189 protein-coding genes, 1 tRNA gene, 1 pseudogene and 1 riboswitch (1 of these 192 cut by a window edge) are annotated in these 230,686 nt (G+C 62.0%); of the genes and pseudogenes, 80 read left to right on the top strand and 111 right to left on the bottom strand.

Annotated features, from left to right (window positions below):
* Window positions 1-72 precede the first annotated feature (72 nt).
* From ACFIQF_RS00005 to ACFIQF_RS00035, 7 genes are all read right to left on the bottom strand, one after another.
* A complete protein-coding gene (locus tag ACFIQF_RS00005) occupies window positions 73-1,296 on the bottom strand; it encodes a hypothetical protein (protein ID WP_393938984.1) in 1,224 nt (407 codons plus the stop codon).
* A gap of 78 nt (window positions 1,297-1,374) precedes the next feature.
* Complete coding sequence (locus ACFIQF_RS00010) at window positions 1,375-1,905, bottom strand: pilus assembly PilX family protein (protein ID WP_393938987.1); 531 nt, start codon at window positions 1,903-1,905, stop codon at window positions 1,375-1,377.
* A gap of 68 nt (window positions 1,906-1,973) precedes the next feature.
* Window positions 1,974-3,059 (bottom strand): PilW family protein, encoded by a 1,086-nt coding sequence (locus tag ACFIQF_RS00015; protein ID WP_393938990.1) that lies wholly within the window; start codon window positions 3,057-3,059, stop codon window positions 1,974-1,976.
* A gap of 75 nt (window positions 3,060-3,134) precedes the next feature.
* Window positions 3,135-3,680, bottom strand: a complete 546-nt coding sequence (locus ACFIQF_RS00020) for a hypothetical protein (protein WP_393938992.1) — start codon at window positions 3,678-3,680, stop codon at window positions 3,135-3,137.
* Window positions 3,674-4,198, bottom strand: coding sequence for a GspH/FimT family pseudopilin (locus ACFIQF_RS00025; protein WP_393938994.1), 525 nt, complete (start codon window positions 4,196-4,198; stop codon window positions 3,674-3,676). The genes ACFIQF_RS00020 and ACFIQF_RS00025 overlap by 7 nt, the downstream gene beginning before the upstream one ends.
* A complete protein-coding gene (locus ACFIQF_RS00030; protein ID WP_393938997.1) occupies window positions 4,192-4,773 on the bottom strand; it encodes a type IV pilin protein in 582 nt (193 codons plus the stop codon). Before ACFIQF_RS00030 ends, ACFIQF_RS00025 begins: the two co-directional genes overlap by 7 nt.
* A gap of 97 nt (window positions 4,774-4,870) precedes the next feature.
* Window positions 4,871-5,662 (bottom strand): ferritin-like domain-containing protein, encoded by a 792-nt coding sequence (locus tag ACFIQF_RS00035; RefSeq protein ID WP_393938999.1) that lies wholly within the window; start codon window positions 5,660-5,662, stop codon window positions 4,871-4,873.
* Window positions 5,663-6,103: 441 nt separating this feature from the next.
* Between ACFIQF_RS00035 and ACFIQF_RS00040 the strand changes: the two genes are divergently transcribed.
* Window positions 6,104-6,385: an ATP-binding cassette domain-containing protein gene (locus tag ACFIQF_RS00040; protein ID WP_393939501.1), complete on the top strand. Its 282-nt coding sequence runs from the start codon at window positions 6,104-6,106 to the stop codon at window positions 6,383-6,385.
* Between the two features lie 159 nt (window positions 6,386-6,544).
* Here ACFIQF_RS00040 and ACFIQF_RS00045 read toward each other — a convergent pair whose 3' ends face one another.
* The 7 genes from ACFIQF_RS00045 to ACFIQF_RS00075 all read right to left on the bottom strand — a co-directional run bounded on the left by ACFIQF_RS00045 (window position 6,545) and on the right by ACFIQF_RS00075 (window position 16,829).
* The gene (locus ACFIQF_RS00045) at window positions 6,545-12,451 is read right to left on the bottom strand and encodes a pilus assembly protein (RefSeq protein WP_393939001.1); all 5,907 of its coding nucleotides are present in this window, start codon (window positions 12,449-12,451) and stop codon (window positions 6,545-6,547) included.
* A 16-nt stretch (window positions 12,452-12,467) separates the two neighbouring features.
* Window positions 12,468-13,028 carry a pilus assembly PilX family protein gene (locus tag ACFIQF_RS00050; RefSeq protein ID WP_393939004.1) on the bottom strand — a complete coding sequence of 187 codons (561 nt, stop codon included), beginning with the start codon at window positions 13,026-13,028 and terminating at the stop codon, window positions 12,468-12,470.
* Between the two features lie 26 nt (window positions 13,029-13,054).
* The gene (locus ACFIQF_RS00055) at window positions 13,055-14,203 is read right to left on the bottom strand and encodes a PilW family protein (protein ID WP_393939007.1); all 1,149 of its coding nucleotides are present in this window, start codon (window positions 14,201-14,203) and stop codon (window positions 13,055-13,057) included.
* Between the two features lie 30 nt (window positions 14,204-14,233).
* Window positions 14,234-14,779, bottom strand: a complete 546-nt coding sequence (locus ACFIQF_RS00060; RefSeq protein ID WP_393939009.1) for a hypothetical protein — start codon at window positions 14,777-14,779, stop codon at window positions 14,234-14,236.
* Window positions 14,773-15,291 (bottom strand): GspH/FimT family pseudopilin, encoded by a 519-nt coding sequence (locus ACFIQF_RS00065; RefSeq protein ID WP_393939011.1) that lies wholly within the window; start codon window positions 15,289-15,291, stop codon window positions 14,773-14,775. Before ACFIQF_RS00065 ends, ACFIQF_RS00060 begins: the two co-directional genes overlap by 7 nt.
* Window positions 15,291-15,722, bottom strand: a complete 432-nt coding sequence (locus tag ACFIQF_RS00070; protein ID WP_393939013.1) for a type IV pilin protein — start codon at window positions 15,720-15,722, stop codon at window positions 15,291-15,293. The genes ACFIQF_RS00065 and ACFIQF_RS00070 overlap by 1 nt, the downstream gene beginning before the upstream one ends.
* Before the next feature lie 249 nt (window positions 15,723-15,971).
* Window positions 15,972-16,829, bottom strand: coding sequence for a ferritin-like domain-containing protein (locus ACFIQF_RS00075; RefSeq protein ID WP_393939015.1), 858 nt, complete (start codon window positions 16,827-16,829; stop codon window positions 15,972-15,974).
* A 332-nt stretch (window positions 16,830-17,161) separates the two neighbouring features.
* Here ACFIQF_RS00075 and ACFIQF_RS00080 point away from each other — a divergent pair, with 332 nt between their 5' ends.
* Both ACFIQF_RS00080 and ACFIQF_RS00085 read left to right on the top strand, forming a co-directional pair.
* Entirely contained in the window at window positions 17,162-19,186 is a 2,025-nt protein-coding gene (locus ACFIQF_RS00080) for an ABC-F family ATP-binding cassette domain-containing protein (RefSeq protein WP_393939017.1), read from the top strand.
* Between the two features lie 40 nt (window positions 19,187-19,226).
* A complete protein-coding gene (locus tag ACFIQF_RS00085; protein ID WP_393939019.1) occupies window positions 19,227-19,541 on the top strand; it encodes a cupin in 315 nt (104 codons plus the stop codon).
* Window positions 19,542-19,572: 31 nt separating this feature from the next.
* Here the strand turns inward: ACFIQF_RS00085 and ACFIQF_RS00090 are convergent, their stop codons facing one another.
* The 5 genes from ACFIQF_RS00090 to ACFIQF_RS00110 all read right to left on the bottom strand — a co-directional run bounded on the left by ACFIQF_RS00090 (window position 19,573) and on the right by ACFIQF_RS00110 (window position 25,946).
* Window positions 19,573-20,988, bottom strand: a complete 1,416-nt coding sequence (locus tag ACFIQF_RS00090; RefSeq protein ID WP_393939021.1) for a four-carbon acid sugar kinase family protein — start codon at window positions 20,986-20,988, stop codon at window positions 19,573-19,575.
* 9 nt (window positions 20,989-20,997) lie between these two features.
* Entirely contained in the window at window positions 20,998-22,275 is a 1,278-nt protein-coding gene (locus ACFIQF_RS00095; RefSeq protein WP_393939023.1) for a ribulose-bisphosphate carboxylase large subunit family protein, read from the bottom strand.
* An 11-nt stretch (window positions 22,276-22,286) separates the two neighbouring features.
* Entirely contained in the window at window positions 22,287-22,826 is a 540-nt protein-coding gene (locus ACFIQF_RS00100) for a VOC family protein (protein WP_393939025.1), read from the bottom strand.
* Window positions 22,827-22,898: 72 nt separating this feature from the next.
* Entirely contained in the window at window positions 22,899-24,785 is a 1,887-nt protein-coding gene (locus tag ACFIQF_RS00105; protein WP_393939027.1) for a TRAP transporter large permease, read from the bottom strand.
* 150 nt (window positions 24,786-24,935) lie between these two features.
* Entirely contained in the window at window positions 24,936-25,946 is a 1,011-nt protein-coding gene (locus tag ACFIQF_RS00110) for a TRAP transporter substrate-binding protein (RefSeq protein ID WP_393939029.1), read from the bottom strand.
* 111 nt (window positions 25,947-26,057) lie between these two features.
* Between ACFIQF_RS00110 and ACFIQF_RS00115 the strand changes: the two genes are divergently transcribed.
* The gene (locus ACFIQF_RS00115; RefSeq protein ID WP_393939031.1) at window positions 26,058-27,110 is read left to right on the top strand and encodes a LacI family DNA-binding transcriptional regulator; all 1,053 of its coding nucleotides are present in this window, start codon (window positions 26,058-26,060) and stop codon (window positions 27,108-27,110) included.
* Between the two features lie 39 nt (window positions 27,111-27,149).
* Here the strand turns inward: ACFIQF_RS00115 and ACFIQF_RS00120 are convergent, their stop codons facing one another.
* Complete coding sequence (locus ACFIQF_RS00120; RefSeq protein WP_393939032.1) at window positions 27,150-28,880, bottom strand: long-chain-fatty-acid--CoA ligase; 1,731 nt, start codon at window positions 28,878-28,880, stop codon at window positions 27,150-27,152.
* 259 nt (window positions 28,881-29,139) lie between these two features.
* On the opposite strand from ACFIQF_RS00120, the gene ACFIQF_RS00125 reads away from it, so the two are divergent.
* Both ACFIQF_RS00125 and ACFIQF_RS00130 read left to right on the top strand, forming a co-directional pair.
* Window positions 29,140-30,297 (top strand): ankyrin repeat domain-containing protein, encoded by a 1,158-nt coding sequence (locus tag ACFIQF_RS00125; protein ID WP_393939034.1) that lies wholly within the window; start codon window positions 29,140-29,142, stop codon window positions 30,295-30,297.
* 5 nt (window positions 30,298-30,302) lie between these two features.
* On the top strand, window positions 30,303-30,971 hold the full coding sequence (locus ACFIQF_RS00130) for an ankyrin repeat domain-containing protein (protein ID WP_393939036.1): 669 nt from the start codon (window positions 30,303-30,305) through the stop codon (window positions 30,969-30,971).
* 108 nt (window positions 30,972-31,079) lie between these two features.
* On the opposite strand, the gene ACFIQF_RS00135 is transcribed toward ACFIQF_RS00130, so the two are convergent.
* Genes ACFIQF_RS00135 through ACFIQF_RS00160 form a run of 6 tightly spaced genes read right to left on the bottom strand, consistent with a single transcriptional unit; the run spans window position 31,080 to window position 37,813 of the window.
* Window positions 31,080-32,252 (bottom strand): acyl-CoA dehydrogenase family protein, encoded by a 1,173-nt coding sequence (locus tag ACFIQF_RS00135; RefSeq protein WP_393939038.1) that lies wholly within the window; start codon window positions 32,250-32,252, stop codon window positions 31,080-31,082.
* Window positions 32,253-32,288: 36 nt separating this feature from the next.
* Window positions 32,289-33,056, bottom strand: a complete 768-nt coding sequence (locus tag ACFIQF_RS00140; protein WP_393939039.1) for an SDR family oxidoreductase — start codon at window positions 33,054-33,056, stop codon at window positions 32,289-32,291.
* The gene (locus ACFIQF_RS00145; RefSeq protein WP_393939041.1) at window positions 33,053-34,021 is read right to left on the bottom strand and encodes a tripartite tricarboxylate transporter substrate binding protein; all 969 of its coding nucleotides are present in this window, start codon (window positions 34,019-34,021) and stop codon (window positions 33,053-33,055) included. Before ACFIQF_RS00145 ends, ACFIQF_RS00140 begins: the two co-directional genes overlap by 4 nt.
* Window positions 34,022-34,066: 45 nt before the next feature.
* A complete protein-coding gene (locus ACFIQF_RS00150) occupies window positions 34,067-34,843 on the bottom strand; it encodes an SDR family NAD(P)-dependent oxidoreductase (protein ID WP_393939043.1) in 777 nt (258 codons plus the stop codon).
* A 35-nt stretch (window positions 34,844-34,878) separates the two neighbouring features.
* Window positions 34,879-37,008, bottom strand: a complete 2,130-nt coding sequence (locus tag ACFIQF_RS00155; RefSeq protein ID WP_393939045.1) for an acetate--CoA ligase family protein — start codon at window positions 37,006-37,008, stop codon at window positions 34,879-34,881.
* Complete coding sequence (locus tag ACFIQF_RS00160) at window positions 37,001-37,813, bottom strand: enoyl-CoA hydratase (RefSeq protein WP_393939046.1); 813 nt, start codon at window positions 37,811-37,813, stop codon at window positions 37,001-37,003. Before ACFIQF_RS00160 ends, ACFIQF_RS00155 begins: the two co-directional genes overlap by 8 nt.
* Window positions 37,814-38,272: 459 nt before the next feature.
* On the opposite strand from ACFIQF_RS00160, the gene ACFIQF_RS00165 reads away from it, so the two are divergent.
* Together ACFIQF_RS00165 and ACFIQF_RS00170 are read left to right on the top strand one after the other, a co-directional pair.
* Window positions 38,273-39,067, top strand: a complete 795-nt coding sequence (locus tag ACFIQF_RS00165) for an IclR family transcriptional regulator (RefSeq protein ID WP_393939048.1) — start codon at window positions 38,273-38,275, stop codon at window positions 39,065-39,067.
* Window positions 39,068-39,071: 4 nt separating this feature from the next.
* Window positions 39,072-39,857 (top strand): IclR family transcriptional regulator, encoded by a 786-nt coding sequence (locus ACFIQF_RS00170; RefSeq protein ID WP_393939050.1) that lies wholly within the window; start codon window positions 39,072-39,074, stop codon window positions 39,855-39,857.
* A gap of 104 nt (window positions 39,858-39,961) precedes the next feature.
* Here ACFIQF_RS00170 and ACFIQF_RS00175 read toward each other — a convergent pair whose 3' ends face one another.
* The 3 genes from ACFIQF_RS00175 to ACFIQF_RS00185 form a co-directional block, all read right to left on the bottom strand.
* Window positions 39,962-40,555: a hypothetical protein gene (locus ACFIQF_RS00175; RefSeq protein ID WP_393939052.1), complete on the bottom strand. Its 594-nt coding sequence runs from the start codon at window positions 40,553-40,555 to the stop codon at window positions 39,962-39,964.
* Between the two features lie 173 nt (window positions 40,556-40,728).
* Window positions 40,729-42,201: an MBL fold metallo-hydrolase RNA specificity domain-containing protein gene (locus ACFIQF_RS00180; protein WP_393939054.1), complete on the bottom strand. Its 1,473-nt coding sequence runs from the start codon at window positions 42,199-42,201 to the stop codon at window positions 40,729-40,731.
* A gap of 159 nt (window positions 42,202-42,360) precedes the next feature.
* Window positions 42,361-42,591, bottom strand: coding sequence for a helix-turn-helix domain-containing protein (locus ACFIQF_RS00185; RefSeq protein ID WP_393939056.1), 231 nt, complete (start codon window positions 42,589-42,591; stop codon window positions 42,361-42,363).
* Between the two features lie 70 nt (window positions 42,592-42,661).
* Here ACFIQF_RS00185 and ACFIQF_RS00190 point away from each other — a divergent pair, with 70 nt between their 5' ends.
* Window positions 42,662-43,336 (top strand): S24 family peptidase, encoded by a 675-nt coding sequence (locus tag ACFIQF_RS00190; protein ID WP_393939058.1) that lies wholly within the window; start codon window positions 42,662-42,664, stop codon window positions 43,334-43,336.
* A gap of 38 nt (window positions 43,337-43,374) precedes the next feature.
* Here the strand turns inward: ACFIQF_RS00190 and hrpA are convergent, their stop codons facing one another.
* Window positions 43,375-47,445, bottom strand: coding sequence for an ATP-dependent RNA helicase HrpA (gene hrpA / locus ACFIQF_RS00195; protein WP_393939059.1), 4,071 nt, complete (start codon window positions 47,443-47,445; stop codon window positions 43,375-43,377).
* 165 nt (window positions 47,446-47,610) lie between these two features.
* The gene (locus tag ACFIQF_RS00200; protein WP_393939061.1) at window positions 47,611-48,414 is read right to left on the bottom strand and encodes an IclR family transcriptional regulator; all 804 of its coding nucleotides are present in this window, start codon (window positions 48,412-48,414) and stop codon (window positions 47,611-47,613) included.
* A 165-nt stretch (window positions 48,415-48,579) separates the two neighbouring features.
* Here ACFIQF_RS00200 and ACFIQF_RS00205 point away from each other — a divergent pair, with 165 nt between their 5' ends.
* The 3 genes from ACFIQF_RS00205 to ACFIQF_RS00215 all read left to right on the top strand — a co-directional run bounded on the left by ACFIQF_RS00205 (window position 48,580) and on the right by ACFIQF_RS00215 (window position 51,514).
* On the top strand, window positions 48,580-49,536 hold the full coding sequence (locus ACFIQF_RS00205) for an MBL fold metallo-hydrolase (RefSeq protein WP_393939063.1): 957 nt from the start codon (window positions 48,580-48,582) through the stop codon (window positions 49,534-49,536).
* 107 nt (window positions 49,537-49,643) lie between these two features.
* Window positions 49,644-51,296, top strand: coding sequence for an FAD-dependent oxidoreductase (locus ACFIQF_RS00210; protein ID WP_393939503.1), 1,653 nt, complete (start codon window positions 49,644-49,646; stop codon window positions 51,294-51,296).
* Between the two features lie 17 nt (window positions 51,297-51,313).
* Window positions 51,314-51,514 carry a DUF2783 domain-containing protein gene (locus ACFIQF_RS00215; RefSeq protein WP_393939065.1) on the top strand — a complete coding sequence of 67 codons (201 nt, stop codon included), beginning with the start codon at window positions 51,314-51,316 and terminating at the stop codon, window positions 51,512-51,514.
* A 71-nt stretch (window positions 51,515-51,585) separates the two neighbouring features.
* Here the strand turns inward: ACFIQF_RS00215 and ACFIQF_RS00220 are convergent, their stop codons facing one another.
* The 4 genes from ACFIQF_RS00220 to ACFIQF_RS00235 form a co-directional block, all read right to left on the bottom strand.
* Window positions 51,586-52,344: a glycine-rich domain-containing protein gene (locus tag ACFIQF_RS00220; RefSeq protein WP_489672283.1), complete on the bottom strand. Its 759-nt coding sequence runs from the start codon at window positions 52,342-52,344 to the stop codon at window positions 51,586-51,588.
* A 55-nt stretch (window positions 52,345-52,399) separates the two neighbouring features.
* Window positions 52,400-53,008, bottom strand: coding sequence for a flavin reductase family protein (locus ACFIQF_RS00225; RefSeq protein WP_393939068.1), 609 nt, complete (start codon window positions 53,006-53,008; stop codon window positions 52,400-52,402).
* A gap of 61 nt (window positions 53,009-53,069) precedes the next feature.
* On the bottom strand, window positions 53,070-54,053 hold the full coding sequence (locus ACFIQF_RS00230) for a tripartite tricarboxylate transporter substrate binding protein (protein WP_393939069.1): 984 nt from the start codon (window positions 54,051-54,053) through the stop codon (window positions 53,070-53,072).
* A 33-nt stretch (window positions 54,054-54,086) separates the two neighbouring features.
* Complete coding sequence (locus ACFIQF_RS00235) at window positions 54,087-54,374, bottom strand: hypothetical protein (RefSeq protein ID WP_393939070.1); 288 nt, start codon at window positions 54,372-54,374, stop codon at window positions 54,087-54,089.
* On the opposite strand from ACFIQF_RS00235, the gene argA reads away from it, so the two are divergent.
* From argA to ACFIQF_RS00255, 4 genes and pseudogenes are all read left to right on the top strand, one after another.
* Window positions 54,352-55,698, top strand: coding sequence for an amino-acid N-acetyltransferase (gene argA, locus ACFIQF_RS00240; protein ID WP_393939071.1), 1,347 nt, complete (start codon window positions 54,352-54,354; stop codon window positions 55,696-55,698). The two genes, ACFIQF_RS00235 and argA, sit on opposite strands and share 23 nt — an antisense overlap.
* 262 nt (window positions 55,699-55,960) lie before the next feature.
* Window positions 55,961-56,491 (top strand): DUF3617 domain-containing protein, encoded by a 531-nt coding sequence (locus ACFIQF_RS00245; protein ID WP_393939072.1) that lies wholly within the window; start codon window positions 55,961-55,963, stop codon window positions 56,489-56,491.
* Window positions 56,492-56,643: 152 nt separating this feature from the next.
* Window positions 56,644-57,348 (top strand): annotated as a pseudogene (trhO, locus tag ACFIQF_RS00250) (oxygen-dependent tRNA uridine(34) hydroxylase TrhO); the annotation flags it as partial.
* Between the two features lie 273 nt (window positions 57,349-57,621).
* Window positions 57,622-58,305: a glutathione S-transferase gene (locus ACFIQF_RS00255; RefSeq protein WP_431193938.1), complete on the top strand. Its 684-nt coding sequence runs from the start codon at window positions 57,622-57,624 to the stop codon at window positions 58,303-58,305.
* Between the two features lie 498 nt (window positions 58,306-58,803).
* On the opposite strand, the gene ACFIQF_RS00260 is transcribed toward ACFIQF_RS00255, so the two are convergent.
* The 13 genes from ACFIQF_RS00260 to cobO form a co-directional block, all read right to left on the bottom strand.
* The gene (locus tag ACFIQF_RS00260; RefSeq protein WP_393939074.1) at window positions 58,804-59,580 is read right to left on the bottom strand and encodes a CbiX/SirB N-terminal domain-containing protein; all 777 of its coding nucleotides are present in this window, start codon (window positions 59,578-59,580) and stop codon (window positions 58,804-58,806) included.
* Entirely contained in the window at window positions 59,570-60,361 is a 792-nt protein-coding gene (locus tag ACFIQF_RS00265) for an ABC transporter ATP-binding protein (RefSeq protein ID WP_393939076.1), read from the bottom strand. The genes ACFIQF_RS00260 and ACFIQF_RS00265 overlap by 11 nt, the downstream gene beginning before the upstream one ends.
* The gene (locus ACFIQF_RS00270) at window positions 60,361-61,467 is read right to left on the bottom strand and encodes a FecCD family ABC transporter permease (RefSeq protein ID WP_393939078.1); all 1,107 of its coding nucleotides are present in this window, start codon (window positions 61,465-61,467) and stop codon (window positions 60,361-60,363) included. Before ACFIQF_RS00270 ends, ACFIQF_RS00265 begins: the two co-directional genes overlap by 1 nt.
* A complete protein-coding gene (locus ACFIQF_RS00275) occupies window positions 61,464-62,564 on the bottom strand; it encodes an ABC transporter substrate-binding protein (RefSeq protein WP_393939080.1) in 1,101 nt (366 codons plus the stop codon). Before ACFIQF_RS00275 ends, ACFIQF_RS00270 begins: the two co-directional genes overlap by 4 nt.
* 17 nt (window positions 62,565-62,581) lie before the next feature.
* Window positions 62,582-64,756, bottom strand: a complete 2,175-nt coding sequence (locus tag ACFIQF_RS00280) for a TonB-dependent receptor (RefSeq protein ID WP_393939081.1) — start codon at window positions 64,754-64,756, stop codon at window positions 62,582-62,584.
* A 136-nt stretch (window positions 64,757-64,892) separates the two neighbouring features.
* Window positions 64,893-65,139, bottom strand: a riboswitch (cobalamin riboswitch).
* A 47-nt stretch (window positions 65,140-65,186) separates the two neighbouring features.
* The gene (locus tag ACFIQF_RS00285) at window positions 65,187-65,825 is read right to left on the bottom strand and encodes a vWA domain-containing protein (protein ID WP_393939082.1); all 639 of its coding nucleotides are present in this window, start codon (window positions 65,823-65,825) and stop codon (window positions 65,187-65,189) included.
* The gene (locus ACFIQF_RS00290) at window positions 65,825-66,916 is read right to left on the bottom strand and encodes a magnesium chelatase ATPase subunit I (RefSeq protein WP_393939084.1); all 1,092 of its coding nucleotides are present in this window, start codon (window positions 66,914-66,916) and stop codon (window positions 65,825-65,827) included. The genes ACFIQF_RS00285 and ACFIQF_RS00290 overlap by 1 nt, the downstream gene beginning before the upstream one ends.
* Window positions 66,913-70,734, bottom strand: a complete 3,822-nt coding sequence (gene cobN / locus ACFIQF_RS00295) for a cobaltochelatase subunit CobN (RefSeq protein WP_393939085.1) — start codon at window positions 70,732-70,734, stop codon at window positions 66,913-66,915. The genes ACFIQF_RS00290 and cobN overlap by 4 nt, the downstream gene beginning before the upstream one ends.
* The gene (gene cobW / locus ACFIQF_RS00300; protein WP_393939086.1) at window positions 70,734-71,795 is read right to left on the bottom strand and encodes a cobalamin biosynthesis protein CobW; all 1,062 of its coding nucleotides are present in this window, start codon (window positions 71,793-71,795) and stop codon (window positions 70,734-70,736) included. Before cobW ends, cobN begins: the two co-directional genes overlap by 1 nt.
* 57 nt (window positions 71,796-71,852) lie before the next feature.
* Window positions 71,853-72,659: an ABC transporter ATP-binding protein gene (locus tag ACFIQF_RS00305; protein WP_393939088.1), complete on the bottom strand. Its 807-nt coding sequence runs from the start codon at window positions 72,657-72,659 to the stop codon at window positions 71,853-71,855.
* Complete coding sequence (locus tag ACFIQF_RS00310; protein ID WP_393939091.1) at window positions 72,656-73,675, bottom strand: FecCD family ABC transporter permease; 1,020 nt, start codon at window positions 73,673-73,675, stop codon at window positions 72,656-72,658. The genes ACFIQF_RS00305 and ACFIQF_RS00310 overlap by 4 nt, the downstream gene beginning before the upstream one ends.
* A complete protein-coding gene (locus ACFIQF_RS00315) occupies window positions 73,672-74,559 on the bottom strand; it encodes an ABC transporter substrate-binding protein (protein WP_393939093.1) in 888 nt (295 codons plus the stop codon). The genes ACFIQF_RS00310 and ACFIQF_RS00315 overlap by 4 nt, the downstream gene beginning before the upstream one ends.
* Window positions 74,559-75,185: a cob(I)yrinic acid a,c-diamide adenosyltransferase gene (cobO, locus tag ACFIQF_RS00320; RefSeq protein ID WP_393939095.1), complete on the bottom strand. Its 627-nt coding sequence runs from the start codon at window positions 75,183-75,185 to the stop codon at window positions 74,559-74,561. The genes ACFIQF_RS00315 and cobO overlap by 1 nt, the downstream gene beginning before the upstream one ends.
* A 677-nt stretch (window positions 75,186-75,862) precedes the next feature.
* On the opposite strand from cobO, the gene ACFIQF_RS00325 reads away from it, so the two are divergent.
* The gene (locus ACFIQF_RS00325) at window positions 75,863-78,034 is read left to right on the top strand and encodes a TonB-dependent receptor (RefSeq protein ID WP_393939097.1); all 2,172 of its coding nucleotides are present in this window, start codon (window positions 75,863-75,865) and stop codon (window positions 78,032-78,034) included.
* A 197-nt stretch (window positions 78,035-78,231) separates the two neighbouring features.
* Here ACFIQF_RS00325 and ACFIQF_RS00330 read toward each other — a convergent pair whose 3' ends face one another.
* From ACFIQF_RS00330 to ACFIQF_RS00375, 10 genes are all read right to left on the bottom strand, one after another.
* Window positions 78,232-79,308 (bottom strand): alcohol dehydrogenase, encoded by a 1,077-nt coding sequence (locus tag ACFIQF_RS00330; protein ID WP_393939098.1) that lies wholly within the window; start codon window positions 79,306-79,308, stop codon window positions 78,232-78,234.
* An 891-nt stretch (window positions 79,309-80,199) separates the two neighbouring features.
* Window positions 80,200-80,697, bottom strand: coding sequence for a disulfide bond formation protein B (locus ACFIQF_RS00335; protein ID WP_393939100.1), 498 nt, complete (start codon window positions 80,695-80,697; stop codon window positions 80,200-80,202).
* A 147-nt stretch (window positions 80,698-80,844) separates the two neighbouring features.
* The gene (locus tag ACFIQF_RS00340; protein WP_393939102.1) at window positions 80,845-81,969 is read right to left on the bottom strand and encodes a sulfate/molybdate ABC transporter ATP-binding protein; all 1,125 of its coding nucleotides are present in this window, start codon (window positions 81,967-81,969) and stop codon (window positions 80,845-80,847) included.
* 32 nt (window positions 81,970-82,001) lie between these two features.
* Window positions 82,002-82,985, bottom strand: coding sequence for a sulfate ABC transporter permease subunit CysW (gene cysW, locus ACFIQF_RS00345; RefSeq protein WP_393939104.1), 984 nt, complete (start codon window positions 82,983-82,985; stop codon window positions 82,002-82,004).
* Window positions 82,986-82,988: 3 nt separating this feature from the next.
* Entirely contained in the window at window positions 82,989-83,861 is an 873-nt protein-coding gene (cysT, locus tag ACFIQF_RS00350; RefSeq protein WP_393939106.1) for a sulfate ABC transporter permease subunit CysT, read from the bottom strand.
* A 102-nt stretch (window positions 83,862-83,963) separates the two neighbouring features.
* Complete coding sequence (locus ACFIQF_RS00355) at window positions 83,964-84,968, bottom strand: sulfate ABC transporter substrate-binding protein (RefSeq protein WP_393939108.1); 1,005 nt, start codon at window positions 84,966-84,968, stop codon at window positions 83,964-83,966.
* 600 nt (window positions 84,969-85,568) lie between these two features.
* Window positions 85,569-86,123: a DUF1439 domain-containing protein gene (locus ACFIQF_RS00360; RefSeq protein ID WP_393939109.1), complete on the bottom strand. Its 555-nt coding sequence runs from the start codon at window positions 86,121-86,123 to the stop codon at window positions 85,569-85,571.
* Window positions 86,124-86,233: 110 nt separating this feature from the next.
* Window positions 86,234-86,884 (bottom strand): trimeric intracellular cation channel family protein, encoded by a 651-nt coding sequence (locus ACFIQF_RS00365; RefSeq protein ID WP_393939111.1) that lies wholly within the window; start codon window positions 86,882-86,884, stop codon window positions 86,234-86,236.
* A gap of 111 nt (window positions 86,885-86,995) precedes the next feature.
* A complete protein-coding gene (locus ACFIQF_RS00370) occupies window positions 86,996-87,673 on the bottom strand; it encodes an RBBP9/YdeN family alpha/beta hydrolase (protein WP_393939113.1) in 678 nt (225 codons plus the stop codon).
* 94 nt (window positions 87,674-87,767) lie between these two features.
* On the bottom strand, window positions 87,768-88,694 hold the full coding sequence (locus ACFIQF_RS00375) for a LysR family transcriptional regulator (protein ID WP_393939114.1): 927 nt from the start codon (window positions 88,692-88,694) through the stop codon (window positions 87,768-87,770).
* 267 nt (window positions 88,695-88,961) lie between these two features.
* Between ACFIQF_RS00375 and ACFIQF_RS00380 the strand changes: the two genes are divergently transcribed.
* From ACFIQF_RS00380 to ACFIQF_RS00405, 6 genes are all read left to right on the top strand, one after another.
* Window positions 88,962-89,597: an FMN-dependent NADH-azoreductase gene (locus ACFIQF_RS00380; protein ID WP_393939116.1), complete on the top strand. Its 636-nt coding sequence runs from the start codon at window positions 88,962-88,964 to the stop codon at window positions 89,595-89,597.
* Window positions 89,598-90,547: 950 nt separating this feature from the next.
* The gene (locus ACFIQF_RS00385; RefSeq protein ID WP_393939117.1) at window positions 90,548-90,910 is read left to right on the top strand and encodes a DUF2946 family protein; all 363 of its coding nucleotides are present in this window, start codon (window positions 90,548-90,550) and stop codon (window positions 90,908-90,910) included.
* Between the two features lie 72 nt (window positions 90,911-90,982).
* Window positions 90,983-93,202, top strand: coding sequence for a TonB-dependent receptor (locus ACFIQF_RS00390; protein ID WP_393939119.1), 2,220 nt, complete (start codon window positions 90,983-90,985; stop codon window positions 93,200-93,202).
* A 13-nt stretch (window positions 93,203-93,215) separates the two neighbouring features.
* Window positions 93,216-94,733 carry a PepSY domain-containing protein gene (locus ACFIQF_RS00395; RefSeq protein WP_393939121.1) on the top strand — a complete coding sequence of 506 codons (1,518 nt, stop codon included), beginning with the start codon at window positions 93,216-93,218 and terminating at the stop codon, window positions 94,731-94,733.
* A gap of 116 nt (window positions 94,734-94,849) precedes the next feature.
* The gene (locus ACFIQF_RS00400; protein ID WP_393939122.1) at window positions 94,850-95,734 is read left to right on the top strand and encodes a DMT family transporter; all 885 of its coding nucleotides are present in this window, start codon (window positions 94,850-94,852) and stop codon (window positions 95,732-95,734) included.
* Window positions 95,735-96,074: 340 nt separating this feature from the next.
* Window positions 96,075-96,788 (top strand): Crp/Fnr family transcriptional regulator, encoded by a 714-nt coding sequence (locus ACFIQF_RS00405; protein ID WP_393939124.1) that lies wholly within the window; start codon window positions 96,075-96,077, stop codon window positions 96,786-96,788.
* 247 nt (window positions 96,789-97,035) lie between these two features.
* On the opposite strand, the gene rnhA is transcribed toward ACFIQF_RS00405, so the two are convergent.
* Both rnhA and ACFIQF_RS00415 read right to left on the bottom strand, forming a co-directional pair.
* The gene (gene rnhA, locus ACFIQF_RS00410; protein WP_393939126.1) at window positions 97,036-97,485 is read right to left on the bottom strand and encodes a ribonuclease HI; all 450 of its coding nucleotides are present in this window, start codon (window positions 97,483-97,485) and stop codon (window positions 97,036-97,038) included.
* Window positions 97,486-97,674: 189 nt separating this feature from the next.
* Entirely contained in the window at window positions 97,675-98,547 is an 873-nt protein-coding gene (locus ACFIQF_RS00415; protein ID WP_393939128.1) for a class I SAM-dependent methyltransferase, read from the bottom strand.
* Here ACFIQF_RS00415 and gloB point away from each other — a divergent pair.
* The 9 genes from gloB (at window position 98,546) to ACFIQF_RS00460 (ending at window position 108,208) form a co-directional block, all read left to right on the top strand.
* On the top strand, window positions 98,546-99,334 hold the full coding sequence (gene gloB, locus ACFIQF_RS00420; RefSeq protein ID WP_393939130.1) for a hydroxyacylglutathione hydrolase: 789 nt from the start codon (window positions 98,546-98,548) through the stop codon (window positions 99,332-99,334). The two genes, ACFIQF_RS00415 and gloB, sit on opposite strands and share 2 nt — an antisense overlap.
* Window positions 99,331-100,878, top strand: coding sequence for a transglycosylase SLT domain-containing protein (locus ACFIQF_RS00425; protein WP_393939132.1), 1,548 nt, complete (start codon window positions 99,331-99,333; stop codon window positions 100,876-100,878). The genes gloB and ACFIQF_RS00425 overlap by 4 nt, the downstream gene beginning before the upstream one ends.
* Window positions 100,879-101,204: 326 nt before the next feature.
* On the top strand, window positions 101,205-101,951 hold the full coding sequence (locus tag ACFIQF_RS00430) for a TetR/AcrR family transcriptional regulator (RefSeq protein WP_393939134.1): 747 nt from the start codon (window positions 101,205-101,207) through the stop codon (window positions 101,949-101,951).
* A gap of 276 nt (window positions 101,952-102,227) precedes the next feature.
* Complete coding sequence (locus ACFIQF_RS00435) at window positions 102,228-103,025, top strand: SDR family NAD(P)-dependent oxidoreductase (protein WP_393939136.1); 798 nt, start codon at window positions 102,228-102,230, stop codon at window positions 103,023-103,025.
* Between the two features lie 37 nt (window positions 103,026-103,062).
* Window positions 103,063-104,382: a fumarylacetoacetase gene (fahA, locus tag ACFIQF_RS00440; RefSeq protein ID WP_393939137.1), complete on the top strand. Its 1,320-nt coding sequence runs from the start codon at window positions 103,063-103,065 to the stop codon at window positions 104,380-104,382.
* A 76-nt stretch (window positions 104,383-104,458) separates the two neighbouring features.
* Window positions 104,459-105,619 (top strand): ABC transporter substrate-binding protein, encoded by a 1,161-nt coding sequence (locus ACFIQF_RS00445; RefSeq protein ID WP_393939506.1) that lies wholly within the window; start codon window positions 104,459-104,461, stop codon window positions 105,617-105,619.
* A gap of 12 nt (window positions 105,620-105,631) precedes the next feature.
* Window positions 105,632-106,414: an SDR family oxidoreductase gene (locus ACFIQF_RS00450; RefSeq protein ID WP_393939138.1), complete on the top strand. Its 783-nt coding sequence runs from the start codon at window positions 105,632-105,634 to the stop codon at window positions 106,412-106,414.
* Window positions 106,415-106,623: 209 nt separating this feature from the next.
* The gene (locus ACFIQF_RS00455) at window positions 106,624-106,938 is read left to right on the top strand and encodes a tetratricopeptide repeat protein (protein ID WP_393939140.1); all 315 of its coding nucleotides are present in this window, start codon (window positions 106,624-106,626) and stop codon (window positions 106,936-106,938) included.
* Between the two features lie 184 nt (window positions 106,939-107,122).
* A complete protein-coding gene (locus ACFIQF_RS00460; protein WP_393939141.1) occupies window positions 107,123-108,208 on the top strand; it encodes an acyltransferase family protein in 1,086 nt (361 codons plus the stop codon).
* Window positions 108,209-108,294: 86 nt separating this feature from the next.
* Here the strand turns inward: ACFIQF_RS00460 and gsiD are convergent, their stop codons facing one another.
* From gsiD to ACFIQF_RS00500, 8 genes are all read right to left on the bottom strand, one after another.
* Window positions 108,295-109,212, bottom strand: coding sequence for a glutathione ABC transporter permease GsiD (gene gsiD / locus ACFIQF_RS00465; protein ID WP_393939507.1), 918 nt, complete (start codon window positions 109,210-109,212; stop codon window positions 108,295-108,297).
* A gap of 113 nt (window positions 109,213-109,325) precedes the next feature.
* Window positions 109,326-110,246 (bottom strand): glutathione ABC transporter permease GsiC, encoded by a 921-nt coding sequence (gene gsiC, locus ACFIQF_RS00470; RefSeq protein ID WP_393939142.1) that lies wholly within the window; start codon window positions 110,244-110,246, stop codon window positions 109,326-109,328.
* A gap of 7 nt (window positions 110,247-110,253) precedes the next feature.
* The gene (gene gsiB / locus ACFIQF_RS00475; protein WP_393939143.1) at window positions 110,254-111,786 is read right to left on the bottom strand and encodes a glutathione ABC transporter substrate-binding protein GsiB; all 1,533 of its coding nucleotides are present in this window, start codon (window positions 111,784-111,786) and stop codon (window positions 110,254-110,256) included.
* 84 nt (window positions 111,787-111,870) lie between these two features.
* Window positions 111,871-113,766, bottom strand: a complete 1,896-nt coding sequence (locus ACFIQF_RS00480) for a dipeptide ABC transporter ATP-binding protein (protein WP_393939144.1) — start codon at window positions 113,764-113,766, stop codon at window positions 111,871-111,873.
* A gap of 503 nt (window positions 113,767-114,269) precedes the next feature.
* The gene (locus ACFIQF_RS00485; RefSeq protein WP_393939145.1) at window positions 114,270-115,283 is read right to left on the bottom strand and encodes an isoaspartyl peptidase/L-asparaginase family protein; all 1,014 of its coding nucleotides are present in this window, start codon (window positions 115,281-115,283) and stop codon (window positions 114,270-114,272) included.
* 49 nt (window positions 115,284-115,332) lie between these two features.
* On the bottom strand, window positions 115,333-116,214 hold the full coding sequence (locus tag ACFIQF_RS00490) for an alpha/beta fold hydrolase (protein ID WP_393939147.1): 882 nt from the start codon (window positions 116,212-116,214) through the stop codon (window positions 115,333-115,335).
* Window positions 116,215-116,226: 12 nt separating this feature from the next.
* On the bottom strand, window positions 116,227-116,688 hold the full coding sequence (gene aroQ / locus ACFIQF_RS00495) for a type II 3-dehydroquinate dehydratase (RefSeq protein ID WP_393939150.1): 462 nt from the start codon (window positions 116,686-116,688) through the stop codon (window positions 116,227-116,229).
* 160 nt (window positions 116,689-116,848) lie between these two features.
* Window positions 116,849-117,184 (bottom strand): hypothetical protein, encoded by a 336-nt coding sequence (locus ACFIQF_RS00500; protein WP_393939151.1) that lies wholly within the window; start codon window positions 117,182-117,184, stop codon window positions 116,849-116,851.
* Window positions 117,185-117,347: 163 nt separating this feature from the next.
* Here ACFIQF_RS00500 and ACFIQF_RS00505 point away from each other — a divergent pair, with 163 nt between their 5' ends.
* The 6 genes from ACFIQF_RS00505 (at window position 117,348) to ACFIQF_RS00530 (ending at window position 125,875) form a co-directional block, all read left to right on the top strand.
* Window positions 117,348-119,168 (top strand): glutamine--tRNA ligase/YqeY domain fusion protein, encoded by a 1,821-nt coding sequence (locus ACFIQF_RS00505; protein WP_393939153.1) that lies wholly within the window; start codon window positions 117,348-117,350, stop codon window positions 119,166-119,168.
* Window positions 119,169-119,413: 245 nt separating this feature from the next.
* Window positions 119,414-120,811: a YdgA family protein gene (locus ACFIQF_RS00510; RefSeq protein WP_393939154.1), complete on the top strand. Its 1,398-nt coding sequence runs from the start codon at window positions 119,414-119,416 to the stop codon at window positions 120,809-120,811.
* A gap of 162 nt (window positions 120,812-120,973) precedes the next feature.
* The gene (locus tag ACFIQF_RS00515; protein WP_393939155.1) at window positions 120,974-122,053 is read left to right on the top strand and encodes an acyltransferase family protein; all 1,080 of its coding nucleotides are present in this window, start codon (window positions 120,974-120,976) and stop codon (window positions 122,051-122,053) included.
* Window positions 122,050-122,559 (top strand): dihydrofolate reductase, encoded by a 510-nt coding sequence (locus ACFIQF_RS00520; protein WP_393939156.1) that lies wholly within the window; start codon window positions 122,050-122,052, stop codon window positions 122,557-122,559. The genes ACFIQF_RS00515 and ACFIQF_RS00520 overlap by 4 nt, the downstream gene beginning before the upstream one ends.
* An 84-nt stretch (window positions 122,560-122,643) precedes the next feature.
* A complete protein-coding gene (locus ACFIQF_RS00525; RefSeq protein WP_393939157.1) occupies window positions 122,644-124,518 on the top strand; it encodes a M48 family metallopeptidase in 1,875 nt (624 codons plus the stop codon).
* Between the two features lie 262 nt (window positions 124,519-124,780).
* Window positions 124,781-125,875 (top strand): metallophosphoesterase, encoded by a 1,095-nt coding sequence (locus ACFIQF_RS00530; protein ID WP_393939158.1) that lies wholly within the window; start codon window positions 124,781-124,783, stop codon window positions 125,873-125,875.
* A gap of 85 nt (window positions 125,876-125,960) precedes the next feature.
* Here ACFIQF_RS00530 and ACFIQF_RS00535 read toward each other — a convergent pair whose 3' ends face one another.
* Together ACFIQF_RS00535 and ACFIQF_RS00540 are read right to left on the bottom strand one after the other, a co-directional pair.
* Window positions 125,961-127,466, bottom strand: a complete 1,506-nt coding sequence (locus ACFIQF_RS00535) for a TIGR01777 family oxidoreductase (protein WP_393939160.1) — start codon at window positions 127,464-127,466, stop codon at window positions 125,961-125,963.
* Window position 127,467: 1 nt separating this feature from the next.
* Entirely contained in the window at window positions 127,468-128,106 is a 639-nt protein-coding gene (locus tag ACFIQF_RS00540; RefSeq protein ID WP_393939162.1) for a DUF4166 domain-containing protein, read from the bottom strand.
* A gap of 125 nt (window positions 128,107-128,231) precedes the next feature.
* On the opposite strand from ACFIQF_RS00540, the gene ACFIQF_RS00545 reads away from it, so the two are divergent.
* The 3 genes from ACFIQF_RS00545 to infA all read left to right on the top strand — a co-directional run bounded on the left by ACFIQF_RS00545 (window position 128,232) and on the right by infA (window position 132,844).
* Window positions 128,232-130,094 (top strand): ATP-binding protein, encoded by a 1,863-nt coding sequence (locus tag ACFIQF_RS00545; RefSeq protein WP_393939164.1) that lies wholly within the window; start codon window positions 128,232-128,234, stop codon window positions 130,092-130,094.
* Window positions 130,091-131,512, top strand: a complete 1,422-nt coding sequence (locus tag ACFIQF_RS00550) for a sigma-54-dependent transcriptional regulator (protein WP_393939166.1) — start codon at window positions 130,091-130,093, stop codon at window positions 131,510-131,512. The genes ACFIQF_RS00545 and ACFIQF_RS00550 overlap by 4 nt, the downstream gene beginning before the upstream one ends.
* Before the next feature lie 1,068 nt (window positions 131,513-132,580).
* Window positions 132,581-132,844 carry a translation initiation factor IF-1 gene (gene infA / locus ACFIQF_RS00555; RefSeq protein ID WP_393939168.1) on the top strand — a complete coding sequence of 88 codons (264 nt, stop codon included), beginning with the start codon at window positions 132,581-132,583 and terminating at the stop codon, window positions 132,842-132,844.
* Between the two features lie 234 nt (window positions 132,845-133,078).
* Here infA and ACFIQF_RS00560 read toward each other — a convergent pair whose 3' ends face one another.
* The 3 genes from ACFIQF_RS00560 to ACFIQF_RS00570 all read right to left on the bottom strand — a co-directional run bounded on the left by ACFIQF_RS00560 (window position 133,079) and on the right by ACFIQF_RS00570 (window position 135,436).
* A complete protein-coding gene (locus tag ACFIQF_RS00560) occupies window positions 133,079-133,396 on the bottom strand; it encodes a cupin domain-containing protein (protein WP_393939508.1) in 318 nt (105 codons plus the stop codon).
* A gap of 318 nt (window positions 133,397-133,714) precedes the next feature.
* Entirely contained in the window at window positions 133,715-135,046 is a 1,332-nt protein-coding gene (aceA, locus tag ACFIQF_RS00565) for an isocitrate lyase (protein ID WP_393939169.1), read from the bottom strand.
* A 192-nt stretch (window positions 135,047-135,238) separates the two neighbouring features.
* Window positions 135,239-135,436 (bottom strand): hypothetical protein, encoded by a 198-nt coding sequence (locus ACFIQF_RS00570; protein ID WP_393939171.1) that lies wholly within the window; start codon window positions 135,434-135,436, stop codon window positions 135,239-135,241.
* Window positions 135,437-135,557: 121 nt separating this feature from the next.
* On the opposite strand from ACFIQF_RS00570, the gene ACFIQF_RS00575 reads away from it, so the two are divergent.
* The 10 genes from ACFIQF_RS00575 (at window position 135,558) to ACFIQF_RS00620 (ending at window position 145,642) form a co-directional block, all read left to right on the top strand.
* Window positions 135,558-136,490, top strand: coding sequence for a DMT family transporter (locus ACFIQF_RS00575; protein WP_393939173.1), 933 nt, complete (start codon window positions 135,558-135,560; stop codon window positions 136,488-136,490).
* Window positions 136,491-136,803: 313 nt separating this feature from the next.
* Entirely contained in the window at window positions 136,804-137,091 is a 288-nt protein-coding gene (locus tag ACFIQF_RS00580; RefSeq protein ID WP_393939174.1) for an SWIB/MDM2 domain-containing protein, read from the top strand.
* Window positions 137,092-137,532: 441 nt separating this feature from the next.
* The gene (locus ACFIQF_RS00585) at window positions 137,533-139,836 is read left to right on the top strand and encodes a TonB-dependent receptor (RefSeq protein WP_393939176.1); all 2,304 of its coding nucleotides are present in this window, start codon (window positions 137,533-137,535) and stop codon (window positions 139,834-139,836) included.
* A 114-nt stretch (window positions 139,837-139,950) separates the two neighbouring features.
* Window positions 139,951-140,637 (top strand): Fe2+-dependent dioxygenase, encoded by a 687-nt coding sequence (locus ACFIQF_RS00590; protein ID WP_393939178.1) that lies wholly within the window; start codon window positions 139,951-139,953, stop codon window positions 140,635-140,637.
* A 47-nt stretch (window positions 140,638-140,684) separates the two neighbouring features.
* Entirely contained in the window at window positions 140,685-141,812 is a 1,128-nt protein-coding gene (locus tag ACFIQF_RS00595) for an alpha-hydroxy acid oxidase (protein WP_393939180.1), read from the top strand.
* A 258-nt stretch (window positions 141,813-142,070) separates the two neighbouring features.
* Window positions 142,071-142,343 (top strand): (2Fe-2S)-binding protein, encoded by a 273-nt coding sequence (locus tag ACFIQF_RS00600; protein ID WP_393939182.1) that lies wholly within the window; start codon window positions 142,071-142,073, stop codon window positions 142,341-142,343.
* 97 nt (window positions 142,344-142,440) lie between these two features.
* Window positions 142,441-143,172 carry an energy transducer TonB gene (locus tag ACFIQF_RS00605; RefSeq protein WP_393939183.1) on the top strand — a complete coding sequence of 244 codons (732 nt, stop codon included), beginning with the start codon at window positions 142,441-142,443 and terminating at the stop codon, window positions 143,170-143,172.
* A 23-nt stretch (window positions 143,173-143,195) separates the two neighbouring features.
* Complete coding sequence (locus ACFIQF_RS00610; RefSeq protein WP_393939184.1) at window positions 143,196-143,921, top strand: MotA/TolQ/ExbB proton channel family protein; 726 nt, start codon at window positions 143,196-143,198, stop codon at window positions 143,919-143,921.
* A gap of 2 nt (window positions 143,922-143,923) precedes the next feature.
* Window positions 143,924-144,340, top strand: coding sequence for an ExbD/TolR family protein (locus tag ACFIQF_RS00615; protein WP_393939186.1), 417 nt, complete (start codon window positions 143,924-143,926; stop codon window positions 144,338-144,340).
* 267 nt (window positions 144,341-144,607) lie between these two features.
* The gene (locus ACFIQF_RS00620) at window positions 144,608-145,642 is read left to right on the top strand and encodes a Bug family tripartite tricarboxylate transporter substrate binding protein (RefSeq protein WP_393939188.1); all 1,035 of its coding nucleotides are present in this window, start codon (window positions 144,608-144,610) and stop codon (window positions 145,640-145,642) included.
* Between the two features lie 131 nt (window positions 145,643-145,773).
* Here the strand turns inward: ACFIQF_RS00620 and ACFIQF_RS00625 are convergent, their stop codons facing one another.
* Window positions 145,774-146,589, bottom strand: coding sequence for an IclR family transcriptional regulator (locus ACFIQF_RS00625; protein WP_393939190.1), 816 nt, complete (start codon window positions 146,587-146,589; stop codon window positions 145,774-145,776).
* A gap of 100 nt (window positions 146,590-146,689) precedes the next feature.
* Between ACFIQF_RS00625 and ACFIQF_RS00630 the strand changes: the two genes are divergently transcribed.
* Genes ACFIQF_RS00630 through ACFIQF_RS00645 form a run of 4 tightly spaced genes read left to right on the top strand, consistent with a single transcriptional unit; the run spans window position 146,690 to window position 151,210 of the window.
* Window positions 146,690-147,847, top strand: coding sequence for an acyl-CoA dehydrogenase family protein (locus ACFIQF_RS00630; RefSeq protein WP_393939192.1), 1,158 nt, complete (start codon window positions 146,690-146,692; stop codon window positions 147,845-147,847).
* A complete protein-coding gene (locus tag ACFIQF_RS00635) occupies window positions 147,844-148,995 on the top strand; it encodes an acyl-CoA dehydrogenase family protein (protein WP_393939194.1) in 1,152 nt (383 codons plus the stop codon). Before ACFIQF_RS00630 ends, ACFIQF_RS00635 begins: the two co-directional genes overlap by 4 nt.
* A gap of 30 nt (window positions 148,996-149,025) precedes the next feature.
* On the top strand, window positions 149,026-150,000 hold the full coding sequence (locus tag ACFIQF_RS00640; protein ID WP_393939196.1) for a Bug family tripartite tricarboxylate transporter substrate binding protein: 975 nt from the start codon (window positions 149,026-149,028) through the stop codon (window positions 149,998-150,000).
* Window position 150,001: 1 nt separating this feature from the next.
* Window positions 150,002-151,210 carry a CaiB/BaiF CoA transferase family protein gene (locus ACFIQF_RS00645; protein ID WP_393939198.1) on the top strand — a complete coding sequence of 403 codons (1,209 nt, stop codon included), beginning with the start codon at window positions 150,002-150,004 and terminating at the stop codon, window positions 151,208-151,210.
* Window positions 151,211-151,264: 54 nt separating this feature from the next.
* On the opposite strand, the gene ACFIQF_RS00650 is transcribed toward ACFIQF_RS00645, so the two are convergent.
* From ACFIQF_RS00650 to ACFIQF_RS00675, 6 genes are all read right to left on the bottom strand, one after another.
* A complete protein-coding gene (locus tag ACFIQF_RS00650; protein ID WP_393939199.1) occupies window positions 151,265-152,437 on the bottom strand; it encodes a CaiB/BaiF CoA transferase family protein in 1,173 nt (390 codons plus the stop codon).
* An 85-nt stretch (window positions 152,438-152,522) separates the two neighbouring features.
* Window positions 152,523-153,362 (bottom strand): 2-keto-4-pentenoate hydratase, encoded by an 840-nt coding sequence (locus ACFIQF_RS00655; protein ID WP_393939201.1) that lies wholly within the window; start codon window positions 153,360-153,362, stop codon window positions 152,523-152,525.
* Window positions 153,363-154,316, bottom strand: coding sequence for a Bug family tripartite tricarboxylate transporter substrate binding protein (locus tag ACFIQF_RS00660; protein WP_393939203.1), 954 nt, complete (start codon window positions 154,314-154,316; stop codon window positions 153,363-153,365).
* A 170-nt stretch (window positions 154,317-154,486) separates the two neighbouring features.
* Window positions 154,487-154,930 (bottom strand): VOC family protein, encoded by a 444-nt coding sequence (locus ACFIQF_RS00665; protein WP_393939204.1) that lies wholly within the window; start codon window positions 154,928-154,930, stop codon window positions 154,487-154,489.
* Window positions 154,931-154,940: 10 nt separating this feature from the next.
* Entirely contained in the window at window positions 154,941-155,846 is a 906-nt protein-coding gene (locus ACFIQF_RS00670; protein ID WP_393939206.1) for a LysR family transcriptional regulator, read from the bottom strand.
* Between the two features lie 49 nt (window positions 155,847-155,895).
* Window positions 155,896-156,798, bottom strand: a complete 903-nt coding sequence (locus tag ACFIQF_RS00675) for a Bug family tripartite tricarboxylate transporter substrate binding protein (protein WP_393939207.1) — start codon at window positions 156,796-156,798, stop codon at window positions 155,896-155,898.
* Window positions 156,799-156,995: 197 nt separating this feature from the next.
* On the opposite strand from ACFIQF_RS00675, the gene ACFIQF_RS00680 reads away from it, so the two are divergent.
* From ACFIQF_RS00680 to ACFIQF_RS00690, 3 genes are all read left to right on the top strand, one after another.
* Complete coding sequence (locus ACFIQF_RS00680; RefSeq protein WP_393939209.1) at window positions 156,996-158,105, top strand: CaiB/BaiF CoA transferase family protein; 1,110 nt, start codon at window positions 156,996-156,998, stop codon at window positions 158,103-158,105.
* A 319-nt stretch (window positions 158,106-158,424) separates the two neighbouring features.
* The gene (gene hemP, locus ACFIQF_RS00685; protein ID WP_393939211.1) at window positions 158,425-158,622 is read left to right on the top strand and encodes a hemin uptake protein HemP; all 198 of its coding nucleotides are present in this window, start codon (window positions 158,425-158,427) and stop codon (window positions 158,620-158,622) included.
* Window positions 158,623-158,933: 311 nt separating this feature from the next.
* Window positions 158,934-159,623, top strand: a complete 690-nt coding sequence (locus tag ACFIQF_RS00690) for a prepilin peptidase (protein WP_393939213.1) — start codon at window positions 158,934-158,936, stop codon at window positions 159,621-159,623.
* A 17-nt stretch (window positions 159,624-159,640) separates the two neighbouring features.
* Here the strand turns inward: ACFIQF_RS00690 and ACFIQF_RS00695 are convergent, their stop codons facing one another.
* From ACFIQF_RS00695 to ettA, 16 genes are all read right to left on the bottom strand, one after another.
* On the bottom strand, window positions 159,641-160,504 hold the full coding sequence (locus ACFIQF_RS00695; RefSeq protein WP_393939215.1) for an alpha/beta fold hydrolase: 864 nt from the start codon (window positions 160,502-160,504) through the stop codon (window positions 159,641-159,643).
* A gap of 141 nt (window positions 160,505-160,645) precedes the next feature.
* Window positions 160,646-161,728, bottom strand: coding sequence for a branched-chain amino acid ABC transporter permease (locus ACFIQF_RS00700; RefSeq protein ID WP_393939217.1), 1,083 nt, complete (start codon window positions 161,726-161,728; stop codon window positions 160,646-160,648).
* A gap of 27 nt (window positions 161,729-161,755) precedes the next feature.
* Window positions 161,756-162,739: a branched-chain amino acid ABC transporter permease gene (locus ACFIQF_RS00705; protein WP_393939219.1), complete on the bottom strand. Its 984-nt coding sequence runs from the start codon at window positions 162,737-162,739 to the stop codon at window positions 161,756-161,758.
* Complete coding sequence (locus ACFIQF_RS00710; RefSeq protein ID WP_393939221.1) at window positions 162,736-163,479, bottom strand: ABC transporter ATP-binding protein; 744 nt, start codon at window positions 163,477-163,479, stop codon at window positions 162,736-162,738. Before ACFIQF_RS00710 ends, ACFIQF_RS00705 begins: the two co-directional genes overlap by 4 nt.
* A complete protein-coding gene (locus tag ACFIQF_RS00715) occupies window positions 163,476-164,258 on the bottom strand; it encodes an ABC transporter ATP-binding protein (protein WP_393939223.1) in 783 nt (260 codons plus the stop codon). Before ACFIQF_RS00715 ends, ACFIQF_RS00710 begins: the two co-directional genes overlap by 4 nt.
* Before the next feature lie 109 nt (window positions 164,259-164,367).
* Window positions 164,368-165,585 carry a substrate-binding domain-containing protein gene (locus ACFIQF_RS00720; RefSeq protein ID WP_393939225.1) on the bottom strand — a complete coding sequence of 406 codons (1,218 nt, stop codon included), beginning with the start codon at window positions 165,583-165,585 and terminating at the stop codon, window positions 164,368-164,370.
* A gap of 185 nt (window positions 165,586-165,770) precedes the next feature.
* Window positions 165,771-167,309 (bottom strand): sigma-54 interaction domain-containing protein, encoded by a 1,539-nt coding sequence (locus ACFIQF_RS00725; RefSeq protein ID WP_393939227.1) that lies wholly within the window; start codon window positions 167,307-167,309, stop codon window positions 165,771-165,773.
* A 204-nt stretch (window positions 167,310-167,513) separates the two neighbouring features.
* Window positions 167,514-167,921, bottom strand: a complete 408-nt coding sequence (locus ACFIQF_RS00730; RefSeq protein WP_393939229.1) for a GlcG/HbpS family heme-binding protein — start codon at window positions 167,919-167,921, stop codon at window positions 167,514-167,516.
* Window positions 167,922-168,058: 137 nt separating this feature from the next.
* On the bottom strand, window positions 168,059-169,606 hold the full coding sequence (gene rlmD, locus ACFIQF_RS00735) for a 23S rRNA (uracil(1939)-C(5))-methyltransferase RlmD (RefSeq protein ID WP_393939231.1): 1,548 nt from the start codon (window positions 169,604-169,606) through the stop codon (window positions 168,059-168,061).
* Window positions 169,607-169,760: 154 nt separating this feature from the next.
* Complete coding sequence (locus tag ACFIQF_RS00740; RefSeq protein WP_393939233.1) at window positions 169,761-170,093, bottom strand: hypothetical protein; 333 nt, start codon at window positions 170,091-170,093, stop codon at window positions 169,761-169,763.
* Between the two features lie 425 nt (window positions 170,094-170,518).
* Window positions 170,519-172,786, bottom strand: a complete 2,268-nt coding sequence (gene recD, locus ACFIQF_RS00745; protein ID WP_393939235.1) for an exodeoxyribonuclease V subunit alpha — start codon at window positions 172,784-172,786, stop codon at window positions 170,519-170,521.
* Between the two features lie 11 nt (window positions 172,787-172,797).
* A complete protein-coding gene (gene recB, locus ACFIQF_RS00750) occupies window positions 172,798-176,634 on the bottom strand; it encodes an exodeoxyribonuclease V subunit beta (protein WP_393939237.1) in 3,837 nt (1,278 codons plus the stop codon).
* Window positions 176,631-180,233, bottom strand: coding sequence for an exodeoxyribonuclease V subunit gamma (gene recC / locus ACFIQF_RS00755; RefSeq protein ID WP_393939239.1), 3,603 nt, complete (start codon window positions 180,231-180,233; stop codon window positions 176,631-176,633). The genes recB and recC overlap by 4 nt, the downstream gene beginning before the upstream one ends.
* 643 nt (window positions 180,234-180,876) lie before the next feature.
* Complete coding sequence (locus tag ACFIQF_RS00760; protein ID WP_393939241.1) at window positions 180,877-181,899, bottom strand: Bug family tripartite tricarboxylate transporter substrate binding protein; 1,023 nt, start codon at window positions 181,897-181,899, stop codon at window positions 180,877-180,879.
* A gap of 160 nt (window positions 181,900-182,059) precedes the next feature.
* A complete protein-coding gene (locus ACFIQF_RS00765; protein WP_393939243.1) occupies window positions 182,060-184,024 on the bottom strand; it encodes a DUF1631 family protein in 1,965 nt (654 codons plus the stop codon).
* A gap of 60 nt (window positions 184,025-184,084) precedes the next feature.
* Window positions 184,085-185,746, bottom strand: a complete 1,662-nt coding sequence (gene ettA / locus ACFIQF_RS00770) for an energy-dependent translational throttle protein EttA (protein ID WP_393939245.1) — start codon at window positions 185,744-185,746, stop codon at window positions 184,085-184,087.
* Between the two features lie 256 nt (window positions 185,747-186,002).
* On the opposite strand from ettA, the gene ACFIQF_RS00775 reads away from it, so the two are divergent.
* From ACFIQF_RS00775 to ACFIQF_RS00790, 4 genes are all read left to right on the top strand, one after another.
* Window positions 186,003-187,796, top strand: coding sequence for a DEAD/DEAH box helicase (locus tag ACFIQF_RS00775; RefSeq protein ID WP_393939247.1), 1,794 nt, complete (start codon window positions 186,003-186,005; stop codon window positions 187,794-187,796).
* An 86-nt stretch (window positions 187,797-187,882) separates the two neighbouring features.
* Window positions 187,883-188,968, top strand: a complete 1,086-nt coding sequence (locus tag ACFIQF_RS00780; protein ID WP_393939249.1) for an endonuclease/exonuclease/phosphatase family protein — start codon at window positions 187,883-187,885, stop codon at window positions 188,966-188,968.
* Window positions 188,969-189,099: 131 nt separating this feature from the next.
* Complete coding sequence (locus ACFIQF_RS00785; protein ID WP_393939251.1) at window positions 189,100-190,917, top strand: M14 family zinc carboxypeptidase; 1,818 nt, start codon at window positions 189,100-189,102, stop codon at window positions 190,915-190,917.
* 171 nt (window positions 190,918-191,088) lie between these two features.
* A tRNA-Arg gene (locus tag ACFIQF_RS00790) sits at window positions 191,089-191,165 on the top strand.
* Between the two features lie 98 nt (window positions 191,166-191,263).
* Here the strand turns inward: ACFIQF_RS00790 and ACFIQF_RS00795 are convergent.
* Complete coding sequence (locus ACFIQF_RS00795) at window positions 191,264-192,295, bottom strand: aldo/keto reductase (protein ID WP_393939252.1); 1,032 nt, start codon at window positions 192,293-192,295, stop codon at window positions 191,264-191,266.
* On the opposite strand from ACFIQF_RS00795, the gene ACFIQF_RS00800 reads away from it, so the two are divergent.
* Both ACFIQF_RS00800 and ACFIQF_RS00805 read left to right on the top strand, forming a co-directional pair.
* The gene (locus tag ACFIQF_RS00800) at window positions 192,240-192,674 is read left to right on the top strand and encodes an IclR family transcriptional regulator domain-containing protein (RefSeq protein WP_393939254.1); all 435 of its coding nucleotides are present in this window, start codon (window positions 192,240-192,242) and stop codon (window positions 192,672-192,674) included. The genes ACFIQF_RS00795 and ACFIQF_RS00800 overlap by 56 nt on opposite strands.
* A gap of 276 nt (window positions 192,675-192,950) precedes the next feature.
* Entirely contained in the window at window positions 192,951-194,807 is a 1,857-nt protein-coding gene (locus ACFIQF_RS00805) for a DUF3300 domain-containing protein (RefSeq protein ID WP_393939256.1), read from the top strand.
* A gap of 35 nt (window positions 194,808-194,842) precedes the next feature.
* Here ACFIQF_RS00805 and ACFIQF_RS00810 read toward each other — a convergent pair whose 3' ends face one another.
* Window positions 194,843-195,406, bottom strand: a complete 564-nt coding sequence (locus ACFIQF_RS00810; RefSeq protein ID WP_393939258.1) for a DUF6891 domain-containing protein — start codon at window positions 195,404-195,406, stop codon at window positions 194,843-194,845.
* Window positions 195,407-195,522: 116 nt separating this feature from the next.
* Complete coding sequence (locus ACFIQF_RS00815) at window positions 195,523-196,092, bottom strand: DUF2242 domain-containing protein (RefSeq protein ID WP_393939260.1); 570 nt, start codon at window positions 196,090-196,092, stop codon at window positions 195,523-195,525.
* 397 nt (window positions 196,093-196,489) lie between these two features.
* On the opposite strand from ACFIQF_RS00815, the gene ACFIQF_RS00820 reads away from it, so the two are divergent.
* The 4 genes from ACFIQF_RS00820 (at window position 196,490) to ACFIQF_RS00835 (ending at window position 204,381) form a co-directional block, all read left to right on the top strand.
* Window positions 196,490-197,371, top strand: coding sequence for a peptidoglycan DD-metalloendopeptidase family protein (locus ACFIQF_RS00820; RefSeq protein ID WP_393939509.1), 882 nt, complete (start codon window positions 196,490-196,492; stop codon window positions 197,369-197,371).
* 249 nt (window positions 197,372-197,620) lie between these two features.
* Window positions 197,621-198,466, top strand: coding sequence for a DUF4377 domain-containing protein (locus tag ACFIQF_RS00825; RefSeq protein WP_393939261.1), 846 nt, complete (start codon window positions 197,621-197,623; stop codon window positions 198,464-198,466).
* A 458-nt stretch (window positions 198,467-198,924) separates the two neighbouring features.
* Entirely contained in the window at window positions 198,925-202,659 is a 3,735-nt protein-coding gene (locus ACFIQF_RS00830) for a choice-of-anchor U domain-containing protein (protein WP_393939262.1), read from the top strand.
* A 426-nt stretch (window positions 202,660-203,085) separates the two neighbouring features.
* Window positions 203,086-204,381 carry an MFS transporter gene (locus ACFIQF_RS00835; RefSeq protein WP_393939264.1) on the top strand — a complete coding sequence of 432 codons (1,296 nt, stop codon included), beginning with the start codon at window positions 203,086-203,088 and terminating at the stop codon, window positions 204,379-204,381.
* A gap of 29 nt (window positions 204,382-204,410) precedes the next feature.
* On the opposite strand, the gene ACFIQF_RS00840 is transcribed toward ACFIQF_RS00835, so the two are convergent.
* On the bottom strand, window positions 204,411-205,328 hold the full coding sequence (locus tag ACFIQF_RS00840; protein ID WP_393939266.1) for an MBL fold metallo-hydrolase: 918 nt from the start codon (window positions 205,326-205,328) through the stop codon (window positions 204,411-204,413).
* 90 nt (window positions 205,329-205,418) lie between these two features.
* Here ACFIQF_RS00840 and ACFIQF_RS00845 point away from each other — a divergent pair, with 90 nt between their 5' ends.
* From ACFIQF_RS00845 to ACFIQF_RS00855, 3 genes are read left to right on the top strand one after another with little or no spacing between them, the layout of a single operon-like run.
* A complete protein-coding gene (locus ACFIQF_RS00845) occupies window positions 205,419-205,748 on the top strand; it encodes an ArsR/SmtB family transcription factor (protein WP_393939268.1) in 330 nt (109 codons plus the stop codon).
* 31 nt (window positions 205,749-205,779) lie between these two features.
* Complete coding sequence (locus tag ACFIQF_RS00850) at window positions 205,780-206,208, top strand: YeeE/YedE family protein (protein WP_393939270.1); 429 nt, start codon at window positions 205,780-205,782, stop codon at window positions 206,206-206,208.
* Window positions 206,209-206,220: 12 nt separating this feature from the next.
* A complete protein-coding gene (locus ACFIQF_RS00855; RefSeq protein WP_393939272.1) occupies window positions 206,221-206,637 on the top strand; it encodes a DUF6691 family protein in 417 nt (138 codons plus the stop codon).
* On the opposite strand, the gene ACFIQF_RS00860 is transcribed toward ACFIQF_RS00855, so the two are convergent.
* Window positions 206,634-207,152 carry a hypothetical protein gene (locus ACFIQF_RS00860; protein ID WP_393939274.1) on the bottom strand — a complete coding sequence of 173 codons (519 nt, stop codon included), beginning with the start codon at window positions 207,150-207,152 and terminating at the stop codon, window positions 206,634-206,636. The genes ACFIQF_RS00855 and ACFIQF_RS00860 overlap by 4 nt on opposite strands.
* Window positions 207,153-207,280: 128 nt before the next feature.
* Here ACFIQF_RS00860 and ACFIQF_RS00865 point away from each other — a divergent pair, with 128 nt between their 5' ends.
* The 5 genes from ACFIQF_RS00865 (at window position 207,281) to ACFIQF_RS00885 (ending at window position 212,913) form a co-directional block, all read left to right on the top strand.
* Window positions 207,281-208,132 (top strand): pseudouridine synthase, encoded by an 852-nt coding sequence (locus ACFIQF_RS00865; protein ID WP_393939275.1) that lies wholly within the window; start codon window positions 207,281-207,283, stop codon window positions 208,130-208,132.
* A 108-nt stretch (window positions 208,133-208,240) separates the two neighbouring features.
* Window positions 208,241-209,236 carry a type I pantothenate kinase gene (gene coaA, locus ACFIQF_RS00870; protein ID WP_393939277.1) on the top strand — a complete coding sequence of 332 codons (996 nt, stop codon included), beginning with the start codon at window positions 208,241-208,243 and terminating at the stop codon, window positions 209,234-209,236.
* Window positions 209,237-209,464: 228 nt separating this feature from the next.
* On the top strand, window positions 209,465-210,661 hold the full coding sequence (locus ACFIQF_RS00875) for a M20 aminoacylase family protein (protein ID WP_393939279.1): 1,197 nt from the start codon (window positions 209,465-209,467) through the stop codon (window positions 210,659-210,661).
* A 32-nt stretch (window positions 210,662-210,693) separates the two neighbouring features.
* Window positions 210,694-211,686 carry a Bug family tripartite tricarboxylate transporter substrate binding protein gene (locus ACFIQF_RS00880; RefSeq protein ID WP_393939281.1) on the top strand — a complete coding sequence of 331 codons (993 nt, stop codon included), beginning with the start codon at window positions 210,694-210,696 and terminating at the stop codon, window positions 211,684-211,686.
* Window positions 211,687-211,827: 141 nt separating this feature from the next.
* On the top strand, window positions 211,828-212,913 hold the full coding sequence (locus tag ACFIQF_RS00885; protein ID WP_393939283.1) for a TraB/GumN family protein: 1,086 nt from the start codon (window positions 211,828-211,830) through the stop codon (window positions 212,911-212,913).
* Here the strand turns inward: ACFIQF_RS00885 and ACFIQF_RS00890 are convergent, their stop codons facing one another.
* Complete coding sequence (locus ACFIQF_RS00890; RefSeq protein ID WP_393939510.1) at window positions 212,914-214,092, bottom strand: MFS transporter; 1,179 nt, start codon at window positions 214,090-214,092, stop codon at window positions 212,914-212,916.
* 165 nt (window positions 214,093-214,257) lie between these two features.
* Here ACFIQF_RS00890 and ACFIQF_RS00895 point away from each other — a divergent pair, with 165 nt between their 5' ends.
* Window positions 214,258-214,704: a winged helix-turn-helix transcriptional regulator gene (locus tag ACFIQF_RS00895; RefSeq protein WP_393939285.1), complete on the top strand. Its 447-nt coding sequence runs from the start codon at window positions 214,258-214,260 to the stop codon at window positions 214,702-214,704.
* Between the two features lie 104 nt (window positions 214,705-214,808).
* Here the strand turns inward: ACFIQF_RS00895 and ACFIQF_RS00900 are convergent, their stop codons facing one another.
* The 3 genes from ACFIQF_RS00900 to ylqF form a co-directional block, all read right to left on the bottom strand.
* Complete coding sequence (locus tag ACFIQF_RS00900) at window positions 214,809-216,779, bottom strand: AAA family ATPase (protein ID WP_393939286.1); 1,971 nt, start codon at window positions 216,777-216,779, stop codon at window positions 214,809-214,811.
* 25 nt (window positions 216,780-216,804) lie between these two features.
* Window positions 216,805-217,053: a hypothetical protein gene (locus ACFIQF_RS00905; protein ID WP_393939287.1), complete on the bottom strand. Its 249-nt coding sequence runs from the start codon at window positions 217,051-217,053 to the stop codon at window positions 216,805-216,807.
* Between the two features lie 610 nt (window positions 217,054-217,663).
* On the bottom strand, window positions 217,664-218,608 hold the full coding sequence (gene ylqF, locus ACFIQF_RS00910; protein WP_393939289.1) for a ribosome biogenesis GTPase YlqF: 945 nt from the start codon (window positions 218,606-218,608) through the stop codon (window positions 217,664-217,666).
* Between the two features lie 4 nt (window positions 218,609-218,612).
* On the opposite strand from ylqF, the gene ACFIQF_RS00915 reads away from it, so the two are divergent.
* Both ACFIQF_RS00915 and ACFIQF_RS00920 read left to right on the top strand, forming a co-directional pair.
* The gene (locus tag ACFIQF_RS00915) at window positions 218,613-218,930 is read left to right on the top strand and encodes a hypothetical protein (protein WP_393939290.1); all 318 of its coding nucleotides are present in this window, start codon (window positions 218,613-218,615) and stop codon (window positions 218,928-218,930) included.
* Window positions 218,927-219,208 (top strand): oxidoreductase-like domain-containing protein, encoded by a 282-nt coding sequence (locus tag ACFIQF_RS00920; RefSeq protein WP_393939292.1) that lies wholly within the window; start codon window positions 218,927-218,929, stop codon window positions 219,206-219,208. Before ACFIQF_RS00915 ends, ACFIQF_RS00920 begins: the two co-directional genes overlap by 4 nt.
* 2 nt (window positions 219,209-219,210) lie before the next feature.
* On the opposite strand, the gene ACFIQF_RS00925 is transcribed toward ACFIQF_RS00920, so the two are convergent.
* The 4 genes from ACFIQF_RS00925 to ACFIQF_RS00940 form a co-directional block, all read right to left on the bottom strand.
* A complete protein-coding gene (locus ACFIQF_RS00925) occupies window positions 219,211-221,556 on the bottom strand; it encodes an FUSC family protein (RefSeq protein ID WP_393939294.1) in 2,346 nt (781 codons plus the stop codon).
* A 238-nt stretch (window positions 221,557-221,794) separates the two neighbouring features.
* The gene (locus tag ACFIQF_RS00930; RefSeq protein ID WP_393939296.1) at window positions 221,795-223,063 is read right to left on the bottom strand and encodes a type II toxin-antitoxin system HipA family toxin; all 1,269 of its coding nucleotides are present in this window, start codon (window positions 223,061-223,063) and stop codon (window positions 221,795-221,797) included.
* Window positions 223,060-223,572, bottom strand: coding sequence for a helix-turn-helix domain-containing protein (locus ACFIQF_RS00935; RefSeq protein ID WP_393939298.1), 513 nt, complete (start codon window positions 223,570-223,572; stop codon window positions 223,060-223,062). The genes ACFIQF_RS00930 and ACFIQF_RS00935 overlap by 4 nt, the downstream gene beginning before the upstream one ends.
* A 376-nt stretch (window positions 223,573-223,948) precedes the next feature.
* On the bottom strand, window positions 223,949-226,771 hold the full coding sequence (locus ACFIQF_RS00940) for a putative Ig domain-containing protein (RefSeq protein ID WP_393939299.1): 2,823 nt from the start codon (window positions 226,769-226,771) through the stop codon (window positions 223,949-223,951).
* A gap of 1,042 nt (window positions 226,772-227,813) precedes the next feature.
* Here ACFIQF_RS00940 and ACFIQF_RS00945 point away from each other — a divergent pair.
* Entirely contained in the window at window positions 227,814-228,146 is a 333-nt protein-coding gene (locus tag ACFIQF_RS00945; protein WP_393939301.1) for a hypothetical protein, read from the top strand.
* Between the two features lie 99 nt (window positions 228,147-228,245).
* Here the strand turns inward: ACFIQF_RS00945 and gshA are convergent, their stop codons facing one another.
* Together gshA and ACFIQF_RS00955 are read right to left on the bottom strand one after the other, a co-directional pair.
* Entirely contained in the window at window positions 228,246-229,775 is a 1,530-nt protein-coding gene (gene gshA / locus ACFIQF_RS00950) for a glutamate--cysteine ligase (protein ID WP_393939303.1), read from the bottom strand.
* 216 nt (window positions 229,776-229,991) lie between these two features.
* Window positions 229,992-230,686, bottom strand: the 3' portion of a protein-coding gene (locus tag ACFIQF_RS00955) for an SDR family NAD(P)-dependent oxidoreductase (RefSeq protein ID WP_393939305.1). It continues 223 nt past the right edge of the window; 695 of the gene's 918 nt are visible here — the last part of the coding sequence; the start codon falls outside the window, past its right edge; the stop codon is at window positions 229,992-229,994.

Genomic DNA, 230,686 nt, shown 5'->3' on the forward strand with positions numbered 1-230,686 from the left:
GGCATCACCCCCAAACAGCGGCTGGCCATGGCCGCATAGCTCTACTTCTCAGAGCGGTGGTTTGTGGGGGGATTACCGAATCAGCCCATCAGCCCCAGTCAGAGCCAAAGGCGGACCGTCCTGCTGGCCGACCAAGGTGGTGCCGTTAATCTGAAGAGGGCCAAGTGTTTCGTTGCTGGTGTTCCAATAGCCATCGGTTGTGACAATAGCGTAATGGCGCTGGCAGGCGGAAATGACCGGGTCGACAAACGGTGTCATCGTGTCGTTGATTTTGTCACTCTTGCCAGCGTAATAGCGCCCCACACGGGCCAGTGCTTCGCGAGCAGGTGATGTGGCGTCGTCGTTGGTTCTGATCGAATGGATAGCCTGGAACCAATCAGTCTTGGCCGAGCCACCAAAATCATTCACTGGTATGAACTTGCTATGCTCACCCGAGCCTGGCTTGACCATGGTCATAAAGCCAACACGGAAATTGTCGTTCAGCTCAGCAAAAGCCAGACTGACCGACGACTTGGCCATGTTGATACGGGTGCGGTAATAGCTGTACCAGATAGCAAAGTTTTCTTGCTGCGCGACGGGAATGGTGGTTCTCACCCAGTAACCATCAGGCGTTGAAAGGCTATAGCTGATACGCGCGCTTTTTACCAATCTGCCGTCGTCGGCTTGCACAGCGGGAATTGCCGTCTTGTTACACGCGCCGCGGACATTAGACGAGGTCTCAAAGTACGGCGCAGGCCTGCCGTTTATAGGGTTGTAGTCCTGCCAGGCGAAATAGTAAGCTGGCTGCGGCTTGTCTGGGGCTGTGGGTCGCCGGCGAGTGGTTTGGTCATAGGCCTGGAAACTGGTGGACAGGTTCACCACCCCCTGAGAATGGTCATAACCATCCTTCCAAGCTGCCGTAAAACTTGGTGTCGGCATGTCGGCCGTACCGTCCGCTGTTTTGGGCACCGAATAGGGGATGCTGGGGTTGTAATACAGCGTATTGCAAAGCGAACTCTTGTAGCCCATCGGGAAGTAGGTAGTCTGCGATCCCTCCCACTCATCGGGCATGTGCGTCCACTTCATCGAAAACGAAGTATCGAGCAACAGCATCACATTGGGCTTGCTCTGATCGGCCATCGTAGCCACCGGCACGTCGGAAATATCAACGGCGTTCGTCTGGGAGGTATCAGCTATCGCCAAGCCTGCGCCAACCACGCCGGCCACGGCAGCAGCCATGCCAAGTGTCGACAGCAGCCTGGGCATCCAGCGCCGCCCCCCGGTACGCTCTCTGCTTGCTTCTGTTAGGTTTTGCATTTTCACCCTCTTATGCTTTGATTCCTGAGTGTCCTGTTCAGCACACTTCTCAACTCAATTGGTTACGGCCACATGTATTCAAAATGTGCTCATTTGCACATAACTCATCGTTTCACGTGGCCCCATAGCGCGCGCAGTCACCCGGTACATCGGCCTGTCGTTGCAGGTCGCTACACTGCCAACGGTCTCCGATGACCCCGGACAGCCCGTTCCTGGCGGTGTCACACAGCTTTGGTCCGCCGCGTTCCAACGACCAGTCTTGGTGCATAGACGATGGATCAGAAAATGCACCTGGTTACCCAGGCCATCGTCATCTGTCACTTTTTTGGCGCTACTGGCCCAGGGCAACTCTTCCGTTTTCAGCTTGGGATCCACTGTGGCGTAGTAGCCGGAGGCACTGACGTTGTTATCGAGCTTGCCTCCCCCAGCTAGATAAAGCGTGTCCAATTCCGCCAAACCCCTCTCCAGCCCCAAGTCGGCGCCCGAGGTAGCCGTTTGTTTAAGCGCCAGGCTGCCGGCAACTCCCGCGCCCATCGTGCTGGTACGAACCAGGGCCAAGCCAGTAATGGTCATTACCAACAGAACAACCAAGGCAACGAGCATGGTCATGCCGTTTTGTTTGTAATGGCCGACCTGTGTCCATGCACGCTTGGAGCGAAAGCTAACTTGCTCGACTCTCATGACATTTGCCCCCAAATGGTGTTGCGCAGTGGAATTACGCTTTCATAAACGCGATAGCGGTAGTGCTTCCAGTCCTCACCAGCACCACCCATGTTGAAAGTCTTGTTGCCGTTGGACCACTTGGGTTGCACCGGCGTCACCTCATCGCGCTCGAAATGCGAACTGCGCACAAGCACTGCAATACGGACAGCAATTACGCGTTCCCATTTAAGCGGACTGATAGCACTCAAATCAGAGCGCCACTCATTGGCCTGGTCAATTTTTCCGTTGTCATTCACGTCGTAGCCATATTCCGCTACCAGATCAATCACATCCTTTGCAACAAGTACTTTGCTCGCTTCAGTCTCATTGAGCGCGTTGTAACGCATCAACTGGTTATTCTCCAAACTCCAGACATGAAGACTCGGAGAAGGCCCCAAGCTATAAAGCGAACCCTCGCCCAAGCCTGCGTTCAGCATATTGCTCTTGGAGCCGCCGTTTCTTGTCGCAGTTACTGTAGAACCCGTATAAAAATGGGTGTAACTCCCCAAGCCATGGGCAACGCCCTGATAAACAGCAGGCGCCGCAGGGTTTGAGGTGGACACCATGGTCCCTGCGCCTCTGGTTGTTTCCATCAACAGACATTCGCTCGGATTTGAATCACTGGTCCCCACAATCACATCGCCTGGTTGAAAGCCGGCGTTAGATTTTTCCATCTGAAACTCGCCACTGGCGCTAGATGCATAGCGCGCTCCAGCAAACATATTGCCGGAGGTACCGGTAAGCACCCAGATTTTCTTGCCATTGACAATACGCACTGGGACGAGCGGAAACTGGAACTCCCCGGGGCTTAAGCTGCTGTTAGAAGCTGCAACTGTGCAGCCAAAAGCAGTACTATCCAGAGTAGAAAAACCAATACCAGCCGAACGAATATCACGCTCAATGGCAAACAAGGCCATAGAGCCTGCACTTTGCGCTTGGCTGACGGACGTCACCGTTCTCCGACGCCCTTCGGAGGTGGTATACAGCTGATAAATCGCCAACAAAGTCAGCAAACCAATAATCAACCCCACCATTATTTCTATGATGGAAAATCCTTGCATGCTCGCTCTCAGGGAACGCCTGCTGCGTAGCAATGGTTTCGGTGTACTCATAGCCTATGCGCTTCCCTTATCACCTCAATGCACAAATGCTTGGATCTGGTAGTTACGCTTAGCTGCGTCCCCCGGTCCTTGCCAGCACAGCGTGACCGTCACCTGATTCAAGTTGTCAGTGGTTTCAATCCGCACCTGCTGACCTTGCGCCGTTGCACCTGGAAGCCCTGCGACTCCATTCAACTGACCTTGAGCAGCCTTTAATACATCTGCCAAGCCCGTGTCAGAGGTGGCAGCCCCACTGAAAACACATGCGTCTGTATCACCACCCGAAGCTTGGTGCTGAAATGCCTGCAGCGATGCCGCAAGCTCAGTTTCTGATGTACGGCTCACGCCCAAATTAATCATCTGGATAATCTGATCGGCATACATTCCAGCCTCAGTGCGGTATTGAGCCTGCCCCGCCATGGTTGTTGACTTTGCAGTCAGCCCGGCAATACCGAGCATCCCCAGCATGAGCAGCAATATAGCCACCATAGCCTCAATAATCATCATGCCGCTTTGCGTATTGGCGTAATCCGATTTTTTCCGCAAAGCATATCTACGAGCAATTGAACTATATTTCAACATTTTCGATCATCCCCTGCTTCAGTAATGGATGGATCGCACAAACGGGCTTGGCCACCAACAGATATTTTTACATTCATACACCGCTGCTGCCCACCATCTCCCATACAACTGGCGCCTTCGCCTGGCAAAAACTGAACGGTATTCTCCGCAGAGGCAGCCCCCGAGCTATTGAATACCACCTCGTTCTCTTCAGCCTCCACGGTTAATCTTCCTGCTGATTCAGGTGGCTTGACTGAAATATCATCCCCCCCCACAGTAACCTTCCAGCCTTTACCATCATCCGTCAAAGTGATGGACACATCCGTATTACGTCGCAGCGCTTCTGCCCGGGCAAGCTGGATTCCGTCATAATAGGCTTGCGCTGCAGTGCGGATTCTCGAATCCAACAGATATACCTTGATATTTGGCATAGCCGCCATCAAAATGGCCGAAGTAATAGCCAAACCCACCATAAGCTCAATCAGAAAAAATCCCCGTTGCAAGGCAAGTACGCGGCGAGAATAGATAATCATCAGCATCCCCCATCCTTGCTGATAGTCCAACAGCTGCCATTCGCTGTCCAACCCGTACCAGCACTTGTCGTAGCACGATCACCTTTTTGGTTCAATGTATAAACAAAGCCATCCATAGGGCCACTTCCGGTGGCAGTCACCGTAAAGGTCGTCTTATCCAATGCACAGGTGTAGGTAAAAAATGGGTGATCTGGTACCGGCACTAGAGAATTGGCGGTACATGCCCCGTCATAGGTTCGGTTGTCTTGAAAAAACTGCTCCAACTTGCCCCCCATGTCTGCCAGCGGAGCCAATCCAGATGCGATCCTTCCACGCTTGACATAATCTTTGTAACTTGGCAGCGCAATAGACATCAGGATGCCGATAATCGCCACAGCAATCATGATTTCGATCAGCGTGAAGCCTCGCTGACGCTCTGCAATGCCATTCACCAGCGAAGAGCGAGCACGACCACCTTGCGCATGACAGCGCAGAAAGAGGGACTGAAGGCCGGATGGGTTTTTCGACATGGCAAGTGCCTTTACAAATAAATACAAAATGAAATTTAATTTAATGCATGTTGAAATGCAGTAAATAGCCATAAACAGTGAAAATACTGTTTATGGTGGCTATGGATTGGATTTCAGGAAAACCGATGAAATTCAAGCAACTAAGAAAAATCCTCGCCAGCCAGCTGCCTCAATACGCCATCAATTTGCAAGCAAACTTGCTGATAGGCGTACGCAACCAGGCCTCTGCTTTTGCTGATAACAGCAGTGGCTTGAGCAACATGTGCACCGCCAAGTCGGCCGGCAGGCCGGTGCTGATCAAGCGGTAAACGCGCTTGGCCACATCGGTAAATTCGCGCTGCGGCTGGCTGAACAGCTCGCCCTTGTGGGCAAATACGTGGCGCAAGGCAACGTCGGAATCGCTGTCGCGCAGCTCCTTGAGGCGGCTGTACAAAGTGCCAGCAATGCGCATGCGCCCTACCGGCGCTTGCTGCTGTAGACTTTTGAAGCCCGCCAGGAAATACTTGAAGTGCCCGATCTCGTCATTGCGGATCTGGCTGAGCAGCTGGGTCAGCACCGGCTCGTGGCTGAGTTCGCGCAGCGTGTGGTAGTAAGCGGTAGTGCCGGTTTCCACCACACAGCGCGCCACCATTTCCAGGCGACGGTCGCTGAACAGCTCTTCCACGGTGCACAACTGCGAGTACTCGGCAAAAAAGCTGTCGTAGGCCTCTTGCCAGGGAAAGCTGGGCCAGACTGTCTCTACGTAGCGGCGCAAGGCAGCGCCGTGCTGCAACTCTTCGTGCTCCCACTCGCCTTGCAGCCAGTGCTGGATTTCGGGGTAGCCTGCATAGTGCTCACCCAGATTGGCGGCGTAGGTGTCCGAGCCGGTCTCGATGAACGATGCGCTCATCAGCAAATAGAACAGGTCTTCATCACCCTCTATGAGCGAACGATCGATATGCTCATAAGAAATATCTTTCATGCACCAACGCATGCGCGGCTGCGTTGCAGTGCCTTCTGAATCGACCGTGAAAACCGCTGATGCCATGCTTTATCCACTTACTGCAGGCCATGGTGAGTGCCTGCCCCCCTATCCACTGAAGGCCGCCCCGTTATGGCCGCGGCCCTTTCTCAATAATTTCTATGAAAAAATATCTTCTCAGATACTTTAGCTATATAAACATGGCATGAGCCCTTGCTACAGACAAACGGTACCTATTTACCGTCCAGCGTAGCTTTTCTCTACCTATACATGAAATTCAAAAGAGACATTTAATTACAAATGATATAATCAACGACATTATTGGCTGCTATGGAACCGGGATAGACCGGTTAGCCCACAACGGCTCAGCCTCGCAGCGATAGGCAGCGCCAGTCATCATCAGTTTTAAAAAACATCACGCTGCGCCACGGCACCTAAGTCCTGCTCGACCAGGTCAGCACCACCATCCACCCGGGCGAATCGGTCGGCCTGGTCGGCCGCAACTGGGCGGGCAAATCCAGCCGTTTCGCCCTGCTCTACGACCGACTTACCAAGGACGGTGTGCTGGTGCTGGAGATCGGCAACGAACGCGACTACTTCGAAGCCGCCTTCCCCGGCCTGCCCGTGTTCTGGATGTCCACCAGCGCCGGCGACGACCAAGTGCTGCTGCTCACCCACGGAGCCCTACGCCACTGGTCGCAAGAGCAGCCTACGCAGCTGTAGTTGGCTGCGAGCGGCTGCGCCGGTTGGCGCTCCGCCGCTCAACCTGAATATTCACGCGATCAAGGCTGACACTTCCCCCGTTCGCTTTTGCATCCCACAATAAACGAGGCCTCCCGATTGGGAGGCCTTGTGTTTGTTGCCTTACAGCTGTTTGCAGGCTTACTTCACTACTTCGCGCCAGCTGATGCGCTTGCCCTTGGGCTTGGGCGTTGCTGTAGGAATGTCGATATCCAATGGTTTGTCAGGCACACGGCCGGGTGAAACGTGGTCAGTCACCTTGCCATCCTTGTTCGCCGTCAAGTCGCTGCCCATCACGATACCGAGCACCTGTTCTGCCGCCTGGCCCTTGCCATCGCTGCCCACGTTCACCGCCAGACCGGTCTGGAAGTCCAGGTAGTTGATCCAGGCATGTCCGCCCGCCGAGCAAGGCTGGTCAGAGGGTACATTGCTCGCCACCACCAAGGTGCTGCCCGCCAACCGCAGATCGACGTTGACACGCTCACCCGTATCCGGCAACTCGACAAACCAGCCCTTGGCGCCATCATTGCAGACGGCCGCACTGTCCAGGCATTGCAGGGTACGAGTGGCTTGGCCGCTAGCGCCTGTCACGTTTGTCAGCTTGGACTCCTTCAGCTGGCCCCGGAACGAGCTGCTGTTATAGCCTTCCAGCTTGTCGTCAAAGCCGTAGATGGTCTGCGGTTTGGTGGTGGTCATGTCGCTAAACCCGTACATCTTGCCCGTTGCCACCAGGATACGTGGCAGCGACGATCCGCCCTGCCCTTGCACCAGTTCCAGGCGTGTGGTGATGGGCTGCGGGCTGCCATCAGAGCCAAGCAGTTGAACGACCTTAGCCCCCGTGTAGCTGCTTCCATTCCACTTGTAGCGCCAGATATTGCCTTCAATATCTCCACCATAGAACAGCTCGGTGGTGTTGTCGCCCACCGGGTCCTTGACGAAGTTGTTCAGGTCCTTCATGCCCGAACCGGATGGGTTCACCATGGTCTGGATGAAGGTCCCCTTCAGCGCATTCAACACATAGACATAACCTCTGTTGGAGCTGTTGTTGTAGCCCGAGGTCAGCATCACCGCCCAGGTTCCATCGGGCAGCTTGGTGACCAGCGGTTTGCCATAGCTGTAGCCCATGCTGGTGTCGCTGGTCTGCCAAAGCGCCTTGGGCGCTTCAGGGTCGGTAATGTCCAGTGCATAGTAGCCCTTGCCACCCTTGTTGAAACCGCCCACCAAGATGGTCTTCCACTTGCCTTCACCCTTGTCGTAGACATCAGCCATGACCGGGCTGCCATCAACAAAGTACTGGTGGCCGTTGTCGTAGTTGACACTGGCCAGTGCCGGCATTTTGGACATCACTGCCGTTGGCACAAATGCCCAGGCTTCGCGCGCTGCCTTCAAGGCGTTGTTGTTGCCTACCGTCTTGGTCAGATCGGTTTCTGCGTAGAACGCATGCAACATGCCATCGTTGCCGCCCACATAGACCATCGGCGTGCGGCTCTGCTGCGCAAGTCGGAAGGCTGCATAGCCGGAGTCCTTGTACCTGCGCAGTGGCTTGGCCACATACAAAGGCTGCGAGCCAATGATGTCGCCCAAGATGCTCTCGCGGCTGCGGTAGAGCTTGTTGGCATCATTGAGTGCAAAGCCTTCCTTGCTGCGATCGCCGCGCAGGAAGTTCACCAGGTTTTTGCCCATGGCCGCGGTTTTCTGAGCGGCCGACATCTGGCTGTAAGGGTCTACCAGCGCTTCCGCCGCCGTGCCTTCAAAGTTCGACTTCAGGCTGCCCAGATCGTCGTACTTGAATGGCTTGAGTTCGTTTTGCGCATTCATGTAGTAGATGGTACGGTCATCGCTGGCCAGATTACGCGTATCGAGCTTGGTACGTGCCGACCAGCCTTCAACCAGGCTACGGGCACCGGTTGTTACGTTGATCTCATAAGCCTGCACATCGCCCGACCAGCGGCCACTGCGGTAGGTAGCACCGTAGGCAACGTTGTTGCCGGTCTCGACCACAGGCGAAGACACGGCCACGCCAGCCCCGGAACCCGCTGCCGCCAAGATCTCAGAGAACACCTGGCCCAGACCATTTTGAATGGACCGAGGGTCGTTGGCACTGAAGAACAAGCCACGGCCATTGACAGCGGTGTGCCAGAAGTCGTCGATCGACTGGGGTTGCTCGTAGTTGCCGGTGCCCCCGGTTGGCGGCCAGAGTGGCCAAGTTTGGGCACCGGTACGCAAATCCGCGAATGCGCCAGCCCCGCTCTTGTAGTTCTGGTCAAACTTCAAGGTGCCGGACACGCCCAGGCCAATGACAAAGGTGGACATGTGCTGCCAAGTCGCCTTGTCGTCCTCGGCGCCCGTGCCCGCTGGGCGTACCACGTTCTCCATAGCAGGTGGTGCACCCGCACCGCCGGCACGCAAATCGGTAGCGTAGTAGTACTGGGCCACGTCGGCCAGAGAGTTGGAACTGCCGCCAGTAACTCTGTCTTGCACAATGTCCACGCAAGGCAGCTTGCCATTGCAACTCGCGGCTGTGTAATCGGCAGGCAATTGGCTCCAAGGGACCGAGCCCGGCACTGGGCGCCCATTGGGCGGCTGCTGCAGTTGCGAGGCTGCGCTGAGCTCGGTTGCCGGGTAGCAAACCGCGGGGCTTTCCAAGTCGCCCTTAAGCAAGCCACTGCTAATCACGGACGAGCCCGTTTCAGCAGTGCCCACCAGGTTGACATGGGTGGTGCGATACGTGCCGCTAAAGACCTTTTTATTGCCCTTCACTTCTTCGCAAGTTGCAGCCGGGCAGTTGGCAGGCTTGGTGTCCACAATGGTGGAGTTCGACATGTCCAGGTCACAGGTGGTGACCTTGTGCGTGGTTTCGTTGTAACCAGCAATACAGGCCTCCCCATTGGCGACGGGAATCGGCGCCGAGACCTCTTTGACGCAGCGCATTTTCACGCCCTTCGGATCAGGTTGTGCCGCTTGCGCCACACAGGCTTGGTATTGGGCCTCGCTTTGCAGATAGGTCAGACCGTTGTTCGAGCTCTCATCGGTCGAGGTGCAAACACTGGTGGTCCAGCGGTTACTCTCCGTCGGCGCCGTGCCTCCAAAATTGGCAGTCACATAAGCCGCACAGGTACCAAATGCCATATCCGTGCTGGTATTACTGGTCTTGCAATTGGCGGCGTTAGTTGCTGTAACTGGGCAGCTCTGTACCGGCGTATAGGGCTTGTTGTCGGGCACACAGCTGGTGTTGGTCCATTGGTTGGTGCTCCTCGCCTGGTCGTTGAAACATTGCGCCGTTTGGGTCGGTCCGGTGTTATTTTCACGGCACGACTTGTAGATACAGCCATTGGCCGCCGTTGCCTCCTGGTACTGGCAACTGCCTGTCGGGCCATCGGCAGGCGGCGTCAGGCCCTCGGTACCCGGATCAGGCGTACAGGTGTATTCGCCAGCACATTCGGTGCCAATCCAGCCATTGGTAGATTTGGGTGCTTCGGCCGAGCAATTGGAACTAGGAACCCAGGCCTCATTCACGCGCTCGCAAGCCCAGCCACCATCGGCCGTGTTCTTGCAGCTGGCGGAATTGGGTTCAACAGGGCCACTCTTGCCGCCCGTTACCAGGTTCTCGCACTTCACCAAATAGTTGCCTGACACGCCGGGCGTGCAATTGTTTGGCGGAACATAGTTGGAACCCACCTTGGTCTGGTCGTTCAAGCAGCGGATATTGATGCGCTGCTTGACCGGATCATCCGGATAGACACCAGTAGCGTTGCATTGGGCTATCTTCTCTGTTCCAGTAGCCAAAGTACAGGTGGTGTAGAGATTTTGATTGTTCTCATCTACGGATGTACCCACTGGGCAGCTGTTGTCCGTCACGCCCGAAAGCGTGGTGCCTGGCGCAGGGGTCTTCACGCAGGTCGATGTCTCGTAACCGTTTTCCTTGGTCGGGCCGCTGTTGACGCAGGCTGCCTGCAGCACATTTTTAACGTCCGAATGCGACTGGCAGTTACTGAACACCACCGAAGCATTGGAGCCCCCAGCCGCCGCAATGGCACCTGCCAGATCCGGGTGTACCACATTACAAGCCGAGACGGGGCCCGAATAGGCAGGCACCAGAACCCCTTCGCACTTGATGGTGCCTACGCCTGCAACAAATTGGCCAGACTGGCTGCAGTACTGCTGCGCGTTGATGGCCATTTCGGTGGGGCCATCGCATTCCACCTTGTAGTCGCCGTCCATGCCGGGGCTGCAGGACTCGACAATCTGCCACTCGTCATAAGCTTGGTAGGCCAGGGTGCAGCCACCAGGCCTGTTTTGGCACACCGATCTATCGGTGGTCTTCTGCGGGAGCTCACCAATGCTCTGGTCCTTGTACCAGTAGAAATAGCGCTTTTTCTGCACCCGCATAGCCACCGATTTCGCGTACGGAGTCTGGGTTTGGGTCGACCAGGTCTTGGTCATTTGGTTGCGGTACTGGGTTTTGGAGACATAGTCCCACTGCAAGGTGTTCTGGTAGAAGTTTCTATAAATGGCGTAAGTACCCTGCACGTAGTAATACTTGCGACTGCGCTCCGGGGAATGGAGCGTTTTGCCATTGAGCTGTATCAGCTGCTTGGTGCTCTTTTGCCACCAGGTGTAATCGGCCGTGCTGCTGGTCTGCTTGAGCGTGTCCTTCTCAATGATTTGCTTGTAGACGGTCTCGGTCTTGGTGCCGCTACCGGGCGTGGTGATTTTCCAACCCAAGGTACAGGGGTCAATGCCATAGGTAACGCTGGCATCGCGCACCAGCTTGTGGCCACTGGTAGAGGCGTCATAAATCGGGCGTGGAATCAGGCCACTGGCATCCGTCAAGGCCTTGGGTGGCCCGTCTTGTTGGCCGACCAGATCAGTTCCGCCTAAATCCACTGGTCCCTTGGTTTCCTGGTCTACGTTCCAATAACCGTCGGTCGTCACAATCGTGTAGTGGCGCTGGCAAGCCGAGACCACCGGGTCCTTGGTCCACTGCATGGTGTCGTTGATGCTGTCCTTGCGGCCAGCGTAATAGCGCCCCACCCGCGCCAAGCCCTCACGCGTAGGCGAGCTGCCCTTGGTCTTGATGCCTTGCAGTGCCTGGAACCAGTTGGCCCGATCAGCACCGGCAAAGGTTTCAACCGGCACAAATTTGGTGTGAGGCTCAGCCGGATCGGGCTTGGCCGCCGACAAAAAACCCACCCGAAAGCTCTCGTTCAAGCCATTGAAAGCCAAACTGACCGACGACTTGGCCATGTTGATACGGGTACGGTAGTAGCTGTACCAGATGGCAAAATTGCCCTGCTGCGCAGCCGGTATGGCGCGGCGCACCCAAGCGCCATCAGGGGCCGTCGTGCTGCCAGTGTTGATATTGGCGCTCGGCTGACCCACCTTCAGGGTGAAATCGTCCTCCCGAACGGTCTTGGTGGCCGTCCCGGTTGGCACCTTGTTGCAAGCGCCCACGGACTCATCCTTGGTCTCGAAATGCGGGACAACGCCATTGGCAATACGGGGCACCCATTCAAAATAGTAGGCAGGCTGCGCCGGGTCGTTGTAGTGCGTCTCTTGAACGTAACGTGACGCGATACTGTAGGCTTGGAAGCTCGTTCCCAAATCGACCGTACCCTTGGACAAATCATAGCCATCCACCGGCGCGGCCGAGAAACTGGGCGCAGGCATATCAGTGCCATCCGCCTTTTTGGGCAGCACATAGGTAGAGGCCGGGTTGTAGTACAAGGTATTGCACAAGGAGCTCTTGTAGCCCACCGGGAACAGGCCGCTTGTAGGCACCTCCCAATCATCGGGCATGTGGCTCCACTTCATCGAGTCTGATGTATCCATCAGCAGCATCAGATTGGGCTTGTCGTCGTTCACGCTGGTGACGGGCTGGTTGGCCAGGTCCACGGCGTCTGTCGCCGGCGTATCGGCCATCACCAGGCCGCTGCCAATCAGGCCCGCCGCCAGCGCTACCGCGCCCATCGAGGCCAGCATGGTGGGCAGCCAGGCCCGCCGCAGAGCGGAAGGCCGGCCGTTGCTTGTGTCTGGATTGTTTCGCATATGCGCCTCTTGATGCTTAATAAACGCTCATCTGCAGGTAGCTCAGGGTGTTGCGCGGCCCTTTGACTTGTGCAGTGATTCGGTACATGGGTTGGTCGTTACAAACGCTGACGCTGCCAGCCGACTCCGACGAGCCCGGGCAGCCGCTGCTTTGCGGCAATACGCAGACTTGGCCACTGGCGTTCCAGGGCCCGCTCTGGCTACAAAGGCGGTGGACCACATAGCGCACCTCGTTGCCCAGTCCATCGTCGGCGGCAGCCAAGGCCGAGGTATTGTTTCCCCAGGGCAGGTTGGCCGCCTCCACGCGCGGATCCACGCTGGCGTAATAGCCCTTTTGTTCGTTGCTCACATCCAGTGCGCCGGAGCCCGTGAGCGCCAGCGCGCTCAAACTGGCCAGCCCAGTTTCCAGGCCCAGATCGGCCCCCGACGTGGCTGAGCGCTTGAGCGACAGACTGCCCGACACCCCGGTCCCGAAGCTGCTGGTGCGAACCAAGGCCAAGCCGGTGATGGTCATGACCAGCAAAACCACCAGTGCCACCAGCAACGCCACTCCGCGTTGTCCGGGCCTAACAGGCATGCCGCTCGCGCCACAATGAATGACCGTCATTTCATTTGCCCCCAAATCGTATTGCGCAGTGGAATCACGCTCTCATAAACGCGGTAGCGGTAATGCTGCCAGTCCGATGATCCCGCCCCCATGCTGAATGTTTTGTTGCCATTGGCCCAACGGGGTGCCTCGGTGGTAACGGCGTCCCTTTCAAACTGGGAACTGCGCACCAGTATTGCCACTCGCACCGCAATAACCTTGCTCAGATTGGGTGTTGCAATCGACGAGTCAGACGCCGTCCACTCATCCGTGCCATCGATCACACCATTGCCATTGCTGTCAAAACCATATTCAGCAGCCATCTGCATCACATCTTCGGCTACCGCCATGTTTTTGGTATTGGTCGCTTCTTCAAGCCAATTGAAGCGCATCAACTGGTTATTGCTGACACTCCATACATTCAAACTTGGCGTGGGCCCCAGGCTGTACAAAAACCCTTCACCCAAAGCGCTGGCGCCTCCATCCAAAATATTATTTTGGCTGCCATTATGCGTGGCCACCGCATTCGCACCGGTGTAGTAATTGGTGTAAGTTCCGGCCACTTTATGGTCAACTCCCAAATAGGGCTCCGGGGCGCCCCCTCCTTGCTGAGTAACAACGGCCCCAACACCACGTGTCACCTCCATCATCAGGCATTTGCCTTGATCTGTATCACTGGTACCAATGGCTATGTCTCCTGCCTGAAAACCCGCATTGGTCTTTAACATCGAAAATTCACCACCATTGCTGGCCGAATAACGAGCACCAACAAACATATTGCCGGACGAACCTGTCAAGACGCGCAGCTCATTGCCATTGATAATTTGCACTGGCTGCAATGGAAACTGGAATGCCACCGGGCTGCGCTTGGAGTTGGAGGCCTGCACCGAACAACCCAAATAAGCCGTATCCATGCTGGCAAATCCAATCCCGGCGGAGCGAATATCTCGCTCAATCGCAAACAAAGCCAAGGCGCCAGTGCTTTGTGCTTGACTGGTGGACACCACCGTACGGCGGCGCCCTTCAGAGGTCGTATACAACTGATAAATGGCCAACAAAGTCAGCAAGCCAATAACCATGCCCACCATGATTTCAATGATGGAAAAGCCTTGCATGCTCGCCTTGGAGGCGCGCTTGCTTCGTGTGAATGGTGTCAGCGTGCTCATAGCTAATGCGCTTTCTATTTTTTTACCTTTTTAGTGCACAAATGCCTGAATCTGGTAGTTTCGCTGCGCGGCATCTCCAGGCCCTTGCCAGCACAGAGTGACGGTCACCCGATTCAAGTTGTTATTTGTCTCTACCCGCACCTGCTGGCCCTTCGAGGTAGCGCCTGGCAAGCCGGCTACACCATCGAGTTGCCCCTCAGCGGCCTTTAACACACCAGACAAGGCTGTATCCGAGGTTGCAGAACCGCTGAACTCACAGGATTCCGCATCGCCACCGGTGGCCTGGTGTTCGAATGCCTGCAGTGAAGTCGCCAGACTGGCATTGGATGAGCGATCCACGCGTAACGCAATCATTTGAACAATCTGATCTGCATACATGCCAGCCTCGGTTCGGTATTGCGCCTGGCCAGCCATGGTCGTTGACTTCGCAGTCAATCCTGCAATACCAAGCATGCCCAGCATGACCAGCAAAATAGCAACCATAGCTTCAATAATCATCACGCCCCGTTGCTTATTGGATGAATCCAATTTTTTTAACAAAGCGGCTTGGCGGGAATTGGAACGGTTTTTCAACATTTTCGGTTGTCCCCTGCCTCGGTAATGGATGGATCGCACACGCGGGCTTGGCCGCCGATGGATACACGGACATTCAGGCAACGCTGCTTCCCGCCATCGGCCACGCACTGGCCGTTATCGCCAGGCAAAAAATGCACCGTGTTATCGACAGAAGCTGTGCCCAAACTATTAAAAACCACTGAATCTTTGTCAGCTTCAATACTCAGCCGACTAGAGGACTCCGGGGGTTTGACGGATATTTCCTCATTGCCTGCCGAAACCTTCCAGCCCTTGCCACCATCGGTCAGACTGATGGTCACATTGGTATTTCGCCGCAGCGCCTCGGTTCGTGCCAACTGGATTCCGTCGTAATAAGCCTGTGCGGCCGCACGCATCCTGGAGTCGAGCAAGTAGACCTTGATACTGGGCATCACGATCATCAATAGCGCCGACATAATGGCCAAACCCACCATCAGTTCAATCAGCGAAAATCCCTTTTGCCGAGGATCAGGCTGGCGTGGATCGGTGTTCATCAGCAACTCCCGTCCTTGCGCAGCGTCCAGCAGCTGCCGTTCGCTGTCCAGCCTTCCGCCACACCTGTTGTGGCGCGGTCGCCCTTTTGGTTCAAGGTAAATGCAAACCCACTCATGGCACCGCTTCCAGTGGCGGTCACCGAAAAGCTGGTCTTTGCCAAGGTGCAGGAATAGGTAAAGAGCGGATTGCTGGGCAACGGCGCCACCGTATCAGCACTGCATGCCCCCTCGTAGCTGCGCTTGTCCTGAAAATACTGTTCCAGCTTGGCGCCCATGTCCGCCAACGGCGCCAGGCCAGAGACGATCTGCCCGCGCTTGACGTAATCCTTGTAACTCGGCAGTGCGATTGCCATCAGGATCCCGATGATGGCGACCGCAATCATGATCTCGATCAGCGTGAAGCCCCGCTGAAGCGCCCCTGTCTTTCGCATGCAAGCACGACTACCTTGCGCTTGGCAGGTCAGAAAGCAGGACTGAAGGCTAGGTTGATGTTTCAGCATGGTTGATAGACTTTACGAATCAATACAGGATGGCAATTAATTTAACGCATCTTACAAACTTGGTAAATAGCTCTACTCAATAGAAAAATAAAACATTGTCAATGATGACTATTCAGCAATAAGAACAAAATTCCCTTTTAATTCAATGCACTTACCAAAAACTACTGCCACAAAACAAGCTCAGTACGCCATCACTTTGCAAGCAAACTTGCTGATAGGCGCACGCAAACAGCTCTCTACTTTTGGTGATAACAGCAGCGGCTTGAGCAACATGCGCACGGCCAGGTCGGCCGGCAGGCCGGTGCTGATCAAGCGGTAAACGCGCTTGGCCACATCGGTAAATTCGCGCTGCGGCTGGCTGAACAGCTCGCCCTTGTGGGCAAATACGTGGCGCAAGGCAACGTCGGAATCGCTGTCGCGCAGCTCCTTGAGGCGGCTGTACAAAGTGCCAGCAATGCGCATGCGCCCTACCGGCGCTTGCTGCTGTAGACTTTTGAAGCCCGCCAGGAAATACTTGAAGTGCCCGATCTCGTCATTGCGGATCTGGCTGAGCAGCTGGGTCAGCACCGGCTCGTGGCTGAGTTCGCGCAGCGTGTGGTAGTAAGCGGTAGTGCCGGTTTCCACCACACAGCGCGCCACCATTTCCAGGCGACGGTCGCTGAACAGCTCTTCCACGGTGCACAACTGCGAGTACTCGGCAAAAAAGCTGTCGTAGGCCTCTTGCCAGGGAAAGCTGGGCCAGACTGTCTCTACGTAGCGGCGCAAGGCAGCGCCGTGCTGCAACTCTTCGTGCTCCCACTCGCCTTGCAGCCAGTGCTGGATTTCGGGGTAGCCTGCATAGTGCTCACCCAGATTGGCGGCGTAGGTGTCCGAGCCGGTCTCGATGAACGATGCGCTCATCAGCAAATAGAACAGGTCTTCATCACCTTCAATAAGCGAGCGGTCGATCTGCGCATAGGAAATATCTTCCATGCGCCAACGCATGCGCGGCAGTGGTGCTGCGGCTGGCGAATCGACAGTGAAAGCGACTGATGTCATGGTGGTTCCTCTTGCGGCGCGCTCTGGTTTTGCGTCTACCGCCCCTCCTCTTGGCCTGCATTCAAGCAATACGGCCCTGTTTTCTTCGATCAACCTGCTATAGATCAATACGTTTTGAGAAACTTTAGCTATTACAGTGCAGCATGTACCGTCCATGCGGACAAACGGTACATATTTGCCGTCGAGCGTAGTTTTTTTCTACCAACAAGCCAAAGTCAATAAAACATTTAATTACAAATGATGTAATTAATGACACAACTGACAGCGATAGCACCGCCATAGACCCGCCAGCGCGCAACGACACAGCGGCGCGGCGATAATCAGCGCCAGTCATGATTAGCTTAAAAAACATCACGCTGCGTCGCGGCACCAAAGTCCTGCTCGACCAGGTCAGCACCACCATCAACCCGGGCGAATCGGTCGGCCTGGTCGGCCGCAATGGCGCGGGCAAATCCAGCCTGTTCGCCCTGCTCAACGGCAGCCTGGCCGAGGACGGCGGCGATTTCTTCATCCCGCCGCAGTGGCGCATGGCCCAGGTGGCCCAGCACATGCCCGAGACCGATGAATCGGCCACGCAGTTCGTGTTGGATGGCGACACCCGTCTGAGCGAACTCAACGCTCAACTGGCGGCGGCCGAGGCTTCTGGCGACGGCATGGCCATTGCACAAGCCCACGTCGACCTGGCAGACGCGGGCGCGCACGACGCCACTTCGCGCGCGCAGTCGCTGATCTTGGGCCTGGGTTTCAAGGTGTCCGAGCTGGAACACCCAGTCAACAGCTTCTCCGGCGGCTGGCGCATGCGCTTGCAATTGGCGCGCGCGCTGATGTGCCCCAGCGATTTGCTGCTGCTCGACGAACCCACCAACCACTTGGACTTGGACGCCTTGGTCTGGCTGGAGGCCTGGCTCAAGCGCTACCCCGGCACGCTGATCACCATCAGCCACGACCGCGAGTTTCTCGACGCCATCACCAACGTCACCCTGCAAATCCAGGGCGGCCAGCTCACGCGCTACGGCGGCAACTACAGCCGCTTTGAAGAACTGCGCGCCCAGCAGCTGGAGCTGCAGCAGGCCAGCTACGCCAAGCAGCAAGAGAAGATGGCGCACCTGCAAAAGTTCATCGACCGCTTCAAAGCCAAGGCCAGCAAAGCCAAGCAAGCGCAAAGCCGGGTCAAACAATTGGAGCGCATGGAGAAAATCGGCCCGGTGCTGGCCGAAGCCGAGTTCACCTTCGAGTTCAAGGAACCCGCCAACCTGCCCAACCCGATGCTGGCGATCAGCGACGCGGCTTTTGGTTATGTGGACGAGCAAGAGCAGCAAACCGTCATCTTGCGCGACGTGAACCGCTCGGTGCTGGCGGGCCAACGCATCGGCATCTTGGGTGCCAACGGCCAAGGTAAATCGACCTTGGTGAAGACCATTGCCCGCGAGATGAAAGCCTTGGCTGGCAAGGTCACCGAAGGCAAGGGCCTGAACATTGGTTACTTTGCCCAGCAAGAACTGGACGTGCTGCGCCCCGGCGAAAACCCGCTGGAGCACATGGTGCGCCTGGCCAAAGAACTGGGCGCCGCTGCGCCCGCTGCAAGCCGCGAGCAAGATCTGCGCAACTGGCTGGGCACCTTCAATTTCAGCGGCGACATGGTCAAGCAAAGCGTGGGCAGCATGAGCGGCGGCGAAAAAGCCCGCCTGGTGCTGGCCATGATTGTGTGGCAGCGCCCCAACCTGCTGCTGCTTGACGAACCAACCAACCACCTGGACCTGGCCACCCGCGAAGCGCTGGCCATGGCGCTGAACGATTTCGACGGCACCGTCATGCTGGTCTCGCACGACCGCCATTTGCTGCGCGCCGTGTGCGAAGACTTCTGGCTCGTGGGCCGTGGCAAGGTCGGCCCTTTCGATGGCGACCTGGACGATTACCAACGCTACCTGCTGGACGAATCCAAACGCCTGCGCGAAGAAGCACGTGCGGCCGACCATGGCACGCACGGCCACCAGGCCGAGCCCGTGCAAGCCCCGGTTGCCGCCGCGCCGGCACCAGTTGCGTCCAAGCCCGAAACGCTTACCGACCCCAAGGAGGCGCGCCGTCAAGCCGCCGCTGCACGCCAGCAATTGGCCGACAAGACCAAGCCCTTCAAAAAAGAGCTGGAACAGATCGACAAAAAGCTGCCGCAGCTCAACGCCGAGCGCAGTGCGCTGGAAGAAAAGCTGGCCACGCCCGGCCTCGCCGGTGCTGACATTGTGGAAGCCGGCAAACAGCTGAGCGCGGTCAACAGCAGCATCGAGCAGCTGGAAGAGCGCTGGCTGGAGCTGTCCGAACAGATCGAAGCCATTGCACAAGAGCTGGGCGCTACCGCCTGATACGGCAAACGCGGCTGATACCACCGGAGCACCAAGCACCATGCACCACATCACCCGCAGCCAAGACTTTCGCGCCGAGCGCGCCTGGGGCGCCAAAGACATCGCCCTGATGAACGGCACCAGCGTGCGCCTGCACTGGACGGACCAGCCCTACATCTGGCACGTCAACGACGGCGAGGAAGTTTTTGCGGTGATGCAAGGCACGGTGCTCATGCACTGGCGCGAAGCAGGTGAAGAAAAGCAAGCCCTCTTGCAGGCCGGCGACATCTTCTACGCCGGCATAGGCTGCGAGCATGTGGCGCACCCGCAAGGTGAAGCACGGATTCTGGTGGTGGAGAAGGCGGGCAGCGTGTAAGAACACGCCCGCTGCCCAGCCCCAACAAGTGTCAAGCGCTCAGCATGCCGCCTGTCACGAGCCGGTCCAGCAGCCCTTCGTCCCCCATCTGCCCACCTTTGAGCATCAGCTCCAGACCGTCGATCTGCGAGTCATCGCTGCGAGCCACACTCATGGTGACCCCTGGCGCCAAGCTGCTGTGATAGACCAAACCCCACAAGCCCAAAGCCTGGGTAGCGTGGCTGGACGTATCCCCACCAACAATTCCAACCCGGCGCAGAGGCTGGCCGCGCAATGCCATCTCGCGCACGACAGCTGCCAGCAGTTGCGCCGAAGCCCGCGCTACACCCGCAGTCAGATCTGCAGTCAGTGCGCAGCGCGGCGGGCTCGTATGCGGCATGACCGAGCGGCCTTGCAGCAAAGCTCCTACCCAGGTCTGCACACACTGGTCACCATAGCCTGGCTTGCTGAGTAACTGCTCAATGTCTACTTCATAGTGCTCATAGCAACGGCTCGCTGCCAGTTGCTGCGCCGATACTGGTGACAAGCTCCCCACAAAAGTAAAGACGGGCCCCTTCGCTGGCGCCAGTGTCTGAAAAGTGGTTTCAGCGTTGCTGCGCCACTCACCTGTACTGCGCCAGCCCGCAATCAGGCTTTGCGCCACGCTGCTGGGGCCCAGAGCAAACACCGGAGCACGCGCAGCCTGTCGCCACAACAAGCGCCCTATGGCTGCCAACTGAGACTCCGCGCTCACATCCATAAGCACTGCATCCGGCTGCTCGTTGGCATTCTTGTACTCCGTCTCCAACCACTGATCCCAAGCTGCATCTTGCTTAGCTCTCTCTTCGGGATGCAACGGCTCTGCGTGCATATTGAATGACAAAAGGCGAATATCCGCCAAACCTTGGCGCTGCAGATAAAGCCGCAAATCAGCCTCGCCCATGGGCGTTACCGGGTGCACGCTCATGGTCGGATGCCGGTCCAGGCGGTAAACCGCTGCATCGTGCCCGGCACGCGCAAAGAGATTGCCAAAAACGCAATAGCGTCCAAGATTGGGCTGTCCACCCACAATCGCTCGCATCGGGTGGTAGCGCTCGTGGCTCAACACACGCAGCGCTTGACCCAGGCTTCCTACATGTGGAGCGCTGTCAAAAGTGGAACAGCATTTGTAGTGCAGCACCCTGGCCCCGCTCTGTGCCATGAATCGGGCAACCGGCGCCAGCTCCTGAGCCATCTGAGCCGCATCCATGCTTCGCGCTGCACCCGCGATGCCTATCGCATGCAGTGGCCCGGCAGCGGCCAGTTGTGCAGGTGTGGGCACTCCTAAAAACAGCACCGTGCGCAAGCCTGCGCGAGCCACCGTCGCCAAGGTATCGGTGGCTCCGGTGAAATCGTCTCCGTACCAGACATATCGCGGCTCAGCGCTGGCTGCAGGTTGGGCGTTGAGTGATGTGGATGGTTGCGACACAGTCACCCATCACCCCCTGACGCCGAAGAAAGCCATGGCTTGTGCCAACTCAGGCGCATGGCGAGCAAACGCTTCCAACTCCACACCTTCGCGCATTGCCGTCCATGCCTGGCGAATGCTCAACACACCGGCCTGCGGTCCACCAGGATGCGCCAAAATGCCACCGCCCGACATGAAAAGCAAATCTTCGCTGCGCAGCGCAGCCCAGGTCGGTGCTACCGTTCCGGCCCACTGGCCTGATGAGAAAGCAGGCATGACGCGGTCGTCAGCACGAGCAGACAGGCGGCGCTGGCAATCCTGCGCAGAATGCAGCACCTCCTCATCGGCCTGCGCAAACTTCCCCTGCAGGCCGTGCACATGCACATGGTCCACCCCGGCCAGCCGCCACAGGCTTTGGTAAGCCTGGAAGCCCATGCCCAAGGCCGGGTGGCGCGACATGGCACCGTAACCATTGCGATGCGCGTGCACCGCCAATGGCGTGTGGCGCCGCAGGCTCTGCATGGCAGAGAATCCGCACCAGTTGATACTGGCCATCACGCAACTGCCTTGCTCAGCTTGCACCAGGTCGGCATGGCGGCGCATGGCATCAGTCTCGTCTGTGATGTTGAAGGCCACCATCACATGCTTTCCGGTGCGATCACGGTGCTCGCGAATCACCTGCATCACTGCAGGAACCCGCTCTGCCAATGGTGCATGCGCCGGGTTGGCGCAGACTTCGTCGTCCTTGATGAAATCCACGCCAGCAGCGCACAACTGCCGCACCAGCTCGGCCGTTTGCCCGGCCGACAGTCCCACATTGGGTTTGATGATCGTGCCCACCAGCGCGCCGCTAGCTGCGCCAATGCTGGCGCGCGTGCCTTGCACGCCCATGCTCGGCAGCTGGAACTGGTCGCGGTAAACTGCGGGCAACTCCAGCGTTTCCAACCTCATGCCCGAGACTTCGCCCAGGTCATACAAATTACCCGCCACCGTGGCCAGCAAGGTCGGCAGATTAGCACCCACGTTGGCGATCGGGAAAGACAGTTCCACATGGGCCCTGTTCCATTGCCTCGCTTGCCCATGGCCTTGGCGTGCCAGCCACGCGTTGGGCAAGCTGGACTGCGCGAGCGGCTCTAGTTGCTCCACCTTCAGCACCGTGGCCCGCGCTCTGGCACGCAACTCCTCGGTCTCGCCAGTCACACGGGCAAAAGTGCCGCAGGATTGCTCGCCAGCCATCACCTCGGCAACGGACTCGGGAGCGAGCGGGGTTTCAATCAGATAGCGGGCTGTAAATTGGGAATCGTTCACCGCGACCTCTTTCACAGCTTGCTCAGATCGGGAAAAGGCCGCACGGGATCACTTCCGTCCCAGCCTTGCGATGCCTCGCGAATCAGGTCAAACATGCGGCCCTTGGGACCCATCACCTCGGACAGCTCGATCACCGTGCCAGGGTGGTACTCAGTATCGAAGTAGATGAAGCGTCCGTTCGTTCCCACTTCGCCGCCCATTTTGGGTTGGAAGCCCTGGGCCAGCAGGCGCTCCAAATCCTGGTCATAGTTGGTGGTCCAGTACGCCACATGCTGCAAGCCCGTTCGCCCTGCTTGCAAGAAATCGCGGTACATCGATGGCACGTCGTTACGCACCTGGATCAGCTCCACCTGCACATAGCCCGAGTTGGCCAGCGCCACCGAGTTGTGAGGCTGGTAAGACTGCCCGTCGTAAACATAGTTTTCGATCGGCACCCGAGGGTTATAGAACCAGGGACCCACGCCCAAAGTTTGGCTCCAATAGTCCATCGCAGCTTCAATATCCTTGACCACATAGCCCAGCTGGCGAATTTCACCCAAAAAGCGACTCATTGCATATCTTTCGTTGTTAGAGAGGCTGCGCAGCGCGCACCAAAGGCGGGGTAAAAATCCCCGAAAAACCAATCACAGAAAACCAGTCGAGATCCACGGAATGGCGGCTACCACCAGCAAGCCGATGAACAAGGCCAGCATGTAGCCACCGATAGGCCGGATACCTTCATTGGGGTTGATGCGGCTGATAGCGCAAGCGCCGTAGTAACCCACGCCGAAAGGCGGCGCAAACAGCCCGATCCCCATGGCAAAAATCACCACCATGGCGTAGTGCACTTCGTGCACGCCCACCTGCTGCGCAATTGGGAACAGCAAGGGGCCAAACAGCACAATCGCAGGAATTCCTTCCAGCACGCTGCCCAGCACGATGAAGCAGACAATCGACACCGCCAAAAAGCCGTAGGTGCCGCCGGGAATGCGGGTCATGGCTTGGGCCAGATCGGCCGAAAAGCCCGACTGCGTCAGCCCCCAGGCCATGGCAGTGGCACAGCCCACAATCAGCATGATGGCCCCCGACAACGAGGCAGTCTCGACCAGCATCGGCTTGAGCCGGCGCCAGTCAAACTGGCGGTACACCAGCAATCCCACCACTACCGAATACACCACGCCAATCGTCGATACCTCGGTAGCCGTTGCCACCCCTTCGACGACGGCAGCACGAATCACAAAAGGCAGCGCCAAAGCTGGCAAGGCCACAACAAAGAAACGGCCAATCTGGGCACGCGTAAAGCGCTGCACCTGGCTCAGGTCTTCCTTGCGGTAACGCCACCACACCACCACGCCCAAAGCCAGCCCCAACACCACAGCCGGCAACATGCCACCGGTGAACAAGGCTGCGATCGATACGCCAGTGACCGAGCCAATCGTGATCAGCACGATAGACGGCGGAATCGTTTCGGTCTGCGCCCCGGTGGCCGCCAGCAGCGCCACCAGATCACCTTCCTTGGCTCCGCGCTTTTTCATCTCGGGGAAAAGCACGGGCGCAATCGCCGCCATGTCCGCAATCTTGGAGCCGGAGATGCCCGAGACCAGGTACATCGCCCCGATCAGCACATAAGACAGACCGCCGCGCACATGGCCCAGCAAACTGGCCAGAAACTGGATCATCGCTTTGGCCATGCCAGTCATCTCGATCAGCGCGCCCAGAAAAATGAACAGCGGCACCGCCAGCATGATCAGGTGCGACATGCCCTCGTCCAGGCGCCCCACCATCACCAGCATCGGTGTATTCGTGGTCAAGGCCAGGTAGCCGAAGGTAGCCAAGGCAAAAGAGAAGGCAATCGGCACACCGGCAAACACCGTGGCCGCCACCACCAGTACAAAAAAGATGATGAGATTGAGCTTGCCCAAGGTCTTGAACAAGGGCTGCGCCAACCAGAACGCCAGCATCAGCACCGCTACTGTTACCAGTGCCGTCAGCACCATGCGCCAGCTGCTTTGCATGAGCAGGCGCAACACGGCAATACCAGCCATCAAGCCCATGCCCACCGGCAAAGCCGAAGCACGCCAGGCGTTGCTCAACTCCATAGCCGGGGTGGTGATGAACACCTCTTCCTGCGCGTACTCGATGGCAGGCCACAGCACCAAAGCCAAAAATGCCAGCGAAGCGGCCAGCGCAAACGCCTCCAACGCCGCCCGCCTGTCGCGTCGCACATTGTTGATGAACGCTGTCATCCGCATATGCTCGCCACGGCGCAATGCCACCGCCGCGCCCAGCATCGACAACCACAGAAACAGCAAAGAAGCCAGCTCGTCCGACCACACCAGCGGAGCATGGAACACATAGCGGGCCACCACGCCGGCAAACAGTACCAGGATCTCGGCCACCACCAAGGCTGCGGCCACAAATTCGAGCACCAGGCCCAGGCAGTGGTCCACGCGGCGCGCCCATGGGCTCAGAAAATTGGCAGGCGGGGACCGGCCGACATCCGCCAGATCAGTAGATGCAGAAATTGACATGGGCATCCATCAAGAGAAGAAACAATGCATCTCCCGAGCCGGGCAAGCATTGCTCGTGCTCAGCAAGTGCAACAAGAGAAAGGCTGACACCGCCACGCTTCGCCCCAACCTGCTGGAGCAGTCAAGGGAAAGACCGGCGGCGGAACGACGTCAGGCAAGCTTGCCTACCGCTTGCTCCAGCAAGGCCCAAGCCTCCGTGCCGAAGCGGCCTTGCCATTCCTTGTAAAAACCCGAATCGCGCAAGGCAGCGCGGAAGGTATCCGCATTGGGCTGGTTGAATTGCAAGCCCTTGGCTGCCAAACCGGCTTGCACCGAGGCATTGAGTTTGCTGATGTCTGCACGCTGCGCCAGGCCTGCATCGTTGATGGCATTGCTCACCACCTTTTGCAGATCTGCCGGCAAGCCACCCCAGGTGCGACCGCTGGCGATGAACCAATAGCCATCCCAGATATGGTTGGTCAGCGAGCAGAACTTCTGCACCTCGTACAGCTTAGCCACTTCGATAATCGGCAGCGGGTTCTCTTGCGCATCCACAATCTTGGTTTGCAGCGAGGAGTAGACCTCGGAGAACTGCAGGCTGGCAGGAGCAGCGCCCAAGCCTTTGAACATCGAGATCGGCATGGGGCTGACAGGCACCCGAATCTTCAACCCGTCCATGTCCTTGGCGCTTTGGATCGCCACCTTGCTGCTGGTGGTCTGGCGGAAGCCGTTGTCCCACATCTTGTCAAACGCGTACAGCTTGCGCTTGGCGATCTCCGCGCGTACCAAAGCGCCAAGCTTGCCATCCATGGCGCCCCACACCTGCTCGTAATCCTTGAAGGCAAAGCCCACGGCGTTGATGGCCGCTACCGGCACCAGGGTAGCAATCACCAAAGCAGAAGGGGTGAAGAAATCCAGCCCGCCGGCGCGCACCTGCGCCAGCATGTCGGTGTCACCGCCCAATTGGTTGTTGGGGTAGATCTTGATTTCCACCCGGCCATTGCTGTCCTTCAAGATGCGGTCTGCCGCCTCTTGCGCACGCACATTCAACGGGTGGCTCATGGGCAAGTTATTGCCGTACTTGAGCGAGAACTCGGCCGCCCGGGCAATCAGAGGAAGGCCGCCTGCCAGTCCGGTGGCGGCCAGGCCCTTGAGGGCAAAACGACGCGTGATGTGCTGCATACTGTCTCCTTTTTTGATGGAATTTGATGTTTTACTTACATCTGTATCCGTGACGATAGAGAGTTATATTGCTATAGTCAAACCCATCATTTGATTGTTTTTGATGTCTTTATGCCTCCATCAACGCCGTCCGCAAGCGGCCGCATCACCATCAAGGACGTGGCCAGCCTGGCTGGCGTCTCCACCGCCACGGCCGACCGGGTACTGAACCAACGCCCGGGCGTGCGAACGGTCACCGTACAAAAAGTACTCAAGGCCGCCCAGGCTTTGCACTACCTGCCGGACAACGCCTTGCCTGATGCAACGGCTGCAGCGCCTTGGCGCCTGGCCTTTGTATTGCCGCAGGGAAACAACCCGTACTTGCGCATGCTGGCCGATACCATCGGTTTTTCAGAAAGCCATCAAGCACCATTCAACGTAAAGTGCGAAGTGCACTACGTGGAAAGCTTCAACCCCGAAGCACTCGCCAGAACCTTGTTGCGCTTGGGCAAGCGCGTCGATGCCATCGCCTTCATGGCACTGGAGCACCCGGCGGTGCGCGAAGCAGTCAACGAACTGGCGGCACGCGGCATTCCGGTACTCACCGTCATATCAGACCTGGCCAATTGCGCACGGCTTGCTTATGTAGGTTTGGACAACCGGTCTGCCGGTCGCACCGCCGCTTACCTGCTGGCGCGCTTCATGGGGACCAAAGCCGGCACCCAGATTGCCTTGATTGCGGGATCGCTCAACTACCTGGCGCACGAAGAGCGCGAGCGCGGTTTTTTGCAACTGCACGCCGAGCAGTTTCCTGAAGTGGAAATGGTGGGAGTGCGTGAGAGCTATGACGACTCAGCGCGCAACTACCACCAAACCAAAGAGCTGCTGGAGCGCTATCCGCGCATAGGTGGCATCTACAACATCGGCGGCTCATCCGATGGCGTAGGCCGCGCTTTGCAAGAGGCACGACTGGAGCAGAAAGTAGTGTTCATCGGCCATGGCCTGACGCCAGACACGCGTGCGCTGCTGATCAATGGCACCATGGATGCGGTCATCACCCAGAGCCATCTGGGCATCATCATGAGTTGCATCCGCATCATCTGCAATTTGCGCGACCACCGCGACCTGATGACCGCTGTCGACATCGTGCGCAGCCAGATCATCTTCCGCGAAAACCTGCCCTGAGCAGGCTGCGCGTTACAGCTATCGCCGGCGCTGCAGCAATTACTGCTCTTTCTCCTGCAGCAAGCGCCACATCACCTTGCCGCTGCCGCTCTTGGGCAGTTGGTCTACCAATTGCACGATGCGCGGGGCTTTGTAGACGGCCATGTGTTCGTGGCACCAGGTGATGATGTCTTGCTCTGTCACCTGGCCTTGGTGCGCGGGCCGCAGCACCACCACGGCTTTCACGGTTTCGCCTCGGTACGGGTCTTTGGCGGCAATCACACAGGCCTCTTGGATGGCTGGGTGGCGGTACATCAGGCTTTCCACCTCGGCCGGCCAGACCTTGTAGCCGCTGGCGTTGATCATGCGTTTGAGGCGATCGGTCAGGAAGAAGTAGCCATCCGCATCGCGGTAACCCAAATCGCCGGTGCGGAAAAAACGCTCACCGTTCACCTGCACAAAACTCGTCTCGGTGGCGGCCGCCTGCTTCCAGTAGCCCAGCAAAACCTGCGGGCCGCGCACCACAATCTCGCCCGTCTCGCCAGCGGGCAGCTCTTGCAAACTGTCAGGGTCTATCACCAGCGACTGCATGCCAATATGCGGCACACCCAAACACTGTTGCTTGGGGTGTTCGTACGGGTTGGCGTGCGATGCGCCGCAGGTCTCGGTCATGCCGTAGCCTTCGATGTAATCCAGGCCCCACACTTCTTTGACGCGCTGCGCCACCGCTTGCGGCATGGCCGCGCCACCACCGCCGATGTACACCAGGTTGCGCTTGTCCACCTGCTCCAAAGCCGGGCTGGCCAGCAGGTCGACCACCATGGTCGGGATGTTCGCCCAGTGCGTAACACGCCAGCGCGTCATCAGGCTGCCCGCCAAAGCGCGGTCCCAGCGCGGCATGATCACCAAGGTGGCCGCGGCGCAAATCAGCACATGCATGATCGACACCATGCCGGTGATGTGGAACATGGGCGCCACCACCAGATTCACCGATTCGCTGTTCTGCCGCCCCCATAAAATGCCCGCCATGGCTGCATGCTGAATATGGCTGTGCGCATGGATGCAGCCCTTGGGCTTGCCCGTGGTGCCGCTGGTATACGGCAAGATCGCCATGTCTTGCGCGCCCGCTTCGGCCGCCGGTGCTGGCTCTTGGCATTGCAGCGCTTGCTGCCAACTGGCGACCGTGGCGTAAGGCAGCAAGCCAGCATCGGGCTGCGCGTGCTCTGCCAACAACCAGCTTGCCCAGGCCTGCGGAAAATCAGGCTGCTGCGCCACATTGGCCGGCATGGCGTCGGCAAAGCGAGTAATCAGCAAATGGCGCAATTGCTCATCGGCAGGCAGTTGGCTGCTGGCCTGCGCAAGCCCTGCGGCCAAATCGGCGGTAGTGATGGCCACACGCGCATCGGCATCGCTGATGTAGTGCTCCAGCTCTTGCGCGGTGTTCATGGGGTTGACCGGCACCACCACCGCATTGGCCCGCAAGATGGCGAAATGCGCCAGCACCAGCTGCGGGCAGTTCTGCATCAGCAAAATCACGCGGTCGCCCTTGCGCACGCCCTGCGCATGCAAATGCGCCGCCAGGCGCTCGGTCATCTGCAGCATCTGCTGGTAGGTGATGACCTGCTCAAAAAACACCAACGCCGCATGCTCCGGAAAGCGCCGCGCATTGACCACCAGGTTGTCCCACACCGGTGTCTGCGGCACCGTCAGCCGCGTCGGCACCCGCCCCGGCCAGAACGGCGTGGGCGCTGGAGGTTGCTGGGGCAAAACAGAGATGGGGCTGGGAGTCATGGCGAGCACTGATCAAATGGAACACGGTTCGCTGGTCAGTATGACAAGGCGACTACGCCAGCGGCGGTCACGCGCGGGACGCGGGGCGCTCGCTCCGGCTCTGCCGCTGAGGAATGCCTTGGATTCAGGCACTGAAAGTGCTTTGCGACGCATGCCCTAAGGTATCGATATGCCTGGTCCACGGATTCAATTGATTCTCAAAATACATGACACAATAGCCAAACACTTTTTAAAAATTTAAATCAATAGAAATAAATTCATGCCCCAAAAATCTGGAGAGCCACAACCCCTATCCCTCACTGCTTGGCGCTCCATCGCCGCTGCACTCAGCCTGGGCTTGGGCCTTTACTGCGCTGCGCCAGCCCACGCATCACCGCAAATCGAGGCACTGTTTCAAACTGCACAAGCAGCCGCCAAGACCAATGCCAACGGCGAACCCAGTGTGCGCAGCACCATCGTCGATCTGGTGCAAGCTCTGCAATCGGCACGCAGCGATGCGGATCGCATGGAAGTTATGGCAGCGCTATCTCAGCTGGGGAAAATCCAAGGGCAAGGCGATATGCAGCTGGTAGAAATCCACCTGCCTGTCGTCTCCCAAAACCCGCTGCTGGAGCTGGCCCGCAACAGCAGCCAAAGCCAACCAGTGCGCAAGCAAGCACTGCAAACCCTGCGCGACGTCAACGCCCGCGACCCCATCATTGACAAAGCGATTGTGCTGGCCGACGGCGACACCGCCACCTTCGGCAGCCTGGGCGCAGAGCTGAAAGACTATCAACGCCGGCGCGACAGCCGGGGGCGCCTCAGCGCGCCTGCCGCTGCACCGCTGGACCCGGCACGCGAAGCCGCTGCCAGGCAGTGGCTCAACGAGCAGCACATTCCCATCAACCGCACATCGCTGGAGTCGGCGGCGTCCAGTGCTAATCCGCAGCAGGTACAGGCACTGCTGGCGGCAGGCGTCAACCCGGTGCCCAAAGGCCAAATTGGCCTGGGCGTGCTGACACTGGCCGCAGCGACAGGCTGCATGCGCGACCCATCCGGGCAGCGTGATCCCGGCAAGGTGGTGGAAGTGGCCAAGCTGTTGGTGCAAGCGGGCGTCAACATCAACGAAACCGATGATGCCGGCAACACACCGCTGATTCAGGCCGCGCGCAGTTGCCCGGCTGCCGTGCTGACAGCGCTCATGCAAATGGGCGCGGCCCCCAACCACCGCAATGCGCAAGGCTTCTCGGCGCTGAGTTATGTGCTGATCACCAACCAACTGGCCAGCGCTGACGCCCTGATTGCGCAAGGCGCACGCATCAGCAAAAAAGAAGCAGATCGGCTGTTCTTTGAAGCGCCCACCGACCCTGCGATGAAGCGCACGCTGGAGCGCGCTATCGACAACAAACTGCCTGCCAACTCCAACACCAAAAAGTGAGCACCATGAAGCCACCACACAAAGCCACCTCCTTGCCACAAGCCCTCGGTCACGCCCTGCTCCGCACCCTGGTGGGCAGCTTGCTTGTCGGCGCAATGGCCGCAGGTGCACAAGCACAAGCCAATCCGCAAACCGCCCCCATGTCCAAAGCCGAGGCTGAGGAATACATCAAAGAAAACGACATCTACCCCGTGGCTGGCAACCTGGCTGGCGTCATCATGAACGGCCGGGTCGACGACCTGCGCGCCATGCTGGCCGTAGGCGTGAACCCCAACGAAAAGACCAGCCTGCCACAATCACCCATCAAGCTGGCCGCCATGGCCTGCGCCGGTGGCCGCGTGCCGGTGGAAGACATTGTTGCCATGATCCAGGTGCTGGCACGCGGCGGCGCCACCGTAAACCCCGCCAACCCCGACGCCAGCCCCATGATCACCGCCGCCCAGCAATGCCCGGCCCGGGTCATCAAGGCTTTGTTGGACGTTGGCGGCGACAAGGCCGCCCGCACCACCCAAGGCTATACGCCGCTGAGCATGGCTTTCATCTTGCGCAACTACGACGCCGCCAAAGCCCTGATGGCAGCCGGCGCCACCATCTCCAAAGAAGCCGCCAACAAACTGACCGGCCCCGACACCGATGCCCAAGCCAAGGCACTGATCCAGCAGGCGACGAAGTAGGCGCAGCGGTGGAGCTGGCTGGCCTTGCCATCGATAGGCTGCTATGGCGCATCCACCACTTCACAGGAGCTGCTGGCAATTTGACAGTTGCAAGCTGCTCCCTGTTGATTAGCTTTTCCGACTTCCCGCAGCTACCAGCCCCATCTTCTTTGCAATGATGGACAGCATGACTTCGTCGGCCCCGCCTCCGATGGAGCCCAGGCGCGAGTCGCGGTAGGCGCGTGCGGCTGGGTTGTCCCAGGTGTAGCCCATGCCGCCGTAGAACTGAACGCACCAGTCCGCGACCTCGCGTGCCAACCGCCCTGCCTTGAGCTTGGCCATGGAAGCCAGCTGCGTGACCTCCTGGCCGCTCATGTAGCGGTGAGCGGCCATGTAGACCAACCCGCGCAGTGCCTCTATTTCGGTCTGCAGCTCGGCCAGCTTGAATTGGATGTACTGGTTGTCCAGCAGCGGCTGGCCAAAGGCGATGCGCTGACGCAGGTAGTCGGCCACCTGCACAATCAGCCGCTCACAACCCAGCCGGCGAGCAGCGGCGGCGAGGCGCTCCTCCTGGAACTGCTCCATCTGGTAGACAAAGCCCATGCCCTCCTCGCCAATGCGGTTGGCTTGCGGCACGCGTACGTTGTCGAAAAAAATCTGCGCCGTGTCCGATGCCCAATTGCCAAGCTTGCGGATCTTGTTCATCTCTATGCCGGAGCGCAGGCGGCCGTTTTCGCGTAGCGGCACGATGATCAGCGACTTGTTGCGGTGCGCCGGACCGTCGGAAGTATTGGCCAGCAGACAGATCCAGTCCGCCTGCGTGGCGTTGGTGATCCACATTTTGGAGCCATCGATGACGTAGTCGCCCCCATCCTTGCGAGCGCGCGTCTTGACCGATGCCACGTCCGATCCCGCACCGGCCTCCGATACACCCAAGCTGACGACCACGTCTCCGGCGATGGCCGGCTTCAGGTAAGCGTTGCGCAACGCGTCGCTGCCGTGGCGCGCGAGAGCGGGTGTGGCCATATCCGTCTGCACGATGATCCCCATGCTGGTGCCCTGCGAGCGCACACAACCCAGAGCTTCTGCAGCGGCCACGCTGTACGAGAAATCCAGACCCGAGCCGCCCCATTCGACGGGTTTGTTGATGCCAAGAAAGCCTGCATTCCCCAGCTTCTTGAACAACTCGTGGGCCGGGAAAATGCCTGCCTCCTCCCACTCGTCGGAATACGGATCGATTTCGGTGGCGACGAAGCGCTCTATGGACTCCATCAGGCGAAGGTGTTCTTCAGAATAAATCATGGTGATATCAATAAAAAAAGAGGTTGTTGGAGGGGCTCAGAGCATGAACATGCCGCCGTTGACATCGATGACGGCGCCGTTAATGAAGCTGGCGCGTTCACTGGCTAGGAATTCGATCGCTGCGGCTACTTCATCGGCCTCGCCGATGCGCCCCACGGGAACGCGCTTGGCGTAGTCCGCCGCCACTGCAGCCCCCGTAGTGGCTCCCAGTGCAGTGGCGATGCGGCCCGGCGCTACCGCGTTGGCCGTAATGCCATACGGGCCGAGCTCGGTAGCAATATGGCGCGTCAAGCCCAGCAGACCGGCTTTGGACGCCATGTAAGCGGGCCCCACCGGCCCCAGAGACCGCGTACGTCCGCCCGAGGACGAGACATTGACGATGCGCCCCCAGCCCGTTTTCTTCATCGGCCCCAGGGCTGCCTGGCACAGTTGCATGACCGCTGTGAGATTGACATTCAGGATGCGGTGCCACTCTGGCAGCGTCATGTCCAGAATGTTGAGTGCCACGCCGTTGTACTTCGGGGCGATGCCAGCGTTGTTGACGAGGATGTCCGGCGCTCGGCCAAAACGTTGGATACAGGCCTGCATGGCCTGCTCTGCGGCACCGTCCGCTGCCAGGTCGGCCGCCCAGATGCCTGTGGCCGCCGGGCCAAGCGTGGCATGCGCTGCTTGGAGAGCGTCGCTGTCGATATCACACAACAGCACCTGAGCACCCGAGCGCGACAGGCCGGTGGCTGCAGCAAGGCCGATGCCTCGGGCAGCGCCGGTAACAAACGCTATGCGTTGTGCTGTTCCAGCGTTCATGATGCCTCCTTGGCTGGTGCCGTTCCCAGACGTTGCAGCAATGCCTTTTCTTCAAGATAGGTGCGCTCTGCCCAAGCCGCATAGTCCTTGGAGCCCAGGTACAGATTGGGCTGGTCAAGGCGACTCAACATGGCCAAGTTGTCTGGGTCAGACGAGGTTTTGCGGAACGCTTCCGCCAAAAACTGCACCACGGCAGGGTCCATGCCTGCCGGGCCGACCAGCCCGCAGGGCACCTCCAGCACGATATTGGTTCCAGCTTCTTGCAGGGTCGGCACGTCCGGGAAACGGGCGGCGCGCTTAGCCGTCCAGACTGCCAGCAGGCGGATGCGGCCGCTTTCCACATGGGGGGCAATGCCCATGCTGGGCGTGCCCACATCCACCTGCCCACCTAGCAGGTCTTGAATCTGGTCACCATCTCCTTTGTAGGGGATGTGGTTCACCGTGAACTTCTCCAGCGCTGCAACGCTGACCATTCCGAGATGGGTCGAAGCGTTCAGGCCGGCGTTGCCGACGCTGAGCCTGCCCGGATTGGCGCGCGCGTAGTCCACCAACTCGCTCCAGGTCTTCCACGGGCTGTCACTGCGCACGGCCACCACATAGGTGTAGCCCGACAGGCGGCTGAGGTAGCTGAAGTCCTTGAGCGGGTCGTAATGCATCTTCTGCAGCAGCGGCAGACGCAGGCTGGTCGGAACGAGGACCGAGATCGTGTAGCCGTCGGAGCGGGCATTACGCGCCAACGCCGTCAGCGCCACCGAGCCAGAGGCCCCCGGCCGGTTCTCGACGATCACGGGCTGTCCGAGGGACCTCTCGCACAGTTGCGCAAACTTGCGCAAATGGACATCCGTCCCGCCGCCCGGCGGAAAGGGCACGATGAGGTTGATAGGCCGCTCCGGAAAGCGCGCTGCGCGGGCGGCGGGCAGCGCGAGCAGGCTTGCCGCCGTCAGAAAATATCGACGTTGAATCATAGTTTGTCTCCTTATGGTGTAGATGTGAATTAGCCAACTTGCACCTCAGCACATGAACGCTCCTCCGTTCACATCCAGGCATGCACCGGTGATGAAACCCGCGTCGTGCGACGCCAGAAATGCGATCACAGCCCCAACCTCCTGGGGCTCACCGCCACGCCCCAGGGGCGTGCGGGCTTGAATGGCATCGCGCAGCTCGGGCGCAATCGCTCGCGTCAACGCCGTTTCTACGAAGCCAGGTGCTACGGAGTTGCAGGTCACGCCATAGGGCGCGTAGTCGCAGGCAATGGAACGAGTCAGCCCCAACACCGCAGCCTTGGAAGTCATGTAGGCGGGGCCCGCAGCATTGGCGATCGAGCGCCCTGCGCGGGACGAAACGTTGACAATGCGGCCCCACCCTTGCTCGCGCATGAACGGCACTAGGCGTGCAGCCAGCCGCATGGGGACGGCCACATTTATCTCCATCACGAGCTGCCATTCCTGAACTGTGACCTGCTCCAGCCCGGCAGCCTTGCCATCGTGCTTGGGCGATATCGCGGCGTTGTTGACCAGAATGGACGCAGGCTCCCAGCGGCTGCGAACAGCGGTGTCGAGCGCTCCCGGGCTGGCAAGATCGGCAAGGTCAAGGCAGACCGGCATGGCGCGATCCGCGTCAAGGCCATGCATTGCCTCGGACAGCGCCTCTTCATTGCTGTCCACCAGCGCCACACGATGGCCGGCCTGCAGCAACTTGATGGCAATGGCGCGGCCAATGCCGCCCGCCGCACCGGTCACCACAGCGGTGCGCGGAGGGTCGGGGACGTAGGTATTCACAGGGATCATGGTGTCTCCGTTCAGGGCAGTCTTTGCCGCCCCTGTTATGGGTGGTTGGAAAGAATCAGCGCGTCTAAGGCGAGGGCGCCCTGGGATTGCGCCAGCAGGGGGTTGATCTCGATGTCGGTGACCGTTGCTGGCATGGCCAGCGCGGCCTTTGAAACGGCGGCGATGGCGCGGCACACAGCGGCCAAATCAGCAGCTGGCGCGCCACGGTATCCCGTCAGCAGGCGGTAGCCGCGTAGTTCACGCAGCATGTCGTGCGCAATGCGCTCGTCGACTGGCAGCACCCGGTGGCTCACGTCGCGGAAGATTTCCGTGAACACCCCACCCACACCAACCGTCATAGCCAAGCCGAACACCGGGTCGCGCGTGACACCAACAATCAGCTCGCACACGCCACTGGCCATGCGCTGCACCAGCACACCACGCAATTGCGCGTCTGGCACATGCCGCCGGGCGTTGTCGAGCACTTCCTGGCTGGCTGTGCGCACAGACGATTCATCCAACAAACGCAGGCGCACTCCGCCCACTTCAGTTTTGTGGGCGATGTCCGGGCTGAGGACTTTCAGCGCCACCGGGTAGCCCATTGCGCTCGCATGGCACGCAGCCTCCTCAGGCGTCTGTGCTGGGCGCTCTTCGCACACGGGTACGCCGTAACCGGCAAGCAGGCGCTTGGCTTCGTACTCATCGAGGCGGCCCGGAATAGCCGGCGCGCTTTCAAGAGTCGGCACTTGGGCGCGCAGCCGGGCCCAGTGGGCGCGGGAGCCCGATTCCTCGAACCATGGCAGGTATACGGCCATGGCATTTACCGCGCGGGCGGCATCCGTAAATACAGGCACGCCCGCGGCTTGCAGGCGCTCGCGTGAGCTGGCCTTGCCGGTATCGATGGCGATGAACAGACGACCGGAAGCGCGAGAGGCCTCGATCAGCTCGTCCGCGATCCGGTCGAGCAAGTAGCCCGTGCCATAGACCAGCACCGCGTCCACGTCACGGTTCTGCGCCAGCGCATCAAACACCTTGGCCGCGATACCCTCGCGGTTGTAAAGATTGGCAGTCAGGTCGATCGGATTGGCCACCATGGCAAGCTCGGGCGCGGTGCGGCGCAGATGCTGCTGCAGCGCTTCGGGCAGAGTCGGCACCTCCAGGCCTTGCGTCACCAGCATGTCGGTCAGCAACCCGCCCATGGCGCCGGAGATGGACGCCACAGCAATACGCCGCCCGCCGCGCCGGCCCCGAAAGCTCGCCAAATAAGCCAGGTCCACCAGATGCCCCGGATCGCGTGCCTGCATGACGCCAAGCTGGCGGAAAGCCGCGCGGTTGATGGCCTGGTTGCCAGCTAGCGAGGCCGTGTGCGACATGGCGGCGGCGGAGCCCTGCTCCGTCTCGCCAGACTTGATCAGGATCAGCGGCTTGCCGGCCTCGTGAAAACGCTGTGCGGCGGCTATGAACCCGGCGCCGTCGCGCAGGCCTTCCACGTAGCCGATGACGGCATGCGTCTGCGCATCGTCCGCCAAGTAGTGCAGGTACTGCGAAAACTCCAGACAAGCTTCGTTGCCCGTGTTGATGAACTGGTTGAACCGCACGCCGCGCTCGCACCCGGCGGCATAAATCACCGCGCTCATATTGCCGCTCTGGGTAATCAGCGCGATGTGGCCCTCTTCGTGGGGCGGGTAGTCCTTGAGCAGCGTGGCAAAGGCCGTGATGGCACGCGTGTTCATATTGGCCAGACCCATGCAGTTGGGCCCGCAGATGGCCATGCCGCTGTCCTGTGCGAAAGCTTCGAGCTCGCGTTGGCGCGCCGCACCCTCTTCGCCCGCCTCGGCGTAGCCAGCCGCATAAACAATGGCTGCGCGTACGCCCTTGGCATGGCAGCGTTGCAGCGTAGACATCACCGCCTCAACGCCGATGGCGAGCACAACCACATCGGGCACCTGGGGCAGCGACTCGATGTCTGGGTAGCAACGCAGCCCGTACATCTCCTCGTACTTCGGGTTGACGGGATAGACCGCGCCACCGTAGTTGAAATCCACCAGATGATCGATAGCGATGCCGCCTAGGCGCTTGGGGTCGGCTGATGCGCCGATGACGGCGATGGAGCGCGGATCGAGTAATCGCTGCATGGCGGTAGCGCCAGCCGCATGCGCGGGCAACAACAGTTCCGGCTTATTCACAGTGCTTCTCCAGATTGGTCTTGTTGTGCGCGATCACCTTCGACATGCCGCGATCGCGGATTTCGGCAAACTCCGACGACGCATGGGTCACCTGATGCGTATCGAAGTGCGCCAGCACGGCATTGCGAAAGCCCTGGATGTCATAGGTACGGTTGAGCGACTTCTTCAGCGCCCGCATGGCAAACGGCGGCGCCTCGGCAATTCGCTGGGCTACAGCCATCGTCGTATCGTCCAGCGCTTCGCGTGCCACTACGCGGTTGACCATGCCGATGCGGTAAGCCTCGCTGGCCGAAATCCGCTCACCCATGAAGAGGAACTCCTTGGCGTGGCGCATGCCCATGACCCAGGGCTGGAACAGCACCTCGGTGGCCGCCAGCCCCATGGAAAACATGACGGAGTCCCAGAACCAGGCATCGTCCGCAGCAACGATCAGATCGGCCATGTTGGCCAGCATGAAGCCCCCCGCCACACAAGCGCCTTGAACCTGGGCCACCACCGGCTTGGGACAGTCCCAGATGTTCAGACAGTAGTCGAGGTAGTGAAACTCCTCGTAGCGCCAGCGTTCCTGGGCGGTGAAATCCGATCGCTTGGCCTGGGCCTCCTTCAAGTCATGGCCAGAAGAAAAATGGCTGCCTTTTCCCGCCAACACAATGACCCGCACGGAATCATCCATTGAGGCATCTGCAACGGCCTTATCCAGCTCTATCAGCATGCGCCGCGTCTGCGCATTCGCTGCGTTTCCTCTATTCAGCCAGATGCGGCGCACCGGCCCGGTGTTCTCAATAAGCAGAGAGTCGTCTTGCATGTTTGCTCCTTCATTTTCGTGTTGCATGTGACCCATGCTATGAAGGAGACAACCATCAATCAAACAAAATTGGTCAATTTGCGCGCGATATGAACTCAGGGTTTACCCAGTCCTTGAAAGCGTGTTCGCATAAGCTGTGACCGCTTCTCTCAACGTTTCTTGAGGTTCCGCAGAAATCGATGGGATGCGCACTGCGTGGTGCGCGTGTTGCTTGTGGCGAGATAGCGATGCCACAGATTTCGGCACATCTGCCTGGACCTGCACGCTGGTCTACTGCGCTGACCAGATGCTGCGATAACGATTGATGCAGGTGGGGCTTGTTCTGGCGGGGGAATCTCGCACGCAGCTTTCGCGTTTCGAGTGCATCGAAGCTCAGTTTCAGTTGGTCTGCGACCAGCAGGCCATGAACCGCAAGCGCTGATTCATATTTCCCGCAAATTATGCTAACTTGACTTCCCTATGAAGACAGAGTCTAAGAAAACGGAAGGTGCGCGCAGCGTCTATCGTGCACTGGAGCTGCTGGACTTGATCGCTCGTCATCAGACCGATGGAATCAGCCTGCCTGAATTGGTCGCCATAACGACATTGGATCGAACGACGGTCTACAGACTGCTCAGCACTTTGGAATCCGAACATTTGGTGGAGCGAGACACCAATACACGCCGCTATTTTCTCGGAATGGAATCGATGCAAATCGGACTCTCCACCATGAGTCGCGCACCCATTTTGGATGAGTACGTTCCAATGATGAAAGCCCTCGCACACGAGAGCCAGGACACCGTTTTTCTGGTGGTCCGAAACGGGGACTACGCCCAATGCTTGCATCTGGAGCAAGGTTCGTTTCCCATCCGCACAGTGACTCAACATGTCGGAGGACTTCGTCTGCTTGGATTAGGCACAGGAGGTCGGGCCATTCTGGCGACGCTGCCAGATAAAGAAATCGAAGACCTCCAACACCGCCATCAAACCGAATATGCAGAACACGGTCTGGCGGGCGATAATCTATGGAAGGTCGTCGAAGCAATACGCCGCAATGGACATGCCCAAACGGTAGACATCATCACCCCAGGCGTCAGCGGCATAGGCGTTGCCTTTGAACTCTTCTACGGTGGCCATGCGGCCGTCAGTGTTGTGGCCATCTCCGATCGGATGCCTGCTGATCGGCAAGCAAAGCTGCTCCTGCATATTCGCAAACTGCTATCCAACCAAGGGTTGACACGGACCACTGTGGATACGCCGTCCAGTTCGAAATAAGTCTATGCCCAACAAATCCTCTGCGCCAACCGTCCAGGCAGTGTCGAGAGCCATGCAATTGTTGAAATTGGTCGCCTCAGGACAGGAAGATGGAAAAAGAGTGCAAATGCTGGTTGACGCTTCAGGCCTCAACAGAACGACCGTCACCCGTCTTCTCGGTTGTCTGGCTGAAACCGGGTACGTGCAGCGCATTGAAGAGACAGGCATGTACCGGCCTGGCATAAGAGCAATGCAATTGGGCTTGGTCGCCATGAATCGAGCCCCGATCATTGAACGATTCCGCCCCATGATGAAGTCGATAGCGCGCATCACTGGCGACACCGTTTTTTTGACCGTTCGCAATGGCGACTATGCCCATTGCCTGCACCTGGAGAAAGGCACATTTCCCGTCCAAGTCGTCATTTCGCTGGTCGGGAGTTTTCGTCTTATGGGGGAAGGCACGGCTGGCCAAGCCCTGCTTGCAACCTTGCCCCGTACACAGCTCCAGGAGCTTTACCAGCGCCATGCGGATGAATACTTGCGCAAAGGTTTCACCTTAGACCGGCTGGAGCAAATGGTACGAAAGACGCTTAAAGCCCGATATTCCTCAGGTATCGGCTTGATAGACCAGCGGGTGAATGCCGTAGGCATACCGTTCGAAGTGACACCAGGCTGCTACGCGGCCCTGAGCGTCGGAGCAATCGAATCCCGAATGGACGCCAAGCGGCGCAAGGAAGTGGCCAGGATCCTGGATGATGTTTTACACCAAGCTGAAGTCACTCCTTTCTTTGAAGAAGTGGACATACGTTAGAACAACACTCAAAACGACGCATTGCTTATCAGTGTTCAGATATTTCACCCGACTGATTGAACGGCAAGAGCCCAATCTCGCCTTCACGCAAATCAACGCAGACATCACTTGAAGCAACGCTCTCCCCGCACCCACCCCAAAACCCCGCCCAACGGCAAAGCCACACAAGCCAAATCCTCCCGCTCCAAGCCATCGGCCACCGCTTGCCGGTAAGCCAGATCGGCCATGACGGCGTCTTGCCACATTTGGGCTTGTTGTTCTACCTGGGCGGATTGGAACTGCGTCAGCAGGGCTTCGGGTGATGCGCAGGCGTTGTAGAGATAGGGGTTGTCGCCGTGGCGCCAAAAGCGCCATTGCAGGCGGATGGCGTCGCGGGTGACGGGGCGGCCTTGCAGGCGTTGCCAGTGGTGAAAAGCCTCGTGCATGAGCCAGCCGGCAATCAAGGGCTGCTCCAGGCGCAAGGGCTGGCGCGGGTCGGCGACAGCAAAGCAGTAGCGTGGGAAAGAGAGGAACCCGCCGTTGAATGACAAGGCGCGGCGCGTGTCGCCCAGGCGGCGCAGGTAGATGCGCATTTGGCGCCAGCGCGGGTCGGCCGGGGCGCCAAAGTAGTGGTCCAGCAAAGCCCATTCGGCCGCGCACAAGGGGCGCGACCAGAACAGCGCTTGCGCGCAGCGGGCGCGAAGGTTCTGTTTTGTCACCTGGCGATTGTGGCACCAGTGGCACTTCGCAATAGCTGCGCGCACTGCCGAGAGCGGCAAAACGGGCGGTCCAGCAGGCGGCAAGAAGGTGGGCGGCCAGGCAAGTGGCGAGGTGCTGCCAAGCGCTATGGCGCTACAAGCTTACCGGCCTACAAACCTGCGAACCTAGAGACCTATAAGGGGAAGACCGCGCCGATTTCGGGCACCACCACTTTGCTGCGCTGCCAGCCACTCAGCTTGCGCAGTTCGCCAGCCAGAGCTTGCGATGCAGGGGGCTCGCCATGCACCACGAAGGTCCGCGCCGGAGCTTGCTCAAAGCTGCCTGCCCAATCCAGCAAGGCTTTTTGGTCGGCATGGGCTGAGAAGCCACCCAGCGTGTGGACCGAGGCGCGCACGCGCACATCGTCGCCCAGCAGGCGAACAAGTTTCTCGCCATCTACCAGGCGGCGGCCCAGCGTGCCTTCGGCCTGGAAGCCGGCAATCACCACCGCGCATTCGCTGCGAGCCAGGTTGTTGTAAAGGTGGTGGAGCACGCGGCCGGCGTCGCACATGCCGCTGGCCGAGATGATGACAGCGCCCGATTCGATCTGGTTGAGTTTTTTCGAGTCTTCCACGTCGCTGATGAAGTGGATGTGCGGCCAGGCCAGCTGTTTTTGCGATTGCGAGAGCAGCGCCAGTGCGTCGTCGTCAAAAGTCTCGAAGTGGCGGAAGGTGATTTCGGTGGCGGCCACGGCCATGGGCGAATCGACAAACACGTTCACTCCGCTCAGGCGCTGCTGCCTGGCGAGTTGCAAAAAGTAGTACAGCAGCTCTTGCGTTCGCCCTACCGCAAACGCCGGTATCACCACATTGCCACGCGGTAAGGTGTTGCTGACCACATCAACCATCTCGTCCAAGGTGCTGTCCATGTCTTTGTGCAGGCGGTCGCCGTAGGTGGATTCGATCAGCAGCACATCGGCATTGGCGATACGACTGGGGTCGCGCAAGATTACGCGGCCGGGTTGGCCCAAGTCGCCACTGGTCACGAGTTTTCTGACGCTGCCATCGGGCGCGGTCAACCAGATCTCAACGATGGCCGAGCCCAGAATGTGCCCCGCATCGCTAAAGCGCACTTTCACCTGAGGGTGCGGCGCAAATTCATGGTCATATTTGTGGCTGCTGATGAGCGCCAGGCAGCGGACCACATCAGGCACCGTGTACAGCGGTTCGCGCAGGCAGGGCTCGTACGATTTGGCGCCATGGCGGTGCTCTTGCTGGTGGCCAGCCTGTTTGCCTGCATGCCCGGATTTGTGCCCGCCTTTGGGGGCGCGCTTTAATGCGCGGATGTAGTCCACCTCTTGGATATGGGCGCTGTCGCGCAGCAATACGGAGAGCAAATCTGCCGTGGCGGGCGTGGTGTAGATGGGCCCAGCAAAGCCTTGTGCTGCCAGGCGCGGCAGCAGGCCGCTGTGATCGATGTGCGCGTGGGTCAGCAGCACAAAATCGATCTCGCGCGGGTCAAAGGCGAAGGGAGCGTAATTGCGGTCTTTGGCTTCGGGGCTGCCTTGCACCATGCCGCAGTCGATCAGGAAACGGCAGCCATTGGCTTGTACCAGATAGCAAGACCCGGTGACCTGCTGGGCCGCGCCCAGAAATGTGATTTGCATTGCTTGGCTACCTTGTTTTTGCTTTTTCTGCGGATTGCAGGCATCAGTGGTACTTGATGCTAGCAGTTGGGTAGCCAGCCGCCCAGAGTCAGTATTGAGGCAGATCAAAGCTGTGCCTAGCATGACGCCTGGCCAGCAGGCCGGGTACACAGCGCAAGCTCAGTGGCGCAGACTTTCCAGAAAGCGCTCGCGCGCGCGTATTTCCTGGAATGGGGCAGGCAACTTTCTCACATGCTGCCTCGCCCAGGCGGCCAGCACCCGGTCGCACAGGCGGTTGCTGAGCAGCTCTGGCCATTGGTCCACGGCTTGGTAGCTGATGCCCATGGCCAATGCAGCAGCACTGACGGAGCCACCAAGGATCTCGATTGCTTGTGATTTGCGTATAGACATGCGTCGATTCAACCATGGTTATGACTTCCTAACAACCATAGTTAGATCAACATCCGTGATGATTTCAACCATGGTTGATTACAAAGAACGTCTTGCCCTGGCCTTGAAGGCCAGCAAGCTCACATTGACGGTGCTGGCCGAAGAGGTAGGCGTGACCTATCAGGCGGTAAAAAAGGTGGTGGACGGCGACAGCCGCGCCTTCAGCGCCGAGAACCACGCCCGCGCTGCCAAGGCGTTAAAGGTGTCGTCTGACTGGTTGGCGCTGGGCGAGGGAGAGTCCAAACGCAAGGACGACGCCAGCCTGAGCCACAACATGGTGCTGGTGCCCAACCTGGCGCCCACAGATGCCAACGACGACGGCGACCAACAAGAAGAAGCCAAGGCAGACGGCCTGTTGGCGAGCGCACTGCCACTGTCGCGCGATTGGGCAGAACAGTTGCTGCGCCCTACTTCCGTGTCGGCACTGCGCTACCTGTACGCGCGGGGCGATAGCATGCAAGCAACCTTTCATGATGGCGATCTGCTGCTGGTAGACAGCGGTGTGGATGCCATCACCGAAGACGGCATTTATGTGCTGCTGCGCAACGAGCGCATGCTGGTCAAGCGCGTCACCCAGCGTGGCGACGGCAGTTTCGAGATCAGCAGCGACAACCCCGGCGTCAAAACCGTCGATGTGCTCAAACGCAAGGCGCCGCTGCCGGTGCTGGGCCGCGTGCTCTGGGCTTTTGTTGGCAAAAAGCTGTAAACACGCGCCGCCGATACCGCCGCAACATCATTGCCCCATCACTGCTGCAGCTGCGCCCACACCTTGTCGAGGCGCTTGCTGCTTACCGGGTAAGGCGTGCGCAGCTCTTGCGCGAAAAAGCTCACGCGCAGTTCTTCGAGCATCCAGCGGTACTCTTGCATGCGCGCATCCACCTGGCCTTTGCGCTCTGCTACCAGACGCCAGTAGCGCTGCTCCAGCGGCTGCAGCTCTTTGAGTTTGGCGGCATCGCGGGCCGGGTCGGCGCGGTATTTGTCGAGCCGCGCGGTGATCGCTTTGAGGTAGCGCGCGTAGTGGCCGAGCTGCGTCCACGGCGCGATGGCGATGAAGTTCTTAGGCACCAGTTTTTGCAACTGCTCGCCCGCGTCTTTGGTGGCATCAGGCGCATTCTTGGTGTCTTTGATCTTGCGCACAGCGGCCATGTACTCTTGCAAGACGCCAGCGGCCATGCGCGCCACTTCGTTGGCGATCAAGGTCAAACGGCCCCGGCCCTCTTGCACGCGTTGTTTGAACTGCTCGGCATTCATCGGCAAGGGCTCTTGCAAGAATGCGCGGTCAATGGCCACGTTGATGATCTGCTCGCGCAGCTCTTCTTGCGTGCCCAGCGGCATGTAGCCGACCGCCATTTTCTGCAGGTCGGGAATGTTTTTTTCCAGGTACTTGAGCGCATCGCGAATCTGCAGCGCAAACAGGCGGCGCAGGCCCAGCGCGTGGCGTGCGGCGGCCACTTCGGGCTCGTCAAACACCTCGATGCCGACGGCCGTTCCGTGGTCGATCAGTGCCGGGAAACCAATCAAGGTCTGCTGGCCTTTTTTGATTTCCATCAGCTCAGGCAGTTCGGCAAAACTCCAGTCGGTGTAGAGCTGCTCGGCGGCATGCGCTGGCTGCTTGGCCGCTGCTGGCAATTTGGCATTGGCTTGCTTGGCTGCTGACGGGCCGGCGGCCGGCGCTGCTGTGCTGGTTGGGTGCTTGTTTTCTGGCTGGCTCTTTTCTGCCGATGCCAGGTTCAGGCCCGCCAAGGCCTGGAAAGCACCACGCGCCTTAGCGCCCCATTGCGCCTTGAGCGCGCCCAGGTTGCGCCCCTGGCCCAGCTGGCGGCCGTGCTCGTCCGTGATGCGGAAGTTCATGAACAGGTGCGGGCTGAGCATGTCGAGCTTGAAATCGGCCCGCTTGATGTCGAGCGAAGTCTCATCGCGCGTTTGCTTGAGCAGCACTTCGGTCAAGCTGCCATCGCCAAAGCGCTCGCCCGCGCCCAGCAGATCGGCCAGGCGCTGCGCGTTCTCGGCCAGCGGCACAAAGCGGCTGCGCGGGCGCTGCGGCAGGCTTTTGAGCAAGGCCTGGATCTTGTCTTTGAGCATGCCCGGCACCAGCCATTCGGCGCGCTCTTCGCTCACCTGGTTGAGCACAAACAGCGGCACTGTTACCGTGACGCCATCACGCGGATCGCCGGGCTGGTGCAAATAGCTGGCCGTGCAATCCACTCCGCCGAGCTTGATGGTTTTGGGGAAAGCGGCCGTGGTGATGCCTGCGGCCTCATGGCGCATCAGCTCGTCACGCGAGAGGCGCAGCAGATCAGCGTTTTCCGCGCTGGCGCTCTTGTACCAGCGCTCCAGCCCACGGCCGGTGCACACGTCCTGCGGAATCTGCTGGTCGTAAAAAGCGTAGATCAGCTCGTCGTCCACCAGCACGTCCTGGCGGCGGCTCTTGTGCTCCAGCTCCTCCACTTTGGCGATCAGCTTTTGGTTGGCGTGCAGGAAGGGCAAACGCGTTTCCCAATCGCCTTCCACCAAGGCCTGGCGGATAAAGATGTCCCGTGCGCCTTGCGGATCGATCTTGCCGTAGCTGATGCGGCGCTGGCTGTACACCACCAGGCCGTACAAAGTGGCGCGTTCGTAGGCCGCCACTTCGCCCTGCTTTTTCTCCCAATGCGGATCAAGCAATTGCTTGCGCAGCAGGTGCGCGCCCACCTGCTCCAGCCACTGCGGCTCAATGGCTGCAATGCCGCGGCCGTACAGACGCGAGGTCTCTACCAGCTCGGCCGCCACAATCCAGCGGCCCGGTTTTTTGGACAAATGCGCGCCCGGATGCGGGTGGAAGCGGATGCCTCGTGCGCCCAGGTAGCCATCGCCCTCATCGGTTTTAAAGCCGATATTGCCGAGCAAACCCGAGAGCATGGACAAATGCACGGCCTCGTAACCCGCCGCGTCTTGGTTGATGGGCCACTTCTGCTCTTTCACAACGGTGAGCAGCTGCGAATGGATATCGCGCCACTCGCGCACGCGGCGGATGTTGATGAAGTTCTGCCGCAGCAACTGCTCCCACTGGCGGTTGCTGAGTTTGTGCGTGGCGTCGTCAGTATTGCTGGCCGCATCTTGGGGCGTAAAAGCAGCCAGCGGCGCTTGCGCCTCCACGACGGCCGTAGCACCCGAGCTGCGCTGCGCGACCGGCAAGAACGCCGCGTTACGCAAGTTCGCCAAGCCCTTGACGGGCGCGGCCTGCGCCGACATTTCCTTGCGCGATTTGGCCACTACCTTGCCGCCACGGGCATCGCTCAGCCACTTCCACAAGCGCAGATAGCCGCTGAACTCGCTCTTCTCGTCGTCAAACTTGGCGTGCTGCTGGTCGGCTTGCTGTTGCGCTTCCAAAGGCCGGTCGCGCACGTCTTGCACGCTCAGTGCCGAAGCGATCACCAGCACCTCCGACAGCGCGCCGCGCTCGCGAGCCTCCACAATCATGCGCGCCACACGCGGATCCAGCGGCAAGCGCGACAGCTCTTGCCCCATGGGCAGCAGCTCGCCGTGGTCGTCTACCGCGCCCAGCTCTTGCAAGAGCTGGTAGCCATCAGCAATGGCGCGGCCCGAAGGCGCTTCCAGAAACGGGAAATGCACCACATCGCCCAGGCGCAAAGCCTTCATTCGCAAGATCACGCCGGCCAGCGATGAGCGCAGGATCTCCGGATCGGTGAACTTGGCGCGGCCGTTGAAATCGGCCTCGTCGTACAGCCGGATGCAGATACCGTTGGCCACCCGGCCGCAACGGCCAGCACGCTGGTTGGCCGCCGCCTGGCTAATGGGTTCTACCAGCAACTGTTCCACCTTGCTGCGGAATGAATAGCGCTTGACCCGCGCCGTGCCCGCATCGATCACATAGCGGATGCCCGGCACGGTGAGCGAGGTTTCGGCCACGTTGGTCGCCAGCACAATGCGGCGGCCGGTGTGGCCTTCAAAAATACGGTCTTGCTCGGCCTGCGACAGGCGCGAGAACAGCGGCAGCACCTCGGCATTGCGCAGCACGGGCGAGTTCTGCAAGTGCTTGCGCACATGGTCAGCCGCCTCGCGAATCTCGCGCTCACCGGGCAGAAAAATCAGAATATCGCCACCCGCACCGCCGGCCCACAGCTCGTCCACGCCATCGGCGATGGCGTCGTTCAGGTCGTAATCCTTGGCGTCTTCAAAAGGCCGGTAGCGCATTTCCACCGGGTAGGTGCGGCCCGACACCATGATGACGGGCGCCGGCCCGGCCTTGCTCTCAAAGTGCTTGGCAAAGCGGTCGGCGTCGATGGTGGCCGAGGTGACCACCACCTTCAAATCAGGGCGCTTGGGCAGAATCTGGCGGATATAGCCCAGCAGAAAATCGATGTTCAGGCTGCGCTCGTGCGCCTCGTCGATGATCAGCGTGTCATAGGCCTTCAGGAGCGGATCGGTCTGCGTCTCGGCCAGCAAGATGCCATCGGTCATCAGCTTGACCGAGGCGTCCTTGGACAGCCGGTCCTGAAAACGCACCTTGTAGCCCACCACATCGCCGAGCGGCGTGTTCAACTCTTCGGCAATGCGCTTGGCCACGCTGCTGGCGGCAATTCGGCGCGGCTGGGTGTGGCCGATCAGGTGGCCGCGCACCTCACCCTTCTCGTTAGGCGTGGCATTGAGCTTGCCGCGCCCCAGCGCCAGCGCAATCTTGGGCAGTTGCGTGGTTTTGCCCGAACCTGTCTCACCACAAACAATGATGACCTGGTGGCGATCCATGGCCTCCATGATTTCTTCACGGCGGCTGGAGACGGGGAGCGATTCGGGAAACGTGATCTGCAAAGACATAAGCGGCGTATTATCTCGCGCCCGCCGCTGGGCGCGCTGGAGGCGGCGCGCTAACGCCTTGGGGAATGAGGGGCACGCCTCAGAGCCGCTGCAAGGCGATGGAGGATTGGGTCGGTGTCTTGCCTTCGAAAGTGAACGGTTGGCGATTTCGCGCTTCGCCCGCCGTCACCGCGGATAAAACCCCAACTGCGCCGACAAAGCCGCGGCCTTCTCCTTCAACCACGCCTGTGCCAGCGGCGCATCCGCCCGCTCCGCGTAGGCTTGCCAGCGGGCATGCGGGCCGATCACGGCGATGCAAACCACCGGCTGGCCCAGGCCGTTGTAGACCGGTACGCCCAGGGCCATGACGCCTTCGATCAGCACATTGCGCACCTCAGCCAAGCCTTGTTGGCGCACGGTTTGCAAAGTTTGCTCCAGCGCGCTGCTGCGCCACTGGCGCAGCAGGCCTTGGCTTTTCACGACCGGCTCCACTTCGGCGGCAGGCAGCAAGGCCGAGAAAACCTGGCCGGTGGCGGTTTCGAACAGCGATGCCGGCATGCCCAGGCGCATGGTCACGTTTACCTGCTGCGGGCCTTGCACGCTGTGGACGATGATCGGCCCTTGGCTGCTCCAGACCGCTACCGAGGCCGAGCAGCCAAAGTGCTGCACGATCTCGGGCAGCGCCTGGCTGGCCACCTTCACCGGGTCGGCCTGCTGCAAGGCGATGGCGCCCATTTGCAGCGCCAGCGGGCCCAGGCCGTACAGGCCGGCAGCGTCTTGCACCACCAGGCCCAGCTTGCCGTAGCTCACCAGATACGGGTGCGCCTTGGCCGGCGCCATGCCGGCAGCTGCGGCCAGGTCTTTGAGCGGCTGGCTGGTGCCGGCGCGCACCAAGGCTTGCAGCAGTTGGCCGCCCACTTCCACGCTCTGGATGCCGCGCTGGCGGCTGCTGGCGGGCGCGGCTCCCGCCGAAGTTTCAGGTTCAGACATGGGCTGATTGTGCGCGAAGAATCCCCCGCCCAGATATCGTGCTGCCACACATCAGTGTTAACCATTAGCAAATCAATTACACAAGAACGAATTTTTGATCCACAATAAATTCAACTAAACCAAACTTATTTGCCATCAGCAAATTTCCAACCAGGAATCCACGCCATGAACACCAAAGCCTTCGCCTCCCACGCCGATACCGAGATCAAGCAGGTCACCTTCGAGCAGCTGTCCAAGCATGCCTGGGCCTATACCGCCGAGGGCGACCCGAACACCGGCATCATCATTGGCGACGATGCGGTGATGGTGATCGACACGCAGGCCACGCCGGTGATGGCACAAGACGTGATTCGCCGCATCCGCGAGGTGACGGACAAGCCCATCAAATACGTCACGCTGAGCCACTACCACGCGGTGCGTGTGCTGGGCGCTTCGGCCTATGGTGCCGAGCACGTCATTGCCAGCCAAGATACCTATGACCTGATCGTCGAGCGCGGCGAGCAAGACAAAGCCAGCGAGATTGGCCGCTTCCCGCGTCTGTTCCAAAACGTCGAGAGCGTGCCGCCCGGCATGACCTGGCCCACCATCACCTTCACCGGCAAGATGACGCTGTGGCTGGGCAAGCTGGAAGTGCAGATTTTGCAGCTCGGCCGCGGCCACACCAAGGGCGACACTGTCGTTTGGCTGCCTGGCGAGCGCACGCTGTTCAGCGGCGATCTGGTGGAGTTTGATGCCACGCCTTACGCGGGCGATGCCTACTTCAAAGACTGGCCCCAAACGCTGGACGCCATTGCCGCGCTGCAGCCGGCCAACCTGGTGCCCGGCCGTGGCGCTGCACTCAAAACCCCCGAGCAAGTGGCCGCTGGCCTGGCCGGCACGCGCGGCTTCATCCAAGATCTGTACCAGAGCATTGAAGCCAGCGCCAAGCAGGGCAAGGATTTGAAGCAGGCCTACAAAGACGCCTACGCCAAGCTGCAGCCCAAGTACGGCCAGTGGGTGATTTTTGACCACTGCATGCCGTTCGACGTGACCCGCGCCTACGACGAAGCCACGCAGTACCCTGATCCACGCATCTGGACGGCCGAGCGCGACCAGGCCATGTGGCAAGCGCTGGAAGGCTGATCCCCACAAAAAGAAACTGAACCAGGAGACAAGCCATGCTCGATGCCACCACCCGCCAGACCTTGCTGAACCAGCTGCAGAGCGCCGATGGCGACGCTCTGCAGGCCATGGAATTTCCGTACCTGCGCAGCCCCGACCAGGATGCGCCCGCGCCGGCGCGCCACCCGGTCGTCATCGTCGGCGCCGGCCCGGCGGGTTTGAGCCTGGCCATCGACCTGGCCCAGCGCGGCCAGCCGGTAGTGGTGGTGGACAACGACAAGCACCTCTCCGTCGGCTCGCGCGCGCTGTGCTTTTCCAAGCGCACGCTGGAGATTTGGGACCGCCTGGGCCTGGGCGAACGTGCCGTGCAAAAAGGCGTGGCCTGGAAAGTGGGCAAGGTGTTTGAAGGCGCTGGCACCGAGCCGGTCTACCAGTTCGACCTGCTGCCTGAAGACGGCCACCAGCGGCCCGCCTTCGTCAACCTGCAGCAATACTATGCCGAGGCCTTTTTGCTGGAGCGTGCGCTGCAGCTGCCGCTGATCGACATTCGCTGGCTGCACAAGGTAGAAGCCGTGCAGCGCCATGGCGACTACAGCGAGGTAGAGCTTTCCACACCCGAAGGCAACTACCGCCTGCAAGCGCAATGGCTGGTGGCCTGCGATGGCTCGCGCTCCACCGTACGCAAGGCGCTGGGGCTGGAGAGCAAGGGCCAGATCTTCAAAGACCGCTTTCTGATTGCCGATGTGCGCCTGAGCGCGCCCTTCCCTTGCGAGCGCTGGTTCTGGTTCAACCCGCCCTTCCACCCCGGCCAGAGCGTGCTGCTGCACATGCAGCCCGATGGTGTCTGGCGCATCGATTTCCAACTGGGCTGGGATGCCGACCCCGAGCAGGAAAAGCGCCCCGAGCGCATTCTGCCGCGCATCCAGGCCATGCTCGGCTCGGACATTGAGGTAGAGCTGGTCTGGGCCAGCGTCTACACCTTTGCCTGCCAGCGCATGGATCAGTTTGTGCACGGCCATGTGGTGTTTGCCGGCGACAGCGCACACGGCGTATCGCCCTTTGGTGCACGCGGTGCCAACAGCGGCGTGCAAGACACCGAAAACCTGGCCTGGAAGCTCGACGCCGTGCTGCGCGGCAAAGCGCCCGAAGGTCTGATAGCCACCTACGGCAGCGAGCGCGAATACGCAGCCGACGAGAACATCCTCAACTCCACCCGCGCCACCGATTTCATCACGCCCAAAAGCGCCATCAGCCACCTGTTCCGCAAAGCCGTGCTGCAGCTGGCCGGCCACCACGGTTTTGCCCGGCGCATGGTTAACAGCGGCCGCTTGTCGGTACCAGCCGTGCTGCACCACAGCCCGCTGCACCAGGCCGATGCGCCAGCCCACAGCTTTGGCAACGCGGCGGCCGTGGGCGCAGTCATGCCCGATGCACCGGTGAAAAACGCCCGCACCGGCCAAAGCAGCTATCTGCTGCGCGAGCTGGGGCCTGATTTCAACCTGCTGTGCTTTGGCCCGGCACCGGCCTGGGCCTTGCAACTGGCGCAAGAGCTGCCTGATCTGCGCGTTACCAGCATTGGCAGCGACTGGATCGACAGCAACGGCCTGCTCGCCCAACGCCTGGCAGCCGAGCCCGGCACCGTCTATTTGCTCCGGCCCGATCAGCACATTTGCGCCCGCTGGCGCAGTGCCAACGCCAATGCCGAGAACCTGCGCCAAGCTCTGGCCCGCGCCCATGGTTACAGCCAAGCCACCGAAGAAGCAGCCTGCTGCGCCGTCTGAGTCCCAAGGAGAACCCCATGTTTGACACCAACACCCCCTGGCCCGCCAGCGACGACTTCTACCAAGCCCTGATCGAGGCGCACCAAGGCCTGAGCGAAGAAGACAGCCACGCGCTCAACGCCCGCCTGATTTTGCTGCTGGCCCAGCATGTGCGCGATATGGACACGCTGCGCGCCGCACTGGCCATTGCGCGCTCGCCCGAGCTGGCTGCGGCCTGAGCCAACTCTCTAAAAAAGGGCTTGCCGCACTGGCAAGCCCTTTGTTGTTTCCGTCGCCACGGCGGCTGCTGTCAATCGCCGCCCCCTCCTCCGCCACCGCATCCCCCGCCACAGCTGCTGGAGCTGCTATCGCAACTGCCCGAATCGCTGCTGTCCACACTGGTGCTGGTGCAAGCCGAGCCATCGTTGGAGTAATTACCGCTGCTGCCCGATATGGAATCGTTGCTGGCATTGCTTGAACTGCTGCCACCATCGCCTTGGCTGGCATTCAGCTGCGCATACTGCGCCACCCAATAACGAAGATCAGCAGCCGAGAACACCTGGCCATCGGCCAACTGCGCCCGTGCATCCAGCATGAAAAGCAAGGGGATGCCACTCAGCACCGCCGCAGGCAACCAGCGCCGCGTGGCCATGGCAGCGTTCCAGGTGTCTTGCAATTGCAGCCGCCGTGCGCCACCCACGGCGGCAGACTGCGGCATGGCATGCGCTGGAATATGGTGAAAAACCTGGCCAAAAGCCTTTTCGCAGAACTGCTGGTAGCGCCGCGTATCCAGAATGAACGCGTGCCACAGCGCATCGGCCAGGCGCGAAGGCATGTGCAGCTGCGCCTTGGGCTGGAGCAAGTGCATCAAGAAGAACTGGCGCAATGCCGTCTCGGCCAACTGCAGATCAGCCGCCGCCACCGCCGGGTACTGCGCTTGCACCGCCCGCCCGTAGCCGCTGGCAAATGCGTAGCCCAGCACATATTGCACGCGCTGTTGCAGCCGCCTGCGGCGCCACCACAGCCATCCCAGAAAAGCCGCCACCGCAGCCAGCACGATTAAAAACATCGCCACTCCCGCTCCAGTTGTCTTTGGCGGGATTCTGGCATGCTTTGGCGAGCGGCTACTTTCCGGGCGCTGCTACGTCGATGGCCTCACCAATCGCATAAAAATGCCCGCCAGCCACATAGTGCAAGGTACGCAGCTCGGCGGGGGCGCTTTCGAACAGCCAGTGGCCGTCGCGGAAAACGCGGCTGTCGGCCCAGGCGGCCGTGACTTCGCCAATGAACAAATCGTAGGCCTGCTGGTTGTGCGGCTCGGGGATCAGGCGGCATTCCAGCCAGGCGGCGCAACCGGCCACCAAGGGCAAATCATGGCCGGGAGCGGTGAACAGTTGTACGCCCGATTGGGCCAGTTTGGCTGGCTCTTGCAAAGCGCTTACCGTGCCCAGCTCCACCGTCAGCGCTGCTTGCGGCACGGTCGGCAATTGCAGGGCAAAGCGCCCGCTGCCCTCTACCAGTGCGCGGGTGCGAGTAGCTTTATCTAGCACCACGGTCACTTTGGGTGGGCTGAAATCCAGTGCGCAAGCCCAGGCTGCGGCCATGACATTGTTTTCGCCCGCATGCGTTGCGGAGACGAGCACCGTGGGGCCGTGGTTGAGCAAGCGGTAGGCTTTTTCCAGTGCCACGGGCTGGAAGAAAGGGGAAGCGGCATCGACAGCAACAGAACTCATAGGGCTGCCATTGTGCCGTTTCGTGCCGCGCCTTGCCGCCCAGCGACCAAGCGGCAAGCCCTCAATCGATCTTGATATTGGCGGCCTTCACCACCTTGGCCCATTTGTCCATTTCGGCCTGCAGCAGCTTGGCCAAGTCTTCGGGCGTGCCAGGGTTGGCCTCGGCACCGGCCACGTACAGGCGTTGTTTCACATCCGGGTCGCGCATCACCTGGTTGAAATCGGTGTTGATCTTGGCCACCACCTCTTTGGGCGTGCCAGCCGGCGCAAACAGCGCGGCCCAGGAATAGGCCTCATAACCGGGCAGGCCTTGCTCGGCAATGGTCGGCACATCGGGCAGCAAGGCCGAGCGTTTGGGGCTGGCCACGCCCAGCACGCGCACCTTGCCGGTTTTGATGTGCGGAATGGCCGTGGGTGCGTCGCTGAACATCATGGCGACCTGGCCGCCCAACACATCGGTCATCGCCGGCGCACTGCCCTTGTACGGAATGTGCAGCAACTGGGTGCCGGCGTGCATGTTGAACAGCTCGCCCGCCAAATGCGTGCCGCCGCCGTTGCCCGACGAGGAAAAGCTCAGGTTGCTGCCCGGCTTTTTGGCCAGAGCAATCAGCTCCTGCACATTCTTGGCCGGCACGCTGGGGTTGACCACCAGGAACACCGGGAACATCGCGGCAAAGCTGATCGGCACAAAATCCTTTTGAATGTTGTAGCTCAGCTTGGGGTGCAGCGCCGGGTTGACCGAGTGGTGGATGGCCCCCACAAACAGGCCATAGCCGTCGGGCGCCTGCTTGGCGGCCGTCTCGGCGCCCACAATGCCACCGCCGCCTGCGCGGTTGTCGATGAACGTGCTCTGCCCCCACAGCTGGCCCAGCGGCGGCACAAAGGCGCGCGCCGTGGTGTCCACCGGCCCGCCGGGCGGGAAAGGCACGATGAACTTGACCTGGCGGCTGGGGTAGTCGGCCGCATGCGCTGCGCCCACAGGCAAGGCGCTGGCCAACGGGGCAGCGCCCAGGGCCAGCAATTGGCGGCGGTTGAGGGTGGTCATGGTGGTTTGTCTCCTGATGCTCGTTGTGATCGGTCAAACCCGCATCATCGGCGCAGATAAGGCACGCCCGCCATCGGTACCGTTCTTGATTGCCAAAGCACCACTTTGCCCGGCTGAAATCCGCCGCGGCCGCCGCGCCGCCTTTTTGCTGCGTTTTTGCGACGTTTTACCCCCGTTGGCAGTGCCGGAAGACGGCGTTTTTTTGCACGCGGCCCCAGCGTTTGTATAACAATAGCGGCCTTGGGCAAGCCGCATGCCGGCAAGGCTGCCCGCTATCAAGAATTTGCCATCCACCCCCATGTCCGCTGTATTCAACTTCACCTTTGTGCCCTGGTTTCGCTCGGTGGCACCATATATCCACAAGTTCCGCAACCAGACCTTTGTGGTGGGCCTGACGGGTGAGGCAATTGCAGCAGGCAAGCTGCAATCGATTGTGCAAGACCTGGCACTGATCCAGGCGCTGGGTGTGAAGATCGTGCTGGTGCACGGCTTCCGCCCCCAGGTCAACGAACAACTGGCCGCCAAAGGCCACGCGCCGCGCTACTCGCACGGCATCCGCATCACTGATTCGGTGGCGCTCGATTGCGCCCAAGAGGCCGCCGGCCAGCTGCGCTTTGAGATCGAAGCTGCCTTCAGCCAGGGCTTGCCCAACACGCCCATGGCTGGTGCCACGGTGCGTGTGATCTCGGGCAACTTTGTCACGGCCCGCCCTGTCGGCATTGTGGACGGCGTGGATTTCATGCATTCAGGCCTTGTGCGCAAGGTCGACGTGGGCGGCATCCACCGCACGCTCGACATGGGCGCCATGGTGCTGGTTTCGCCCTTCGGCTTCTCGCCCACCGGCGAGGCTTTCAACCTGAGCATGGAAGAAGTGGCCACCCGCGTGGCCATTGAACTGAAAGCCGACAAGCTGATGTTCCTGACCGAAGTGCCCGGCATCCGCATCAAGCCGTTGGAGCCCGAAGGCGAAGACAACCCGATCGACACCGAACTGCCGCTGGACGCCGCACAAAAGCTGCTGGCCGCACTGCCGCCAGCCACCGTTCCCACCGATGTCGGCTTCTACCTGCAGCATTGCGTCAAGGCCTGCAAAGACGGCGTGGAACGCAGCCACATTCTGCCCTTCGCCACCGACGGCGCGCTGCTGCTGGAGGTGTATGTGCACGACGGTATCGGCACCATGATCATCGACGAGCGCCTGGAAGAGCTGCGCGAAGCCAAGCCTGACGACGTGGGCGGCATTCTGCAGCTGATCGAGCCTTTCGAGAAAGACGGCACCCTCGTCAAGCGCAGCCGCACCGAGATCGAGCGCGACATTGCGGCCTACACCATCATCGAGCACGACGGCGTGATCTTCGGCTGCGCCGCGCTCTACCCCTACCCCGAGGCCGGCACCGCCGAAATGGCGGCGGTCACCGTATCGCCCCAAAGCCAGGGCACGGGCGACGGCGAAAAGCTGCTCAAGCGCATCGAGCAACGCGCCCGCGCACTGGGCCTCAAGAGCATCTTTGTGCTCACCACGCGCACCATGCACTGGTTCATCAAGCGCGGCTTCCAACCGGTCGACCCCGACTGGCTGCCCGAGCAACGCAAAGCCAAGTACAACTGGAGCCGCAAGAGCCAGGTGCTGGTGAAATACCTGTAAAGGCACCCTGCGCAGCCAGGCGAGCAAGCTGAACCACGTCACGCAAGCCCAGGCCCACACGGCCTGGGCTTCTTGCTTTTTACGCTCGCGCTTGGCCCGATTCACACCGCTCGGGCCAAGCCGCAAGCAGAGCGCGCTCCCCTCTCCTACAGCAGCGACCGCGCCCGTCAGACAGATTGGCGCTAACATCACTCCTAGGATCAAAGCACCGGGTGCGCACACCGCGCGCCCTGCGCGACCGACAACATCCGGAGAGAACACCATGATTTCCAGCCGCTACTTTGCCCCCTTGTCTGCCGCAGCCGCTGCATTGCTGCTGTCGGCCTGTGCCAGCACGCCCAGCGCCGAAGACCTGCCGCGCCCCAAATCCGGCCAGTGGCAGCTCAGCTCGACCGACCAGACCGGCGAGACCGTGAGCTTCCGTGACTGCATGGACAAAGACACCTTCTACAAAACCCGCCAGCTCCAACAAGCGCACCGCGACGTGCAGCAATGCATCACCAAGGCTGACAAAAACAACAGCGGCTGGCTCTTCAGCGCCAACTGCAAGGTCGGCCAAACGGAGCAACGCATCCAGACGGACCGCACCATCACCGGCGATTTTGAAAAGAGCTTCCACGTGCTGTCCGTCACCAACCAGCAAATGCCCGACGGCTCGGTGGTCAAAACCACCCGCAACATCAAGGGCGAATACCTGGGCGCCTGCCCGGCGGGTATCACCCCCGGCACCCGCGTCTTCGAAGGCGGGCAGTCCATCAATTTCTACGACATCACCGGCATCGCGCCCAAGTAAGCGCAACGCCCTCAGCGCATCAGCCCGGCCCTGCCGGGCTTTTTTGTGCTTTTCGATCCAGCGCAAAGCGGCTGCAAATAGTTGCTGGCCCGCTTGGCTTTTAGCCCTTGTTGGGCACTTGAGCTTGGGCGCGGCGCTATCATCTTGGCCCCATGCCACAGCAATACCTCACCGCCGCGCTTTACCAGTTCATCGATTTGCCAGAATTTGCGGACTGGCAGCAACCCTTGCAAGACTTGTGCGATGCGCACCACGTCAAAGGCCTGCTGCTGCTCGCCCATGAAGGCATCAACGGCACGATTGCCGGCCTGCCCGATGATGTGCACGCGGTGCTGAACTGGCTCAAGCGTGATGCGCGCCTGGCCAACCTGGTGCACAAAGAGGCGCTGGCGGCCAGCAACCCGTTCTACCGCATGCGCGTGCGCCTCAAGCGCGAGATCGTCACGCTCGGCGTGCCCGAGCTGAACCCGGCGCTCAATGCGGGCCAGTACGTCAAGCCCGAGGACTGGAACGCGCTCATCAGCCAGCCCGATGTGGTGCTGGTGGACACGCGCAACGATTACGAAGTGGGCATTGGCAGCTTTGACGGCGCCATCAACCCGCACACCAAGAGCTTTACCGAGTTTCCGCAATGGGTGGCCGAGCAGTCGCAGCCCGGCGGCGTGCTGCACGGCAAAGACAAGATCGCCATGTTCTGCACCGGTGGCATCCGCTGCGAAAAGTCCACTGCGTTCATGAAGACGCAGGGCTTCGACAACGTCTACCACCTACAAGGCGGCATCCTCAAGTACCTGGAAGAGATTCCACAGGCCGAATCCATGTGGTGGGGCGAGTGCTTTGTGTTTGACGAGCGCGTCTCCGTCGGCCACGGCCTGCAGCGCGGCCCGCACCAGCTGTGCCGCAGCTGCCGCATGCCGCTGGGCGAAGCCGAGCTGCAGCACCCGCACTATGTGCGCGGCGTAAGCTGCCCGTATTGCCACGGCACGCGCACGCCCGAGCAAGAAGCCGCTTTGGCCGAACGCCAGCGCCAGATGGATCTGGCCGCCAGCCGAGGCGAATCGCACCTGGGCCACACCCAGGCCAGCTCGCAGCAATCGCGCCAGCAAAAAGCGGCCGAGCAGCTGGTGGCGCTGCAAGGTTTGCCGGTGCTGTACTCGTTCCGCCGCTGCCCTTACGCCATGCGCGCGCGCCTGGCTTTGGCGCAGGCCGGCGTGCAGTGCCAGCTGCGCGAAGTGGTGCTCAAAGACAAGCCGCAAGCCTTGCTGGACGCATCGCCCAAAGGCACGGTGCCGGTGCTGGTGCTGGCCGATGGCACGGTCATCGAGCAAAGCCTGGAGATCATGCTCTGGGCTTTGCGCCAGAACGATCCGGACGGCTGGCTCGCACCCACCGCAGGCAGCTTGGACGAGATGCTGGCCCTGATCGCCCGCAACGACGGCGAGTTCAAACAAGCGCTGGACCGCTGCAAGTACCCCAGCCGCTACCCCGAAGCTGATGCAGCCGCCGCGCAAGCCACGGCGCAGGCTTTCCTGAGCGGCCTGAACGAGCAGCTCGCTGCCACCGGCTATTTGTTTGGCCGCGACCCGAGTCTGGCCGATATGGCGATCCGCCCGTTTGTGCGCCAGTTCGCGGGGATCGACGAGGCCGCCTGGGCCGCAGCTCCCTGGCCACATTTGCAGGCCTGGCTGACGCGCTTGACGGATTCGGCGTTGTTTGAGCTGGTGATGGACAAGTATCCGGCTTGGCACGCTGATGAGGCGGGCGTGCTGTTTCCCGCGCCCTCGGTGGGTGAGGACGTGGCGGCCAGCGCTTGAGTCTTCGCGACGTTTTGCGTGTCGCGCAGATGGATGGCATGATGTTCTAACTGGCGTTGTGCTGCCTGCCTGGCGGCGGCTGGCCGGGACTCGCCCCGGCAGGCGACCTAGCTTTTTGCTGCACGGCAAAAAGCTAGGGGGAAAAAACGTGCCCTGCATCCAGCGTCCCTGACCGCCCCGCGAAGCGGGGCAATCAGGGCAACCTGCGGCCACAGCAAACACCGGCGTGCGGCATAACTCGCTGCACGCCAAGGCGTTCCGCTCAGACAGATGCCGCAAGTCAGAGCACGATGTTTGGCTGTCCTGCGGCAGCCAAATCGCCGGCGTTTGCTGCGTCCGCAGGCGCTGGCTGAAGGGGTGGAGGAAACATCCAAAACAGCCAACGGCCTGCGAGAGCTGCGCCCGTTCACTACTCTCTCCTTCCGCCAGAATCTGAAAGCACGAACAACCAAGACCTGCCAGTTCTGCAAGGACCGACAGGTCTTTCTGTTTTTACTTTCAATCCCCCAGATCACCCTGCCCCAACCGATGCACACAATGCGCACGCGCCAAAGTGCCACCATCCAGGTGAGAGCGCAAAACGCCAACAACGCTATCGGCATCGAGCCTTCCATACCAAACGCCGTCGGGGTAGACGATCATCAGCGGGCCGTGGTTGCAGGGGTATTGGCAGCTGGTTTGCAGCAGCTCGGTGCTTTTTTTCAGCTGCGGGTCGGCTTGCACGGCTTTTTGTAAGAGCGGCCACAGGGAGACCGAGCCTTTGGCGGCGCAGCGGGGGCCGGTGCACCAGAGCACATGGCGGCTGTGCTCGGGAACTTCGCTCCAGGCGAGCGGGTCAGTTTGCCAGTCTTCGCTGAACTGGGTTTGTGCCACGCCAGGCAAAGCGGCAGCGGCTTGCACTTGCGCCAGCAGCAGCTCGGCCAACTCGGGCGCGCTGCCCAAGGGTTCGGCAAATACCACCTGCGGGCGCGCAGCAGGCGGCTGCTGCTCCAGCCAGCGCATGGCCAGTTTTTCGAGCCAGCGGCGCAGAGCGGGTTCGTCGGGCACAAACACGGGCTGGATGGTGATGCGCTCCAGGCCTTGTGGCAGTGCGGTCAGCAAGGCATTCAGCGCCTCGGGCAAAGCGGGCTGGGCGCGGTCCACAAAGGCCAGCGCTACCGGCACTTCGCCGGCTTGCTGCTGGCATTGCTCGCGCAACGCCTGCAGTTCGTTTTTGGCGGCCGAGCCCAGGCCGCCGCGGCCCAGCAGCAAAATGGCGTGGCGGCTAGCGCTCATGGGAAGCCTCTCTCCAATAGCTCACGCGGGGTTTGCCGTGATGCGGGTCGGCATCAATCGCGGCTTGCACGTCGAACAGCGTTTGCACGGCTTCGGCCGTCAGCACTTGTTGCGGGGCGCCCTGTGCAATTACCTCGCCAGCGCGCATCAGGTACAGGCGGTCGCAGTACTGCGCGGCCAAGTTCAGATCGTGGATCACCACCACCACGGTGCAGCCCGAGCCGCGCAGCCAGTCCATCAACTCCAGCTGGAACTGGATGTCGAGGTGGTTGGTGGGCTCGTCCAGAAAAATCAGCTGCGGCTGCTGCGCCAGCGCACGCGCCAACACTACGCGCTGCTTCTCACCGCCCGAGAGCGAGGCCACGCACTGCCCTGCCATGTGGCTGGCGCGTACGCTGGCTAGCGCATCGGCCACCACAGCGCGGTCGCGGGCGCTGTCTCGCCGCCAGCGCGATTGGTGGGGTAAGCGGCCCATTTGCACAAACTCTTGCACCGTGCAATCGAAATCGGTGCGCTCTTGCTGCGACACCACGGCCACTTGCTGCGCAAAAGCGCGGGCCGAGAGTTGCCAGATGTCTTGCCCCAGCAAACGCACCTGGCCACCCGGCTCGGGCTGCAGTGCGCGGTAGAGCAAGCGCAGCAGGCTGGATTTGCCGCAACCGTTGGGCCCGACAATGCCCACCATTTCGCCCGCCTGCACATGCAGCGATACGCCGCGCACAATCGGCCTGGCCTTGACGCCATGGCCGGCGCTCCACGACAGTTGCTGGGCTTGCAGCATCACACTTGCCTCCCCGGCGCATCGGCCGTGCGGCGCCACAGCATGCCGATGAAAAACGGCCCGCCGATCAGCGCGGTGATCACGCCCACCGGCAGCTCCATGGGCGCAAACCAGGTGCGCGCCAGCACATCGACCAGCACCAGAAAACACGCGCCCAGCAAGGCGCTGACGGGCAAGACCCGGCGGTGATCGCTGCCCACCAGCATGCGGGTGATGTGCGGGATGACCAGGCCGACAAAGCCGATCACGCCGCTCACCGCCACCATGGTGCCCGTCATCACCGACACCACCACAAACAACTGCATGCGCAATTGCCGCACCGCCACGCCCAGGTTGGCAGCGCCTTCGTCGCCCAGCAACAAGGCGTTCAGCTCGCGGGCGCACAGGAGCAGCCACAACAAGCCTGCCAGCAACACCACGGTTGGAATGCCCAGCGCACGCCACTGCGCGCCAGCCAGGCTGCCCAAAGTCCAGGTGAGCAAGGCGTTGGCCAGCTCACGCTGGCCGGCGGTCAAGGTGATCAGGCTGGTGATGCCCATGAGCAAATAGCCGACCGCCACACCGCTCAAAATCAAGCGCGTGGCATGCAGTTGCCCTTGTTGCCGCGCCAGCGCATACACAAGCACCGTAGCGCCCAGCGCGCCCAAAAATGCACCGGCGGTGATCGCGTATAAACCCGCCACCGCCAGGCTGCCATAGGCCAGTACCGACACCGCGCCCACCGATGCGCCGGACGATACGCCCAGCATGTACGGATCGGCCAGCGGGTTGCGCACCATGGCCTGCATTACCACGCCCACCACTGCCAAACCCGCGCCCACCAAGGCCGCCAGCAGCACGCGTGGCAAGCGGATCATCCAGACGATCTGGTAATGCTGGCGCTGCGCAGCGCCCTGCCCTGTCACTGAACCATCGGCTTGCAGCCCCAACAGCGCAGCCACTTGCTCGCTCACAATCGCCCACACCATGCCCACGTTGATCGATGCCGAGCCCCAGGTGATTGCGCCCAGCACGCACAGCAGCAACAAGGCCGCCAACAGCGCCAGCCAGGCCGGCAAAGGCCATTCGTTGCTGTGCCAGTGAAAACGGCTGGCGTTGCAGCTCATGGCTGGCTTTCAGGCGTTGCCGCCTTGTTGGCAGGCGGCGCAGGCCACTGCACCGGGTCGATGCGAATCTGCCGCTGCGGGTGCAAGGCTGCTGCCAGGCGCTGCGCGGTTTCGATATTGCGCGGGCCGGGCGTGGCCTCGGCGTAGCTCATCACAAAAAAGCGCCGCTCGCGGATGGCGCTGACCTCGGCCAGCTCGGGGCGCGAGAGCAGAAAATCGATCTTGCCTTGCGCACTGGGCGTGCCGTAGTCGATCACCACAATCCACTCCGGATCGCGGGTGATCACATCTTCCCAATTGCCACGCGGCCAGTTGCGCTCCAGGTCGTCAAAAATATTGCTGGCACCAGCCGCTTCCAGCATGGCTTGCGGCATGCCCAGGCGGCCCACGGTTACGGGGATTTTTTCGCCGCTGTCGTACACAAATACCCGTGGGCGCTCAAGCTCGCCCTGCATCTGCTGCGCCAGGCTGTCTATGCCTGTTTGCAGGCGTGCAATTTTGGGCGCGGCCTGCTGCTCCACATCGAATATCTTGGCGATATTGCGCAGATCCACCAGCATGTCGCCCAGCGCAATCTGGCTGCGCTTTTGCACATGTACGCAAGATTCGCTGATCACATACGAGGCCACGCCGTGGCTGGCCAGCAGCTCGGGCGTCACGCCACCGGGGCGGAAGCCGTAGCTCCAGCCGGCAAAAACAAAATCGGCGCGGGCATCCAAAATTGCCTCCAAGCCCATGCCTTGTGGCGACAGGTTGGGCACTTTCTCCAGCCAGGGCTTGGCCTGCGGGCTGATCTCCTTTTGCGCCTGAATGCCGGAGTAGCCCACCAGCTTGTCGCCCAGGCCCAGGTAGAGAAACATTTCGGTGATGTTGACGTCGTGCGTCACCGCCCGCTGCGGCACGGCCTGGTAGCGCTGCGACTGGCCGCACACATCCACATCCACCGCAGCGCGTGGCTGCGCTGGCACCAAGGCCGCCACCTGCGTGGGCGGCTTGGCGTTGGCCTCGTCGGCCCGCTGCCCGCAAGCGGCCAAGCACAGGGCGGCGGCCAACGCGCCCAGCACGCCAACACTGCGAAAGCTGTTTCTCACCTGCATGGTTTCAGCCCCCGGCCTCAAAAGCGCACATGCGCCGTCAGCTCCCAGCTGCGGCCTGTGCCCAGCAACCACTGGCTGCGGCTGTAGGCGGCGCTGGCGTAGAGCTTGTCCGTCAGGTTGCGGCCTACCAGACTCAGCGTGGTGGAGCGGTTCAGGTTCCAGGCCAGCACCGCATCTGCCACGGTGTACGAAGACAGGCGCGAGCTGTTCGCGTTGTCGCTGTAACGGTCGCCCACATGGCGCAGGCCGAGCGACGCACGCCAGTCGCCGCGCTTGTAATGTGCCCAGGCGTTGGCGGTGATGCGCGGCACATTGGCCGGCCGGTTGCCCGCGCGGTCCAGGCCGCTGGCGCCTTCGAGCAAGCGGTCAAACTGGGCGTCGGTATAGGCCAGATTGCCTTCCAGGCGCCAGGCGGGGTTGGCGTCCCACACGGCAGCCAGCTCCACGCCTTTGGACGACTGCTTGCCGCCCTGCACCGATTCGGCCGGCCGGTCCGGGTTGCGCGTGATGATGTCGTTCTTGCGAATGTCGAAAAGCGCCAGCGTCCACTCGCCCCGGCCGTCGGCCAGCTGCTGCTTGATACCCACTTCCAGCTGGCGCCCCTTGCTGAGCGTAAAGCCGCTTTGCGATTGGCTCAGTGACAGCAAGCTGGTGACCGGATCGTGGCCGGTGCTGGCCTGCGCATACACGCTGGTGTGCTCGCCCAGGCGCCGCGTCAGGCCCAGGCGGGCCGAGGTGCCGCCCAGCTTTTTGTCAAAGCCGCTTTGGCTGAGCAGATCGCGCCGGTCAAAATCGTAGAGATCGCGGCGCACACCGGCCAGCAGCAGCCAATCGGCGCTCAGCTTCCAGGCGTCTTCCAGGTAGAAAGCATGTTGCTTGATGCGCGAGGACATGCGCGGCAAATACGGGTCGGCGCTGCTCCAGTAACCGTTGCTGCCGCCGAGCACCGGCACTTGCGATTGGCCGCTGTAAGGCGAATTGCTGCTGCTCGTGAATTTGGCCTCAGACACATCCCAGCCCAGCGCCAGCTCGTGCGCACCGGCCTGCAAAACCGCACCCAGACGGTTGCCGGTTTGCTCCAGGTCGTGGCCAATCTCCAAGTAGTCCGAGCGGTTCATCACGCCAGCGCGCGGGTCGTAGGCATAGGCCTCGATGTTCTTCCAATGGCGGTCGGCCTTCAGGTGGTACACCTCGTTGCGCAGCAGCACGCCGGCTTGCGGCGTCCACTCGGCCTTGATCTTGTAGCGCTCGTCCTGGTAGTGCACATCGCTGTCGAGAAAGTTGAAGTTGCGGTCGCGCAAGCTGCGGACAATCTTGCCGTCCACCACGGGCGAGCCAAAGTAGCGCTCGGGCTTCTGGTCGCTCACGTCGGCCGTCAGATCCACGCGCAAATCGCTGCTGGCTTGCCAGCGGATGGCGCTCATGAGTTTTTTGCTGTCGCTGTTGCCCAGCTGGCGTTGGCCGTCGCTGCGCTCGCCGTACACGTCGAGCCGGTAGCTCAGGCTGTCGCTCAGCGCGCCCGTCGTGCCCAGGCCAGAGCGCAGGCTGCCGTGCGAGCCCGCGCCCAGCAGCACCTCGGTGCTGCGCTCGCGGCTGGGCTGTTTGCGCACCGCGTTGATGGTGGCGCCCATGGTGCCGCTGCCGTACATGAGAGAGGCCGGGCCACGCAGCACATCAAAGCGCTCGTAGCCCCAGCTGCTGTTGGGGTAAGCCACGGTGCCGGCGGCCACGCCCTGCACCAGGCCGTCTTCGGCCACGCCTACCGAGTTGACGCCGGCAAAACCCCGGCTGGAAAAAGCCAGGCCGCCATTGCCGGGCTGGCTGTTGGCGCTCAGCCCCACGGTGCGCACCACCGAGCCCACCACGGCGTAATCAGCGCGCTCTTCCAACTGCGTGGCAGTGACGGTGCTCAGGCTGGCGGGCAGATCTTGCACGCTGATGTTGAGCTTGCTGCCCGAGGTAGCAGGCAGCGCCAGGCTGTTGCGCTCGGGCGCGTCGCTGGTCACCAGCACCTCGGGCAAAGTGACTTCGGCCAAAGCCAGCGCTGGCATACCCAGCAAAGGGCTGGCGCAGCACAGGCGGCTGAGCTGGCGCGTGAATGAATTGGTGGTTGGGCGAGTGCGTTTGCGCGCAGCCAAAAACAGCCGGGCGACCGGGCGCAAACGGAAAGAGGGAGAGAAAGCAGCGTTCATGAGATCAGGAGTCAAACTGCCTGATGTGGGGGCTGCTCTGCGCCCGACCCTGCCTGCGAAAAACGAAACCAGGGACGAGCGCAAGACCGCCCGTCCACACCCCGCAGACAGTTGGGAGAGCGCGCCCCAAAGGGCACGCCACGGCTAGACACAGGCCGGTCTCCGGGCTTGCAGGTCGGGGCGCGTTACCCCACCAGCATTTCGCCTTCCCAAACCGCGCCGCCCGCAAGGGCAAACGACTGGTTCAGTGGCTGGGCCCCTAAGGGCCCGAGAAATGCGGCTCCTGCCTACCGTTGCGGGGGCAGCCAAGGCTTGCGGCATAGCGCCGGCACCTTGTTCCCGTTTCACTTGCCGTAGCAAGCACCTGTGGATAGGCTTTCAAAAAAAGCATGCCGAGTTTAACAGTTGGCCAGGCGCGTGGCCGCCAAACTCAGGCGCGGATCAGCTCGGCCCCCCATTCCTGCGCCAGTTTTGGGCAGCGCTGCAGCTGCAGCCACTGCGTATCGAAATCGATCACCGTAATTTGATCGGCCTGCTGCGGCCGCGGCGGCAAGCTGGCAAAGCGGCCATCGCTCAGCAGCCACAGGCAGGCGTGCAGCGGCGCTTGCTTGCGCATGGTGCGCAGGCTCTCGTCCAGCAAGGCCAACGCGCTTTCCAAGGGCGTGCCACCACCGCCGCTGATCGGCTCAATCCAACCCGCGTTGAACGCCTGTGCCTTGAAGCTGCGGTGCAGCAGCTGCGCGCCCGTGCCGCTGAAGCCGATCACGCACAGGCTGTCGCGGCTGCGGTAAGCCTGTTCGGCCAGCGCCTGCAAATAGCCTTTGGCCAGCGCCAGCTTTTGGCCGCGCAGCATGGAAGACGATTGGTCCAGCAATACACAGTGCACCAGCTTGGCGCCCGATGCCTGCGGCCGGTAGCGCAGGTGCTCCAACGCCAGCGGCTGCGCGCCTTTGGCGGCCAAGGTCTGCGGCCAGTCCAGCCGTTGGCGCGCCGGCGTTTGGGCGCGGCCTGCGCCGCTGGTATTGCTGGCGCGCCCCAGCTGGGCCCGGCCGTCCTGGCTGGCGCGCATCAGGCTTTTTTTGGCAGGCCCGGCCTCCAACCGGGCACGCTGTGGATGGCGCTGGCTTGCGGCGCGGCCATGCCGCCCCAAGCATCACCGCCTTGGCTTCCAGACGCTGTTGCATCATCGGCGTGTGCATCGCCTTGGCCGTTGTTTTGGCTGGGCGGTGGCTCGCTCGGTGGCGGGTTGCTCGGTGGTTCGGCTTGTTGCGTATCGCCCGCAGGCGTTGGCTTTGGAGCTTGCGCATCCGCGCTGCGGCGGTGCGCCAAAGCCAGCTCGGCCACTTGCTGCACATCGGCCAAGTTCACTTGCGTGCGCCCGGCCAAAGCCGCGCTAGCGCGTGCAGCGCGCAGCATCACCAAATCCGCACGCACGCCTTCCACGCCGGCTTGTTGGCACAGCTCGGCAACCGCGTCGTGCACGGCGTCCGGCCAGGCCACGTTTTCCAAATTGGCGCGGGCGGCCAGCAACTGCGCAGCCAATGCGTTTTGTTGCTCTGCATGGCGCTGGCAAAAAGCTTGCGGATCGGCGTCAAAAGCCATGCGTGCCAGCACAATGCGTTTGCGCGTGGCCACATCGGGCACATTCGGCAGGCGCACGTACATGCCAAAGCGGTCCAGCAACTGCGGCCGCAATTGGCCTTCTTCCGGGTTCATGGTGCCCACCAGCGCAATGCGCGCCGCGTGCTGGTGCGATACGCCGTCGCGCTCCACGCGGTTAATGCCGCTGGCGCTCACGTCCAGCAGCAGGTCCACCAGGCGGTCGGGCAGCAGGTTCACCTCGTCCACATACAAAATGCCCTGGTGCGCCTGCGCCAGCAGGCCGGGTTTGAAGCTGATGGCCGCATCTTGCAGCGCGGCCTGCAAGTCCAGCGAGCCTTGCAACTGCTCTTCGCTGGTGCCCAGCGGCAGGTTCACCCACTGGCCGCTGGGCAGCAAATCGGCCAAGGCGCGGGCGCTGGTAGATTTGGCCGTGCCGCGTGGCCCCTCGATCAGCAGACCTCCCAGCAGCGGGTCTACCGCCAGCAGCAGCAGCGCCAGCTGCAAGGCGGGCTGGCCTTCAATGGCGCAAAAAGGGTAGTTTGTGGTGTTTGCTGTCATCGGGCCTCCAACAGCTGTTCGGTTTGCAACAGGTGCTGCTCCAGCAGCTCGGGGTAATCGCCCGGCTCTTGCCACAGGCCGCGCTGCACCGCTTCAAGCAAGCGCTCGCACAGGCCGTGAAAAGCCTGCGGGTTGTGTTGTTGCATGAATTGGCGGGTATCGGCATCGGCCACAAAAGCATCGGTCACGCGGGCGTATTGGTCGTCGCGCACCACCTGGGCCGTGGCGTCGAAGGCGAACAAATAATCCACCGTGGCCGCAATCTCAAACGCGCCTTTGTAGCCGTGGCGCTTCACGCCATCTATCCATTTGGGGTTGGTCACGCGCGAGCGCAGCACGCGGCTGATCTCTTCTTGCAAAGTGCGCATGCGCGGCGCTTGCGGGTTGCTGTGGTCGCCAAAATACAGCGCCGGTTGCTGGCCGCTGAAGTGCCGCACCGCGGCCGCCATGCCGCCTTGGAACTGGTAGTAGTCGTCCGAATCGAGCAGGTCGTGCTCGCGGTTGTCCTGGTTGTGCACCACCAATTGCAGCTTGGACAGGCGCCGCACAAAGGTCTCGGGCACGGCCATGCCTTCCAGGTTTTGGCCGTAGGCGTAGGCGCCCCAGTTGCGGTAGGCGCTGGCCAGATCGGCGTCGTTCTCCCAGTTGCGGCCGTCGATCAAGCCTTGCAAACCCGCGCCGTAACTGCCGGGCTTGGCGCCAAACACCCGCATGCCGGCGTGCAGGCGCGCATCGCCCGCCTCCATGCCTTGCTGCTGCAATTGCTCGGCCTCGCGCAGCACGCGGGCGCGCACCGGGTTGTCGGCTTCGCTTTCTTCCTCCAGCGCTGCCACCTTTTGCACGGCAGCGTCGAACAAGCGGATCACGTTGCTGAAAGCGTCGCGGAAAAAGCCGGACACGCGCAAAGTCACATCGACCCGTGGCCTGCCCAGCACAGCCAGCGGCAGCACCTCGAAATCACTCACGCGCCAGCTGCCATCAGCCCAAGTGGGCCGCACGCCCAGCAGCGCAAAAGCCTGCGCAATATCGTCGCCGCCGGTGCGCATGGTGGCCGTGCCCCAGACCGACAAGCCCAGCGACACCGGGTACTCGCCCTGCTCTTGCGCGTATTTCTCTACCAGCAGCTGCGCCGATTTCCAGCCCAGCGTCCAGCTGGTTTGCGTGGGCACGGCGCGGGTGTCGACCGAGAAGAAATTGCGCCCGGTGGGCAACACATCGGGCCGGCCCCGGCTGGGCGCGCCGCTCGGGCCCGCAGGCACAAAGCGCCCGTCCAAACCGCGCAGCAGCTGCAACAGCTCTTGCGGGCCGCAAGCGCTCAGGCGCGGGCGCAGGTCTTGCTCCACGCGTTGCAGCACGGCCTGCGTGTTGTCCATGGCGGCGTTGTGCAAGGCCAGCAGTGGCAGCGCCTGTTCTGGCGCTTGCAGCAACTGCAGCGCCAGCAGCTCCAGCCGCTCGCGGGTATCGCCGGTGTTGCGCCATGGCGATGCATCCACCTGCGCCAGCAACGCCGGGCGCGCGCCTTGCCAAGGCGCAGCCCAATCGGCGTCCAGCGGGTCAAAACCTTCGCCCAGCGCCAGATCTTGCGCCAGCGCTCGCACCAGGCTTTGCTGGCTGCCTTTGCCGCTGCCCACCGGGTGGCGGGCCAGGGCCAGCAAGGTATCGCGCTCCAGGCGGCCCACCGGCGAGCAGCCAAAGACATGCAAGCCGTCGCGAATCTGCGCCTCTTTCAGCTCGCACAGATAGGCGTCGGTCTTGTTGAGCAGCAACTGCTCTTCTTGCTCGCTGCGGGGCGCAGCGAGGCCCAGATCCTGGTGCAGATCGTGGCGCACGATGTGCTCCAGAATCTGCTTGCGCAGCAGCTGTGCGCGCTTGCGGTCCAGCGTGGCGGCCTCGTAGTATTCGTCCACCATGCGTTCCAGATCGCGGGTTGGCCCGTAGCTTTCGGCGCGGGTCAAAGGCGGCATCAGGTGGTCGACAATCACCGCCTGCGCCCGGCGCTTGGCCTGCGTGCCTTCGCCCGGGTCGTTGACGATGAACGGGTACAGGTGCGGCATGGGGCCCAGCGCCAGATCGGGCCAGCAGGTATCGGCCAGCGCCACGCTCTTGCCCGGCAGCCATTCCAGGTTGCCGTGCTTGCCCACGTGCACCAGCGCATCGGCCTGCCAGCCCTGGCGCAGCCAGTGGTAGAAGGCCAGGTAGTAATGCGGCGGCACCAGATCCGGGTCGTGGTAGCTGGCCAGTGCGTCCAGGTGGTAGCCGCGTGCCGGCTGTATGCCGACAAAGATATTGCCCAGGCGCAGCCCGGCCAGCATGAAGCGGCCGTTGCGCAGCATCGGGTCTTGCTCGGGCGCGCCCCAGCGCTGCAACACCGCTTGCTGGTTGGCCTGCGGCAGGCTGGCAAAGTGCTGCTGGTAATCGGCCAGCGCCAGGCTTTGCCAGGCCGGGCGCAGTTGCCAGGAATCAGGCTCGTTGGTGATGCCGCTTTGCAGTTGCTCCATCAGTGCATCGCCGTTGGCCGGAATCTCGGCCAAGGTATAGCCGTGCTGGCGCAGCGCTTGCAAAATCTCGATCACCGAGGCCGGCGTGTCCAGCCCCACGCCATTGCCAATGCGGCCTTCCTTGGTGGGGTAGTTGGCCAGCACCAGCGCCAGGCGCTTGTCGGCATGGGGTTTGCGGCGCAGCTCGCACCAGCGCCGCGCCAGCTCCACCACAAAGCCCAAGCGCTCCAGGTGCGGCTGGTACTGCACCACGTCTGATTGCGTCAGCTCGCTGCGGTAGGCCAGGCCTTTGAAGCTGATGGCGCGCGTGATGATGCGGCCATCCACCTCGGGCATGGCCACATGCATGGCAATGTCGCGGGGCTGCAGGCCGTGGGCATCGGCCAGCCAGGCCTCCTGGTTGCCGCCCGAGAGAATGACTTGCAGCACCGGCACATCGCCCGCCAGCGCGTGGTCGCCCGGTGTGTCCAGCGAGGCTTGCGAGAACGCGGTGGTGTTCAAGATCAGCGCCACGTTTTCGCTCTCGCACAGCGCGTGCAAAGTGGCCAGGCAAGTGGCGTCTTTGAGCGACAACAGCGCCAGCGGCAGCGGGTTCATGCCGGCGGCCAGCAGTTTTTCGCACAGCACCTGAAAGACTTGCGTGTTGCCCGATTGCAGGTGCGCTTTGTAAAACAGCACCAGCACCACCGGCGCGCCAACCTGCCACTGCCAAGGGCCGGGCGCCTGCCAGTGCTGCACGCTGGCGTCGTCGTGCAGCGGATGGTAAATGGCGGCCAGCGGCAAGGGGCGAGGCGGCAAGGCGGCTTGCTCGCCCCCCAGAAAAGCCTGCCACAAATAACGCACAAACTCGCGTGCGTTGGCCAGCCCGCCCTCGCGCAGATAGCGCCACAGCTGGCGGCAGTGCTCTTGCGAGGCCGTGCTTTTTTGCAGCAGGTTCAGGTCTTCGCTGGTGTCGCCCGAGAACATCAACAGCGGCTTGCGCTGCGCCCGGCACAGCTCGCCCACGCGCTCGGTGCCATAGGGCCAGTAGCTCTCGCCGCCCAAATGGTCGATCACGATGACCTGCGCGTGCTGCAACACCTCGTCCACATACAGATCGACCGATGCGGGCTGGCGCAAATGCATCAGATTGGCCAGCCGCAGCGTGGGCAACTGCTCGCCATCCAGCCCGGCCTGCAACTGCGCATAGGCCTGCGCCAGCAAGGCCAGCGTAGTGTCGGCCGCGCTCAGCACCACGATGGCGGCCGGCGTCTGCTCCAGGCTGGCGACAAAAGCCTCGTCATCGACAAAGCCACCGGGTTGGACCGCGAGCATGTGCATTACAGCGCTCCCAGGGCCTGGCGGATGGCGGTCTCGTCCAGATCGTGGCCGATGAAGACCAGGTAGGTGCCGCGTTTTTCGTCGGCACGCCAGGGACGGTCGAAATAGCTGTCAAAGCGTTTTCCCACGCCGTGCACCACCAGGCGCATGGGTTTGCCGGGCAAGGCCACAAAGCCTTTGATGCGGTAAATCTCTTGCTCGGCCGCCAGTTGCGCCAACGCGGCCAGCAGAGGCTCGCGTTCCACCGCGCCGATCTCCACCACGATGGAATCAAACGCATCGTGGTCGTGCTCGTCGTGCTCATGGTCTTCGCCGTGCTCGTGGTGGCCTTGGCGCAGATGAATGCTCTCTTCCGACGCGCTCGACAAGCCCAGCACCACATCCAGATCAATGCGGCCATGGTCGGCCGCCACAATCTTCACCTGCGCTGGAATGTCTTCGCGCACCAGCGCTTCCACCGCTGCGCGGTCGGCGGCGCTGGCGGCGTCCAGCTTGGTCAGCACCACCAGGTCAGCCGAGATCAGCTGGTCTTCAAACAGCTCGTGCAGTGGCGATTCATGGTCCAGGTTCGGGTCTTGCTTGCGCTGCGCGTCCACAGCAGCCGGGTTGGCGGCAAACTGGCCGGCAGCGGCGGCGGGCACATCTACCACGGTCACCACCGCATCCACGGTGCAGGCGTTCTTGATTTCGGGCCAGTTGAAGGCCTGCACCAGGGGCTTGGGCAGCGCCAGTCCGCTGGTCTCGATCAGGATGTGGTCGATCTCGTCGCGGCGCTCAATCAGCTCGCGCATCACCGGGTAAAACTCCTCCTGCACCGTGCAGCACACGCAGCCGTTGGCCAGCTCGTACAGCTGGCCGGCCTGCTCGCCCGCCTCGTCTTCGCAGCCAATGCCACAGCCGCGCAGAATGTCGCCGTCAATGCCCAGCTCGCCAAACTCGTTGACGATGACCGCAATGCGCCGCCCGTTGGCGTTGGCCAGAATGTGGCGCAGCAGCGTGGTTTTGCCACTGCCCAGAAAGCCGGTGACGATGGTGGCAGGAATTTTTTGGCGGCTGTTCATGGCAATACTCCGTGAAAAGGGTGGATGAGAAAAAATCGTTGAAACCGTCGCTGCGCCCTAGCAGGCACGGCTCTCTGCGCTGCCGGCCCGCTCGCAAGCCCAGGGCAACACATAGCCCTGGTTGTCGTGCTCGCCGTGCATGGCTTGCACCTGGTAAACCTGTTGCAAGTTGCGGGCGCTCAGGACCTGGCGCGGCGCACCGCAAGCCACGGCGCGGCCTTGCTGCAAAAGCAGCACCCGGTCGCAAAAGCGGCTGGCCAAGGTCAGGTCGTGCAACACCACCACTACAGTGCGGCCTTGGCGGCACTGGGCGCGCAGCATCTCCATGACGCTGAGCTGGTGGAAAGGGTCGAGCGCGGCCACCGGCTCGTCGGCCAGCAACAGCGGCGCTTGCACGGCCAACGCACGGGCCAGGCGTGCGCGGGCGCGTTCGCCGCCCGAGAGCTGATCGAGCCGGCGCTGCGCAAAATCAGTTAGATGCATGGCAGCCAAGGCCTGCGCAATGGCTTGCTGATCGGCCGCCGTGCCGGCTTGCGAACCCAAGCGGCGCTGGTAAGGCAAGCGCCCCAGCGCCACAAAATTCTGCACCGTCAACGGCCAGGCCACCTGGTCGCCTTGCGACAAATAGGCAAGGTGCTTAGCGCGTTGCTCGCTGGCCATGGCGGCCAGGTTTTGGCCTTGCATCTGCACCTGGCCGCTGTACGGCAACAGCTGCGCAACAGCGCGCAGCACCGTGCTTTTGCCAGCGCCGTTGGGGCCAATCAGCGCCAGCAACTCGCCAGCCTGCACCTCAAAAGACAAATCGGCCACGCAGGTTTTACCGGCCATCTGCACTTGCAAACTATCGACAGCCAACAGCGTCATTGGCGTGCCCTCCAGCGCTCGCGCAGCACCAGGTAGAGAAAGAATGGCGCGCCGATCAAAGCCGTGACCACGCCCAGCATCAGCTCTACCCGGCCGCTCAGCAAACGCAGCGCAATATCGGCCGCCAGCAGCAAAATCGCGCCGCCCAAGGCGCTGGGGAGCAACAGCTTAGAAGGCTGGTGTCCAACGGCAGCGCGGAACAAATGGGGCACCACCAAGCCAATAAAACCAATGCTGCCCGTCACCGCCACGCTGGAGCCCACGCACAGCGCGGTGCCTGCAATAATTTGTGCGCGCAGGCGTGGCAGGCTCACGCCCAGGCTGCTGGCTTCGTCCTCGCCCAAGGTCAGTGCGTCCAGCGAGCGGGCGCTGCCAGCCAGCAACAGCAAGCCGGCCAGCACAAATGGCAGGCACAGGCGCAAATCGGCAAAGCTGCGATCAGCGAGCGAGCCCATCAGCCACAGCACAATGTCTTGCATGTCGGTGGGCGTGGGCGCCAGGTTGATGGCCAGCGCCGTGAGCGCAGCCGCCAGCGACGACAAGGCCACGCCGGCCAAAATCAAAGTGAGGTTGCTGGCGCCGCGGCTGGCAATGCGGTAGAGCACCAAGGTAGAGGCGCTGGCCACCAGCATGGCCGACACCGGCAGCGACCACGCGTTCCACTGCCACAGCCCAAAATAAATGCACAGCACCGCGCCCAAGCTGGCGCTGGAGCTGATGCCCAGCAAGCCCGGCTCGGCCAACGGGTTGCGCAGCAAGCCCTGCAAAGCCGCACCGGCCAGGCCCAGCGACATGCCCACCACCAGCGCCAGCACCACACGCGGCAAACGCACTTGCTCAAAAATCAGCAAATAGCGCGCCGCGTTGCCGCTGAGCTGCTCGGGCTGCATGGCCGCCAGCCACCAATCGCGCACGCCAACTGGCACCGAACCAATCTGCAACGACACCGCCACCAACGCCAGCAGCAGCGCCAGCAAGCCAGTGTTCAAAGCCCAAGCGGGGAATGGCCGCGTCATGAACGGGCTCCGGCTGGCTGTGTAGTTTTGGCCAAGGCTGCATCCACTTGCGCGGCTACGGCCTCGGCCGCTTCCACCAATTGCCAGTTGCTGCAGCCCCAGTCGTTCTCTTGCAGCAGCACCACTTGGCGCACCGCCATCAGCGCTTGCAGTTGCGGGTGGCGGCTGAAGGTCGATTTGGCAAAGCTGCTGTCGTTCACCAGCGCGGGCACGATGAACACATCGGGCGGATCGAGCAAGATGCGCTCCAGATCCAGGCGGCCCCAGCCCTTCAAACCCAGCGCCGTAGCGTGGTTACGCAAACCGGCTGCGCTCAGCACGGCATCCACATGCGTGCGTGCGCCAGCGCTGCCGCCGTTAGGGCGCAAATACAGCGCGCTCCAAGGGCGCGGCGTGGCCTGCAAACGCGCCAGCCGCGCTTGCACACTGGCCACCAAAGCACGCGCTGCGGCCTCGCGGCCAATGGCCTGGCCGATCTTCAGCGTGCTGTCAAAAATGCCCGGCCAATCGGTGGGGAAAGGCACGGTCACATTGCGCACGCCTTGCTGCTGCAACAAGCCTTGCTGGTGGCGCGCGTTCCAGCGGCGCGAGGCCAGCACCACATCGGGTTGCAGCTGCAGCACGTCTTCCGTCGTGGCATCGTTCGCCACAAAGCGCCGCGCCTGCACGGCTTGCGAAAAGCGTTTGGCATCTTGGCTTTGGCGCGAGAGCGAAACAATCTGCGCCGGATCGGCCAGGCTCAGCGCCAGCACATCGGCGCAGATATTGGTAGACATCAGCCGGGGCAGGCGCTGCGCCTCCGCCAGCGCCCAGACTGGCGCGGCGCAGGCCGCCGCCAAACACAGTGCTTTGAGCGCTTTGGGCGCTTTGGCAAAGGCACGCATCAAAAATCCACCCCGGCTTGCGCCTTGATGCCGGCCTGAAAAGCGTGGCGCTTGCTGGCTATCTCGCTCACCGTATCGGCCAGCGCCAGCAGTTGTGCGGGGGCTTCACGCCCGGTCAGCACCAGGTTCATCGTGGCCGGGCGCGCCTGCACGGCTTGCAGCAACTCGTGCAGCGTCAGGTACTGGTATTTGAGCAGCAGCGTCACCTCGTCGAGCACCAGCAGGCTGATGCCCGGGTCGCGCAACATCTGCAGCGCCGCTTGCCAGGCCTGGTCGGCAGCGGCTTTGTCGGCCTGCCAATCGTTGCTGTTCCAGGTGCAGCCGGTCGCCATGGCATGAAACTGCACTGCCGCCTTAGGCCCACTGCCCAGCAAGCCCTGCTGCAGCAAAAAAGTGACCTCGCCCGAGGCCTGGCTGCCCTTGATGAACTGCACCACGCCCACACGCAAACCATGGCCCAGCACACGCAACACCATGCCAAAGGCCGAGGTCGATTTGCCCTTGCCGTCGCCCGTCAGCACCAGCAGCACGCCGCGCTCTTGCTGCGCCTGGCCAATGGCGGCCTGCACCTCGGCCTTCTTCTCTTGCATGCGCAGGGCATGCGCCTGCAAAAATTGCTCATCCATGGGGAACCCCGCTCATCGCCAACTGGCCGTGCCAGTACTCGGTGGTCAAAAGACATGCCGCCCCCCCAACGCTGGTGGGCGGCGCAGGTTCAGCGTCTGCTGAACGGTCGGCGCACGATCAGCGGCCGCAGAGCGCGCAGAGCGACGAGCCCAGCCACTGCAGGCGGTGCTGGTGCTGAGCAAAAGATGAGAGAGAAACGGGGGCTGCCAACAATGGCAAAGACGGTGCAGACTGCTGCATGAAAACCTCCAGGAAAGCGCGTCCCAGGTGGACCAGCGCGCTTGCGTAAAGGCGCTGGGAGAACAAGGCTTGGCAAAGGTCTGACTTGGCGCAGCAGCACAACCGGTAAGGTTGGCGCTGGCTATACAGTGGCGCGACCGTGCTGGGTTTTCACCAGCTTCTTTGCAAAGACGACGGTCGATTCTACAACCAATGCCCTCGCGCCCGGCGCGCAGCGGCTCCCACGGGCCGCTGAACCGCAATAGCCGGGAGCTTCGTATTCACCATACGTATCCACTGCCTGCATCCACGGGCGCTGTCAAGCTTGTGCCGGAGAACGCCCGCCTTTGCAACACTTGCCAGCAAAGCAGGGCCAGATATGTAACAAACTGCCAAGCCCTGCCTAGAATCCGTATCCAAAGCGGAGCGCCATGGGTTGCGCCAGCCGCAAGCATTTTTGCGAAAGCGTCCAACCGTGCCGCGCCACCGCCTGCCCCGCCCGCCCCTGGCCCTCGCTGCTTTGCTGGCAGCGCCCGGCTATGGTTTGGCAGAGGAGCCCACGCTGCCCGAAGTCACCGTGCAAGCGCCTGCTGCCCAGGGCGCGCCCTCGCCCGCTTTCCCCGGCGGCCAAGTGGCTACCAGTGCGCAACTGGGCGTGCTGGGGCAAACGCCGGTGCAAGACGCGCCCTTCAACACCAGCAGCTACACCGCGCAAACGCTGGAAGACACGCAAACCCGCAGCGTGCTGGAGACGCTGGCCCGGGTCGATCCTTCGGTACGCCTGGAATACGGCGACGGTGCCAGCGCCGATGCCTTGATGGTGCGCGGCTTTCCCGTGGCCAACGACGAGCTCTCGCTCAACGGCCTGCCCGGCATCACCAGCCAGTTCCGCGTATCGCCCGAGTTTGTGGAACGCGCCGAAGTGCTCAAAGGCCCGGCCGTGCTGCTCAACGGCATGTCGCCCGGCGGCGCGGTGGGCGGCGCGGTCAACCTGGTCTCCAAACGGGCGGGGAACGAACCCATCACCCGCATCAACACCGGCTTTACCTCCGATTCGCTCTGGGGTGCCAACGCCGACATTGGCCGCCGCTTTGGCGTAGACAACGCCTTTGGCCTGCGCCTGAATGCCGGCCTGCGCCAGGGCGACACGGCGCGCGACTGGCTCAGCGAACAATCGCGCATGGCCGCTTTGGGGCTCGACTTTCGCAGCTCGCGCCTGCGCGCATCGATCGACCTCATTCACCAACGCCAAAACTCCCACGGCATTGGCAGCTCGCTCAACATGAGCGCCGTGGGCGGCCCCGTGCCCAGCGCGCCCGACGGCTCGGCCAGCTTTGTGCAAGCCTGGAACACCCAGCGCTCCACCGACGACACCGTCATGGGCCAGCTCGAATGGGATTTGACCGACCAGCTCAGCGTGTTTGGCGCCATTGGCCACGCCCGCAATGCCAGCAGCACGCTCATCGACCAGGCGCCCTACGCCAACGCCCAGGGCGACTACGCCTACTACGGCATCCCCACGCAATGGCGGCAAACCACCAACTCGGCGCAAGCCGGCATCAAAGGCCGTTTTGCCACCGGGCCGGTGCAACACCAATGGTCGTTCAGCGCCAGCCAAATGCGGCGCCACAGCATCTCTGAATTCGGGCTCACTGCGCTCGACGGCAACCGCGGCTACTCCAACATCTACCACCCCGTCACCGTGCCGCCGCCCACGGCAGCGGCGGTCGACCCGCTGGGCCCCTACGTCTGGAACGTGCGGGTAGAGCTGCCCAGCTACGCCCTGGTAGACACCATGGCATTTGCGCAAAACACCGTACTGCTCAGCCTGGGGCTGCGCCGGCAAACCGTCAACACCGACACCTTCACCGGCTACCCGCAGTTTGGCCAGAGCGGCACGCTCTACCGCCAAAGCGTCACCAGCCCCATGGCGGCCATCGTCATCAAACCCACAAGCCAGCTCTCGCTCTATGCCAACCACATCCAGGGGCTGAGCGCGGGTGCCATGGCCCCCGTAGGCACGGCCAACCAAGGCGAAAGCTACGCGCCCTACCGCACGCGCCAGTACGAAGTGGGCGCCAAATACCACTGGGGGCGCTTTGGCACCAGCCTCAGCCTGTTCCAGATCAGCAAGCCGTATGGCTCCATCGACCCGGTCAGCAACCGCTTTGGCGTCAACGGCCTGCAACGCCACCGCGGCCTGGAGCTGAACATTTACGGCGAAGCCGCACGCGGCCTGCGCCTGCTCGGCGGCGCCATGCTGATGAACCCCAAAGTGCTGGACACGGTTACCGGCCAAAACAACGGCCTGCGCCCCGTTGGCGCCACACGCCGCCAGTACAACCTGGGCGCAGAATGGGATCTGCCCGGTGCCCCCGGCTGGACCGTACTGGCTCGCGCCACCCACACCGGCGACAGCTATGCCGACAGCAGCAACCTGGCCCGCGTGCCCAGCTGGACGGTGGTCGACCTGGGCCTGCGCTACGCCACCCACTGGGGCAGCACGCCAGTCACCCTGCGCGCCACGCTGGACAACGCCTTCAACAAACATTACTGGAAGCAAGGCCAGTACACCGCCACGCTGGGCATGCCGCGCACGGTTGCGGCGTCGGCCAGTTTTGAGTTTTGAGTGGGCATTGGGCTGGGCGTTGAGCACACACCGAGGTCGTTGGCACTTCATGCAGAAGCCGTGCGACCGTCCTCCACTTCGGCGTTGCACACCCAATTGCTCGCTACGCCATTGCGCATTGAGCATGAAAAAGGCCACCGCTAAGCAGTGGCCGATAAAGCTTGGGCGCTCAGGCTGGCGTGTCAGCCAGCCACAGATCAGGCGGTGGCTTCTTCGCCGTTGGGTGTGAGCACCAGGCGGCCCACGGCCTTGCCTTGCTCCAGCGCTACCAAGGCGGTGAAAGCCTTGCTGAAGTGCATGCAGGTGGTGGGCACGGGGCTGAGGTTTTTGTCTTTGACCAGCTGGATGAGTTCTTGCAGATCGCGCAAGTTGCCAACGTAGGTGCCTTCATAGGTGATGGCGCGGATGGCATGCGTAGGCGTAGGCAGGTCGACATGGCCGCCGAACAGGCCGATTTGCACCAGGTGGCCGCCCTTGGTGAGCATGTCAATGCCTTGTTGCACGGTTTGGCTGGAGCCCACGCAGTCGATGATGGACCAGACGGCACCGCCTGCGGCTTCTTTCACCTCAGCCATGAAGTTGGGCGATTTGGGGTCGATCACCTTGTCGGCACCAGCGGCAAGCGCGGCAGCGTGTTTGCTGGTGTCGGGCTCGATCACCACCACGCCTGCGCCGCCCATGGCTTTCATCAGCAAGATGGCCATCAGGCCCAGACCGCCAGCGCCAAAGAGCACGGTTTTCTCGTCTTTGAAGACTTGCGGGTCGATCTTTTTGATGGCGCTGTAGGTGGTGAGACCCGAGCAGGCGTAAGGCGCAGCGCGCTCAGGCGGCATGTCGCCAATGTCCACCAGGTAGTAGGCGTGCGAGACCAGCACATGGTCGGCATAGCCGCCGGCCTGGTAGACGCCCATGGATTTGCCGGCGAGGCAGAGGTTCTCGTCGCCGCGCTTGCAGACCTTGCACTGGCCGCAACCGTGCCAGGGGAAAACCACATATTTTTTGCCCACTTGGACGCCCTTGGCATCGGGGCCGACGGCGACCACTTCGCCCGCGATTTCGTGGCCCATGGTGAGCGGCAGCTTCATGCCACGGTCGGCCATAGAGAGCTTTTTGCCATTGCCCAGATCGTATTCGCCGTGCCAGATGTGCAGATCGGAGTGGCAGACGCCCGCCGCCTCGATACGCACCAGCACCTGGTCGCCGGTGGGCACAGGGGTTTCGCGCTCGGTGCGCACCAGGGGCTCGCCAAAGGCGGTGACTTCGTAGCTGATCATGGCATCTCCTCGTTGATTGGTATGGTGGGGCGCCAGCGCGCCCGTCAGCTTTCCATCCTAGTGCGAGCCGGAGATTTGCGAAACGGCGGCGGGCTGGCGATAGTCACCTTTGGGATATGGGGCTGGGGCGCTTGGGCGGTGGTGGGTGGCTGTTTATTCCTTCTCCCGCTGGCTGGAGAAGGCTAGGATGAGGGTGGTATGGCCTAACCGTTTGCATGCGGTCTGCATTTGACGCAATGAATCGCCTTTGGGTGGTAAGCGCCGCGCCCCCTCACCCCTCGCCGGGCGCCCCTACCCTCTCCCGCAGGCGGGAGAGGGAGTTAACAGCCGGCGAGAAGCAGAGGCAACGCAGCCGCCAATAGATGCAATTAGCGCAGCGCTCGCAGGCTGTTCGGCTGTTCAAGATGTCCACCACCCCTTTCAGCCAGCGCCTGCGATCGGAGTAAACGGCGGCGGTTTGGCTGCCGCAGAGCAGCCAAACTTCGTGAACTGACTTGCGGTGGCTGTTTGAGCGAAGACCCTTGGGTCGCAGCGAGTTCCACCGCACGCCGCCGTTTGCTCCGAGCGCAGGTTGCCCCGATTGCCCCGCTACGCGGGGCGGTCGGGGTCGCTGGATGTAGGGCACGTTTCTTTGCTGACTTTCTTCTGGGCCGGCACACCGGACGTGCAGCAAGAAAGTTAGTCGCCCGCCGGGGCGAGTCCCGGCCAGCCGCAGCATGCAATGCCCACCAACGCCAGTTGAAAAACAAGCCTTCCAGCATCTGCGCGAAGCGCAGACATCTTCGTAGAGACCACAGTAGCTCGCCGCTACGCGTCCGCAACCAACGTCAGTTAAAAAACAAAAAGCCCCTCTGCCAAAAGCAGAGGGGCTTTTTGTAGCAAAACAGACGCTTAACGCTTGGCCTTGAACACCGCCAGCAGCAGCACCAGGATAAATCCCACAAACGCCACAAACGACCAGTTGGCAATGGTGCCGCCCAGGAAAGTCCAATCCACCGCAGCGCAATCGCCCGAACCCTTGAAGATCATCGGCAGCGAGCGGCTGATGGGGTAGGACTCGATCATGCCGTAGAAATCTCGCCCGCAGGTGGCGAACTCGGGCGGGTACCACTGCAGCCAGCTTTGGCGGGCGGCGGTGAAGGCGCCAAAGCCGGCAAACAGAATGGCGAGCCAGGCAAAGCTTTTCCACCAGCCGGCGGTAGAGGGCTTCATGCTGCCCAGCAGGGCCAACACGCCGACGGCGATGATGCAGTAACGCTGCACGATGCACATGGGGCAAGGCTCCAGCTCCACCACGTGTTGCAGGTACATGCCAAAGCCGATCATGGCCGCGCAGACCACAAAGATGAGCGCCAGTGTGCGGCGCGGTGCATTCCAGATCCAGTTCATGATGTCCTTATTCTGCCAACCCCGCCATCTTAAGCGTTTGCGCCTGCCCTCCCCTGCCGCTGTGCGGCAAAACGCCGCAGCCAAACTGCGGCGCTTTAGGGTGGGCACGGTGCCAACGCCAGCCGCCAGGGCCAGCGCAGGCAAGCGCTAGATATTGGCAGCGTAGTCGAGGAATATCTTGGCTTGGCGCGGTGTGACCACCAGCGTTTCGCCCTCTTTCAGGCCCATGGCTTTGTACTGCTGCGCAGGGATTTGCGCTTCGATCAGTTGCTCGGCGTCCGGGCTCTTGGCTTGGTTACCGTTGACGGCAATAAGTTCCAAACGGGCGATGGGGCCCACGACAATGGCGCGGTCGAGCTGGGCGATGATGCCGCGCGGCCGGCCTTCGGCGTCTTTCTCCTGGCCGGGCGAGTAGCGCTCCACATCGAGCTCGTGCGGGCGCACATAGGCCAGGGTTTGTGCACCGTTAGCGGCGCCGAGTTCGGGCGAGTCGATCTGCACGCCGCCTTCGACCACCGTGTGGCCGTCGACCGCACGGCCGTGGAACAGGTTGACGTCGCCCAAGAAGCCGTAGACGAAGGGGCTGGCCGGGTTGTCCCACACTTGCTGGGGCGTGCCGGCTTGCTCGATCTGGCCTTTGTTGATGACGACCACGCGGTCGGCCACTTCGAGCGCTTCTTCCTGGTCGTGCGTGACGAAGATGCTGGTGACATGCAGCTCGTCGTGCAGGCGGCGCAGCCAGCGGCGCAGCTCTTTGCGCACCTTGGCGTCGAGCGCGCCAAAGGGTTCGTCGAGCAGCAGCACCTTGGGCTCTACCGCCAGGGCGCGGGCCAGGGCAATGCGCTGGCGCTGGCCGCCCGAGAGCTGCGAGGGGTAGCGGTCGGCGATCCAGTCGAGCTGCACGAGCTTGAGCAGGCTCATCACTTTTTCTTTGATCTGCGCTTCGCTCGGGCGCTCTTTGCGCGGTTTGACGCGCAGGCCAAAGGCCACGTTCTCAAACACCGTCATGTGGCGGAACAGCGCGTAGTGCTGGAAGACGAAGCCCACGTTACGGTCGCGCACATGGACATCAGTGGTGTCTTCACCGCTGAACTGGATGGTGCCGCTGTCGGCATTTTCCAGCCCGGCGATGATGCGCAGCAGCGTGGTTTTGCCGCAACCCGAGGGGCCGAGCAGCGCAATGAGCTCGCCCGATTTGATGTCGAGGCTGACGTTGTTCAGCGCCTTGAAGCTGCCGAAGGACTTGGAGATGTTCTGGATTTCGATGCTCATGGCAAAGACCTTCAAATATCAGGGTGTGGTGCTCAGGCCGCAGCGCCGACGGCGCTGTCGTCACGCGGACGCTCGGGCGGCAAGCTGGCGGCGGCTTTGCGCTCGCGCTCGGTGCGCCATTCGGCGACCGATTTGAGCACCAGGGTGATCAGCGCCAGCAAGGCCAGGAGCGAGGCCACGGCAAAGGCAGCGGACGACTGAAAATCGGCGTAGAGAATTTCGACATGCAGCGGTATGGTGACCGTCTCGCCGCGAATGCTGCCCGAGACCACCGAAACCGCACCAAACTCGCCCATGGCGCGGGCGTTGCACAGAATCACGCCGTACAGCAGGCCCCATTTGATGTTGGGCAGCGTGACCTTCCAGAAGGTTTGCCAGCCGCTGGCACCCAGCACGATGGCGGCCTGCTCTTCGTCGCTGCCCTGCGCCTGCATGAGCGGGATCAGTTCGCGGGCGATGAACGGGAAGGTGACGAAGATGGTGGCCAGCACAATGCCGGGCACGGCGAAGACGACTTTCATGTCGTGCGCCTCCAGCCACGCGCCAAACCAGCCGTTGGCACCGAACAGCAGCACATAGGTCATGCCGGCCACCACGGGCGAGACGGAGAAAGGCAGATCGACCAGCGAGGTCAGCAGCGCCTTGCCCTTGAACTCGTACTTGGCTATGGCCCAGGCAGCAGCCACGCCAAACACCAGGTTCAGCGGCACAGCGATGAGCGCGGTGATCAAGGTGAGCTTGATGGCCGACCAGGCATCAGGCTCGCGCAGCGCGGCAATATAGGTGTCCCAGCCTTTGCGCAGCGCCTCCACAAACACGGCCAACAGCGGCAGCACCAGGAACAGCAGCATGAAGACGAGCGCAATGCCGATCAGCGTCCAGCGCACCCAGCGCGGCTCGGTCACGGTGCTGGTGCGCTGGGGGCCTTCGCGCTTTTCCACATAAAAATAGCTGGCAATGACCAGGGCCAGGCCCAGCACCACCACGGCAAGCAAGACAAGATAGATGGTTGGCATGGTTCAGATCCCCGCGCGTTTGCGTTGCCAGCTTTGCAGGCCGTTGATGAGCAGCAGCAGCACGAAGGAGATGGCCAGCATGACCATGGCAATCGCGGTGGCGCCAGCGTAGTCGTGCAGCTCCAGCTTGGCCATGATGACGAAGGGCGTGATCTGCGACTCCATCGGGATGTTGTTGGAGACAAAGATGACCGAGCCGTACTCGCCCACCGCACGGGCAAAGGCCATGGCAAAACCGGTGAGCAAGGCCGGGCCGACGGCCGGCAGAATGACCTTGTAGAAGGTTTGCCAGCGCGATGCACCCAGGCTGCCGGCGGCCTCTTCCAGCTCTTTTTCAAAATCTTCCAGCACCGGCTGCACCGTGCGCACCACAAACGGCAGGCCGATAAAGATCAGTGCAAACACGATACCGACGCGGTTGAACACCAGCTGAATGCCCAGCGGCGCAAAGAACTGCCCGACCCAGCCGTTGTCGGCCAGCAGCGCAGTCAGCGAGATGCCGGCCACGGCGGTAGGCAATGCAAAAGGCAGGTCCACCAGCGCATCGACAATCTTTTTGCCGGCGAAGCTGTAGCGCACCAGCACCCACGCGATGAGCATGCCAAACACCAGGTTGACCACGGCCGCAATGGCCGAAGCGCCAAAGGTGACCTTGTACGCCGCCACCGCAATCGGGTCGGTCGCCACGGCCCAAAACTGTTGCCAGGTGAGCTCGAAGGTTTTGAACAGCAAGGTGGCCAGCGGGATCAGCACGATGATGCTGAGGTAGAACAGCGTGTAGCCGAGCGTGAGGCCAAAACCCGGCAACACGCGCTTGGCTCGGCCGCGTTTGGCGGCAGGCGCGGCGCTGGCCGGGGCAGAGAGAGCAGCAGACATGGATCGCGGTCCAGTGGGAGGTAGAGATTCAGGAGCGCCTGGCACCCGCTCGGGCGGGCGCCAGCGGCGCATGGGGCGCAGGCAGCGCCTCAGAGTGCGGCTTTACTTTTTGCCTTCGGTGTAGAGCTTGTCGAACTGACCGCCGTCGCCAAAGTGCACCTTCTGTGCTTCGCCCAGGCTGCCGAAGTACTTGGCCACGGTGAACTGCTTGATGGGCTTGAACACGTCGGCGTGCTTTTTCAGCACTGCTTCGCTGCGGGGGCGGATAGCGTGCTTGGCAGCGATTTCCTGGCCTTCGTCAGAGTAGAGGAAATCCAGGTAATCCTTGGCCAGGGCGGCGGTGCCCTTTTTATCTACCGTGCGCTCAACCACGGCCACCGGGTTCTCGGCAGTGACGCTGACCGAGGGGTAAACCGCATCGACCTTGCCCTTGCCGAATTCGCGGTCGATAGAAACCACTTCCGACTCGAACGTGATCAGCACATCACCCACATTGCGCTGCAGGAATGCAGCCGTCGCATCGCGGCCACCCTTGGCCAGCACGGGCACGTTTTTGTAGAGCTTGCTGATGTAGGCTTGCGCATCGGCGTCCGAACCACCCTTTTCACGCACTTGGCCCCAGGCGGCCAGGTAGGCGTAACGGCCATTGCCGCCGAGCTTGGGGTTCACCACAACGACTTGCACGCCGGGCTTGACCAGATCGTCCCAGTCCTTGATGCCCTTGGGGTTGCCGTTGCGCACCAGGAACAACATGGTCGAGGTGGTGGGCGAAGCATCGTTAGGGAATTTCTTGGCCCAGTCTTTGGCGACTACGCCTTTTTCGGCCAGAAACTCGACGTCGGTCGTGGTGTTGAAGGTAACCACATCAGCCGCCAAGCCTTCAGACACCGCACGCGCCTGCGCACTGGAGCCGCCGTGCGACTGGTCCACCTTGACATCCACGCCCTTGGTCTTTTTGTAGTGGGCGATAAAGGCCGAGTTGTAATCCTTGTAGAACTCACGAGCCACGTCGTAAGAGACATTGAGCAACTGGTTCTGCGCCAGAGCCGAACCACTGGCTACCACCGCTGCTGCGACCAACAAGGACTTGATTCCACCGAATTTCATGTTCTGCTACCCGTCTGTATGGAGAGATGTAGCGAATTGTGGAGCCGTGTTTATAAAACTCAAACGAATATATTTTTGTTAATTTATGGTTTAAATGGAATAAGGATTGAGGCGAGCGGGCTGGCCGCCCTGGTCAGCAACCAAAGATGGCTACGCAGAAAACGCAAACCACCAAGTCGCTGTAAATAGGCGCTGCTCTAGCAGGCTGTTCGGCTGTTCAGGATGTCTCCACCCCTTTCAGCCAGCGCCTGCGGACACAGCCAATACCGGCGGTTTGGCTGCCGAAGGACAGCCAAACTTCGTGCTCTGACTTGCGGTAACTGTTTGAGCGGAGCGCTTTAGCGCGAAGGGAGTTTTACCGCACGCCGGTATTGGCTGTGGCCGCAGGTTGCCCCGAAAGATTCGCTACGCGAAGCTTTGGGGGACGCTGGATGCAGGGCGCATTTGTTTGCCTTCTTTATTGTTGCGCAACAATAAAGAAGGTCGCCCGCCGGGGCGAAATCCCGGCATCTGCGCGCAGCGCAGACCTCCTCGGCAGGAGATCTGGCGCTCACCACTACGCGTCACCCCACAGCCAGCAGCGCCAGCTGCAAAAACCATCTACAACCCCATATGCACCACAATCTCACCCTTCTCCACCACCACCCGCTTTACCAGCATCTGCGCCAAGCGCTGCTTGGGGTCTGAGCTGCTGAGCGTGTAGATCGGCCGCTCGGCAAAATACGCTGCAATCGCGTTGCTGAGCACGGTGTTGGGCATGGCCATGAACTTGTCTTGCACGCCGTCGAGGCGCAGGCGATCGACCACCGGGTCGGTGAGGAAGAAGGCGCCTCGCTGCGGGTCGTAGCGGATGCCGGCGGAGACGTCGACTTCGGATCGGAGCGGCGGGCGGATCGAGCCCGATTGCAGCGCCATCGTCACGTCCAGGCCAAAATCGATACGGTCGCTTTGCTCGTTGAGGTGCACACGGGGGTTGGCCAGCGTGACCGCGAAGATCGGGTAGGCCCGCGTAAGCGGCAGTTTTTCAGCGAGCTTTTGCTCCAATTGCGCTTGCGTGATGCGCAGCTCGTAACTCAGACGCCCCAAGTACCAATAACCCGCCGCAGCGACCAGCACCAACAGCGCCAACACGGCGCCTATCCATTTTTTTGCCATGGCAGTTTCCACTCCTAAGCCAGACAGAGGCAGGGGCGCAGCGATGGTTCCAGCATTCAGACGAACGGTCCATGTGCAGCATGGCTGCCGCCGGCGGGGCGGCCGGAGGCTCAGCGGTCTTCGATGCGCCAGCTCGGCAGGCGCCACTGCCGCCACAGCGCAATGGCACGCAGGCCGGCAGTAACCAGCACGCAGGCGAGCATGGGGAACATCTCGGGCACGGGCGAGCTGCGCAGCAGCATGTCGACCCAGCCGCCAATGAAGGCACAGACGGCATAGGGCTGGTGGTCGCGAAAAGCCTGGGGGATTTCGCCGCACAGCACGTCGCGCAGCACGCCGCCAAAGACGCCGGTGATGACGCCCATCATCACGCAGATGAGTGCTGGCAGGCCTTGCTCGGCGGCCATGTCCACGCCCACGGCGGCAAACAGGCCCAGGCCCAGCATGTCGGGCCAGAGCATGGCGCGCTCGGTCAGGGCAAAGTGGCGCTGGCGCATGAAGAGCACCGCCAGCAGACTCAGGCCCATGACCACCCAGACAAAATTGGGCTGGCGCACCCAGAAAAAGGGGCGCTGGTCCAGCAGCAGATCGCGCAAGGTACCGCCGCCAAACGCGGCGATGAAGGCGAGCACGCAGACGCCGACGATGTCCAGCTTTTTATGCGCAGCCTTGATCACGCCCGACAGCGCAAACGCAATGGTCGCGGCAATCTCCAGCACTTGGCGCGCGGTATCGATGATCTGGGGCGTATTGATAGCCATGGCGGCATTGTCAGGGCAAGTGCAGCCTTTGCCCGGCTGGCGCAGGCACTGTGGCAAAGCGGCGACAGCGGCGGGCCGCCGGCAGCCCGCCATTCAGCAAGCTGGTGCGGCCTAGCTTGGCGCCACGCCAACCGCAGCACCGGCTTGCGCCTGTGGCCTGAGCGAGGCGAGCAGCGCCCAACCCAAGGGCCATTCGCCGTGGCCGGATTCGATGTTGATGTGGCCGGCATCGGGCACGCGCACAAAGGTGCTGCCCCAGCTTTTGGCATAGGCGCTGGCCATGCGGATGGGGCAGTACGGATCGTTGCTGCTGGCCGCCACAATGCTGGCAAACGGCAAGGGCTGGGCCGGCACGGGCGTGAAATCTTCAAACAGGGCGCGACGCTCCGGGTCGGCCGGGGCCACAAACAAAGCGCCGGCCACGCGGGCCAGTACTTCGGGCGGCAGTTGCGCCAGCGCATGCACGCTGGCGATGCAGCCCAGCGAATGGGCCGCCAGCACCACCGGTTGCGGCGCGTTACAAATGGCGTCGTACACCGCTTCAGCCCATGGGGCGCGGTGCGGCTTCATCCAGTCTTTTTGCTGTACGCGAATGGCACCGGGTATGCGCTCGGCCCACAGGCTTTGCCAGTGGCCGGGGCCGGAGTTGCGCCAGCCCGGCACGATGACCACGCTGCACGCGGGCGCGGCCGCCTCGCGCTCCCAGCCTGCAGGCAGTGCAGCATGCAAAGGCAAAGGGGTGGCAGCAGAGGCAGTGGTAGCGGCAAAGGCAGCGTGGGCTCCAGACATGGGCGCATTGTGGGTCGCCCTCCTTCAAACCACAACGAATTATTATTTGTTTTGTTATACCCAATAGTTACAAGCAAGCGGCACCGCGGCAGCGCTACAGCACCTGCTCGACCTGGCTCGGGTGGTTGCGCGGCAGCTTTTCGCCCAGGTAATCGAGGAAAGCCCGCAGCGCAGGTGCCATATTGCGGCGCGAGACGAATGCGGCGTGGAAGATGCCTTCGGGCAGGCGCCAGTTCTGCAGCACTTCCACCAAGTCACCGCGCTCCAGCTCGTCACGCACCATGTAATCCGGCATCCAGTACACGCCAATGCCGTTCATCACCGCATATTTGAGCGTGACCAGATCGTCGGCCACATAACGCGCCTGGTGGTGCAGCAGCAGCGGTTCACCTTCGGCCGTTTGCAGGTGCAAGGTGGAATTGCCGTCGGCACTGGTGAGCGCCAAGGTGGGCACCTTGGTGCCCAGGTCTTGCGGCGATTCGGGCACACCATGGATGGCCAGCAGCTCCGGGCTGGCCACCAGCACCTGGCGTGTCATGCCCAGGCGCTTGATGACCAGGCTGCCGCTGTCGTCGAGCGACACGCGCACACGCAGCGCTACATCCACCCCTTCTTCGAGCAGGTTAATGGAGCGGTTGCTCACCATCATCTCGATGCGCACCTTGGGGTAACGGCGCAGAAACTCGGGCAGCAGCGCACCCACAATGCCTTGGCTGAGCGTGACCGGGCAAGACACCCGCACCGTGCCCGTAGGCTCACGCTGGGTTTGCTCGATGGCGGACTGCGCGTTTTGCGCCGCCTCGCGCACCGCCTGGCAGTGGCGCAAAAAGGTTTCGCCGGCATCGGTGAGCGAGAGCCGGCGCGTGGTGCGTTGCAGCAGGCGTACGCCAAGCTTGCTTTCGAGCTCGGCAATGCGGCGCGAAAGGCGCGATTTGGGAATGCCCAGCGCCCGGCCGGCCACGGCAAAGCCGCCGCGCTCCACCACTTCGGCGAAGTAGTACATATCGTTGAGGTCGTGCATGGTCTATCCCTGTTTTGGATTCAGCAGCTGGCAGCAGCCCCTCAGCGCCGCTGCCAGCCATGGAGATGGCGGGTGGGCCCAGCCAGCATGGCCTTGGCGGGCTTGCGGTGGGACTCTAGCGCATCATAGTTCCAGTAATAGAACAATCTAGCTGCGTTTTGTCAGTCAATCGCGCATTTGTTTGCCGCCAAAATAGCGTCTTTCGCTAGCCGAGCCGGTTTTCAGCCGCAGTGCGGCGGCGGCAGACTGGTCTTATTTTTGAACGCTATGAAACTCTTGCACATTGATTCGTCCATCCTGGGCGCCAACTCGGTATCGCGCCAACTGACGGCGGAAACCGTTAAGGCCTGGCTCGCCGCCCACCCGGACACCGAGGTCGATTACCTGGACCTGGCGGTAGACACGCCACCCCACCTGAGCGCAGACGCCCTGGGCTTTCGCACCGGCCAAGAAGCCACCACCGAAGCCCAACGCACACAAAACGCACTGAGCGAAAAGCTGGTGAGCCAGTTTCTGGCCGCCGATGTGGTGGTGCTCGGCGTGCCGTTCTACAACTTCAGCATTCCCAGCCAGCTCAAAGCCTGGATCGACCGCGTGCTGCAAGCGGGCCGCACCTTCCGCTACACCGCCAACGGCCCCGAAGGCTTGGCTGGCGACAAACTGGTGATCGCCGTGGAAAGCCGTGGCGGCCTGTACTCGGCCACCGAAGCCGGTCGCGCCCAAGAGCACCAGGAAACCTACCTGCAAACCATCTTTGGCTTTATCGGCGTCCACAACTTGCATTTTGTGCGCGCCGAAGGCCTGGCCATGGGCCCCGAGGCCCGCGCCGCCGGCATTGCCATGGCACAGATGGACATCGCCCGTGCGCTCAAGACCAGCGCCCCCCAGGCCGAGCTGGCTTAAACCCAACCTATCGTTCTTGGGGCGAACACCTCCCCTCCCTCCTTCGGTTCGCCCCTAGCGGCTGCCGGGCATGCCACCCAGCCCGACAGCCTTCCACCGCCCCGCCCACCGGGGCGGTTTTTTGTTTTTGGCTGGCTGCCGGCGGGGGGACGCTGTAGGGGCTAGCGTCTGCGCCCTTTGTTAACACTTCTGCGCTTCGCGCAGATTTGGTCGCTTGTTTTTCTAACTGGCGTTGGGTGGCCTTGCTGGCGGCAGTTGGCCGGGTTTGTTGCAGACGCGTAGCGGTGAGCGTCTTCGCTCTTGGCTGAGAACTCTGCGCTTTGCGCAGATGCCGGGATTTCGCCCCGGCGGGCGACTAACTTTCTTGCTGCACGGCAAGAAAGTCAGCAAAGAAACGTGCCCACATCCAGCGTCCCCGAAAGCTTCGCGTTGCGAATCTTTCGGGGCAACCTGCGGCCACAGCAAACGCCGGCGTGCGGCGAAACTCCCTCCGCGCCAAGGCGCTCCGGTCAAACAGCGTCTGCGAGTCAGAGTACGAAGTTTGGCTGTCCTTCGGCAGCCAAACTTCGTACTCTGACTTGCGGTAACTGTTTGACCGAAGCGCTTTAGCGCGCAGGGAGTTTTACCGCACGACGGTATTGGCTGTGGCCGCAGGTTGCCCCGATTGCCCCGCTACGCGGGGCGGTCGGGGACGCTGGATGTAGGGCACGTTTTTTCCCCTCGCTTTTTGTCGTGCAACAAAAAGGGAGGTCGCCTGCCGGGGCGAGTCCCAGCCAGCAGCTGCATGCAATGCCAGCAACGCCAGTTAGAAAACTGGCTACCAAATCTGCGCGAAGCGCAGAAGTCCTGAACAAAGGGCGCAGACGCTCACCGCTCCGCGCCCGCAACAAACATAACCCTGCCCGCATTGCGGCCGCACGCCGCCACAACTCCCTGCATAATGCTCGGCGATGCAAAAGCTCCGCTCCCTCCAACATACTGCCCGCCTGGTTCTGGCGTGGTTTATATTGGCGCTGGGCGTGGGCATGGCGTCGCCGCTGGTGGCGCCGCAGCAGTGGGATGTGGTGTGCTCCAGCAATGGTTCGATGAAGCTGGTGGCAGTAGGCGCTAGCGCGGACGACAACGCGCTGGCGCCGCAACACCTGGATTGCCCGCTGTGTTTGAACGCTCTGGCCTTGCCCGGCGGTGGCAGCGCCTTTCAGCTGCCGCAGCCTTTGCCACTGGGCCGCGCCACGCAACCGATCGAGGCAGCGCGCCTCGCCACGCTGGTGGGGGCGCCGCTGCCGCCACGCGGCCCGCCTTTGTCTGTGTAAAGCCGTTTTCACCCTCTGAAACCTGGGGCCTGCCGCTGCATGCGGCGCGGTCCTGCTTTACCCGGATTTTCCATGCCCCGATTCCTGTCTCTGGCAGCGCTGCCTGCGCCTGCCTGTTCGAGCCGCCGCGCGCCGCTCAGCCCCGTCGCCCTTGCCACTTTTGCCCTGTTCACCAGCCCTGCTGCCTGGGCCGATACCGAGGCGAGCGATGAAGCACAACTGCCCACCGTCACCGTGCAAGAAAGCGCCAGCCAACCCAACGGCGCTTTGCCGCTGAACGAGCCCAGCCGCACTGCCAGCCGCCTGGGCCTGAGCGTGCGCGAGACGCCAGCTGCGGTCACCGTGGTAGACCGCGCCACCATCGAAGAGCGCGGCGCCAGCAATACGCAAGAAATCCTCAAAAGCGTGCCCGGCGTGACCGCGCAAGACGCGCCCGGCAGCCCCGGCCTGAGCTGGCGCGGCTTTGGTGCCAACTCGGTGAACCAGCTGTTCAACGGCATCAACCTGCAATACAGCGTGGCCGCGCGGCCGGTGGACAGCTGGATCTACGAGCGCGTGGAGGCGATTGGCGGCGCCAGCAGCTTTTTGTATGGCGCGGGCGGCGTGGGCGGCACCATCAACTACATCAGCAAACTGGCCGAACGCAGCGACTTCACGGAAGGGCAACTGCGCCTGGGCAGCTACGCCAGCAAAGAGGCGGCGGTGGGTATCAACCGCCGCATTGCTGGCGATGGCAGCGGCGCGGGCGACCATTACCTGCGCCTGGACCTGAACCACAAACGCGCCAACAGCTGGACGCAAGGCACGCAGAACCAGGCCACACAACTGGCCGCGTCGCTGCTGTCCGATCTGGGCAGCGGCATCAGCCAGACCTGGGCTTACGAGTACCAGCACGAGCGCGTAGACCGCCCGTATTGGGGCACGCCCTTGCTCAACCCGGTGGCGGGCCCGCTGCGCATTGAAGAAGGCACGCGCTTCAAAAACTACAACAGCCAGGACGGCCTGTATGCGCAGCAAGTGCAGTGGTTGCGCTCGCTGACCGATTGGCGTGTGAACGATCAGCTGCAGCTGAAAAACACCTTTTACGCCTACCGGGCGCAGCGCGATTACCGCAATGTCGAGGTCTACCGCTTCAACGCAGACAACACGGCGGTCACGCGCTCTTCTGCGCTTTTGCAGCGCCACGAGCAACGCCTGCTGGGCAACCGTATCGACGGCCAATACCAGGACGAGCTGGCCGGCCTGCGCAGCGATTGGGCTTTTGGGCTGGATGTGAGCCAGAACCGGCAAACGCGCTACCCCAACAGTCTGAGCAGCACCATCAGTACGGTCGATCCCTACGACTTTGCGACCGAGAGCTTTTTCAGCATTCCCGGCATGGCTCCGGGCTACCGGGCCGACCGCGAAAACAAGGTGACCACGGTAGCGCTGTACGCCGAGAACCGCACCCATTTGACACCGGCGCTGCAGCTGGTGAGCGCCTTGCGTCATGAACACATCGACCTGGATTTGAGCAACAAGCGCGAAGTGACCGCCACCAGCCCGGCGAGCTTTGCACGCAGCTACCAGCCCACCACGGGCCGCCTGGCCTTGGTGTGGAATGTGGCGCCCGGAGCCAATCTGTACGCGCAGTACGCAACGGCCAGCGATCCGCCTTCGGGTATTTTGACGACCGCCTCGTTTGCCGATGTACGCAACAACAGCGAGCTGACCACCGGCCGCCAGTGGGAAGTGGGCAGCAAGCTCGATTTCTGGAAAGGCAAGGGCACGGCGACTGTGGCGCTATACCACTTGCAACGCAAAAACATTGCCAGCCAAGACCCGAACAACAGCAGCCAGACTTTGCTGGTAGGCCAGCAATCCTCACGCGGCGTGGAGCTGGCCTTGGGCTTGCAGCCCACGCGCCGCTGGGCCATGCAAGGCAATGTGGCCTGGGTAGATGCGCAGTACGACGAGTTTGTGCAAAACGGCGTTTCGCTGGCCGGCAAAACGCCTACCAATACGCCGAAGGTGGTGGCAAATGTTTGGACGTCGTACCGCATCAGCCCGCAATGGTCTGTCAACGCCGGGCTGCGCCACGTTGGCAAGGTGTACGCCAACGCCAGCAATACGCAAACCTGGGGCGCCTACAGTTTGCTTGATGTGGGCGCCAGCTACCAGGTCAGTCGCAATGCCACGCTGGTAGCGCGCGTGCGCAATGTCACCGACAAGGTTTACGCCAGCAGTGCGGGCACCATGGCTTACCTGGGCGCACCGCGCACGGCCGATGTGACGCTACGCTTGCGCTTCTGAGCGGAGGCGCCGCATGAAGCTGTCTCCCAAACGCTGGCTCTACCTGACGCACCGCTGGCTAGGCATTGCTCTGTGCTTGCTGTTTGCGATGTGGTTCGCCTCGGGCGTGGTGATGATGTACGTGGGCTACCCCAAGCTCACCGCGCAAGAGCGCTTGGCACACTTGCCCGCGCTGCCCGCTGATGCAGCACTGCTGACACCGCAGCAGGCGCTGGATCGCGCAGGCTGGCAGCAACCGCTGCAAGAGCTGCGCTTGAACGCAGGCACAGCGGGCAAACCGGTCTACGTGCTAACGCCCAGCCAAGCCAACAAAGGCCACGCTGGCGGGCAACATGCGACGGTGATTGATGCCACATCAGGCGAGCTGCTACGCGAAGTGGATGCCAACACCGCGCTGGCCAGCGCCGCAGCCTGGGCCAGCCAAAGCGCAGAGCCTGCGCAAACTTTGCACTACCAGGGCACAGTGCAAGAAGATGCGGCCACGCATTCGCGTGCGCTCGACGCGCACCGGCCGCTGCATGTGGTGGCGCTGGCCGACGGCACCTGGTTATACATATCGAGCCGCAGCGGCGACGTGGTGCGCGACGCTACGCGCAGCGAGCGCGCCTGGAACTACGCCGGCGCCTGGATCCACTGGCTCTACCCGCTGCGCGGCGGCGCGCTGGACAAGCACTGGACCAATATCGTCATCTGGCTCTCGGTACTGGGCACGCTGGGCGCCATCAGCGGCAGCGTGATCGGCATCTGGCGCTGGCGTTTTGCGCAACCCTACCGCAGCGGCAGGCGCACGCCCTACCCGAGCCGCAGCATGCGCTGGCACCATATCAGCGGCCTGCTGTTTGCGGCCATCACGCTGACCTGGATCTTCAGCGGCCTGATGTCGATGAACCCCTGGAAGGTGTTCAACAGCGGCGCAGCCCCGGTACAAACCGCTGCCCTGCACGGCAAAGCGCTTGGCACTTTGGATGCCAGTGCCACACCCGCGCAGTTGCTGCAAGCGGCCGGCCCAGACACACGCGAGCTGCGCTGGCTGAGCGTGCTGGGCCAGCCGCTGGTATTGGCTTACGGCAGCAGCACCACACCGCAAGTGCTGGACGCACGCAGCGCCCAAGCCCATACGGTAGATGCAGATGCTTTGCGCGCCGCCTTGCCAAAGCTGCTGGCCGCGCCAATCACCCGCGTCGAAGTGCTGAACGACTACGACCTCTACTACTACGCCCGCACTGAGCACAGCATGACAGGCGGCGGCGACAAACCTTTGCCCATCTGGCGCGCAGTGTTTGGCGACGAACACCAAACCTGGGTGCATCTAGACCCGCACACCGGCGCCGTGTTGGGCAGCGTAGACAGCCGCCGCCGCATCTACCGCTGGCTGTTCGCCATGCTGCACAGTTGGGATTGGTTGCCGCTGCTGGAGCGTCGGCCTTTGTGGGATGCGGTGCTGATAGCGCTGAGCCTGGGCGGCCTGCTGCTGAGCGTGACGGGCACAGTCGTTGGCTGGCGGCGTTTACGCCAGAGCTTGAGGCGCTGAAAGCCGGGCATGGACAAGCTGCCGACCTTGTAGCGCAGCGGACAGCGCGCACTACGCCTTGCGCATGGTGCTGGCTACAATCGCCCGCTTGATTTGCGCAAAGACGTGATTGCACCATGAATGTCCTCGGGATTGCCCTGCATGTTTGCGGCCTCTGGATTCTCTCCAGCCTGGATGCCAGCGGCAAGCTCCTGGTGCTGGCCGGCGTGCCGGTGCTGATGGTGTCGTGGTTCCGCTATGTGGGCCATGTGCTGCTGATGGCCGTGTTTGTGCTGCCCCGGCGCGGCCGCAGCCTGCTGCACACGCATTCGCTGCCACGCCAGTTGCAGCGCGGCGTGCTGATGATCGCCACCACTTTGCTGTTCTTCCACGTGCTGAGCCTGGTGCCGCTGGCCGAAGGCACGGCGATGAACTTCATGGCGCCGCTGCTAGTGATGGTGCTGGCGCCCTGGCTGCTGGGCGAGCGCCCGCGCTGGCACCGCTGGGCGGGCGTGATCGTGGGCTTTATCGGCATGCTGGTGGTAGTGCGGCCGGGTGGCCAGCTCTCGAGCGAAGGCGCAATCTGGGGCGTGGTGACAGCGGCCACTTTTGCGCTGTTCCAGATCAGCACCCGCCGCGTGGCGGCCGACGACCCGTTGACCAGCAACTTCTACGGCGGCCTGCTCGGTGCGATTGTGCTGACGGCACTGCTGCCATTTTTCTGGCGCTCGCTTGATCTGTCGCCTTGGCAGTGGGCGCTGCTGGTGTCGACCGGGCTGACCGGCTTTGTCGGCCATTGGCTGCAGATTACCGCGTACAGCAAAACCAGCGCCACCTTGCTGGCGCCTTTCAACTACCTGCAAATTGTCTCGGCCACCACGTTGGGCTGGCTGGTGTTTGGCCAGTTGCCCGACGCCACCACCGCAGCCGGCATGGCGCTCATCTGCTGCGCCGGCCTGGCCGTGGTTTTGATCGAGCTGTGGGGCCAACGCCGCCAGCGCCCGCTGCACAGCCCGGGCTGAAGCACGCCCCGCTGTCCTCAGCGCGACAGCGGCTACTCACCCCTGTCAACCAACACGGCACCTCCACGGCAAGCCCTTCACTTTTGCAGAAGACAGGCTTCACCAAACATGCACACAGGGGAAACCCATATACACAATTGATAGCGATATGCGCAACACAGATAAGCAAAAGACCGGGATTCCCCACTGCTGATCCAAGGCAAAACCCGGGCCTTTTGCATTGTCCGCTGCCCTTGGCAGGCTGGTGACAATTAACAATTGCGCGGCAATGCTTTACATTCGTACGTGACCGTCGCGCAAGCGACAAAATTCAAAATTCCAGTCACCGAGACGACAAGCCATGGACGATCCCATCCTGACCCCCGAAGAGCGCGAATCCATCAACACCGGCCGCTGGTTCAGCACCCTGTCGCCGACCTTGCGCCACGACATTCTGCGCTGCGCCTACGTGAAGCGCTTCAAAGACGGCGCGCTGATCTTCTCGCGCGGCGACGAGCCCGAGGAATGGGTCTCGGTGGCCAAGGGCTCGGCCCGCGTCAGCTCGGCCTCGCTCACCGGCAAGCAGATCACGCTCACCTATGTGGAGCCCGGCACCTGGTTTGGCGATGTGGGCCTGTTCGACGACGACACCCGCACGCACGACGTGTACGCCCATGGCGAAACCACGCTGCTGTGCGTAGGCAAGGCTGATTTTCAGCGCATTTTGCAAACCCACGTGGAGTTTTACCAGGCCCTCTCGCGCATGCACGCACGCCGCATCCGCAGCCTCTACGGCATGGTCGAAGACCTCAACACCCTGCCGCTGCGTGCGCGCCTGGCCAAGCAGTTGCTGCACCTCTCGCGCAGCTACGGCGTGCCCGGCAAGGAAAGCAGCGAAACCCGCATCGGCCTGCAACTGGCGCAAGAAGAGCTGGCCCAGCTGCTGGGCGCCTCGCGCCAGCGCGTGAACCAGGAGCTCAAATCGATGGAGCGCGAATCGTCGATCCGCATCGAGCCCTCGGGCCTGATCGTGCGCGACAGCAATGCCCTGCGGCGCATTGCAGCGGCTGAATAAGCGCAGTTGCCCTCTCAAAGCAGCCTGGTGGTGAAAAGCCTCCAGGCTTTTTTGTTGCCCCGCGCGCCGTCGCAGGCCGCAAAAATGCAAAAACCTGGTGGCTGCTGACCACCAGGCTTGTTTGCAGCTGTGCGAGCCCGCGCGGCTCAGTAAACGCCGTAACGGTGGGCCATATAGAGCGCGGCAACCACGCCGAGCACGGCCAGAATAGTCATGATGCGCCCCATGGCTGCCCTCGCTTGTTGGATCAGGCGCGGCCCAGCGCCATGTCGACGCCCTTGTTGGCCAGGCCATCGGCGCGCTCGTTGCCCGGATCGCCGGCATGGCCCTTGACCCAGTGCCAGCTGATGCGGTGCGGGCCGGCATGCACCAGCGCATCGAGCCGCTGCCACAGATCGACATTCTTCACCGGTTCTTTGCTGGCCGTGCGCCAGCCCTTGGCTTTCCAGCCGGCAATCCATTCGGTGATGCCTTTGCGCACATACTGGCTGTCCAGGTACAAAGCCACATCGCAAGGCCGCTTCAAGGCTTCCAAGGCCTGGATAACGGCCATCAACTCCATGCGGTTGTTGGTGGTGTTGAGCTCACCGCCGCACAGCTCTTTCTCGGCCTCACCGGCACGCAGCAAAGCGCCCCAGCCACCAGGGCCGGGGTTGCCCTTGCAAGCCCCGTCCGTATAAATCACAACTTGGTTCAAACCAGCTCCTTGGCGAGTGCCAATATCAGTGGGGGGGACTATAAGGGTTTTTTGCCTGCGGGGATTGGGCAGCGAAAGCAGCGATGGGTGGTAGTGCTTGCCACCGCAGTGGGCATTTCCAAACGGGCACGGCATTCTTTGCATGCGCGGCCTTTCCAAAGCTGCGGTGCCTCATCAGGCGCCCAGCGGTCACCCCACTCGCTCTTTCTCCACCACGCCCTCTTTCACCGCCACCGGTCTTACCGCCGGCGCCGTTGCCACCGCCCGCCAAGGCGCGGCCAACATATGCACGCCGGCCACTTTTTTGACGGCTTCGACAAAGTAGACGCCGCCGAAAATCGGCCAGGCGGTGGGGCCGATCTGGTCCAGCCAGTCCCAGCGGCCCAGCCATTGGTCCGAACGCAGTGCCGGGCGGTAGCAGCCGAAGCTGGCCGTCTCCAGCTCCAGGTCGAGCAGCTTGAGCCAGTCGCGCAGGCGGCCGTAGCCGATCAGGTTGCGGTCGTCGGGCATGGGCGGCACTTTTTGCCGACCGGGGATGCGGCGGCTCCAGGTGTGCATGCCCCAGAGGCTGACCGGGTTGACGCCGCTGATCAGCACCCGGCCTTCGGGCACCAGCACGCGGGCCACTTCGCGCAGCACGGCGTGCGGGTCGGCGCTCAGCTCCAGCGCATGGGGCAGCAGTACCAGATCGAGCGAGTTGTTGGCAAACGGCAGCGCGCTGCCACTGCACAGCAAAGCCGCGGTTTGCACGGCGGCGGCGGGCGCCTGGTCCTGCTGCTGCGCTGCCGCATCCGCGCTTTGTAAAGCCTGTGCAAAGCTGTTTACATCTGTATCGAGGCTGCTTTGCCATTGCTGCCACTGCTCGCTCGACTCCAGCGCCAGCCAGCGGTGCGGCATGCGATTGCTCTGCAGCCCTTTTAACGGAAAAAGCCCGATCTGCAAGCTATGAAAGCCGAAGATATCGACAACTGCCTCGTCGTAACATGTTTGCTCCCAGGCCAGCATATAGCGGCCCAGGGGCATATTCCACCAGTTTTGCGTGCCTATAATTTGTTCATTCATGCACTTGTTACCTCTGCCCGCATTTACCGATAACTACTTCTGGCTGCTGCACGACGGCAGCCAGGCGCTGGTGGTCGACCCAGGCCAGGCCGCGCCGGTGATCGACGCGCTCGCCCGGCTGGGCCTGCAGCTGCAAGCCATTGTAGTGACCCACCACCACAGCGACCATACAGGCGGCGTGGCCGAGCTGCGCGAGGCCACGGGCGCCGCCGTCTACGGCCCGGCGCGCGAGGACATTCCCGCACCGTACCAGCCCATGGGCGGCGGCGATGTGCTGCAGCTATTGGGCCTGCGCTGGCAAGTGATCGATGTGCCCGGCCATACCGCCGGGCATATTGCTTATTACTGCGCCCATGTCGAGGGTGATGCACCTCTGGGCGCACCGCTGCTGTTTTGTGGCGATACCTTGTTTTCTGCCGGTTGCGGCCGCCTGTTTGAGGGCACGCCGGCGCAAATGCATGCCTCGCTCTCGGCGCTGGCGGCCCTGCCGGGTGACACGCTGGTGTGCGCTGCGCACGAGTACACGCTCTCCAACCTGCGTTTTGCGCAAGCGGTGGAGCCGGACAATGCCGACATTGCCAACTACACCCGGCACTGCGAGCAGTTGCGTGCCAACGGCCAGCCCACGCTGCCGGCGCGGCTAGGTAACGAGCTGCGCATCAACCCTTTTCTGCGCAGCAGCGTGCCCGCCGTGGCCAGCGCGGCGCAGCAGTTTGATCCATCCACCCCCAGCAGCGATCCGGTCGAGGTACTGGCTGCGCTGCGTCGCTGGAAGAACCAATTTTGAAGCATTACCTGCACCTGTGGAGCCTGAGCGCGCTCCTCGTTCTGACCGGCTGCGCCACCACCAGCCAAGACCAACCGCCCCTCGACACGCCAGTCCCGGCCTCGCAAACCCACACGCCCAGCTATCCCAAGGGGCCGTTGAGCCCCATTGGCGCAGCCAACGTCAAACGCGGCAACGTCGCCAATCTGGCCGTGCCCGATGATCTGTGGGACCGCATCCGCCGCGGCTTTGCAATGCCCGATCTGCAGACCGATCTGGTGAGCAACCAGGAGCAGTGGTACGCGAGCCGCCCGGATTACATCCAGCGCATGACGCAGCGCTCGTCCAAGTACATGTTCCACATTGTCGAAGAGCTGGAAAAGCGCGGCATGCCCACCGAGCTGGCGCTGCTGCCGTACATCGAAAGCGCGTACAACCCGCAGGCCGTCTCCAGCGCCAAGGCCGCTGGCATGTGGCAGTTCATGCCCGCCACCGGCACCTATTTCGATCTCAAGCAAAACATGTTCCGCGACGACCGGCGCGATGTGCTGGCCTCCACCCGCGCTGCGCTCGATTACCTGCAAAAGCTCTACAACATGTTTGGCGACTGGCATCTGGCGCTGGCTGCCTACAACTGGGGTGAAGGCAGCGTGGGCCGCGCCATTGCGCGCAACCAGAAGCAAGGTCTGGGCACGGCCTATACCGACCTGAACATGCCCGATGAAACCCGCAACTACGTGCCCAAGCTGCAGGCGGTGAAAAACATCATCGCCAGCCCCGAGCGCTTCCAGGCCGAGCTGCCGCTGATCGAGAACCACCCCTACTTCCAGGCCGTCACGCTGGACCGCGACATCGACACCGCCCAGGTGGCCGAGCTCGCTGGCGTGACCATGGACGAGCTCAAATCGCTCAACCCCTCGTTCAACAAGCCCGTCATCTTCAAAGCAGGTACGCCCCAAGTGCTGCTGCCCTGGGACAACGCCAACGTCTTCCGCCGCAACCTGCAGGCCCACGAAAAAGGCCAGTACGCCAGCTGGACGGTCTGGACCGTGCCCAGCACCATGACCGTAGCCACGGCCGCCAATACCGTGGGCATGAGCGAGAACGATCTGCGCTCGGTCAACAACATTCCGCCGCGCATGATGGTCAAGGCCGGCTCCACGCTGATGGTGCCGCGCTCGGCCGCCGTCAAGCAAGACGTGTCGAGCCACCTGGCCGACAATGCGCAAATCGCGCTCACGCCCGAAATCGTCACCCGCCGCACCACCGTCAAGGCACACAAGCACGACTCCGTTGCCCGTGTGGCTCAACGCTACAAGCTCAGCGCCTCGCAAGTGGCAGACTGGAACGATGTGGGTGTGAAAGCCGCTTTCAAAGCTGGCCAACAAGTGGTGCTCTACCTGCCCGTGCGCGTAGGCGCCGAATCGCATGCCAGCAGCAACAAGCACAGCAACGCACGCGGCAACAACAAAGCCAACAACGCCAAAAAAGCGCCCGCCCGCAGCACCGCCACCAAGCCCGCGCCCTCCAAGCGCAGCACGGCCACCACCAAGAAAAAACGCTGAGCGGTTGCACCAATCTGCACTGCCAGCTAGCCCACAAGCGCCTCTTTTGAGGCGCTTTGTTTTGGCCGCTCTCAGGTAGCGGAGCAAAGGCGGGGTAACGCCAAAGAGGCGCGTATTGCTCTATGCACCGCATCCGCTGAAACCTGGGCGCCGCTCTTGCCAGCGCCTTTTTTTTGAGCTCCATTGCGTGGTCTGGCGTACCAGTCAAGTGCTACAGAAATTGCGAAGAAAATGGTGAGTCACAGATTTCGCGGTCTGCATGAATGGCTATACTGCCCAAAAGCCAAAGCGCTCCAGGCCCTCAGCCCATCCAACGTCGGCAGATTGTGGGCAACACCTCCATGCCCTCCTCAGTGAAAACTTCTCCACGCGAAACCTCCGTACGCATCCTCGACGCGGCAGAACAGCTCTTTGCCGTTCAAAGCTTCGAAGGCACATCCATTCGGCAAATTACCGATCTGGCGGGCGTTCGGCTGGCCCTGGCGCATTACCACTTCGAGTCCAAGGAGCACATCTTTCACGAGGTGCTTACGCGCCGGGCGAATGTGGTCAACGACAGCCGCCAGCAACTATTGGCGCACTACCGCCAACTGCATGGCCAAGAGCCACTGTCGGTGGAAGAGATCGCTCGTTGCTATCTCTCGCCCTACTTGTACTGGAGCACGCACGGCGGCCCCGGATGGCAAAGCTACACCAAGCTGGCCGCTCGCCTCATGTCCACCGAGCGGTGGATGGGGCTGCTGGACACGCTGTTCACCCCCCTGGCAGAGGATTTTCTGCAAGAGTTGCGCCGTACATTCCCCAGCGGCGAAGAAAAACGCATCCAATGGGCGTTCGACTTCATGGTCGGCGTCATGAGCAACACCTTCAGCGAGAACAACCGCATCGAGGCGTTATCGGGCGGGCTGTGTTCTTGCGAAGATCGCGATGATGCTTGCGGTCATCTGATTCCATTCGTAGTGGCTGGTGTCAACGCAAGCATTCATTCGTCACCAGTCTCCTTTCAAAAAGACTTCAGCGCAATCGGCAAGGCTGCAAAAGCTTCAGATATGGCTGACGCTGCGCGCAAATAGCGCTGGGACGGCAATACCCGCATTGCCACCATTGCCAGCTATTCAAAAGTGGACTGGCACTGAAATAGGCCGATTTCGCCACGCTGGCGCTTGACGGTACATGGGTCCCTTCTGCGCCCCATCACAGCAGTCTCCTCCCCTCTTGTGCAAGAGCCAAGGGTTAACCTGGGTGGCCTTCAGCCCAGGCTTGTCGCAGAATCATTTTGAATTTGGTCGGTCGTCCAACCAAAATTATCTTCAAAGTTGCAAAGCACCACTCCAACCCGAATGCATCACATGGCTCAAAACATCGGCAAGCACGGCATCCATTTGCTGGGCAAACGAATTCTGGTCACCGGAGGATCCAGTGGCATTGGCCTGGCTTCCGCACATTGCTTCGTCAAAATGGGGGCATCCGTATTCCTGCTCGACAAGGACACCAACGCACTTGCCGCCCAAGCGCAGGCCATGGAAGCCCAGGGGTTTGCTGTCGCCGACATCACCGACGAGCACGCTTGCGAAGCCGCCGTGGCAAACGCCCACCAGACTCTGGGCGGTCTGGACGGCCTCTTTCACTGCGCCGGCGTCAGCGACCAGGTGACGCCCGCTACCGACATGGACATCGACATTTGGCAGCGCATTGTCGACGTCAACCTGCGCGGCTCCTTTCTCATGTGCCGCACCGCCGGCCGCGCCATGCTGCAGCAGGGCAACGGCTCCATCGTCAACGTTGCGTCCGTCAATGGCCTTAACGGCATTCCGCGGCGCAACGCCTACGGCCCGGCCAAGGCCGGTGTCGCCCAGCTGACGCGCAATCTGTCGTGCGAATGGAGCCACCAAGGCGTGCGCGTCAACGCCATCGCACCTGGCTATATCGCCACGCCGATGATCGACCAGCTCGTGCGCGACCAAAAGATCGACCTGGACCGCATCGAACGCCGCACCCCCATGGCGCGCATGGGGCAGCCGATAGAGGTCGCCTACGCCGCCGCATTCCTGCTGTCGGATGCGGCCTCGTACATATCCGGCGCCATTCTCCCGGTAGATGGCGGTTTTACTTCTTATGGCGGCGCCGGTGACGTGAATACCGCCTGAGCGTTCCCCTTACCACTCCATTTTTCCAGGAGCCACCATGAGCACCCACCTCGCTTCGAGCGCGGGCGAAAGCCCGGCATCTCCCAACGATGCAGCACTCGCCTCTTTCGTGCCAGTCGCTGCCGACTCTCACTTCCCGATTCAGAACCTTCCTTTTGGCATTTTCAGCACGGAAAAACGCACTCGGCGCGCCGGTGTGGCGATTGGTGACTGCATCGTCGATCTGCAAATCCTGGCAGAGGCCGGCCTGATCTGCACGGCAGATGCGGCAGTGTTCAGGCAACCCTGCCTGAATGCCTACATCAGCTTGGGTCGCGCAACGACATCGGCGGTTCGCAGGCAGCTCAGCGAACTGCTGCGACACGACAACCCCACCCTGCGGGACAACACCGCCCTGCGGCAGCAAGCCATTGTTCCGATGGCCGAGGCCCGCATGCACCTTCCGGTGGCCGTGGGCGGGTTCAGCGACTTCATGCTCTCGCGCGAGCACTCGCTCAACTGCGTGGACATCGTGGGTGGCTCGAGCGCCGGCCAGCTTTGGCCCAATTGGACCTACCTGCCCATGGCCTACAACGGCCGAGCCAGCTCGGTGGTCGTGGGAGGAACGCCCGTCAAGCGCCCCTGGGGGCAAGTGGTGCCACCAGGCGAGAGCGTTCCCCGCTATGAGCCCAGCCAAAAGCTGGACTTCGAGCTGGAGGCTGCCGTCGTCGTCGGCACCAGCAACGCGCTGGGCAGCACCATCGCGATCGACCAAGCAGAGCAACATGCCTTTGGCGTGGTACTGCTCAACGACTGGAGCACACGCGACATACAGGCCTGGGAAGCGCAGCCACTGGGCGTCTTCGTCTCCAAGGGGCACCGCACATCCATCTCCCCCTGGGTCGTTACGCTCGACGCGCTGGAGCCGTTCCGCATTGCAGGCCCGGAGCAATCGCCGCCGCCGCTGCCCTACCTGAATCAGCAGGGCTTGCGAAATTTTGACGTGCACATGCAGGCCTCCATCAAGCCACGCCAAGCAAGCACCGCGTCGGTGGTTTGCCGCAGCAATCTCAAGCATTTGTACTGGAGCTTCGCCCAGCAGATTGCCCACCACGCCAGTACCGGCTGCAACCTGCAAACCGGCGACCTGCTGGGCACAGGCACCGTCAGCACCAGCGGCCCAGGCGGCCAAGGCTGCCTGTACGAGGCCACGCGCAACGGCCAGCAGCACATCGACTTGGAGCATGGAGGCAGCCGCGTCTATCTGGAGGACGGCGATGAGGTCACGTTGACCGCCTGGGCCCAGGCCCCCGGTTACCGCATCGGCTTTGGCGCCTGCACCGGAACCGTCCTGCCTGCAGATGCTTTATCCACCTGAAACCCTTGACCACCTGGAGACACCCATGATTTCTTCATTGCAGCTCATTCGACTTGCCTTCGGTGCCACTGCGCTGATGGCCACAGCTGCCGCCACTGCCCAAATCTCGGGTGATGTGGTGCGCGTTGGTTTCATCACTGACATCTCCGGTCCCTTGGCCGACAACGATGGTCCCGGCGGCCTGGAGGCCATCCGCATGGCCGTGGCCGATTTTGGCGGCCAGGTTGCAGGCAAGCCTATCGAGGTGCTGTCGGCCGACCACCAGAACAAGGCAGATATTGCCGCTGCCAAAGCGCGCGAGTGGGCCGACCGCGAAGGCGTCGACATGATTGTGGGTGGCGCCAACTCCGCCGCCATGCTGGCCATCAACAACCTGCTGCCGGAAAAGAAGTTCGTTTTCCTGGTCATCAGTGCCGGCGCCACGCAGTTCACCAATGAGGCCTGCACACCCTACACCGTGCAATATGCCTACAACACCACCGCTTTGGCGCGCGCCGTGGGGTCGGCCATTGTGAACCAGGGCGGCAAGAGCTGGTACTTCCTCACGACCGACTATGCTTTCGGCCATTCGCTGGAAGCGGAGACCGCCAAAGTAGTGACAGAAACGGGCGGCACCGTTGCAGGCAAGGTGAGACACCCGCTGAGCAATTCCGATTTTTCCTCGTTCCTGCTCAAGGCCCAGGCCTCCAAGGCACAGGTATTGGGCATGGCCAACTCTGGCAGCGACCTGCTCAACAGCATCAAAGGGGCACGCGAATTCGGACTAAACAAGAGCATGAAGCTTGCCGGCCTGGTGATGTTCATGAACAACATGGAGAGCATCGGCCTAAAAACCGCGCAGGGCCTGCTGATGAGCGAGCCTTGGTACTGGGACCAGAGTGATGCCTCTCGCGCCTTTGCGCAGCGCTACTTTGCCAAGATGAAACGCATGCCCAATAGTCTGCAAGCAGCCGACTACTCCGCCACCTGGAACTACCTGCAAGCCGTGAAGGCAGCCAATTCGGACAACCCGGACAAGGTGATGGAGCAACTGCGCAAGATGCAGATTGATGACATGTATGCCAAGGGCTATATCCGCGCCGACGGCCAGATGATTCACGACTTCTACCTCTACGAGGTCAAGAAACCCGAAGAGTCCAAGAAGCCCTGGGACTTCCTCAAACAAGTGGCCGCCATTCCAGGCGACAAGGCGTTCGATCCCTTGTCTGCCTCCACCTGCAACCTGCTGAAGAAATAAAGGAGCTCCGCCATGTGGATTGACCGTTCCCTCGAGGGCAAGCGTGTCCTCATCACCGCAGGGGCCGATGGCATCGGCCTCGAAATCGCCAAGGCCTTCGACGAAGCGGGTGCGCGAATAGCGATCTGCGACATCTCAGATACCGCGCTGGCGCGCATGCGGGCCAGCATGCCGCACATCAGCGCTTTCAAGGCCGATGTGGCGCAAGAAGCCAATGTCGAAGCACTCTTTACCAAGGTCGATAGCGCCCTGGGCGGACTGGATGTGCTGGTGAACAACGCCGGCATTGCGGGCCCCACCGGCCGCACCGATACGCTGAGCCTGGCCGATTGGGAGCGCACACTGGCCGTCAACCTGACGGGGCAGTTTCTGTGCGCCCGCGCCGCTATCCCGCGCCTGCTCAAGGGCAAAAAGCCGGCCATCGTCAACCTCTCTTCCATTGCTGGCCATATTGGCGTGGCGGGCCGCACCCCGTATGCGGCAAGCAAATGGGCCGTGGTGGGCTTTACCAAATCGCTGGCCCTGGAGCTTGGCCCAGAAGGCATCCGCGTCAACACGGTACTGCCCGGCATCGTTCAAGGGCCACGCATCGACTCCGTCATTGCAGCCAAGGCCAACATGCACGGAGAATCCATCGAAAACATGACCCGCCTCTACACCCAACATGTCTCGCTCGACCGCATGGTGTGCGCGCGCGACATCGCCAACATGGTGCGCTTTGCTTGCAGCGACCAGGCGGCCAACGTACATGGGCAAGAACTGGTCGTGGATGGCTACACACAGGCCGTCTACTAGAGAAGCAAAGATATCGCCAGCGCAGCGATGTGGAACGCTTACTTCAATGCGTAAAAGCTCATCGACAAACTTTCCCCCGCTACGGCAAGCGGGTGTGATACCTGCCACATTTGCCTTGCAAACCCTTTCCCAGTTCAGCTTGCCAATAGCGGCAAGCTGCACAAGGACACAACGAGCGCACTATGCTGTGCTGTAGAAAGGACTGAGCAATGCGAGAAGGATTGGAAAAACTCCTGGCCAAGGGCCAGGACAACGCGCTGCTGCGTTTTGGTTTGGGCAACAGCTGGTTCCAGGAAGGCAACTACGCCGCTGCCGCCGAGCACCTGGCCAAAGCCGTAGAGCACCAGCCCAGCTACTCCGCCGCCTGGAAGCTGCTGGGCAAAGCCCACCTGGAGCTGGGCCAACGCGAGCAAGCCGAGGCCGCCTGGCAGCAAGGCATTCAAGCCGCGCAGACCAATGGCGATGCGCAAACGGTCAAGGAGATCACGGTTTTTCTCAAGCGCTTGCACAAGGCGAACTTGTAACCCCAATGGCACGTGGCGCGCAACCAGTGCGCGTCAGCGACTTTTTCTTCTATAGCGAACAAACAGCACAATTGCCTCTTGTCCCGGCCGGTGCACCTTAGATAGGTATCATGGCGGCTTTTTGCTAGGCTGCCCCTGCCGCCTTTCTCCACCCGCGCCCCTCACCGCGGCGGGTTTTGTTTGCATGCACCAGAGCTCTCGCGCCAGCAGTCACCGCCGCTTTCACAATATCGATGCCCTGCGCGCCATCGCTGCCCTGCTGGTGGTATGCATGCACACCAGCGAAGTGTTCGTGCCTTTGATGGATGCCGGCCAGGTCAGTGGCCGCTGGCTGTACACCATCGCGCGTTCGCTGGAATTTGGCTCCATCGGTGTGGTCGTGTTTTTTGCCATCAGCGGCTTCGTCATTCCTGCCAGCTTGCGCGGCACATCGCGACTGGCAGCACTGCGCGATTTTTCCATCAGCCGGCTCTTTCGCCTTTACCCCGCATTCTGGGTCTCGATCTTGCCCGGCGCCTATACTTTTTATTGGATGTGGGGACGACCGTTCAGCCTGCAGGATCTGCTGCTGAATCTGACCATGGTGCCGCAGCTGTTAGGCGCGCAACCGGCTGAAGGTTTGTACTGGACATTGTCGATCGAGCTGGCGTTTTACCTGCTGTGCATGCTGCTGTTTGCCCTGGGCTGGCTGCACCGCACGCGCCACCTGATCGGTGCGTGCTTTGCGCTGCTGCTGTTGTTTTGCATCTTCCGCCGCAGCGACTATGCCAACGGCTTTGCACATTTGTCCACCATGTTCTTTGGTGCGATGTACCGCCAGTTCCTGGACAGCCAGGATCGCCACACGCGCCGCCAACTGGGTGCGGCAATCGGCATCGTGCTCTTCTTCTGGCTGGTGTTCATGCCAGGATACGGCGTGTGGGCGATTGCGACTGGCCTCACGGTGCCCGAGTACAGCCGCTTCTTTTTGTCCTACGCGATTGGCATCGTGCTGTTCAGCCTGGCTCTGGTGCTGCCGGCGGTGCACAAAGGCATCCTCACCTGGCTGGGCAGCATCAGCTATTCCATCTACCTTTTGCACCCTGTTGTGTTCTACCCGATCTTGTGGGTCACACTGCATTCGCCCCGTTTGCAAGCGCTGCAGCTGCATGTAGGGGTGTTTGTGCTTGTGAGCATGGCTCTGACTATTGCCGTCGCTACTGTCAACTATCACTTGGTAGAAAAGCCTGCCATTCGCCTGGGAAGGCGCCTGCAAAACCAGTTCTCATAAATAAAGCTGCTGGTGCTTGATAAACAAGCGCCAGCAGCTTTGTTTTTCAGGCCCCACCAGCAGCAAGCAGGTGGGGCCAACAGCTATCAATTCTCCAGCTTGGGATCAAGCGCATCGCGCAAGCCATCGCCCAGCAGGTTGAAGGCCAGCACCGTCACAAAAATCGCCAGGCTGGGAAACAACGCCACATGCGGGGCGTTCAGCATGTCGCTGCGCGCTTCGTTGAGCATGGCGCCCCATTCAGGCGTTGGCGGTTGCGCGCCCATGCCCAGAAACGACAGGCTGGCGGCAGTGATGATGGAAGTGCCGATACGCATGGTGAGGTACACCACCACAGAAGACACCGTGCCCGGCAGCAGGTGGCGCAGCATGATGACCCAATCAGGCGCGCCGATGGAGCGCACCGCTTCAATATAGGTTTGCTGCTTGAGCGCGAGCACATTGCCACGCACCAGGCGCGCAAACGCCGGCACGCTGAACACGGCCACCGCCATGATGACGTTGATCATGCCGTTACCCAGAATGGCCACAATGCCGATGGCCAGCAAGATGCCGGGGAAGGCAAACAGCACGTCCGACATGCGCATCACGATGCGGTCCCACCAGCCTTCGTAGTAGCCGGCCAACAGGCCGAGCACGGCGCCGATGACAGCGCCCAGCGCTACCGACACAAAGCCGGCCGCCAGCGAGATGCGGGCGCCCACCAGAATGCGGCTGAAAATGTCGCGCCCCAGCGAATCCACGCCAAACCAGTGCGCAGCTGTGGGCGGCGAGTTGAGCGCGTCATAGTCGAAGAAATTCTCTGCGTCGTAAGGCGCAATCCATGGCGCAAGTATTGCCACCAATACCAGCAGGATGATGAAACCGCCGGCCCACAAGGCCAGCTTTTGGCGTTTGAACTTGCGCCAGAACTCGGCCATCGGTGTGCGCATGCGCGTGGAGGCCGCCAGGTTGGCGGGCAAGCTCGGCGTAGCCAGTGCTGCGGCCTCACCTACCGGTTGCATGGGGCCGTCTGGCCCAATGGCGGCAACGGCCACGTCTTGCAATTGCGCCGCCGCTTGCGGGTTGTTGCCGGTGGCGGTTTGGGGAGCATTTGGATTTGTCATGCCCATGCTCCTTATTTGTAGCGAATGGTGGGGTTGATCCAGGCGTACAGCAGGTCAACCACCAGGTTAATCAGAATGAATTCCAGCGAGAACAGCAGCACCAGCGCCTGGATGATGGGGTAGTCGCGCATCTCCACCGCGTCCACCAGCAGGCGGCCCATGCCGGGCCAGTTGAAGACCACCTCAACGACGATCGAGCCGCCCAGCAAAAAGCCGAACTGCAGGCCCATCATGGTGACCACCGGAATCATGGCGTTGCGCAAGCCGTGCTTGATGACCACAACCGTCTCGGCCAGGCCTTTGGCTCGCGCCGTACGCACGTAGTCTTCTTTCAGAATGTCGATGAACGAGCTGCGCGTGAAGCGCGCCATCACCGCCGCCACGGCCGCGCCCAAGGTGAGGCCGGGCAGGATGTAGTGCTTCCAACTGTCGGCGCCCACGGTGGGCAGCCAGCCGAGTTGCACCGAGAAATACTGCATGAGCAGCATGCCCAGCGCGAACGAGGGGAAGGAGATGCCCGAGACCGCCAAGGTCATGCCCAGGCGGTCGGGCCATTGGTTGCGCCAGACCGCCGAGACAATCCCCAGCAGCATGCCCAGCGCCACCGACCAGACCATGGCCACCACGGTGAGCCAGAAGGTCGGTCCAAAGCGCTCGGCGATCTCTTGCGAGACCGGGCGCTTGGTGCGCACCGATTTGCCAAAATCGCCCTGCAATGCGTTGCTGAAAAAGCGGATGAACTGCTGGTGCATCGGCAGGTCCAGGCCCAGGTCCTTGCGCACCAGCTCGATGGTTTCGGGCCCGGCCTCAGGCCCGGCCGCGAGCCGCGCCGGGTCGCCCGGCAGCATGTGCACAAAGCCGAACACCAGAACCGCGACGATGAGCAGCGTCGGGATCAGCCCCAGCAAGCGTTTTAGCAGGTAGCGATGCATAGGCGGATTACTTCAGATCGAGTTCGGTGAAGTTGAAGTTGCCGTCGGGGATGACGTAGAAGCCCGACAGGTTCTTGGCGCGCACCGACACCAGTTGCTCGGTGTTCAGGAAGATCCAGGGCGCGTCCTTCCAGATGCGTTGCTGCGCATCGGCGTAGATCTTGCCGCGCTCGGTGGAATCCGTCGTCACTAATGCCTTCTTGATGTCGGCATTGACTTCGGGGTTGCTGTAGTAAGCGGTGTTGAAACCGTTGGGCGGCGCGCTTTCGCCAGCCAGCAGCGGACGCATGGCCCAGTCTGCCTCGCCGGTGGACGAGGACCAGCCCACGTAGTACATGCGCACGGCCGCCTTGGCCGGGTCTTGCACCGATTCCACTTCAGCCACGCGCTGGCCGGCTTCCAGTGCACGCACCGTCACCTTCACGCCCACTTGCGCCAGCTGCTGCTGGGCAAACTGGATCACCTTTTGCGCGGTGGAGTGGTTGTAGGCCGACCACAGGGTCGATTCAAAACCATTGGGGTAGCCCGCTTCTTTCAGCAGCGCCTTGGCCTTGGCCACGTCGTACGGCCAAGGGCCCAGCTTGGTGGCAAATTCCACGCCCTTGGGCAGCACGCCTTCGGCAGGAATGGCCGAGCCGGCAAAGGCCACCTTGGACAATGCTTCCTTGTTGATGGCGTAGTTCAGCGCCTCACGCACCTTGGGGTTATCGAAAGGCTTTTGCGTCACATTCATCGAGATGTAGCGGTGAATGATGGACGGTGCCTTGGTGATTTCCAGGCTGGGCTTTTTCTCCAGCGTGGCCACGGCCTCGGGTGGCACCGGGAAGGCGAAGTGCGCCTCGTTGGTCTGCATCATCGAGGCGCGGGTGTTGTTGTCCACCACCGGGCGCCAGGTGATCGAATCGACCTTGGGCAAACCTTGGCGCCAGTAGCCGTCGAACTTGGCCACCTTCATGTAGTCCGAAGGCTTCCACTCGACAAACTTGAACGGGCCGGTGCCCACCGGGTTTTGCACAATCTCTTTGCCAAACTTCTTCAGTGCCGTGGGCGAGATGATGACGCCCGAGGGGTGGGCCAGCGAGTTCACAAACGGTGCAAAGGCTTCCTTCAAGGTCATCTTCACCGTCAGCTCGTCGACCACTTCGGTCTTGGCGATGTTCTTGTACAGGTTGTAGCGCTTGAGCTTGTTGTCCGGGTTGGTGACGCGGTCGAAAGTGGTCTTCACCGCCTCGGCGTTGAAGGGCGTGCCGTCGTGGAACTTGACGCCGCTGCGCAGCTTGAAGGTGTAGACCAGGCCGTCCTTGCTCACCTCGTAACCGGTGGCCAGCACGGGGATCATCTTCATGTCCTTGTCGAAACCGTACAGGCCTTCGTAGAAGGATTTGGCCACGGCCTGCGACAAGGTGTCGTTGGCGTCGTAAGGGTCGGTCGTGGTGAAGGTGGAGGCCACCGCCACCACCACATCCTTGGCCGCATGGGCCGAGAAAGCGGTGCCTGCCAGCAGCATGGCTGCGGCGATCGAAGTTAAACGTCGTTGCATATCAACTCTCCTCTTCAGGTTTTTGCATCTGCTGGTGCGCCACGGTGGCGACCAGACCCCATCAAATCATGCTTGTTATCACGGCTACGCCACTGCGCGATCGGGCGCCGCGTTTTGCGCGCTCGCGGCCGACACATCGGTAGCTACCCAATGGCCCGGCCCCGCTTCGCGCATGGGCAAGACCTTGGGCGGATCGTTCACCGCCCGCACCGGGCTCGGAATCTCGGCCACGTTGAGCGCGTGCTTGCGCCGCTGCGTAGGATCAGCAATCGGCACGGCGGCCATCAGGCGCTTGGTGTAGGCGTGCTGCGGGTTCTCAAACACCGCGCGGCGCGGGCCGATCTCGACGATCTGGCCCAGATACATCACCGCCACACGGTGGCTCACGCGCTCCACCACGGCCATATCGTGCGAAATAAACAAGAAGGCAATGCCGAACTCGGTCTGCAGATCCATCATCAGGTTGATGATCTGGGCACGGATCGACACGTCGAGCGCCGAGACCGCCTCGTCCGCAATCACCACCTTGGGGTTGAGCGCCAAGGCGCGCGCAATCGCAATGCGCTGGCGCTGGCCGCCAGAAAACTCGTGCGGATAACGGTTGGCCGCAGCGGCGGGCAGGCCCACTTTCTCCAGCAGCCATTCCACCTTTTTCTCAGCCTGCTCGCGCGGCAGCAGGTTGTGGATCAGCATGGGCTCCAGAATGCTGTAGCCCACCGTCAACCGCGGGTCGAGCGAGGCAAACGGGTCTTGGAAAATAAACTGGATATCGCGGCGCAGCGCCTGCAGATCAGCGCCTTTGAGCTTGGCAATATCGCGCCCGGCCACTTGCACATCGCCCGACTGAAAATCGATCAGCCGCGCCAGCGCCCGGCCCGTGGTGGATTTGCCGCAACCGGATTCGCCCACCACCGCCAAAGTCTCGCCCGGCTGCAGGCTGAAGCTCACCTGCTCTACCGCATACACCTGGCGCTTGACGCCGCCAAACACACCTTCTTTGATGGGGAAGCGCGTAACCAGCTTGTCGACCGACAACACCGGAGCACCGGGTTTGACCGTATCTTGCGGCGCCACATCCACCATGCCATCTTGGCCCAGCAGAGCAAAGCGCTCGGGCAAATCTTTGCCCTTCATCGCGCCCAGTTGCGGCACTGCGGCCAGCAGCTTGCGCGTGTAAGCCTGCTGCGGGTTGGCGAACAGTTGCGTGCAATCCTGCTCTTCCACCTTGTCGCCGCGGAACATGACCAGCACGCGGTCGGCCACCTCGGCCACCACGCCCATATCGTGGGTGATAAAAATCACGCCCATCGACATCTCGCGCTGCAGCTCCTGGATCAGCGCCAGAATCTGCGCCTGGATCGTCACATCCAGCGCCGTGGTGGGCTCATCGGCAATCAGCAACGAGGGCTTGCAAGACAAGGCCATCGCAATCATCACGCGCTGGCGCATGCCGCCCGACAACTGGTGCGGGTAACGCGTGAGCACATTACGCGCCTCGGGAATGCGCACCAGCTCCATCATGCGCAGCGCCTCGGCCATGGCGGCGCTGCTGGATTTGCCTTGGTGCAGGCGAATCGACTCGGCAATCTGCTCGCCCACGGTGAACACCGGGTTGAGCGAAGTCATCGGCTCCTGGAACACCATGGCCATGTCCGCGCCGCGCACCTTGCGCATCTGTGCATTGCTGGCTTTAGCCAGATCGAGCTCGCCCGCATGGCGGCCGCGCAGCAGCATGGAGCCGCTGTCGATCTTGCCGCCGCCGTTCTCCACCAGGCGCATCAGCGCCAACGAGGTCACCGATTTGCCCGAGCCCGATTCGCCCACCACCGCCAACGTCTGGCCCGCGTGCACATCAAAGCTCAGGTTCTTGACCACCTGCACGCGGCCCTGTTCGGTCTTGAAACTGACCGTCAGATCGCGCACCTGCAGCACGGTCGGCGCTGCAGCAGGCTCGGCAGAAAGGCGGGCTGGGTCGGACATAGTTTGACTGGTTGTGCCTGGGCCGGCTGGTCGGCACAGGGCAGGAATAAAAGCGCCACCGCAGCAAAGACGGCGATCAATTGACACTGTCTGCGCTTTGGCTAGGCAGATGGCAAAAGCGCATTCACCTTGGCGACAGCTCATGCATTGTAGAAAGCAGTTAACGCAAGTTAACGTCAAAACACCTCGGTGTTTCTACCTAGGCCCTTTCCTCATTTCGACGCAACATCCAGCACAAAGCACCCGGAAAACGCAAGAATCCGTCATTTTTGCGCACGGACATGCAGCAGGCCTGCAATAGCCGCCGCAACACATCTGAGCGGCTATGGGCAGCAGCTTCGTGGCCCGGCCCGGTTGTGCAAACAAACTACAGCAACGCAAATGGCGGGAGAGATGCCATCCAGCGTCCTGCCACACACCGCATGCATCTCTCAAACACAGCCCAGCCCCGGGCGGGGCTGCCGGGACTCATCGGTGAAAAGACATCACCACTGGCCAGCATCTCAAGCCGCAGCCAACACCTCGTTGGCATAAATCGCCACCAAGGCATCGCCGCTCACGCCAATGCGGCCGCGGTACATGCCTTCGGAGTTGAAGCTCAGCGAGACTTCGCCGCTGGAGCCTACGGCGATCAGGCCTCCGTCACCACCCAGGGGCGGCAGCACGCGCTGCACCACGGCTTCGGCCGCGTCGCTGACGCGGGCGCCAAGCAGCTCGATTCGGGCGGCCACCGAATGCGCAGCCGTGCCACGGATAAACGCCTCGCCCGCGCCCGTGCAAGAGACAGCCACCACGCCGTTCTTGGCGTAGGTGCCAGCGCCGACCACAGGCGAATCGCCAACGCGGCCAGGCCGTTTGTTGGTGAGGCCGCCGGTGGAAGTGGCGGCGGCCAGGTTACCGTGCAAGTCGAGCACCACGGCGCCTACGGTGCCCATCTTCTTGCGTTCGTCGAGCGGTGCGCCTTCTTGGGCGGTCAGGCTTTGGGCGGTGTGGTCGAGCGCCACGGTTTCGCTGCCGCTGGCCAGCGCGGCCGCTTGCACGGTGCGCAACTGGGCCAGGCGGTGCTCGGTGGAGAACCAATCCTTGGCCACCATTTCACAGCCCTGCTTTTGCGCAAACTGCTCGGCGGCAGCGCCGATCATGAAGACCGGGCCGCCCGCTTCCATCAAGGCTTTGGCGGCGATGACCGGGTTGCGCACGGTGCTGACGCCGGCGATTGAGCCGCAGGCCAGATCGCGGCCGCGCATGACGCAGGCGTCCATCTCATGCGTGGCATCGGCGGTGAAAACAGCGCCGCGCCCGGCGTTGAACAGCGGGCATTCTTCCAGCAGACGCACCGCTTCTACCGCCACTTCTTCAGCCGGCGCACCGGCGGCGAGTTTGCGCTGCGCGCCCAGCAATACGTCGCGCAAAGCAGCGCGGTAGGCTTGTTGCTGCTCGGGCGTGATGGACGAGCGCGTGATGGTGCCAGCACCGCCGTGGATGGCGATAACGGGAGTGAATGCGGGTTTGGTCATGGCTGGTATCGGTTAGGGCCAAGAGCTACGGGCTCCAAGCCGGTGGTTGTCAGGCCTGCAGCACGCGCTGCAAAGCCGCCGAGAAGGCATCGGCCTGCTCGTACTGCACCCAGTGGCCGCTGTCGGGCACCAGCACAAAATCGAGCAGTTGCGGTGTGACGGCGCGGAACTTGTCGCCCAGTGCGCCGATATAGGTTTTGTACAGCGCATCATGCGCGCCGTAAATAGCGGCCACCGGCACCTGAATCTGCGGCAGCGATTGCGCCAGCACATCGGTGCCCGAGGCGCGGCGGCGCGGCATGCGGTCGCGCAGCACATTGTGCTCGTGCAGGGCCAGCGCTTCGTTGTCGATTTTGGCCGTGTCCCACAGCATCAGCGCGCCAAGGTTGTAGCGGTGAATGTCGCGCTGGCGATCTACATCAGGCAGATGGCGCCAGCCACGCAGAGTGAACTGCTTGCTAGGCACCACGCCCATGGCCGGCGCACCCACCACCACCAGGCGCTCGGCCACATCGGGGTGGGCAGCGGCCAGCAGGCCGGCCGTCATGCCGCCAAATGAGAAGCCCACCAACTGGCAGGGCAACAAGCCCAGCTGCTGCATGCCTTGGTAAAGCGGCTCAACCATGGCGTCGGCATCAAAACCATCGGGCGGCGCGGCTGAATCGCCAAAACCCGGCAGATCGGGCAGCCATAGCTCGTAGCCAGCGGCCAGCAGCACGCCGATATTGCGCAACCAGTGCGTCCAGCTGCCACTGCCGCCGTGCAGCATGACCAGCGGCAGCTCGCCCGCTTTGCGCTGGCCCCAGCGGTGCCAGACCAGCTCGCCATCGCCGCAAGGCGTGGTGTAGCGTGTGGCGCTGGCCAGCAATTGGGCATGCTGCGGCGGCATGGGCAAGGCCTGCACGCCGCTGTTATCAAAACCTTCGCTCATGCGGCGCTACTTTCAGGCAGATTGTGCAAGCAGTACCTGAGCCACCGCGTCGATGGCAATGCTGTAGCCTTGCACGCCCAGGCCGCAGATCACGGCCTTGGCGACTGGCGCTATATAAGAATGGTGGCGGAAGGCTTCGCGAGCATGGACGTTGCTGATATGCAGCTCGATCACCGGCAGATCGGCGCCCTTGATCGCATCCATCAGCGCCACGCTGGTGTGCGTATAAGCGGCGGCATTAAGCACCACGCCGGCCAGCTGGCCATCGCGCTTGAACTGACCGGCTTCATGCAGCCAATCTATTAACGCGCCCTCATGGTTGCTTTGGTGAAAGCGCAGCGCCAACTGCTTGCGCTCGGCAGCCTGGGTGCAGATTTTCTCGACATCTTGCAAGGTATGCGCGCCATAAATGGCGGGCTCGCGCAGGCCCAGCAGGTTGAGGTTCGGACCGTTCAAGACAAAAACTGTTTTCATGCAGGCTCCACAAGCAGACTTTGCTATGGATTATCAGAGCAAAAAGCGCCGCCTTCATGGCCCGACGCGACAAGCCGGCACGCAAAAAAGCCCTGGTAAAAACCAGGGCTCTTGGCGTGCGGCCTGTTACAACTGGTGCAAGCAGGCGGCCGCTACCAGATCAGTAACGGTAATAACCGCGATCTCGGTGGTGGTGGCGATAGTGGCCGGGAGGCGGTCCGTAGTAAACGGGCGCTGGGGCTGGGCGGTACACCGGTGCCGGGCGGTACACCACGGCGGGAGGCGGTGGCGCGTAATACACGGGGGCCGGTGCCACATACACGGGCTGGGGCGGCACGTAGACCGGGGCGGGCGCCACGTAAACCGGTGCCGGCACATTGACCCCCACCGACCAGGAAACGCGGCTGGCGTGTGCAGCGCCGGACACCAGGCCCAGGCCGGCCAGCGCCGCGGCGGCTACCCAGCGTGAGCACTGTTTCAGCATCGAATGCGTCATATGGTTCTCCTTATAGGGCTACAAGCCCGCAAGTTTGTCACTGCACCCTTCAACGCACGAGGGTTGGCAAAAGATACCAAAGCCAGTGCAAATAGTGGTTTCAAACCAGGATTTCCTGTTGCAAACCGTAAACATCAGGGTACTCCCGTAGAATACACCCTCTATGAATGCACCTGCCTCGAGCGCTTCGCACAACGGTAGTGACGAAGTGGTCAAACCCACCAATTTTTTACGACAAATCATCGAGTCCGATCTCGACAAGGGCAGCTACGCTGGCCGCCATTGGGGCGGCTCGCCGGGCGATGCCCAGCACCACCAGCAAGGCCAGGTGGACGAGGCCAGGATTCGCACGCGCTTCCCGCCCGAGCCCAACGGCTACCTGCACGTGGGCCACGCCAAGTCGATCTGCCTGAACTTCGGTCTGGCACGCGATTTTGGCGGCGTCTGCCATCTGCGCTTTGACGACACCAACCCCGAGAAGGAAGACCAGGAATACGTGGACAGCATCATCGATGCCGTCAAGTGGCTGGGCTTTGACTGGAAGGACGCCGACGGCCACGAGAACCTGTACTACGCCAGCAACTACTTCGACTTCATGTACCGCGCCGCGGTCTACCTGATCGAGCAAGGCCTGGCGTATGTGGACGAGCAATCGGCCGAAGAGATGAAGGCCAACCGCGGCGATTTCACCCGCCCCGGCGTGAACAGCCCGTTCCGTGATCGCTCGGTGGCGGAGAACCTCGCTCGCTTTGCCGACATGAAAGACGGCAAGCTGCCCGACGGCGCTGCCGTGCTGCGCGCCAAGATCGACATGGCCGCGCCCAACATCAACCTGCGCGATCCGGCCATCTACCGCGTGCGCCACGCCGAGCACCACAACACCGGCAACCAGTGGTGCATCTACCCGATGTACACCTTCGCGCACCCGATTGAGGACGCGTACGAGCACATCACCCACTCCATCTGCACGCTGGAGTTCGAGGACCAGCGCCCGTTCTACGACTGGCTGCTTGACCACCTGCGCGCCGGCGGCCTGATCGATGCGCCGCAACCACGCCAGTACGAGTTCTCGCGCCTGAACCTGACGTACGTGATCACCAGCAAGCGCAAGCTCAAGCACCTGGTCGACAACAACTTTGTCACCGGTTGGGACGACCCGCGCATGCCCACCGTGGTCGGCCTGCGTCGCCGTGGCTATACGCCCGCCTCGATCCGCAATTTCTGCGAACGCATTGGCGTGACCAAAGACTACGCCTGGATTGACTACGGCACCCTGGACGGCTGCCTGCGCGAAGACCTGGAAAACCAGGCCCACCGCGCCATGGTCGTGCTCGACCCGGTGAAGCTGGAGCTGACCAACTGGGCCGAAGTGTTTGGCAACGCCGACCATCTGGAGCCCTGCCACCTGCCCGCCCTGCCCCACCATGGTGATGAGCCCGCTACCGCACCTGACCGCCAATTCACCATTGGCCGCGAGGTGTGGATTGAGCGCGAAGACTTCGCCGAAGTGCCACCCAAGGGCTACAAGCGCCTGTTCCCCGGCAACAAAGTGCGCCTCAAGGGCGGCTATGTGATCGAGTGCACCGGCGCCGAAAAGGACGCGGACGGCAATATCACCAAGGTGCTCGCCACCGTGGTGCCCGACACCAAGAGCGGCACCCCCGGCGCCGACAGCGTGAAGGTGAAAGCCGCCATCACCTGGGTAGGCGTAGCCGACGGCCTGCAAGCCGAAGTACGCATGTACGACCGCCTGTTCACCGACCCGCAGCCTGACGCTGGCGGCAAGGACTTCCTGACCCTGCTGAACCCCGACAGCCTGAAGGTGGTGACCGCCTACGTCGAGCCTTCGCTGAAAGCCGCCCAAGCGGACGACAAGTACCAGTTCGAGCGCTTCGGCTACTTTGTCGCCGACCGCAAAGACCACCAGGCCGACAAGCCCGTGTTCAACAAGATCACCGGCCTGAAGGATTCCTGGGGCAAGTAAAACAGCCACAGCCGACGCTGCAGCTTGCGGCATCGGCTTGAGACGTTTGAGACAAAAGGGGCGCTCCTGATGGGGCGCCCCTTTTGCTTTGCGGGCTGTATAGCCTCGCAGGCGGTCTTTTGCACGGCGTGGATCTTTCCCAAATCCGCCTGCAACACCTGCTGGCGCAAATCCAAATCCACCAATCGCTGCGGTGCAGCAAAAATCCCCTACCATTGCTGCCACAAACCACCAGAGGGGAACACATGAAGAAGTTGGGAATCGGCATTGCTGCCGCTGTCGTCGTTTTGTTGGCTGGCGGCGCGGGCACCAGTTATGTCATGGGCGGCAAAGTGCAAGAGGGCTTTGAAGCCACCGCCAAAGACTGGAGCAAGCCGCCGCTGGCCATCCAGGTACAGAGCTACGAGCGCGGTCTTTTCTCGTCGACTGCAAAGACGATGTGGACTGTCAACACGGGCGACGAGCAGCTGCAATTTACCGCTACCCACGCCATCTCGCACGGTCCCTGGCCGCGTGGCCATGCGGCCGAGATCGCTACCCGCTTTGCCTTCAGCCCCGATGCGCCGCCCGAGCTGATCAGCCTGTACAAAGACAAAACCCCGCTGAAATGGAACACCCAGGTGGGCTGGGGCAAGACCTCGCAACACCAGCTCAGCTCGCCCGCAGTGGCCGGCCAGTTTGAGAAGGACAAGCTGAGCTTTGGTGGGCTGACGGCGGATTTCGAAATGTCCGCCGATCTCAAGGGCATGAAAGGCCAGGCCGCCCTGCCTTTGCTGCAGATCGAATCGACCGTGGCATCGGCCGACGAGCTGGACGATGCGGACGCAGGCGAAGCCATCAACGTAGTCATCAAGGGCAACACCATGCGCTTTGATGTGAACCAGCCCGCGGGCCAGGAGTTCATGGTGGGCAACGTGAAATGGGTACTGGCAGATTTCAACTCCCAGCCCAAGTTTGGCGGCGAGCCCGTGCAGTTCAGCGGCCTGAGCATGGATATCGACACCAAGCTCGAAGGCGAAGTGGTCAACACCGCCATCAACACCGGCATCCAACAGCTCACGCTGCCCAAGCGGAAGATCAGCGACATCGCAGTAGACCTGGGCTTGCGCAACCTCGATGCCGGCTGGCTCAACCAGTTCACCAAGCATTCGCAGCAAGCCCAGGGCAACCCGCAAGCCATGCAGGCCTTGCTGCTGGGCGGCATGCAACAGTTGCTAGCACGCAAGCCGGTGCTGGAACTCAAGCGCGCCAGTTGGCGCAGCGAAGAAGGGCAAAGCGAGCTGTCGGCCGCCGTGTCTTACCAAGGCGATGGCAGCCAGGGCCTGAACCCTGCCACCGATATCCAGGCCAACGCCAAACTGGCCATGCCCAAACCGGTGCTGCAAGCGCTGTTCAGCAGCCGCGTGCGCGACGCCATCATTGCCGACAACGAGGGCGATGAAGACTACGAGCCTCAAGCGCTGGCCGACATGGTGCAAGAAGACGTGCAAGGCCGCATCAGCCTGCTGCTGCAATCGGGCGTGCTGCAAGAGCAAGACGGCAAAGTATCGACCCAGCTCGAATACACCGGCGGCGAGGTCAAGGCCAACGGCAAAGTGCTCGACCAGGAAGGCCTGATGGGCTTGATGGCCGCCATGCCCTAAGCGGCACACCGCAAGCGCCAACCTCAGCCGGCCTGCAGTGCAAAACTGCAGGCCTTTTGATTGCTGGCGCCACAGCTTGCCTGCAGCGCATTTGGCGCAGCCTCGGCAGCCCAACCGCTATGATTTGGGCGCAATCGTTTTTCGCCAAAGACCGCCCATTCCATGATTCAGACCATTCAACTGCTGCGCTTTGTGGCCGCGCTGTGGGTAGCCGTGTTCCACGCGCAGCACTGGGGCTATTTCCCGCAGATGCCGGGCTGGTTGCGGGCGGTGGCGGCTGGCGGCTATGCGGGGGTGGACATTTTCTTTGTCATCAGTGGCGCCATCATGGCGCTCAGCACCTACAACAGCCGGCAAGGCCCGCGCAGCGCCGGGCAGTTTGTGCTGACCCGCTTTGCACGCATATACACCGGCTGGTGGCCGGTCATGGCTGTCAGCGTTGCGGCCTTGTCAGCTTTGGCCCTGCTGCCAGCGCAAACCAATCTGTTGGCCTCGGCCTTGCTTTACCCGAGCAATTTCAGCCTGCACATCAGCAACGTGATCTGGACCTTGGTGTACGAGCTGTATTTCTACTTGCTGGTCGGCGCCAGCCTGCTGCTGCCACGGCCTTGGCGCGTGCGTGCCATGGCTGCGCTGGCGGCCACCATGCTGGTGTGGGTGCTGTATTGCTGGGCGTTGGGCCGGTATGAGCCCAGCGCGTTTGGCCAGGCAACGCTGCTGCTGTGGTTTTTTGCAGCGCCGCTGGTGCTGGAGTTTTTTGCCGGCTACCTGCTGTTTCACTGGCTGCAGCGCCACCCGCAGCATCACTGGGCACCTTGGCTGCTGGCCGCTGCCGGGCTGGCTAGCGCAGCCGTGTATGTAGCCTGGTTCCACAGCCCCAACGCGCCAGGCATGGCCGGCTTCTTCCACTGGCCGGAGCGCGCTTTGTGGGCGGGCTCGGCCGCCACCGCCTTGCTGGGCGCGGCCTTGCTGGCACCTGCGCCCCAGTGGCGCAGCCTGCAGTGGCTGGCACGGCTGGGCGATTACTCGTTTGCCATTTACCTGATCCACCCGCTGCTTCTGGTGCTGGCAGCGCGCGGTTTACAAGCGCTGGGCTGGCAACACCAACCCAGCATGCCGGCCACACTGGGCGTGCTGCTGCTTTTGGTGGCCTTGTCCGCGCTGTACTATCACGCGATCGAACACCCTCTCTACCAAGCCTGCCGGCGCCTTATTGCGCGCGGGCTGGCCGCAAAAACATGACTGCTCCGCTGATCCAACTGATTTACGCCCGCGCCGCCAATGGCGTGATCGGCAACAACAACCAACTGCCTTGGCACCTGCCCGAGGACATGGCTTTCTTCAAGCAAAAAACCGCCGGCAGCACCGTCGTCATGGGCCGCAAGACCTGGGACTCACTGCCGGCCCGCTTTCGCCCGCTGCCTGGCCGCCACAACGTGGTGGTCACGCGCCAGGCAGGCTGGCAGCCCGAGCCGGCGTCCGCGCAGGTCAGCGTGGCCAGTACCATTGAAGGCGCACTGGATACCGCCCGCGCCCTTGGCAAACCAGTGTGGGTGATGGGCGGTGCGCAAATCTACGCCCAGTCCTTGCCGCTGGCCGACGAAGTTTGGGTGACCGAGATTGCGCAAGATTTTGCGGGCGATGCCTATGCGCCCAGCCTTGGCCCCGAGTGGCAAGAGGCGTCGCGCCAAGCGCACACCAGCAGCAATGGCCTGCCGTTCAGCTTTGTTTGCTATCGGCGCGGCTAAGCCCGGCCGCCATGCATTGCGCCAAAACAATGCCAGCGCTGCACCTGGGAGTGGGCGCCAACAAAGTTTGCATAATAGGCGCGCATGAGTTCACTGCCTTTCCCCGAAACCCCAGTCCAGCCGCCCACTCCACCGCCTTCCCGCAGCAGCGGCGCCACCGCCCTGCTGGTCGCGCAAGCTGTTGCGGCACAGTTGGCCTACGGCGTCCTGGCCATGCTGATGTGGGCGCCGCTGCTCATTCTCACCGCACTGTTCTATCCGCTGTCCTGGGCCTGGCTGGCTTTTGCGCTGTTGTCGCTGCTGACCTGGTGGCTGTTGCAGCCCAGTATGGAGGTAAACGATGTGCTGCTGCAACGCAGCGAAGCGCCCCACCTTTTTGCTCTGCTTGACGAGCTGAGCCAGCAACTCGACGCGCCGCTAATCCATGAAGTGCGCCTGAGCGATGAGCTCAACGCCGGCGCCATGGACCAGCGCGGTTTTCTCGGCCTCTATAGCCGACGGCGAACCCTGTTTTTGGGCATTCCGCTGCTCCATGCGCTCAACGAGGCCCAGTTGCGCGCGGTGATCGGCCATGAACTGGGCCACTTCTCGCGCCGCCATGGCCGCCTTGGCCACTGGATTTACCGGGTGCGCGTGGCTTGGTCGTCCTACCTCTACAGCCCGGTCTACGCCGACGACGACCTGATCGATCGCCTGCAACACTGGACAGCCCGCCTGTTCATGCCCAGCTTTCTGCGCCGCTCCTTTGAGCGCTCGCGCCAGTGCGAATACGAGGCCGATGCCTGCGCCGCCGAAGTGGCCGGCGGCCCCCATCTGCTCAACGCCTTGGCCAGGCTCGACAGCGTGGATGCCTTTTTCCGCCAACGCTACGCCAGCGCGTTGGCCCAGCGCCAGCAGAACGACATCGATCCGCCTGGCGACCACTGGGCCTGGGTGCTCCAGCAGACCCGCTCCGGGCAAGACGCGCTCAGTCGGGCCGCGCCCCAGCGCCCAGCATCAGCCTGGGACACCCATCCGCCCCTGGCCGAGCGCGCGGCCGCTCTGGGCTTGCTGCCGCCCCGCGTGCAGTGGGATGACGAAGCCAGCGCCGGACAAGCGCTACTGGGCACGTCCTGGCCCGAGCTTTTTGCCCAATGCAACCAGGACTGGGCCCAGTCACAACGCCACGGCTGGCGTTTGCGCCACATGCAACTCAACCGCTTGTCCTGGGCGCAAGACGCTAGCGCCGATCCAGCACAAGCAGCGCTGGATCAGGCGGTCCTGGCCGACGAGCGCGAGCAGGACCCCGCCAGCCTGCAAGCCTTGGAGCAGCTCGCTGGCACCAGCCCGCAGGCTTTGTACTACTACGGCAGCGCGCTACTGGCTAGGGGCGACGATCTGGGCGTAGCCCAAATCCGCGAAGCCATCCGCCAGGACCGGCGCCTGGCAACACGCGGCTACGACGCCATCTACGCCCATGTCTCGCGCCACGGCAGCCCCGAGCAAGTCCGCGAATATGGTGCCCGCCTCAGCCGCGCCCGGGAGCAGATCTCCATCGACGGCGACGCGCTCTACCTGCACCTGCAACGCGCCAGCCTGTTTGCGCCGCCCGCCCATTGGTGCCGATTGCTCAGCGCTGCGCTGGGCGACATCGGCGCTATCGACGGGCTCTGGCTGCTCAGCACCGACACCGTGCCCCAAGCTGGCGAGCAGCCACGGCGCCTGCACGTTGCCTTGCTGCGGCAAGCGCCCGTGCATGATCAGCAAGCGCCCCTGTCCGACTCGGCACTGCTGGCGCAGATTCGCAACGGCCTGGAAGCCTTGGCGCCGCCCGTAGACCTGGTCCAGGTCTGCCGCTGGTACACCACCGAAGCCATTCCGCCCAAGCTGGTTGAGCGCATCAGCGCCCTGTCCGGCTGTCAGGTACTGGCGCCGCGCACCAACTTCAACCACGACCTGGTGCGTATCGACTCGCTCTAGCGCAAAAGCGACACCCGGCCCAGCATTGTTTGCGTTCTCGGCACTGTCGCTTGCGCGCTGTGCGCCCGGCAACTGCCGCAAAATTCATAGCAAAAAGCGCCTATCAGGTGCTAATTGCTGGCAGATTGGACCTACAGCATTATCAGAAGCGGCGCTTGTGGTGCAGTGCAGCAAATTGGTGCACAATGGGTTCATTGTTTTGACAACGGCTGCCACTTGGCGCGTGCATATGCGCCCTGGCGCTGCCCAAGGAAAGATCCCCATGAGCCTGGTTCATGCCCTGCCTGCCGGCCCGTTGGATGTGATCGGTGACGTGCATGGCGAGCGCCAGGCACTGGAGCAACTGGTCAAGCATCTGGGCTACAACGACAGCGGCCGCCATCCGGCGGGCCGCAAACTGGTGTTTGTCGGCGATTTTTGCGACCGCGGCCCCGACAGCCCCGGCGTGCTCGCCCTGGTGCGCCGCTGGGTCGAGGCCGGCAACGCTTATGCCGTACTCGGCAACCACGAGATCAACTTGCTGCGCCAAGATGCCAAAGACGGCTCCGGTTGGTTTTTTGACGAGCGCGTTGAGGCCGACAACCGCAAGTACGCGCCCTATGTGCGGGCCAACCAGGAGTTTCCCGCCGAGATGTTTCCCTTCCTGCGCCAGCTGCCCTTGGCGCTGGAGCGCGAAGACCTGCGCATCGTCCACGCCGCTTGGATTGACGAAAAAATAGCCGAAGCCCGCGCCCTGCCCGCCGGCGATATTGCTGCGGCCTACGATCTGCTGGAAGAAGCCGCTTCGGTGCACGCGCAGCTGCGCAATATTCCCGCCCTGCTGGCCGCCGAAAACGCCGCCTGGCCGTACAGCCTGGAAGACGGTCAGCACCAGCCACCGGTGATGCCCGCACACGCCGACAGCGAGCTGAACAAATCGCAGTACAACCCGCTCAAAGTGCTGACCTGCGGCGTGGAGCGCCGTGGCACCGAGCCCTTTTTTGCCGGTGGCAAATGGCGTTTTGTCGAGCGCGTGGCCTGGTGGGACAGCTACAGCGACACCACGCCGGTGCTCATGGGCCACTACTGGCGCCACATCAAGCCCATGGACCGGCGCGTGCTCGGCAAGGGCGACCAGAGCCTGTTTGCCGACATTGCGCCCAGCGCCTGGCACGGCAAACTCGGCAATGTGTTCTGCATCGATTTCTCAGTGGGCGCCCGCTGGACAGCCCGCTTGGCCGGCAAGCCGCCAGAGGACGATTTCAAGCTGGCCGCCATGCGTTGGCCCGAGCGCGAGCTGGTGCTGGACGACGGCAGCCGCGTTGCTACGACACAGTTCATGGCCCAGGCGCAGAGCGCAGAAACCGTCGCGGTCTGAGAGCTGAGGCGTGAAGCCCCAAACAAAGCTGCCAGCGCTTGGCACCAAGCACTGGCAGTTTTTTATGCTCCGCAGTTTTCAGCATTTACTGCATGCGCTCTCCGAGCTGCTGTGTGCTCATGGCTGGCACGGCAGGCTCAGCCGTCAAATGGGCTAATGCCCCAACCAAGCCCGCGTAGCGGAACCGGTAGCCGCTGCGCAAGGCCTGGGCTGGCACCACGTTCTGGCCACACAGCAGCAGCTCCGACATCTCACCCAAAGCCAAACGCAGCGGCCAACCGGGCACGCTCAGCCACTGCGGGCGCCGCACTGCGGCAGACAGGGCGCGTGTGAACTGCGCCTGGCTGACAGCTTGCGGCGCCACGGCGTTCAGTGGGCCTTGCAGTGCGGGCTCGGCGATGGCGTGGCAGATCAGGCCCACGGCATCGTCGACATGGATCCAAGGCATGGGCTGCTGGCCGCCGCCCAGAATGGTGCCAAGGCCCATGCGCGCCGCAAACGCCAGCTTGGGGAAAGCGCCATCGCCACGGCCCAGCACAATGCCTGGGCGCAGGCAGACCACGCGCACACCGAAAGCGCGGTTGCGCAAGGCGGCGGCTTCGATCTGCTGGCACAGCTCGGACTGGAAGCGGCCTGGCTCGGGCGCGGCACTTTCGTCCAGCGGCGCAGCATGGCCGGGCACGCCGTAATAGCCCACAGCCGATGCAGCCACCAGCACTTCGGGCTTGTGCTGCAAGCGCTGCAGCAGACCATGCACTTGCTCGGCAATCTGCAAGCGGCTTTGCAGCAAAACCTGGCGCCGCGCTGCCGTCCAGGGCGCGCCCAGAATGCCAGCGCCTGCCAGGTTCACCACCGCGTCGATGCGGGTTTCGCTGGGAATATCGTCCAAGCGGTCCACCACCCACACGCCAGCGCCCAGGCCAGCACGGGCCTGCAGCGGGTCGCGGCTCAGCACTACCACGCGGCGCCCTTCACGCAGCAAGCGGCGCACCAGGGCCTGGCCCACAAAACCGGTGCCGCCGGTCACCAAAACCGTTGCCTGGCCCAAGCCTTGCAACACGGCGCCACGTGCCTCTGGCAAAGGTTCAGCCAAGCTGGCCGCCGACAGTTGGCGCACGGCCAAGACATTGCGCAGGCTCCAAGCCAACACACAGACCGAAGCCACGCTGAACACCGGCGTCCACCAACCATGCGTAACGATCACCACGCCGGGCTCGCCCTGTGCAGCTTGCCAGAACAGCGGCCCGGCCAGCCCCACCAGCAGGCCATAGCTCACCGCCAATACCGTGTGCAAGGCACGCTCCAGCGGCGGCAGCTTGCGGCTGCGGTCTTCCTCCAGAAAATCGGCAATCGTGATAAACATCTCTGCCAGCAACAAACCCGCTGGCAGCAACACCCACCAGCCGCTCCACTGCAACCAGGCAAAGCTGGCGAACAGCAAGCCGTAAATGGCTTCACGTGCTGCATGCAAGCGCAGCTCGTAGCGGGCCGATGTGCGCTGGGGCAAACGCGCCTCCAGCTCGTGGTGCCAGAAATTGTCAAACGCGCCCAGCAGCGATTGCACGGTCAGCAAAACAAACAGCAAAGTCATCTCAGCTCTCCTCGGGATCCAAAAAAATACCGCTCTGGTGGAAGGTCTGGCCCCACAGCGGGTGCTGCATGGTCATGGTGAAGCGGAACTGGCCGGGCGCTACGTCGCGGTGCTCAACGCGGCACACGCCCGGCGTCAACAAGGCCGGCACCGGCAAGCGCCAGCGGCCCAGCAGGCAGAAGTAGCGGCGGCTGTAGAACACCAGGGCGCCGCTCTCCACGCACACATCCAAGTCCATCGACAAACCGCCGTCGGTGCACTCCTCCAGCCGGCCGCTCGGGCCCAGGCGCTTGGTAGAGCGCACCAGCTGGCTGCCTGCGCCGCCGGGCGTGCCCAGCTGGCGCTGCCAGACCACGCCGCCTTGCTCGTCGCCATATACCTGCACTTGGGTCGGCACCAAGCCAGCGCGGCGACCCGCCAAGGGGCTGCCCAGCAGTTGCGCAAAGCAGGCAAACACCCGGCCGAGTGCCGATGCACGCAGCTCCATCTGGCCGGCGTAGCAAACAGGCGCGTGGTGGCTGGCAAAGCGGCGGCGGATGGCGGGTGACAGCTTTTGCCAGGCGGCTGGGCCGAGCAGCGCCGCAATATCCAGGGCTTGCGGCTGGCCGGTGGTGCTGAGGGATGGGTGTGCGGTGTTCATGGCAAGTACAGTGCAGCTTCCATGCCACTCTTCAGACCATTGATTTTGTTGAATTTTTTCTTTTACCTGTTAACAGCGGATACAGGCTGTTTGCCCAATGCGTCAACGCCGTTTACAGTCCTGCCATGCTCATCCACCTGGCCTTGTTGCTAACCTTGTTCGAAATCCTGGCGCTCAGTGGCGTTCTGTTGCTGTGGGCCAAGCAAGTGGCCGGCGCGCGGCTGCTGGTGGTGTTTTTGCTGGGCGTGGCCACCTGGATCGTGGGCAACGAGCTGCCCAACTGGGCCGGCCTGGGCAGCGTGCCGTTGGCCATGGCGCTGCTGTCGTCGCTCACCTTTACCTCGGCGGCGTTCTTCCACTTTTGCGTGATCTTTTGCGGCGCCCCGCTGAGCAAACGCTACATCCAGGCGGCTTACGTTTTGGCGGCGCTGGTGGCGCTGCTGTCGGTGGTTCGCTCGCCGGGCGATTTCGTCCACTTTCCGCCGTTCACCGGCTTCCAATGGGTGGTGGTGCCCAATGCGGTGGGCTGGGCGCACAGCACGGCCTGGGGCATTTTGGCGTCAGCGGGATTGCTCACCCTGGCATGGGGCTGGCTGCACGCGCCCTCGCCGCTGCGGCGCAAGCAGTTTGCGTCGATTGCCGTGTCCTGCGCCTGGGGCTTGCTGGCCATATCAGGCTTTGGTTTTGCCGCGCTGGGGATTGAGCTGTACCCGTGGTCGGTGCTGACCATGCCGCTGTTTCCGCTGCTGCTGGTCTATGGCGTGCTGCGTTATCGCGTGTTCGTCGTCAACGTCTGGGCGCGGCGCGCGGTGGCATCGGCGCTGCTGATTCTGCTCGGGCTGGCGGCGGTATCGCTGACCGTGCTCTTGCCGGTCGATTCCAAATGGCTCAACGCGGTGGTGGTGGCCGCCACCTGCCTGACCTTGAGCGGCCCGGTGTGGCGCGTGGCTTCGCGCCTGGTCTATCCGGGCGGCACGCCGTCTGCCGAGGATCTGCGCCAATGGCGCAACGCCATGGGCCAGGCAGAATCGCTGCCCGCACTGGCTGGCATTGCCACACAATTGCTGTCGGCGCGCATGGGCACGGCTGTGCAAGTGCAGGTGCTGGCCGATGCAGCCCTGCCGCCCGGCGATGGCTCTGCCCCAAGCAGCACACCTGGCCTGCGGTGCAGCAAACTGCCCTTGGCAGAAGCCAGCCAGCAAGCCAACCGCTGGCACACCGAACTGATCGCTTTTGAAGAAGCTCCCCCAGGCCAGCGCCACCTCGCCGCACTGTTTGGCGATGCGCTGGCCGACGCTGCCGCCCAGGTAGAGCTGGCTGAGCTGGCCCAGCAACGCGAGCGCGAGCGCCAACTGCAAGCGCGCCTGGCCGAGCTCGGCTCCATCGCCGCCGCCGTGGCCCACGACGTACGCAACCCGCTCAACATCATTGCCATGGCCGTAGCCATGGCGCCCAGCGAAACCCGGCAAGAAGTGGGCGAGCAGATTGCCCGCATCTCGCACCTGACGGCCGATTTGCTCGATTACGCCAAACCCTGGCAAATTGCACCCAGCAACACCGACATCCACGCCCGCATCCAGGCCCTGGTGCGCCACCGGCCCGAGGTGGAACTGGGCGAACAACTGGCGCAACCGCTGGCGGTAACGCTGGACGCTGCGCGCTTTGACCAGGCGCTGGGCAACCTGCTCTCCAACGCTTGCACCGCCGCCGGCCAACGCCGTGTGCTGGTCGACACCGAGCAACTGCCCGACGCCGTGCTGGTGCATGTCTGCGACGACGGCCCGGGCATCCCCGCTGATTTGCGCGAACGCCTGTTCGAGCCCTTTGCATCGCGCAGCCCCGGCGGCACCGGCCTGGGGCTGGCGATTGTGGCGCGCATCATGGCCGCGCACGGCGGCAGCGCCAGCGTGGCCGAACGCGCGCCTTGGCGCACCTGTTTCACCCTCCGTTTTCCGGCTGCGCCCAGTGCGCCAGCCCTGCCTGTATGAGCTTTGCAACTTCTGCCTCCGCCCCCGCCTCCGGCCACGTGCTGCTGGTAGACGACGAACCCGCCTACCAGCGCCTGAGCGCCAACTTTCTGCGCCAGCTGGGCTACCGCGTATCGGTAGCGGGCGACGTGGACAGCGCCTTGCAAGCCTTTGCCGAAGACCGCCCGCATGTGGTGTTGCTGGATCTGACCATGCCGCCCAGCATGGACCCGCAGGCCGGTCTGTCGCTGATTCCGCAGTTTGCGCAGGCAGTGGTGGTGGTGCTCAGCGGCCACGGCGAGCGCGAGATAGCGCTGCAAGCCGTGGAGCGCGGCGTCTGGGATTTTCTGACCAAACCCATCGACCCCGATGTGCTGCGCATGGTGCTGCACCGCGCCATGCACAAGGCCAAGCTCGACGAGCAATTGCGCGCCTTGCGCAGCGCGCAGCAGGACAACGAGCCCGCCGAAATGGGCTTGATCGGCCAGACTGCGCCCATGCAGCAACTGCGCGCCCTGGTGCAGCGCGTGGGCGCCACATCGGTCAACCTGCTGGTGCTGGGCCCTACCGGCACTGGCAAAGAGCTGGTAGCCCGCGCCCTGCGCCAATGCAGCCCGCGCCGCGAAGGGCCGTTTGCCGTCATCCACTGCGGTGCGCTGTCGGCCGAGCTGCTGGAGAGCGAGCTGTTCGGCCACCTCAAAGGCAGCTTCACCGGCGCGCACCGCGACCAGCCCGGCCTGCTGGAAACCGCACACGGCGGCACGCTGTTTTTGGACGAAGTGGGCGAAATGCCCGCGCCCATGCAGGTCAAGCTGTTGCGCTTTTTGCAAGAAGGCAGCTTCATGCCAGTGGGCGGCCGCGAACTGCGCCGGGCCGATGTGCGCGTGCTGGCCGCCACGCACCGCGATCTGGAAGCCATGGTGCAGGCCGGCAGCTTTCGCGAAGACCTGTTCTACCGCTTGAAAGGCATGGTGCTGCGCACGCCCGCGCTGGCCGAGCGCGCTGCCGATGTACCGGTGCTGGCAACCCGCTTTTTGCGCAACATCGCCCCGCAAGCGCGCCTGAGCGCCGACGCAATGCAGTGGCTGCAATCGCGCGACTGGCCCGGCAATGTGCGCCAGCTGCGAGCGGTGGTGGAATCAGCGGGCGCGCTGATCATGCCCGGCAGCGACCTGGTTGACGCCGAGCTGCTGCGCTTTGCCAACGGCGACACCACGCACTTGCCCGAAGCCACACCAGACACCAGCGACGCAAGCGACTTGCCGGCCGCCAGCGCAGACGGCCTGGGTGCATTGGACGCAGCCATGCAAGAGCTGGAAACCCGCATGCTGCGCGAAGCCATGGCCGCCGCCAACGGCAACCAATCCGAAGCCGCCCGCCGCCTGGGCATCTCCCGCGTCGGGTTGATCAAGAAATTGGGGCGTTTGGGCTTGAAGTAGCGGCGCGCAGATGTAGCGACCTGGTGGCGCAATGCCATGTTGCGCGCCTCAGCCAAGCACCTGCTGCTCACACGGATTGGCCGCAAACCTGCGCACTATTGGGCAGCCTCTGGCGGGCTGCGTGCGTGGTCGCTCTCGGGCAGCGCAGAACTGCTGCTAAGCAGTTGGTCGATGGTCTTCAGGCGAGCACTGGGTTCCGATTTTTCATCGTACTGCCTCAGCAAAAGCGTGGCACCTTCGTCGCGCAGCTGGTCCCTCGCTCTTTTGTCTAACTCGCCTTCCCTCGTGGAATGACGGGTTGTCACAGTAGCACCTCCTAGCCGGCTGGTTGGCAGAGCCTGCCGACGTAAAAATAATAAAAGCAAGGACCGGCGCCGATCAATAGGCAGAACCTGTGAAGCGACAGCCGTTACGCAACCAAGTGCAACAACGCTTGCGCTGCAGCGGGAGCAACAGGCATTGCGCCGCCACAGCCTGCCGAGCCGCGCACGCGATTAGGCGCTTTGGGCGATAGCTGGTAGACTCTGCCCCGGGTTTATACCGGCTTGCCAAGCCAGCCCAGGGGGAGAAACCAGCATTCGTGCTGCCCCCAGCCACTTTGACCGATCCCAGCCGATTTTTTTTGCTCGGCCAGTCTCAGGGCTCAGTCACTCACCACTTTTACCCCCTTTGCCCGCAACCGGCAGCGCAAGCATTGCACTGCCGGTCACCCATGTATTCAGAAACTCGCCCTTCACACCTTGCTGCAAAAACCACCGGTTTCCCCGTCGCCAGCCCAACCAGTGCTGGCTCGATCCCCGGTGCACAGAGCAAGGCAGTGCAGGTAGCGCTGGTCGATTTCTGGGGCCCGGGCACCGCAAGCGGTGGCAAGCAGAGCACTCACTGGCAAGCCTTATCCCCCTCACACACCAGCCCGCGTGCCCACGCAACACCCCGCAAGGAAGGCGCGAGTCTGGTTTTCATCGAGCAAGCCTGCGCCAGAGCCGGCCGGCAAGCCCGATCCAAAGTCTGCACCCAGGCATTGGCAGCCTTGCTGCCAGGCGGCACAGACAACAACCGGAGTCTCGTTTGAGCAAAGAAGATCTGATCGAAATGAAGGGCAAGATTGAAGAAATCCTGCCCGATGCACGCTACAAAGTGGTACTGGAAAACGGCCACGGCCTGATCGCCTATACCGGCGGCAAGATGCGCAAGCACCGCATCAAAATCATCGCCGGCGACAACGTGACGGTAGAGATGTCACCTTACGACCTGACCAAAGGCCGCATCACTTTCCGCCACCTGGAGCCCCGTGCGGGCGGAGCGCCCCGCCCACCGATGCGCCGCCGCTAAGCAAGGCAAAACCAGCCCCTCGAAAGAGCGGCTGGTTTTTTTATTCCCCATTTTCGTGGGATACCAACAGGGTGACGAACTCATCCTCCATGCTTGGCACAGAGTCTTCGTATTGAGAGTGGCCATATGACCATTGAAGGCGCGATCCGGAACATAGACCCTCTTCTAAGGGGCGCTGTTTGAACGCCAAACAGCCAAATTCCGGAATGTGATCTGCCCGCTCAGCGCTTTCCCTCAAGCCTCGGCTATCACATAGACCTTCTTCACAAACTTATCCACTTCCCAGTGGCCGGTCCAGCCCTCGGGCAGGATGAAATGCTCGCCCACGCCAAATGCATGCACCGTGCCGTCGGGGTCGACCACGCGGCAGGAACCCTCGACGATGAAGCAGAACTCCACATAGCCCACGATGTTGGAGCGAAACTGGCCCGCCGTGGATTGCCAGGTGCCCGAGCTGAGTTTGCCGCCCAGGCCTTCGAACATGTTCATGGTCTGGTACTCGGTGTTGCCGCTGATAGGACGGCTGGGCTTGCCGATGACCGGGTTGACCATGGTTTTGGCAGGCCAGTGAATCACGGAGACGGGAGCAGAGACGCAAGCGGGTTGGGCGGCGGTGTCGGACATGGCAGGGCTCATAAAGCGGGAAAGAGGGAAAGAGGGAAAGAGGGAAAGCGGCCATTATCTCTGCCGGCCATGCCCACGCGCCGAGCGCCGCCGTGCTGCAGCGCAATGCCACGGTCGCTTTTGCCGCAACCCAGCTCCGCCAAATATAAAAAACGGCAGTCTTGCGGACTGCCGTTTCAAACCCTTGTTTGCATTTGCCAGCTGGGGGAGGACCAGGGCCCCCAGCTTTTGTCAGACCTCAGCAGCTCAGTGGAACTGCTCTTCTTCGGTGGAGCCGGTCAGCGCCTTCACGCTGGAGCTGCCGCCTTGGATCACGGTGGTCACGTCGTCGAAGTAACCGGCGCCCACTTCTTGCTGGTGCGAGACAAAGGTGTAGCCCTTGTCGCGAGCGGCAAATTCTGGCTCCTGGATCATTTCCACGTAGTGCTTCATGCCTTCGCCGCGAGCGTATTCGTGGGCGAACTTGAAGGTGTTGTACCAGTTGCTGTGGATACCGGCCAGCGTGATGAACTGGAACTTGTAACCCAGGGCCGACAGGTCTTCCTGGAACGAGGCGATCTGGCTGTCGTTGAGGTTCTTCTTCCAGTTGAACGAAGGCGAGCAGTTGTACGACAGCAGCTTGCCAGGGCAGGCAGCGTGCACGGCTTGCGCAAACTCGCGGGCAAAGCCGATATCGGGCACACCGGTTTCGCACCACACCAGGTCGGCGTAAGGAGCGTAGGCCACGCCACGGCTGATCGATTGCTCCAGACCGTTCTTGACACGGTAGAAGCCCTCTTGGGTGCGCTCGCCGGTCAGGAAAGGAATGTCGTTTTCGTCGTGGTTGCTGGTGATCAGGTTGGCGGCTTCCGCGTCGGTGCGGGCCAGCACGATGGTGGGCACGCCCATCACGTCGGCCGCAAAGCGGGCAGCGATCAGCTTTTCGCAAGCTTCACGTGTAGGCACCAGCACCTTGCCGCCCATGTGACCGCACTTTTTGACGGCAGCGAGCTGGTCTTCAAAGTGCACGCCAGCAGCGCCGGCCTGGATCATGTTCTTCATCAGCTCGAAAGCGTTCAGCACGCCGCCAAAACCGGCTTCAGCATCGGCCACGATGGGCAGGAAGTAGTCGATGAACTCTTTGTCGCCAGGGTTCACGCCTTTGCCCCACTGGATTTCGTCAGCGCGCTTGAAGGTGTTGTTGATGCGGCGCACCATGGTGGGCACCGAGTCGTAGGCGTACAGCGACTGGTCGGGGTACATGGTTTCCGAGGTGTTGCCGTCGGCGGCCACTTGCCAGCCCGACAGGTACACCGCTTCCAGACCGGCCTTGGCCTGCTGCATGGCCTGGCCCGCAGAGATGGCGCCGAATGCGTTCACATAGCCCTTCTTGGCGCCGCCGTTGATCTTTTCCCACAGCACATCGGCACCGCGCTGGGCCAAGGTGTACTCGGGCTGCAGGCTGCCGCGCAGACGCACCACGTCAGCAGCGCTGTAACCGCGCTTGACGCCCTTCCAGCGAGGGTTTTGTGCCCAGTCCTTTTCGAGGGCGGCAATTTGCTGTTCGCGGCTGAGCTGTTGGTTCAGTTTCTGAGACATGGGGGGCTCCTATCTACAAAGTGAAGTGGCTGGAAGTTGCTGAAAAACCGGTGGATCGCTGGGCGAATCCATGGCTTTACTGTAAGCCGGTCGCTGCGGCATTTTTCGTCTTATGTCTTATATAAGACTAAAATTTAAACCTGTAAAATCAATAAGATGCATATTGCATTTTGCTATACGGAAATCAATTTCTCATATTGAGAAATTTTTGCGCAATGCAACATTTGCCAATTTCATATTGCGAAACAGCATTTTCACTGCTGAAAATTCATGTTGCTGTGCAGCATTTTTCGGCCCTTTGGCCTGTTCAGCAAGCCGTTTTTTCAGCCCCCGCGTTGCTTTTTTGCCATCGGCGCCAGGCTGCGCGTCTTGTGCGCTACCACGCAGCACTGGATGCTTGCGGCATGATTGGCGCTGCGCGTGGCGGCCTGATGACAGCGGCTGCCCTCAGCCCTGTTTGCCTGCCTGCAATACGCCACCTGCCCTGCCCTCTTTTCTCTCCCGATACCGTATGAACATCACCAGCAAACCGCTGGCCTACGCCTACCTGGCCCTGAGCATGGCCTTGGTGGGTGCTTATGTGGCTTTCTCCAAACCGCTGGCGGCGGCTTTCCCGGTGTTGCTGCTGGCCTGGATCCGCTTTGGCATCGGCGTAGTGGCCATGCTCGGCTGGCTGCGCCGCCCGCCCAATGAGGCGCCACTCAACGGCAAGGCCCGTGTGTTGCTGTTTTTTGAATCGTTCTTCGGCAACTTTCTCTTCACCATCTGCATGATCACCGGCGTCTCCATGACGGGCGCGGTGGCCGCCAGCGTCACCATGGCCGCCATTCCCGCAGCCATTGCACTGCTGAGCTGGCTGGTATTGAAAGAGCGCATCAGCGGCCGCGTGCTGTGCGCCATTGGCTTGGCGGTGATCGGCATCGCTTTGTTTGCGTTTGCCAAGCCCTCGCATGGCGCTGAAGACGGCGCCGCAGCCAGCAAACACAGCTGGATAGGCCAGCTGCTGCTGATTGGCGCGGTGTTCTGCGAAGCGAGCTACGCCGTCATTGGCAAAAAGCTCACTGGCAGCCTCAGCCCCAAGCGCATAGCCGCGCTCATCAACCTCTGGGGCTTTGCACTGACCACGCCTTTTGGCCTTTACCTGGCGTTTGGTTTTGACTTTGGCGCCATCAGCCTGCCCACCTGGGGACTGCTGCTGGCCTACGCGCTGGCTGCCTGCGTGGTCACCGTCTGGCTGTGGATGACCGGCCTGCAACTGGTGCCCGCCTCGCAAAGCGCTGTGTTTACTGTGATGCTGCCCGTATCTGCCGCCCTGGTGGGCGTGGTTTTTCTGGGTGAATCGCTCACCGGCCTGCAACTGCTGGCCTTTGGCATTGCGGTCTCCAGCCTGGTGCTGGCCACGCTGCCCGCCCCTGGCAGAGTGAAATTGGGCAAGCGCCACTGAGTACATCTCTCTGGAAGATGTGTATTTTTTCTGACGCTAGCGCCTACATTGCGGCGCAGCCAGTCCTACAGCGCCATGACCGTGGCTCAGGGCTGAAAAATGGCGAATTTTTTATAGAAATCAATCGTCAGGGCCCAGGCAGCCATAGCTTTGATCCATCAACAAAAGTCAGCCGGCATAAATCACGCAACATTTCGAGGCAAAAAAACGCTGCGCTCCCTTGGAAAGCCCTTTTTTTGCGATTAGCATGGCTGGAACCAGCGGAGGGACGCTCTGGCTGGCGACAAGTACATTGACACAAGGAAACCTACACATGGCAACTGCATCCAAGACCGCGGCACCCGCCAAGAAGCGCACCCCTAACGCTGCCTTCATGAAGCCCCTGACCCCCAGCGCCGAGCTGGGCGCCGTGGTGGGCACTGCTCCCCTGCCTCGCACCGAGATCATCAGCAAGCTGTGGGTCTACATCAAGGCCCACAACCTGCAAGACGCCAAGAACAAGCGCATGATCAACGCCGACGACAAGCTCAAGAAAGTGTTCGGCAAGCCCCAAGTTTCGATGTTCGAAATGGCTGGCCTGATCGGCAAGCACGTCAAGTAAGCCCAACGCGCTTACAGCTGGCGCCCAGCGCAGCCAGCCCCAAATAAACCAGCATCTGCGCATGCTGGTTTTTTTATGCCCACACGCCACCACGCCGTGCCCGGGCAAAGGCTGGTGCTGCAGGCCAGCGACCAAGGAGCCCAAGCGCATTCATGCGCACAAACCACGCGAAACGGCTACCGCGCCAGTCACATTTGTGTAGAAATTTAAAGATTCTGTTGCTTTTTAGCAATGATTTAAATAAGAATCAGACTCATTTGGCGTAGCATTACACCCCTAGCGAGTGAAGACAAGCGCGGAGGTTTTGCGCCAGCCCTGGCACCAAAGCCTTCGCCCTTTTCGCCTTTGCCCAGCCATATTTACTGCAATGCCAGCGCCTGTGAGCCTCGCTGGCATTGCTGTTTCAGAGATTCACAACACTTCCCCGTCAGGAGTAAAAACTTGTCCAAGAAACGCCAACAACGCCAGCGTGCGCAGCAGGCCAACCTGCCTGCAAGCTCTGCTGCAGCGCACACCTCCTCCATGGCCGACAAGGCCGTGCTGCCCTTGGGCGCACTGATGCTGGCCGCCTCGGTCAGCAGCTGGGCCCAAACCCAGCCTGCTCCTGGCGCAGCACCGGCTGCCGCAGCATCGGCTGGCGCAGAAGCCACGCTGGGCACGGTGACGATCAAGGACAGAGCCGAAGTACAGAGCAAGGACACGATCCAGACCAAGAAATCCAGCATCGGCCGCAGCACGCAAGACATTCGCGACATTCCCCAGTCGCTGACCGTGCTGACCGAGAAGATGATCGACGACGCCAAGCTCGACACCTTGAAGCAGGCGCTGCACTACACCTCGGGCGTGACCTTTGCCGCTACCGAAAACGGTACCGACCAGGACATTCGCATTCGCGGCTTTCCTGTGGCGACCGTGGGCGATTTGATGATTGACGGCATGAAGGACCCTTCGCAGTACGACCGCGACACCTTCAACTACGACCGTATCGAAGTGCTGCGTGGCTCGGCCTCGCTGCTGTTTGGCCGCGGCTCCACCGGCGGCGTGGTCAACCAGGTCAACAAAAAGCCTCTGCTGATCGACCAGTACGAAGTGGAAGGCACCTACGGCACCGACAACGTGCTGCGCACCACGGCCGATCTGAACAAGACCATGGGCGAAGACGCTGCTTTCCGCCTGAACCTGATGCGCACCAAGGGTGACAACCACGGCGCCGAAATCGACAAATACGGCATTGCACCCACGTACAGCTGGGGCATCGGTACGCGCGATGAGTTCAGCGTGGGCGCCTTCTACCTGAACAGCGACAACAACCCGATGAGCAACATCCGTTACCTGCAAGGTTCGGTCCCTCATCTCAACCCCAAGAACTACTACGGCACCGACAGCGACTACCTCAAGGGCGAGGCCTCGTATGCCAACGCCTCGTGGATCCACCGCTTTGACGACGGCTCCGAATGGAAAACCCAGGCCCGCGCCGGCGTGTTCGACCGCTCGCAATGGGGCACCACCGCATCGTTCGGCACCACCAACGGCGCGCCCACCACCTGGGCCAACATCGGTGACAACACCATCTTGAACCTCTCGGGCCTGAGCCCGCGCAAAGACCGCCACAAAGGCCTGTACCTGCAGTCTGACTACAGCACCAAGGCCAACTGGGGTGGTATGAAGCACGAGCTGCAGATGGGTGTGGATTTCAGCCGCGAAATGGCCACCTTCTGGGCTGCCAAGGGCCAGCCCGGCACCAACTACAACAAAGGCCAGACCACCATCGGCGAACCCGACTCGGTAGGCGAAACCGCGCTCACCCCGAGCTACCGCTTTGACCAGAAGTACAGCGCGCACTCCATGGGTGCCTATGTGCAAGACCTGGTCGAGTTCAGCCCTGGCTGGAAGCTGCTGGGCGGCCTGCGCTGGGACCGCGTATCGTCCAACCAGAACCGCGACGTGTACACCTCGGGCGTGCTGACCGGCAACGAATCGTCTGAGCTGCGCTACAACAGCCTGTTCAGCCAACGCCTGGGCCTGCTGTACCAGCCGAACGACTTTGCTTCGTTCCACGTGGCCTACAGCACCTCGTTCAACTCATCGGCTGACACCTACAAGTACACCAGCCAGCAAACTGCCAACACCGATCCGGAAAAGAGCCGCAACTTCGAAATCGGCGCCAAGCTCGATTGGCTGGATGGCAAGCTGTCCACCCGTGCTGCCCTGTTCCGCACGGAAAAGTACAACGAGCGCACGACCGACGCCGACTTTGCCGGCGACGCCTACCTGCTCAACGGCAAGCGCCACGCCCAAGGCCTGGAGTTTGACGTGGTCGGCCGCATCACGCCACAGTGGGATGTGTATGCTTCGTACACCTACATTCCTACCGCCAAGATCGACAAGACCGGCAGCGCTGCAGCCAACACCGTGGGCCAGCGCGTGGGCCTCACGCCCAAGCACTCGGGCAGCGTCTGGCTGGGCTACCAAGCCACGCCCAAGCTGCGTGTGGCCGGTGGCGTGCGCGGCATGAGCGAAAACCGCCCTGTCAGCGGCACCACGGGCGCTGCTTCGGCAACCGCTCGCGCCCCTGGCTATGTGGCTGTGGACCTGATGGCCGAATACCAGTTCACCGACAATATCTCGGCCAAGCTGAACATCAACAACGCCTTCAACCGCTCGTATGGCGACCAGCTCTACCCCGGCTTCGTGACGCTGGGTGAAGCACGCAACATCCGCGCAACGGTGAAGTACCGCTTCTAAGCAAAGCACCCATCGGGCGATTGCGCCACTACAAACACAGGCCGTGCACAGACACGGCCTGTGTCTTTTGCTGCCATCGTTCGGTATATAAACAAGCATTTGACGAAAGCTGCCATGCTGCTCCACATCCACCAACTACTCTCTGCAGACGAGGTTCGGCAAGCCAGGCAACAACTGGTGGGTGCGCCCTGGCAGGCAGGCCAGCGCTCCGCCGGCCCGCAGGCGGCACAAGTCAAACGCAATGCCCAGCTGCCCGAAGCCAGCCCTGTCGCGCAAACTCTGCGCCAGTTGGTACTGCAAGGGCTGGAGCGCAGCCCGCAATTCTTCTCAGCGGCACTGCCCAAAACCATCTCGCCGCCCATGTTCAATCGCTACGCGGGCGACGCCAACACCTACGGCAATCACGTCGACTCAGCCGTGCGCTTTTTGCCCGACGGCAAAGGCCGCGTGCGCACCGATGTGTCTTGCACCGTCTTTCTCAGTGCGCCAGACGAATACGAAGGTGGAGAACTGGTGGTGGAAGACACCTTTGGCACGCAGCGCGTCAAGCTGAACGCGGGCGATGCGGTGCTCTACCCCGGCACCTCCATCCACCGCGTGGAGCCTGTCACACGCGGCGAGCGCCTGGCCAGTTTTTTCTGGATCCAGAGCATGGTGCGCAGCGACGAGCAACGCCGCCTGCTCTACGACATGGACCAGCACCTGATGCGCCTGCGCAGCCAAGTGGGTGAAACCGACCCGGCCATCGTCGGCCTCACCGGCACTTACCATAACCTGTTGCGGTTATGGGCAGATGTGTAGGCCTCCCCAGCCATTACGCAGCACTCGCCAGCACTACCGGATTGTCCATGCAACTCCCCACGCCCACCTTATTGCCCATTCCGCCCGGCACCATCAACCTGGCCGACTATGAGCGCCACGCCCGCGAGCGCATGGACGATAACGCCTGGGCCTACTTCAGCGGTGGCGCGGCCGATGAGATCACCCTGCGTGCCAACGCCAGCGCCTGGCAAAACATCAGGCTGGCGCCACGCGTGCTGCGCCCGCTGGCACACGGCCACACCCGCACCCAGCTGCTAGGCCAAGCCTTGGCGCACCCGATACTCGCCGCCCCCATGGCTTTCCAATGCATGGCGCAGGAATCGGGCGAAATCGGCATGGCCTACGCCTGCGCCGCCATGGGCGCGGGCATGGTGGTAGCCACGCAGGCCAGCCTGCCCATTGATGCCATTGCGCAAAGCTACTTTCAGGACGCAGCCCACGGCCCGCTCTGGTACCAGCTGTATCTGCAGCACGACCGCGGCTTCAACGCCGAGCTGCTGCAGCGGCTGGAGGCTGCAGGCTACCAAGCCATCGTCGTCACGGTGGATGCCCCGGTCAGCGGCGTGCGTGACCGCGAGCGCCACGCGCAGTTCAAGCGCCCCACCCATATCCGCGCCGTCAACCTGAACGGCCTGCCCAAGGTAAGCCCGGTAGAGCTGACACCCGCTGACAGCCCACTGTTTGACGACCTGCTGCGCCACGCACCCACCTGGGACGACATTGCCTGGCTGCAAAGCAAAACCCAACTGCCCATCATCCTCAAAGGCATCGCCCACCCGCTCGACGCGCAGCAAGCCGTGGCTGCGGGCGCCAGCGCCATCATCTGCAGCAACCATGGCGGCCGCACGCTGGACACCATGCCCGCCACCGCGCAGCTGCTGCCCGGCATAGTGACTGCGGTAAACGGCGCCGTGCCCGTGCTGGTGGATGGCGGTATTCGCCGTGGCACCGATGTGCTCAAAGCCATGGCCTTGGGTGCATCGGCCGTGCTGGTGGGGCGCCCGTTGATCTACGGCCTGGCCACCGCCGGCGCCGCTGGCGTGGCCCATGTGCTGCGCCTGCTGCGCGACGAGTTCGAGGCTGCCATGGCGCTGACCGGCTGCAAAACCTTGGCCGACATCAACCCTGCGCTGATTTTTGACGGGCCGCGCTAAGCTCGTTCCGCACCTGGGCGACAGCGCTATGGCGACTACAGAGGTGTTTTATAGAAAAGCGCACTCATCAATCGATAGCACCCATCGCATACCTACAAAGACCTTGGAGCAGGTTTCAGCATCCGCCGATTGATTTTGCCCATGGCCAATCCCCAGCATCCCTATCGACTTCAGGTGAATACTGAGAATGCGACGGATTCTTATTTATAATCACGTCATATTTCTTCACTAGCCAGCCACTACGCTGTTCATCGCACCATGATCGTTTGTGTTTGCCGTCGGGTCTCGGATCGAGAGATTGCACGCCATGCGCATGCAGGCATGTCGTTTGATGAAATCCAGTTTGAACTGGGTGTTGGACTGCAATGCGGATGCTGCGAAGGCTGCGCCCGCGATGTGGTCGAACAATGCAGCGCGTCTCGTCCGGTCGCCGCCTTGCGCAATGAGGCAGCAGCACAGCCGGTCCAGCTTGCCAAAGCCATCACGGAAAGCAAAGCATGGAACTCCTCGCCGCTGTCTTCGGTAGCCTGATCTTGGTTGCTGCCTCCATCTGGTGGGTTTTTCAGAAATAATCCGCCCATGACTTGCCGTGCTGCGGCAGTTGGCCCGCAGCATTTTTTATTGTCCTATGCCTTCCTCAGACCCCAACCGCTCCCCCAACAAGACGGGGCGCAACATCGTGGTCGCAGGATCGGTGCTGGCCGCACACGTTGCCGGGCTCTGGGCCCTGCAAGCGGGTTTGCTCAAAAGCGTGGCCACCGAGTTGCCCAAGCCCGATCCGGTGATGGTGCAGCTGATCGCCCCCGAGCCCATGCCCGTGGTCGCTCCACCGCCCCCGCCTACTCCCAAGCCGCCGCCACCCGCGCCAGCGCCCAAGCCACAGCCCAAACCCAAGCCAGCGCCCAAACCGGTGCCCAAGCCGCAAGCCATCAAGGACCCGACGCCCGCGCCCAACGCGGTCACCGGCACCACCGAGGCCCAGCCGCCCGCGCCACCGATTGAGGCGCCCACGCCACCAGCGCCGCCTACACCACCGTCTCCGCCGCCAGCGCCCCCCGCGCCGCCTGCCCAGCCGGTGATCCGCCTGCCTGATGTGAATGCCGCGTACCTGAGCAATCCGCTGCCTTCGTACCCCGCCATCAGCAAGCGCATGGGCGAAACTGGCACCAGCATCGTGCGCGTGCACATCGACGAAGAAGGCAAGGTGCTCGAGATTCAGCTGCGCAAATCCAGCGGCTATGACCGTCTGGACCAGGCAGCGCTCGACGGCATTCGCAAATGGCGCTTCAAGCCCGGCACCTCCAACGGCACGCCTCAACCCATGTGGGTGAATGTGCCGATGAAGTGGGAACTCAATTAAAAATTTCGCAAACAGGAAACGTTATGGACTCGCAATTCGGCATCGCCCACGTCTGGGCCCAGGGAGACTTCGTGACCAAGGCGGTGGCGCTGATTTTGATCGCCATGTCGCTGGCCTCGTGGATCGTCATCATCATCAAGGCGCTCGATGTGATGCGCTTCAAAAAGTACGCCCGCCACGCGCAAGACTTCTGGCACAGCGCAGATTTTGCTGCCGGCCTCGACAAGCTGGGTAAGCAAACCGACAACCCCTTCCGCCAACTGGCGCTGGAAGGCCGCGAAGCCACGGCCCACCACCGCAAAACCGCCGACCACCTGCACGACTCGCTCGACATCAGCGACTGGGTGACGCGCTGCCTGCGCAACGGGATTGACGAGTTCACCGCCCGCGCCCAATCGGGCCTGGCCGTGCTGGCATCGGTGGGCTCTACCGCTCCTTTCATCGGCCTGTTTGGTACGGTTTGGGGCATCTACCACGCGCTGGTTGCGATCGGTCTGTCGGGCCAATCGTCCATCGACAAAGTGGCCGGCCCCATCGGCGAAGCGCTGATCATGACCGCACTGGGCCTGGCCGTTGCCATTCCCGCCGTGCTGGGCTACAACGCCTTGGTGCGCGGCAACAAATCGGTGCTCAGCCGCCTCAACAGCTTTGCCAACGACTTGCACGCCCTGTTCGTGACCGGCGCCCGCCTGCAAGTGGAAGGTGACAAGAGCAGCGCCGTGGTAACACCGCTGAAGAAAGGGGCCTGAACATGGCCTTCGGAACCCAAGACGACGCCGATGAGGTGATGAACGAAATCAACATGACGCCGCTGGTCGACGTCATGCTGGTGCTGCTCATCATCTTCATCATCACCGTGCCGGTGATGAAACACTCGGTCAACGTAGACCTGCCCCGCGCAGAAAACGTGCCCGAAGAGACCAAGCCACAAACCATCCAGCTGGCCATCCTGTCGGACGGCAGCTACAACTGGAACGGCCAGGCCATCAGCGATGCCGAGCTGGAGCAAAAGCTGCAAGCCGAAGCCATCAAAGAGCCCCAGCCCGAGCTGCACATTCGCGGCGCACGCGACGTGCTCTACGAAAAAGTGGCCCAGGCCATGGCCGCCGCCCAGCGCAGCAACATGAAGAAAATCGGCTTCATCACCGACCAGGCGCCCGCCCCATAAAGCGGCTGCAGTCGCCACCAGCAAAAGGCTCCCAGGCTCCCTCGGGAGCCTTTTGTTTTGCGAGGCACCGCACGCCCTGGGTCAGCGCGGCGGGCATGCGACCTTCCTCCGGACTTACCCCCGGTAGCGCTTGTCTGACTCGCCATCCCGCCAGCGAGTGCCTACACTGGCTGCTGGCCCCTGGCGATTTGTACTGGCCGAAGCAGCGGCGGACACCCTCACCCCAGCGCCTCCCCTTTCCCGACAACGAGCAACGAGGAGACACTTTTGAAGACCGTATCTGGCACCACCACCGCCCTCAACCGCCGCAGCCTTTTGCGTCTGGCTGCCGCCACCGCTGCTGCCAGCGCCGCAGGCAGCAGCACTTTGGCCTTTGCCGCTGGCGAGAAAGCCGCCTTCCCCACCAAACCTGTGCGCGTGATCGTGCCCTTTGCAGCCGGTGGCGCAACCGACGTCCTGGCGCGCAGCGTGTGCGACAAACTCGGCGCACAACTGGGCCAACCCGCCATCGTCGACAACCGCCCCGGCGCAGGCGGCCTGCTGGCGTGCGACGCGGTTGCCAAAGCCGCTGCCGACGGCCACACGCTCACCCTGGGCACCACCAGCACCATGCTGTCGAACCAGTTCATGTTCAAAAAACTGCCGTACGAGCCACAGAAAGATCTGGTGCCCGTATCGCGCATCTGCTGGGCGCCCATCGTCCTGGTCATCAACAGCAAACTGCCCGCCAAAAACCTGGCCGAGCTGATGGCCTATGCCCAAGCCAACAAAGGCCAGCTCAGCTACGGCAGCTACGGCATCGGCTCGCAAGGCCATCTGGTGGTGGCCAGCCTGAGCAAAATCACCAACGCCGACATGACCCACATCGCCTACAAAGGCGAAGCGCCCATGGTGCAAGACCTGGTGGGCGGCCAGCTGATGATCGGCATTGGCAGCATCCTCTCGCTCAAACAGCACATCGACAGCGGCAAGCTGCGCGCCATCGCCTTCACCGGCCTCAACCGCGTGCCCGCCCTGCCCGACATCCCCACCTTTGCCGAACTGGGCCACAAACAAGACGCCTTCACCATATCGGGCTGGCTGGGCGTAGCCGCCACCGGCGCCACGCCCGCCGCCGTGGTAGACCAGCTGGGCGCCGAAATCCGCAAAGCCCTGCAAACCCGCGAAGTCAACGCCCGCGTGCTGATGGCCGGCTTTGTACCCCTCACCGAAGACACCCCGCAAAAATACCAGGCTGACTGGAAGCGCGAGCTGCCCATCTGGAAGCAGCTGCTCAAGGATGCGGGGGTGGAACCGACTTAAGCGGCACACGAAAGCCAGCCTGAAGACCTATTGAGGGCTCCAATGGAGCCTTTTCTGGGCGGTATACAGTGGGCGGTGGATCGTTGATACCGCAGAATCTCCGCCCGATAGCTGTAGCACTGTGCGCAGGCTCAATACCGGTTGCCACGCAACCGGTCTGCCGCCTCCACCAGTTGCCGCAGCGCCGGGCCAATTTTGGTGAGCAAATCCCTCTCGCTGTTCTTGATGCCGGGGACAGCACAATTGAAGAGCAGATTGCGCGAGCCATACATGATCTTGGATGCCACACCTACCGCCAACACGCCCATGCCCGCATCGCCCAGGTTGATGGCAAAACCGCGCTGCTTGGCATTGGCCTGATTTTCTCGCACGCTTGCCAGGCAATGCGCGTATTCCTCGGGCCGCTGCGCCCGTACCCGAGAGATAAGGTTTTGTTGCGCCGGTTTGCTCAGCTGCGTAAGGTAGGCCCGCCCCATGGCTGTTTCCATCACACCCCGCGTAGCACCAACACCTGGGCGGCGCAAAGTACCATCCAAAAAAGCACAGGTTTCGACGTACACCACGTCCAGATCTGAAGCAACGCCAACTGAAACCGCTCCTTCGATTTTGTCGGCCAGTGCCTGCATGGGCATGCGCAGCTGGCCCAGCAACGGCGTCTGGATGACATAGGGGTAGCCCAAGGCCACGGCGGCCGGCCCGATGAAATAACGGTCCAGGCGCTCGTCGTGGTCCAGGTAACCCATGGTGTGCAGGCTTCGGCACAAGCGCGATACCGTGGGCCTGGGAATGCCCAGTTTGGCTGCCAATTCGCTGTTGGCGTGCGGGCGCGGATCTGCCACGAAGCACTGCAATATCAGCAGGCCCTTGGCCAAGGTGCCGGCAAAAAAGGGATCGTCCTGCCGAACCCTCTCGACATCGTCGGCATGCAGCAATTTGTGCGTTGTCATTGCGCCATCTTCCGGGTTAACCAAGACAAACCATGAACTGAGTTTCAAATATTGAAACTATAGCGCAGGGTTTTTTGCAGAGATTTTTACAGTGCATCGCATGATCAAAGATCCTCAAAAACTCGACGCGCTGGTTCGCGACATCCGCTCATTCGTCAGAGAGCAATGGCATCCCATCGAGAGCCAGGTGGAGCAGCTCGACGCGGTTCCCGACGCCATGGTGCAAACACTCAGAGACAAAGGCTACTTTGGCTGGAGCATTCCTGAGGCCTATGGCGGCCTGGGTTTGAGCACCGAAGAGCTGGTGCTGTGCGCGATGGAGCTGTCGCAGGCTTCCGTCGCACTGCGGGCACGCGTGGGCACCAATACCGGTATTGGCTCTGAAGCTTTGGTGGCCGATGGTACGGAAGCCCAAAAACAACGCTGGCTGCCCCGCATGGCGGCGGGCGAGCTGACCGGATGCCTTGCGCTGACCGAAGCATCTGCGGGCTCGGAGGCCTCCAACATTCAGACAAGCGCTACCCGTGATGGCGACTACTACCTGCTCAATGGCAGCAAGTGCTTCATCACCAACGCACCAGTGGCAGATGTTTTCACGGTGATTGCACGCACCGATCCCGCAAGCACGGGCAGCCAAGGGCTGACAGCATTTCTCGTCGAGCGCGGCCCGGGGCTGAGCACTGGCAAGCCTTATTCCAAAATGGGCCAAGCGGGCTCGCCGGTCTCTGACGTCTACTTTGACAACTGCCGCGTACACCGAGACCAGATCATCGGCGGCCAGGAAGGTGTGGGGTTCAAGACCGTGATGAAGGTGCTGAACAAACAGCGTCTTCACCTGGCAGCGCTGTGCACAGGCCCAGCCATACGAATGCTGGATCTGGCCAAAGCGCATGTATTGCAGCGCGAGCAGTTCGGCCAGCCGGTGGCCAACTTCCAGTTGGTGCAAGCCATGATTGCCGACAGCCGCACCGAGATCTTCGCGGCCCGCTCGATGATTGTGGAAGCCGCCCGCGCTCGCGATCGTGGTGAAGACGTTGCGCTGCCCGCTTCGATGTGCAAGTACTTCGCTTCGGAAATGTGTGGGCGTGTTGCGGATCGGGCGGTACAGATGTTCGGAGGCTCCGGCTATGTGGCAGATTTCAGCCCCATCGAGCGCTACTACCGCGATGTTCGTCTCTTCCGCCTGTACGAAGGCACCAGCCAGATCCACCAACTCAATATCGCCAAACTGGCCTTGCGCGAAGGAGATGCACGATGAGCGCCGTCAGCATGGATGTGCTGCTGGAGCGCACGCGCAAGTTTGTACAAACACACTGCATTCCAAGCGAATCCAACGAGCACATGCACAACCCGGCAGCCCTTGATGCCACGTTGAGCATCTTGCGCCCGCTGGCGCAAGATGCAGGCCTGTACCTGCCAAATTTACCCATGTCCTGGGGCGGCCTGGGCCTGAGCTGGTCGCAGCGCGCGTTGCTGTTGGAAGAGGCTGGAAAAAGCTACCTCGGCCCAGCGGCGATGAACTGTGCTGCGCCTGATCAGCCCAATATGATCAGCCTTTTGGCGCAAGGTACACCTGAGCAACAGGAGCAGTATTTGCGACCACTGGCAGCCGGTCAGATCCGTTCCTGCTTTGCCATGACCGAGCCTGCGCCAGGAGCGGGCTCCGACCCTTCCATGCTGCAAACCACCGCCCGCAAAACGGCAACAGGCTGGGTGATCGATGGCCACAAATGGTTCATCACCGGAGCCATCGGCGCCAGCTTTGCGATTGTGTTGGCCCAAACGGAGCACGGCCCATCGCAGTTCATCGTCCCCATGGACACCCCCGGCATGCAGGTCGTACGCGCCATTCATTCCTCAGACCCGTTTGCCATTGGCGGGCATGCCGAGTTGCGGTTGCAAGGCTGCGAAGTCCCCGATTCGGCCATTTTGGGCGAGCTGGGGCGCGGCTTTGACTATGCGCAGCAACGGCTGGAGCCTGCCCGCTTGTCACACTGCATGCGACTCATGGGGCGTGCGCGCCGGGCCCTGGAGTTAGCCCAAGACTATGTCAACGAGCGCATGTCGTTTGGGTCGACTCTGGCGCAGCTGCAGCAAATACAGGCCATGGTCGCTGACTCCCATATCGAGCTGTACGCCTGCCGGCTGATGGTGCGTGATTGCGCCGCGCTCATGGATGAAGAACGCTCGGTGAAAACAGAATCGGCCATGGCCAAAGTCTTTGTATCGGAAGCCTTGCACCGCATTGCCGACCGCGCAGCGCAAATGACTGGCGCCTACGGCATGGACGAGGCCGCACCCATTGCACTCATTGCACGTGAGCTGCGCCCTTTCCGCATTTACGACGGCGCGTCTGAGCTGCACCGCGCCACGCTCGGACGCCGATTCTTGAAGCACAAGGCCTGACATAAGCCACCAACTCTCCCGGAGACAAACATGACGAAGACTGCATTTTTCCGCCTCAAAATCGCTGCCGCGGCTGGCCTGTTGGCTGCACTGCAAACGGCGCATGCCGCTTACCCAGATCGCCCCATCAAGCTGGTCGTGCCTTTCCCCGCCGGTGGCAGCACAGACTTGGTCACCCGCACCATCAGCACCAGACTCGGCGCAGAGCTGGGCCAGCCCATCGTGGTCGACAACAAGCCCGGCGCAGGCAGCCTGGTGGGATCGGAGCAGGTGGCCCGATCGCCAGCCGACGGCTATACGCTGTTGATGGCAGGGCTGACCAACGTGTTTCTGCCTTACGTGCACACCACGCTGAAATGGAACCCCATCAAAGACTACGAATATGTCGGATTGGTAGCGGACTTGCCCAATGTGATCGCCATCAACAGCAAGACTCCTTATAAAACGCTGGCCGAACTCAAAGCTGCCGAGGCAGCCAAACCCGGCGGTCTGTCCTTTGGCTCAGCGGGCATGGCAACCCCATCGCATCTGGTCTGCGAAATGGTCAATTTCCGGCTCAGCACCAAGATGCAGCACCTGCCCTACAAAGGCAATGCACCGGCAGTCAACGACCTGATGGCAGGACACATCCCAGTCATGTGCAACAACCTGGCCGGCACCTTGCCCTATATGCAAAATGGGCAAATTCGCATCCTGGCGCAAACCGGCAAGAGCCGCTCCGCGTCCGCCCCCGACATTCCCACCTTCGAAGAGCTGGGAGTGAAAGGGCTGGATACCGGTTTGTGGGTGGGCATTGTGGCGCCCAAGGGCACGCCAGCCGCCGTCACTGCCGCCTTGTCCAGCGCCTTGAGCAAGGTGATGAAGGAGCCGGCCACCATCGAAGCCTTGCACAAGCTGGGAGCCACTCCGCTGGCCACGTCGCCAGAAGACTTTGTCAAGCGCATCCAGTTGGACGAACAGGCTTGGAAGCCCGTTCTGCAAAACGTCAACCTGAAGGACCAGTGAGATGCGCCTAGCCGCTTACCCGCTGGAAGGGGTTCGTATTCTGGACATGGCGACGGTTTTTGCCGCCCCCTTTGCTGCCACCTTGTGTGCGGACATGGGGGCCTCGGTGGTCAAGCTGGAGCTGCCCGCTGGCGGCGACACGCTGCGCAGCCTGGCCCCGGTGCATGAAGACCAGCCCCTGTTCTGGAAAACCGCCAACCGCGGCAAACAAGGCATTTCGCTCGATGTGCGCAAACAAAAAGGGCGCGAGCTCTTCTTGCAGATGCTGCCGCAGTTCGATGTGCTGGTAGAAAATTTTCGCACGGGCACCATGGACAAATGGGGGCTGGATCTGGCAACCCTGCATGCCCATAACCCCAGGCTCATCGTCTTGCGTGTCACCGGCTTTGGCCAAAGCGGCCCCTACGCGCGCCGCCCTGGCTTTGCGCGCATCTTCGAAGCCATGAGCGGTTTTGCCAACCTCTGCGGTGAGCCGGGTCGCCCGCCCCAGCACATGAACTATCCGCTGGGCGATGCGCTGGCAGGCTTGTTTGGCGCCTTCTCCATTGCCTGTGCCTTGGCAGAACGCAATGCCCAGCCGCCAGCCGAGCAGCGTGGCGTAGAGATCGACCTGTCTGCGACCGAAGCCATGCTGCGCATGCTCGACCCCTTGCCGGCAGAACTGCAGTTCTGCGGCCAAGCGCGCGAACGCACCGGCTCGCGGGCCACCTACACAGCGCCCTCCAACGTCTACCAGACAAACGATGGCATCTGGGTCACCGTCGTGGCCACTGGCGAAGCCATGTTTAGCAGCCTTTGTGCAGCCATGGAAATGCCGGAGTTACTCACGGACAAACGTTTTTCCTCCAACGCCACGCGCATCGAGCACCTGGAAGTGCTGGACAGCATCATCACTACTTGGTGCAACACTCAGCGCTTTGACGACCTGGCACGCACACTGGCCTTGCATGACCTGCCCTTCAGTAAGATCAACAATATGGCAGACGCCATGGCCGACCCACATCTACAAGCCCGCAACGCTTTTTGCCAGATCGAAGACGCGACCCTGGGGATGATAGATGCCATCTCGCCCGTTCCAAGGTTCTCTGGGCGCCAGGCTCCCGCGCTGCGCAGCGGCCCTTCCACCGGGCAAGACAACGCCAGTTTCTATGCAACGCTCGGGCTGGACAGCCATGCCCTCGATCAACTCCAAGCGGAGCGAGTTATCTGAAGCGAAGCCGCTTTGACCGACGCCGACACCGCTACGCTGGCGGCTCAAAGCACCTTAATCAGGCCTACATCGCACAGACCCACGGGCCTGCAACTCCTTCAGTAACGCCGCCCCAACGCCCCACTCAGCCAACACTTCTTGCGAGTGTTGGCCGATATGGGGCGCTTGCTGCGGATGGGCGCTGGCGGTGCTGCCGGGTATGCAGGCTACCGGTACAGCGGCATCAATACCGTCTTGCTGCAACCATTCCACAGCTTGCGCGCTTTGTACTTGCGGGTGCTGCAGCAAGGCGGCGTAGTCCATCACCTGCGAATGCAAGATATCGGCCTGCGCCAGCAGGCCAGCCAGTTGCGCGCTGCTCAATTGCAAAAACTCAGCGCACAAAATCGCCTCCAACTCAGTCTTGCTTGCGACCCGTTGCGCATTGCTGGTGTAGCGCTGACATTGCAGCAAATCTCCGCGTCCCAACAAATGGCAAAGCCGGGCAAAGTGCTCGTCGGTGCGTACCGACATGCTGACAAAACCGTCTTTTGACGCGTAGACGCCCAGCGGCACAAAATACGCTTGCTCTTGCGGTGTCAGGTGCTTCTCTGCAATCTTGCTGGCCTGCAAAGCCAATGCGGCGCTGAGCAAGCTGCATTCGATATGTCGCCCTCCTCGCCCGGTTCGTGCAATCTCCAGCAGACTGGTGGCAATGCACTGAAAGGCGTACAACCCAGTGGTCTGGTCGATGATGAACTGGTCCAGCCGCCGCGGCGTTCCGTCGTTGCCGCAGTTGGTGTACATGAAGCCGGTAAAGGCTTGCAACACGATATCAGTGGCAGGGGCATCGACCATCGGCCCGTTACTGCCAAAGCCGTTGACCGACAAGTACACTAGGTTCGGGTTGTCCGCAGACAAATCACGGTAACCCAGGCCCAAGCGTTCCATCACCCCAGGGCGGAAAGCCTCAATGACCACATCGGCTTGCTGAGCCAGCATGCGCACGGCTTGCAATGCAGCGCTGTCCTTCAGGTCTATCGCCAGCGAGCGCTTGCCTCGGTTGCAGACGGTGGCGTAGGCCGTCAGATCTCCAAATTGCGGCCCCAAGGTACGCGACCAATCGCCTTGCAAGCTTTCGATCTTTACCACGTCTGCGCCTTGCATGGCACACAGCATGCCCGCTTGCGGGCCTGCGATGCCCATGGAAAAGTCCAATACCTTCAGTCCCTGCATGGAACGCTCCATGACTTGCTCCTTGTCTTGTTCAGCCAATGCGGCTTGCACGCTATTGCATGCAGCCGCCTCCACTACCTGCGTTTTCCGGGCAGATCTACGGGGTATGTAATTCGATTTTTCCGAGCCCTTCGTAGATCGCTTCAAAGCGGTCGCCTGCACGCGCGCGGCACAAGATGTTGCAAGAGCCGGTGCTGACCATATCGCCGACACGCAGCGGCTGGCCCAGTCTGCGCAAGCGATTGGCCAGCCACACCAAGGGCTGCAGCGGATGCCCCATCACATCCATCGATGAGCCTTGTGAATGCGCTTCGCCATTGCGCAGCAATTGCACCCGCACGCCCCGCAAAAATGCCTGCTGCCAATCTGGCACGGGCTCACCCAGCACATACCAGCCGGAGGCAAAACCATCGGCCATGATATAGGGCACAGGCGGCAAGGCCAGGTGGGCAAACCGGCATTCGGCGATTTCCACACAGGTGTGCACGCTGCCAATAGCCGCAGCCAGATCGTCAAAACTGTAATCGGCCTCTTGCGCCGGCAGCTCACGGCCCAACGTAAAAGCAAACTCACATTCAATGACGGGATCCAGCAATTGCTGGTGCACCACTTGCGCCGGCGAGTGGCGTAGAAAGCGTTGAAAAGTGGCGCCAAACACTGGGCCTTCCGTTCGCAGTTTCTGCTGCAGCAGCGGATTGGTGGCCGCAATCTTCCAGCCCAGGCGAGGCCAACCCAGAGAATCAGCCACCTGCAACATGGTTTGCACGCCTGCGGCTTCATCGGGCAAATGCCAGTGCGGCTGCAATGCCTGAATCTGCTGGCAATTGCTACGTGCCTGCGCCAAAGCCTGTACCAGGCTGATTGCGTTGGTAGAGGCAGACGCATCCGTATATGTTGCCTCTGCTGCGGTGTGGTAGGTTTGCTTTGTCTCATGCATTTATTCCGCCTTGATCTGGTTGTCCTGAATGACCTTCTGCCAACGCTGCAAATCCTCAGCCAGGTAGGTTTTGAGCTGATCCGGCGTTTGAGCGGCAGGTACGGTCATGTAGTCGCGCGCAAAGGCCTGCCGCAACGGCGTACTGCTACGCAGCTTGTCAAAGGCCTGTAGCAGCCGGGCCTTGGTCTGGGCATCAAGCCCGGCAGGGACCGAGAGCGAATACCAGATGGAAGCCTTGAAACCTGGCACACTTTCCTGAATGGTTTCCACCTTCGGGGCTTCCGGAATGCGCTCGTCCGTGCCCACAGCCAAGGCCACGACCTTGCCCGCCACGATGTAAGGCAAAGCCGAACCCAAGGCGTTGACGCTCACATCCACATCGCCAGCCAGCACGGCATTCATGGCTTGACCTGCACCGGGATACGGTATGGCCGTCATCTGAAAATTCAGCTCGTTTTCCAACTTGCGCATAGGCAAGGTCAGCACGCCGGTGGCCGACACCGACGAATAATTCAGACCACCAGCTTTGGTGCGCGCCAATGCTGCCAACTCCTTGAGGTTGCGCACTCCCAGTTGAGGTCGGGCTACTACCACGATGGGAGACTCAGTCAGCAGCGACAGAATTTCCAAATCTTTCTGCGGGTTGTAAGGCAGCGCTTTGTAGAGCAGCGGGTTGATCGAAAGCGGTGTGTTGGGCGTAAAGAGAATCGTGTACCCGTCGGGCTTGGCCGAGGTGACCAGTTGCGTCCCCACAATCCCATTGGCACCACCTTTGTTGAGCACCGTGACAGGGGTTTTCAGATCAGCACTCAGCTCTTCAGCAATCCGGCGGGCCATGATGTCGGCAATGCCGCCTGCGCTGTAAGGAACGACGATCTGGATGGGTTTCTCAGGAAAGGCCTGGGCACAACATGCCCCAAACATGGCCATGATGAACGCAAATATTCGCTGCACTATGGGTCTCCTTGAACAGTGGTTGGCTGCTTGCCAGAGGCGGCCTCTGGCAGCAAGGCTTCAGTATTCGGGAGACGGCCAGCCGTGCGATACTTTTGACGAAAGCTCAGATACGCATTTCAAATGGATGGCCGGGGCAACCGAGAGTGCCGACAACGTGAAATGGCTTTTTATGCGTAACCGTAATAGGCCTGCACTTGCGGCTCTCGCTCCGGTCCGGGTTCAAACGCTTCTATCAGCACGCGGTCTGGCGCTTGCACCATGAAATAACCGCCACCAGCCGACTCTCGGATGGGGTTGGGCAGGTGCAAGCCAGCGGCACGCATGCGCTCATACAAGTCTTGCAAACCTACAACCTGCATACCCAAGTGGTGGAATGCATTGGCCTGCATGTCCCGCGGCGCCTGGTCGTAAAAATGCAGCGCACCAATACCTATGCGCATGAACACATTACGGGCACCGCCATACAAGCCATCCCACATGACTTCGCCATCAAACCACCGTTGGTAAAAAGCCAGCGTCTGCTCCAGGTTCTGCGCAAACAAGTGAATATGCTGCAGGTGGTAGCGCTCCTGGCGGCCATAGGGATAGCGAAATTCTGTGGACGAAGTCATGACGTTGTTTCTAAGTATCTGGTGAATAAATACACTGCTGCACATGCTGCAAAGCGCGTTGCACTACCGGCTTGTCGCTTTGGGTCAGCCACATGCATTGCACGGGAGAGCCTGAAGACTGACTGGCCAAGTCCAAGAACTGTGCCGGTATGCCGCAGTTGGCCAAGCACTGCGGCACGACAGCAACCCCCAAGCCCTTGGAAACCATGGAGACCACGGTGAGCCATTGGCTGACCTGGTGTTTCACCATCGGCGTAAAGCCAGCCTCGACACACAGGGCAATGATCTGGTCGAAATAGGCCGGCGACCCTGCACGCTTGAAGATGATGAAGGGCTCATGCTCCAACTGCCGCAGGTCGATGCTGGGCCCCTTCGCGGCGTAATGCTTGGGCGGCAAACAGACCACCAGGGGTTCGTTGAAGAGAGTCAAGAACGATAACTGGCCGGGCACCAAGGCCGAATGGCCAAAGCCGATATCGATATGTCCGGCAATCAAGGCTTCGACCTGGCTTTGCGACGACATCTCGGAAAGCTCCAAAGTCAAAAGCGGCTCTTGCTCCTCCAACCTGCGAATCAAGCGGTCCAGCCCACGAAAGACCATGGAAGCATGGAAACCAATACGCAGCATGCCTTGCTTGCCTTGTGCCACCCCGTTGGCGATCGAGTAAGCCTCGGTAGCCTGTGCCAGCAAACGCACGGCTTTTTCTCGGAACGCCTTGCCCGCATCGGTCAGGCTGACCTGGCGACTGCTGCGTCGCACCAGTTCTGCACCGATATAGGCCTCCAGCTGCTGGATAGCAATGCTGAAAGGCGGTTGTGAGACATGGCACTTGAGCGCAGCCCGGCCAAAGTTCAGCTCTTCGGCCAGGGCCACAAAGTAGCGCAGATGGCGCATTTCAATGGATTCGAATCGCATGGTTACCGGCCCGCAAATAAAACACATGCTACCGGCATGGCCTGCAATATCAATCCAGAGAAGCGCCAGAGGAACGCACAATATCCGCCCAAACTGCCGACTCCCGCTTCATCTTTTGCGCCAAGTCTTCAGGTGCATTGCGCTCTGGAATGTTCAGCCCCCGAGACTCCAGTTGTTGGCGCAGTTGTGGGTCTTTCAAGACCGCCTGCGACAGCTGAGACAACTTGCTCTTGACTTCTTCTGGTATGCCACTGGGCGCCAGCAAGGCAAAGAAAACGCTCACATCCACATCCTTGACACCTTGCTCAGACAAGGTTTGCACCTGCGGAAAAAGTGCCGAGCGCCCGCTGGTGGTGAGCGCCAACATTTGTAGTTGCCCACCATCGACAAAGGGTTTGGCAGTGTAGATATCGGTGAAGGTTACTTGTACTTGGTTGGCCAACAAAGCCTGGAGCGCAGGGCCCGAGCCTTTGTAAGGGATGTGCACCAAATTAGCCCCTGTTTTTTGTGCGAACAGCACGCCGGACAAATGCGTGGTGCCACCACTGCCAGCAGAGGCATAAGTGAGCCCGTCTTTCTTGCCCTGTTGCAACAACTGCGGCACAGAGGAGACGCCCAGTGAACGGTTAACCAGAATGGCATTCGGGAGGCTGCCAAAATCCGCAATAGCCTGAAAATCCGTCAGCGGATTGAACTTGAGGTTTTTATAGAGCGCCGGGTTGATCACCAACACCGGCGATGAGCCAAATAGCAGGGTATAGCCATCCTTGTTGGCGCGAGCCACATAGTCGCCAGCGATATTACCGCCCGCACCCGCACGGTTTTCCACAATGATGGGTTGGCCTGCCAGTTTGGCCATTTCCACAGCCACCGCTCTACCAATCAAATCCGCAGGGCCACCCGGAGGATAGGGAACGACAAACGTAATAGGACGCTCGGGATAGGCGGCCAAGGCGGTTTGTGCAGCCAAGGCAGTGAGGGCCGTTAACAAAAATCTTTTCATGCTGTCTCCTTGTTTATGCCACCACTGTAGAAAGCCATACAGTCCAAACCATATCTATTGCGAATCTGAAGATACGCATTTCGAATGAATGGCAGGCAGAGTGCGAATAGATTTGCTCTGGTGTTCAACGACGATTGGAATGAGACATGTCACTGCACCACGGCGCGTTAACCGGGTTGAAAGTGGTCGATGCTTCCCGAGTGCTGGGCGGCCCCATTTGTGGGCAGATGCTGGGAGACCACGGTGCCGAGGTTCTGAAAATTGAATCGCCCGCAGGCGATGACACCAGAGCCTGGTCGCCCCCTAACCTGGGCCCGGTATCCGCCTACTTCTCCGGAGCCAACCGCAACAAGAGCACGCAGGTGCTGGACTTCAACCAAGCGGCGGATTTCGCGCAATTCACCGAGCTGCTGCGCAATGCCGACGTGCTGATTGAGAACTTTCGCCCCGAATCGGCAAGCAAATGGGGGCTGACCCGCGAGTTCACCGCGGCTTTGAACCCTCGCCTCATCCACTGCCGCGTATCGGGCTTTGGCGACGTCGGCCCTATGGCTGGCTTGCCCGCTTACGACACCGCCATGCAAGCGCTGTGCGGACTGATGTCGGTAAACGGCACTGCAGAAAGCGGCCCCATGCGGGTTGGCTTGCCGGTGGTAGACATGACCACCGGCCTGAACGCGATGATCGGCATTTTGCTTGCGTTGCAAGCCCGGCATGCGACCGGCCTGGGACAGCTGGTAGAAACCACGTTGTTCGCCAACGCCGTTTCTTTGCTGCACCCCCATGCCAGCAACTATTTTGGCAATGGTGCAGTGCCTCGCTTGAGCGGCAACGCACACCCTAACATTTATCCCTACGATGCCTTTACTACGCGCACAGGATCGATTTACATGGCCGTAGGCAACGACCGCCAGTTTGCAACTCTCTGTGATCATCTGGGGCTGGCGGCTCTGGCGCAGCAACCAGAATTTGCCAGTAACCCTCAGCGCTCCATCCACCGAGAATCCTTGCGCTCCCTGCTGCAAGAGGCATTGCAAACAGAAAACGCGGTTGGGCTGGCTGATACGTTGGTGCGCAAAGGGGTGCCCTGCGCAGCAGTGCAAGACGTAGCCCAACTGCTGGCCTCAGAACAGGCGCAGGCAGCTCAAATAGTGGTGGAAATGGGCAACGGCTACCGCGGCATTGCATCGCCTATCCAGCTCAGCGACACGCCCGCCAGCTACCGCAAAACGCCGCCGGTGTTTCCAGGCAGATAGCACTTGTCCAGAGGTCTGGCCAAGAGGCGATATGTGCACGTGTGCGTGCCTACTCTTGCCGGTAGTCAGATAGCCTGAAAAACACCCAAGGCCGTAGTGGCCGTGAGTTTGCTTGCAAGGCAAGTTTGTGCAGTCGCGCCACTATCCTCGCTCCATAAGTTTCGCTTAGGCAACCCTGCCAAAGAGATATCCATCGAGACGAGGCTTACAAAACCAAGCTGCCACCGCTCCACCCATGTGGGTATTTGGTCACAAGGCTGGACTTTGAAAATAAGAATCGTTATCATTTGATCCAATTTTGACCCTTTGATCGAATGCCATGCACACCAGCGCACCTCTTGCCACTGCGACACCTGTCAAGCCAAGCACGGTAGCCACGCCCGAGAGCCACAAGCCAGCCGGCACCTTGGAGAGCAGCGAACTGCTGCAAGGTGCCAAAGCCATTTCCATCTTGCACAACGGTGCCATTTACCGCTTGCAAGCCACCAAGCTGGGCAAGCTGATTCTGACCAAATAAACACGGGCTGCTGCCCACTGTTGCCAACATCCAGCGCGACAGCAGCACCCGCCCGTTCCGGTTTCATCGTGGGGCGACTCTAGGAGGCCACACTCCCTCCAAAGGTCGTATTTGCCAGCCAGGGGCTTGCCGCGTAGCCAGGCACTTTTTTCCGCGAACCACCGTTGTGACGACGACCGCTTCTGGCGGTCGTTTTGCTTTGCGGATGGCGGAGAGCTTTCGCCACATTTTCGCGCTCGTAAAACCCAGGTCACGGGCAGAACCGTGCAAAATCCAGGCTTTGCTGAATCAGCCGTTTTGCTAACTGGGTCATGGTTTTTTATCTTTGGGCAGCGGCCGCTGCTGCGGCGTTTGCCATCGTCACCGCCTGGGTGCTGCTGCCATTGGCGCGCTGGATTCCGGCGCGCATAGAGCGCCAGTGGCATGCCGAAGCAGAACTGCATGCGCTGCAAGAGCTGGGCGAGGTACAGCGGACCCAACTGCCCGGCTATCCGCACTCTTGGGTAGTAGCGTTGGGCGCTTTGCTCTGCTTTGCGGCGCTGGCCAGCTACGGCTGGAACAGCTTGGGAGCCGCCGCCTGCCTGTACTTTTTTGCGCAGCTTTTGCTGCTGACGATCAACGTGCGCGACGTGTTGTTGCCCGATATGGTGGTGCTGCCCACGCTCTGGGGCGCCCTGCTTTTGCACGCGGCCAATGGCCAAGCCGCTGAGCACATTTACAGCACAGCCATTGCGTATGGAGCGCCGTTTGCTTTGACCCAATTGATTAAACGCGCATCCGGCTCAGAACTAATGGGCAATGGCGACATCAAGACGTTTGCCATGGCCGGTGCCTGGTTCGGGCTGGCCGCGCTGCCCGTGTTGTTTGGCGCTTTTGTGCTCAGCATCACGCTGCATGGCGCCTGGGTGCAGCTTCAAAAACGCGGCACCCGCTTGCTCCCCAGCGGCCCGGCGCATATGGCCGCTTCGCTGGCTTGCATGGTCTACAGCCAGATGCGCTGACCACATCGGTGCGGCTGCTATTTGGCCAGATGGCGCAAGACCGCATTCCAATGCTCAGGCACATTGAGCGCCGGAGCATGGCCGCAGTCGGGAATTTCCAGCCATTCAAATTTACCGAGCAGCGCCGGCCCGCGCTGGCTCATGGCCTCGGCCACCGGCTTGAGCACCAGGTCTGATTCCACGCCGCGCAGCAGCAGTACCGGTATGTCCAGCGCATCGTAGTGAGGCCAGATCAGGTAGTCGTTCTCGTGCTCGCTGAACTGCCCGATGATGGCCGGGTCGTAGTGCGGCGTCACCAAGCCTCGGTTCGTGCGGCGCGTGCTGGTTTCGGTGAGCTTGGTCCATTCAGCATCGCTGAGCCAGCCATAAGGACGGTAGGCTTTGCGGAAGAATTGCTCCAGCTCTTCCACGGTTTCAAACACTGGCAGGTTCCCGGCATAGGCCTTGATGCGCTCGAGCGCAGCCTGCGCCAGCTCTGGCGCGTTGTCGTTGAGCACCAGGCTGGTGATGCGCTCGCGCATGGCGGGCTCAAACAAGCCAGATGCGCAAACCGTGCCAATGGCACCGCCCATCGATGTACCCACCCAATGCGCCCGCTCAATGTGGAGCGCATCAAAGAACTCACGCGCCAGCTGCGCATAAAAGCGCAAGCAGTACTCGTCACGCGGTGAGCGACTCCATTGGCTCAGACCGCGGCCAATCGTATCGGGGCAAAGTACGCGGTAGCCTTGCGCTACCAAGAATTCGGCCAAGGCATCCATGTCGCGGCCGGTGCGCGCCAGGCCATGCCAGGCGATGACCACGGGCGCATCGGCCGCGCCCCATTCCATGTAGTGCACTTCATAGCCGCAGCAGCGGACGTAGCGAGACTGGCCCATCATTTGGTCGTCATCCTCAATTTTGGCGATATACGGCTAGCAAGCGCATCACCAGATTTAGCTGCCCGGCAGGGCATGGCACGGCGCATGCACATGCACATGCACAGGCGCGGCGAACTCAGCTTTTGCACAGCAGTTGTTAGCTTAGTTTTTTGGCGGCAGACGCTTGCGCGCACCAGCTTCCCGCAAGCGCCCTACGACGCCGGTTGGGAAGTAATACACGGACAGCACAAACAACACGCCGAGCCAGAGCAGCCAGCGGTCAGGCGACAGCAATGCCGCCAAGGCGGGCACGCTGCTCGCTGCGTCGTGCGCCACGCGCAGCAAATCCTGCAGGTAGCTTTGCGCAAACACGAACAGCACCGATCCAATCACCGCACCATAAATCGTGCCCATGCCGCCGATCACCACGATGAGCAAACAGTCCATCATGATCTCGAACGACAGCGAGGTATCCGGCCCGTTGTAGCGCAGCCAGAGCGCCAGCATGGCACCGGCCAAGGTGGCGAACAGGGCAGACAGCACGCTGGAGATGGTGCGGTACACCACTACGCGGTAACCAATGGCCTCGGCGCGAAATTCGTTTTCGCGAATCGCCTGTAACACGCGGCCAAAAGGTGAGTTCACGATGCGCAGCAAGGCCAGCACCAGCACCAGCGCCATCACAAACAAGAGGTAGTAAGTGATGATGCGGCCGTCGATAAGCACGCCAAATATTTCGTTCTCGAACGGCTCGTAGCTGGGCGAGAGAAACTCGGGCAGTTTGAAGGTAAGACCGTCTTCGCCGCCTGTCCAGTCAGACAATTGCGAGGCCAGCGTCTGAAAAGCAGCCGCCACCGCGAGTGTGATCATGGCAAAGAAGATGGCCCGCACGCGCAGCGAGAACAGGCCAATCGCCAGCGCCAGCAACAAGGACAGCACGAGAGAACAGCCCAAGCCTACAGCCAGTGCCGCCCAGCTCGGGCCCATTTTGGAAGAAGCGATGGCGATGCCGTAAGCGCCAATACCAAAGAACATGGTCTGCGCAAAGCTGACGATGCCGGTGTAGCCCAGCAGCAGATCGAAGCTGGTCACCAGCACAATGAACACCAGAATTTTGGCGGCCACGTTGAGCATTTTGATGCCCGGGAAAGCAAACGGTGCCACTGCCAGCGCCAGCACAATGACCAGCAGGATGGCTGCCAGAATCTTGCTGCGCGGGTAGTCGCCGGAGATGAGTCGGTTCATGAAAAACATGCTTTGTCTCCCTGCCAATCAGCGGTTGGCCACCGGGTACACGCCTTGCGGGCGCCACAGCAGAATCGCCACCATCAATGCGATGTTGGAGAACAGCGCCACCTTGGGCGCCAGAAAGCCGGTGTAGTTGGCCATGAGCCCCACGAGCAAAGCGCCAATCAGTGCGCCGCCGGTGCTGCCCAGGCCGCCAATGATGATCACGATGAAGATGAGCACGTTCACCTGCGCGCCCATTTGCGGCACCACGCTTTGCTGGTACAGGCCCCACATCACGCCGCCCAGCCCCGCCAGTGCCGAGCCCACGACAAACACGCCGACAAACAGGCGCCGGATGCGGTAGCCAAGCGATTCCACCATTTCGCGGTCTTGTACGCCGGCGCGGATGAGCAGACCGATCTTGGTGCGCGAGAGCGTCCAGGCCAGCAGGCCAAACACGAGCAGGCCCACGATCACCGCGAACAGGCGGTATTTCTCTACCGCTGCATCGCCCAGCAGCCACGCGCCTTTCATGGCTTGCGGCAGTGGCAGCGGCACCTGGTCCGGCCCCCAGATCACCTTGATGAGTTCCTCACCAATGATCATGCCGCCCATGGTGATGAGGATCTGCTTGAGGTGCTGGCCGTAGACCGGCTGCACGATAAAGCGCTCAAACGCCAGGCCCAGGGCGCCGGCCACGAGCATGGCCACCACCATGGCCGGCAAAACGGCCAGCATGTTGGTGAGCAAGGAGCTCGATTGCGTCCAGTCGCTCATGGCGCCGAGCATGCTGGTGGCAACGAAGGCGCCCACCGCGATGAACAGGCCGTGGCCGAAGTTGAGCACGTCCATCAGCCCGAACACCAGCGTGAGGCCCGAGGCGATGATGAAGACGATCATGCCCATCGCCAGCCCCGCTACCGTGAGCGTCAGCCAGGTGCTGGGCGAGCCCACCAGGGGCAAGGCGATGAGGGCCAGCACAGGCACCAGCAACAGCGGTTTCCAGTCGAAATCGGTCTTGGTCATAGTGCGAGCCCCAGAAGCGATTGCTGCAGCGCAGGGTCGGCAGAGAACTCTGCCATGCTGCCTGCGTGCACGATGCGGCCGTTGTCCATCACGGCCACGCGGTCGCCCAAACGCTGGGCGAAATGGATGTTCTGCTCCACCAGCAAGATCGTGACGCCACTGGCCTTGAGCTCGGCAAACGCATCGATCATGTTGTTGATCATCACCGGCGCCAGCCCCTTGCTGGGCTCGTCGATGATCAGCAGCTGGCGCGGCTCGACAATGGCGCGCGAGACCGCCAGCATCTGCTTTTGCCCGCCAGAGAGCTTGCCCGCCGGGTGGTTCCAGAACTTTTCAACGGCAGGAAAGAGCTGGAAGATCCACTTCAGCCGCGCATCGTCGATGTCCTGAATGCGCTTGGCGGCACGCGCTGCCAGCAGCATGTTTTCCTTGACCGTCAGGTCGGCGAAGATGCCCATGTTCTCGGGCACATACGCAATGCCCAGGCCGGCAATCTGCGGCGTGCTGTGCTGGCTGATGTTCTGGCCCGCAAAACGCACCTCGCCTTGTTGGGGGTGCCACAAACCCATCACGGTGCGCAGCGTGGTCGTCTTGCCTGCGCCATTGCGGCCCAGCAACATGGTGAGCTGGCCTTGGGGCACCGACAGATCAACACCATGCAGGATGTGATAAGCGCCAATATGCGTGTGCACATCGCGCAGCTCCAGCAGCGCTTGGCTGGTATCGCTGTTGCTGCTCATACGGCCTCCTGGCTGTGGTCTTTGTCTTTGGCAACGCCCAGATAAGCCTCTTGCACCACCGGCGATGCAATCACCTCGGCCGGCTCGCCATCGGCCACCAGCGTGCCGTTGTGCAGCACGATGATGCGGTCCGCCAGCTCACGCACCACGTCCATCTTGTGCTCCACCAGCAAGATGGTTTTGGACTTGTCCTGCTTGAGTTTGCGGATGAGGTCCAGAATCACCGGCGCCTCGGCCGCGTTCATGCCGGCCGTGGGTTCGTCGAACATGAATACCTCGGGCTCCAGCGCCATCAGCAGCGCCACCTCCAGCTTGCGCTGGTCGCCGTGCGGCAGGCTCGCAACCATGTCTTGCGCACGCGATTGCAAATTGGTATCTACCAACAAGGCATCGGCGCGTTGCGTCAGCGCTTTGTAGTCGCTCCAGATGCCCCAGAGGTTCAGGCCACGCCGGTGTGGCCCCGCATGCGCGGCTTGCACTGCGAGGCGCACGTTCTCCAGCACCGTCAGATGCGGGAAAAGATTGGTCAGCTGAAACGCTCGCCCCAGGCCCGCACGGGTGCGCGCCGATGCGGGCAAGCCGCTGAGATCGCGCCCCTTGAGTTTTACCGAGCCCGCCGTGGCCTTGAGCTGGCCCGAGATCAGGTTGAAGTAGGTGGTTTTTCCCGCACCATTGGGGCCGACAATGGCCGTGAGCGTGCCGGGCTGAAAGCTGCAGCTCACGGCATTGACGGCCACATGGCCGCCAAAGCGGATGGTCAGGTTTTCGGTACTGAGCATGTTGGTCCTGCACCGGCTGGCGGTGAACGAAGGGGCGTGCAAGCACAGCGCCCGGCGCACAAGCGTGCGCGGGCCTTGTCGCATGCAACGAGATCGGCTGCGCCCTGGATCAGCGCTTGTTCTTGATCGGCACCTGCATCTCTTCAGGCTTGATCTCGCGCACCAGCTCGGGCACGCCCCAGGCCACGGCCGGATCGCTCTTGATCTTGAAGTGGTACATGCTCTGCATGGCCTGGTGGTCTTCCTTGCGGAAAGTCATCGGGCCCTTGGGCGTGTCAAAACTCATGCCTTCCATGGCCTTGATGAGCGTGTTGCTCTTGGTGTCGCCATTGGTCTTTTTCAAGGCGGTGACAATCGCCATGGCTGAGGAGAAGCCGCCAGCCGTGAAGAAATCCGGCGGTGCCTGGAACTGCTTGTAGTTCATCGACACCAGCGCTTCGTTGAGCGGGTTCTTGGGGATCGCGTAGTAGTAATACGTGGCCCCTTCCATGCCCGGCATGTTCTTGAACGGCGCCATGGCGGCCAGAATATTGCCGCCGGTAGCCAGCTCAATGCCGTAGCGCTTCAAATCCATGTCGTTGATCTTGAAGGGGTTGCCAGCACCGGCCCACAGCACCCAGATCACCTTTTTGCCAGGCAGATCCTTGAGCTTGTCGATCAGGCGCTGGGCGCCTGCGGTGAAATCGGTCGTGGCAGCGGGCAGGTATTCCTCATGCACCAGCTTGCCTTTTTTGATGGCGTCTTTGAAAGCCTTGGAGCCGTCGCGGCCAAACGCATTGTCTTGCGCCAGCGTGGCGATGCTCACGCCTTCCTTGTCAATGGCAATGGCGTTGCTGATGGCGTCTTGGCTGGAGTTGCGGCCGGTGCGGAAGATGTACTTGTTCCACTTGTCGCCGGTGATCGAATCGGCCACTGCGGGCTCTACCAGCAAGACTTTCTTGTATTCCTCGGCCACTGGCAGCAGCGCCAGCGCCACGCTCGACGAGGTGGGGCCTACGGCCAGATCCACCTTGTCGTCGGAGTAGGCGGTGGCCAGCTGGCTCTTGCCCAGATCGGGCTTGCCCTGGTCGTCCTTCTCGATCACCACAATCTTTTTGCCAGCCACCGTCATGGTGCCGCCGGTGGCGTATTCCAGGCCCATCATCAAGCCGGCCTGGGTTTGCTTGCCATAGGCCTCCAAGGGCCCCGTCTTGCTGTAGACGTGGGCAATGCGAATATCTTGCGCTTGTGCAGCGCTCATGCCAGAGGCGGCAGCGAGAGCAAAAACGGCAGCGCTGGCGAGCAGGCTGCGACGGCCACGGTAGTGCTGAGAAGGCTGAGATTGCATGTTTGTCTCCATTCTTGGTTTGATGGTCCTGAAGACTTTATTGCACAAGCCGTGCCAAAAGTTACTTTTTGAGCAAAACCGCCGCCTGCCAGCCGATAGCGCACCCGGCGCTGCCCACCAACAACACGCAAACCGCCTGAAAATTAGACATGTGCATGACTGATTTTCAGACACATGTCTGTTTTTTAATCAGGGTTTTCCAGACGTTCGTACAAGGTGGCACGCGAGATGCCCAGCTGGCGCGCCGTCGCCTGCTTGTTGCCCTTATTGGCTTGCAGTGCAGCGGCAATGGCTTTGCGTTCCAACTCGGCCACCTGCTCGGCCAGTGGGCGCAGCAGGCTGGCATCGGCATCGTGCAACCATGGCGCTGCTTGCTGCCCGCCAAGCTCTGGTAGGGCTTGGGCGGGCGCGGGCTCCATGCCCGATTCGCGCAGAATCTCGCGCAACACGCGCGCATCCACAATCAAACCATCGCAGCGCATGGCTGCCTGCTCGATGACATTGCGCAACTCGCGGATATTGCCGCGCCAGGCTTGGGCGGCCAGCAAACCCAGGGCGTCTGCCGTGAACTCCGGCAAGGTGCCTGCGCCCCGCAAACCAATCTCTTCGGCCAGCACGTCGACCAGCGCCGGAATATCCGAGCGCCGCTCCCGCAGCGGCGGCACGCGGATGGGCAGCACATGCAGGCGGTAAAAAAGGTCTTCGCGGAAATCTCCGCTGCGCACCATCGCATTCAGATCGCGCGATGTGGCAGCCACGATGCGTATATCCAGCGGCACCAGCTGGTTGGAGCCCAGCGGCTCAATCTCGCCTTCTTGCAAAGCTCGCAACAGCTTGGCCTGCATGTTGGCCGGCATGTCGCCAATCTCGTCGAGAAAAAGCGTGCCGCCATTGGCCAGCTTGAACTTGCCATCGCGCCCGCGTTTGTCGGCGCCGGTAAACGCACCAGGCGCCACGCCAAACAGCTCGGCTTCGAGCAAGGTGTCTGGAATCGCCGCAATGTTGACGCTGACAAACGGGCCGCTGGCACGTTGCGAGGCCATGTGGATGGCGTGCGCCAGCAGCTCTTTGCCGGTGCCCGTCTCGCCAAGCAACAGCACCGGGCTGATCGATTGCGCCGCACGCCGCGCCTGGCGCTTGACCTCGGTGGCCGCCGCGCTGGCGCCCACATAGCTGGCAAACGTGTATTTGGCGCGCCGTTCGCCCGCAGGAGCGTTGGCCATGGTGCGCTGGCGTTGCACGTCCAGCTCGCGGCGTGCATCGTCCAACTCGCGCTGCAGCACCGCAAACTTGCTGATAAGCGGCTGCAAAGTGTTCTCGGGCTGGTCGATCAGCACAATGCCAATTGCGCCGATCACCGCACCGTCATCGTCGAGCAGCGGCACCCGGCTCACCACAAAAGTGCCCGCCTGGTTGGTGAGCAAGTCCAGCAGCACCGGCTTGCCGGTCTCCAAAACGTGACGCATCTGCGTGTTGGGGATCACCTCGTCGACCATGCGCCCGACAAAATCCTCCACCCTGGTGATGCCAAAGCGCGGCAGATAGCGCTTGTAGCCTTCGTTCACCCAGACAATGCGGCCGGTTTTGTCGGCCAGAAACATGCCCTGGCTCATGGTGGAGAACAGGCCAAACATCGAACGTGCCGCCAAGGCCCGGATGCTTTCGGCATCTTGGGGCAAGGCGTTGTCAGCATCGCGGGGCGGTAAAGGGGGTGCAACACTCATTCATAAACCTTCAATCATGCCGGCGCGGGCCAGCTGAACCCAGCTATTCTTATGGAAGAAAGCCAGCACGCCAAATGCCCAAGCCAGAATTTCTGCGCCACTTGCTTTGCTGGCGGTCGCACAGCCGAGCGACCGTGGCGCAGCAACGGTTTGCGCCCATAAAAAAGCGGCCTTGCGGCCGCTCAGAGAAATGCGCGTTGAGGCTTACAGGCCAATGCCTGCAATGCCGGCCTTGGCGATTTGAGCGTCTTCGGTGGATTTGACGCCGCTCACGCCCACGGCGCCCAGGCATTCGCCGTCTTTCATCACGGGCACGCCGCCTTCGAGCATGCCGTCGATGACGGGAGCGCTCAGGAAAGCGGTGCGGCCGCCGTTGATCATGTCTTCGTAGCCCTTGGTGTCGCGGCGGCCCAGCGCTGCGGTGCGGGCCTTGGCCTGGCTGATGTGGGCCGACACGGGGGCAGCTCCATCACGGCGAATCATGCCCAGCAGGTTGCCGCCGTCATCGACCACGGCAATGCTGACCAGCCAGTTGTTCTTGCTGGCCTCAGCTTCGGCAGCGTTCAAAATGGCCTTGACGTCGGCCAGCTCCAGCACGGGTTTGTTCTTCATGGTGACTCCTTGGTCGATTCGGTGAGAGATACGGCAAGCATAACCTGCATTGCATCCACCTAATCATGCGCTGCCATCAAAGCATTTGTGCCTGGAAAGGTGGTAATCACCACCTTGCCCGCTGCACATCGCGCCCATCAAGCCTCGGCGCTCTCGACCGCTTCGCCTTCAGCTGCCGCGTCTTCCGCCACTTCAGCCTTGACCGAAGGAGCGTGGCCATCCCATTCGAACACGGCCATGCTTTCGACGTGGGCCGTGTGCGGGAACATGTTCACCACGCCAGCGGCCACGCAGCGGTAGCCGCCCTGGTGCACCAGCAGGCCGGCATCACGGGCCAAGGTAGCCGGGTTGCAGCTGACGTAGACAATGCGCTGCGGCGGCGTCCAGTCTTTGGCGCTTTCGGGCAGCGCCGGCGTATCGGGCACGTTGTGGCGCGCTTTGTGAATGTCGGCCAGCGCCTTCGAGAGCGCAAACGCGCCTTCACGCGGCGGATCGACCAGCCATTTGTCGGCGTTGCCATCGGCGATCAGCATCTCAGGCGTCATCTCGAACAGGTTGCGCGCCACAAAGCTGGTAGGCGCCAGCGCTTGGGCCGCGCCGCGCTGCGCATTGTTGGCGGCGTAGTTTTCGTGCGAGCGTTGCACCAGCGCGTCCGAGCCTTCAATACCCAGCACTTCGCGGGCCATGGTGGCAATCGGCAAGGTGAAGTTGCCCAGGCCGCAAAACCAGTCGATCACGCGCTCGGTCTTTTTCGCATCCAGCAAACGCAGGGCCTTGCTGACCAGCACGCGGTTGATGTGCGGGTTGACCTGGGTGAAATCGGTCGGCTTGAACGGCATGGTGATGCCAAAGTCTGGCAGGCCATAGGCGAGCTGGGCGCTGCCTTCGTCCATCAGCTTGACGGTGTCCGGCCCCTTGGGCTGCAGCCACCATTGCACATTGTGGGCGGCGGCAAACTCGCGCAGGCGCTGCTGGTCGGCATCGCTCAGCGGCTCCAGGTGGCGCAGCACCAGGGCGGTGACGGCGTCGCCGCAGGCCACTTCGATCTGCGGGCAGGTTTCGCGGGCGTCCAGGCTGCCGATCAGCTCGCGCATCGGCATGAGCAGCGCGTCAACATGCGGCGGCAGGATTTTGCAGGTTTCCATGTCGGCGATGTAGCGGCTCTTGCGCTCGTGGAAACCCACCAGCACCTTGCCCTTTTTGGCCACATAACGCACCGACAGGCGCGAGCGGAAGCGGTAGCCCCAGCTCGGGCCTTCGATGGGGCGCATCACCGTCTCGGGCAAGACCTTGCCCAGGTGCCAGAGGTTGTCTTCGAGCACGCGCTGCTTGATGGCGATCTGCGCGCTGACATGCATGTGCTGCATCTTGCAGCCGCCGCAGGCGCCCGCATGCAGGCCAAAGTTGGGGCAACCCGGGGTCACACGCTGCGAGGATTCGCGGTGGATCTGCAGCAGCTCGGCCTGCTCCCAGTTGTTCTTTTTGCGCCGCGTCTTGGCACTCACCCATTCGGTGGGCAAAGCGCCGTCCACAAAGACGACCTTGCCGTCTTCGCGGCGGGCCACGCCCTGGGCGTCCATGTCCATGGAGGTGATGCACAAGGCATCTGCGGGGTAGCCGCTGGCTTGCTCAGCGACGGCGGGGGGTTCGGTGGGGGAAATTGGTGGGGTCTGCGCTTCACTCATGGCGCTATTTTCGCAGCCTGCGCAATGGCCCAAAACAAACCTCTGGCAATTTGTCTGCCGATTTGAGGCAAGCAGCCGGGCCGGCCTGGCGTGCGCCCCGGTCCATGAAAAAGGCCAGCTCAGCGGCTGGCCTGGTGATTGGGGAGCGCCCCACTCAGCGGACGGCCGTGATCATGCTGCCCAGGTTGAGTTGGTCGGTCACCGTATTGGCATTGGCCGAGCGCGCTGCCTTGGCGCCGGGCAGCTCGTTCACCTCGGTCACGCAAACCGCATTGGCGGGCGTGAACACCAGGCGGCTGCCCGCGGGCAGTTGGTCCTTGGTTTGGTGCAGGGGCTTGGACAGGTCTACCGGCGCTTGTGCGCTGCGGTAGATCACCTCGTTCTTGCTGTCGTAGACGGTGTAGCAAGCCGCTTGCGCCCAGGCCGACGCGGTCAGCGCCAGCAGCGCCAGTACTGAATGTTTGAAGCTGTAGTTGTTTGTGGTCATGGATTCCTCCGCATGCTCTGTTCTTCGCAATACAGAGAAGTTACCAAAAACCGCGTAGAAATGCATCTCCCCTATCGGGTAAACGCGGAGAAAACCAACAGAAAAACAAAAACTTACACCAAGCCTATGCCTTGAAGGGTTTTGTTTGCATTCTTATTGATAATTATTCTCATTCAATGTTAAGATGCATCCATCGCCGCTGCAAAAGCCGCAAACCCTGGAACCCAGGGCTCAGGCTGAGCAACAGTGATTGTTTCATCGTGGGGCGACTCTCGGGGCATGTTCAGCTCCAGGGTCGTTTTAGCCAGCCAACGACTTGTCGGGTAGCCACGCATTTTTTCGATGAAACCCGCCAAAACTGCGCCTTTTCAGGCGCTTTTTTGCGTTCTGCGTCCCCGGAAATCCGCAATGAATCGAGCTGCCGCTCAGAGATCGCCCTGGCGCAAGCCGCTGGCACGTTTGACTTGCAGGTTGCTGGCCTGCTCCAGCACGCCAAAATGGTTGGCGCCGCCGGCAATCACCGTCAACCACTGCTTGGCGCGGGTGATGCCGGTGTAGACCAGCTCGCGCGTCATGATGGGCGAGAGCTGCGGCGGCAGCACCACGGCCGCATGCTCAAACTCCGAGCCCTGCGATTTGTGGATGGTCATGGCGAACACGGTTTCCACCGCCTGCAAGCGGCTGGGCAGCACCCAGCGCAGGCCTTCGCTGGTCAAAAAGACCACGCGCAAAGCCTTGCTGGCCTTGGCTGTTTTGCCGGGCTTGGCGTCCATGCCTGCCGCCTCCAGCGCGGGTTGCTCCTGGTGGTAAAGCGGCACTTCAACGGTGATGCCGATGTCGCCGTTCATCAGCTTCAGGCTGTAGTCGTTGCGCGTTACCAGCACGGGCCGGCCGGCGTACCAGCCGCTGCTTTGCGCGATGAGTTCGCGGTGCGCCAGCAACTGGGCAATGCGCTCGTTCATGCCGCTCACGCCCCAAGGGCCGTTGCGCAAGGCGCACAGCACCTGAAAACGGCTGTGCTCGGCCAGCAGTTTTTTCGCCCATGCATCCAATGCGGCCTGGCCGCCCTCTTGCGGCATCTGCCGCAGCAGCTGCAAATAGTTGCCGTAACCGACCGGGCCACAGCCTGCACCGGCCTGCGCAGCATCATGCTCAGGAAAGCGCTTACCGCCGCCCTCTATCACCAGGTGCGCTAACGAGGAATGCGTAATGTCCGGCACCGGGTAAGCAGCCACGTCCGGGTAGCGCTCCTTGAGCAGCGCCTTGATGGCCTTGCCATTGCCCCGGTTCACCTCGGTCGCCAGGCGGCCAATGCCGCTTTGCGCATGGAAGCGGTGGCTCACCCGCAGCATGACCACGGCCTGGTCCAGTGGTTTGCCGGCAATGTCTTGCAGCTCGGCGGGCACCAGCTCGCCACTCACCTTGTGCAGCCAATGCGCGGTTTCGTGCCAGTACAGGCCGCGCTCGGATTGCGCGCACAGCTCGCCCAGCACCGCACCAGCCTCCACCGATGCGAGCTGGTCCTTGTCGCCCAGCAAAACCAGGCGGGCTTGTGGTGGCAAGGCAGTGAGCACCGCGGCCATCATCTCCAGATCGACCATCGAGGCCTCGTCCACCACCAGCACGTCCAGCGCCAGCGGGTGCTGCGCGTTGTGGCGGAAGTGGCGGCTGTCGGGCCGGCTGCCCAGCAAGCGGTGCAGGGTTTGCGCCTCGGCCGGAATCAGCTGTTTGAGGCTGCGCGCCTCTCCGTTGATGGTTATGGGCGCGATTTGCGGCAGTTCGTCATCACTCAGGCGCTGCAGCGCTTGCACGATGGATTCGGTCAGCCGCGCCGCCGCCTTGCCGGTGGGTGCGGCCAAGCAAATGCGCAAAGGCCGGCCAGCCTCTTGCAAGGCCATGCTTTGCAGCAGCGCCAGCAGCTTGACCACGGTGGTCGTCTTGCCCGTTCCCGGCCCGCCGGTGATGATGGCAAAGGCGCTGGTGGCTGCCAGGGCGCAAGCCATTTTTTGCCAATCCGGCCCGGGCAGCGCCTCGCCAGGGCGGGCAAACATGCGGTCGAGCGCGCTGCGCAGCGCTGCATCTTGCGCAGGCGTGCGCTCAGCGCGTTGGCGCTGGCTGGCGGCGATGCGCTCGCCAATGGCCTGGGCCACATCTTGCTCGTGCTGCCAATAGCGGCGCAGGTACAAACGGTCGCCCTGCAGCACCAGCGGCGTGCCGGCGCGGGTGGTTTTGCCCTCGCCCGCCACTACGGCGCTGGCCAGCAATACGCCTTGCCATTGCGGCAGCGTTACCGATGCCAGCAGCTCGCTGGGCAGCGGCAGCGGCGTGGGCTCCAGCGCACCGCTGCCTTGCTGCTGCACCGTGTCGGGCGGCAGCGAGAGCGCAAAGCGGCTGTCTTCCAAAGTAGCGCGCAAATCCAGGCAAACGTGGCCGCGCCCCAATTGGTGGCTGGCCAAAGCGGCAGCCAGCAAGACCAAGGGCGAAGCGGCCGGGTCCAGCTCGTGCAGAAAGAGCACCAGCGCCTCGTCCAGGCTGCGCAGCCAGCCGTGCGCCGTCCAGCGCTGGATGGTGTGCAGCAAACTGGCAGTGGCGCTGTCGGTGGTGGCCTTGGGGCCGTGGCCCAGTACCGGGCGTGCGTTGTCCGCCGCGCCAGCGGCGCGGAACAGGTCCAAATCTTGTTCTTGTTTTGTCATTGCATTCATCGTCATGCGGCGGGCACCAGCAAAAGCTCATCCAGCGCTTGCATCAGCGCCAGCGGCGGTTTGTCGGCATACAGGCCGCCGCCGGGCGCATCCACGCCACGCAAAAACCAATAGCGCACGCCGCCCACATCGCGCTCGTAATCGTAATCCGGCAAACGCTGCTGCAGCAGGCGGTGCAGCGCGTAGGTATACAACACATATTGCACCTCGTAGCGGTGGTGCAGCACCGCCGCTTGCATGGCCTCGTGCGTGTAAGCGGCGCTGTCCGCGCCCAGCCAATTGGATTTGTAATCGATCACGTAATAACAATCTTCGTGCGCGATCACCAAATCCATATAGCCTTTGAGCATGCCATTGAGCTGCTGGTAAGCCAGCGCGGGCCGCGCCTGGCCGGGCGCAATGTGTTGCTGCACCAGCGCATCGAGCCGCTGCGAAGAAGCCCGGTTGACCGACAACCAGAACTCCATCTCCACCTGCCACTCCTGCAACTGCGCCAGCGCTACCGAGGCATCGCGCAAGGCCAAGGGCGCTTGCAGCCACTGACGCACAAAGCCTTGCAAGGGTTGCGCCCAATCAGCCCAGCCGCGCACCGCGCAGCGGTGGGCAATGATGCCATCGAGTTGCGCCGGGCGTGCCAGCACCTCGGCAAAACCCTCTTGCGCGCACCACTCCAGCAAGCCGTGCAGAAAATTGCCGGCCTCGGGGCCCTTGGGAAAAGCGTGCAGGCTGCCGGCCACTGGCATGGCGCGGCTGGGCGCGGCGTCGGCCATGGGCGCCTCCAGCTGCTCCAAAAACTGGTCTTGCTGCGCAGTCTCGGGCTCGGGCAAAAACTCGCCCGGCGCAGCGGCCTCGGCTGCTTGTTCTGTTGCCGCTGGCATGCGGCCCAGTTGCTCGGTCAGCGCCGAGAAACTGGCAATCCACCAATGCTCGTCATAACGGCGTTGCGGCTGGCGCGGCGCGTGCAGCTCGGGCGCCGCTTGCGGCGTATAGCGCAGCAAGTTGGCTTCTGGCAAAGGCTGTACGGCCATGTGCGGGCAGTCGTCCGCAAACTCTTGCAGGTACTCGTCCAGCGTCAAATCAGGCAGTGCCGCACCGCCGCCCAGCACATAGCCGATGGCACTTTTATGCAAGGCGCCCGATTTGCTGTTGCCCTTGGACAAAGGCGCCAGGCCCAGCCACAGCGCGTATTGCGCCCGCGTGAGCGCCACGTAGAGCAAGCGCAAGTCTTCGCTCAAACGCTCGTCGTTGTGGCCAGCCACGGCAGGATCGTGTTTGGCGTCCAGCTCCACCACCAGCTCGCCCGTGCCCGGCTGGTGGAACTGGGCGTAGCCTTGGCTGCGGCCATCAAAATCGCGCCAGCTGCTGATGAAGGGCAGCAGCACCAGCGGGTATTCCAGGCCCTTGGATTTGTGGATGGTGACGATCTTGATCAGGTCGGCATCGCTTTCCAGGCGCAGTATTTCTTCTTCACCCTCGGGCTGAGCCATTTGCTCGGCCAGCGCACGCATCAGCGCCTGCTCGCCGTCGAGCTCGACCGAAGCGCGCTGCAACCATTCGGCCAGGTGCAGCACATTGGTCAGGCGGCGCTCGCCGCCAGGCTGCGCCAGCCAGCGCGCAGGCAAGGCAAAATCGAGCAGCCACTGGCGCAGCATGGGCAGCACGCCCTTTTTCTGCCACAGCTGCTGCAGATCGCGGGTTTGCTGCGCCAGCTGCTCCCAGTACAGCTCGTCGTGGTTGAGGCGATCGAGCTCTTCCCAGCTCCAGCCCATCGACGCAGTGGCCAAGGCGGCACGCAGCAAACCGTCGTTGCCCGGCGCTTGTACGGCACGCAGCCAGCGCAGCAAATCGGCCGCTTCGGCGGATTGGAAAACCGAATCGCGGTCGGACAGATAAACACTGGCCAAACCACGCTCGGCCAGCGCATCGCGCACCAGCTCGGCCTCGCCCCGTCCCCGCACCAGCACCGCAATATCGGCCGGGCGCAAGGGCCGCTGCAGTTCTTTGGCACTGGCGCCCAGACCTGCGCGTTGCTGCTGGGCAGCACTGAGCCAGGCCGTGATTTGCGTGGCCGCCGCAGCCGCCATGTATTGGCGGTAGACGGCCTCGGGCACGCTGGTGCGCGGCGTTTTGGCTTTGCCGTTGGCGTCGGTTGCTTCTTCCTCGTCTTCCACATCCTTGGCCAGCAAAGTCCAGCAAGTGAGTGCAGGCACGGCAGCGCCGTCGATGAACAGGGCTTGCTCGCGCCCATGTGCGGCCACCGGCACGAACGGCACCGGGTCGGCACCGTCTTGGCGAAAGCGGAAAGCGCCGCTGTCGTGCTTTTCCGCCTGGGCGAAGCAGAAGTTGACCGCATCGACCACCGCCGTGGTGGAGCGGTAGTTGGTGCCCAGCGAATAGTGGCGCCCGGCGGTGGCCTCGCGGGCGCGCAGGTAGGTGTAAATGTCGGCCCCACGGAAAGCGTAGATCGCCTGCTTGGGGTCGCCGATCATGAAAAAGCCTTGCGCGGGCTCATTGGCTTCGATGCGGTAAATGCGCTCGAAAATACGGTACTGCAGCGGGTCGGTGTCCTGGAACTCGTCGATCATCGCCACCGGAAACTGGCTGCGAATGCGCTCGGCCAAAGCCTCGCCGCCGTCGGCTTGCAAGGCGGCGTCGAGGCGCTGCAAAAGATCGTCAAAACCCAGCTCGGCGCGGCGCTGTTTCTCCAGCTCCAGCGCACGCTGCACATGCACCAAGGCGTGGCGCAGCAGCAGCGGGCGCAGCTTGGCGGCGGTGGGTGCGGCCTCTTCGCCCGCGTTCTGCCAGTCGTCAATGGCAGCAAAGGCCGCATGCTGCGGCGCAGCCGCGCCTTTGTTCAGCTTGATGCCCGATTGGCTGAAGGCTTTGAGCTTGCCCGGCTCATCAGCGCCCTCGCTCCAGGCGGCCATCTCTGCCATCCAGCCTGCGAACACGCCGGGCTCGTCTTTTTTAGGGTACGTCCGGCCATTGAACTGCGGCAGCAAAGCGCCCAACAAGGCCTCGATCTCTGCCCGGTTTTCGCGCCACAGCGCACGCGCTGCATCTTGCAATTGCGCCTGGTGCTCGGCCACTTTGGCCGCATGGTTCAGCAAACCGGCGATATCTACCGTTTCTGGCGGCGGAAGCGGCTCGCCGCCAAATTGCCAGTTCGCTTCTTGCCGCGAGAGCATGCCTTGCAAGGCCTTTTGCAAGGCCGCAGGCGAAGCCACGATCTTCAGCAAGCACTCCAAGGCGCTGGCGGGCAAGCGGTAGAACTGCTGGCGCCAATAGTCTTGCACCACCTGGGTGAGCAGCTCGCTCTGGTCGGTGACCAGGGTTTGCTGGAACAGGCTGCCGCTGTCAAAAGCGTGCTCGCGCAGCATGCGGTAGCACCAGCTGTGAATGGTGGATACCGCCGCCTCATCCATCCAATTGGCGGCTTCGCGCAACAGACGTGCGCAACCCAGCCACTGCTCGGGCGGGTAGTCGGCGCGCAGCGCCAGCAGCAAGGAGTCGGCCTTTTCCAGGCCGAATTGGTCGCTCTCGTCGCGGCCAAACAGCTCGGCCGCTTCGGCCAGGCGCTGGCGAATACGGTCGCGCAGCTCTTGCGTGGCGGCGTCGGTAAAGGTAACCACCAAAATCTCGGGAGGCACCAGCGGGCGCGTGAAGGCATGTTCGCCGCCGTGGTGCAGCACCAGGCGCAAATACAGCGCGGCGATGGTGTAGGTTTTGCCGGTGCCAGCGCTGGCCTCGATCAGGCGACTGCCCCAGAGCGGAAAACGCAAGGGCTGGAGCGCTTGCACACCGGTGCTGCTGTCGTTGGTGTTGTGGCGCTCGCTCATGCCTGCTCCTGGCCGTTGTTGGCGGCGTCTCCGTTGGCGTACTGCTGCAGTTGCTGCGCGTGCTCGCCGTTGACCTGTTTTACGTGTTCCAACATGGGTCCATACAGCTCTTGCGCTGTCTCTTCCAACCCGGCGTTCACCAGGCTGTCAAAACTGGGGAAGACCCGCGCCAGGTCGGGCCAGCGCTGCAGCTCGCCCATGCCGCCATAGGTATCGTCATACAGCGTGGCAATCTGCGCCTCCGACTGCTCTTGCACCAACATGGCGATGGCGGTGCGCGCTGCAATCGGTAAAGGCGCTCGCATGCCTTGCTGCCACAAGCGCAGCAGTTGTTGCCAAATGGCCAGCGCCGCGCCATTGCCCAACACAGGGAATACCGCGACACCAGATTCAGTGCACACCACGGTGGTGACAGGCTGGCCCGCCACATGCCAGGCCAGGTGCTCTACCCAAGAGCGCACCAGGCGCTCGTAGCGCACGCTTTTGCCCGAGTGCAAACGCCCAGGCGACAAGCTGATGCGGGCCGCTTGCCGACCATCTGCCGACCAGCGCAGGCCACGCAACCAATCGCCCACTTGCAGGCCAGTGGCAGCATCCTGGTAGCGCAGCTCCAGCGCCTCGTTGCTCACCAGCGGCCAGCAGCGCAAGGCATTGCTGTAAACCTGCAGGCCGCGCCGGGCCACTTTCATGGCAGGCTCTGCTGCGCATTCGGCAAAGGCTTGCAGTGGCAACAAGCCTTCGCGCTGGATGCGCGCCACCGCTTGCGTCAGCTGCATGGCAATCTGCGCATCGGCCTTGCGCTCGCTGGGCAATTGTTTTTCCAGCCAGGGCTGCACTTCGCCCAACAGGCGTGCTTGCAGTTGCCAGGCTTGCAGGCCATCGGGAGCGAACAACTCGTCGTCCTGGCTCGTCAGATCTTCGTCAACAAAGTACACGCGCAGGCGCTGGCGGAAAAACGCGGGCACCGGGTGCAGCGCAAAATCTTGCAGGGCGCGTAGCGAGAGCACCGACTCCAACGCCAACGCGGGCAGCGCCTGAATGCCATCATCGCCAGCGTCGTACTCGGCGGCGTGGATGCCATGCCATTCATCAGCATAGGTGAACAGGCCGTCGGCACCAGCCTGTGCGCCCGCCGGCTGCGCAAAATAGCGCGGGCTGAAAGCCTGCAGCGGATGCTCTTGCGTGATGGCGGCCAGCAACTGGGCGCGCGCTTTGTCCGATGGCGCATGTTCGCGCTGCTGCTCGGCCTCGGTGCCCGCCAGCAGCCAGCCTTGCGCCAAATGGTCGCGCAACTGGCCTACCAGTACCGAAGGCGGCCGGGCCGTGCTGTCGCGGATGCTGCGGCCCACCCAGCTGATGTAGAGCTGCTTGCGCGCCGACAGCAGCGCTTCGAGCAGCAGGTAGCGGTCGTCGTCGCGGCGCGAACGGTCGCCGGGCCGGTACTCCTGGCGCATCAAATCAAAATCGAGCACGGACACCGGGCGCGGGTAAGCGCCGTCGTTCATGCCCAACAAGCACACCAGCTGGAAAGGAATGGCGCGCATCGGCATGAGCGAGCAAAAACTCACTGAGCCAGCCATGAAGCGCTGGTTGAGGCTGCCCGCATCCATGCCGGCCAACCACACTTCGCGCAGTACCGACAGCGGCACCGCTTCGTCAAACTCGCCCACCGAACATTGGGTAAGCCAGCGGTCCAGACCTTGCAACAATTGCGCGTAAAGCAGGCTCTCGCGCTCTTCCTTGGGCGCCAGCAACAGCTCCAGCACAGTGCGGGCGCGCTCTACCCATTCGGCAGGCGTGGCTTGGCCAGCCAGCAATTCGCAAGCCTGCGCCAAAGCGCGCAGCAGCGCGGCCAAGCCGCCCAGAGCGACGGCGTCCAACCCGCCGATTTCGTCGTAAGGCTCAATCTCGTCCCAGGCATCGCCCTGCCCCACCGCAAAGCCCAGCAGCATGCGGCGCAGGCCAAAGCGCCAGCTGTTGGTTTCGCCCGCGTCGGCCAGGCCAATGCTGGCGCGTTGCGCGCCGTCCAGGCCCCAGCGCACGCCAGCGCCTTCGATCCAGCGGTGCAAAAGCGGCACCTCGGCCTCGGCAATGCCAAAGCGCTGGCGCACCGCATCAACGGCCAACAAATCCAGTATCTCGCTGACGGCAAAGCGCCCCTCAGGCATGGACAGCACATGCTCCAAGGCCACCAGCAACGGCGCCCGGCCACGCTGGCCCTGGTCGGCCACGGTGTAGGGGATGTAGCGCGGATCGCTGCGCGTAATGCGGCCAAAAACGGCTTCGATATGTGGCGCGTACACATTGACGTCAGGCACCATGACGATGATGTCGCGCGGCGCCAGCGAGCGGTCGGCATCCATGCGCGCCAGCAGCTGGTCGTGCAGCACCTCCACCTCGCGCTGCGGGCTGTGCGCGGTAGCAAAGCGAATGGAGCCGTCGCGCGTCGGGTCCAGCGCTGGCCAGCGCGCACGGCTTTCGGCCAGCGGGCGCAAATCCAGAATATCGTCTTGCAGTTGCGCCAGCATGTGCTGCGGCTCGTCTTCGCTGAACAGGTCGATGCGGCCGCCGTTGACGGGTTCGGCCAGCGCGGCGGCTTGGCGCGAGTCGTCGAATTCGTCGATCAGGTGGATGTAATCCCGCCCCTGCTTGCCCCAGGAGGCCAGCAAAGGGTGCGCGTGCTGGTGCAATAAATCGTCGCTGATCTGCAGCGGCATGCCGGGCTTGCGCTGCTGGCGACGATAGTGGTGGCGCAGCAGATCTTTGTCCGCCACGATGTCTGACCAATGGTGGCGACAAGGGTTGTGCACGCAAAGCAGCACCTGGCTGTGCTGTGCCAGCGCTGCCAGCGCCTGCAAGCTTTGCGCCGGCATGGACGAGATGCCGAACACCACCACGCGGCGCGGCAGACCAACCGGCGCTTGCGGCGCCTTGGCCCAAAAATCCAGAAACTGCTGGTGCACGGCAGCGCGGCTGGTTTGCATGCCGGCAGCGCCCACATCGTCAAGTAGAAAACGCCAGAGCGCGGCCTGCCATTGCTGCTCGGGCGGCAGCGGCTGCCTGCTGCCACGGGCGCTGCGCAGCTCGTCGCGCCCCTCGGCCCAGTCTTCCAGCCAGTCGGCGCGGTAGACCTGGTACTGGTCAAACATGTCGGCAATGCGCTCGGCCAATTGGTAGCGTTTGCGCTGGTCGCTGTCGTCCAGCAAAAAGCGTTGCAAGGCAGCAAAGGCAGGCTGCTGCAACAAAGCGGGCAGCAAGCGCATCAAGCGCCAGGTGAGCGGCTGTTTGTCGAGCGGCGATATCTCGGGCACACGCTGCTTGCCCAACACGGTGCGATACGCCTGCCAGAGAAACTGAGCCGGCAATTGCACCTCGACCGATGCCGTGACCCCGCAGCCGCCTTGCGATACCGGCTGCGCCAGCGACAGCTTGAGCCACTGCGCAATGCCATTGCTCTGCACCAGAATCGTCTCGGACTCCAGCGGCCGCAACGGGTAGCGCTGCATCCAGGCCACCACCAGGTCTCGCAAGGCTTCCGGATGGTTGCTGTGGATCACCATCAAGCCGGGCGTGATGGCAGGGGTCGCAGTGGTGGGCATAAAAGCAGCGGTCTCGGGCAAATCAGCAGAAGGCATTGACTTTACCGCAGCCACTGACAGCTTATGTCAGCTGCGTACAGGAAATCACGCTGCAGGCGTGCCGCCATTACGGCGCTGCTTTGCTCCCCAAGGATTTTGACTCTTGGCTGTTAGCGACTGCTCGCAACTACGGGAAAAGCAGCTCATGAGCGCTCTCCTCGCAGGCTGTTCGGCTGTTGGCTATTCCGGATGTCCCTCTCCACCCCTTTCAGCCAGCGCCTGCGGACGCAACAAACGCCGGCGGTTTGGCTGCCGCAGAGCAGCCAAACTTCGTGCTCTGACTTGCAGACGCTGTTTGAACGGAGCGCCTTGGCGCGGAGTGAGTTCGTCTGCACGCCGGCGTTTGTTGTGGCCGCAGGTTGCCCCGATTGCCCCGCTTTGCGGGGCGGTCGGGGACGCTGGCTGCAGGGCACGTTTCTTTGCCTTCTTTCTTGCCGTGCAGCAAGAAAGAAGGTCGCCTGCCGGGGCGAATTCCCGGCATCTGCGCGAAGCGCAGACCTCCTCGCTGGGACGCGGATGCTTGCCGCTACGCGTCCGCTCCACGCCGCGCTGGTGCAATCAAAAAGGCAGCCGAAGCTGCCTTGCAGATTGCTCCAGCAAAAATTCAATCCACCGTCGCGCCCGACGTCTTCACCACCGGCGCCCAGGTAGCCACTTCCGATTTGATGAAAGCACCGAACTGCTCAGGCGTGTTCTTTTCAGACACGGCGCCCAGCTTGGCATAGGCTTCTTTGACTTCAGGCTTGTCGAAAGCCTTGTTCATCGCCGCGTTGAGCTTTTGCACCACTTCGGGCGGCGTGCCGGCCGGCGCGATCAAGCCGAACCAGGACGACACGTCGAACGGCTTGATGCCACTTTCTTCCATGGTGGGCAGATCGGGCGCGGTGGGCGAGCGCTTGGTGGTGGTGACAGCCAGCGCCTTGAGCTTGCCGTTCATCACATGCGGCCAAGACGAAGGCATGTTGTCGAACATGAACTGCACCTGGCCAGCCATCAGGTCGGTCACCGCCGGCGAGCTGCCCTTGTACGGAATGTGCTGGGTTTTGAGGCCGGTACGCATCTTGAACAACTCACCAGCCATATGGATGGAGGTGCCGCTGCCCGAGGAAGCGTAGGAGACCTTGTCGGGGTTGGCTTTGGCGTAGGCGATCAGCTCGGTGACGTTCTTGACCGGCACGTTGGCGTTGACCACCAGCACATTGGGCACCTTGGCGCCCAGGGCGACCGGCGCAAAATCCTTGACCAGATCGAACTTGACCTTGGGGTACAGCGTCTGGTTGATGGCGCTGGTGACCGCCACGAACAGCAGGGTGTAGCCATCGGGCTCGGCGCGGGCGACCAGCTCGGTGGCGATGTTGCTGCCAGCGCCAGGCTTGTTGTCCACCACGAACGATTGGCCCAGCTCGGCCGTCAGCTCTTTGGCCATGATGCGGGCCACCACGTCGGTAGTGCCGCCAGCGGAGAAGCCCACCACCACGCGCACGGGGCGCTCAGGGTATTTCTTGGGATCGGCGGCTTGGGCGGTCAGCGGTGCGAGCACGCTGGTGCCCAACAAGGCCGCAGCCAGCACAGTGCGGCGCGATGCGGCAAAGCCCAACGAGCGGGCGGCGCGAGAGAGTCGGCTCATCTTTGTCTCCAGAGTGGCCTGGGCAGAGCGCAACAGGCCGGATTGTTTTTGCTGTTTGACCGGCAGTGCGTGCTGCCAGACAAGATGGGAAGCGGCCCACGGCGCCAGTCCGTGGCTGCCACGGCCGCCATTGTGCCATGGTGGTCGCGGGTAAAAACCCTCAGGCCGGACGTACTGCCTGCTCGACTTCCAGCCGCTCCAGCATGCGCCGGGTGATGGACTGGCTGGCCCCATCGCCTGCCGTGAACAAAAACATGGTGGCCTGCGGGTTGCTCCAGCTCAGCTGCTTGGTGACCCATTCGCCCTGGCTCAGAAAGGCAAATTGCATGCCTTCTTGCAGAGCATGGCCGCAGAGCTTGAAAGCCTTGTCTGCTGCCGCCTCTGCCGCAGGCCGCGTGGGTTGGGCGACTGCGGCGCTGAGCACCAGCGAGCTGTCGAGTGGCCCGTCGGACTGCAGCTGAGGCTCTTCCTCTTCTTGCACCGCATGCAGCTCCACAATCGCGCTGGGCGCCATGCGCGCCACTGCGGTGAGCACGGGTGCGATGCGCTCGGGCATCCAGCCAATGCCCGTCAGCCCGGATTTGAGGCGCGTGAGCAGCGAGGGGATCAGCACATCGGCCTCGCTGTGCACGCCCACGCCCGAGCTGGCGCCGGCCAGCGCCAGCACTTCGGAGACGACTTGCCGGTAAGCGCGGAAGCTGCTGGAATCCAGCCCCGAGCGCTGCGCCGCCATGTGCAAGACCTGCGGCCAGGCGCCCGAGAGCGCGGCCAGCACGGCCGGATCGGCGTCGAGGCTGTGCGGGTGCGTGGCGATCAAGGCCATCACGTCTTGCTCCAGCGCGTCCAGGCTGCCGGGCACCAGCGGCATGGCGGCTGTCGCATGGGCGTGCGCGCTAGCCGCATTTTGCGGTGCGGGTACCTGTGCCAAGGCCGCTTGCAGCTCCAGCTCGGGCGCCATGGGCTCGGCCACCGACTTATGGGTAGCGGGCGCTGGCTCGGGCAGCTCCATCAGCTCCGAATCCGGGTTGACACTGAGCAAGGCCGACGCGCCCCATTGGCTTTCGGCCAGCATGCTGCTGGAGTAACCCGATTGTTGCGATTCATGCCACTCCGCTTCGGCGCGGGGCTTGGCCACCACGCCAAAGCGGCCCAGGGCCTGTGCAAAGTCATCTGCCGTCGGCGACTTGAGCGCGGTGAGCATTTGCACGGTGTCGGACACCAGGCCGGGAAACTGCGGATTGGCCAGCGTGCTGCCGCTTTCGCGCAAAGCGGTAGCCTGGTCTACCAGGGTCTGCACGAGCAGGCGCGCCGGGTGTTCGGCATCGTCCCAGAACGAAGGATCGCGGGCGCTCAGGCGCTCCAGCGTGGGAATGAGTGCCTTGTAAGCCCGCACCGCCCCTACCGGGCAATGCGGTGGAATTTGGAACAGGCGCTTGGCCCGGCGAGAAAAGTGGTGCGCACTCTCGCGCGCCGCCTGGCGCTTGGACTCGGCCTTGGCCAGCAACTCGGCATAGCTGTTGACCGCCAAATTGGTGATGCGCTGGTAGCTGATTTGCAGGTGCTGCGCCATGACACCCACCATGTCTGACAGAAAAAGCGCCGTGACATCGGTACTCACGCGCTGGTCTTGCAAGGTGGCCTGCAGGCTGTCGAGGTAGACCGTGTGGTGCAAAGGGTTGCCGTTGCGCCAGTAGCGGGTGATTTTGCGCAGCGGCCGGTACACGCGCTCCAGCGCCACCAGGCTTTGCTCGGTTTGCTGCAACAGGTCGATCTGTACCCGGCCCCATTCGATCTGGGCACGCAGCACCTCGGACTCGAGCGCACCGCTGCCGCCCACACCGTCGCCCCCCATCAGTTGGTGGTAGTCGGCACGTTTGCCATCGGCTATCAAAAAAGCGGCTTGGCGCAACCGCTGGGCGTAGTTGGCTTGCAGATTGCCACGGCGGCTTTTGAGCTGCTCGATGGCATCTTTCAACAATGGTTCAAGATGGTTGTTGGCTGGATCCAACAATTTGGCCCGCAACGCGGCCAAGGCAGCATTGCCCATGGCCGCCATCAAAGGCTCAGCCTCTTGCAATGCCTGTTCCAGACAGGTGTCGAATACCGATGCTGCGCGCTGTTCCACTGTGAACCTCTCCCTGTAATACGCCCGCCACTTGCGCAAAGCAGCGGGCGTGCAGCCGTTTTACTTCAGTGCTTTGTAGCGTACACGCTTGGGGGCGGCTCCTTCTTCACCCAAGCGCTTTTTCTTATCCGCCTCGTATTCCTGATAGTTTCCATCAAAAAACACCCATTGGCTATCCCCCTCGGCTGCCAAGATATGGGTGGCGATACGGTCGAGGAACCAGCGGTCGTGGGAGATCACCATCACGGTGCCTGCGTATTCCAGCAGCGCATCTTCCAACGCGCGCAGGGTTTCCACGTCCAGGTCGTTCGACGGTTCGTCGAGCAGCAGCACGTTGCCGCCCTGGATCAGGGTCTTGGCCAGGTGCAGACGGCCGCGCTCCCCCCCGGAGAGGTTGCCGACCTTTTTCTGCTGGTCTTGGCCGTTGAAGTTGAAGCGGCCGGCGTAAGCACGCGAGGCCATCTGGAACTTGCCGACGTTGATGATGTCGAGGCCGCCGGAGATGTCTTCCCAGACGGTTTTCTCGTTGGCCAGCGCGTCGCGGTTCTGGTCGACAAAGGCCATCTTCACGGTCTGGCCGATTTCCACTTCGCCCGAATCGGGCTGTTCCTTGCCGGCAATCAGCTTGAACAGCGTGGATTTACCCGCGCCGTTGGGGCCGATGATGCCGACGATGGCGCCAGCAGGCACGTTCATCGACAGGTTGTCGATCAGCAGGCGGTCGCCAAAGGCCTTGGAGACGCCCTTGAACTCGATCACGCGGCTGCCCAGACGCTCGGCCACAGGAATGAAGATTTCCTGCGTTTCGTTGCGCTGTTGGTATTCGTAATCGCTCAACTCCTCGAAGCGGGCAATACGGGCCTTGGACTTGGCTTGGCGGCCCTTGGCGTTTTGGCGCACCCAGTCCAGCTCCTTTTTCAGGGCCTTGGCGCGGGCTTCTTCGCCCTTTTGCTCTTGCTCCAGGCGGTTGCCCTTCTGGATCAGCCATTCGGAGTAGTTGCCCTTGTAGGGAATGCCGTGGCCACGGTCGAGTTCCAAAATCCACTCGGCGGCGTTGTCGAGGAAGTAGCGGTCGTGGGTGATGGCCACCACGGTGCCGGTGAAGCGGTGCAGGTACTGCTCCAGCCAATCGACCGATTCGGCGTCCAAGTGGTTGGTGGGCTCGTCGAGCAGCAGCATGTCGGGCTTGGACAACAGCAGCTTGCACAGCGCCACGCGGCGCTTCTCGCCACCGGAGAGCTGGCCGATGATGGCGTCCCAGGCGGGCAGGCGCAGCGCGTCGGCAGCGATTTCCAGCTGGTGTTCGGAATCGGTGCCGGCGGCGGCAATGATGGCTTCCAACTGGCCTTGCTCAGCGGCCAGGGCGTCGAAATCGGCGTCTTCCTCGGCGTAGGCGGCATACACCTCTTCGAGGCGCGCCTTGGCGTTGTTCACCTCGGCCATGGCCTCTTCCACCGCCTGGCGCACCGTGTGCTCGGGGTTGAGCTGGGGCTCCTGGGGCAGGTAACCGATCGACAGGCCGGCCATCGGGATGGCTTCGCCTTCGAACTCCTTGTCAACGCCTGCCATGATCTTCAGCAAGCTGGATTTCCCCGAACCGTTCAAACCCAGCACGCCGATCTTGGCGCCGGGGAAGAAGCTCAGCGAAATACCCTTCAAAATCTGTCGCTTCGGAGGAACCGTCTTGGTGACCTGGTTCATCGAGAAAACGTATTGGGCCATGTGCTCTTTTGGTAAAACAGTAAAAAAATATGCGATTTGGGGTCGCGGCTACCCTGGGATTATCGGTGCATGCGACAATACCCGCAGTCAAAGGCTCCAGTTGCCTAGGACTTCAGCGCTTTTGCTGGGGACAACGGACACCTCTGTTCCGAGCTCCACTCTTTGAACCCCTCTGCCTTTGACTGGCGGCAATAACTCCAAAAAATTGCTGAGACAAGGCAGAACCCCAGCGTCCAGGTTGGACGCACCTGATCCAATGACATTTGAAGAACTGAATCTGGCACCAGCCATTGTGCAGGCTGTGCGCGAGCAGGGCTATGACGCCCCCACCCCCATCCAGGCCCAAGCCATTCCCGTGGTCTTGCAAGGTAACGATTTGTTGGCCGGCGCCCAGACCGGCACCGGCAAAACGGCCGCTTTCACGCTGCCGCTGCTGCACCGCCTGCTGCAATCCGAAGGTAGCCGCAACCAATGGGGCAACAAGGCCATCCGCGCCTTGATCCTGGCCCCCACGCGTGAGCTGGCCGCCCAGGTGGAAGAGAACGTGCGCCACTACGCCGCGCACCTGGACGTCAAATCCACCGTCATTTTTGGCGGTGTTGGCATGAACCCACAAATCGACCGCATCAAAAAAGGCGTTGACGTGCTGGTGGCCACGCCTGGCCGCCTGCTTGACCTGCAGCAGCAAGGCTTTCTGGACCTGTCGACGGTCGAGATCCTGGTGCTCGACGAAGCCGACCGCATGCTCGACATGGGCTTCATCCACGACGTGAAAAAAGTGCTGGCCCTGGTGCCCAAGGACAAGCAAAGCCTGCTGTTCTCGGCCACCTTCAGCGACGAAATCCGCGAGCTGGCCAATGGCCTGCTGCGCAACCCGCAATCGATCCAGGTCACCCCGCGCAACACCACGGTGCAGCGCATCAAGCAGGTGATCCACCCGGTTGGCCGCGGCAAGAAAAAGCAAGTGCTGCTGCACATCATCCAGGAAAACAACTGGAGCCAGGTGCTGGTGTTCACGCGCACCAAGTTCGGCGCCAACAATGTGGCCGACTACCTGAGCAAGAACGGCGTCTCGGCCATGGCCCTGCACGGCAACAAGAGCCAAAGCGCTCGTACGCAAGCGCTCGAAGGCTTCAAGACCGGTGAGCTGCGCGCCCTGGTGGCCACTGACATCGCGGCCCGCGGCATCGATATCGACGAGCTGCCCAACGTGGTGAACTACGAAATTCCGAACGTCTCGGAAGACTACGTGCACCGCATTGGCCGCACCGGCCGCGCCGGCCGCGAAGGCAATGCCGTCAGCCTGGTGTGCATGGATGAAGAAGGCTTCATGATGGACATCGAGCGCTTCACCAAGCAAGAAATCCCGGTGCAGGTGCTCGAAGGCTTTGGCCCCGAAGAAGGTGAAAAAGCCGAACCCATCGCCATGGGCCGCCAAACCATCTGGGGCGGCGCTGGCAAGCCACCGAGCCGCGATGTGATGCAGGCCGCCGCCAAAGCCGCCCGCCAAGAAATGATGGAGCGCATCCGCACCACCAAGACCGCTCGCGGCCAAGGTGGTGCCAGCAGCAATGGCAATGGCCATGGCGGCGGCCGCAATGCCAAGCGCTCGCCCGCACCGCGTGGCGAAGGCGCAGCCGATTTTGCTGGCGAAGGCATGGAGCAGCCACGCCGCGAAGCCCGCCCACCACGCCGCGACAACCGCCAAGGCCAAGGCCCACGCCACGCACAAGGCGAGCAGCGCGGCAACGGCGGCCAGCCACGCCAGTCTCAAGGCCAGGGCCAAGGCCAGCGCCACAGCAACAACCGTGGCCCGCGCCAAGATGAGCGCCAGCCCCGCGCGGATGCCCACCTGGGCACCCAGTTCGGCGGCACGGTCGACGGCCGCAACCACCGCCGCAGCGGTGGCACCCAGCCCGACCCGATGCGCACCAGCGTCGACAGCATGGCCGAACGCGGCCGCCGTGGCGGCTTTGGCGGTGGCAACCGCAATGGTGGTGGCGGCAACGGTGGCAACCGGGGAAATCGCAACCATTCGTTTCAGCGCTAAGCGCGGCGAAGGTCAACAACTCTAGGCGTTGTTGATCTGCGTCACGGATTCCGCTAGGGTAAGGCCGCATCAGAAACGAGATTTCTATGCGGCCTTTTGTATCCTCCACCCCGGTGGACACCTTGACGGTGGCCACCTGCAATGTCTTGAACCTGGCACTGCCTGAGCGCCAGTTCTACGCCAACCAAGAACCCTACACCCGCAGCCAGTACGAGCGCAAAGTGCAATGGCTGGGCGGGCGCCTGCAGGCCTTGAACGCCGACATCCTAGCCGTGCAAGAGGTTTGGGACCAGGCCGCACTGCAAGCGGCCATCAAGGCCAGCGGCCTGCACTACCCGGTGGTGACCGTGCCCGGCGCAGAAAACAGCGAAGGCCGCACCGGCGCCAGCGACACGCCGCGCGTAGGTTTTGCCACGCGTCTGGAAGTACTGGCCTGCCGCTCTTTTGCCGACTTTCCCGTCGGTCTCGGTCAGCCCATACCCGGCCTGGGCATGCACGACAAGTTTGAGCGCCCGCCGCTGGTTGCCACCTTGCAGATGAAGCACGGCCAGGTGCTCAGCGTGCTCACCTGCCACCTCAAATCCAAACGCCCCAAATTCTTGCTGGACGCCGACGGCAACCCGCTCGAAGACCGCGACAACCCCAAGATTGCTGCCCTGGCCTCGCTGCGCTCGCTCATCATGCGCGGCGTGGAAGCCATGGCCTTGCGCTGCCTGGTGATTGACCTGCTGCGCCATACGCGCATGCCGCTAGTGGTGCTGGGCGACTTCAACGACACGCCCGACAGCGTGACCACGCAGCTCATTGCCGCCACGTCCGATGTGGCTTACGACCAGGGCGCACGCGACCGCGCTCTGTTCAACGCCTACGATCTGCTGGGCGATGCCGCACTCAAAAAAGACGTGGCCTACTCCCACATTCACCAAGGCGCGCCCGCCGTGCTGGACCAGGTGCTGGTGAGCGAAGAGTTCGACCCGCACAGCAAACACGCGATCGGCGATGTCCGGCGCGTGGACTACTTCAACGACCACCTGCACGAGGGGCGCGACCGCAGCCGCTCCGACCACGGCTTTGTGCGTGCCCTGCTGCGCATGCGCGTTCCGCAGCCTGCGCCGGATGCGTCCAGTTCGGTCAGCACCGTGCAATCGGCTGGTACATTCGGGGCTGTATGAGCCAGGCTGCTTTCTCAGCAGCTGGCAGAGCTTCGTTTTTCGCAGCCATCCTACGCAAAGCGCCTTGGCCGCTTTGCATAATGGCAGCATCTCACTGAAGGAGGGCCGTGCCCCAGCACGCAAGAACAACGATGAACATCGATCGAGCCACCACCGCAGCCAATGCCCAAAAACCCGGCCTGCTGGTCTTGAGCACCCTGTCGGCAGCCGTGCTGCTGAGCGCCTGCTCCAGCACCCCGCTCCCACCCTGGGAAAGCACGCCACTTGCCAGCCAAGGCAGCGTGGTCACCGCGCCAGCCCCAGCGCCCCAAAAAACCGGCCCCAGCCCGGTGCAAATCCCCGGTGTCAGCAACAGCGGCGTCGTCAGCTCGCCGGTAGCGTCCACACCGCTGCAAGCCACGCCGCTGGGCGGCTGGCATGAAAGCCCCGAGGTGGCAGCCCGCTTCCCCGACCCGGCCGAGCTCTACAACACCCCCGGCCTGGCCGCGGGCCGCACCACCTACACCAGCAACGCCGAACTCGGCCACGCACTGCGCCAACTCGCCAACAGCCCGCTGCCCCAAGGCACCAAGGCCGAGCTGATCAGCGCCGGCAACTCGCAAGAAGGCACAACCATCCAGGCGCTGCTGCTGACCCGCGCGGCCAGCACTGCCTTGCACGATCTGGACGCCAGCGGCCGCCCCACCGTCATGCTGGTTGGCCAACAACACGGGGACGAACCCGCCGGCAGCGAAGCGCTGTTGGCCGTGGCCCAGGCGCTCGCCCAAGGCCCACAAGCGGCCTTGCTCGACAAAGTCAATGTGCTGCTGGTGCCACGTGCCAACCCCGATGGCGCAGCCAGCGGCCGCCGCACCACGGCCAATGGCCTGGACATGAACCGCGACCACCTGCTGCTGCAAACGCCGGAAGCACAAGCGCTGGCCAAGCTCAACCGCAACTACCGCCCCATTGCGGTGCTCGATTCGCACGAATTCACCGTGGCTGGCCGCTACCTGGAAAAGTTTCACGGCGTGCAGCGCTACGACGCGCTGCTGCAGACCCCGACCACCGCCAACGTGCATGAGTTTGTCGGCAAAGCCGCCAACGAATGGTATTTGCTGCCCATGCAAAAAGCGCTCACCGACCAAGGCCAAAGCACCAACTGGTACTACACCACCACGCGCAACGCCGAGGACCTGAGCCTGTCGATGGGCGGCGTCCGCCCCGACACCGGCCGCAACGTCTACGCGCTGAAAAACGTGCCCAGTCTGCTTATCGAAACCCGCGGCGTCGGCATTGGCCGCGCGCACATCCAGCGTCGCGTGCACAGCCACGTTGTCGCCATCACCTCGGCCCTGCAAACCACCGCCCAGCGCGCCAAAGAGCTGGAACAGGTGCGCGCCTTCGTGAGCCGCGACATCGCGTCGCAAGCCTGCCGTGGCCAGTTCACGCTGGAAGCCCAGCAAACCGCAGAAAAGCGCAAGATTGTCTTCATCGACCCGCAAACCGGCGAAGACATGCCGCAAGAGGTGGATTGGAAATCCTCCGTCAAACTGCGCCCGGGCGACACCCGCACCCGCCCCTGCGGCTACTGGCTGGCCAGCACCGCTACCGAAGCTGCCAATAAACTGCGCGCCCTGGGCCTGCAAGTGCTGCAAGTGGCCGAGCCCGGCAACCTGATGGCCGACACCTACCAAGAGCTTGAACGCAGCAGCGGCGCCAAGAACGATGTGCTCGGCCCCTCGGAGCGCAGCGTAGAGCGCGTCAAAGTACAGTTGCAACGCGCCTCGATCGACGTACCCGAAGGCAGCTTCTACGTGCCACTGAACCAGGCCTTGGCCAACGTGGCCATCGCCGCGCTGGAGCCCGACACGCAAAGCAGCTTCTTCGCCAACCACATCATCACCAGCCTCAACGACGTGGCCCGCGCGATGAACAACCCATCTCTGGTCTACGACGAGACCGAGTAAACACCTCTGCCACAGCCATCGGCCCGCTCAAACCCTGAGCGGGCCATAAACACGGCATAATCACGTTCTCTGCTGCCAGCCTTTTTCGGGCTTGGGCGTTCCGTCACGCTACGGGATTCGCCATGCAGCAGGCGCATTCAAAATAACGGAATCCCGTTATGAATCAAACATCTGCCCGTAGCTCAGTTGGATAGAGCAACAGCCTTCTAAGCTGTGGGTCACAGGTTCGATCCCTGTCGGGCAGGCCAATACCAGAAACAGTTCAATGCTATTGATTTTGTAGTTTTTCACTACAAAATCTGGCCTTGTTCTTTTTCCAATCACTGGCCTTCTTGTTCCCGTGCACTCAGCGTACTGCCGGGCCAGCCGTTTCAAAGCGGAACTTCTCGGTATCCACTTCCCCCTGGCTCTGCGGCGCATAGCGGTCGCCTACTACCGCCTCGGGTTGGAAGATGGCGTCGAGCTCGGCCAGCAGCTCGGCGCTGAGCGGCACGCTGCCACCGCGCACATCTTCTTGCAGGTGCGCCACATTGGTCGTGCCTGGCAAGGCAATCACATGCTCGCCCTGGTGCAGCACCCAGGCGATGGCCAGCTCGGCCAGCGTGCAGCCTGCTTTCTCGGCCACGGCCTGCATGGGGGCCAGCAGGCGCAGGTTTTGCGCATAGGAATCGCTCGCAAAACGCGGCATGGTGGCGCGGATATCGCCTTTGACGAAGTTGTCCACTTGTTGCAATTTGCCGCTCAAGAAGGCACGGCCCATGGGGCTGAAGGCCACATAGGCAATGCCCAGTTCCTTGCAAGCGGCTAACGTGCCCAATTCGGCATTGCGCGACCACAGCGAATACTCGCTCTGCAGCGCGGCTATCGGGTGTTCCTTGTGGGCGCGGCGCAAAGCCTCGGCACCGATCTCGGACAAGCCCAGCGCGCGCACCTTGCCTTCTTCCTTGAGGCGCGCCATCTCACCCACCGATTCTTCAATCGGCACGCGCTTGTCCCAGCGGTGCAGGTAGTACAAGTCGATCACATCGGTGCCCAAGCGTTGCAAGCTGTCTTCGCAGTTCTTGCGCAGGGTTTTGGGATGACCGTCGATCACGCGGCGCATTACGCCGTCGTCGCCACGCACACCAGCCATGCCGCCTTTGCTGGCCAGGGTGATGTGCTGGCGATGCGGCTTGAGCACCGGGCCAACCAGTAATTCACTGGCGCCAAAGCCATAGAGCGCAGCCGTGTCAAACAGGGTGACACCAGCGTCGATGGCCGCATGCAGCACCGCATGCGATTGTTCGGTGGACACCGGGCTACCATAAGCGTGGCAGAAGTTCATGCAGCCCAGGGCTACATTGGCCACGCTGAACGGGCCAAGGGGACGATTTTGCACAATTGCTCCTCGGAGATGTCTGACTCTCAAGACAGAAAACGAAAGTGCGGACAGCTTAGCGCCTGCCGCCAGCTCAGGCCAGAAACCATCAATAGAAAGGCAAGCAAAGAAGGCCGGAGCATGCTCGGCCTTTGTCCCGTATGCCCTGCTCCAGGGCTTACCAAGCGTTCAATGGCGGCTGCACGATTACTGCATTGCCCGGGATGAACACGAGCTCCATGTGCAGGCCATCGCCGTGCCCATCCGCGATAGCCATGGCAGCGTTCTGGCCGCGTTGAATTTGGTGGGCCCCCCCCAGATGATGAAAACCGAATCAGCCGCCCAGGCGCTGCTGAAAATGCTGCAGGAATCGGCGCGCGATTTGCGGCCGATGCTGTAGCCCGCGAGCGCTGGACCGGGCTGTGCAAATGCTGGGTAAAGCGGCAACAAATGGACAAAATTTAATAAATAGAAAACAGCTGAAAGCCATTTACTCCAATGCTCTGGCAGCTATCTATTTTGATTATTTCGAGCTATTGCGGTTACAAGTCAGGGCAGGCCCGGCAGAAGCGTCAACAGCCGCACTACCATCGCGTTGAACAGACACGCCGGCTGCATCCGGCTCCCACTGTCCCCACCTACAGCACGGCCGAGCTGGCCGCGCCAGGAGTGTTCCATGTTGCAGCTCAAACCCATCGGCCAAGCAAGCGCCGCCCACCTCCCGTCCCGACTCTCGCTCTCGCTTTTGGCGGCGGCCTGTCTGGTCTCCTTGGCCGCTTGCAACGACAACGGCAGCCCCAAGGCCGCTGCGCCGGCACCGCTCGCAGCACCCGCGCCGACACCCGAGCCCACACAACCCGTGCAAGCAGCCTACACCCCGCCCAGCGCCGATGTGCTCTACCAGATGGTGGCGCCGATCGCGCTCTACCCCGACAAACTGGTGGCCCAGGTGCTGGCAGGCGCCACCTACCCGGACCAGATCAGCGCGGCCGAAGTGTGGCTGGGCCAGAACCCCGGCCTGCAGAAGGCGGCCCTGGTCGCGGCGGTCAACAGCCAAAGCTGGGATCCGTCGGTCAAATCGCTGACCGAATTTCCCAATGTGCTGGCCCAGCTCGCCGGCAATATCCCCTGGACCACGGCGCTCGGCAAGGCCTACTACAACGACCCGTCCGACGTGCTCAACGCCATCCAGGTGATGCGCGGCCGCGCCGTCAAGGCCGGCTCGCTCAAAAGCTCGCAACAGCTCAAAGTGCAGGCAGCAGCCCAAGCGGCCAGCACCGGTTACAGCGCCAGTGATTCCACCGTGCCCTTTTACGGCCACCCCGTGATTACGCCGCCCGAGCAGTTCATACAGATCGAGCCCACCCAGGTGGCCACCGTCTATGTGCCCCAGTACGACCCGGCCATCGTCTATGGCACACCGGTGCCGCTCTACCACAGCTACCGCAGCATCATCGCGCCCCCGCCACAGCCAGCCGTGGTGGTGGGCAGCGCGCCGGTGGTGGCAGGCATCATCGGCTTTGGCGCAGGCGTAGTGCTGGCCACCGCAGTAGAAAGCCGCCCCAACTGGGGTTGGCACAGCTGGGACATGCATTGGGGTGAGCACGACCACGACTGGCGCCCCGGCAACCCGCCACCGCCTCCGCAGGCGCGCCCGGCAGTGGTCTACAACAACCGCACCTATGTCTCGCAGTCCACCACCGTGGTAGAGAACATCCACAACAATGTGCACACCACGCAAATCACCAACAACACGGTGGTGCCAGGCAACAGCGGCCCAGGGTTGAATGCGGGAATGTCGCCACCGGCAGGCAGCCCCGCGATGCACGGCTTGGCCACAACCGCAGCCGTGGGTGCCGTGGCGGCCGGAGGTGCTGCCATGGCATTGGCCGCACGCCATGACAACCCCGCCGCCATGGCGCAAAGACAAGCGCCTGCGCCAACTGCGCAAACACCCATACCTGCACGCCCTGCAGTGCCAACGCCGTTGGCAGCCGCCGCCTCGGCACCGCATGGCACCGATGCGCGCCATCGCGTTGCTGCCCTGCCTGCCGCTGCGCCAGCTGACCGCGCTGTGCATGCCAGCGCGCCGCTGAATACTCCACAAGCGCCACACGCCCCAGCACAGCCCAACCAAGCGCCGCAGCGCGCCCAGGCAGCCCCGGCACCAACCGCGGCGCAGCAACAGGCCGAGGCTCAGCGCCAGCAGGCAGCAGCCCAGGCCCAAGCCCAGCAACGCCAACAACAAGCGCTGGCCGAGCAACAAAGCAGGCAGCGTCAGCAACAAGAGGCCGCGCAGCGGGCGCAGCAGCAAGATGCACTACGCGCCCAACAGGTGCAGCAACAGCATGCCCAGCAAGAGCAGCAACGCGCTCAACAACAGGCGCAACGCCAAGCAGAACAACGGGCAGCGCCACCCGCTCATGCAGCCGCCGCAGCGCAACACGCTCCCATGGTGGCCGCCGCGCCTCGGCCGGCACCCGCGCCCCACGCTGCCCATCCAGCAGCACGGGAACACAAGCATGAGCGCTGAGCATCACGCCGCTTGTTCAGCGGGCCGATGACGCTCTAACGGCTCTTCCAGTCAAACACCGGCAACGCAATGCGCTGACCGAAGTGGCCGTCCCATTGGGCGTGCAGGCCGGCGGCCACCAGGGCGCGCATCACACGCTGGCCCACTTCAATGCCGAGGGAATGCTCCTGCGCTGCATCCAGCGGGCCAAAAGCCAGGTACAGGCCGCCGCCCTGCACCACGCGGGCCAGATCTTGGCCGTGGAAAAAGCAGTAGCCGATGTAGCGCTCTGCATGGCTGCGCTCGCTCAGCGCTTGGCGCACGTCGTCATAGCCGTCGCTTTGCGTCTGGCCGGCGTTTTGGCGGCAGAGCACGCCTTGCTGCTCCAGCTGCTCAAAGGCCTGATCGAGCCGGTCGCAATCAGTGGTGCGAGGCCAGCTGCGCTTGGCCTGCTCCCAATCCTGCAAGCACTGCGCCAGGTAGCGCTGCACCTCAGCAGCATCGAGCTCACCGGGCTCGTGCATTTCGTCGACGATGATCTCCAGGATGCGTTCGGCGTCGTCAAACCCGCCGTGCACCCGCACCGTGATCTCGCTTTGCACATGGGCGGTCAGTGGCATGCGTGGCTCCTCGTCAAGGCCTTGGAATGCCAAATTTATACCACTGGCGCCGCCCACCAACTGCATCAGGTCAGCGCTGAAATGCAACAAAAAACCGGCTTGCGCCGGCTTTGTTTTCAGTTATCAGGGTCTGGCTCCGTCTCTGGCGCGCGGCCTTGCAGCCGGCTGCTGTCGTCCTGGCGCAGAAAGGATTTGATCAGGTCAAAAAAGCTGTCATAGAAGGTGGCCGAGCTCACTGTTTCGCTGCCCACCTTGATCATCGAATCACTGCCCGCAGAAAAAGGCAGCGAGAGCGAGCCCAGCGCACCCACGCCCACGCTGGCCGAGTTGCTGCTTTTCTTCAGGTTGTAGGTGTCTTTGAGGGCGGAGACAAAGCCCAGGGTCACCTTGCCGTCGTGGCTGTCGGTGGCGCAGACCACGCGGATGGTGATGATCTGGTGGTTGTCCACGGCCGGCTGAAAGCTTTTTTGCCCTTCAATCTCTTTGGGCTTGGAGACATTGATCAGGTAGCCCTGGCTCAACAAGGCGCGACGAGCCGCTTCGCAGGTACGCTCGGGCGTGGCATCGAACAGCCGCGAGTAGGTGGATGCTGCGCCAAAGGTTTCACTAGCCACCACGTTGTAACGGTGGGAATCGTGGTCGCTGCTGACATGGCTCAGACCACCGCAACCCGACAACATCGCCATGGCGGCCACAGCCAGCGCCCCGCCTGCCCAGCGGCGCGGCGGTTGGCTACCCCCGCCGGCAGCCTGATAAGGTCGGTCTGAATGCTTACCCAACATGAACAAGAAAAACTCCCGAAACATTTTCTCCGGCTTGCGCCATGGTGCAGTCCTTGGGTGGCTACTGTAGCGGATTCGGACTCGGCCGGCGCTGCGGGAGCCCAACTGCTTCATCAACGCTGCACACCTGCGCTAACATCAGTAAAAAGCATAGCACCAAATATGCTACCAGCCCCCGTCTCAGCGTCGGCTGCCGCCCGAGTGGTTTACCAATTTTTGCATATTAAACGCGAGCTTTGCGCCCGTTGAACAAGCGCCAGCCGCTATGCTTTTGCAAGCAGCCACCTTCTCTGTCATGACCATGCCCCCAAGCCACCTGCCTACCACCTCGTCCAGCAGCCCTTTTTTGCTGCAGCGCCGCCACTGGTTAAAAGCTGCAGCCTCCGCGCTGTTGGTGCCCGCCGGGCTGCCACTGGCCCAGGCGGCAGATGGCTGGCCGGCCGATTCGCAAGTGCCCGGTGGCGTGGCGCGCTTGTCGCTGGGCCCGGCAGCGGAACGCCCCCAGGCTTTCAGTGGCGACATTCCAGTGCTGGTGGTTGGCGATGCGATTGAATGGACAGCGCTGGTGGGCATTCCGCTTTCCGCACCGGTGGGCGCCGCGCAGATTCGCGTACAAACTGCACAAGGCTCGCGCACGGTGGCCTACCAAGTGCGAGACAAAAAATACAGCGAGCAACGACTCAAGGTAGCGCCCAAAACTGTGGATCTTTCCGAAGCCGACAACGCCCGCTACGAGCGCGAGCGCGACCACCAGAAAACCGTGATGGCCACCTTCACCGCGCCGGTGCCCGACAAGCTGGTGCTGCCCGCGCCCGTTCCCGGCCGGCGCTCGAGCTCGTTCGGGCTGCGCCGCGTCTTCAACGGCCAGTCTCGCAATCCGCACAGCGGCATGGACATCGCGGCCCCCACCGGCACGCCCATCAAAGCGCCCATGGCTGGCAAGGTGATCGATGTGGGCGATTATTTCTTCAATGGCCACACCATCTGGCTCAACCATGGCGGCGGCTTTTTAACCATGTATTGCCACCTGAGCAAGATTGATTGCACCGTGGGCGACAGCGTGCGCGCTGGCGAAGTGATCGGCAAGGTGGGCGCCACCGGCCGCGTTACCGGCCCGCACCTGCACTGGGGCGTGATGCTGAACCAGACCATGGTGGACCCGGCACTCTTCCTGCCCGCCTGAAACCCGGCCGGCACAGCCAGCCCGAGCGCCAGCTTATCCCCGCTTCTTGTGGGTGACGGTGTGGACAAGCGCTGGGACAAGTCGCCAAGTGGCTGTCATCAAAGGGTAAATGACAGCTGCTTATGCTTTAGGCAGCTGCCGCAGCACAACCAAGCCAGCGGACTACAAACCACCCCTTGCACTTGGGCTAGCATGCGGCTCACCGTTATTGCCATGCTTGCATGGCGGATCACTGAAAGGACGAATCTCATGAACCGATGGACCCTGGCCGCCTCTGGCGCCGCTGTATTGCTGGCACTGGCTGGCTGCAGCAACCCCACCACGGCACAAACCAGCACCCCCGGCACTGTCACCAGCACACCCAGCACCATGTCGTCTTCACCATTCAACAACACCTTGCAAGCCTTCCACTGGGAGCTGGAGAAAGCCGACGACAGCGCAGGCCGTGTACTGCCCGCCTTCACCGCGCTGGCGCCCAAAAACGTGGTGCGCCTGAGCTTTATCGCCGGCAAAAACCCTGGCGAGCAGATCGTCGCTACCAAGATTTGCAACAACATGAGCGGCAGCTACCAGCTCAACGGCAACGACCTCAAGGTGGGCAACCTGGCCAGCACCAATATGGCCTGCGCCACGCCCGGGCTGATGCAGCTGGAGCAAGCCGTAGGCGCGCAACTGCAGCGCGCCACCGCCGTGCATTTTGCGCAAGACGCCAACCCGCCGCGCATGATGATGCAGTTCAACGATGGCAGCCGCTGGCACCTGGTGGGCAAGCCCACCGACGCCACTCGCTATGGCAGCGCTGGCGAAACCATCTTTCTGGAAGTAGCCCCGCAAACCAAGCCTTGCTCTGCGGGCGCCGCACGCAATGCCCAATGTCTGCAAGTGCGTGAAGTGCGCTACGACAACGCCGGCCGCAAGAGCATTGCCGGTGATTGGCAGCATTTTTACAGCCCCATTCAGGGCTTTGAGTTCGAGCCCGGCTACCGCAGTGTGCTGCGCGTCAAGCGCTACCCGGTAGCCAACCCGCCCGCTGACGGCTCCAGCCTGGCCTATGTGTTGGACATGCGTGTAGAGACGGAACGCGTTGGCAAATAATTGCTCACCATCTCTGGGAAATACCTCGGCTTGCCGGGGTATTTTTTTGTCTATTTTTTTGAGAAAAAGAACATTTTTTCTGTTCTAAAAACAGAAAAAACAATCAAGCCCAGAGAAAAAATCCGTCAAAAAATACAAATATTTCTACCCACTTTGCTGCATTGCAAAAGCCAATAACCATTGACTTTTTGCCAGATAAGGCATTTAGCTATCATCCATAGAGTGTGATTCTACTTTCACAAGCAGCAAAAACACCTATCCTCAATCAGGCCGCAGCGCCTGATTTTCTGCTTTTGCGCATATTTTCAACAAAGAAGATATGACACAAAACAGCCGCGACTGAATTTCTCAAAGTATTAATTGATGCAGATTAAAAATCTTATTCTTTTATCTTTACGGGGTTTACAGCGCCGCTGGGCAAAAGCAGTGCATTCGCCCTGATTACCCAGGAAAGCTCCATGTCACTTATCACCAGCACTGTGTCGAAATCTCCGCACCAACAGCTTGGCGCACCAGCGCCTGCCCAGGTCGTCATGCGCGCCTTGCTCGCGGCGCTGGTATGGCTGGCTGCGGTGTGCCATCTGCCCGGCATGGCGGCGGTGTTACCACAACTTGCCGCACCAAACATGCAGGCGGTCTCCAGTTCTGCCATTCCGCCGTCGCAGACCCGCCAACTGAGCATGGACCCGGCGCTGACCCAGCAGCTTTACATCAAACCCCACAACACATCGCGGGGCGCCCAGTTTGGCTATTCGGTGGCCATCGATGGCGACACCATGGTGGTCGGTGCCCAATTTGAAAGCAGCAATGCCAGCGGCATTTTGGACACCAGCACCTCTGCCGCGTCTGGTGCCGCCTATGTGTTTGTGCGCGACGCCCAGGGCGCATGGCAGCAGCAAGCCATGCTCAAGGCATCCAACACCGGCAAGGGTGACCAATTTGGCAACGCGGTGGCTATTTCTGGCGACACCATTGTGGTGGGCGCGCTTTTTGAACAGAGCAATGCCACGGGGGTCAACGGTGACCAGAGCGACAACTCCATCTACCAGGGCGGTGCCGCCTATGTCTTTACCCGCACAGCGGGCAACTGGAGCCAGCAAGCCTACCTCAAAGCCTCCAATGCGAAAGCCACTGGGACTACTCCCTCCACTGCAGGGCAGCGCTTTGGCTATTCGGTGGGCATCTCGGGGCAAACCATCGTCGTAGGTGCCGTAGGCGAACGCAGCGCGTCCCCCACCGATCAGAGCAACAATAGTCTTAATGACGCTGGTGCGGCCTATGTGTTTGTTTACGACGATTCGCTGCCTGAAAAGTGGAAGCAGCAGGCCTATCTCAAGGCTCCAACCCCCGTTGCCAATGCCTCTTTTGGACTTGCTGTGGCCATAGACGGAGACAGGGTGGCCGTGGGAGCACATAGAGACAGAGTGGGTAGCGTGAGCTCAGGAGCTGCCTATGTGTTCGAACGCCAGCCACTCGATGGCAGCTGGGGCCCACCGACGCAGCTCCATGCATCGAACTTCGGGATCAATGACTATTTTGGTACGGCAATTGCCATCTCCGGCAGCACGGTGGTGGTCGGCGCAAGCAGGGAGGGCAGCAGCCTCACGGGCGTGAACAACCCTGCCCCGGATAACAACGATGCACTTAACTCAGGCGCTGCCTATGTCTTCGTCCGCAATGCCGCTGGCAGTTGGGGCCAACAAGCCTATCTCAAGGCGTCCAACACCCGCAGAAATGCCTATTTTGGCGAGTCCGTGGCTATTTCCGGCGATTCCGTCGTAGTGGGTTCATGGGGAGAGTCCAGCGCAGCCACGGGCGTCAATGGTGACCAAAGCGCTAGCAGCATCAGATATCCCGGCGCAGCCTATCACTTTGTGCGAGATAGCCAGGGGCAATGGTCGCAGCAAAACTACCTCAAGGCATCCAACACCGATGCAGATGATTATTTTGCCAAGTCCGTTGCCATACAGGGCCACACAGTGGTAATCAGTGCCCCGATGGAAGACAGTGCAGCCAAAGGCATGAACGGCAATCAAGGCAACGACCCTAGCACCCCCGACTCTGGCGCCGTGTATTTGTTTACGCCCTCTGCCGATTTGGCTGTAGCCGTAGAAAGTTTGAGCGCCGTCACCGCAGGCGAAGCCGTCAGCTACACCGTAACGGCCAGCAATGTGGGCACAGGGGGCGTGCCCGATGCGCGGCTCATCCACACGGTGCCTGCCGCGTTCCTGAACGCCAGCTGGACTTGCGAGCTGATCGACGGCATGCCTTGTGCCACTGCCTCGGGCGTCGGTGATATCGACGAACGCATGGATTTGGCCCCCGCCCAAAGCGCCATCTACACCGTGAGCGCAACGGTAGATATCCACGCCACAGGCAGCATCAGCAACAGCGCCAGTGTGGCTGCGCCGGTTGACATTACCGAGCTGGACGCCAGCAACAACAGCGACACGCAAAGCTATCTGGTCGACCCGCCACTCATCAAAGCGGATCTGAGCGCTCGGCTGCAGCTGGAGACAAGCGCGGTCACGGCGGGCGAAGCCATCCGCTACAGCATCACAGTCAGCAATGCAGGCCCCTCTGCCGTGGCTGGCGCCGGGGTGAGCCACACCATCCCGGGCGGCTTGGTCAACGCCAGCTGGACTTGCGCTTATGCCGATAGCAGCCCTTGCGCAAATGCAGCTGGTAACGGCAATATTGCAGAGTTGGTTGCTCTGCCTGCTGGCGCCAACATGGTCTACACGGTTAGTGCCACGGTGGATGCCAGCGCCACAGGCACCATCACCAGCAGCGCGAGCGTTGCCGTGCCTGCAGGCGTTGTGGAGACAGACCCCAGCAACAACAGCGATACGCAGACCTACCCCATCGGCACAGCACTCATCAAAGCCGATTTGAGCATACGGCAGCAGTTGCTGACGAACTCAGCAACTGCTGGCGAAGCCATCCGCTACAGCATCACGGTCAGCAATGCAGGCCCGTCTGCCGTTGCCGGTGCCGCGCTGAGCCACACCATCCCGAGCGGCTTGGTCAACGCCAGCTGGACTTGCGCTTATGCCGATGACAGCCTGTGTGCCAACGCTGTTGGCAACGGCAATATTGCAGAGTTGGTTGCCCTGCCTGCAGGCGCCAGCATGGTGTACACGGTAAGTGCCACGGTGGATGCAGACACCACAGGTGCCATCACCAGCAGCGCCAGCGTTGCTGCGCCTGCTGGCGTTGTGGAGACAGACCCCAGCAACAACAGCGACACGCAAACTTACACCGTTGGCGCAGCACTCATCAAGGTCAATCTGGGCATTGCCTTTGGTGCTGCCAACTCCAGCACGCTCGCCGGCAAGAGCGTGAGCTTTCCGCTCTCCGTCAGCAACACAGGGCCCGACGCAGCCACCGGCGCATTGGTCCACTACCAGCTGCCAGCCAGCTTCAGCAGCGCCAACTGGGTTTGCGTCGCCAGTGGCGGCGCCTCTTGCGGTGCCAGCAGCGGGAGCGGCAACATCAACGCCACTGTCGACATGCCTGTTGGTAGCACACTCAGCTACCAGATCACAGCCCAGGTCAGCGGCGCGGCTACCGGCTCCATCAGCAACCATGCCAGCGTGCAAGCACCAACCGGCGTCATAGACACCGACACGAGCAACAACAACGCGCAAGCCCTGGTGCTGCCTGTTGTTGGCGGCGTTGTCGCCCTGCCCGAGGGCAGCGCCGAGTTGGAGTTTGCTGGCGCTGGCTGCGTGCTGCAGTCTGGCCCCACTTACAACGAGGCACCCGCCACCGGTGGGCCGGCAGGCTACCGCTTTCCGTTTGGACAGTTGGGCTTCCAGGCAACAAGCTGCCAGCCGATGGGCCAGTTGCAGATGGAAATCCGCTTGCCCGAAGCAGTACCGAGCGACGCCAAGCTGTTCAAACAGCTCAATGGCGAATGGATTGAATGGCCTGCCGACATTGCAGATGCCCGCGTGCAATTCCGCATCCAAGACGACGACGGCAGTTCCACCGCCACCGCGACGGGCGATTCCAATCCTGCGCCCGGATCGATCACCGATCCGGTGCTGCTGGCTGTTCCGAGCAAAGTCGAAGCGGCCAAACCCGTCGCCGTTCCCGGCTTGGGCCCTTGGGCCTTGGCGCTGCTGAGCTTGCTGGCCAGCGGCATGGGCGGCCTGCTGCTCGTGCGACGCGGTCATCCCCTGCGTTAAGGCCATATCTGCCCGCCACAGGCAGCGGCCTCCGTGCGATACCTCGGCAACACGCGCTTATACCCAGCAACTGTGGCCGAGCTTGTGGACAAGGCTTGCATGACTGCAACAGTGGCTTGATTCGATGGCATATTTTCTCTCTGCCCATTTTTTATGCAGCCCGCGCCAGCGCCGGCTCGCACTTATACCCAGGGCGCGGGGATGGCCCTGTGCATAAGCCCGGCACAAGCAGCACAAGGCTTTGATCTGTCGGAAAAATTTCAGCCTGCCCAGTTTTTGGGCAGGGCAGCCCCAGCCGTTGCAGCGGCCCTGGTCTTATAGAAGACTTGGAGCACCATGGCAGAATGGCAGGCTGATAAATACCTATAACACCTGCTGCGCAGCACAGGCCGGCCCACCGGCCTGCGCCTGGCCAGCACCGCTCTCATGCCCGACATTGCGCCCCAACGCCCTTCGCTGCTGCGCGACCAGCACAGCGGCTTTCTCCCGTTTCTGGTAGCCCGCGTGTTTGCCGTGGGCGCCACGCAAATCCAGGCGGTGGTAGTGGCATGGCAGGTGTACGACCTCACGCGCAACCCGATGGCGCTGGCCTTCGTGGGCTTGGCGCAGTTCATCCCCATGCTGCTGTTGCTGCTGCCGGCGGGCGAGCTGATCGACCGGCTGCCGCGCAAAAAAGTGCTGGCCGCAAGCTGGGCTATCGGCGGTGTTTGCAGCGCTTTGCTCTGGTGGTTGTCGGGCCACGGCCATGCTGGTGTTGCCGGTATCTACGCCGTGCTGGTGTTGTACGGCGCCACGCGCGCTTTTTCCGGGCCCTCACTGCAAAGCCTGCTGCCGCAATTGGTGCCGATGGAGCTGCTGCCCCAAGCCATTGCAACCAACAGCGTGGTCATGCGCTGCGCTGCCATTGGCGCGCCCATGCTGGGCGGTTTTTTATATGCTGCCGGTGGTGCTGAATGGACGTACGGCGTGTGCATGCTGGCTTTCGCCATTGGCACCTTATTGCTGCTGCGCGTGAAGGTGCTGTACGCCGCGCCCAAAAGCGCAGCCCAGCGCAATGAGGCGGGCGACTCCATCTGGCAGCGCTTTGGCACTGGCATCCGCTTCATCTTCAGCCGCCCCATGGTGCTGGGCACGATCTCGCTCGACCTGTTTGCCGTGCTGCTGGGCGGCGTGGTGGCGCTGCTGCCCATCTACGCGCACGAAGTGCTGCACACCGGCCCCGAAGGCCTGGGCCTGCTGCGCAGCTCGATGGCCATTGGCGAAGTCTGCGCCGGCCTGTACCTGAGCAACCGCCCTTTCGATGCACGCGTGGGCCAGCGCATGATGCTGGCAGTCGGCGTTTTCGGCATCGCCAATCTGGTGTTCTCGCTATCGCACTGGCTGTGGCTATCTTGCCTGGCGCTGGCGGTGGCAGGCGCGGCCGATATGGTGAGTGTTTATGTGCGCGGCGCCTTGCTGCAATTTGCCACGCCCGACAACATGCGCGGCCGCGTCAACGCGGTGAACATGCTTTTTATTGGCTCATCGAACGAGCTGGGCGAGTTCCGCGCCGGCAGCAGCGCATCGCTCATGGGTGCTGTGCCTGCAGCCATTGCCGGCGGCATTTGCACCTTGGCTGTGGTCGGTTTGTGGACGCGCATCTTCCCCAGCCTTTGGCAAGTGAACCGCTTTGAAGACGCGCAGTACCAAAGCCAAGCCGGCGGCCCATCCACCGGCAACTAGGCCCGCCAAGCACACCAATCCAGAGCGAATTACAGCGCGTTCACCGGCAACTGCAAAAAGCGACGGCCTTGCGCATCGGCATCGGGCAGCTTGCCGGCGCGGATATTCACCTGCACCGAAGGCAGAATCAGCTGCGGCATCTCCAACGTGGCGTCGCGCGCCTGGCGCATGGCGACAAAGCTGGCCTCGTCCACACCGTCGTGCACGTGGATATTGCTGGCCCGCTGCTCGGCCACGCTGGTTTGCCAGCGCGGCTCGCGCCCGGCTGGCGGGTAATCGTGGCATACGTACAGCGCGGTCTGCGGCGGGTAGGCCAGCAGCTTGCGCACCGATTGGTAGAGCTGGTGCGCATCGCCGCCCGGAAAATCGCAACGCGCGGTGCCCACATCGGGCATGAACAAGGTATCGCCCACAAAAATTGCGGCCGGGCCAGCGCCACCTTCCACCACATAGGCCAGATCGGCCGGTGTATGGCCGGGCACGCTGATGGCACGAATACTGGTGCCACCCAGTTGCAGCACATCACCATCGGCCAACAGACGGTCGAAATCCCCGCCTTGCGGCGTGATGGCGGCCTCCATTGCAAAAATAGAACCAAACACTTTTTGCACTGCCGTGATGCGCTGGCCAATGGCCACCGAGGCCACTGGAGCTGCCGTCTCAGCAACCCCATATGCAGCCTGTGCGCGCAGCCATTGCGCAGCAGAAAGGTGATCGGCGTGGGCATGGGTTTCCAGCACCCAGCTCAGCTCCAGCTGCTGGGCCTGCAGGTAGTCGACAATCTTCTGCGCAGACGCAGTGCTGGTGCGCCCGCTCTTGGCATCGAAATCCCAAACTGGGTCGATCACCGCAGCCAGGCCGCTGGCCGCGTCGTGCAGCACATAGCTCACGGTGCCGGTGACCACATCAAAAAAAGCCTGAACAACAAAAGCGCTGGAAGAAGCCATGGCAGAAACACCTTCAACAAAAACAATATATATTTTAGTATAATATTAAAACCTTGCAACCAGGCGCCATAGACCTTGCCACAAACCGCCATGAAAGACACCCCACCCACCCCTACCGGCCTGCCACTGGACACCATGCGTGCCGCCGCACAAGACGCGGTGGCCGCCCTGAAGGTGCTGGCCAACGAAGACCGCCTGCTGCTGCTCTGCCACCTGAGCCAGGGCGAGTGCTGCGTAAGCGATATGGAAGCGCGCCTGGGCATTCTGCAGCCCACGTTGTCTCAGCAGTTGGCGGTATTGCGGCGCGAGAACGCCGTCACCACGCGGCGCGAAGGCAAGAACATTTATTACCAGATTGCGGACCCGCGCCTGTTAGCCCTGCTGCAGACCATGTACCAGCAATACTGCCCGGCGCCTTGAGGCCGCTTTTCTTCTCTAGCAAGAGGTTTGTATGACCATCGACTTCTCCGTTTTCACCCCGTGGTCCGCCCTGATAGGCGGCGCCTTGATCGGCCTGGCCGCCGTGCTGCTGGCACTCTTCAACGGCCGCATTGCCGGCATCAGCGGCATAGTTGGCGCGCTGCTGCCGCCACGTCGCCAAGGAGGCGCTTGGCGCTGGGCCTTTGTGCTCGGCATGCTGGCCGCGCCATTGCTTTACCAATGGTTTGCGCCTGTGCCAGCCAGCGCCAGCCCGGCCAGTTGGCCTGTGCTGGTGGTGGCCGGCTTGCTGGTGGGCTTTGGCACACGCCTGGGCTCTGGCTGCACCAGCGGCCACGGCGTTTGCGGGCTCTCGCGCCTGTCGATGCGCTCGCTGGTAGCCACGCTGTGCTTCATGGCAACCGGTTTTGCCACTGTTTTCATCATGCGCCACGTGCTGTAAGGAGGCCACACCATGACAACCGCAATCGCCGCCCTGGTGGGCCTGATTTTTGGCCTGGGCCTTCTGGTATCGGGCATGGCCAACCCGCAAAAAGTTTTGGGCTTTCTGGATCTAGCTGGCCCTTGGGACCCTTCGCTCGCCCTCGTCATGGGTGGCGCCATCGCTGTAGGCGTAGTGGGCTTTGCCATCGCCCGCAAGCGCCAGCGCAGCCTGCTGGACGAGCCCATGCAATTGCCCAGCCGTACTGATATTGACGCACCCCTGGTTCTAGGCTCTGCCCTGTTCGGCATTGGCTGGGGTCTGGCCGGCTACTGCCCCGGCCCGGCGCTCACCGGTATCACCGCCGGCATGCCCAGCGCCATCATCTTCAGCGCCGCCATGCTGGCAGGCATGGTGCTTTTTGGGCTTTGGCAGGGGCGTAAGGGCTAAGCGCCACGGTTGGCGCGCTCAAACGACACACCGTAAAGCGTGTCAGAAAAGCGCAGAGTCAGATCATCGCCTTCGCGCTTGACGCCTTGCACCGGCTGCGCCCGCCGCGCCCACAGCATGCCCATCAGCAAAAATGTGGGCACGATGCAAAACAGCGCCATGCCCCCCGCAACCACGGGTTTGCCACTGAGAAACTGAAAAACAAGCAGCAAAGTAGGCAAGAAGCCCAGCACGCCAAACACCCAGACAAAGCCGCGCACGCCCTTCATCACCGCCGTCTGGCGGTTAAAGACAGCCGCCAGACCCAGCCCTTTGGCGTGCGCGGCACATACCGGGTAGCGCAGGTTTGTCATGCGGGTCTGGAACTCCACCGCACCCGTGAGTTTGAGGCGGGTATCCAGCACTTCGCCCACCGCCAGGCTCGCCGATTGCAGCCCTTGCTTGCTGCCACACCGGGCGCAGCGGTTGGGCCAGCGCAGCGGTTTTGAAACATCGACGCAGACTGTGTGGCTCACGGCAAAAACTCCGACAATGGCGATCCCAGTAATGTAAATTCAGTCGCCCCGCGTGCCAGCGCCTGCGTGGTGACCGTGCGACATGCAAGCACCCGTTTTTTGCATGTCGCGCAACCGCCCTTTTCCCCATGCCCTTGATTGCGCCCGCCGAAGCAGGCATCCACTCCATCGACGAAGCACTGCCCGTGCTGTGGCGCGACGAACACCTGATCGCCATCTACAAGCCCGCCGCCTGGCTGGTGCACCGCACCGGGCTGGACGCAGGCGAGACTCGCTTTATTGTGCAGACGCTGCGCGACCAGATCGGCCAACATGTCTACCCCTTGCACCGCCTGGACAAAGGCACTTGCGGCGTGCTGCTGCTGGCCTTGCACAGCGAAGCGGCCAGCAAAACCCGCGCGCTGTTCGAGGCGCAACAAATCGGCAAACGCTACCTGGCCTTGGTACGTGGCTGGGCGCCCGACACTTGCGCTGTAGACCACGCGCTGCGCCCCGACGACGCGCCGGCCGATACACCCGCCCAGCCCGCCCAAACCCGCTTTGCGCGCCTGGCCAGCCTGGAGCACCCCGAGGCTTACGACCCACGCTTTGCCGCTACCCGCGTCTCACTGGTGCTGGCCGAGCCGCTTACCGGCCGGCGCCACCAGATCCGCCGTCACCTCAAGCACATCGCCCACCCGATCATCGGCGATGCCACGCACGGCAAAGGCCCGCTCAACCGCTGGTGGGCCGAGCGCCTGGGTCTGCAGCGCCTGTGGTTGCATGCCTGGCAAATGCGCCTGCAGCATCCGTACACGGGCGAAGCGCTGCAGCTTGACAGCGGTGTGCCATGGCCAAGCCCTAGCACTGGCCTCAGCGAAGGTGGCAGCAATGCCTGCTACCACTCCAGCGCTGCCCAATGGCAGCAGTTGCTGCGAGCCAATTGGCAATGGAATGCCACCGCGCCAAACCTGGCCCAGCCAGACATCCACCGCCAGTAATACGCTTTGCCCGCAGCCCGGTGGAGTGGTGCCACAATGGCGCCGAGACGGGCGGCAGCGCTAGCGAGCGCACACCGCCTCCAGAGACAAGCTCCCACAGGTACTCTTTTGACAACGCCTTCCCCTTTCGTCACCGGCAGCGCCTTGCCAGCGGCCGCCGAGCCCGGCACTGCGCCTCGGATCGAGCCGCCTTACGTCATCTTCAACCGCGCCCAATGGGCGGCGCTGCGCAGTCCGCAAGACCTGGCGCCTTCGGCTTCGAGCATCGAAATGCTGGGCGGCGTGATCGATCGCGCTCTGCAAAGCGAGGTGGAAGAGATCATGCTGCCGCTGGCCCGCGTGATCAACTCGCACATCCAATCGGCGCACGAGCTCAACCGCATCGTCTACAGCGGCTTTCCTGACGGCCGCCCGCAGGCACCCGCGCCTTATGTGATTGGCGTGGCCGGCAGCGTGGCCGTGGGCAAAAGCACGTTTGCGCGCTTGCTGCGCGCCGTTCTGGCCGACACCGTGCCCGGCCGCCGCGTAGAGCTGGTCACCACCGACGGCTTTCTCTACCCCACGCAGGAGCTGCAGCAAAAAGGCCTGATGGGGCGCAAAGGCTTCCCCGACAGCTACGACCTGCCCGCCATGCTGGAGTTTCTCTCGGCAGTCAAAGCCGGCCAGGCGCAGTTGCAGGTGCCCGTTTATTCGCACGAAGCGTACGACATCGTGCCCGGCGAATTCCAGACCGTGCGTGCGCCCGACATCCTGATCTTCGAAGGCCTCAACGTGCTGCAAACCAAGAACAGCACCGCCGCTGTGGCTTCGGATTTTTTCGACTACTCGCTCTACCTCGATGCCGAGCCCAGCCTGATCGAACAGTGGTACATCGCGCGCTTTCTCAAACTCCAGCGCACCGTGTTCCAGCGTCCGAGCTCGTACTTTCACCACTACAAAGACCTCAGCGAAGGCGAAGCCACCCAGGTAGCGCGCAGCATCTGGCAGCAAATCAACCTGCCCAACCTGCTCGACAACATCGCCCCCACCCGCGGCCGTGCGCGCATCGCACTGCGCAAAGGCGCGCAACACCAGATTGAAGAGATTTCTGTGCGGCAAACCTGAGCAGCGCAGCAAAGCCAAGCCTGCTCAGCGCCGCCCTCCCCACAGATGGGCGGCCCGCCATCGCAGCCATTCAACCACCGATACGCAGCCATGGTCTGCCCTCATGGCAGGCGCAGCGCGCTCGGCGACAATAGACCGCTTATCGATATAAACAGAAGTAGTAATTGGCAATCGCATAATCGGTGCTCCATCGACCGGTTGCCACCACCGACACCGGGAGATTGCGCCATGTACCTCGACCAAGACAACACCCCCAACATCAACCAGCTCACCGCCTTCCGCCGCGATCTGCACATGCATCCCGAGCTGAAGTACGAAGAGCACCGCACCGCCGACAAAATTGCCGCCTACCTGACGGCGCTCGGCATCCCCATGGTGCGCGGCCTGGGCACCACCGGCATTGTGGCCAGCATCTACGGCCAGGGCCGCAGCGCCAGCAACCCGGGCCCGGCCATCGGCATTCGCGCCGACATGGACGCGCTGCCCGTGCAAGAGACCAACCAGTTCGGCCACATCAGCCAGTACGAAGGCCGCATGCATGCCTGCGGCCACGACGGCCACACCACCATGGTGCTGGGCGCGGCCGAGCTGTTGGCCGCCAAGCGCGATTTTGATGGCACCGTACACCTCATCTTCCAGCCCGGCGAAGAAGGCGGCGCCGGCGCTCGCGCCATGATGAACGACGGCCTGTTCACCCAATTCCCCTGTCAGGCCGTGTTTGCACTGCACAACTGGCCGGCACTGCCGCAAGGCCAGATGGGAGTGCGCGTTGGCCCGATCATGGCTGCCGCCATGCGCTTTGAAATTGTGGTGCGCGGCCGGGGCGGCCACGCAGCCCTGCCCCACACCACCATCGACCCGATCCCGGTGGCCTGCGCCATCGTCGGCCAGCTGCAGACGCTCATCTCGCGCGGCACTGATCCGCTGGACGCGGCCGTGCTAACGGTCGGCAAAATCGAATCGGGCACGGTGGAAAACATCATTCCTGACGAAGCGCGCATCTACGGCACCTGCCGCAACCTGACCAACGCTTCGCAGCAGTTTCTCATCGACGGTCTGCACCGCATCAGCGGCCACATCGCCGAAGCGCACTTCGCCAACGCCGAAGTCATCATCAAGCCCGGCTACCCCAACACCACCAACCACAAAAAAGAGGCGCTGTTCATGGGTGAGGTGATGCGCGAAGTGGTCGGCCACGAACAGGCGCACACCGATGTGCTGCCCGCCATGACGGCCGAAGACTTTGGCTTCATGCTCGAAGAAGTACCCGGCGCCTATGGCTGGATCGGCAATGGCCCCGATGGCCAGCCCGGCGTCGGCCTGCACAACCCGGGCTACGACTTCAACGACAACAACCTGGCCCTGGGCGCCAAGTTCTGGGATCTGCTGGCACGCCGCTGGATGCAGACCCAGGCCCAGCGCTGAGCGGCCTTCGCTCCACTGCCTTGCCTTTTTCCATGACCCACTCTCTCACCCGTCGCCAATGGCTGCAAACCAGCGCAGCCCTCGCCGCAGGCATTGCCAGCGGCGGCAGCTTTGCCAACAAACCCTGGCCCGGCGGCCAGACCATCCGCATCATCGTGCCCTTCCCGGCCGGCGGTGTGAACGATGTGGTTGCGCGCCAGTTCGCCGACCTGCTGGCCCCGGTGCTGCAAACCAGCATCATCGTGGACAACAAGCCCGGCGCGGGCGGCAGCATGGGCATGGACCAACTGGCCCGCTCGGCCGCAGACGGCCACACGCTGGCCTTCTCTGGCATCAGCACGCTCACGCTGCTGCCGCACGTGATGAAGGTGGCGTACGACCCGATGAAGCAGTTCAGCGCCGTCGCCTCCACCATGTATGCGCCCGTCTACCTGCTGGCCACCAAGGCCTTCAAGGGCGAAAATGTGGCCGATGTGCTGGCCGCCGCCAAGGCCAACCCCAAGGGTGTGACCATTGCCAGCTCGGGCTACGGCACGCTGGGCCACATCATGATCGAGCAGTTCACGCGCCAGACCGGCGCCAACCTGGTGCACGTGCCCTACAAGGGCGGCAGCCAGATGATCACCGACGCCGCAGGCGGCCAGTTCGACCTGATGGTGGCCAACCCGTTTGCGCCCATCAACGCCTTGATCGCCGACGGCAAACTGCGCGTGCTGGCCGTCACCGGCCCCGAGCGCGCTGCCGGCTTCCCCAAAGTGCCTACGCTGGGCGAGCTGGGCTATGCCAGCGCCAACCTCACCTCGCTGTTCGGCTTCTATGCACCAGCCGGCACGCCCGAGGCCGTGGTGCAGCGCCTGAACCAGGCCATCAGCGCCCAGCTGGCCAACAAGGAAGTGCAAGACAAGCTGCGCGCGCTCGACAACATTCCGCTGAGCATGGGCGCCGACAAGTTCCAGGCCCTGATCAACAAGGAATGGGAAGCCAACGGCAAAGTGGTGCGCGAGGCCAACATCCAGGCGCAATAAGCTCCGCACCCCTCTACGACCAAAGGCACCCGGCCCACGCGCCCGGTGCCTTTTTGCATGCCGCTTGCGATAGAGCACACTGACCTGCGGCAGCGATGGAAGAGAATGCCTGCAGCACCACCAGCACCAGCAAAGGAAAGCATGCAGACCATCGTCCAACCACTCAGCGCCATCCAACAACTACGGGCGCTGGGCCGCGCCACCGCTTTGTCCGTGACCGCAGCGGCTCTGCTGTGGGGCAGCCTGCCAGCCAGCGCGCAAGTACCGCAAAAAGCCGACCCGCCAGCAGCCACAACGGCAACACCATCTGCCGACGCCAACTGCCCCCGGATCGAGCTGACCACGCCCGAACAACTGGCGGCACTCAGTCAGCAAAGCCACCCGGACCGCGGCGTGCTATGGGAGCTGCGCAAAGGCGAGCAACGCGCCTACCTGCTCGGCACCATCCACCTGGGCAAGCCGGAGTGGATCTTCCCCGGCCCGCAAACGCAGCAGGCCATCAGCGGCGCACCGGCCATTGCGCTGGAGCTGGACCCGCTGGACGCCCGCAACGCCCAGCTGCTCAACCAGCACATGATGCAAGACACCGATGTACAAAAACTCATCCTGCGCAACAACCCGCAAATCAACCAGCGCCTGGCACAACTGGCCAGCACGCTGTGCGTCGCATCGCCGCAGTTCGACCAGTTGGGCGCCATCGGTAAAACCATGACCTTGGTGGTGATGGACTCGGTCAAGGCCGGCTACTCGGTGCTCTTTGGTGTGGACCTGATGTTGGCCGCCACCGCCCGCAAGACCAACAAGCCGGTGCTCGCGCTGGAAACCGTACAAGAGCAAATCAAAGCCATGGGTCTAGGCAGCAACAAGCTCGCTGACAGCGCCACGCCGGCCGATTTTGACAAAGCACTGGGCGAAATCGAAAGCGGCAAAAGCCGCGAAATGCTGCAACAACTGGCCACGCACTGGCAGCAAGGCGACCTGGCCGCGCTCGACGAGATGATGCGCACCTGCAACTGCATGGACGACATCGGCATGAAAACCACCTTGCTTGACGAGCGCAACGCCCGCATGGCCGAACGCATACCGGCACAGCTCAACAAATACCCCAACCTCTTCATCGCTGTGGGCCTGCTGCACATGGTGGGCGAGAAAAACCTGCTGCAAATGCTGGAAAAGCAAGGCTTCAGCGTACGCCAACTGACCGGCGTGGGCGCGGTGCCGCAGTGATCAGCCAGCCACGGCGGCCTTGGGCGCAACGTGCCGAGTTGCCCACCAGACAGCCAAGGCCAGCAAGCTGACCACCGCGCCCCAGCAACAAACGCCCAACCAACCGGCATGGGCATAAACAGCGGTGGTGCTGACCGCGCCCAAGCCGCTGCCCGCGGCATAGAACAGCATGTACAGGCTCACCAGGCGGCTGTGCGCCTCGGGCTGGGAGCGGAAAATCATGCTCTGGTTGGTCACATGAAGCGCCTGGCCACCCAGGTCGAGCAGCACAATGCCCAGCACCAAGGCCAGCAGCGACCACGGCATCAGCGCCAACGGCAACCAGGCCAGCAACAAAATCGCCAACGCCGCCGCGCTGATGCTCTGCTGGTGCCCCTGGTCAGCCCACTTGCCCGCACGCACGGCGGCCAAAGCACCCACCGCCCCCACCAGGCCAAACGCACCAATGGCAGTGTGCGAAAAGTGGAAAGGCGCCGCGCTTAAAGGCAGCACCAGCGCGCTCCAAAAAATATTGAAAGCCGCAAACATCAGCAAAGCCAACACGCCCCGCACCTGCAACATCTTGTCTTGGCGCAGCAGGCTCAGCATCGACGTCAGCAACTGCGGGTAGCCCAAGGTGCGAGATGCTGGCGCCAAGCGCGGAAGCTGCCGCCACAGCGGGAAAGCTATCGCCAGCATCAGCACAGCCGCACAAAGGTAAACGCCGCGCCAGCCCGCCACATCGCTCACCGCACCAGCAAACACCCGCGCCAGCAGCAAGCCCACAAACACGCCACTTTGCGCCGCGCCCACTACTCGCCCTTGCTCATGCGCTGCAGCAGCGCTGGCCGCATAAGCAATCAGCCCTTGCGTCATTGCCGTGCCCAGCAAGCCCACCGCCAACATGCCCAGCAACAACGCCGGGGCCGTGCGCGCCACGCTGACTGCAAGCAAGGCCAGCACCAAGCCGAGCAATTGCAGTGCCATCAAGCGCCGGCGCTCTACCAAATCGCCCAGCGGCACCACCAGCAACAACGCCAAGGCGCAGCCTATTTGGGTTGCCAACACCACGCCACCAATGGCCGCATGGCTGATGCCAAAGTCTCTCGCCAAAGCATCCAGCAAAGGCTGGGCGTAATAGACATTGGCCACGCTCAAGCCGCTGGCAATGGCGAACAGCCATACCAGGCCAGCCGGCATGGCTGCGGCGCAAGGCGAGGCGCTGCCTGCACCCGCAGGCGAAAGAGAAGCTGAACAAGCTGGCATGGCGGCCCCATCTGGTTGCAAAACAAAACCAGATAAATGCTGCGCGATGCAGTTGTAAAATGCAACCAGAATGAATAAACGCCCTTTCCAGGAGATGCCATGCCCGCTCGCCAGCCCCTGCATGAAGAACCTTGCCCGGTAGCGCGCACGGTAGATTTGATCGGCGATCGCTGGTCGCTGCTGATCGTGCGCGACGCTTTCGACGGCATGCGCCGCTTTGGCGAGTTCCAGCGCAGCCTGGGCGTGGCGCGCAACATCCTGACCGACCGCCTGCGCAAGCTGGTTGAGGCCGGCATTCTGGAAACGCAAGACGCATCCGACGGCTCGGCCTACCAAGAATATGTGCTGACTGACAAAGGCACCAGCCTCTTCACCGTGGTAGTGGCTCTGCGCCAATGGGGCGAGCAACACCTGTTCGACCGCGGCGAGCGCCATTCCCGCTTGATCGACAAACGCACCGGCAAGCCCATACCGCACATGGCGCCCCATGGCAAAGATGGCGCAGTGCTTCTGCCCGAGGTGACTGAGGTGCGGAAGGTGGTGTAGCAGGCGAGTGCATTCAAGCGAAGCTTGAGAGTCCAGCCTTGCAAAATTCCCATAAAAAAACGCCACCAGCAAACCGCTGGTGGCGTTGAAAAAAGCTGCGTGCCTCAGGCCTGGTGGCTGTGCGCGGCGAGCATTGCCGTGTAGGGTTCCAGCACCAGTTTTTGCTCGGGCACGTCGCCTGCGCGCTCTTGGCTGAGTGCGATGGCTTGGCCGTGCGCGGCGCACAGTTGCACCATGGCTGCGGGAGTGACCAAGCCTTCGCGCAGCAGCACATCGGTCATGGCCATCAGCAGTCCGTTGTGCTGCACCAGCAGCTGCTCGGCGCGCTGCATCTGGGTTTGCAGCAAAGCCTCCATGGCGGCGTTGGTGGGCGCAACATCGTTGTTCATGTTTTCGCCCGATTCATCGGCCACATCGGTGCGCGAGAGGCGCTCGCCAAAACCCAGGTGGCGCAGGTAGCGGGCTGCGTCCGAGGTGGCTTGGCGAATGTCCTGTTCGGCGCCGGTCGTGCAAGCGGCCGCACCAAACACATGCTTTTCGGCAGCGCGGCCGGCCAGGCCCACGCACACCATGTCAAGCATGTTGCGCTGGCTGGTGGCTTGCAGCTCGGTGAAGCTGTTGTAGCCGCCTTCAAACGTGGCGATGTTGATTTTCATCTCCATCGGCGCGCGGCCAAACAGCAGCGCGTACACCATGCCATGGCCGGCCTCGTGCACCGCCAGCAGCGCCCGGAAATCCGGGCTGGTGCGCTGCTTGACCTTGTTCAGATCCAGCGGCACGGCAAAGCCCTGCACATGCTCCTGCTGGTCAGCCAAAACCATGCGCACCTGCAGCACGGGTTGGTCCGCCAGCATCTGCACTTGCAGCACCTGTCCAGCTTGCGCGCCCCGCTCCAGGGCCCACAGCGACGCGTCGACCAGCGAGCTCGACAAGATCGTGTGCACCGACGAGAACAGCGGCCGCGTGCCCTGGGTGGGGAACACCGCGTTCTGGTAGATCTGCGTCAGCACATCGTCGCCAATGGCAAAACGCAGGCCGCAGTTGTCCTCAATGCCTTGCACGTAGTTGCGCACCGTGGTGGCGATGAGCTTTTCGTACGTGGCCCGGCTGAACGACGGGTAGATCACGTGGTGGTTGCCCAGCCGCGCAATCTGCTCGGGCTTGAAGCGCTCGGCCAGCGCGCGCTTCACGTCGATCAGCGACAGACGGCTGGTCAGGCGGTGGAAGATGTCGGCATCGGTGTCGCAATCTTCCACGCGGCTGGCCGTTTCGGTGTACATCTCGTCGAGGTTGCCGCACACAAAAACCAGCAGCTTGCTGTAGTCGGTTTCCCAGCTTTGCTGCGATTCGCGAAACTGCACCAGCAGCCGGTGGATGTGCTCGTTGCTCCACTGCATGATCTCCATCAGCGGCTCAGCAAGCTTGAGGCTGCGCTTGAGCGCCTGCGCGTCCCAGGCGTCAATCTTGTAGCGCAGCTTTTGCTGCTTGCGGCGCTCTTCCTCGTCGTCCTCGTCCTCGCGCTCGGCGTCGTACTGCGCGCTGGCAATCTTGCGCTCCATGCTGTGCAGCTCAGACAGCGCAGGCGGCAGCTTGCCGTCCGACAGCAGCGCCCACACGTCCTGGTAACGCTCGACCTTGCTGTCTTCGCCCCGCGAGCCCACCGTGCGGTAGCGCTGAAACTCGTCGAGCACCAGCATGCCCGGCTCGCCCTCCACCATGCCAGCACTCTCGAGCGTGCCGGAGATGGTCGAGCCACCGTAGCTGCCACCGTTTTGGCTGAAGCCGTCCATCTGCACTTCGACAAAGCGGTCGTAAAAACCCAGCAGCTGCGCCAGGCGGCGCGTGAGCTGGGTCTTGCCCGTGCCTGTGAGGCCCCACAGGCACACGATCACGGGGCGGGTGATGAGCTGCGGCATCACGTACCAGGCGCGGACCGCGCCGATCACGCGGTCGATCACGTCATCAATACCGATCAATTCGGTTTTCAGCTGCGCCGCAATGGCCTGCAGGTTTTGTTGACGCTGGTGCATCTGCTCGCGCAGCTGCAGCTCGTTGGGGGTTCGCATATCGTTCATGTTCTTTTTCTCGACAATGGTTTTTCTATAGGCGCACTCGATCCACACAGCGTGCCAGTTTTTGCAAAGCCACACGGTCTGCCCGGCGCTGCGCGCCCTGGCTGCGAATGTGCTTGCCCGCTGCGCCTGACAGACGCCGCTGTGCCATGGCCTTGGCCACGGGGTTGTTGGGATGGGCATTGACCACGATTTGCAGCGACATCGGCTGCTTCATGCGGCGCAAGGCCTTGACCCGGCCCTCTTCATAGGCGCGGGAAACAGTTTTTGCACTCATGGTGCGGTTCCTCCGGGCCAGCACCGGCAGCTGTGGCAGCGCGGCGCAGACCCAAACAAAAAGCCCCGGCGGGGGAAGCCAGGGCTTTTTGTCGGTCCTGCCCGCAAAGCAATGCGGGCAGCGACCAAGGCCTAGGCTGAACGGTGTGAGCACGGTTCAGCCGGGGCAAGAACCGTGTTCAAGGTAGGTGGTTGAACATGAGATAGGACATAAGCAAAAACTCCTTGTCGTGCGCTGCAGAAGGTTGCTCGTTACTGCAGCGATAAGAAGATGAGGGGCGACTATAGGATGCCTGAGGACAAGAATCAAGCATTATCCACGCATTCGTCGCAAAAATACCACAAGCACTTTATCACGCTTTCCACGCCTTTGCGCTGGCATATGCCGGCTTTGGCCAGCAAATGCGCTTATCGTGAAAATCACTCACTCCCAGGCGTACAGCACAGCTTGACCGCACTCCACAGGCATGGCAGCCGCTGGACACACGGCAGCAACGGCGCTGCCTGGAACGCATACAACAAAGCCCGTGCAACTGGCCTGGCCAGCTGCACGGGCTTAAAACTTGGCTGAGCCACTGCTCGGCAGCTCAGTGCATCAACGCAGCAACGCGTCAATATCGCTTGCGGCCAGCCTTGCGGTGCTTTTCGTGCTCGGCCTTGCGGGCCTTGGCGGCGGCTTCGGCCTCTTCGCCGGCGGCGCGCCATTGCTCAAACTCGGGCGGCGTCTCCAGCGTGATGCGGCCAATCATCTGCGTGCGGAAATCGGTAATCAGCAGCTCGGCCGCCTTTTGCATGTTGATGCGCCCGCCGCCCATGACCGCGCCGCGCTTCTTGCCAATCAGGCCCAGCAGCTCGTCGTCGTGCAGCTCGGCAATCTCGGCATCTTCCAGGCCCAGCTTGTAGCGCTCGTCCAGCATGCGCGCATAGTGCTTTTGCAGGTACAGCAGCAGCTCCAGCGCCACCAGCTCGTCGTCGTAGGCGTTGCGCCCCACCGAGCCGCAAGCGGCCAGGTTGTAGCCCGTCTGCGGCACGATGATCTTGGGCCACAGCATGCCGGGCGTGTCCCACAGGTAAAAATCGTCGGCCAGCACAATGCGCTGCTCGTCCTTGGTCACGCCGGCCTCGTCGCCCGCCTTGGCCTGGCTCTTGCCCGACATACTGTTGATCAGCGTCGATTTGCCCACATTGGGCACGCCGCAAATCAGCACGCGCATGGGCTTGGCCATGCCGCCACGGCCGGGCGCCAGCTGGCGGCAGGCTTCCACCAGGCGCTTGGCAGGCGCGGGCTCGCTGGCATCCAGCGGCAAAGCCTTGGTGTCGTGCTGCGCGTCGTACCACGCCACCCATTGCTGGGTGCGCTCGGCGTCGGCCATGTCTTGTTTGTTGATGATTTTCAGCGTGGGCTTGTGGCCGGTCAGCTCGGTCAGCGCCGGGTTGGCGCTGGAGCCCGGCATGCGCGCGTCCAGCACTTCGATCACCACATCAATGTCTTTGATGCGTTCGGCGATCAGCTTGCGCGTCAGGTGCATATGGCCGGGAAACCATTGGATACTCATAGTCTTGCTTTCTGCTGGCGGCGGAGGCGTGGCGGGCCGGCGGCTGGCGCCGTTGCCCGATAATGCCGCCATGTCTTCTTTATCTCAACGCCAATGGGATGCGCAGCGTAAATCCGATCAGGACCTGCTCATCAAAGGCATCATTCTGGTCTTGATAGGGCTGGTGATCGTGGTCTCGCCCTATGTCAGTCAAGGCGATATTGTGCAGGGAGTTTTCGCCAAAGCGTCGGCAGTGGGCTGGTTTTCTCTGGTATTGGGCGCGGCTTTTGTGCTGCGCTTCGGCCTGCGCCGCAAGGCCGTGCCGCCCCGCCCCGAGCAATGAGCGAGCCGCTGCCCGCTGTGCAAAACCTGAGCAGCCTGCGGGCCGCGCGCGATTGTTTCAGCAGCTTGCAAGCTCTGGCCAGCCAGCGCCAGCTGGTGCTGCGCGAGCCGCCCGCTGCGCCCACCACTTGCTGCGGGCGCGGCTGCAATGGCTGCGTGTGGGAAGGCTTTTTTGCCGCTGCCATGTACTGGCAAGAATGCGCCTTGCAGGCACTGCAAACCCAGCCAAAGCCGCCATCGCAAAACGCGCCTGAGGCCAACACCAACAACCAGCGCTGATATCACTGCGCCTGAGCATTGGCCGGGCTGGCCTGCACCGGCTCCTGCTGCGCCAGCGCTTGCTGAATCTGCGCGGCATCGCCCTGCAACTGGCGCGCCAAAATACGCGCCGCCGCCAAGCGCCGCATCAGCCAAGGCAGCAGATCGCGGTCTTTCGGATCAGGCACGCGCTCGGGCGCTGGCGGCTTGGGCAGGTTGTTGTCGGCCTGGGCGGCATCGGCCAGCGGCGTGAGCAAATGCGCATCAATATCGGCGCTCGCCTCTTGCAATTGCTGCACGGCAAACGGCGAAGGCGTTTGGCCGCGCCGCATCATCAGCATGATCTTGATCGAACTCATCTGCCCCAGCAGTTGGTAGCAATGCGCCTGCAACTGCTCCAGCGCCTGCAGCGGCGGCTGCACGGCACGCGGCTCTTTCAGCGAACGGTCCACCGCCTGCACCAAGGCGGACAAACTGTCATAAGCCTCGCGCCGCGCCAAGCGCCAAGCCAGCTCTGGCGCGTTGTCCACGGCTTGCAACTGCTCTACCGATAGCGATGTGCGCACATGCGCAGCCTGCGCCTTCAAAACGCGCTGCAGCAAAGCCGGCAACTGCGAACGCTCCCACGAAGGCAGTACGTACGCAAACGCCCAGGCAATACCGGTGCCGATCACCGTATCCACCACGCGCTCCATCATGTGGAAGCTGGTGCTGCCTTCGCTGTTAAGCATGTGCGCTTGCACCAGACCCAACACTGTTGCGCCCATGGCGGTAAACAAATAGCGCCGCGCCGCAAATCCGTGCGAAATACCCTGCGCCAAAGTGAGGCACAAAATCAGTGCCAGCGGTGGCAAATGGGCCGACAAAATACCCAGCGCCGCCACACAGCCCAGCAAGGTACCCAGCACACGGATCGTGCGCCGCTCCAGCGTTTGCGCCAAGCTGCCGCGCAGCACCACCACAATCGTCAGCAATACCCAGTAAGCGTGGGCCTTCCACGGCAGCAATTGCACCACCAAATAGCCCAGCGCAATGGCCAGCGCGGCGCGGATGGCGTGGCGCAGCGGCGGTGCGTCCCAGCTCATCAAACCTTTGAATGGCGACCACGACCAGGCCGTAGGGCTCACAAACATCTGCCAGCTGGCGCGCACCACAGCCAGATCGGGCTCGGCCTCGTCGCGGCCCAGCTGGATCAGGCGGTTCACCTCGTCGTGGATGCGCACAATGCGCGCACTCAGCTCTTGCGACAGCGCTTGCGGCGTCATTTCTGCCGTGTCTGGCAATGCCTCTTCCAAACGCTGCGCCGGCACCTTGCATGCCGCCTGCATGGGCAGCAGCAAGGTGTTCAGGTTGGCCATGGGCCGGGGCTTGCGGGCCAGCAGCAAGCTGTCTGCCAGGTGCACCAGCTCAATGGCTAAGGCGCGCAACATGGCTTGCTGCGCCAGCAGCATGGGCGCTTGCTCGGGCACCTTGCGCAGGCTCTCCAGATCGAGCTCGCAGGCCAGCAAATGGTCGCGAATCTCCAGCATCTGCATCAGCATGCCGGCCAGGCGCTGGCGGCGCGGCGTGCGCGGGCTCTCCAGCACAATATCGCGCGCAGACTGCAATTGGTCAGCAAAGGCCGCATGGCGCGCCAACAACTGGCCCATGTGCTGGCCGGCGGCATCGCTGCGCGAGAAGTTGCCGAAATTGCGGTCGGCCAGGTTGTCGCCGTAGGCCTCGCCATCCACCGTCTCGTTGTCCAGGCCAATATGGCGCGCCGCCTCTGGCAACACCATGCGCGCCTGCTCCAGCATCAGCGCGGCCAGCGACAACACCGTGTCAGCAATAAACTGCACGCGGTAACGCAGGTTGAGCAGCGCATTGGCAGCCACCGCGTACAGCAAATAGCTGAGCGCACCAATCGCAAAAAACATGGTCGATTCGCTTGCCACTTCCAGCACATGGCCCTCAGGCGGTGTGATCGACATGCCCAGCACCATCGCCAGCACCACGGCAATCGCAATCGGGCCGCCGCGCTTGCCCCAGGCCATCCACAAAAAGCCGAAGAAAGTGGAGAACACCGCCAAAAAACCCAGCAGCACCGGGTGCTGGTGCAACAGCTGCACCAGCCAAAACAGCGGCGCGCCCAGCAATGGCGCTGGCAACATGCGCCAGAACTTGCCCCGGCGCGGCGCCGGCGCATCCACCACGATGGTCACAATCACCCCCACCGAAGCGGCCGCCGCGTGCTGCACACCCCACACCAGGTGCACCAGCGCAGTCACCAAAAACAGGCCCAGCGCCACCTCCAGCCCATTGAGCACGTAGTGGTTGAGCAAGCCGCGCTTAAAGCTGCGCCAGCTGCGGTCAGAAGAGAAATGCGCCATAAACGGGAGAGAAGCGTTCTGCGGTTGTTATTGCTATCACGCGAATGATACCGAGCGCCAGCAGCTATCAAAAGGGAAGCGCCTTGGCAAACAGTTGGGAATTGGGGGGTCTTCAACACGGCGCGAACAAACCTGTTGTTGTGCCCTGGTGCCGCTGCAGCGAAGGCGAATCGCTCAAACCTCCGCTGAAGTCGGACGCCTGAGCAGCGGGCTGCCGAGCATGGCAAGCCGGCTCTTTTCAAGCAGCAAGCCGGAAAGCATTCGCCATTCGGTTCTGCTCGTTCGCCGACAGTCCCAGGTTCTCGGCCACTGCGCGCCATTGGCCGACGATGGCTTGAAACTCCGCAATGCTCTGGTCTGCCTCCACAAGGCTCAAGCGAAAGTACTCTGCAACTTCTCTTGCCAGCTCAAGATCAAGCGCATTGTCCGCATCGGTAATGTTGAGTTTGAGCCCATCGGCATGCGGGACAGGGTTCATGTCGTAAGCCTGCGACAGCCGCCACCCTTTGCCAGGCTCCAAGATGAAACCGTGGTTGCGCAGATGATCGTCCGTATTGGAGACGAGGATATTGAAAACAATGCGCGACCAAAGCTCTCGCAGATCCTCGTTGGGCTGCGAGCCCTGCCTCATGATGACTTCCGCCAGCTCCAGGTAGCTGACACCTGCCGTAGCATCATCACCATCGCTGCGCCCCGTCATCGTCATCGCCGATGCAAAATGCAGCCGGCGCCCTGCCTCCGTGCGGTCAAAGCGCCTCACCATGAAACAGTGGTAGTCGCTGGCAAATTTTCTCGCCTGTGCTGGAGCCACTTGCAGGCCGCATGCATTTGCCAACGCATTTGTCACCATTTCCCAGCCACCGACATCGTAGGTGTCGCGTACGCTGGGAAATTTGGCGATATACAAGTGGCCGGCATCATCCACAACGCTGGCCTTGGGCCGAGCACCGCCGAGCGAGCCGCCCGGCGCGATCAGCATGCGCAGCCATTCCGCCCCCTGAGCTGCGACATTGTCCGGATCCTGCTCCAACGAGCGGCTGGCTTGCTCCAGGGCACGAATTTCAGTGAACGGCGGCGCGGCAACATCGATTCGGTTGTCGAGGAAAGCCCCTTCATCCTCCAGCCGATACCGGAGCGCCCCCACGCGATACAGGTCGTGGACACCCAGCAGGTAATCCGATTCGTAGAGACGCGCATCCGCGGGCAAACGCCCTGCCCGCTTGTCCCGCTCAAACCGCCTATCCATCAATAGACGCCCCCAACGGTCCGGGCTCGAATCATCGAATACACCGAACTTTGTCCTTGGCGGAACCGGATACTGCCGCCCGGCAAAATTTTGAATTTCCGGGTCCAACTGCACCGCAGCCAAGTGGGGATCGGCGAGCGTCTGCGCCAGATATTCGAACTCAAACACTTCGGAAGCACGGGTTCTGCGGCTATGCAAAAAGCCCAACCGCAAGGGCTCTGGCAATCCTTCCCAATCGCCATAAACAGCAATCTTGCTCATGGCTTTACTGCTCGCATGCGTTGCGACCTTTTGATCAAGGCACTGAGCGCCTCGGTGGTCTTCATATCGCCAACCGCGGGCGCTGCTGCCGTTACTGTGGATGCCCGGTCTGGCTTTGCCGGTTTGATGGCCTCACCTGACGCTGCACGCCCGGCCAAGCCGCTGGAGCCTGAGCCAGGGCGAGCCACTTTCTGCGCCGCCGTCCGCGGCACGGCCTCGCTCTTGATCATCCGGGCATCTTGGAGCTTGCGGCCCAGCTCGTCCTCAGCAGCCAACAACGCAAAATCGCGGGCCAAACCCAGCACCTGCATGACGGACAGGTAGGCGCCCATCGTCACGCCCGCACCGCCAGCCTCCAACGAGCGCAAAGTCATGGGCGACATCCCCGCCCGTTCTGCTACCTGCTTGGCCGTCAGCTTTCGGCGCAGGCGTGCGAGCTTGAGCCGCTCGCCAAATTCGGTGAGAAGCTGCTGGGTAGAGGGCAACAGCGCGGCAGTAGTTTTGGCCATAAGGCTAATATTTCATTACTTTGTTATTGGAAACGCCAAAATATTAGCATTTTTATGTTTGATTGAGCAGCTTTTTGCGGATGTATGCCGCACCACAAGCGCATCAAAATGTCCAGGATGTCATGGATGTTGCCAATTCGTGCCCTTGCACATCAACGACATTTGCAAAATCAGTGAGAACGGTTGATCCCTCCATTCTTACCATCTGGCAAAGATCCTACGGATCTGGCCAGGGGGTGACCTTGTTCCGATGACAGCTATCGACCCAAAGCAGAAGTTCAGTGATTCACAAAGCAGCCATTCACCACATCAACCATCCCCACAATGAATCAAACCACCCGCAGGTGGTTTGATATTGTTTTGATGGGCTAAGCGTTTAAGCCCGAGCAGACTTTCTTCTCCAGGCCAGCCCCAGCGCTCCTAGCACAGCAGCAGCCAGATTCAGCAGCACCACCGCCCATGCACCAAGGGTCGGAACTGGGGTTGCCGACGTAGGCGCCACAGCTGCCGCCGTCACCGCGATGCTGAAGGCTTGCGTTGTGCTGTGCACGGTGGTGCCTCCAGCTTTGAGGCGTGCAGATTTCAAAGTACTGTCCACGATGGTGATGCTAAAGCCTTGTGACTCTACTTGGGTTGGGGTGCCAGTGATGGCGCCGGTATCGGGGTTGAGCGTCAATCCAGCAGGGAGTTGGCCTGCGCTAACGCTAAAGCCATAACCTCCGGCCCCCCCAGTGGCGACGATGCTCGCGTTGTATGGCGTGCCCACCACCGCCGCTGGTAGTGTCTGGTTAGCTGTGGGTACCGTCACATCAGCCAGGACCACGGTTATGGTCAGAGGCAGCGAAGCTGTATGGCCTGCACTGTCGGTCACTTGCACCGTGACCGGGTAGCTGCCTGCTGCCGTAGGCGTACCCGTAATAGCACCCGTGCTGGTGTTCAGACTCAAGCCCGCAGGCAAGGCAGCACTGGCAGGAGTCAATGCATAGCTGTAGCCTCCGGTACCGCCACTGGCAGCCAGTGGCAATTGGTAGGCCTCGCCTAATTGGGCGTTCGTTGCGTTAGCTGGCAAGGCCAGTGTCAAGTTGGCGGTCGGTGTCACTGCATTGCTGGTGGCCGCAGGCCCGTCACCCACGACATTGGTGGCCACTACGCTAAAGGTGTAGCTCACTCCATTGGTCAGGCCTGTTGCGGTACAGGTCTGTTGGGTGCTGCTCGCGTTGACAGTGACCGAGCAAACAGCCCCTGCAGGTTGAGACGTCACGGTATAGCCTGTAATCACAACGCCAGCACCGCCCGTATTGATGGGGGCGTCAAAGGTGAGCGTGGCACTGGCCGCTCCTGCCACAGCTTGCACGTTCTGCGGTGCATCAGGCAGTGATGGCACCGATTGCGTCCAGCGCATGACCGAAGCGATATCGCCTCGGCTCCCGTCCCGGTAGGCCACATAGGGCTGGCCATCGGCGCCAAAGGCCAGCGACGTGTAGTAAGCCTGCCCCGCAGAAAAGCCCGCCGAGCCCACCGCCTCCCAGGCCGTGCCTGCCGCGTTCAGGCGCATCACCGTGGCTTTGGTGCCGTTAGCCATATCCCCGTAGGCCACATAGGGCTGGCCATCGGCGCCAAAGGCCAGCGAGGTGTAGTAAGCCTGCCCCGCAGAAAAGCCCGCCGAGCCCACCGCCTCCCAGGCCGTGCCTGCCGCGTTCAGGCGCATCACCGTGGCTTTGTAGCCGTTGCCCGCATCCTGGTAGGCTACATAGGGCTTGCCATCGGGGCCAAAGGCCAGCGTGGTGTAGTCAGCCCGCCCCGCAGAAAAGGCCACCGAGCCCACCGCCTCCCAGGCCGTGCCTGCCGCGTTCAGGCGCATCACCGTGGCTTTTTGGCCGTTGGCCGCATCGCGATAGACCACATAGGGCTTGCCATCGGGGCCAAAGGCCAGCGTGGTGTAGTAAGTCAGCCCCGCAGAAAAGCCCGCCGGGCCCACCGCCTCCCAGGCCGTGCTTGCCGCGTTCAGGCGCATCACCGTGGCTTTGAAGCCGTTAGCCCCATCCTGGTAAGCCACATAGGGCTTGTCATCGGGGCCAATAGCCAGCGAGGTGTAGGCAGCCTGCCCCGCAGAAAAGGCCGCCGAGCCCACCGCCTCCCAGGCCGTGCCTGCCGCGTTCAGGCGCATCACCGTGGCTTTTTGGCCGTTGGCCGCATCGCGATAGACCACATAGGGCTTGCCATCGGGGCCAAAGGCCAGCGTGGTGTAGTCAGCCTGCCCTGCAGAAAAGGCCACCGAGCCCACCGCCTCCCAGGCCGTGCCTGCCGCGTTCAGGCGCATCACCGTGGCTTTGTAGCCGTTAGCCCCTTCCATATAGGCCACATAGGGCTCGCCATCGGGGCCAAAAGCCAGCGAGGTGTAGTAAGCCCCCCCCGCAGAAAAGCCCGCCGAGCCCACTGCCTCCCACGTGCCTGCCGCGTTCAGGCGCATCACCGTGGCTTTGCCTCTGTTAGCCCCATCCCAGTAGGCCAGATAGGGCTGGCCATCGGGGCCAAAGGCCAGCGAGGTGAAGTTGGCATCCCCCGCAGAAAAGCCCGCCGGGCCCACCGCCTCCCAGGCCGTGCCTGCCGCGTTCAGGCGCATCACCGTGGCTTTGTAGCCGTTGCCCGCATCCTGGTAGGCTACATAGGGCTTGCCATCGGGGCCAAAGGCCAGCGTGGTGTAGTCAGCCCGCCCCGCAGAAAAGGCCACCGAGCCCACCGCCTCCCAGGCCGTGCCTGCCGCGTTCAGGCGCATCACCGTGGCTTTTTGGCCGTTGGCCGCATCGCGATAGACCACATAGGGCTTGCCATCGGGGCCAAAGGCCAGCGAGGTGAAGTTGGCATCCCCCGCAGAAAAGCCCGCCGAGCCCACCGCCTCCCAGGCCGTGCCTGCCGCGTTCAGGCGCATCACCGTGGCTTTGCCTCCGGTACCCCCATCCCGGTAGGCTACATAGGGCTTGCCATCGGGGCCAAAAGCCAGCGAGGTGTAGTAAGCATCCCCCGCAGAAAAGCCCGCCGAGCCCACCGCCTCCCAGGCCGTGCCTGCCGCGTTCAGGCGCATCACCGTGGCTTTGTTACCGTTAGCCCCATCCCGGTAGGCTACATAGGGCTTGTTATCGGGGCCAAAGGCCAGCGAGGTGTAGCTAACCTGGGTTGTAGTGAACGCTGGTGGCGCCAAGAGCTCCCATGGTGCAGCGGTTTGCGCATGCGCGCCACCGGACCAGGCGGTTAGAAAGAAAACGAATACAGCCCCAAGCCATGCCCGGACAGTTGACAAACTGCTTTCTATACAGGCAAAGAAGCCAAGCAACGCTTGCTGGCATCTGATTAGTAGTAGTAGCTGTGATGAATTGTTGTGGGAAGTGGCATTGCAAGCTGACGTGCTAATGGCCCGGTGCGTGCGCAATCTGCTGCTATTCAATCGATAACCCCCTCATGTCCAAGGCATGGATTGGGTCGCAAAACGGGCTGCGACCACAGTTGTAGTTATCCAATTACACACATAACAAATTGAAACACGCGATAGTACATTTGTACCATTGGATGTTTATACAGTAGTTTGGATTCCAAGGTCTGCTTTTAGAGTGGCTTGGTGAATGACCGCTTTTGGCCGATAGCTGACACTGCTGTACCGCTGAGGCAAGCGCAGATGCTAGCAACTGAACCACCTTGCCAGGATGAATGGGCAGAGCACCAAGCCACGCGCAGACAAGCCCCCCTATATCAAAATTTCTTGCTGGAAATACAGCCGAAGTGCGCTTGCGGCAGTGAGCAAAGATAGGGAATCATCAATTCAATCAACCGCTTGTGTTGCCTGCCTTGGCCTTGGTTGTCCAAAACACAAGAGGAATCGACAGGTGCCACAAACCAGGCGCCATGCCATAATCTACCCAGCCCTCCGTAAAAGGGCTGGTGCGTAAGAACACCTTTTTTATATAGCGGTGCAGCCTCCCCGTCAGTGAGGCTTTGTCACGTCTGGATTCTCGGGCCAAGCTACGCTTGCGCTCGCCGGTTTCGGACGGGATGGGGCTGTCCGTGAGGCTGTCCGCACGTCTATATACGTGTTCTTAACATCCCGTCCACCTGTTTGTGCGTAAGAACACAAGTCGGTGGCTTCAAAGTCTCATATAGGAGCACGGAACCATGACACCAATGGCTTTCTCTCAGCGCAGCGCCAGCCTGCTTTGCCACCATCTCTCTCAGAATGCAGGAGGTGCGCAATGAGCGATTCACTACGAGACGATTGCACGCCGCTGAACCTGCACGAAGCCGCCCGCGACAGCGAAGCTGCCGGCTTTACCCGCCCCGTGCAACTGCAAAGCCACCAAGTGGCCCACCTCGCCCGCAGCCTGCGCGGCATGGACGCAGTTAACCGCATCCTGATTTCCGAAACCGGCGACGATTGCAGCAATACCGCCATGGTGTTGGGCGACAACCTGCGTATGGGCTTGATGGAAGCGGTTGGCGTAATGATTGCCAACGCCAGCGAGCTGCTGGAGCAGGCCAACGACCAAGCCAAAGCGGCCAGCGGCGCAGTGAGAAACCTGCGCTGACCACCCGGCGCTGAGCCCCCAACAAAGAAGCCCGCATTGCGCGGGCTTCTTGTTTTTGGGGACGCACCATCGCCGTCACACGGTCATGGCATCACCGCTTCACACCACCAGGTGTTCTGGCGACATGTAGTTCTGCCGCCATTCCTCAAATGGCATGGTGTCGGCTGCTTCCATGGCTTTTTGCGCTTGCACGGATTCAGCGGCCAACGCCTGGTAGCGCTGGGTGAGTGCGTCGCTCCAGGGGCGGGCCATGGTGACATCGCGGGCCCATTCGGAGCGGGCGGCGCCAAAGCGTTTGAAGTTGGAGGCAAAATCGCGCTGCACCACGGCCAGCACCTGGGCCGACGGGGTTTGCTCCGGTTCGGCCAGCAGCATTTTGGCGTGGGCCAGTGCGGCGCTGTAGTCGGTACTGCTGTGCGCAGCGTCCAGCGCGGCGGCAATCGGTTGGCAGGCGGCCAGCACTTCGGCAGCCCAATCCACCAGCAGCACTTCTTGGCCTTGGCGTTGCAGCTTCAGGCCGGGCTCGCGGCCGCGCTCGGCAGCCATGTGCTGGTTGTGCTTCATCTCGGCGATTTCGGCGGGCGAATCGGGTGGGCTGTCGCTCAGCAGGCAGTGCAGCAGGAACACGTCGAGCAAGCGCATGGTTTGCTGCGAGATGCCCATGTTCTCGAACGGATTGATGTCCATCAGCCGCACTTCGACATATTCCACACCGCGTTCGCGCAGTGCGTGCAGCGGGCGCTCGCCGCGTTGCACCGTGCGCTTGGGGCGGATGGTGCCGTAGAACTCGTTCTCGATCTGCAGCAGGCTGGTGCCAAGCTGGTTGTACTCGCCGCCCAGGTTGCGCACGCCGATTTTTTCGTAATCCGGGTAAGGCTTGGTGAGCGCCCCGTACAGCGAATCAGCATAGCCCTTGAGGTGGTTGTAGCTGACGTTGATGGAGGCTTGCGCATCGCTTTGGTAGCCCAGGCGCCCCATGCGCAGCGATGTGGCGTGCGGCAGGTAGAGCGCGCCACTGCCGTCGCCCAGCGGCTGCAGCTGGTGCTGGCGGCCTTGCACAAAGCACGGACAGAGCACGGGCGAGGCGCCAAACAGGTAGAGCAGCACAAAGGCTTCGCGGCGGAAGTTGCGGATCAGGCCAAAGTATTCTTCGCTGCTGATGCCGGGCATGGACCAGTTGTAGTGGATGCCCGAGATGGTTTGCATGCGGCGGCCATAGCGATGGCCCAGGCCCATGCGGTAGACGCTTTTGGAGCGGCCGATGTTGGAGGTGCCGTAGCGGCCCAGCGGAATGGTTTCGTCGGACGGCAGCGAGCAAGGCATGCTCGATATCCACAAACGCTCGTCGTTGGCTTGCAGCACCTGGTAGACGTACTGGTGCACCTGAGCCAGATCGTCCAGGCAGCCTTGCACGCTTTGGTGCACGCCGGTGATGATTTCGATCTGCGATTCGCTGTAATCGGTGGTGATGCTGGGGTGCGTGAGCGCCGAGCCCAGGGCCGCCGGGTGCGGCGTGAGTGCCAGCGAGCCGTCGGCCGAGACGCGCAAGCCTTCTTTTTCGATGCCGCGGCCCATTTGGCGCAGACGCTCTGCACCTACCGCGTCAATTTTTTGTTGGATTTGGTTCATCTGCATTCTTGTATGCCATTTGGGCGCACCTTAGCAGGTTGCGCCCGCCTTGGCTGGCCGATTTGCACTCAGCCTGATCCAACGGCGGGATTTTCGCGGGCCGCGCCAGCAAGCCCGCAGCCGCCGGTGTAGGCGGCTCTGCGGTCCGGTGCTCCGGTGCTCCGGTGCTCCGGTGCTCCGGTGCTCCGGTGCTCCGGTGCTCCGGTGCTCCGGTGCTCAGTGCAGTTTTTGCAGAGCTTTGCGCATTTCCATATCGGCCTGCACAAAGCCGTTGTCGGGCACGCTGTCGCCAGCGCGCTCCAGCACCTGGGGCAGTTGCTCGGCCAGGCGCGCATCCATGTCGGCCAGCGGCACGCAATCCGTGCTGATGTGGATGCCGCGCGTCATGGTGATGTGCGATGCCTCGAAGCTGCCCGCGCCAGCGCACAAGATGGTGCGGCTGGGCGCGCTCTCGTGCGCCAGCACCAGCATGGCCGGGCAAACCAGCTCGGGGCGCAAGGCGCGCAATACATCGGGCGCCAGCAAGCCTTCGGTCATGCGCGTGGCCGCAGTGGGCGCCAAAGCGTTGACGTGAATGTGGTACTTGGCCCCTTCGAGCGCCAAGGTTTGCATCAGGCCGACTAGGGCCATTTTGGCGGCGCCATAGTTGCTCTGACCAAAGTTGCCGAACAGGCCGGACGAAGACGTGGTGAGCACAATGCGGCCATATTGCGCGGCTTGCATGTGCGGCCAGACGGCTTTGCAGCAGTGCACGCTGCCCATCAGGTGAACATCGAGCACCTGGCGGAAATCATCCATATCCATCTTGGCAAAGCTCTTGTCGCGCAAGATGCCGGCGTTGTTGACCAGCACGTCGATCTGGCCCCAGCGCTCCATGACCTGTTCAACCATGGCTTGCACTGCGCCAAAAT

Source organism: Comamonas trifloxystrobinivorans, from assembly GCF_043359985.1.
Classification (GTDB): Bacteria; Pseudomonadota; Gammaproteobacteria; order Burkholderiales; family Burkholderiaceae_C; genus Comamonas; species Comamonas trifloxystrobinivorans.

Bases quoted from the DNA above. Each gene is read 5' to 3' on its own strand.
- ACFIQF_RS00305 (WP_393939088.1), bottom strand. From the start codon at position 72,659: ATGACGCTGTTGGCTGTCGATAGTTTGCAAGTGCAGATGGCCGGTAAA.
- ACFIQF_RS00160 (WP_393939046.1), bottom strand. From the start codon at position 37,813: ATGCAAGACGACTCTCTGCTTATTGAGAACACCGGGCCGGTGCGCCGC.
- gshA (WP_393939303.1), bottom strand. From the start codon at position 229,775: ATGAACCAAATCCAACAAAAAATTGACGCGGTAGGTGCAGAGCGTCTG.
- ACFIQF_RS00760 (WP_393939241.1), bottom strand. From the start codon at position 181,899: ATGAGCCGACTCTCTCGCGCCGCCCGCTCGTTGGGCTTTGCCGCATCG.
- ACFIQF_RS00680 (WP_393939209.1), top strand. From the start codon at position 156,996: ATGTCACTGCACCACGGCGCGTTAACCGGGTTGAAAGTGGTCGATGCT.
- ACFIQF_RS00270 (WP_393939078.1), bottom strand. From the start codon at position 61,467: ATGAGCTGCAACGCCAGCCGTTTTCACTGGCACAGCAACGAATGGCCT.
- ACFIQF_RS00530 (WP_393939158.1), top strand. From the start codon at position 124,781: ATGAGCCTGGTTCATGCCCTGCCTGCCGGCCCGTTGGATGTGATCGGT.
- ACFIQF_RS00930 (WP_393939296.1), bottom strand. From the start codon at position 223,063: ATGAGCAAGATTGCTGTTTATGGCGATTGGGAAGGATTGCCAGAGCCC.
- ACFIQF_RS00015 (WP_393938990.1), bottom strand. From the start codon at position 3,059: ATGCAAGGATTTTCCATCATAGAAATAATGGTGGGGTTGATTATTGGT.
- ACFIQF_RS00145 (WP_393939041.1), bottom strand. From the start codon at position 34,021: ATGATTCAACGTCGATATTTTCTGACGGCGGCAAGCCTGCTCGCGCTG.
- ACFIQF_RS00170 (WP_393939050.1), top strand. From the start codon at position 39,072: ATGCCCAACAAATCCTCTGCGCCAACCGTCCAGGCAGTGTCGAGAGCC.
- ettA (WP_393939245.1), bottom strand. From the start codon at position 185,746: ATGGCCCAATACGTTTTCTCGATGAACCAGGTCACCAAGACGGTTCCT.
- ACFIQF_RS00490 (WP_393939147.1), bottom strand. From the start codon at position 116,214: ATGAGCGAAGGTTTTGATAACAGCGGCGTGCAGGCCTTGCCCATGCCG.
- ACFIQF_RS00130 (WP_393939036.1), top strand. From the start codon at position 30,303: ATGAAGCCACCACACAAAGCCACCTCCTTGCCACAAGCCCTCGGTCAC.
- ACFIQF_RS00050 (WP_393939004.1), bottom strand. From the start codon at position 13,028: ATGCCTGTTAGGCCCGGACAACGCGGAGTGGCGTTGCTGGTGGCACTG.
- ACFIQF_RS00435 (WP_393939136.1), top strand. From the start codon at position 102,228: ATGGCTCAAAACATCGGCAAGCACGGCATCCATTTGCTGGGCAAACGA.
- ACFIQF_RS00415 (WP_393939128.1), bottom strand. From the start codon at position 98,547: ATGAATGAACAAATTATAGGCACGCAAAACTGGTGGAATATGCCCCTG.
- ACFIQF_RS00850 (WP_393939270.1), top strand. From the start codon at position 205,780: ATGACCATCGACTTCTCCGTTTTCACCCCGTGGTCCGCCCTGATAGGC.
- ACFIQF_RS00100 (WP_393939025.1), bottom strand. From the start codon at position 22,826: ATGAGTCGCTTTTTGGGTGAAATTCGCCAGCTGGGCTATGTGGTCAAG.
- ACFIQF_RS00375 (WP_393939114.1), bottom strand. From the start codon at position 88,694: ATGCACGACCTCAACGATATGTACTACTTCGCCGAAGTGGTGGAGCGC.
- ACFIQF_RS00885 (WP_393939283.1), top strand. From the start codon at position 211,828: ATGCAGACCATCGTCCAACCACTCAGCGCCATCCAACAACTACGGGCG.
- ACFIQF_RS00120 (WP_393939032.1), bottom strand. From the start codon at position 28,880: ATGACTCCCAGCCCCATCTCTGTTTTGCCCCAGCAACCTCCAGCGCCC.
- cysT (WP_393939106.1), bottom strand. From the start codon at position 83,861: ATGTCTGCTGCTCTCTCTGCCCCGGCCAGCGCCGCGCCTGCCGCCAAA.
- gsiC (WP_393939142.1), bottom strand. From the start codon at position 110,246: ATGCATCGCTACCTGCTAAAACGCTTGCTGGGGCTGATCCCGACGCTG.
- ACFIQF_RS00690 (WP_393939213.1), top strand. From the start codon at position 158,934: ATGGTTTTTTATCTTTGGGCAGCGGCCGCTGCTGCGGCGTTTGCCATC.
- ACFIQF_RS00340 (WP_393939102.1), bottom strand. From the start codon at position 81,969: ATGAGCATCGAAATCCAGAACATCTCCAAGTCCTTCGGCAGCTTCAAG.
- ACFIQF_RS00815 (WP_393939260.1), bottom strand. From the start codon at position 196,092: ATGGCGATGTTGTCGGGTTGCGGTGGTCTGAGCCATGTCAGCAGCGAC.
- ACFIQF_RS00165 (WP_393939048.1), top strand. From the start codon at position 38,273: ATGAAGACAGAGTCTAAGAAAACGGAAGGTGCGCGCAGCGTCTATCGT.
- ACFIQF_RS00835 (WP_393939264.1), top strand. From the start codon at position 203,086: ATGCCCGACATTGCGCCCCAACGCCCTTCGCTGCTGCGCGACCAGCAC.
- ACFIQF_RS00390 (WP_393939119.1), top strand. From the start codon at position 90,983: ATGCCCCGATTCCTGTCTCTGGCAGCGCTGCCTGCGCCTGCCTGTTCG.
- ACFIQF_RS00925 (WP_393939294.1), bottom strand. From the start codon at position 221,556: ATGGCGCATTTCTCTTCTGACCGCAGCTGGCGCAGCTTTAAGCGCGGC.
- ACFIQF_RS00845 (WP_393939268.1), top strand. From the start codon at position 205,419: ATGAAAGACACCCCACCCACCCCTACCGGCCTGCCACTGGACACCATG.
- ACFIQF_RS00650 (WP_393939199.1), bottom strand. From the start codon at position 152,437: ATGGAGCGTTCCATGCAGGGACTGAAGGTATTGGACTTTTCCATGGGC.
- ACFIQF_RS00820 (WP_393939509.1), top strand. From the start codon at position 196,490: ATGCCCCCAAGCCACCTGCCTACCACCTCGTCCAGCAGCCCTTTTTTG.
- ACFIQF_RS00445 (WP_393939506.1), top strand. From the start codon at position 104,459: ATGGCCACAGCTGCCGCCACTGCCCAAATCTCGGGTGATGTGGTGCGC.
- ACFIQF_RS00725 (WP_393939227.1), bottom strand. From the start codon at position 167,309: ATGAGTGTTGCACCCCCTTTACCGCCCCGCGATGCTGACAACGCCTTG.
- ACFIQF_RS00060 (WP_393939009.1), bottom strand. From the start codon at position 14,779: ATGTTGAAAAACCGTTCCAATTCCCGCCAAGCCGCTTTGTTAAAAAAA.
- ACFIQF_RS00535 (WP_393939160.1), bottom strand. From the start codon at position 127,466: ATGACTTTGCTGTTTGTTTTGCTGACCGTGCAATCGCTGCTGGGCGCG.
- ACFIQF_RS00045 (WP_393939001.1), bottom strand. From the start codon at position 12,451: ATGCGAAACAATCCAGACACAAGCAACGGCCGGCCTTCCGCTCTGCGG.
- ACFIQF_RS00515 (WP_393939155.1), top strand. From the start codon at position 120,974: ATGATTCAGACCATTCAACTGCTGCGCTTTGTGGCCGCGCTGTGGGTA.
- ACFIQF_RS00560 (WP_393939508.1), bottom strand. From the start codon at position 133,396: ATGGTCAACCCGGTCATCGGCAAGCCCAGCCGTCCTATCAGCGGCAAC.
- ACFIQF_RS00895 (WP_393939285.1), top strand. From the start codon at position 214,258: ATGCCCGCTCGCCAGCCCCTGCATGAAGAACCTTGCCCGGTAGCGCGC.
- ACFIQF_RS00400 (WP_393939122.1), top strand. From the start codon at position 94,850: ATGAATGTCCTCGGGATTGCCCTGCATGTTTGCGGCCTCTGGATTCTC.
- ACFIQF_RS00365 (WP_393939111.1), bottom strand. From the start codon at position 86,884: ATGGCTATCAATACGCCCCAGATCATCGATACCGCGCGCCAAGTGCTG.
- ACFIQF_RS00900 (WP_393939286.1), bottom strand. From the start codon at position 216,779: ATGAACGATATGCGAACCCCCAACGAGCTGCAGCTGCGCGAGCAGATG.
- gsiB (WP_393939143.1), bottom strand. From the start codon at position 111,786: ATGCAACGACGTTTAACTTCGATCGCCGCAGCCATGCTGCTGGCAGGC.
- ACFIQF_RS00315 (WP_393939093.1), bottom strand. From the start codon at position 74,559: ATGCGTGCCTTTGCCAAAGCGCCCAAAGCGCTCAAAGCACTGTGTTTG.
- ACFIQF_RS00360 (WP_393939109.1), bottom strand. From the start codon at position 86,123: ATGGCAAAAAAATGGATAGGCGCCGTGTTGGCGCTGTTGGTGCTGGTC.
- ACFIQF_RS00520 (WP_393939156.1), top strand. From the start codon at position 122,050: ATGACTGCTCCGCTGATCCAACTGATTTACGCCCGCGCCGCCAATGGC.
- ACFIQF_RS00640 (WP_393939196.1), top strand. From the start codon at position 149,026: ATGACGAAGACTGCATTTTTCCGCCTCAAAATCGCTGCCGCGGCTGGC.
- ACFIQF_RS00855 (WP_393939272.1), top strand. From the start codon at position 206,221: ATGACAACCGCAATCGCCGCCCTGGTGGGCCTGATTTTTGGCCTGGGC.
- ACFIQF_RS00075 (WP_393939015.1), bottom strand. From the start codon at position 16,829: ATGACATCAGTCGCTTTCACTGTCGATTCGCCAGCCGCAGCACCACTG.
- ACFIQF_RS00635 (WP_393939194.1), top strand. From the start codon at position 147,844: ATGAGCGCCGTCAGCATGGATGTGCTGCTGGAGCGCACGCGCAAGTTT.
- ACFIQF_RS00550 (WP_393939166.1), top strand. From the start codon at position 130,091: ATGAGCTTTGCAACTTCTGCCTCCGCCCCCGCCTCCGGCCACGTGCTG.
- ACFIQF_RS00715 (WP_393939223.1), bottom strand. From the start codon at position 164,258: ATGCTCAGTACCGAAAACCTGACCATCCGCTTTGGCGGCCATGTGGCC.
- cobN (WP_393939085.1), bottom strand. From the start codon at position 70,734: ATGCACATGCTCGCGGTCCAACCCGGTGGCTTTGTCGATGACGAGGCT.
- ACFIQF_RS00670 (WP_393939206.1), bottom strand. From the start codon at position 155,846: ATGCGATTCGAATCCATTGAAATGCGCCATCTGCGCTACTTTGTGGCC.
- ACFIQF_RS00665 (WP_393939204.1), bottom strand. From the start codon at position 154,930: ATGACTTCGTCCACAGAATTTCGCTATCCCTATGGCCGCCAGGAGCGC.
- ACFIQF_RS00135 (WP_393939038.1), bottom strand. From the start codon at position 32,252: ATGATTTATTCTGAAGAACACCTTCGCCTGATGGAGTCCATAGAGCGC.
- ACFIQF_RS00150 (WP_393939043.1), bottom strand. From the start codon at position 34,843: ATGATCCCTGTGAATACCTACGTCCCCGACCCTCCGCGCACCGCTGTG.
- ACFIQF_RS00505 (WP_393939153.1), top strand. From the start codon at position 117,348: ATGAATGCACCTGCCTCGAGCGCTTCGCACAACGGTAGTGACGAAGTG.
- gsiD (WP_393939507.1), bottom strand. From the start codon at position 109,212: ATGCAACCGGTAGGTGAGGCCGCAGCACTGGCTACGCCGAGCTTGCCC.
- ACFIQF_RS00105 (WP_393939027.1), bottom strand. From the start codon at position 24,785: ATGTCAATTTCTGCATCTACTGATCTGGCGGATGTCGGCCGGTCCCCG.
- recB (WP_393939237.1), bottom strand. From the start codon at position 176,634: ATGAGCGAGCGCCACAACACCAACGACAGCAGCACCGGTGTGCAAGCG.
- ACFIQF_RS00605 (WP_393939183.1), top strand. From the start codon at position 142,441: ATGCCTTCCTCAGACCCCAACCGCTCCCCCAACAAGACGGGGCGCAAC.
- ACFIQF_RS00480 (WP_393939144.1), bottom strand. From the start codon at position 113,766: ATGTCCGACCCAGCCCGCCTTTCTGCCGAGCCTGCTGCAGCGCCGACC.
- ACFIQF_RS00825 (WP_393939261.1), top strand. From the start codon at position 197,621: ATGAACCGATGGACCCTGGCCGCCTCTGGCGCCGCTGTATTGCTGGCA.
- ACFIQF_RS00215 (WP_393939065.1), top strand. From the start codon at position 51,314: ATGTTTGACACCAACACCCCCTGGCCCGCCAGCGACGACTTCTACCAA.
- ACFIQF_RS00780 (WP_393939249.1), top strand. From the start codon at position 187,883: ATGCGGCCTTTTGTATCCTCCACCCCGGTGGACACCTTGACGGTGGCC.
- ACFIQF_RS00615 (WP_393939186.1), top strand. From the start codon at position 143,924: ATGGCCTTCGGAACCCAAGACGACGCCGATGAGGTGATGAACGAAATC.
- ACFIQF_RS00655 (WP_393939201.1), bottom strand. From the start codon at position 153,362: ATGCATGAGACAAAGCAAACCTACCACACCGCAGCAGAGGCAACATAT.
- cysW (WP_393939104.1), bottom strand. From the start codon at position 82,985: ATGCCAACCATCTATCTTGTCTTGCTTGCCGTGGTGGTGCTGGGCCTG.
- aroQ (WP_393939150.1), bottom strand. From the start codon at position 116,688: ATGAAAACAGTTTTTGTCTTGAACGGTCCGAACCTCAACCTGCTGGGC.
- ACFIQF_RS00125 (WP_393939034.1), top strand. From the start codon at position 29,140: ATGCCCCAAAAATCTGGAGAGCCACAACCCCTATCCCTCACTGCTTGG.
- cobW (WP_393939086.1), bottom strand. From the start codon at position 71,795: ATGAACAGCCGCCAAAAAATTCCTGCCACCATCGTCACCGGCTTTCTG.
- ACFIQF_RS00055 (WP_393939007.1), bottom strand. From the start codon at position 14,203: ATGAGCACGCTGACACCATTCACACGAAGCAAGCGCGCCTCCAAGGCG.
- ACFIQF_RS00705 (WP_393939219.1), bottom strand. From the start codon at position 162,739: ATGACCAAGACCGATTTCGACTGGAAACCGCTGTTGCTGGTGCCTGTG.
- ACFIQF_RS00310 (WP_393939091.1), bottom strand. From the start codon at position 73,675: ATGACGCGGCCATTCCCCGCTTGGGCTTTGAACACTGGCTTGCTGGCG.
- ACFIQF_RS00890 (WP_393939510.1), bottom strand. From the start codon at position 214,092: ATGCCGGCTGGCCTGGTATGGCTGTTCGCCATTGCCAGCGGCTTGAGC.
- argA (WP_393939071.1), top strand. From the start codon at position 54,352: ATGTCCGCTGTATTCAACTTCACCTTTGTGCCCTGGTTTCGCTCGGTG.
- ACFIQF_RS00625 (WP_393939190.1), bottom strand. From the start codon at position 146,589: ATGACAACGCACAAATTGCTGCATGCCGACGATGTCGAGAGGGTTCGG.
- ACFIQF_RS00005 (WP_393938984.1), bottom strand. From the start codon at position 1,296: ATGCAAAACCTAACAGAAGCAAGCAGAGAGCGTACCGGGGGGCGGCGC.
- ACFIQF_RS00840 (WP_393939266.1), bottom strand. From the start codon at position 205,328: ATGGCTTCTTCCAGCGCTTTTGTTGTTCAGGCTTTTTTTGATGTGGTC.
- ACFIQF_RS00025 (WP_393938994.1), bottom strand. From the start codon at position 4,198: ATGCTGATGATTATCTATTCTCGCCGCGTACTTGCCTTGCAACGGGGA.
- ACFIQF_RS00210 (WP_393939503.1), top strand. From the start codon at position 49,644: ATGGAATTTCCGTACCTGCGCAGCCCCGACCAGGATGCGCCCGCGCCG.
- ACFIQF_RS00385 (WP_393939117.1), top strand. From the start codon at position 90,548: ATGCAAAAGCTCCGCTCCCTCCAACATACTGCCCGCCTGGTTCTGGCG.
- ACFIQF_RS00595 (WP_393939180.1), top strand. From the start codon at position 140,685: ATGCAACTCCCCACGCCCACCTTATTGCCCATTCCGCCCGGCACCATC.
- ACFIQF_RS00070 (WP_393939013.1), bottom strand. From the start codon at position 15,722: ATGCGAAAGACAGGGGCGCTTCAGCGGGGCTTCACGCTGATCGAGATC.
- ACFIQF_RS00450 (WP_393939138.1), top strand. From the start codon at position 105,632: ATGTGGATTGACCGTTCCCTCGAGGGCAAGCGTGTCCTCATCACCGCA.
- ACFIQF_RS00540 (WP_393939162.1), bottom strand. From the start codon at position 128,106: ATGAACACCGCACACCCATCCCTCAGCACCACCGGCCAGCCGCAAGCC.
- ACFIQF_RS00140 (WP_393939039.1), bottom strand. From the start codon at position 33,056: ATGAACGCTGGAACAGCACAACGCATAGCGTTTGTTACCGGCGCTGCC.
- ACFIQF_RS00115 (WP_393939031.1), top strand. From the start codon at position 26,058: ATGCCTCCATCAACGCCGTCCGCAAGCGGCCGCATCACCATCAAGGAC.
- ACFIQF_RS00510 (WP_393939154.1), top strand. From the start codon at position 119,414: ATGAAGAAGTTGGGAATCGGCATTGCTGCCGCTGTCGTCGTTTTGTTG.
- ACFIQF_RS00380 (WP_393939116.1), top strand. From the start codon at position 88,962: ATGAAACTCTTGCACATTGATTCGTCCATCCTGGGCGCCAACTCGGTA.
- ACFIQF_RS00875 (WP_393939279.1), top strand. From the start codon at position 209,465: ATGTACCTCGACCAAGACAACACCCCCAACATCAACCAGCTCACCGCC.
- ACFIQF_RS00830 (WP_393939262.1), top strand. From the start codon at position 198,925: ATGTCACTTATCACCAGCACTGTGTCGAAATCTCCGCACCAACAGCTT.
- hrpA (WP_393939059.1), bottom strand. From the start codon at position 47,445: ATGTCTTTGCAGATCACGTTTCCCGAATCGCTCCCCGTCTCCAGCCGC.
- ACFIQF_RS00395 (WP_393939121.1), top strand. From the start codon at position 93,216: ATGAAGCTGTCTCCCAAACGCTGGCTCTACCTGACGCACCGCTGGCTA.
- ACFIQF_RS00775 (WP_393939247.1), top strand. From the start codon at position 186,003: ATGACATTTGAAGAACTGAATCTGGCACCAGCCATTGTGCAGGCTGTG.
- ACFIQF_RS00500 (WP_393939151.1), bottom strand. From the start codon at position 117,184: ATGACGCATTCGATGCTGAAACAGTGCTCACGCTGGGTAGCCGCCGCG.
- ACFIQF_RS00280 (WP_393939081.1), bottom strand. From the start codon at position 64,756: ATGAACGCTGCTTTCTCTCCCTCTTTCCGTTTGCGCCCGGTCGCCCGG.
- ACFIQF_RS00230 (WP_393939069.1), bottom strand. From the start codon at position 54,053: ATGACCACCCTCAACCGCCGCCAATTGCTGGCCCTGGGCGCTGCCCCG.
- gloB (WP_393939130.1), top strand. From the start codon at position 98,546: ATGCACTTGTTACCTCTGCCCGCATTTACCGATAACTACTTCTGGCTG.
- ACFIQF_RS00880 (WP_393939281.1), top strand. From the start codon at position 210,694: ATGACCCACTCTCTCACCCGTCGCCAATGGCTGCAAACCAGCGCAGCC.
- ACFIQF_RS00545 (WP_393939164.1), top strand. From the start codon at position 128,232: ATGCTCATCCACCTGGCCTTGTTGCTAACCTTGTTCGAAATCCTGGCG.
- ACFIQF_RS00190 (WP_393939058.1), top strand. From the start codon at position 42,662: ATGGTTGATTACAAAGAACGTCTTGCCCTGGCCTTGAAGGCCAGCAAG.
- ACFIQF_RS00460 (WP_393939141.1), top strand. From the start codon at position 107,123: ATGCACCAGAGCTCTCGCGCCAGCAGTCACCGCCGCTTTCACAATATC.
- ACFIQF_RS00285 (WP_393939082.1), bottom strand. From the start codon at position 65,825: ATGCGCGCCAGCCAGGACGGCCGGGCCCAGCTGGGGCGCGCCAGCAAT.
- ACFIQF_RS00080 (WP_393939017.1), top strand. From the start codon at position 17,162: ATGATTAGCTTAAAAAACATCACGCTGCGTCGCGGCACCAAAGTCCTG.
- cobO (WP_393939095.1), bottom strand. From the start codon at position 75,185: ATGGATGAGCAATTTTTGCAGGCGCATGCCCTGCGCATGCAAGAGAAG.
- ACFIQF_RS00525 (WP_393939157.1), top strand. From the start codon at position 122,644: ATGAGTTCACTGCCTTTCCCCGAAACCCCAGTCCAGCCGCCCACTCCA.
- ACFIQF_RS00260 (WP_393939074.1), bottom strand. From the start codon at position 59,580: ATGAGCGCTAGCCGCCACGCCATTTTGCTGCTGGGCCGCGGCGGCCTG.
- ACFIQF_RS00185 (WP_393939056.1), bottom strand. From the start codon at position 42,591: ATGTCTATACGCAAATCACAAGCAATCGAGATCCTTGGTGGCTCCGTC.
- ACFIQF_RS00065 (WP_393939011.1), bottom strand. From the start codon at position 15,291: ATGAACACCGATCCACGCCAGCCTGATCCTCGGCAAAAGGGATTTTCG.
- ACFIQF_RS00710 (WP_393939221.1), bottom strand. From the start codon at position 163,479: ATGAGCAGCAACAGCGATACCAGCCAAGCGCTGCTGGAGCTGCGCGAT.
- ACFIQF_RS00085 (WP_393939019.1), top strand. From the start codon at position 19,227: ATGCACCACATCACCCGCAGCCAAGACTTTCGCGCCGAGCGCGCCTGG.
- ACFIQF_RS00245 (WP_393939072.1), top strand. From the start codon at position 55,961: ATGATTTCCAGCCGCTACTTTGCCCCCTTGTCTGCCGCAGCCGCTGCA.
- ACFIQF_RS00905 (WP_393939287.1), bottom strand. From the start codon at position 217,053: ATGAGTGCAAAAACTGTTTCCCGCGCCTATGAAGAGGGCCGGGTCAAG.
- ACFIQF_RS00020 (WP_393938992.1), bottom strand. From the start codon at position 3,680: ATGTTGAAATATAGTTCAATTGCTCGTAGATATGCTTTGCGGAAAAAA.
- ACFIQF_RS00180 (WP_393939054.1), bottom strand. From the start codon at position 42,201: ATGCAAATCACATTTCTGGGCGCGGCCCAGCAGGTCACCGGGTCTTGC.
- ACFIQF_RS00330 (WP_393939098.1), bottom strand. From the start codon at position 79,308: ATGATCAGCTACGAAGTCACCGCCTTTGGCGAGCCCCTGGTGCGCACC.
- ACFIQF_RS00575 (WP_393939173.1), top strand. From the start codon at position 135,558: ATGAACATCACCAGCAAACCGCTGGCCTACGCCTACCTGGCCCTGAGC.
- hemP (WP_393939211.1), top strand. From the start codon at position 158,425: ATGCACACCAGCGCACCTCTTGCCACTGCGACACCTGTCAAGCCAAGC.
- ACFIQF_RS00810 (WP_393939258.1), bottom strand. From the start codon at position 195,406: ATGCCACTGACCGCCCATGTGCAAAGCGAGATCACGGTGCGGGTGCAC.
- ACFIQF_RS00355 (WP_393939108.1), bottom strand. From the start codon at position 84,968: ATGAAATTCGGTGGAATCAAGTCCTTGTTGGTCGCAGCAGCGGTGGTA.
- ACFIQF_RS00800 (WP_393939254.1), top strand. From the start codon at position 192,240: ATGCAGCCCAGGGCTACATTGGCCACGCTGAACGGGCCAAGGGGACGA.
- ACFIQF_RS00335 (WP_393939100.1), bottom strand. From the start codon at position 80,697: ATGAACTGGATCTGGAATGCACCGCGCCGCACACTGGCGCTCATCTTT.
- ylqF (WP_393939289.1), bottom strand. From the start codon at position 218,608: ATGAGTATCCAATGGTTTCCCGGCCATATGCACCTGACGCGCAAGCTG.
- ACFIQF_RS00010 (WP_393938987.1), bottom strand. From the start codon at position 1,905: ATGACCATGCTCGTTGCCTTGGTTGTTCTGTTGGTAATGACCATTACT.
- ACFIQF_RS00220 (WP_489672283.1), bottom strand. From the start codon at position 52,344: ATGTTTTTAATCGTGCTGGCTGCGGTGGCGGCTTTTCTGGGATGGCTG.
- ACFIQF_RS00205 (WP_393939063.1), top strand. From the start codon at position 48,580: ATGAACACCAAAGCCTTCGCCTCCCACGCCGATACCGAGATCAAGCAG.
- ACFIQF_RS00630 (WP_393939192.1), top strand. From the start codon at position 146,690: ATGATCAAAGATCCTCAAAAACTCGACGCGCTGGTTCGCGACATCCGC.
- ACFIQF_RS00405 (WP_393939124.1), top strand. From the start codon at position 96,075: ATGGACGATCCCATCCTGACCCCCGAAGAGCGCGAATCCATCAACACC.
- ACFIQF_RS00730 (WP_393939229.1), bottom strand. From the start codon at position 167,921: ATGAAGAACAAACCCGTGCTGGAGCTGGCCGACGTCAAGGCCATTTTG.
- ACFIQF_RS00200 (WP_393939061.1), bottom strand. From the start codon at position 48,414: ATGTCTGAACCTGAAACTTCGGCGGGAGCCGCGCCCGCCAGCAGCCGC.
- ACFIQF_RS00265 (WP_393939076.1), bottom strand. From the start codon at position 60,361: ATGCTGCAAGCCCAGCAACTGTCGTGGAGCGCCGGCCATGGCGTCAAG.
- ACFIQF_RS00030 (WP_393938997.1), bottom strand. From the start codon at position 4,773: ATGGCTATTTACTGCATTTCAACATGCATTAAATTAAATTTCATTTTG.
- ACFIQF_RS00805 (WP_393939256.1), top strand. From the start codon at position 192,951: ATGTTGCAGCTCAAACCCATCGGCCAAGCAAGCGCCGCCCACCTCCCG.
- ACFIQF_RS00645 (WP_393939198.1), top strand. From the start codon at position 150,002: ATGCGCCTAGCCGCTTACCCGCTGGAAGGGGTTCGTATTCTGGACATG.
- ACFIQF_RS00600 (WP_393939182.1), top strand. From the start codon at position 142,071: ATGATCGTTTGTGTTTGCCGTCGGGTCTCGGATCGAGAGATTGCACGC.
- ACFIQF_RS00110 (WP_393939029.1), bottom strand. From the start codon at position 25,946: ATGCAGCACATCACGCGTCGTTTTGCCCTCAAGGGCCTGGCCGCCACC.
- ACFIQF_RS00935 (WP_393939298.1), bottom strand. From the start codon at position 223,572: ATGGCCAAAACTACTGCCGCGCTGTTGCCCTCTACCCAGCAGCTTCTC.
- ACFIQF_RS00695 (WP_393939215.1), bottom strand. From the start codon at position 160,504: ATGATGGGCCAGTCTCGCTACGTCCGCTGCTGCGGCTATGAAGTGCAC.
- ACFIQF_RS00580 (WP_393939174.1), top strand. From the start codon at position 136,804: ATGGCAACTGCATCCAAGACCGCGGCACCCGCCAAGAAGCGCACCCCT.
- fahA (WP_393939137.1), top strand. From the start codon at position 103,063: ATGAGCACCCACCTCGCTTCGAGCGCGGGCGAAAGCCCGGCATCTCCC.
- ACFIQF_RS00225 (WP_393939068.1), bottom strand. From the start codon at position 53,008: ATGAGTTCTGTTGCTGTCGATGCCGCTTCCCCTTTCTTCCAGCCCGTG.
- ACFIQF_RS00865 (WP_393939275.1), top strand. From the start codon at position 207,281: ATGCCCTTGATTGCGCCCGCCGAAGCAGGCATCCACTCCATCGACGAA.
- rlmD (WP_393939231.1), bottom strand. From the start codon at position 169,606: ATGAGTGAAGCGCAGACCCCACCAATTTCCCCCACCGAACCCCCCGCC.
- ACFIQF_RS00485 (WP_393939145.1), bottom strand. From the start codon at position 115,283: ATGACCAAACCCGCATTCACTCCCGTTATCGCCATCCACGGCGGTGCT.
- ACFIQF_RS00035 (WP_393938999.1), bottom strand. From the start codon at position 5,662: ATGAAAGATATTTCTTATGAGCATATCGATCGTTCGCTCATAGAGGGT.
- ACFIQF_RS00945 (WP_393939301.1), top strand. From the start codon at position 227,814: ATGAGCGATTCACTACGAGACGATTGCACGCCGCTGAACCTGCACGAA.
- ACFIQF_RS00785 (WP_393939251.1), top strand. From the start codon at position 189,100: ATGAACATCGATCGAGCCACCACCGCAGCCAATGCCCAAAAACCCGGC.
- ACFIQF_RS00610 (WP_393939184.1), top strand. From the start codon at position 143,196: ATGGACTCGCAATTCGGCATCGCCCACGTCTGGGCCCAGGGAGACTTC.
- aceA (WP_393939169.1), bottom strand. From the start codon at position 135,046: ATGTCTCAGAAACTGAACCAACAGCTCAGCCGCGAACAGCAAATTGCC.
- ACFIQF_RS00275 (WP_393939080.1), bottom strand. From the start codon at position 62,564: ATGCAGGTGAGAAACAGCTTTCGCAGTGTTGGCGTGCTGGGCGCGTTG.
- ACFIQF_RS00720 (WP_393939225.1), bottom strand. From the start codon at position 165,585: ATGCAATCTCAGCCTTCTCAGCACTACCGTGGCCGTCGCAGCCTGCTC.
- ACFIQF_RS00290 (WP_393939084.1), bottom strand. From the start codon at position 66,916: ATGACAGCAAACACCACAAACTACCCTTTTTGCGCCATTGAAGGCCAG.
- ACFIQF_RS00590 (WP_393939178.1), top strand. From the start codon at position 139,951: ATGCTGCTCCACATCCACCAACTACTCTCTGCAGACGAGGTTCGGCAA.
- ACFIQF_RS00700 (WP_393939217.1), bottom strand. From the start codon at position 161,728: ATGAACCGACTCATCTCCGGCGACTACCCGCGCAGCAAGATTCTGGCA.
- recC (WP_393939239.1), bottom strand. From the start codon at position 180,233: ATGCCCACCACTGCGACCCCTGCCATCACGCCCGGCTTGATGGTGATC.
- ACFIQF_RS00740 (WP_393939233.1), bottom strand. From the start codon at position 170,093: ATGACCACAAACAACTACAGCTTCAAACATTCAGTACTGGCGCTGCTG.
- ACFIQF_RS00455 (WP_393939140.1), top strand. From the start codon at position 106,624: ATGCGAGAAGGATTGGAAAAACTCCTGGCCAAGGGCCAGGACAACGCG.
- ACFIQF_RS00370 (WP_393939113.1), bottom strand. From the start codon at position 87,673: ATGTCTGGAGCCCACGCTGCCTTTGCCGCTACCACTGCCTCTGCTGCC.
- recD (WP_393939235.1), bottom strand. From the start codon at position 172,786: ATGACAAAACAAGAACAAGATTTGGACCTGTTCCGCGCCGCTGGCGCG.
- ACFIQF_RS00920 (WP_393939292.1), top strand. From the start codon at position 218,927: ATGAGCGAGCCGCTGCCCGCTGTGCAAAACCTGAGCAGCCTGCGGGCC.